The 203,879-nt window shown below is 74.3% G+C and carries 183 protein-coding genes (1 of these 183 running past the window's edge); 99 read left to right on the forward strand and 84 right to left on the reverse strand.

The features are described 5' to 3' along the window. The 3 genes in view from ABEA04_RS04430 to ABEA04_RS04440 are tightly spaced (at most 33 nt apart) and all read left to right on the forward strand, a layout consistent with a single transcriptional unit that may run on beyond the window. Window positions 1-416 carry the 3' end of a fumarylacetoacetate hydrolase family protein gene (locus ABEA04_RS04430; RefSeq protein WP_345455630.1) on the forward strand. 433 nt of this gene lie to the left of the window's left edge, so the window shows 416 of its 849 coding nt (coding positions 434-849); the start codon falls outside the window, past its left edge; the stop codon is at window positions 414-416. Between the two features lie 10 nt (window positions 417-426). Further along, window positions 427-1,446, forward strand: a complete 1,020-nt coding sequence (locus ABEA04_RS04435) for a zinc-dependent alcohol dehydrogenase (protein ID WP_345454923.1) — start codon at window positions 427-429, stop codon at window positions 1,444-1,446. A gap of 33 nt (window positions 1,447-1,479) precedes the next feature. Beyond that, window positions 1,480-2,214: an SDR family NAD(P)-dependent oxidoreductase gene (locus ABEA04_RS04440; protein WP_345454925.1), complete on the forward strand. Its 735-nt coding sequence runs from the start codon at window positions 1,480-1,482 to the stop codon at window positions 2,212-2,214. Window positions 2,215-2,262: 48 nt separating this feature from the next. Here the strand turns inward: ABEA04_RS04440 and ABEA04_RS04445 are convergent, their stop codons facing one another. Next, window positions 2,263-3,183, reverse strand: a complete 921-nt coding sequence (locus tag ABEA04_RS04445) for an alpha/beta hydrolase (protein ID WP_345454927.1) — start codon at window positions 3,181-3,183, stop codon at window positions 2,263-2,265. A gap of 103 nt (window positions 3,184-3,286) precedes the next feature. Here ABEA04_RS04445 and ABEA04_RS04450 point away from each other — a divergent pair, with 103 nt between their 5' ends. Further along, window positions 3,287-3,712, forward strand: a complete 426-nt coding sequence (locus tag ABEA04_RS04450) for a MarR family winged helix-turn-helix transcriptional regulator (RefSeq protein WP_345454929.1) — start codon at window positions 3,287-3,289, stop codon at window positions 3,710-3,712. A gap of 8 nt (window positions 3,713-3,720) precedes the next feature. Here ABEA04_RS04450 and ABEA04_RS04455 read toward each other — a convergent pair whose 3' ends face one another. Then, a complete protein-coding gene (locus ABEA04_RS04455) occupies window positions 3,721-4,659 on the reverse strand; it encodes an NADP-dependent oxidoreductase (protein ID WP_345454931.1) in 939 nt (312 codons plus the stop codon). Between the two features lie 105 nt (window positions 4,660-4,764). Between ABEA04_RS04455 and ABEA04_RS04460 the strand changes: the two genes are divergently transcribed. The 4 genes from ABEA04_RS04460 (at window position 4,765) to ABEA04_RS04475 (ending at window position 9,111) form a co-directional block, all read left to right on the forward strand. Next, window positions 4,765-5,340, forward strand: coding sequence for a TetR/AcrR family transcriptional regulator (locus ABEA04_RS04460; protein WP_345454933.1), 576 nt, complete (start codon window positions 4,765-4,767; stop codon window positions 5,338-5,340). 83 nt (window positions 5,341-5,423) lie between these two features. Then, window positions 5,424-6,056 (forward strand): hypothetical protein, encoded by a 633-nt coding sequence (locus ABEA04_RS04465; RefSeq protein WP_345454936.1) that lies wholly within the window; start codon window positions 5,424-5,426, stop codon window positions 6,054-6,056. A gap of 409 nt (window positions 6,057-6,465) precedes the next feature. Then, window positions 6,466-7,689 carry an HNH endonuclease gene (locus ABEA04_RS04470; RefSeq protein ID WP_345454938.1) on the forward strand — a complete coding sequence of 408 codons (1,224 nt, stop codon included), beginning with the start codon at window positions 6,466-6,468 and terminating at the stop codon, window positions 7,687-7,689. A 108-nt stretch (window positions 7,690-7,797) separates the two neighbouring features. Beyond that, on the forward strand, window positions 7,798-9,111 hold the full coding sequence (locus ABEA04_RS04475) for a hypothetical protein (RefSeq protein WP_345454940.1): 1,314 nt from the start codon (window positions 7,798-7,800) through the stop codon (window positions 9,109-9,111). Window positions 9,112-9,150: 39 nt separating this feature from the next. Here ABEA04_RS04475 and ABEA04_RS04480 read toward each other — a convergent pair whose 3' ends face one another. From ABEA04_RS04480 to ABEA04_RS04525, 10 genes are read right to left on the reverse strand one after another with little or no spacing between them, the layout of a single operon-like run. After that, window positions 9,151-10,800, reverse strand: a complete 1,650-nt coding sequence (locus ABEA04_RS04480) for a PucR family transcriptional regulator (RefSeq protein ID WP_345454942.1) — start codon at window positions 10,798-10,800, stop codon at window positions 9,151-9,153. 30 nt (window positions 10,801-10,830) lie between these two features. Further along, window positions 10,831-11,937: an o-succinylbenzoate synthase gene (gene menC / locus ABEA04_RS04485; RefSeq protein ID WP_345454944.1), complete on the reverse strand. Its 1,107-nt coding sequence runs from the start codon at window positions 11,935-11,937 to the stop codon at window positions 10,831-10,833. Next, window positions 11,934-12,863, reverse strand: coding sequence for a GNAT family N-acetyltransferase (locus ABEA04_RS04490; protein WP_345454946.1), 930 nt, complete (start codon window positions 12,861-12,863; stop codon window positions 11,934-11,936). Before ABEA04_RS04490 ends, menC begins: the two co-directional genes overlap by 4 nt. A gap of 32 nt (window positions 12,864-12,895) precedes the next feature. Further along, window positions 12,896-14,074, reverse strand: a complete 1,179-nt coding sequence (locus ABEA04_RS04495) for a M20 family metallopeptidase (protein WP_345454947.1) — start codon at window positions 14,072-14,074, stop codon at window positions 12,896-12,898. Beyond that, the gene (locus tag ABEA04_RS04500; RefSeq protein ID WP_345454949.1) at window positions 14,074-17,418 is read right to left on the reverse strand and encodes a serine hydrolase; all 3,345 of its coding nucleotides are present in this window, start codon (window positions 17,416-17,418) and stop codon (window positions 14,074-14,076) included. The genes ABEA04_RS04495 and ABEA04_RS04500 overlap by 1 nt, the downstream gene beginning before the upstream one ends. Next, complete coding sequence (locus tag ABEA04_RS04505; protein ID WP_345454951.1) at window positions 17,415-18,194, reverse strand: ABC transporter ATP-binding protein; 780 nt, start codon at window positions 18,192-18,194, stop codon at window positions 17,415-17,417. Before ABEA04_RS04505 ends, ABEA04_RS04500 begins: the two co-directional genes overlap by 4 nt. Continuing rightward, on the reverse strand, window positions 18,191-20,161 hold the full coding sequence (locus tag ABEA04_RS04510; protein WP_345454953.1) for a dipeptide/oligopeptide/nickel ABC transporter permease/ATP-binding protein: 1,971 nt from the start codon (window positions 20,159-20,161) through the stop codon (window positions 18,191-18,193). The genes ABEA04_RS04505 and ABEA04_RS04510 overlap by 4 nt, the downstream gene beginning before the upstream one ends. Before the next feature lie 3 nt (window positions 20,162-20,164). Continuing rightward, complete coding sequence (locus ABEA04_RS04515; protein WP_345454955.1) at window positions 20,165-21,178, reverse strand: ABC transporter permease; 1,014 nt, start codon at window positions 21,176-21,178, stop codon at window positions 20,165-20,167. Between the two features lie 3 nt (window positions 21,179-21,181). Continuing rightward, the gene (locus ABEA04_RS04520; RefSeq protein ID WP_345454957.1) at window positions 21,182-22,774 is read right to left on the reverse strand and encodes an ABC transporter substrate-binding protein; all 1,593 of its coding nucleotides are present in this window, start codon (window positions 22,772-22,774) and stop codon (window positions 21,182-21,184) included. A gap of 28 nt (window positions 22,775-22,802) precedes the next feature. Continuing rightward, window positions 22,803-24,191 carry a serine hydrolase domain-containing protein gene (locus ABEA04_RS04525; protein ID WP_345454959.1) on the reverse strand — a complete coding sequence of 463 codons (1,389 nt, stop codon included), beginning with the start codon at window positions 24,189-24,191 and terminating at the stop codon, window positions 22,803-22,805. A gap of 439 nt (window positions 24,192-24,630) precedes the next feature. Between ABEA04_RS04525 and ABEA04_RS04530 the strand changes: the two genes are divergently transcribed. From ABEA04_RS04530 to ABEA04_RS04590, 13 genes are all read left to right on the forward strand, one after another. Then, the gene (locus ABEA04_RS04530; protein WP_345454961.1) at window positions 24,631-25,503 is read left to right on the forward strand and encodes an ABC transporter permease; all 873 of its coding nucleotides are present in this window, start codon (window positions 24,631-24,633) and stop codon (window positions 25,501-25,503) included. An 88-nt stretch (window positions 25,504-25,591) separates the two neighbouring features. Beyond that, the gene (locus tag ABEA04_RS04535; RefSeq protein ID WP_345454963.1) at window positions 25,592-26,590 is read left to right on the forward strand and encodes an ABC transporter substrate-binding protein; all 999 of its coding nucleotides are present in this window, start codon (window positions 25,592-25,594) and stop codon (window positions 26,588-26,590) included. 26 nt (window positions 26,591-26,616) lie between these two features. After that, complete coding sequence (locus ABEA04_RS04540; protein ID WP_345454965.1) at window positions 26,617-27,459, forward strand: ABC transporter ATP-binding protein; 843 nt, start codon at window positions 26,617-26,619, stop codon at window positions 27,457-27,459. A 67-nt stretch (window positions 27,460-27,526) separates the two neighbouring features. Further along, window positions 27,527-28,381, forward strand: a complete 855-nt coding sequence (locus ABEA04_RS04545) for a creatininase family protein (RefSeq protein WP_345454967.1) — start codon at window positions 27,527-27,529, stop codon at window positions 28,379-28,381. After that, entirely contained in the window at window positions 28,381-28,992 is a 612-nt protein-coding gene (locus tag ABEA04_RS04550) for a UbiX family flavin prenyltransferase (RefSeq protein ID WP_345454969.1), read from the forward strand. The genes ABEA04_RS04545 and ABEA04_RS04550 overlap by 1 nt, the downstream gene beginning before the upstream one ends. Further along, window positions 28,989-29,780, forward strand: a complete 792-nt coding sequence (locus ABEA04_RS04555; RefSeq protein WP_345454971.1) for a GntR family transcriptional regulator — start codon at window positions 28,989-28,991, stop codon at window positions 29,778-29,780. Before ABEA04_RS04550 ends, ABEA04_RS04555 begins: the two co-directional genes overlap by 4 nt. Further along, on the forward strand, window positions 29,777-31,252 hold the full coding sequence (locus ABEA04_RS04560; protein ID WP_345454973.1) for a UbiD family decarboxylase: 1,476 nt from the start codon (window positions 29,777-29,779) through the stop codon (window positions 31,250-31,252). Before ABEA04_RS04555 ends, ABEA04_RS04560 begins: the two co-directional genes overlap by 4 nt. Next, window positions 31,249-32,247: a substrate-binding domain-containing protein gene (locus tag ABEA04_RS04565; RefSeq protein WP_345454975.1), complete on the forward strand. Its 999-nt coding sequence runs from the start codon at window positions 31,249-31,251 to the stop codon at window positions 32,245-32,247. The genes ABEA04_RS04560 and ABEA04_RS04565 overlap by 4 nt, the downstream gene beginning before the upstream one ends. A gap of 38 nt (window positions 32,248-32,285) precedes the next feature. Continuing rightward, complete coding sequence (locus tag ABEA04_RS04570) at window positions 32,286-32,756, forward strand: (2Fe-2S)-binding protein (RefSeq protein WP_345454977.1); 471 nt, start codon at window positions 32,286-32,288, stop codon at window positions 32,754-32,756. Next, the gene (locus tag ABEA04_RS04575; protein ID WP_345454979.1) at window positions 32,753-35,032 is read left to right on the forward strand and encodes a xanthine dehydrogenase family protein molybdopterin-binding subunit; all 2,280 of its coding nucleotides are present in this window, start codon (window positions 32,753-32,755) and stop codon (window positions 35,030-35,032) included. The genes ABEA04_RS04570 and ABEA04_RS04575 overlap by 4 nt, the downstream gene beginning before the upstream one ends. Further along, window positions 35,029-35,907, forward strand: coding sequence for an FAD binding domain-containing protein (locus ABEA04_RS04580; protein WP_345454981.1), 879 nt, complete (start codon window positions 35,029-35,031; stop codon window positions 35,905-35,907). The genes ABEA04_RS04575 and ABEA04_RS04580 overlap by 4 nt, the downstream gene beginning before the upstream one ends. Further along, window positions 35,904-36,914: an LLM class flavin-dependent oxidoreductase gene (locus ABEA04_RS04585; RefSeq protein WP_345454983.1), complete on the forward strand. Its 1,011-nt coding sequence runs from the start codon at window positions 35,904-35,906 to the stop codon at window positions 36,912-36,914. The genes ABEA04_RS04580 and ABEA04_RS04585 overlap by 4 nt, the downstream gene beginning before the upstream one ends. After that, complete coding sequence (locus tag ABEA04_RS04590; protein ID WP_345454985.1) at window positions 36,911-37,705, forward strand: putative hydro-lyase; 795 nt, start codon at window positions 36,911-36,913, stop codon at window positions 37,703-37,705. Before ABEA04_RS04585 ends, ABEA04_RS04590 begins: the two co-directional genes overlap by 4 nt. Window positions 37,706-37,892: 187 nt before the next feature. Here the strand turns inward: ABEA04_RS04590 and ABEA04_RS04595 are convergent, their stop codons facing one another. After that, window positions 37,893-38,474, reverse strand: a complete 582-nt coding sequence (locus tag ABEA04_RS04595) for an ArsR/SmtB family transcription factor (protein ID WP_345454987.1) — start codon at window positions 38,472-38,474, stop codon at window positions 37,893-37,895. Between the two features lie 67 nt (window positions 38,475-38,541). On the opposite strand from ABEA04_RS04595, the gene ABEA04_RS04600 reads away from it, so the two are divergent. Then, a complete protein-coding gene (locus ABEA04_RS04600; protein WP_345454989.1) occupies window positions 38,542-39,111 on the forward strand; it encodes a dienelactone hydrolase family protein in 570 nt (189 codons plus the stop codon). Between the two features lie 13 nt (window positions 39,112-39,124). Here the strand turns inward: ABEA04_RS04600 and ABEA04_RS04605 are convergent, their stop codons facing one another. Genes ABEA04_RS04605 through ABEA04_RS04615 form a run of 3 tightly spaced genes read right to left on the reverse strand, consistent with a single transcriptional unit; the run spans window position 39,125 to window position 41,888 of the window. Then, window positions 39,125-39,898, reverse strand: coding sequence for an ABC transporter ATP-binding protein (locus tag ABEA04_RS04605; protein WP_345454992.1), 774 nt, complete (start codon window positions 39,896-39,898; stop codon window positions 39,125-39,127). Then, on the reverse strand, window positions 39,895-40,884 hold the full coding sequence (locus tag ABEA04_RS04610; RefSeq protein ID WP_345454994.1) for a FecCD family ABC transporter permease: 990 nt from the start codon (window positions 40,882-40,884) through the stop codon (window positions 39,895-39,897). The genes ABEA04_RS04605 and ABEA04_RS04610 overlap by 4 nt, the downstream gene beginning before the upstream one ends. After that, window positions 40,881-41,888 carry a FecCD family ABC transporter permease gene (locus tag ABEA04_RS04615; RefSeq protein WP_345454996.1) on the reverse strand — a complete coding sequence of 336 codons (1,008 nt, stop codon included), beginning with the start codon at window positions 41,886-41,888 and terminating at the stop codon, window positions 40,881-40,883. Before ABEA04_RS04615 ends, ABEA04_RS04610 begins: the two co-directional genes overlap by 4 nt. Window positions 41,889-41,920: 32 nt before the next feature. Here ABEA04_RS04615 and ABEA04_RS04620 point away from each other — a divergent pair, with 32 nt between their 5' ends. Beyond that, complete coding sequence (locus tag ABEA04_RS04620) at window positions 41,921-42,976, forward strand: ABC transporter substrate-binding protein (protein ID WP_345454998.1); 1,056 nt, start codon at window positions 41,921-41,923, stop codon at window positions 42,974-42,976. After that, window positions 42,973-44,310: an MFS transporter gene (locus ABEA04_RS04625; protein WP_345455000.1), complete on the forward strand. Its 1,338-nt coding sequence runs from the start codon at window positions 42,973-42,975 to the stop codon at window positions 44,308-44,310. The genes ABEA04_RS04620 and ABEA04_RS04625 overlap by 4 nt, the downstream gene beginning before the upstream one ends. Here the strand turns inward: ABEA04_RS04625 and ABEA04_RS04630 are convergent. Then, window positions 44,258-45,238: a hypothetical protein gene (locus ABEA04_RS04630; RefSeq protein ID WP_345455002.1), complete on the reverse strand. Its 981-nt coding sequence runs from the start codon at window positions 45,236-45,238 to the stop codon at window positions 44,258-44,260. The two genes, ABEA04_RS04625 and ABEA04_RS04630, sit on opposite strands and share 53 nt — an antisense overlap. A gap of 150 nt (window positions 45,239-45,388) precedes the next feature. Between ABEA04_RS04630 and ABEA04_RS04635 the strand changes: the two genes are divergently transcribed. Then, on the forward strand, window positions 45,389-49,123 hold the full coding sequence (locus tag ABEA04_RS04635; protein ID WP_345455004.1) for a S8 family serine peptidase: 3,735 nt from the start codon (window positions 45,389-45,391) through the stop codon (window positions 49,121-49,123). On the opposite strand, the gene ABEA04_RS04640 is transcribed toward ABEA04_RS04635, so the two are convergent. Further along, the gene (locus ABEA04_RS04640) at window positions 49,098-50,354 is read right to left on the reverse strand and encodes an MFS transporter (RefSeq protein ID WP_345455006.1); all 1,257 of its coding nucleotides are present in this window, start codon (window positions 50,352-50,354) and stop codon (window positions 49,098-49,100) included. The genes ABEA04_RS04635 and ABEA04_RS04640 overlap by 26 nt on opposite strands. 71 nt (window positions 50,355-50,425) lie before the next feature. Here ABEA04_RS04640 and ABEA04_RS04645 point away from each other — a divergent pair, with 71 nt between their 5' ends. Further along, on the forward strand, window positions 50,426-51,073 hold the full coding sequence (locus ABEA04_RS04645; protein WP_345455008.1) for a FadR/GntR family transcriptional regulator: 648 nt from the start codon (window positions 50,426-50,428) through the stop codon (window positions 51,071-51,073). A gap of 161 nt (window positions 51,074-51,234) precedes the next feature. On the opposite strand, the gene ABEA04_RS04650 is transcribed toward ABEA04_RS04645, so the two are convergent. The 3 genes from ABEA04_RS04650 to ABEA04_RS04660 all read right to left on the reverse strand — a co-directional run bounded on the left by ABEA04_RS04650 (window position 51,235) and on the right by ABEA04_RS04660 (window position 54,806). Continuing rightward, a complete protein-coding gene (locus tag ABEA04_RS04650) occupies window positions 51,235-53,037 on the reverse strand; it encodes an AIPR family protein (RefSeq protein WP_345455010.1) in 1,803 nt (600 codons plus the stop codon). A gap of 501 nt (window positions 53,038-53,538) precedes the next feature. Then, window positions 53,539-53,934, reverse strand: coding sequence for a PPOX class F420-dependent oxidoreductase (locus ABEA04_RS04655; protein WP_345455012.1), 396 nt, complete (start codon window positions 53,932-53,934; stop codon window positions 53,539-53,541). Then, window positions 53,931-54,806, reverse strand: coding sequence for a helix-turn-helix domain-containing protein (locus tag ABEA04_RS04660; RefSeq protein WP_345455014.1), 876 nt, complete (start codon window positions 54,804-54,806; stop codon window positions 53,931-53,933). Before ABEA04_RS04660 ends, ABEA04_RS04655 begins: the two co-directional genes overlap by 4 nt. 113 nt (window positions 54,807-54,919) lie before the next feature. Here ABEA04_RS04660 and ABEA04_RS04665 point away from each other — a divergent pair, with 113 nt between their 5' ends. Continuing rightward, complete coding sequence (locus ABEA04_RS04665) at window positions 54,920-55,627, forward strand: SDR family NAD(P)-dependent oxidoreductase (protein ID WP_345455016.1); 708 nt, start codon at window positions 54,920-54,922, stop codon at window positions 55,625-55,627. A gap of 13 nt (window positions 55,628-55,640) precedes the next feature. On the opposite strand, the gene ABEA04_RS04670 is transcribed toward ABEA04_RS04665, so the two are convergent. Next, on the reverse strand, window positions 55,641-55,994 hold the full coding sequence (locus ABEA04_RS04670) for a YciI family protein (RefSeq protein ID WP_345455018.1): 354 nt from the start codon (window positions 55,992-55,994) through the stop codon (window positions 55,641-55,643). A gap of 86 nt (window positions 55,995-56,080) precedes the next feature. Continuing rightward, on the reverse strand, window positions 56,081-57,091 hold the full coding sequence (locus tag ABEA04_RS04675) for a hypothetical protein (RefSeq protein ID WP_345455020.1): 1,011 nt from the start codon (window positions 57,089-57,091) through the stop codon (window positions 56,081-56,083). Window positions 57,092-57,239: 148 nt separating this feature from the next. Between ABEA04_RS04675 and ABEA04_RS04680 the strand changes: the two genes are divergently transcribed. Next, window positions 57,240-58,811, forward strand: coding sequence for a hypothetical protein (locus ABEA04_RS04680; RefSeq protein WP_345455022.1), 1,572 nt, complete (start codon window positions 57,240-57,242; stop codon window positions 58,809-58,811). Then, window positions 58,808-62,164 carry a S8 family peptidase gene (locus ABEA04_RS04685; RefSeq protein ID WP_345455024.1) on the forward strand — a complete coding sequence of 1,119 codons (3,357 nt, stop codon included), beginning with the start codon at window positions 58,808-58,810 and terminating at the stop codon, window positions 62,162-62,164. The genes ABEA04_RS04680 and ABEA04_RS04685 overlap by 4 nt, the downstream gene beginning before the upstream one ends. Before the next feature lie 225 nt (window positions 62,165-62,389). Here the strand turns inward: ABEA04_RS04685 and ABEA04_RS04690 are convergent, their stop codons facing one another. The 3 genes from ABEA04_RS04690 to ABEA04_RS04700 form a co-directional block, all read right to left on the reverse strand. Continuing rightward, a complete protein-coding gene (locus tag ABEA04_RS04690; protein WP_345455026.1) occupies window positions 62,390-63,607 on the reverse strand; it encodes an HNH endonuclease signature motif containing protein in 1,218 nt (405 codons plus the stop codon). Window positions 63,608-63,850: 243 nt separating this feature from the next. Continuing rightward, window positions 63,851-64,936 (reverse strand): hypothetical protein, encoded by a 1,086-nt coding sequence (locus ABEA04_RS04695; RefSeq protein WP_345455028.1) that lies wholly within the window; start codon window positions 64,934-64,936, stop codon window positions 63,851-63,853. Window positions 64,937-64,970: 34 nt separating this feature from the next. Continuing rightward, complete coding sequence (locus tag ABEA04_RS04700; protein WP_345455030.1) at window positions 64,971-65,480, reverse strand: sigma-70 family RNA polymerase sigma factor; 510 nt, start codon at window positions 65,478-65,480, stop codon at window positions 64,971-64,973. A gap of 466 nt (window positions 65,481-65,946) precedes the next feature. On the opposite strand from ABEA04_RS04700, the gene ABEA04_RS04705 reads away from it, so the two are divergent. Together ABEA04_RS04705 and ABEA04_RS04710 are read left to right on the forward strand one after the other, a co-directional pair. Next, complete coding sequence (locus ABEA04_RS04705) at window positions 65,947-67,254, forward strand: COG4705 family protein (protein WP_345455032.1); 1,308 nt, start codon at window positions 65,947-65,949, stop codon at window positions 67,252-67,254. An 18-nt stretch (window positions 67,255-67,272) separates the two neighbouring features. Then, window positions 67,273-67,971, forward strand: coding sequence for a phosphatase PAP2 family protein (locus ABEA04_RS04710; RefSeq protein WP_345455034.1), 699 nt, complete (start codon window positions 67,273-67,275; stop codon window positions 67,969-67,971). Here ABEA04_RS04710 and ABEA04_RS04715 read toward each other — a convergent pair. Both ABEA04_RS04715 and ABEA04_RS04720 read right to left on the reverse strand, forming a co-directional pair. After that, a complete protein-coding gene (locus ABEA04_RS04715; protein ID WP_345455036.1) occupies window positions 67,916-69,226 on the reverse strand; it encodes a sensor histidine kinase in 1,311 nt (436 codons plus the stop codon). The two genes, ABEA04_RS04710 and ABEA04_RS04715, sit on opposite strands and share 56 nt — an antisense overlap. Before the next feature lie 9 nt (window positions 69,227-69,235). Continuing rightward, the gene (locus ABEA04_RS04720; RefSeq protein WP_345455038.1) at window positions 69,236-69,982 is read right to left on the reverse strand and encodes a response regulator transcription factor; all 747 of its coding nucleotides are present in this window, start codon (window positions 69,980-69,982) and stop codon (window positions 69,236-69,238) included. A 124-nt stretch (window positions 69,983-70,106) separates the two neighbouring features. Between ABEA04_RS04720 and chrA the strand changes: the two genes are divergently transcribed. Then, a complete protein-coding gene (gene chrA / locus ABEA04_RS04725; protein WP_345455040.1) occupies window positions 70,107-71,480 on the forward strand; it encodes a chromate efflux transporter in 1,374 nt (457 codons plus the stop codon). Here the strand turns inward: chrA and ABEA04_RS04730 are convergent. Next, on the reverse strand, window positions 71,477-71,857 hold the full coding sequence (locus ABEA04_RS04730; RefSeq protein ID WP_345455042.1) for a winged helix-turn-helix transcriptional regulator: 381 nt from the start codon (window positions 71,855-71,857) through the stop codon (window positions 71,477-71,479). The genes chrA and ABEA04_RS04730 overlap by 4 nt on opposite strands. 110 nt (window positions 71,858-71,967) lie before the next feature. On the opposite strand from ABEA04_RS04730, the gene ABEA04_RS04735 reads away from it, so the two are divergent. Both ABEA04_RS04735 and ABEA04_RS04740 read left to right on the forward strand, forming a co-directional pair. Next, on the forward strand, window positions 71,968-72,831 hold the full coding sequence (locus ABEA04_RS04735; RefSeq protein WP_345455044.1) for an SDR family oxidoreductase: 864 nt from the start codon (window positions 71,968-71,970) through the stop codon (window positions 72,829-72,831). Window positions 72,832-73,052: 221 nt separating this feature from the next. Further along, window positions 73,053-73,436, forward strand: coding sequence for a hypothetical protein (locus ABEA04_RS04740; RefSeq protein WP_345455046.1), 384 nt, complete (start codon window positions 73,053-73,055; stop codon window positions 73,434-73,436). Between the two features lie 85 nt (window positions 73,437-73,521). Here the strand turns inward: ABEA04_RS04740 and ABEA04_RS04745 are convergent, their stop codons facing one another. Next, window positions 73,522-73,803 (reverse strand): DUF4287 domain-containing protein, encoded by a 282-nt coding sequence (locus ABEA04_RS04745; RefSeq protein ID WP_345455048.1) that lies wholly within the window; start codon window positions 73,801-73,803, stop codon window positions 73,522-73,524. Between the two features lie 172 nt (window positions 73,804-73,975). Here ABEA04_RS04745 and ABEA04_RS04750 point away from each other — a divergent pair, with 172 nt between their 5' ends. The 9 genes from ABEA04_RS04750 (at window position 73,976) to ABEA04_RS04790 (ending at window position 85,931) form a co-directional block, all read left to right on the forward strand. After that, the gene (locus tag ABEA04_RS04750; RefSeq protein ID WP_345455050.1) at window positions 73,976-75,541 is read left to right on the forward strand and encodes a RecQ family ATP-dependent DNA helicase; all 1,566 of its coding nucleotides are present in this window, start codon (window positions 73,976-73,978) and stop codon (window positions 75,539-75,541) included. A 109-nt stretch (window positions 75,542-75,650) separates the two neighbouring features. Beyond that, on the forward strand, window positions 75,651-76,181 hold the full coding sequence (locus ABEA04_RS04755; RefSeq protein WP_345455052.1) for a hypothetical protein: 531 nt from the start codon (window positions 75,651-75,653) through the stop codon (window positions 76,179-76,181). A 215-nt stretch (window positions 76,182-76,396) separates the two neighbouring features. Further along, complete coding sequence (gene kdpA / locus ABEA04_RS04760) at window positions 76,397-78,061, forward strand: potassium-transporting ATPase subunit KdpA (protein WP_345455054.1); 1,665 nt, start codon at window positions 76,397-76,399, stop codon at window positions 78,059-78,061. Beyond that, window positions 78,058-80,121, forward strand: a complete 2,064-nt coding sequence (kdpB, locus tag ABEA04_RS04765) for a potassium-transporting ATPase subunit KdpB (protein ID WP_345455056.1) — start codon at window positions 78,058-78,060, stop codon at window positions 80,119-80,121. The genes kdpA and kdpB overlap by 4 nt, the downstream gene beginning before the upstream one ends. A gap of 16 nt (window positions 80,122-80,137) precedes the next feature. Further along, window positions 80,138-80,755: a potassium-transporting ATPase subunit KdpC gene (gene kdpC / locus ABEA04_RS04770; protein ID WP_345455058.1), complete on the forward strand. Its 618-nt coding sequence runs from the start codon at window positions 80,138-80,140 to the stop codon at window positions 80,753-80,755. A gap of 1 nt (window position 80,756) precedes the next feature. Continuing rightward, complete coding sequence (locus tag ABEA04_RS04775) at window positions 80,757-83,294, forward strand: DUF4118 domain-containing protein (protein ID WP_345455060.1); 2,538 nt, start codon at window positions 80,757-80,759, stop codon at window positions 83,292-83,294. Continuing rightward, window positions 83,291-83,983: a response regulator transcription factor gene (locus ABEA04_RS04780; RefSeq protein ID WP_345455062.1), complete on the forward strand. Its 693-nt coding sequence runs from the start codon at window positions 83,291-83,293 to the stop codon at window positions 83,981-83,983. Before ABEA04_RS04775 ends, ABEA04_RS04780 begins: the two co-directional genes overlap by 4 nt. Window positions 83,984-84,272: 289 nt before the next feature. Further along, window positions 84,273-85,100: a DUF4118 domain-containing protein gene (locus ABEA04_RS04785; RefSeq protein WP_345455064.1), complete on the forward strand. Its 828-nt coding sequence runs from the start codon at window positions 84,273-84,275 to the stop codon at window positions 85,098-85,100. A gap of 9 nt (window positions 85,101-85,109) precedes the next feature. Next, window positions 85,110-85,931: an ERCC4 domain-containing protein gene (locus ABEA04_RS04790; protein WP_345455066.1), complete on the forward strand. Its 822-nt coding sequence runs from the start codon at window positions 85,110-85,112 to the stop codon at window positions 85,929-85,931. Window positions 85,932-86,129: 198 nt separating this feature from the next. On the opposite strand, the gene ABEA04_RS04795 is transcribed toward ABEA04_RS04790, so the two are convergent. The 8 genes from ABEA04_RS04795 to ABEA04_RS04830 all read right to left on the reverse strand — a co-directional run bounded on the left by ABEA04_RS04795 (window position 86,130) and on the right by ABEA04_RS04830 (window position 92,015). Beyond that, complete coding sequence (locus tag ABEA04_RS04795; protein ID WP_345455068.1) at window positions 86,130-86,627, reverse strand: DUF2231 domain-containing protein; 498 nt, start codon at window positions 86,625-86,627, stop codon at window positions 86,130-86,132. Window positions 86,628-86,656: 29 nt separating this feature from the next. Next, window positions 86,657-86,866: a ferredoxin gene (locus tag ABEA04_RS04800; protein ID WP_345455070.1), complete on the reverse strand. Its 210-nt coding sequence runs from the start codon at window positions 86,864-86,866 to the stop codon at window positions 86,657-86,659. Continuing rightward, entirely contained in the window at window positions 86,863-88,128 is a 1,266-nt protein-coding gene (locus tag ABEA04_RS04805) for an NADH-ubiquinone oxidoreductase-F iron-sulfur binding region domain-containing protein (RefSeq protein ID WP_345455072.1), read from the reverse strand. The genes ABEA04_RS04800 and ABEA04_RS04805 overlap by 4 nt, the downstream gene beginning before the upstream one ends. Continuing rightward, window positions 88,125-88,712 carry a hypothetical protein gene (locus ABEA04_RS04810; RefSeq protein ID WP_345455074.1) on the reverse strand — a complete coding sequence of 196 codons (588 nt, stop codon included), beginning with the start codon at window positions 88,710-88,712 and terminating at the stop codon, window positions 88,125-88,127. The genes ABEA04_RS04805 and ABEA04_RS04810 overlap by 4 nt, the downstream gene beginning before the upstream one ends. Then, complete coding sequence (locus ABEA04_RS04815) at window positions 88,709-89,683, reverse strand: FAD:protein FMN transferase (protein WP_345455076.1); 975 nt, start codon at window positions 89,681-89,683, stop codon at window positions 88,709-88,711. The genes ABEA04_RS04810 and ABEA04_RS04815 overlap by 4 nt, the downstream gene beginning before the upstream one ends. Beyond that, a complete protein-coding gene (locus tag ABEA04_RS04820; RefSeq protein ID WP_345455078.1) occupies window positions 89,680-89,916 on the reverse strand; it encodes a hypothetical protein in 237 nt (78 codons plus the stop codon). Before ABEA04_RS04820 ends, ABEA04_RS04815 begins: the two co-directional genes overlap by 4 nt. 81 nt (window positions 89,917-89,997) lie before the next feature. Beyond that, entirely contained in the window at window positions 89,998-91,329 is a 1,332-nt protein-coding gene (locus ABEA04_RS04825) for a HAMP domain-containing sensor histidine kinase (RefSeq protein WP_345455080.1), read from the reverse strand. Continuing rightward, window positions 91,326-92,015: a response regulator transcription factor gene (locus tag ABEA04_RS04830; protein ID WP_345455082.1), complete on the reverse strand. Its 690-nt coding sequence runs from the start codon at window positions 92,013-92,015 to the stop codon at window positions 91,326-91,328. The genes ABEA04_RS04825 and ABEA04_RS04830 overlap by 4 nt, the downstream gene beginning before the upstream one ends. 83 nt (window positions 92,016-92,098) lie before the next feature. Between ABEA04_RS04830 and ABEA04_RS04835 the strand changes: the two genes are divergently transcribed. Then, on the forward strand, window positions 92,099-92,728 hold the full coding sequence (locus tag ABEA04_RS04835; protein ID WP_345455084.1) for an SGNH/GDSL hydrolase family protein: 630 nt from the start codon (window positions 92,099-92,101) through the stop codon (window positions 92,726-92,728). A gap of 13 nt (window positions 92,729-92,741) precedes the next feature. Here the strand turns inward: ABEA04_RS04835 and ABEA04_RS04840 are convergent, their stop codons facing one another. Together ABEA04_RS04840 and ABEA04_RS04845 are read right to left on the reverse strand one after the other, a co-directional pair. After that, entirely contained in the window at window positions 92,742-93,653 is a 912-nt protein-coding gene (locus ABEA04_RS04840; protein ID WP_345455086.1) for a phosphotransferase, read from the reverse strand. Between the two features lie 48 nt (window positions 93,654-93,701). Beyond that, the gene (locus tag ABEA04_RS04845) at window positions 93,702-95,036 is read right to left on the reverse strand and encodes a cytochrome P450 (RefSeq protein WP_345455088.1); all 1,335 of its coding nucleotides are present in this window, start codon (window positions 95,034-95,036) and stop codon (window positions 93,702-93,704) included. A gap of 62 nt (window positions 95,037-95,098) precedes the next feature. On the opposite strand from ABEA04_RS04845, the gene ABEA04_RS04850 reads away from it, so the two are divergent. The 4 genes from ABEA04_RS04850 (at window position 95,099) to ABEA04_RS04865 (ending at window position 98,206) form a co-directional block, all read left to right on the forward strand. Continuing rightward, window positions 95,099-95,731 carry a TetR/AcrR family transcriptional regulator gene (locus ABEA04_RS04850; protein ID WP_345455090.1) on the forward strand — a complete coding sequence of 211 codons (633 nt, stop codon included), beginning with the start codon at window positions 95,099-95,101 and terminating at the stop codon, window positions 95,729-95,731. A gap of 50 nt (window positions 95,732-95,781) precedes the next feature. After that, window positions 95,782-97,509, forward strand: a complete 1,728-nt coding sequence (gene argS / locus ABEA04_RS04855; RefSeq protein ID WP_345455092.1) for an arginine--tRNA ligase — start codon at window positions 95,782-95,784, stop codon at window positions 97,507-97,509. 40 nt (window positions 97,510-97,549) lie between these two features. Beyond that, complete coding sequence (locus ABEA04_RS04860; RefSeq protein ID WP_345455094.1) at window positions 97,550-97,939, forward strand: hypothetical protein; 390 nt, start codon at window positions 97,550-97,552, stop codon at window positions 97,937-97,939. Between the two features lie 84 nt (window positions 97,940-98,023). Further along, complete coding sequence (locus ABEA04_RS04865) at window positions 98,024-98,206, forward strand: hypothetical protein (RefSeq protein WP_345455096.1); 183 nt, start codon at window positions 98,024-98,026, stop codon at window positions 98,204-98,206. A 3-nt stretch (window positions 98,207-98,209) separates the two neighbouring features. On the opposite strand, the gene ABEA04_RS04870 is transcribed toward ABEA04_RS04865, so the two are convergent. From ABEA04_RS04870 to ABEA04_RS04885, 4 genes are all read right to left on the reverse strand, one after another. Beyond that, window positions 98,210-98,398, reverse strand: coding sequence for a uracil-DNA glycosylase family protein (locus ABEA04_RS04870; protein WP_345455098.1), 189 nt, complete (start codon window positions 98,396-98,398; stop codon window positions 98,210-98,212). Between the two features lie 279 nt (window positions 98,399-98,677). Further along, window positions 98,678-99,895, reverse strand: coding sequence for an HNH endonuclease signature motif containing protein (locus ABEA04_RS04875; RefSeq protein ID WP_345455100.1), 1,218 nt, complete (start codon window positions 99,893-99,895; stop codon window positions 98,678-98,680). A gap of 1,100 nt (window positions 99,896-100,995) precedes the next feature. After that, window positions 100,996-102,291 carry a Kelch repeat-containing protein gene (locus ABEA04_RS04880; RefSeq protein WP_345455102.1) on the reverse strand — a complete coding sequence of 432 codons (1,296 nt, stop codon included), beginning with the start codon at window positions 102,289-102,291 and terminating at the stop codon, window positions 100,996-100,998. Then, the gene (locus tag ABEA04_RS04885) at window positions 102,288-102,785 is read right to left on the reverse strand and encodes a SigE family RNA polymerase sigma factor (protein ID WP_345455104.1); all 498 of its coding nucleotides are present in this window, start codon (window positions 102,783-102,785) and stop codon (window positions 102,288-102,290) included. The genes ABEA04_RS04880 and ABEA04_RS04885 overlap by 4 nt, the downstream gene beginning before the upstream one ends. Window positions 102,786-103,018: 233 nt before the next feature. On the opposite strand from ABEA04_RS04885, the gene ABEA04_RS04890 reads away from it, so the two are divergent. After that, window positions 103,019-103,312 (forward strand): putative quinol monooxygenase, encoded by a 294-nt coding sequence (locus ABEA04_RS04890; protein ID WP_345455106.1) that lies wholly within the window; start codon window positions 103,019-103,021, stop codon window positions 103,310-103,312. Between the two features lie 263 nt (window positions 103,313-103,575). After that, on the forward strand, window positions 103,576-104,124 hold the full coding sequence (locus ABEA04_RS04895; protein ID WP_345455108.1) for a hypothetical protein: 549 nt from the start codon (window positions 103,576-103,578) through the stop codon (window positions 104,122-104,124). Window positions 104,125-104,236: 112 nt separating this feature from the next. Here ABEA04_RS04895 and ABEA04_RS04900 read toward each other — a convergent pair whose 3' ends face one another. The 3 genes from ABEA04_RS04900 to ABEA04_RS04910 form a co-directional block, all read right to left on the reverse strand. Further along, complete coding sequence (locus ABEA04_RS04900) at window positions 104,237-104,458, reverse strand: hypothetical protein (protein WP_345455110.1); 222 nt, start codon at window positions 104,456-104,458, stop codon at window positions 104,237-104,239. A gap of 89 nt (window positions 104,459-104,547) precedes the next feature. After that, on the reverse strand, window positions 104,548-104,838 hold the full coding sequence (locus ABEA04_RS04905; RefSeq protein ID WP_345455112.1) for a hypothetical protein: 291 nt from the start codon (window positions 104,836-104,838) through the stop codon (window positions 104,548-104,550). A 676-nt stretch (window positions 104,839-105,514) separates the two neighbouring features. Then, window positions 105,515-106,051: a hypothetical protein gene (locus ABEA04_RS04910; RefSeq protein WP_345455114.1), complete on the reverse strand. Its 537-nt coding sequence runs from the start codon at window positions 106,049-106,051 to the stop codon at window positions 105,515-105,517. Between the two features lie 218 nt (window positions 106,052-106,269). On the opposite strand from ABEA04_RS04910, the gene ABEA04_RS04915 reads away from it, so the two are divergent. After that, window positions 106,270-106,968 (forward strand): SDR family NAD(P)-dependent oxidoreductase, encoded by a 699-nt coding sequence (locus tag ABEA04_RS04915; RefSeq protein WP_345455116.1) that lies wholly within the window; start codon window positions 106,270-106,272, stop codon window positions 106,966-106,968. A gap of 340 nt (window positions 106,969-107,308) precedes the next feature. Here ABEA04_RS04915 and ABEA04_RS04920 read toward each other — a convergent pair whose 3' ends face one another. Further along, a complete protein-coding gene (locus tag ABEA04_RS04920; protein ID WP_345455118.1) occupies window positions 107,309-107,983 on the reverse strand; it encodes a hypothetical protein in 675 nt (224 codons plus the stop codon). Window positions 107,984-108,055: 72 nt separating this feature from the next. Next, entirely contained in the window at window positions 108,056-108,373 is a 318-nt protein-coding gene (locus ABEA04_RS04925; protein ID WP_345455120.1) for an STAS domain-containing protein, read from the reverse strand. Window positions 108,374-108,651: 278 nt separating this feature from the next. On the opposite strand from ABEA04_RS04925, the gene ABEA04_RS04930 reads away from it, so the two are divergent. Then, on the forward strand, window positions 108,652-108,975 hold the full coding sequence (locus ABEA04_RS04930) for a hypothetical protein (RefSeq protein ID WP_345455122.1): 324 nt from the start codon (window positions 108,652-108,654) through the stop codon (window positions 108,973-108,975). Between the two features lie 420 nt (window positions 108,976-109,395). On the opposite strand, the gene ABEA04_RS04935 is transcribed toward ABEA04_RS04930, so the two are convergent. From ABEA04_RS04935 to ABEA04_RS04960, 6 genes are all read right to left on the reverse strand, one after another. Then, entirely contained in the window at window positions 109,396-109,536 is a 141-nt protein-coding gene (locus ABEA04_RS04935) for a hypothetical protein (protein WP_345455124.1), read from the reverse strand. Further along, complete coding sequence (locus ABEA04_RS04940) at window positions 109,533-109,775, reverse strand: DUF6458 family protein (RefSeq protein WP_345455126.1); 243 nt, start codon at window positions 109,773-109,775, stop codon at window positions 109,533-109,535. The genes ABEA04_RS04935 and ABEA04_RS04940 overlap by 4 nt, the downstream gene beginning before the upstream one ends. Before the next feature lie 183 nt (window positions 109,776-109,958). Then, window positions 109,959-110,783 (reverse strand): DUF1295 domain-containing protein, encoded by an 825-nt coding sequence (locus tag ABEA04_RS04945; RefSeq protein ID WP_345455127.1) that lies wholly within the window; start codon window positions 110,781-110,783, stop codon window positions 109,959-109,961. A gap of 95 nt (window positions 110,784-110,878) precedes the next feature. Continuing rightward, entirely contained in the window at window positions 110,879-112,558 is a 1,680-nt protein-coding gene (locus ABEA04_RS04950; protein WP_345455129.1) for a carboxylesterase/lipase family protein, read from the reverse strand. 20 nt (window positions 112,559-112,578) lie between these two features. Next, window positions 112,579-113,160 carry a TetR/AcrR family transcriptional regulator gene (locus ABEA04_RS04955; protein ID WP_345455130.1) on the reverse strand — a complete coding sequence of 194 codons (582 nt, stop codon included), beginning with the start codon at window positions 113,158-113,160 and terminating at the stop codon, window positions 112,579-112,581. A gap of 52 nt (window positions 113,161-113,212) precedes the next feature. After that, window positions 113,213-113,464: a lipopolysaccharide assembly protein LapA domain-containing protein gene (locus ABEA04_RS04960; protein WP_345455131.1), complete on the reverse strand. Its 252-nt coding sequence runs from the start codon at window positions 113,462-113,464 to the stop codon at window positions 113,213-113,215. Window positions 113,465-113,667: 203 nt separating this feature from the next. Here ABEA04_RS04960 and ABEA04_RS04965 point away from each other — a divergent pair, with 203 nt between their 5' ends. Continuing rightward, window positions 113,668-115,446, forward strand: a complete 1,779-nt coding sequence (locus ABEA04_RS04965) for a phage tail protein (RefSeq protein ID WP_345455132.1) — start codon at window positions 113,668-113,670, stop codon at window positions 115,444-115,446. Window positions 115,447-115,459: 13 nt separating this feature from the next. Here ABEA04_RS04965 and ABEA04_RS04970 read toward each other — a convergent pair whose 3' ends face one another. Together ABEA04_RS04970 and ABEA04_RS04975 are read right to left on the reverse strand one after the other, a co-directional pair. Further along, window positions 115,460-115,786: an endonuclease/exonuclease/phosphatase family protein gene (locus ABEA04_RS04970; protein WP_345455134.1), complete on the reverse strand. Its 327-nt coding sequence runs from the start codon at window positions 115,784-115,786 to the stop codon at window positions 115,460-115,462. After that, window positions 115,780-116,286, reverse strand: a complete 507-nt coding sequence (locus ABEA04_RS04975; protein WP_345455136.1) for a hypothetical protein — start codon at window positions 116,284-116,286, stop codon at window positions 115,780-115,782. Before ABEA04_RS04975 ends, ABEA04_RS04970 begins: the two co-directional genes overlap by 7 nt. A gap of 74 nt (window positions 116,287-116,360) precedes the next feature. Between ABEA04_RS04975 and ABEA04_RS04980 the strand changes: the two genes are divergently transcribed. Genes ABEA04_RS04980 through ABEA04_RS04990 form a run of 3 tightly spaced genes read left to right on the forward strand, consistent with a single transcriptional unit; the run spans window position 116,361 to window position 119,961 of the window. Further along, complete coding sequence (locus ABEA04_RS04980) at window positions 116,361-116,876, forward strand: 2Fe-2S iron-sulfur cluster-binding protein (protein ID WP_345455138.1); 516 nt, start codon at window positions 116,361-116,363, stop codon at window positions 116,874-116,876. Next, on the forward strand, window positions 116,873-117,868 hold the full coding sequence (locus tag ABEA04_RS04985) for an FAD binding domain-containing protein (RefSeq protein WP_345455140.1): 996 nt from the start codon (window positions 116,873-116,875) through the stop codon (window positions 117,866-117,868). The genes ABEA04_RS04980 and ABEA04_RS04985 overlap by 4 nt, the downstream gene beginning before the upstream one ends. Continuing rightward, window positions 117,865-119,961, forward strand: coding sequence for a xanthine dehydrogenase family protein molybdopterin-binding subunit (locus ABEA04_RS04990; RefSeq protein ID WP_345455142.1), 2,097 nt, complete (start codon window positions 117,865-117,867; stop codon window positions 119,959-119,961). The genes ABEA04_RS04985 and ABEA04_RS04990 overlap by 4 nt, the downstream gene beginning before the upstream one ends. On the opposite strand, the gene ABEA04_RS04995 is transcribed toward ABEA04_RS04990, so the two are convergent. After that, entirely contained in the window at window positions 119,958-120,353 is a 396-nt protein-coding gene (locus ABEA04_RS04995; RefSeq protein WP_345455144.1) for a (R)-mandelonitrile lyase, read from the reverse strand. The two genes, ABEA04_RS04990 and ABEA04_RS04995, sit on opposite strands and share 4 nt — an antisense overlap. Beyond that, window positions 120,353-121,288 carry a helix-turn-helix transcriptional regulator gene (locus ABEA04_RS05000; protein ID WP_345455146.1) on the reverse strand — a complete coding sequence of 312 codons (936 nt, stop codon included), beginning with the start codon at window positions 121,286-121,288 and terminating at the stop codon, window positions 120,353-120,355. Before ABEA04_RS05000 ends, ABEA04_RS04995 begins: the two co-directional genes overlap by 1 nt. A gap of 154 nt (window positions 121,289-121,442) precedes the next feature. Between ABEA04_RS05000 and ABEA04_RS05005 the strand changes: the two genes are divergently transcribed. The 8 genes from ABEA04_RS05005 (at window position 121,443) to ABEA04_RS05040 (ending at window position 135,624) form a co-directional block, all read left to right on the forward strand. Further along, complete coding sequence (locus tag ABEA04_RS05005) at window positions 121,443-122,654, forward strand: MFS transporter (RefSeq protein WP_345455148.1); 1,212 nt, start codon at window positions 121,443-121,445, stop codon at window positions 122,652-122,654. 54 nt (window positions 122,655-122,708) lie between these two features. Then, on the forward strand, window positions 122,709-123,746 hold the full coding sequence (locus ABEA04_RS05010; RefSeq protein WP_345455150.1) for a zinc-binding dehydrogenase: 1,038 nt from the start codon (window positions 122,709-122,711) through the stop codon (window positions 123,744-123,746). Window positions 123,747-123,931: 185 nt separating this feature from the next. Then, complete coding sequence (locus ABEA04_RS05015; RefSeq protein ID WP_345455152.1) at window positions 123,932-124,285, forward strand: cyclophilin-like fold protein; 354 nt, start codon at window positions 123,932-123,934, stop codon at window positions 124,283-124,285. Window positions 124,286-124,349: 64 nt separating this feature from the next. Next, a complete protein-coding gene (locus ABEA04_RS05020) occupies window positions 124,350-124,553 on the forward strand; it encodes a hypothetical protein (RefSeq protein ID WP_345455154.1) in 204 nt (67 codons plus the stop codon). Window positions 124,554-124,588: 35 nt separating this feature from the next. Then, the gene (locus ABEA04_RS05025) at window positions 124,589-124,765 is read left to right on the forward strand and encodes a hypothetical protein (protein WP_345455156.1); all 177 of its coding nucleotides are present in this window, start codon (window positions 124,589-124,591) and stop codon (window positions 124,763-124,765) included. Between the two features lie 322 nt (window positions 124,766-125,087). Further along, complete coding sequence (locus tag ABEA04_RS05030) at window positions 125,088-127,832, forward strand: hypothetical protein (RefSeq protein WP_345455158.1); 2,745 nt, start codon at window positions 125,088-125,090, stop codon at window positions 127,830-127,832. Window positions 127,833-127,928: 96 nt separating this feature from the next. Beyond that, the gene (locus ABEA04_RS05035; RefSeq protein ID WP_345455160.1) at window positions 127,929-131,621 is read left to right on the forward strand and encodes an ATP-binding protein; all 3,693 of its coding nucleotides are present in this window, start codon (window positions 127,929-127,931) and stop codon (window positions 131,619-131,621) included. 52 nt (window positions 131,622-131,673) lie between these two features. Next, window positions 131,674-135,624, forward strand: coding sequence for a S8 family serine peptidase (locus ABEA04_RS05040; protein WP_345455162.1), 3,951 nt, complete (start codon window positions 131,674-131,676; stop codon window positions 135,622-135,624). A 461-nt stretch (window positions 135,625-136,085) separates the two neighbouring features. Here the strand turns inward: ABEA04_RS05040 and ABEA04_RS05045 are convergent, their stop codons facing one another. Together ABEA04_RS05045 and ABEA04_RS05050 are read right to left on the reverse strand one after the other, a co-directional pair. Beyond that, window positions 136,086-137,105, reverse strand: a complete 1,020-nt coding sequence (locus ABEA04_RS05045) for a hemolysin family protein (RefSeq protein WP_345455164.1) — start codon at window positions 137,103-137,105, stop codon at window positions 136,086-136,088. Next, window positions 137,105-138,496: a hemolysin family protein gene (locus ABEA04_RS05050; RefSeq protein WP_345455166.1), complete on the reverse strand. Its 1,392-nt coding sequence runs from the start codon at window positions 138,494-138,496 to the stop codon at window positions 137,105-137,107. Before ABEA04_RS05050 ends, ABEA04_RS05045 begins: the two co-directional genes overlap by 1 nt. A gap of 164 nt (window positions 138,497-138,660) precedes the next feature. Here ABEA04_RS05050 and ABEA04_RS05055 point away from each other — a divergent pair, with 164 nt between their 5' ends. Continuing rightward, window positions 138,661-139,080, forward strand: coding sequence for a sigma-70 family RNA polymerase sigma factor (locus ABEA04_RS05055; RefSeq protein ID WP_345455168.1), 420 nt, complete (start codon window positions 138,661-138,663; stop codon window positions 139,078-139,080). A gap of 46 nt (window positions 139,081-139,126) precedes the next feature. Here ABEA04_RS05055 and ABEA04_RS05060 read toward each other — a convergent pair whose 3' ends face one another. Then, the gene (locus tag ABEA04_RS05060; protein WP_345455170.1) at window positions 139,127-141,190 is read right to left on the reverse strand and encodes an MSCRAMM family protein; all 2,064 of its coding nucleotides are present in this window, start codon (window positions 141,188-141,190) and stop codon (window positions 139,127-139,129) included. A 108-nt stretch (window positions 141,191-141,298) separates the two neighbouring features. On the opposite strand from ABEA04_RS05060, the gene ABEA04_RS05065 reads away from it, so the two are divergent. Next, on the forward strand, window positions 141,299-142,021 hold the full coding sequence (locus ABEA04_RS05065; RefSeq protein ID WP_345455172.1) for an ANTAR domain-containing protein: 723 nt from the start codon (window positions 141,299-141,301) through the stop codon (window positions 142,019-142,021). A 7-nt stretch (window positions 142,022-142,028) separates the two neighbouring features. Here ABEA04_RS05065 and ABEA04_RS05070 read toward each other — a convergent pair whose 3' ends face one another. Then, window positions 142,029-142,595: a DJ-1/PfpI/YhbO family deglycase/protease gene (locus ABEA04_RS05070; RefSeq protein ID WP_345455174.1), complete on the reverse strand. Its 567-nt coding sequence runs from the start codon at window positions 142,593-142,595 to the stop codon at window positions 142,029-142,031. Between the two features lie 123 nt (window positions 142,596-142,718). Between ABEA04_RS05070 and ABEA04_RS05075 the strand changes: the two genes are divergently transcribed. The 3 genes from ABEA04_RS05075 (at window position 142,719) to ABEA04_RS05085 (ending at window position 144,649) form a co-directional block, all read left to right on the forward strand. Continuing rightward, a complete protein-coding gene (locus ABEA04_RS05075; RefSeq protein WP_345455176.1) occupies window positions 142,719-143,360 on the forward strand; it encodes a methyltransferase in 642 nt (213 codons plus the stop codon). A 158-nt stretch (window positions 143,361-143,518) separates the two neighbouring features. Next, a complete protein-coding gene (locus tag ABEA04_RS05080) occupies window positions 143,519-144,238 on the forward strand; it encodes a hypothetical protein (protein ID WP_345455178.1) in 720 nt (239 codons plus the stop codon). 9 nt (window positions 144,239-144,247) lie between these two features. Beyond that, window positions 144,248-144,649: a PIN-like domain-containing protein gene (locus tag ABEA04_RS05085; protein WP_345455180.1), complete on the forward strand. Its 402-nt coding sequence runs from the start codon at window positions 144,248-144,250 to the stop codon at window positions 144,647-144,649. A 308-nt stretch (window positions 144,650-144,957) separates the two neighbouring features. Here ABEA04_RS05085 and ABEA04_RS05090 read toward each other — a convergent pair whose 3' ends face one another. Genes ABEA04_RS05090 through ABEA04_RS05100 form a run of 3 tightly spaced genes read right to left on the reverse strand, consistent with a single transcriptional unit; the run spans window position 144,958 to window position 147,103 of the window. After that, the gene (locus ABEA04_RS05090; protein ID WP_345455182.1) at window positions 144,958-145,179 is read right to left on the reverse strand and encodes a CDGSH iron-sulfur domain-containing protein; all 222 of its coding nucleotides are present in this window, start codon (window positions 145,177-145,179) and stop codon (window positions 144,958-144,960) included. After that, window positions 145,176-146,165, reverse strand: a complete 990-nt coding sequence (locus ABEA04_RS05095; protein ID WP_345455184.1) for an iron-containing redox enzyme family protein — start codon at window positions 146,163-146,165, stop codon at window positions 145,176-145,178. The genes ABEA04_RS05090 and ABEA04_RS05095 overlap by 4 nt, the downstream gene beginning before the upstream one ends. Next, window positions 146,162-147,103 (reverse strand): manganese catalase family protein, encoded by a 942-nt coding sequence (locus tag ABEA04_RS05100; RefSeq protein ID WP_345455186.1) that lies wholly within the window; start codon window positions 147,101-147,103, stop codon window positions 146,162-146,164. The genes ABEA04_RS05095 and ABEA04_RS05100 overlap by 4 nt, the downstream gene beginning before the upstream one ends. Window positions 147,104-147,238: 135 nt before the next feature. Between ABEA04_RS05100 and ABEA04_RS05105 the strand changes: the two genes are divergently transcribed. The 7 genes from ABEA04_RS05105 (at window position 147,239) to ABEA04_RS05135 (ending at window position 155,149) form a co-directional block, all read left to right on the forward strand. Beyond that, entirely contained in the window at window positions 147,239-149,284 is a 2,046-nt protein-coding gene (locus tag ABEA04_RS05105) for a SpoIIE family protein phosphatase (RefSeq protein WP_345455188.1), read from the forward strand. A 45-nt stretch (window positions 149,285-149,329) separates the two neighbouring features. Then, window positions 149,330-149,767 (forward strand): SRPBCC family protein, encoded by a 438-nt coding sequence (locus ABEA04_RS05110; RefSeq protein ID WP_345455190.1) that lies wholly within the window; start codon window positions 149,330-149,332, stop codon window positions 149,765-149,767. Between the two features lie 32 nt (window positions 149,768-149,799). Continuing rightward, window positions 149,800-151,380, forward strand: a complete 1,581-nt coding sequence (locus tag ABEA04_RS05115; protein ID WP_345455192.1) for a phytoene desaturase family protein — start codon at window positions 149,800-149,802, stop codon at window positions 151,378-151,380. Window positions 151,381-151,517: 137 nt separating this feature from the next. Beyond that, window positions 151,518-152,663, forward strand: coding sequence for an alcohol dehydrogenase catalytic domain-containing protein (locus ABEA04_RS05120; protein WP_345455194.1), 1,146 nt, complete (start codon window positions 151,518-151,520; stop codon window positions 152,661-152,663). 137 nt (window positions 152,664-152,800) lie between these two features. After that, the gene (locus ABEA04_RS05125) at window positions 152,801-153,628 is read left to right on the forward strand and encodes a sigma-70 family RNA polymerase sigma factor (RefSeq protein ID WP_345455196.1); all 828 of its coding nucleotides are present in this window, start codon (window positions 152,801-152,803) and stop codon (window positions 153,626-153,628) included. 117 nt (window positions 153,629-153,745) lie between these two features. Next, window positions 153,746-154,441 carry an HAD family hydrolase gene (locus tag ABEA04_RS05130; RefSeq protein WP_345455198.1) on the forward strand — a complete coding sequence of 232 codons (696 nt, stop codon included), beginning with the start codon at window positions 153,746-153,748 and terminating at the stop codon, window positions 154,439-154,441. Between the two features lie 27 nt (window positions 154,442-154,468). Then, on the forward strand, window positions 154,469-155,149 hold the full coding sequence (locus tag ABEA04_RS05135) for a helix-turn-helix transcriptional regulator (RefSeq protein ID WP_345455200.1): 681 nt from the start codon (window positions 154,469-154,471) through the stop codon (window positions 155,147-155,149). A gap of 7 nt (window positions 155,150-155,156) precedes the next feature. Here the strand turns inward: ABEA04_RS05135 and ABEA04_RS05140 are convergent, their stop codons facing one another. Continuing rightward, window positions 155,157-155,894, reverse strand: coding sequence for an SDR family NAD(P)-dependent oxidoreductase (locus ABEA04_RS05140; RefSeq protein ID WP_345455202.1), 738 nt, complete (start codon window positions 155,892-155,894; stop codon window positions 155,157-155,159). Between the two features lie 85 nt (window positions 155,895-155,979). Here ABEA04_RS05140 and ABEA04_RS05145 point away from each other — a divergent pair, with 85 nt between their 5' ends. The 7 genes from ABEA04_RS05145 to ABEA04_RS05175 all read left to right on the forward strand — a co-directional run bounded on the left by ABEA04_RS05145 (window position 155,980) and on the right by ABEA04_RS05175 (window position 164,558). Next, a complete protein-coding gene (locus ABEA04_RS05145) occupies window positions 155,980-156,792 on the forward strand; it encodes an SDR family NAD(P)-dependent oxidoreductase (protein WP_345455204.1) in 813 nt (270 codons plus the stop codon). Window positions 156,793-156,797: 5 nt separating this feature from the next. After that, window positions 156,798-157,661 carry an LLM class F420-dependent oxidoreductase gene (locus ABEA04_RS05150; protein ID WP_345455206.1) on the forward strand — a complete coding sequence of 288 codons (864 nt, stop codon included), beginning with the start codon at window positions 156,798-156,800 and terminating at the stop codon, window positions 157,659-157,661. A 133-nt stretch (window positions 157,662-157,794) separates the two neighbouring features. Continuing rightward, window positions 157,795-158,871 (forward strand): ABC transporter permease, encoded by a 1,077-nt coding sequence (locus ABEA04_RS05155; protein WP_345455208.1) that lies wholly within the window; start codon window positions 157,795-157,797, stop codon window positions 158,869-158,871. 4 nt (window positions 158,872-158,875) lie between these two features. After that, window positions 158,876-160,180 carry a substrate-binding domain-containing protein gene (locus ABEA04_RS05160; RefSeq protein ID WP_345455210.1) on the forward strand — a complete coding sequence of 435 codons (1,305 nt, stop codon included), beginning with the start codon at window positions 158,876-158,878 and terminating at the stop codon, window positions 160,178-160,180. A 181-nt stretch (window positions 160,181-160,361) separates the two neighbouring features. Next, complete coding sequence (locus ABEA04_RS05165) at window positions 160,362-162,971, forward strand: ATP-binding cassette domain-containing protein (protein ID WP_345455212.1); 2,610 nt, start codon at window positions 160,362-160,364, stop codon at window positions 162,969-162,971. Between the two features lie 48 nt (window positions 162,972-163,019). After that, complete coding sequence (locus ABEA04_RS05170; RefSeq protein ID WP_345455214.1) at window positions 163,020-163,778, forward strand: SDR family NAD(P)-dependent oxidoreductase; 759 nt, start codon at window positions 163,020-163,022, stop codon at window positions 163,776-163,778. A gap of 51 nt (window positions 163,779-163,829) precedes the next feature. After that, window positions 163,830-164,558 carry a hypothetical protein gene (locus tag ABEA04_RS05175; protein WP_345455216.1) on the forward strand — a complete coding sequence of 243 codons (729 nt, stop codon included), beginning with the start codon at window positions 163,830-163,832 and terminating at the stop codon, window positions 164,556-164,558. Here ABEA04_RS05175 and ABEA04_RS05180 read toward each other — a convergent pair. Next, a complete protein-coding gene (locus tag ABEA04_RS05180; RefSeq protein WP_345455218.1) occupies window positions 164,546-165,895 on the reverse strand; it encodes an HNH endonuclease in 1,350 nt (449 codons plus the stop codon). The genes ABEA04_RS05175 and ABEA04_RS05180 overlap by 13 nt on opposite strands. Before the next feature lie 84 nt (window positions 165,896-165,979). Here ABEA04_RS05180 and ABEA04_RS05185 point away from each other — a divergent pair, with 84 nt between their 5' ends. From ABEA04_RS05185 to ABEA04_RS05195, 3 genes are read left to right on the forward strand one after another with little or no spacing between them, the layout of a single operon-like run. Then, entirely contained in the window at window positions 165,980-166,726 is a 747-nt protein-coding gene (locus ABEA04_RS05185) for a class I SAM-dependent methyltransferase (protein ID WP_345455220.1), read from the forward strand. A 39-nt stretch (window positions 166,727-166,765) separates the two neighbouring features. Beyond that, complete coding sequence (locus ABEA04_RS05190) at window positions 166,766-167,242, forward strand: hypothetical protein (protein WP_345455222.1); 477 nt, start codon at window positions 166,766-166,768, stop codon at window positions 167,240-167,242. A 22-nt stretch (window positions 167,243-167,264) separates the two neighbouring features. Continuing rightward, a complete protein-coding gene (locus tag ABEA04_RS05195) occupies window positions 167,265-167,801 on the forward strand; it encodes a P-loop nucleotide/nucleoside kinase family protein (protein WP_345455223.1) in 537 nt (178 codons plus the stop codon). 1 nt (window position 167,802) lies between these two features. Here the strand turns inward: ABEA04_RS05195 and ABEA04_RS05200 are convergent, their stop codons facing one another. The 5 genes from ABEA04_RS05200 to ABEA04_RS05220 form a co-directional block, all read right to left on the reverse strand. Beyond that, window positions 167,803-168,216, reverse strand: a complete 414-nt coding sequence (locus ABEA04_RS05200) for a PIN-like domain-containing protein (RefSeq protein WP_345455225.1) — start codon at window positions 168,214-168,216, stop codon at window positions 167,803-167,805. Next, window positions 168,188-168,862 carry a DUF433 domain-containing protein gene (locus ABEA04_RS05205; protein WP_345455227.1) on the reverse strand — a complete coding sequence of 225 codons (675 nt, stop codon included), beginning with the start codon at window positions 168,860-168,862 and terminating at the stop codon, window positions 168,188-168,190. The genes ABEA04_RS05200 and ABEA04_RS05205 overlap by 29 nt, the downstream gene beginning before the upstream one ends. A 36-nt stretch (window positions 168,863-168,898) precedes the next feature. After that, window positions 168,899-169,690 carry a DinB family protein gene (locus ABEA04_RS05210; RefSeq protein ID WP_345455229.1) on the reverse strand — a complete coding sequence of 264 codons (792 nt, stop codon included), beginning with the start codon at window positions 169,688-169,690 and terminating at the stop codon, window positions 168,899-168,901. 112 nt (window positions 169,691-169,802) lie between these two features. Next, complete coding sequence (locus ABEA04_RS05215) at window positions 169,803-170,225, reverse strand: FmdB family zinc ribbon protein (RefSeq protein WP_345455231.1); 423 nt, start codon at window positions 170,223-170,225, stop codon at window positions 169,803-169,805. 21 nt (window positions 170,226-170,246) lie between these two features. Continuing rightward, on the reverse strand, window positions 170,247-171,035 hold the full coding sequence (locus tag ABEA04_RS05220; protein ID WP_345455233.1) for an N-acyl homoserine lactonase family protein: 789 nt from the start codon (window positions 171,033-171,035) through the stop codon (window positions 170,247-170,249). Between the two features lie 165 nt (window positions 171,036-171,200). Between ABEA04_RS05220 and ABEA04_RS05225 the strand changes: the two genes are divergently transcribed. The 6 genes from ABEA04_RS05225 to ABEA04_RS05250 are packed head-to-tail and all read left to right on the forward strand — an operon-like array spanning window position 171,201 to window position 178,970. Beyond that, a complete protein-coding gene (locus tag ABEA04_RS05225) occupies window positions 171,201-172,295 on the forward strand; it encodes a zinc-binding dehydrogenase (RefSeq protein WP_345455235.1) in 1,095 nt (364 codons plus the stop codon). 35 nt (window positions 172,296-172,330) lie between these two features. Next, on the forward strand, window positions 172,331-173,776 hold the full coding sequence (locus ABEA04_RS05230; protein ID WP_345455237.1) for an NAD-dependent succinate-semialdehyde dehydrogenase: 1,446 nt from the start codon (window positions 172,331-172,333) through the stop codon (window positions 173,774-173,776). A 28-nt stretch (window positions 173,777-173,804) separates the two neighbouring features. Continuing rightward, window positions 173,805-175,382: an AMP-binding protein gene (locus ABEA04_RS05235; RefSeq protein WP_345455239.1), complete on the forward strand. Its 1,578-nt coding sequence runs from the start codon at window positions 173,805-173,807 to the stop codon at window positions 175,380-175,382. Next, window positions 175,379-176,515 carry a thiolase family protein gene (locus ABEA04_RS05240; RefSeq protein ID WP_345455241.1) on the forward strand — a complete coding sequence of 379 codons (1,137 nt, stop codon included), beginning with the start codon at window positions 175,379-175,381 and terminating at the stop codon, window positions 176,513-176,515. Before ABEA04_RS05235 ends, ABEA04_RS05240 begins: the two co-directional genes overlap by 4 nt. After that, window positions 176,515-176,895 carry a Zn-ribbon domain-containing OB-fold protein gene (locus ABEA04_RS05245; protein ID WP_345455243.1) on the forward strand — a complete coding sequence of 127 codons (381 nt, stop codon included), beginning with the start codon at window positions 176,515-176,517 and terminating at the stop codon, window positions 176,893-176,895. The genes ABEA04_RS05240 and ABEA04_RS05245 overlap by 1 nt, the downstream gene beginning before the upstream one ends. Continuing rightward, the gene (locus ABEA04_RS05250) at window positions 176,892-178,970 is read left to right on the forward strand and encodes an acetate--CoA ligase family protein (protein ID WP_345455245.1); all 2,079 of its coding nucleotides are present in this window, start codon (window positions 176,892-176,894) and stop codon (window positions 178,968-178,970) included. Before ABEA04_RS05245 ends, ABEA04_RS05250 begins: the two co-directional genes overlap by 4 nt. 532 nt (window positions 178,971-179,502) lie before the next feature. Here ABEA04_RS05250 and ABEA04_RS05255 read toward each other — a convergent pair. Genes ABEA04_RS05255 through ABEA04_RS05265 form a run of 3 tightly spaced genes read right to left on the reverse strand, consistent with a single transcriptional unit; the run spans window position 179,503 to window position 182,416 of the window. Next, complete coding sequence (locus ABEA04_RS05255; RefSeq protein WP_345455247.1) at window positions 179,503-180,588, reverse strand: iron-containing alcohol dehydrogenase; 1,086 nt, start codon at window positions 180,586-180,588, stop codon at window positions 179,503-179,505. Beyond that, window positions 180,585-181,580, reverse strand: a complete 996-nt coding sequence (locus ABEA04_RS05260; RefSeq protein WP_345455249.1) for a transketolase family protein — start codon at window positions 181,578-181,580, stop codon at window positions 180,585-180,587. The genes ABEA04_RS05255 and ABEA04_RS05260 overlap by 4 nt, the downstream gene beginning before the upstream one ends. Further along, window positions 181,577-182,416, reverse strand: coding sequence for a transketolase (locus tag ABEA04_RS05265; RefSeq protein ID WP_345455251.1), 840 nt, complete (start codon window positions 182,414-182,416; stop codon window positions 181,577-181,579). The genes ABEA04_RS05260 and ABEA04_RS05265 overlap by 4 nt, the downstream gene beginning before the upstream one ends. A gap of 119 nt (window positions 182,417-182,535) precedes the next feature. Here ABEA04_RS05265 and ABEA04_RS05270 point away from each other — a divergent pair, with 119 nt between their 5' ends. Beyond that, on the forward strand, window positions 182,536-182,931 hold the full coding sequence (locus ABEA04_RS05270; protein ID WP_345455253.1) for a hypothetical protein: 396 nt from the start codon (window positions 182,536-182,538) through the stop codon (window positions 182,929-182,931). 82 nt (window positions 182,932-183,013) lie between these two features. Here the strand turns inward: ABEA04_RS05270 and ABEA04_RS05275 are convergent, their stop codons facing one another. Beyond that, the gene (locus ABEA04_RS05275) at window positions 183,014-183,496 is read right to left on the reverse strand and encodes a hypothetical protein (protein WP_345455255.1); all 483 of its coding nucleotides are present in this window, start codon (window positions 183,494-183,496) and stop codon (window positions 183,014-183,016) included. Window positions 183,497-183,563: 67 nt separating this feature from the next. Between ABEA04_RS05275 and ABEA04_RS05280 the strand changes: the two genes are divergently transcribed. Continuing rightward, the gene (locus ABEA04_RS05280; protein WP_345455257.1) at window positions 183,564-184,346 is read left to right on the forward strand and encodes an alpha/beta fold hydrolase; all 783 of its coding nucleotides are present in this window, start codon (window positions 183,564-183,566) and stop codon (window positions 184,344-184,346) included. Window positions 184,347-184,688: 342 nt separating this feature from the next. Here the strand turns inward: ABEA04_RS05280 and ABEA04_RS05285 are convergent, their stop codons facing one another. Next, window positions 184,689-185,933, reverse strand: a complete 1,245-nt coding sequence (locus tag ABEA04_RS05285) for an MFS transporter (RefSeq protein WP_345455259.1) — start codon at window positions 185,931-185,933, stop codon at window positions 184,689-184,691. 295 nt (window positions 185,934-186,228) lie between these two features. On the opposite strand from ABEA04_RS05285, the gene ABEA04_RS05290 reads away from it, so the two are divergent. Further along, window positions 186,229-186,723, forward strand: coding sequence for a nucleoside deaminase (locus ABEA04_RS05290; RefSeq protein WP_345455261.1), 495 nt, complete (start codon window positions 186,229-186,231; stop codon window positions 186,721-186,723). Between the two features lie 19 nt (window positions 186,724-186,742). Here the strand turns inward: ABEA04_RS05290 and ABEA04_RS05295 are convergent, their stop codons facing one another. Beyond that, complete coding sequence (locus ABEA04_RS05295; protein WP_345455263.1) at window positions 186,743-187,933, reverse strand: PucR family transcriptional regulator; 1,191 nt, start codon at window positions 187,931-187,933, stop codon at window positions 186,743-186,745. Window positions 187,934-188,022: 89 nt separating this feature from the next. Here ABEA04_RS05295 and ABEA04_RS05300 point away from each other — a divergent pair, with 89 nt between their 5' ends. The 3 genes from ABEA04_RS05300 to ABEA04_RS05310 all read left to right on the forward strand — a co-directional run bounded on the left by ABEA04_RS05300 (window position 188,023) and on the right by ABEA04_RS05310 (window position 191,684). After that, window positions 188,023-189,678: an FAD-binding dehydrogenase gene (locus tag ABEA04_RS05300; protein WP_345455265.1), complete on the forward strand. Its 1,656-nt coding sequence runs from the start codon at window positions 188,023-188,025 to the stop codon at window positions 189,676-189,678. After that, on the forward strand, window positions 189,675-190,616 hold the full coding sequence (locus ABEA04_RS05305; RefSeq protein WP_345455267.1) for an MBL fold metallo-hydrolase: 942 nt from the start codon (window positions 189,675-189,677) through the stop codon (window positions 190,614-190,616). The genes ABEA04_RS05300 and ABEA04_RS05305 overlap by 4 nt, the downstream gene beginning before the upstream one ends. Before the next feature lie 321 nt (window positions 190,617-190,937). Continuing rightward, window positions 190,938-191,684, forward strand: a complete 747-nt coding sequence (locus ABEA04_RS05310; RefSeq protein WP_345455268.1) for a thioredoxin-like domain-containing protein — start codon at window positions 190,938-190,940, stop codon at window positions 191,682-191,684. 196 nt (window positions 191,685-191,880) lie between these two features. On the opposite strand, the gene ABEA04_RS05315 is transcribed toward ABEA04_RS05310, so the two are convergent. Both ABEA04_RS05315 and ABEA04_RS05320 read right to left on the reverse strand, forming a co-directional pair. Then, entirely contained in the window at window positions 191,881-193,704 is a 1,824-nt protein-coding gene (locus ABEA04_RS05315) for a sigma-54-dependent Fis family transcriptional regulator (protein WP_345455269.1), read from the reverse strand. Between the two features lie 9 nt (window positions 193,705-193,713). Further along, the gene (locus ABEA04_RS05320; RefSeq protein WP_345455270.1) at window positions 193,714-195,537 is read right to left on the reverse strand and encodes a sigma-54-dependent Fis family transcriptional regulator; all 1,824 of its coding nucleotides are present in this window, start codon (window positions 195,535-195,537) and stop codon (window positions 193,714-193,716) included. 289 nt (window positions 195,538-195,826) lie between these two features. Between ABEA04_RS05320 and ABEA04_RS05325 the strand changes: the two genes are divergently transcribed. Further along, window positions 195,827-197,506 (forward strand): flavin-containing monooxygenase, encoded by a 1,680-nt coding sequence (locus tag ABEA04_RS05325; protein WP_345455271.1) that lies wholly within the window; start codon window positions 195,827-195,829, stop codon window positions 197,504-197,506. Here ABEA04_RS05325 and ABEA04_RS05330 read toward each other — a convergent pair. The 3 genes from ABEA04_RS05330 to ABEA04_RS05340 form a co-directional block, all read right to left on the reverse strand. After that, a complete protein-coding gene (locus ABEA04_RS05330; protein WP_345455273.1) occupies window positions 197,461-200,475 on the reverse strand; it encodes a hypothetical protein in 3,015 nt (1,004 codons plus the stop codon). The two genes, ABEA04_RS05325 and ABEA04_RS05330, sit on opposite strands and share 46 nt — an antisense overlap. Before the next feature lie 10 nt (window positions 200,476-200,485). After that, complete coding sequence (locus ABEA04_RS05335; RefSeq protein ID WP_345455275.1) at window positions 200,486-202,528, reverse strand: HelD family protein; 2,043 nt, start codon at window positions 202,526-202,528, stop codon at window positions 200,486-200,488. A 164-nt stretch (window positions 202,529-202,692) separates the two neighbouring features. Further along, on the reverse strand, window positions 202,693-203,879 hold a 1,187-nt coding region (locus ABEA04_RS05340), incomplete at its 5' end, for a hypothetical protein (protein WP_425576982.1).

Genomic DNA, 203,879 nt, shown 5'->3' on the forward strand with positions numbered 1-203,879 from the left:
GCGACGCCATCGCAGGCTTCGTGCTCGTCAACGACGTCAGCGAGCGGGCCTTCCAGCTCGAGCGGTCGGGGCAGTGGTCGAAGGGCAAGTCGGCCGAGACCTTCAACCCGGCCGGCCCCTGGCTGGTCACGCCCGACGAGATCGACGACGTGCTCGCGCTCGACATGTGGCTGGACGTCAACGGGCAGCGGCGCCAGACGGGCTCGACCGCGACGATGATCTTCGACCCCTACGTGATCGTGCACCACCTGAGCCAGTTCATGGTGCTCGAGCCCGGTGACCTGATCAACACGGGCACGCCGCCCGGCGTCGGCATGGGCCTCGACCCGCAGGTCTGGCTGCAGCCCGGCGACGTGATGCAGCTGGGCATCGAGGGCCTCGGCACCCAACGCCAGCGGGTGCTGGCACCCCGATGAGCGCCCGACCGTGAAGGCCTTCGTGCTCACCGGGCCGCGCACGTCGCAGGTGCAGGACGTCGCCGCGCCCGTCGCCGGCCCGGGCGAGGTGGTCGTCGACGTCGCGCGGGTGGGCGTGTGCGGCACCGACGTCGAGTTCTTCACCGGCGAGATGCAGTACCTCCACGAGGGCATCACCACCTTCCCGCTGTGCCTGGGGCACGAGTGGAGCGGCACGGTGGTCGCGGTCGGCGGCCGCGACGACGAGTCGTGGCTCGGACGCCGGGTCACCGGCGACACCATGCTCGGCTGCGGGCGCTGCCGGCGGTGCCGCGGCGGGCGTCAGCACGTGTGCGAGCAGCGCAGCGAGCTCGGCATCCGCGGCTCCTACCCCGGGGCGCTCGCCGAGCAGCTGCTCGTGCCGGTGGCGAGCCTCCACCCCCTGCCCGACGAGGTCGACGACGCGGCCGGCGCGCTGGTCGAGCCGGGGGGCAACGCCTGGCGTGCGCTCGAGGGCGCGGCGGTGCGCGAGGGCGAACGGCTGCTCGTGCTGGGGCCCGGCACGATCGGTCTGCTGGTCGGCCTGCTCGCCCGCGCACGGGGCGTCGAGGTGCACCTGGTCGGCGTCACGCCGGAGTCGCTCGACTTCGCCCGCAGCCTCGGCTTCGAGCACGCCTGGACCGAGCGCGACCTGCCCCCGCTGGCCTTCGACGCCGTCGTCGACGCCTCCAACGCGGCCGACCTGCCCGCCCGGGCGGTCGAGCTCGTCGAGCCCGGCCGGCGCGTGGTCTACATCGGCCTGGCCGGCACACCCAGCCTCGTCGACACCCGTGCGATCGCGCTCAAGGACGTGACGGCGGTGGGCGTGCTCGGCGCCTCCGGCGGCCTGGCGGGGGCGATCGACCGGTATGCCGCCGGCGACGTCGACCCCCGCCCGCTCGTCGCGGCCACCGTCGGGCTGCACCAGACCCACGACGTGCTCGCCGGCTGGCGGCCCGCCGGCGCGGGCCGCGGCCCCAAGCTGCAGGTCGACCCCCGCGTCCACCACTGACCCTCGCTCGACCACGACGGAAGAAGGCACCACGTGAAGGACTTCGCAGGACTGGTCGCGGTCGTCACCGGCGGCTCCAGCGGCATCGGCGCGGCGGTGGCCGCCCAGCTGACCGACCGCGGCGCGACCGTCGTCGTGCTCGACCTGGTCGCACCCGAGGCGGGGCACGAGTTCGTGCCGTGCGACCTCACCTCCGAGACCGACCTCGCCCGCGCCGTCGACCACCTGACGACGCGCCACGGCCGGCTCGACGTGCTGGTCAACAACGCGGGCATCGGGGCCGCCGGCGACGTGACGGCCAACGACCGCGACGAGTGGCACCGCGTGCTCGACGTCAACGTGGTCTCGATGGCCCGCACCGCCGCCGCGATGATGCCCCTGCTGCGCCGCTCGCCGAGCGCCTCGCTCGTGAACGTGTCGTCGGTCGTGGCGGTGGTCGGCGTGCGCAACCGCGTCCTCTACTCGGCGACGAAGGGCGCGATCTACGCCATGACCCTCGCGATGGCGGCCGACCACGTCACGGAGGGCGTCCGCGTCAACGCCGTCGCGCCCGGCACGGCCGACACCCCCTGGATCAACCGGCTCCTCGCGGCCGCCGCCGACCCGACCGCCGAGGCCGCCGCGCTGCGGGCGCGCCAGCCCATGGGGCGGCTGGTGACCGCCGACGAGGTGGCCCACGCCGTGGCCTACCTGGCCAGCCCGCTGTCCGCCTCGACCACGGGCACGGTGCTCGGTGTCGACGGCGGCATGGGCACCCTCAAGGTCTGACCCCGGCCCCGCCGGAGGTCTCCGGTCCGGTCCCGGTGTGCCGGCGGCCTAGAGATGGTCGCCGTAGAAGGCGGCCAGCCGCTCGACGGCCTGGTCGACGTAGCGGGGGACGTCGTACAGGTCGTAATGCCCGGCGCCCTCGACGACGAGCAGGTCGACCGGGTTCGGGGCCATCTCGAACAGGGCCAGTCCGGCCTCGTAGGAGCAGGTGGTGCCGCGGCGTCCGCCCACGACGACCTGGAGGGGCTGGGTGAGCAGCGGGTCGACGAGGTGGAAGGCGTCGTAGCCGAGCAGCAGGGTGTCGCTGCGGGTGAGCCGTCGGTTGGTCGAGCGCTCGTGCTGCCCGCGCGGGGTGCGGTAGTAGGTGATCGCCTGCAGCGTGTCGACGTCGTCGAGGCCGGCCCGCTCGGCCTCCTCCAGGGTGTCGGGCAGCCAGGGCGAGCGGTCGAGCGTGCCGGTGACGGCCTCGCGGGTGCGGGCGGCGGCGAGGGCGTCGAGCGTGGCGACGGGCCCGTCGGGGGCGAAGCCGGGGCTGCGCCACGACGTCCCCATGTTGCCGGCGACGACGGTGCCGAGGGCCCTGATGCGGTGGTCGGTGCGCGCGGTGTGGACGGCGTAACCGCCGCCCGCGCAGATGCCGAGGGCGCCGATGCGTTCGGGGTCGACGCCGGCCACGGTGCTCAGGGCGTCGATGGCGTAGGAGATGTCCTCGCCGCGGCGGTAGGGGTCCTCGAGGTCGCGGGGCTCGCCGCCGCTCGCGCCCTGGTGGGCCGGGTCGAAGGTGAGCGCGGCGAGGCCGCGGGCGGCGAGCCGCGAGGCGTAGGTCGCGCCGATCTGCTCCTTCACGCTGCTGCCCGGGGTCGACAGGACGACGGCCGGCCGGGGCGTCGCGGGATCGTGGTCGTCCGGCAGGTGCAGGTCGGCGGCGAGGTCGAACGGGCCGCGGGGGATGCGGAGGTGACGGATCACGGGCGGGTACCTTCCCGAGTGGTGTGGTCCGGCATGAAGTTCCGGACGTCTGATAGTTCTGTTTCGTACTAGTACGAGACCGTATCAGTTCGGGAGGTGGGGCGTGGGCGACGACGGCGCGCAGCTGTGGAGCCTCAACCACCGGCTGGTCACGGTCGTGCTGGGCTCCTGCGTCGCCGAGCTCGACGAGCTCGGGCTGGAGACCAAGGAGTTCTTCGTCCTCGACGAGGTGGGCGCCTCGCCCTACCCGGCGCAGCTGGCCGACCGGCTGATGATCCCGCGCGCCAGCGTGACGGCCTACGTGCGCAGCCTCGTCGCCAAGGGCCTGCTGCAACGGGCCATCGACGAGGCCGACCTGCGGCGCCACCGGCTCGCCCTCACCGACGCGGGCGAGGACGCGCTGCGCCGGGCGCGGGCCGCCCTCGCCGCCGGGTTCGACGAGCGGCTCGCGCGGGTCTCGGCGTCCGATCGGGCCGAGCTGCGCCGCATCCTGCTGCTGCTGGTCGACCAGTCCGGACAGCACGGCTAGGCCGGGCCTCAGCCGATCTCGACGACCACCTTGCCCGGCAGCGTGCCGGCGGCTGCCCGGGCGTGGACGTCGGGCAGGTCGGCGAGCGCGACCCGCTCGGCGACGTCGACCCGCAGCTCGCCGCGGTCGACGCGCGCCACCAGCTCGGCCAGCGCGGCGGCGTCGGTCTCGACGAACAGGTTCACGCCACGGACGCCGCGGGCCTCGTCGGTGGGGGCGGGCATCCAGACGGTGGTGTTGACGACGATGCCGCCGTCGCGGACGAGGCCGGCGAACGAGGCCAGAACGCCGGGGTCAACGGGCGCGAGGTTGAGGACGACGTCGACCGGCTCGGTGACCGCCGTGGCGACGTCGCCGGCGGTGTGGTCGACGACCTCGGCCGCGCCCTGGGCGCGCACGCGCTCGGCGCTGCCGGGCCCGGCGGTGGCGATCACGTGCGCGCCGGCGGCCGCGGCCAGCTGGACGGCGTAGCCGCCCACGGCGCCGCTCGCGCCGTTGACGAGCACCCGCTGGCCGGCCTGCAGGCCGCCGTGGTCGAACAGCGCCTGCCGGGCGGTGAGGCCGACGAGGGGCAGGGCCGCGGCGTCGACGAGCGGGATGCTCGTGGGCGCGGTGGCGAGGGTGTCGGCGTCGACCAGCACCAGCTCGGCCGAGGCGCCGTCCGCGACCATCGGGAGGAACCCGACGACCGGTTGCCCGACCTCGAGCCCGGTCACGCCGTCGCCGAGCGCGTCGACCGTGCCGGCGACGTCGCGACCCGGGGTGTGGGGGAGGGCGACCGGGATCGGGCCCTGCATGGCGCCGGCTCGGACGGTGCCGTCGATGCCGTTGAAGCTCGTCGCCGCCACCCGCACCCGCGCCTGGCCGGGGCCCGGCTCGGGCTCGGGGGCGTCGTCCAGCCGCAGGACCTCCGGACCGCCGTACTCGTGGAACCGCACTGCCCTCATCGCTGACCTCCCTCGTCGACCGGACCCACTGCCCGGTGCGACCTCTAAACGGACGATATCGTCCGATTCATTCCCCGGTCGACGAGGTCGGTTTGAATGGACGTCGTGAGCGGCGAGGGGACGACGCGCCGCCGGGCGCCCCGGACCGATGCCGTGCAGAACCGCGAGCGGCTGGCGCGGGCCGCGGTGGCCGCCATCCACCGCGAGGGACTCGCCGTGCCGATGGCCACCATCGCGAAGGACGCCGGGGTCGGCGTCGGCACCGTCTACCGCAACCACCCCACGCGCGACGACCTGCTCGACGACCTCACCCGCCGCTCCTTCGAGCTGATGCTGACCCGCATCGAGGCGGCCACGGACGACGCCCCCACCGCCGTCGACGCGCTGCGCGGCTTCCTCACCGCGGTCGTCGGCGACCGCGACGCGATGCTGCTGCCCTCGACCGGCGGCCCGGCCCCGCGCGGCCGGGAGGCCCGCGCCGCCCAGCGCGAGCTGCACACCCGCATCCGCGCCCTGCTCGACCGCGGCGCCGCCGAGGGCTCGATCCGCCGCGAGGTCGAGGTGGCCGACGTCGCGTGGCTCGGCGCCACCCTCGCCCAGCCCGGCCGGCCCGGGCCGACCTGGGACCGGGTCTGCCGGCGTCTGCTCGAGACCTACCTCGCCGGCCTCGCCACGCCCTGACCCGATCGGGCCATGGGCGGCGGGCCGGGCGGGTGCCAGCGTTGGTCGTCCCTTCCTGCGTCCCTGCATTCCTCGGAGACCCCGTGACCCGTCGTCCCCTCGCCCTGCCCTCTGTCGCGCCGTCCCTCGTGGTGATGGTGCTGGCGCTGCTGCTCGCCTGCGCGTCGACGTCGTACGCGGCCGGCGTCGCCGCCGGCAGCGTCGGCACCAAGCAGCTGCGCGACAGGGCCGTCACCACGGCCAAGATCAAGCCGGGTGCCGTCACCGGCGGCTCGGTCCGCGACGGCTCGTTGACCGCCCGCGACCTGGCCCGCGGCACCGTGGCGCCGCCGTCGGTGACCGTGGCGCGCGCCGTCGGCGACCTGCCCGAGACGCAGGTGCTGGCGATGAAGAACCTGCGGTTCGGCTTCGCGTGCGACGCCACGCAGCGGCTGGCGCGGCTGGTGGTCACCTCGGTCTCCGGCCGCCTCGACCGGGTGGGCAACGAGATCGTGCGCAGCGGCGGCACCCAGAGCCCGCGCTCGGTGGTGAACGTCGCCAACACCCTCACCGTCCTCGGCGAGCCCGCGCCGGCCGGCCTCACGGCGTCCACCACCTTCGAGGGCACCATCCAGGCCGCGGGCTCCCCGGCCGTGCGGGTCACCGTGGGTCTGCTGTGGTCGCCGTCGTCGTCCACCCCCTGCACCCTGCGCCTGACCGCCACCCCGACCGGCTGACCCCCAGACCCACCGGCCCGCCGAGGCCGACCTGCCCACACGGACCCTGAGCCTGTCGAAGGGCACTCACCGGTGGTTGAGCAGCGAGCCCCAGCGAGCGTCGTCGAAACCACCAGCCCTTCGCGCAGACGTTCGCGCACGACGTCCCTTCGACAAGCTCAGGGTCCGTGGGGGTGCGTTGCCGTTGACCGTGCGAGGTCTCGAGGCTCGGCCGTGGCCGGCCTCGCACCTCGACCACCGGAGCCGCCGGTGGTTAAGCAGCGAGCCCCGGCGAGCGTAGTCGAAACCACCGGCCCACCAAGGCCAGCCCGAAGCCACGGACCCTGAGCTTGTCGAAGGGCCTACCGGAGTTGTCTACAGGCCATCGAACAGCCGAGCGGTTGTCAGTGGTCACCGATAGAATCGGCGCATGCCGACCACCACCCAGAGCGCCCGCGTCAGCAGCGCCCCGCTGCTCGACGCGGTCGAGTCCGTGGTGGCCGAGCAAGCCCGGATCGACGTCGCCAAGCTCCGAGCCGTGCTCGCCTGGGCGGCCGAGAACGAGGTGGACGACGCCGACTACGTCGCCGATGCCCTGGCCGAACCCGGGCTCGAGGTCGCCGGCCCGGGCGCCCCGGTCGTCTACGAATGGGCCGCGCTCGACCTCGCGGCCGTCATGGGCGTCTCCACCGACTCCGGCCTGCGCTACCTCGGCCACGCCCTCGAGCTGCGCCACCGCCTCCCCCGCCTCCACGCCCGCGTGGACGCCGGCGAGGTGCCGGTGTGGCGGGCCTTCCGGGTCGCCGAGCACACCGTGATCCTCAGCAAGGTCGGCGCCGCGTTCGTCGACCAGGCCCTGGCTCCCTTCGCCCACGACCTCTCGCTCGCCCAGATCGAGCGGACCACGGCCGCTGCGATTGCCCGGTTCGACCCCGAGGAAGCCGAACGGCGACGCCAGGAAGCCGCCGAACGCCGGCAGGTCGACATCCGGCTGAACGGGCTCGACGTGCCGATCAACGGCACCGTCGAGATCGCCGCCACCCTCGACGTCGCCGACGCGATCGACCTCGAAGCCGCCGTCCAGGCAGGTGCCCAGCAGCTCGCCGACCTCGGCTCGACCGAGACCCTCGACGTCCGCCGCTCCCAGGCCCTGGGCGAGATGGCCCGCGCGCAGCTCGCCCTCGACCTCGACACCGAGCCCGGCGCCGGTCGCGGGGTGACGCTGTACGCGCACCTCGACGCCACCGACGCCGGCGTCCTCGACAACACCCAGACCCCCGTGCTCATCGAGCAGATCAAGCAGTGGTGCGCCACCGCCGGCACCAAGGTCGCCGTCCGACCCGTCCTCGACCTGAACGTCGAGAAGTCCAACGACGCCTACAGGCCCAGCCCCGCCGTCACCGAGTACGTGATGCTCCGCGACCGCCACTGCGTCTTCCCACGCTGCACCAGACGCCGCGTCGACCTCGACCACATCCACCCCCACGAGTCCGGCGGCCCGACCTCGACGTCCAACCTCGCACCGCTCTGCCGCCGGCACCACCGCGCCAAGACCCACAGCCGCTGGCGCTACCGGGTGCTCGAACCCGGCCACTACGAGTGGACCAGCCCCACCGGCCGCACCTTCACCGTCGACCGCCGCCGACGACCCTGACCGCCCCACACCCCGCCCTCACGGTGGGGTCGTCGGCATGTCCTGCGAACGATTCGGCCGGATCGGTCATTCGCCTGTGCTCGCCAGGGTGGTGTGGCACGTTCTGTCATGCCGAACGACGAGGAGGCAGACGTGGGACCGACCTTCGAGCGACGCCGGCCCGGCTCTCGGCCCAGCACGCCGAACGATCGTCACGCCGAGACGCACGCCCCGGATGCGCCGGTCGTCGCCCCCGTGAGTCCGTCACGCGTGGCCACGGACGGCGACGGCGCGAGCGCGCACTCGCCCCTCCGTCGGCTCTTGGCCGGCCCGCAGGCAGAGGTCGGCGGCGAGCAGGTCGGGGCCGACCTGCACCAGCACGGTCCGGGCTGCACCCACGTGCGTCGCAGTCTGGCCGCCGTGTCCTCCGGCGCACTCCTGGCTGAGGACTCGCACCGCGGCGCCACTGCTCGGCACGACGGGGGATCGCCGCGCATCAGCCGATTGGCGAGCGGGCAGTCGCCCATCATCCGCCGCAAGCTGAGTGACGATGCGGTCGACTCGCTCAACGAGCGCATCGACACGGAGTCGAAGCGGTTCGCCCGGGCGAACCGGGGACTCAAGCCGACGTTCGAGATCGACTACACACCGATCGACGAGCGGTTCGGCCAGCTGACGCGATCGGTACGCATGAACGAGGACGGCACGGAGGAGGGAGCGACGCGCGACCTCCTCGACGGCGTGGTGGCTGACGCGACGACGTTCGTCGCCTTCACCACAGCGAACGCGGCGCTGATCTCGACGATCCACGAGACCTTCAAGGACTTCAGGGGACCGGCCGGAGCCGGGCCGACGCTGGCGATGATGGACGTGATCGCGGTCCGGCTCGGAGGCGAGAAGTTCTCGGCCATGCGCAACCGGGTCGCGCGGAGGATCCAGGACAACGAGGCGACGGCCCAGGACCTCGAGCAGGTGAGGGACGAGCTGTACCGGCTCGTCATCCCGTCGAGCGAGGAGCTCGAGACGTCGCGTGGGGTGAACGAGGACGCGACGATCGCTGCGCTCGACAAGATGATCAAGGTCGGCCTGATGGAGCCGGCCAAGATGGTCGCCCCGTGGAAGAGCAGCTTCGACGTCGGCCGCGACCAGTTCGGAGCCGGGTGGTCGCTGAGGTCGAACGTCCTGTCCGGCAAGGCGCAGTGGGTCAGGACCTGGGAGTACCACATCCACGGCGAGGCTCTGCGCGACGGAACCGGTCAGGTGATCGGCTTCAACATCAAGCGTGGTCACGTGAAGCCGACCAAGAGCGCCAAGGCGACGGGCAAGTCGATCCACGTCACCAACCCCGCCTTCGAGGCCAAGGTCAAGGCCGACGAGCTGCCGAAGTTCCTGCGGTGGGCGAACAACGGCCAAGGCAAGACCGAGCTGGCCAAGACCAAGTAGCTCCTGAGACCGCGCGAGGCCTGCGCACCTCCGCCTGGCTCAGCCCTCCAGCAGGCTCAGCTGCAACATCAGGGCGAAGCGCTGGCGGTGGTCGTCGAGGTCGACGTCGCCGACCTCGCGGACCCGGCGGAGGCGGTAGCGGAAGGTGTTGGGGTGGACGAAGACGGCGTCGGCGGCGGCGCCGATGTCGCCGAAGGCCTCGAGCCACGCGCGGAGGGTGGGCACCAGGCTGGCGGCGTGGCGCTCGTCGTAGGCGACCAGGCGGGCGAGCGGGCCGGTGAGTGGCTCGGCGCGGGCGCCGGCGAGGTCGCGCAGCTCGAGCAGCAGCAGGTCGGTCTGGACGTCGGCCAGCCGGGCCACCACGGGGCCGCCGCCGCGCCCGCCGGGCCCGTGCCGCTCGCGCAGCACCCGCAGCACCCGGTCGGTGGTGGCGCGGGAGTCGACGACGCCGGCGGTGGTCGAGGCGACCGGGCCGACCGCGATCAGCGGCCGGGTGCGCTCGCCGATGCGCTCGACGAAGTCCCGCGCCAGCGCGACCATCCGCTCCTCGGCGTCCTCCGCGCCGTCGGCCGAGGCCGCCGCCAGCCCGTACGCCGTCCCGCCCAGCAGCGCCGTCGCCGAGCGCGAGCTCATCGCCGACAGGTGCACCGCGAACGCGTCGGCCAGCCGCTCGCGCTCGTGCGACTGCGCCGGGTCGCCGGCCTCGTCCCCGGCCGCCACCGTGAAGCCCAGCACCACCAGCGGCACGTCGGCGAGGCCGAGCCGCTTCAGCGAGTCGCGGGCCCCCGGCCCGCCCTCGAGCACCGAGCCCACGAGGTCGGCCCGCACCCGCCGCTGCACGTCGGACCCCGCCCGCGCCCGCAGCAGGTGCAGCGCCGCCAACGTCGCGGCCTCCCGCAGCGCCTGGCTGCGCTCCTCGCTCAACGGCGCGTGCACCGCGGCCCAGATCGAGCCGAGCACCTCGTCGCCGGCGCGGACGGCGATCGCGACCCGCGGCATCGAGAACGCGTCGTCCTCGGCGGGGCTGATGAAGACCGGCTGGTCGGTGCGGTGCAGCTCGCTGAAGACGCCGCGCTCGCTGAGGATGCGCGAGTAGCGCTCCGGCACCTGCCGCCCGAGGATCGTCTCGACCCGCGACGGGTCGGCCTCGTCCTGGCGGCCCGAGAACGCCAGCACCCGCGAGCTGCGGTCCTCGATCGTCACCGGCGCGTCGAGCAGCGAGGCGACCGCGTTGGCCACCGCGAACAGGTCGCCCGACGGCAGGCCGCCCAGTGACTCCTGCTCGGCGCCGCCCACGTCGCCCTCGGCCAGCAGCGAGCGCAGCATCGCGGCCAGGTGCGCCCATGGTGCCCCGCGGCTCAGCCCCAGCAGCGCCACGCCGGCGGCATCGGCGGCGGCCCGCACCGCGTCGTCGACCGGTGCCGGCGCGCGCAGCACCAGCCCGGCGGCATTGGCGCGTCCGAGGTCGGCCAGCAGCGCGACCACCCGCTCCGGCGTGTCGACGCCGACGCCCAGCACCAGCGCGTGCGGCGGCAGCACCGGCGCGTCGAGCGGGTCGTGGATGACGACCCCACCGATCGCCCCGCCGCCGTCGGCGTCGCCGTGCACGAGGTCGAGCAGCGTGGCGCCGAGGTGGTCGAGCACCCGGCCCAGGCTCGCCCGCGGGTGCGGGGCGGGGGCCGCGGTCACCCGCACGAGGCTACGGCTCCCGGACGGCGCTCACACCGGCAACCACTCGGTGCCGGTCGTGACGGCGGCCAGCTCGTCCTCCAGTGGGAGGACGCCGAGACCGGGCCCGGTGGGCACGGCCAGGTGGCCGTCGTCGAGCACGAAGGGCTCGGTGACGTCGCGGGCGTAGTAGCGGCCCGAGCCCGAGGTGTCGCCGGGCAGCGTGAACCCGGGCAGCGCGGCGAGCGCCACGTTGGCGGCGCGGCCGAGCCCGGTCTCGAGCATGCCGCCGCACCACACCGGCACGCCGTGGGCCACGCACACGTCGTGGATGCGGCGGGCCTCGAGGTAGCCACCGACGCGGCCGGGCTTGATATTGACGATGGCGGCGGCGCCGAGGCGGATGGCGGCCGCGGCCGACTGCGCCGAGACGATCGACTCGTCGAGGCACACCGGCGTCGCGATCTGCTTCGCGAGCTCGGCGTGGCCGAGCACGTCCTCCTCCTCCAGCGGCTGCTCAATCAGCAGCAGGTCGAAGGGGTCGAGCCGCGCCAGGTGCCGCGCGTCGCCGAGGGTGTAGGCGGTGTTGGCGTCGACCTGCAGCAGCACGTCGTCGCCGAACGCCTCGCGGACGGCGCGCACCGGCTCGACGTCCCAGCCCGTCTCGATCTTGAGCTTGATGCGCACGTAGCCCTCGTCGAGGTAGCCGCCCACCGCGTCGACGAGCGCGGGCACGCTGTCCATGATCCCGACCGAGACGCCGCACGGCACCCGGTCGCGCACGGCGCCCAGCTCGCGGGCGAAGGAGCGGCCCTCGCTGCGCAGCTCGGCGTCGAGGACGGCGGTCTCGAGCGCCGCCTTGGCCATGCGGTGGCCCTTGAACGGCGCCAGCACGCGGGCCACGTCGGTGGCCACGACCGGGCCGGCGGCCGCGAGCGCCGGCACCAGGAAGCGCCTCAGCACGTCGACGACGCCGTCGTTGTACTCCGAGGAGTAGCGCGGGTCGGCCATCGCGACGCACTCGCCCCAGCCCTCGGCCTCGTCGGTGACCACCCGCAGCAGCACCAGCTCGCGCACGGTCTGCGTGCCGAACGACGTGCGGAACGGCGACACCAGGGGCATCGCCACGCGTCGCAGCTCGACTCCGGTCAGCTTCACGCCGACCTCCTCACCAGGTAGTGGCCCGACCGGTCGAAGCCGACGATGCGGCCGCCGTCGTCGAGCAGGGTGGTCAGCGCCTCGCGGACGGCGACGCGCCAGCGCGCGGCCAGGGCGGGGTCGGTGGCGCGCAGCGCCGAGACGTCGTGCGGGACGGCGACGGTCACCGTCTCGCCCTCCAGCGAGCCCGGCACCGGCTCGCCGTCCGCGCCGACGGTCACGCCGGCGACGGCGTCCGCGGGGCCGGGGGTCGGCACGGGCGTCGCGGCGCTGGCGGCCGCGACGGCGGGGTCGCGCAGGTCCCACCGCACCAGCAGCCGGTCGGTGGCGTCGGTGCCGTTGATGCTGTCGCGCATCGGGCCGTAGAAGTCGGCGAGGTACTCCACCGGACGGGCGCCGAGCTTGGCCAGGTTGAAGTAGGCGTTGCGGCTGACGAGCGGGTCGAAGGTCCAGGCGATGCGGTCGACGCCGCGCAGCATCGACCACGCCCGCTGGTGCACCTTGAGCGCGACGCCGACGTGGCGGCCGGTGACCTCGGGCGCGGTGCCGGCGATGTGGCTGTGCAGCGTGCCCTCGGCGGGGGAGTGGAAGAACGCCACGCAGGCGCCGACCATGCGGCCCTCACCCGGGCCGTCGGTGGTCTCGAAGGCGCCGGTGACGTGGTTGCCGGCCTTGCCGAACGCCCGCAGCAGCTCGAGGGTGACCGGCGGGTTGGCGGCCCGGCCCCAGATGCGCGAGAGCAGGGCGACGACGTCGGCCAGCCCGGCGAGGTCGTGCACCTCGCGCACGACGACCCCGGAGGCCAGCGCCGCGGCGTCGGCGGCCTGCACGGCGAGGTCGAGGTCGCGGTCGAGCCGGGTCGTCGGGGTCGTCGGGGTCGTCGGGGTCGTGGGGGAGGGGGGCGCCGCGTGGGCCACGTTGCTCACACCGGACATCGTCCCGAGGTCCTCGCGCTGCGTCATGGTCGTGCCCCACCACTCGCGGGGGCGTGGTTCGTCGCGCCGTCCAGCCCGGCCAGGGGCCGCGCGAGGAGGTCGGCGACCAGGCCCGCGAGCAGCGCGGTGCGGCCGGGCACCTCGTCGACCAGCACGTGCTCGTGGTCGGCGTGCGCCCCGCCGCCGACGGCGCCGAGGCCGTCGAGCGTGGGCGTGCCGACGCCCGCCGTGACGTTGCCGTCCGACGCCCCGCCCACCGCGGCGGACGTCGGCGTCGGCAGCCCGAGCCGTGCCGCCACCTCGGTGACGCGCTCGAACAGCCCGGCCGACGAGACGGCGTCCAGCGGTGGCCGGTTGGGGCCGCCGGTGACGGTGACGGCGGCGCCGTCGAGCACCGGCCGCAGGCTGGTCAGCGCCCGGTCGACGCGGGTCTGCTCCTCACGGGTGCGGGCGCGGACGTCGACCGCGAACGACCCCGCCGCGGGCACCGTGTTGGTCGTGGTGCCGCTGTGCAGCGCCGTCGGCGTGACGGTCGTGCCGAGGTCGGGGCGGCCGAGCCCGGCCACGACCAGGGCGTGGTGGGCCAGCTCGAGGGTGGCGTTGACACCGCGCTCGGGCTCGAGGCCGGCGTGCGCGGCGCGGCCGGTGACGCCGACCTCGTAGAGCGAGACGCCCTTGCGCTCGGTCTTGAGCGCGCCGCCGTCGGCGGAGGCCTCGAGCACCAGCGCCGCCTCGGCGCCGCGGGCCTCGTCCTCGATGAGCGCGCGCGAGCTGGGCGAGCCGATCTCCTCGTCACCGGTGACGAGCAGCGTGACGCCATCGAGGTCGTCCAGCGCGGCGACGGCGTGCAGGGCCATCACCAGCCCCGTCTTCATGTCGAAGCAGCCGGGCCCGCGCAGGACGCCGTCCTCGACGGTGCACGGGTGGGTGGCGAGCGAGCCGACCGGCCACACGGTGTCGTGGTGGGCGAGCAGCAGCACCCGCGTCGGGCCGGCGCCGAGGCGCCATCGCAGGTGGGTGCGGCCGTCGACGACGATCCGCTCGGGCTCGGAGCCGAGGTGGCGCTCCCCCAGGCGCGCCACCTCGGCGGCCGACCGCGCGACGGCGGCGCGGTCGTGGGAGGGCGACTCGCACCCGACGAGGGTGCGGACGTCGTCGAGCAGCCCGTCGAGGTCGACCTGACGGCCGTGACCCGTGCGCATCAGTCGACCCGCGGGGTGGCGCGCACGCCGAAGTGCACGTAGCGCTCGCCGGTGGGCAGCTCGTAGAACGTGACCGGCGCCCAGGTGTCGGCCTCGGGCGGGCGGACGGCGAACAGCGCCGGTCCGACGGGCACGAGCGTGTGCTCGTCGACGGGGTCGGGCATCATCTCGGCCAGCGGGCCGAGGATGGTGGTGCGCAGCGCGGGCCCGCCGCGGGTCTCGTCCTTCGTGCCCTCGGCCAGCACCTCCATGCGCACCGACGACCGGGCGTAGGTGCCCACGAAGGGCGTGACGTCGACGTCGGCCGGCTCAGCCGGCGGGGCGAACGGCTGCGACATCTCGACGCCGGCGACGTCGGCGAAGACCTCGCGGTAGAGCTCCTCGTACAGGTCGCGGGTGTGCCCGCCGTTGGCGAGCAGCGCCACCGCGACGCCGGGGCGGTCGCCGTCCGCGGGCAGGATGCGCAGGAAGCCGGCCTGGCCGAGCGTGTTGCCGTCGTGGCCGACGAGGCGGGTGCCGTTCCAGTCGAAGCGGATCCAGCCCAGGCCCCACGAGTCGCCGAGGATGAGCTTGTCGGGCAGGTCGACCTCGTGACGCGCCATGGCCGCGACGGTCTCCTCGGCGAGCAGCCGGGTGCCGTCGGGCGCGAGGCCGCCCGAGAGGTGCAGCCGGGCGAAGCCGAGCACGTCGCGCACCGTCGACTTCACCAGGCCGGCGGGGCCGAGGCTGCGCGGCAGGTCCCACACGGGCGTGGGCACCTGCTCGCCGTCGTCCTCGACGTGGCCGACGGCGGCCGCCTCGAGGATCGCCTCCTCGGGCAGCGTCGAGGTGCGGGTGAGGCCGAGCGGGGTGAACAGCCGCTCGCGCATGGCCTCGTCCCACGTCTTCTCGGTGACCTTCTCGATCACCCGGCCCAGCAGCGACCAGCCGGAGTTGCAGTACGACCAGGTGGCGCCGAGCGGGTGGTTCTGCGCGACGTCGCCGAGCAGGTCGACGTACTTCTCGAGGCAGTCGTCGCCGCGGCCGGTGTCGGTGAAGACGTCGCCGTCGATGCCGCTGGTGTGGGTGAGCAGGTGACGGATCGTGACCTGCTTGGTCACGTCGGGGTCGGCGAGCCGCAGCTCGGGCACCACCTCGGCCACGGGCGTGTCGAGGGCGAACCGCCCCTCGTCGACCAGCTGCATGACGACGGTCGCCGTCCACACCTTGGTGATCGAGCCGATCTGGAAGACCGACTCGGGCGTCGCCCGCTGGCCGGTGCGCAGGTTGAGGACGCCGTGCGCCACCTCGACGAGGTCGTCGCCGTCGAGGACGCCGAGCTGGGCGCCGGGCACGTGGTGCTTCGCGGCGAGCACGGCGAGACGCCGCTGCCAGTGGGCGGCGTCGAGCCGCGGGCGGCCGCCGCGCAGCGCGTGCTGCTCGACCCACGCGACGAGCCGGCGGGCGTAGTCGAGCCGCTGCGAGGGGCGGCCGAGCAGCACGAAGGCGTGCGAGGCGCCGGGGTAGACGACCAGCTCGGTGGGCACGCCGCGGCTGCGCAGCGAGGTGTGCCACTGCTGGGCCTGGCCGAGCGGGCAGGTCAGGTCGTCACCGCCGTGCAGCACCAGGGTCGGCGTCCGCACCTCGTGCACGCGCGTGATCGGCGACATCGCGGCGTAGGCCTCGGGGGCCTCCCACGGCAGGGCGCCGAGCTCGAAGGCGCTCATCACCGGGCCGTCGTCGCAGGTGCCGTACATGCTGGTCATGTCGCTGACCACGCCGCCGGCGACGCCGGCCTTGAAGCGGTCGTCGCGCCCGGTGAGCCAGCAGGTCATGAACCCGCCGTAGCTGTAGCCGGTGACGGCGAGCCGCTCGCCGTCGACCGCGCCCTCGGCGACCAGCGCGTCGATCGGCTCGAGGAAGTCGCGGTGGTCGGCGGTGCCCCAGGCGCCGTGGACGCCGTCGAAGAACGCCTCGCCGTAGCCGTCGCTGCCGCGCGGGTTGACCAGCAGCACCGCCCAGCCCTGGGCCACGAGCGCCTGGTGGTAGGGGTGCATCTCGTCGGCGGCGGCGTTCCAGGCGTTGTGCGGGCCGCCGTGCACGTCGAGCAGCAGCGGCCGCGGGCCGGCGTGCTCCTGCTCGCTGGGGCGCAGCAGCCACGCCTCGACCTCGGTGCCGTCGCTGATCGTGAAGGTGCGCGCCTCGGGCTCGACGAGCGCGACGTCGGCCAGCGCGGCGCCGTGGTCGGTGAGCACGGTCTCGGTGCCGCTCGCCACGTCGACGGCCACCACCTCGCCGTAGGAGGTGGGCGTGCCGAGCACGACGACGGCGGTGCCGCCGACGACCGAGAGGCCCGAGACGACGCGTCCGGCGCCGGCCACGACCGGGCGGGCCTCCGCGCCGGGCTCGTCGCCGAGGGCCCAGACGTGGGTGCAGCCGCGGTCGCGCACGCAGGCCAGCAGCGCGCCGTCCGCCGTCCGCTGGGGGCGGCCGCCGGGGTAGGCGGGGCCGCCGGCCATGACGTTGCGGTCGAGGTGGGCGGTCAGGCTGACGGGCTCGCCGCCGTCCGCGCCGTCGCCCAGCGGGACGCGCAGCAGGTGCTGGTGGCCGACCGGGTCGCCGGGGTGGCCGATCACGAGCAGGTCGTCGCCGTCGACGGTCACCGCGCCGGCGACGCCGTCGGCCAGCGCCACCACGCGCGGCGTGGCCTTGGGGTCGTCGACGTCGAGCAGGTGGACGCCGGCCCGGTGCGTCAGGTCGCTGTCGTCGCCGACGGCGCGGGCGAAGGCGAGCGTGCGGCCGTCGGGCGCCCACGCCGGGCGACCGGCGTGCTCGGGGCCGTCGGTGACCTGGCGGCACGAGCCGTCGGCACCGTCACCGACGTCCAGCACGTGCAGCTGCTGCCGCACCGCGCCGTGCATCCCGGCCCCGTCGGCCTGGTAGTCCGCGCGGCGCGCCACGAGCGGGACGCCGTCCGCGGCGCTGCCGGTCTGGTCGACCGGTGCGGTGAACGCGAGCCGGGTGCCGTCGGGGCTCCACACCGGGTCGCCCGCGCCGTCGGGGGCGTGAGTGAGCGCCTCGACGTCGCCGCCGTCGGCGGCCAGCAGGTGCGGGCGCCCGTCGCGCAGGAACGCCAGTCGGCGCCCGTCGGGCGACCAGGCCGGCGCGGTGTCGGACGGCCCCGAGGTGAGCCGGCGCGCGGTGCCGCCGCCGACGGGCACGGTCCACAGCTGGTCGACGTAGCCGTCGGCCTCGGTGTCGACGGTGCGCAGCACGTAGACGACGCGCTCGCCGTCGGGCGAGAGCGCCGGGGCCGACGGCACCGCGAGCAGGGTGAGGTCGTCGAGACGCGGGGGTCGGGTCATGGGGTGCTCCTGCTCGGTTCGGTGCTGGTGGGGACGGCGGCGCGGTGGCCGCCCGGGACGGCCGCGAGCAGCTCGCGGGTGTAGTCGTGCTCGGGGTCGGCGAGCACCCGGGCGGTCTCGCCCTGCTCGACGATGCGGCCGTGGCGCATCACCGCGACCCGGGTGGCCACGTAGCGCACGACCGCGAGGTTGTGGCTGATGAAGAGCATCGAGAGGCCGAGCTCGCGCTGCAGCTCGCGCACCAGGTTCAGCACCGCGCCCTGGATCGAGACGTCGAGCGCGGAGGTGATCTCGTCGGCCACCACGACCGACGGGCGGCCCGCGAGCGCCCGGGCCAGCGCCACGCGCTGCCGCTGGCCGCCGGAGAGCTCGGAGGGCCGGGCGGCGCTGCGGCCCGGGTCGAGGTGCACCAGCTCGAGCAGCCGCGCCACCTCGGCGCGGCGCTCGGCGCGCGAGGAGCCGGGCGGGATCGCCTCGGCGATGCTCTCGCCGATGCTCATGCGCGGGTCGAGCGACGACTGGGGGTCCTGGAAGACCATCTGCACCGGACGACGTCGTCCGCGCGTCGGCACCGGCTCGCCGCCCAGCGTGATGGCGCCCTCGAACGGCACCAGCCCGACGGCCGCGCGGGCCAGCGTCGACTTGCCCGAGCCCGACTCGCCCACCAGCCCGACGACCTCGCCCTCGGGCACGACGAGGCTCACGTGGTCGACCGCGGCGAGGTCGCCGAAGCGCACCACGACGTCGTCGAAGCGCAGCTCGCTGCCGGTGCTCACAGGGCCTCCACCGTCTCCCGCTCGTGGACGTCGTCGCCGGCGTCCTCGGCGTCCTCGAGGCCGGTCGACAGCTCGATCGGCTCGCCGGCGTGCCAGCAGGCCACGCGGCGTCCGGCGGCGTCGGTCTCGAGCGGCGGGTCCTCGGTGCGGCAGCGGGCCGAGGCCAGCGGGCACCGGTCGGCGTAGGCGCAGCCGGCCGGCACGTCGGCGGGGTCGACCGGGCGGCCGGGGATGGTGGCCAGCGGCTGCTCGAGGTCGGTGGTCATGTCGGGGACGGCGGCCACGAGCGCCCGCGTGTAGGGGTGGCGGGCGGCGCTGGCGAGGTCGGCGGCGGGGAGGTCCTCGACGACGCGGCCGGCGTACATGACCAGCACGCGGTCGCACACCTCGCGCACCACGGCGACGTCGTGGCTGATCAGCACGAGCGCGACGTCGTCGGCCTCGCGGATGGCGGCGAGCAGGTCGAGCACCTGCTGCTGCACGGTGACGTCGAGCGCGGTGGTGGGCTCGTCGGCCACTATGAGCGAGGGGGAGCCCATCAGGCCCATGCCGATCATGGCCCGCTGCCGCATGCCGCCGGAGAACTCGTGGGGGTACTGCCGGGCGCGGCGCTCGGGGTCGGTGATGCGCACCGAGCGGAGGCGGTCGACGGCGCGCGCGAGCGCGGCCCGGCGGTCGAGGTCGTGGTGGTGGCGCGAGACCTCGGCCAGCTGCGGGCCCATGCGCTGGGTGGGGTTGAACGAGGTGGCGGGGTCCTGGAAGACCAGCGACAGACCGGTGCCGAGCAGGCGCCGCTGGGCGCGGGTGTCGGCACCCTGCAGGTCGGTGCCGAGCAGCTCGAGGCGCTCGGCGTCGACGCGGCCCGGCTCGCCCACGAGGCGGGCCACGGCCAGGGCGGTGAGCGACTTGCCCGACCCCGACTCGCCCACGACGCCGACGGCCTCACCCCGACGCACGCTGAACGAGACGCCGCGCACCGGCCGGACGACGCCGCGCGGGCCGGGGAAGCTCACCTCGAGGTCGCGGACGTCGAGCACGACGTCGTCGCCGACGTGCTCGTCGTCGGTCGGGGCCTCCGGCACCGACGGTCCGGCCGTCCCGGCGGTGGCCGACAGACCGCGCGGGCGGGGCGCGAGCACCGAGGCCGGCGTGGTGACGCCCAGGCCCTTGGCGACGCACTCGCCGAACAGGTTGAACGCGAGGCCGGCCAGCAGCACCGCGGCGCCGGGCGCGAGGGCCGCGGCGGGGTTGACGTAGAGCAGCGAGACGCCGTCGAAGAGCAGGCGGCCCCAGTCGTAGGCGGGCTGCTGCACGCCGAGGCCGAGGAACGACAGCCCGGCGAACGAGAGCAGGGCTCCGCCCGCGCCGATGGTGGCGTTGACGACGAGCGGCTCGGCGATGTTGGGCAGCACGTGCCGCACCAGGATGCGCAGCCGGCCGACGCCGGACACCCGGGCGGCGTCGACGTACTCGCGGCCGGCCACGCCGGCCACCAGCGTCTGCACCAGACGGGCGAAGGCGGGCGCGCCGGCGGCGCCGATGGCCAGCACCGCGCCGAGGGCGCCGACGCCGAAGATCACCGCGAAGAACAGTGCGAGCAGCAGGCCCGGGAACGCGACGGCGATGTTGACCGCGGCGACGACGACGCGACCGGCGCGTCGTCCGAGCAGGAACGACGCCGTGCCCAGCACGAGCCCGGCGACCACGGCGATGGCCGTGGCGGCCAGCGCCAGCCCGATCGAGAGCCGGGCCGCGACCAGCGTGCGCAGGAAGATGTCGCGGCCGAGGTTGTCGGTGCCGGCCCAGTGGTCGCCCGAGGGGCCGGCCAGCAGGTTGTCGGTGTCGTCGGCCGACGCGGCGTCCCCGAACAGCAGCGGCCCGAGCAGGGCCAGCAGCAGGACGACGACGGTCAGCACCGTCGCGGCCAGGCCGAGCGGCGTCCGCAGCACGGCGGTCCAGCGTCGCACCGCTCAGTCCTCCCGGATCATCGAGCGCGGGTCGAGCAGGGCGAGGGCGACGTCGACGGCGGTGTTGACCAGCAGCACGCCGGCGCCGTAGACGAGCACGATGGCCTGCACGAGCGGGTAGTCCTTGGCGAGGATCGACGACACGATCGTGCTGCCGAGCCCGGGCCAGGCGAAGACGTTCTCGACCAGCACGGTGCCGGCCACCATCGAGCCGAGCAGCAGGCCGCCGAGGGTGAGCGAGGCGGTGAGCGCGTTGGGCAGCGCGTGGCGCAGGTAGACGGTGCGGTCGGGCAGGCGCTTGGCGCGCGCCGTCCGCACGAAGTCGGCCTGCAGCACCGCCACCATCTCGACCCGCACGATGCGGGCGAGGACGGCGGCCGGCCCGATCGCGAGGGAGAGCACCGGCAGCACGTAGGCGCTGGGCGTGGTGTTGCCGGCGACCGGCAGCCAGCCGAGCCCGACGCCGAAGACGTAGACGAACGCGACGCCGAGCAGGAAGTCGGGGACCAGCCCGAGCACCACGCTGGTGGTGGTGAAGCCCAGCTCGGTGCGGCGGCCGTGGCCGCGACGGGTCAGCACCCCCATGCACACCCCGAGCGGGACGGCGATCGCCACCGCCACCAGGAACCCCAGCAGCGCGAGTGCCAGCGTGGTCGGCAGCCGCTGCGTGACGACGTCGTAGACCGGCAGCCGCAGCGACAGCGAGGTGCCGAGGTCGCCGGTGAACAGGCCCTGCACGAAGTGCCAGTACTGCAGCAGGAACGGGTCGTCGAGGCCCAGCTCGGCCCGGCGTGCGGCGACCAGCTCGGCCGAGGCGGTGGGGCCGAGGGAGTTGCGCACCGGGTCGCCCGGGATGAGGTGGATCATCAGGAACGACGCCGTCACCAGCACCCACAGCGAGCCGAGCAGCCGGCCCGTGCGGCGCGCCGCGAAGCGCACCCACGGCCGCGACCACAGCCCGGTGCCGGGGGTGCGCGCGGGCACCGTGACGGCGGCCGGAGCCTCCCCGAGAGCCATGCGCTACTTCGCCAGCATCCGGATGCTGGTGGGCACGAACTGGCCCGGGTACTCGAACTCGGCGCCGTTGCCGAAGGTCTTGACCAGGCTGTTGGCGAACGGGAACACGTCGGCGTCCTCGACCAGGTTGGCCTCGGCCTCGAGCCAGGTGGCGCAGCCCTCCTCGGCCGGCAGCTTCGAGGCCTCGGCGACGCCGGCCTCGTAGTCGGCGTTCTCGATCTCGGCGAAGTTGGTGCCGTCGGGAGCCGTGGTGCCGGAGAGGAACGGCACGAGCTGGTCGGGGTAGTTGACGTTCAGCGGCAGCCACGCGACGTCCCAGTCGCCGGTGCCGAAGACGGTCTCCTGGATGGCGGCCGAGCCCTCGGGCCGGGCCTCGACCTCGAGGCCGACCTCCTCCCACTGCTGCACGGCCAGCTCGGCGGCGGCGGCGCTGCCCGAGCCCGCGACGGCGGTGTTGTAGACGAAGGTGATCTTCGAGACGCCGGCCTCCTCGAGGGCGGCGCGGGCAGCGTCGACGTCCTGGCCGGGCAGGGCCGGGGTGACCGAGTCGCCGGGGCAGCCGACCGGGTCGATGGCGGCGAAGGTGGTGGGCGGGCCGCCGCGGTTCGCGGTCAGCACCTTCTGCAGCTCCTCGAGGTCGAGGGCCTGCGTCAGCGCCAGCCGGACGGCGGGGTCGCTGGTCACGTGGTCGTCGCCGTGGTGGTACCACTGCTCGCCCACGATGGCCTGCGTCTGCGTGCTGAACAGGTCCTGCGCCTCGAGCCGCTGCGCGTCGGCGCCGGCCACGATGGCGGCGTTGATCTCGCCGGAGGTCAGCAGGTTCGCGGCGGTCGACTCGTTCTCGATGACGCGGACGACGATGGTGTCGGGCAGGCCGACCTCGTCGGTGGTCGCGCCGCCGGGGCCCCAGGTGTATCCCTCGCGCCTGGTGTAGGTGTACTGGTTGCCCGGCTGCGCCTCGCTCAGCTCGTAGGGGCCGGTGCCGAGCGAGCTGTCGGCGAGCGCATCGCGGTCGTCGAGGCCCGACTTGCACACGATCGGCAGGTTGGCCAGGCCCTGCAGCACGAACGGCGCGGGCGCGGCCAGCTCGAGGGTGACGGTGCGGGCGGCGTCGTCCGCGGTGACCGTCGCGCCCGCGGGCAGGAAGACGCCGAGGAACGGGCTGGCGTTCTCGGGGTCGCCGACGTAGTCGAGGTTGGCCTTGACGTCGCTCGCGGTCAGCTCGGAGTCGTCGCTGCAGGTGATGCCCTCGGCCAGGGTCATCTCGACCGTGGTGCCGTCGAGGCTCCACTCGCTCGCCAGCCCCGAGACCACCTGGCCCTCGGGGTCGATGGCCAGCAGCCGGTCGTAGGCCAGCTGGCTGATCGAGAACAGCCCGGTGCCGGCCGAGGACTGCGGGTCGAGCTTGCCGGGGTCGGCGTTGAAGGCCATCGTGAAGGTGCCGCCGCTGACGTACTCGGCGTCACCGCCGGCGCCCCCGTTCGCGCCGCCCCCACCACCCCCGCCGCACCCGGTGAGCAGGGCGGTGGTGGCGCCGATCGCGAGGGCCACCCCGCCGAGACGGCGGAGCGGACGGGCGGTCCAGTGGTTCGGCATGCGGGGTTCCTTGGGTCGTGGTCGCGGGTCAGGCGCCGGCGCGCCGGACGGCGCGACCGAGGTGGAGGTAGAGGGCACGGCCCTCGCCGTCGTCGCCGAGGAAGGCGTGCGGCATGAACATGCCGCGGTCGGCCTCGAGCGGGATGAGCATGTCGTCGCGGTAGTGCACGAGCTCGCTGCGCTCGACCTGTCCGCCCATCTCGATCAGTGCGCCCTTGGGTCGCGTCTCGATCCAGACGCGGCCGTCGTCGTCCTGGCTGACGACGAGGTCGAAGACCTCGGCGGAGTAGGTGCCGAGGTAGCGCGAGACGTCGACCGGCTGCGGGTCGGCCGGCGGGTGGGGCAGCGGGGGCAGGTGCACGTCGGCGACCTCGGCCAGCACGTGGCCCACGACGTCGCGGTAGAGCGAGACGGCGTCCCCGCCGTTGGTGAGCAGGACGACGGCCAGCCCGGCCTCGGGGACCATGCGCAGGAACGCCGCCTGGCCGATGGTGTTGCCGTCGTGGCCGACGACCGCGCCGTCCGCGGTGTGGAAGCGCTCGAAGCCGAGGCCCCACGAGTCACCCATGAGCCCGAGCGGCGGGAGGTCGACCTCGCGGTCCTGCATCCGCGCGGGCGTGCCGGCGGCGAGCACCTGCGTGCCGTCGGCGGCGCGGCCGTCGTCGAGGTGCATGCGGGCGAAGGCGGCGAGGTCGCGGGCGGTCATGGCGAGCATGGCGCCGGCCGGGGCGTTGGAGCGGGCCATCGCCCACATCGGCGCCGGCACGTGGCCCTGGCCCGGCTCGGGCTCGACGTGGCCCATGGCGGCGCGGAACGCGATGGCCTCGTAGGGGCTGGTGGCGGTGTGGGTCAGGCCCAGCGGCGTGGCGAGGTGCTCGCGGAGGCAGACGTCGAACTGCCGGCCGCGCAGCACCTCGACCATGCGGCCGAGCACGCAGTAGCCGGCGTTGTTGTAGGAGAAGCGCTCGCCCGGGGCGAACAGCTGCGGCACGTGGCCGAGGGTGGCGACGTACTTCTCGACGCAGTCGTCGCCCGGGCCGGTGTCGGTGAAGATGTCGCCCTCGAACCCGGCGGTGTGGTTGAGCAGCATCCGCACGGTGATGGCCGCGGCGGCGTCCTCGTCGGCGATGCGAAGCTCGGGCAGGTGCGTGCGCACCGGGTCGTCGAGGCCCACGAGCCCCTCGTCGACCAGCTGCATGACCAGCGAGGCCGTCCAGAGCTTGGTGATCGAGCCGATCTGGAAGACCGACTCGGCCGTGGCCTCGACGCCGGTGCCGCGGTGGAGGATGCCGGCCGCGCCGTCGACGACGTCCCCGCCGTGCAGCACCGCCCAGGCTGCCGCGGGCACGTCGTACTTCTCGAGCAGGGCGGGCAGCTGCTCGTCCACCCAGGTCTTCACGTCCGCGAGGTCGGCCACCCGGCGAACATAGGAGTGATCCAGGCCACGGTGGTGGTCGGATCGGACGGATCCGGACATGCGCGTTCGTGCGGCTCGACAACGGCGAGTACGCCCGGGGCCGGCAACCGGCACCTCGATCGTCGGCGCCGCCTCCACCGGTGGTCGAGGTGCGAGGCCGGCCACGGCCGAGCCTCGAGACCTCCGACCCTTCTCGTGGAAGTGAGCTGTGGCACTCCCTCTATTGACTATCGAGTCACATGACTTAAGGTAGTTTCACAGGTCAGACGTCTGACCGAGAGTGATCAGACGTCACGGCCGGGCAACGCCCGGCGCCTGCTTGTTAATTCTCCGTTTCACAGCCCTCCCGGGGGCGACTCGAGGGTCCGGACCCCTTGACGCATCCCGGCTCGTGCCGAAGTCTTCCGAAGACGTCAGACGTCTGATGACAGGATCTCTCGTGAGCCATACCGATCAAGTCAGAGCCACCGGCGAGGCGACCCTCGCCGGCGCGCCGCCCGTCACGGCCGGGCCCGCCGATCCCGCTGACCGGGCCATCGACGCCGCCGACCGGGCCGCCGATCGGCGCGAGCGCCTGGTGCGGGTGACCGGGCAGGTCGGCGTCGGCGTCGTCTTCCTGGTGGCCTGGCAGCTGCTCTCGGGGCCTGTCGCGAACCCGTTCTTCATCAGCGAGCCGGCCGCCATCTTGGAGCGGCTGGTCGAGCTGACCCGCAGCGGCGAGCTGTGGCAGCACCTGTCGACGACCATGACCGAGACCGGGCTCGGGCTGGCCGTGGGCCTGCCGCTGGGCGTCGTCGTGGGCGTGGCCGTGGCGCTCTCGCGCACCGTCGGCCCCTGGTTCTACCCCTACATCATCGCGCTCTACAGCCTGCCGCGCGTGGCGCTGGCGCCGCTGTTCATCGTCTGGTTCGGCCTGGGCCTCGGGTCCAAGGTCGTGATGGTCGTGACGATGGTGGTCTTCGTCGTCTTCTACAACGTCTACCAGGGCGTGAAGGACATCGACGAGGACCTGCTCGCGATGGCCCGCAGCTACCGCGCCGGCCGCGGCCACGTGCTGCGATGGATCATCCTGCCCGCCATCAGTACCTGGCTGCTCACCGCGCTTCGACTCGCGATCGGTCTCGGCCTGATCGGCGCGGTCATCGCCGAGCTGGTCGGCTCATCGGAGGGTCTCGGGTTCTACATCAAGGACTCCTCCAACGCCCTGGACACCACCGGCGTCTTCGCCGGTCTCGTCGTCATCACCGTGGTCGCGATGCTGTTCGAGCAGCTGATCGCGGCCGTCGAGCGGCGGGTGCTGCGACACCGCTGAGGTCGCACGCCGTTCATCCGCACCACCCGTCCCGCTCGACCCCCAGCGCTGCCCCGCAGCGTGCCCACGACCCCAGGAGGTCCGTGCCATGTCGCACCGTCACACCACTCGTCAGACCAACCGCCTGCTCGCCTCGGTCGCCGTCATCGCCGTCGTCGCGCCGCTGGCCACCGCGTGCAGCGACGCCTCCGAGGGCGCCGGGGGCAACATCGCCCGCGTCGGTCTGGTCTGCGGCGGCATGACGCCGATGGCCGCGCAGGTCGCCATCAACCAGGAGACCTTCCCCGACGACGTCGAGGTCGAGAAGTACTGCTTCGACAGCGGCGCGGACGCCGTGAAGGCCCTGGTCGGCGGCAGCCTCGACATCTTCATGGGCTCGATCGAGCACGTGCTCAAGACCCGCGCGCAGGACCTGCCGGTCAAGGCCTACGCCGGCATCAACAACCGGGCGCCCTACGCCCTGGTCACGGCCGCCGGTTCCGACGTGCAGTCGGTCGCCGACCTCGACGGCGAGAACGTCGGCGTCACCTCGACCGGCAGCCTCTCCGACACCGAGCTGCACCAGGCGGCCGGCGAGGCGGGCGTCGACTACGACGACCTCAAGGTCGTCGACCTCGGCAGCGGCTCGTCGATGGCGGGCGGCATCTCGCAGGAGCGGGTGGCCGCCGGCATGGTCAGCGACCCGCAGAAGAGCCAGCTGGTGGCCTCGGGCGACTACCGCCTCGTGTGGGAGCCCAGCACCGACTACGCGGCCATCGTCGCGGTCGCCAACACCGAGTGGGTCGAGAACAACGAGTCGGAGATGAAGGCCTTCCTCGCCGGCCTCGGAGAGGCGGCCGAGCGCACCACCGAGGACCCGACCTTCGCGGTCGAGGCGCTGCAGGAGGAGGACTTCGGAGTCGACGACGCGGTGCTCACCGACGCCGTCTCCTCGAGCACCGAGACCATCCCGGACGGGCTCGTCGTCACGCAGGAGGTCTACGACGAGACCACCGCCGTGCTGGTCGACGCCGGCGTCGTCGAGGAGGGCGACGTGCTGCCGTACGACGAGGTCTTCGACTTCGACCTGCTCGAGAGCGACGCGTGAGCGCCACTGCGACCGGAGGCACGGGGATGACGCAGACGAACGACCCGCACGCGACGACCGACACGACGCCCAAGCTGCAGATCCGCGGCCTCGGCTGCTCCTACCGGTCCCGCGGACGCCGCCTCCAGGCGGTCGCCGACCTCGACCTCGACCTCGGGCGCGGCGAGTTCGTCGCCGTCGTCGGGCCGAGCGGGTGCGGCAAGTCGACGCTGCTCAAGGTGATCGCCGGCCTGGCGCCGCGCACCGCCGGCGAGCTGCGCCTCGACGGGCGCACGCTTCCCGACGGCGTCCCGCCCGAGGTCGGCATGGTCTTCCAGAACGACGCGCTGCTGCCGTGGCGCAGCGTCGAGGAGAACATCGCCTTCCCCCTCTCGGTGGCCGGGACGCCGCGCGAGCAGCGCGAGGCCCGCGTCGCCGAGCTGGTCACCCTGGTCGGCCTCGACGGCTTCGGCCACTACTACCCGCGCCAGCTCTCCGGCGGCATGCGCAAGCGCGTGGCGCTGGCCCGCACCCTCGCCTACGACCCCGACCTCTACCTGATGGACGAGCCGTTCGGGCCGCTCGACGCACAGACCCGCATCCGCATCGGCGCCGAGTTCCTGAGCATCTGGGAGCAGGTCGGCAAGAGCGTGCTGTTCGTGACGCACGACGTCGAGGAGGCCATCGCCCTGGCCGACCGCGTGGTCGTCATGACGCACGGCCCGGGGCGCATCCACTCCGAGCACCGCATCACGCTGCCGCGGCCGCGCAACTTCGAGGAGGTGCGCTTCACCGAGGAGTTCCGCGACATCCACCAGCGCATCTGGCACGACCTCACCCGCGCCGCCCCGCTCGACGGCGCCGCCCACGGCGGGAGCCCGACGCGATGACCCCCGCCCACCCGACCCACCACCCGGCCGCCACCGGCGTCCGGCGCGACCTGAGGAGCGTCCCCGCATGACCGCGACCGTCGAGCCCACCGAGAAGACCGAGCTGCCCTCGGTGTGGATGCAGGACCTGACCTGGGAGGAGGTCGAGGGCTACCTCGCCCACGACGACATCGCGATCATCCCCGTCGGCGCGACCGAGCAGCACGGCCCCGCCGGCCCGCTCGGCGTCGACTCCTACGTCGCCATCACCCTCGCCGAGGACACCGCCCAGCGCGCCGGCGTGCTGTGCACCCCGCCGGTGTGGTTCGGCGACTCCTCCCACCACGGGGGCTTCCCGGGCACGATCAGCATCCGCACCGAGACCCAGATCGCGCTGATGCGCGACATCTGCCGCAGCCTGGTCAAGCACGGCTTCCGCAAGATCATCCTGGTCAACGGCCACAAGGGCTCGAACCTGCCCGGGCTCGTGAGCTCGGTGCGCGGCCTGCACGAGGACGAGGCGCCGCAGGCGATCTTCGCCGTCGCCGACCCGCTGCACCTGGCCCGCTCGGCCGCGCCGCGCATCAAGGACACCCGCGAGCACCACGCCGGGGAGCTCGAGCTCAGCCACATCCACCACCGCTTCCCCGGCCTGATCCGCACCGAGCGGCTCACCGACGCCGGTGTCGACTTCCAGGAGGTCTTCGGCGGCTTCGTCGGCGACGACCTCTTCGGGCCGGCGCCCGACGGCGTCGAGATCATGTGGTCGGGCGCCGAGCAGCGGGCCTTCACGCCCACCGGCAGCTTCAGCTCCTCGCTCGGCCTGAGCGACCAGAAGGGCAAGGACTACCACGAGCACATCGTGGGCCGCCTCGTCGAGCTCGTGGAGTGGCTGCGCGGCTACACCGGACCGCTGGGCACCGTCGTCCCGGAGCCGCGCTGATGCCCCACGACCCCTCGGGACCCGTCGTCGTCGGGATCACCGGCGGCAGCGGCAGCATCTACGGCGTCCGCCTGCTCGAGCGGCTGCGCGAGCTGGCCGTCGAGACGCACCTGGTCGTCACCCAGCCCGGGCTGCTGACGCTGAGCCAGGAGACCGACTGGACCGCCGACCAGCTGCGCGACCTCGCGAGCGAGGTGCACCCCGTGCGCAACGTGGGGGCCTCGATCGCCAGCGGCTCGTTCCGCACCCGCGGCATGGTCGTCGTGCCCTGCTCGATCAAGACGCTGTCGGGCATCGCGCACAGCTATGCCGACAACCTGCTCGTCCGCGCCGCCGACGTGACGCTCAAGGAGCGCCGTCCGCTGGTCCTGGTGGTGCGCGAGACGCCGTTGCACCTGGGCCACCTGCGGCTGATGACCACCGCGGCCGAGATCGGCGCGACGATCCTGCCGCCCGCGCCCGCGATGTACACCCGGCCCCGCACGGTCGACGACATCGTCGACCACACGGTCGGCCGCGTGCTCGACCAGCTCGGCCTCGACGTCGAGATGCCGCGGTGGGCCGGCACGACGCCGTCGCGCGAGACGACCTTCGAGGGGGTGCCCTCGTGAGCGCCCAGCGGACCCTGCCGCGGCTGGGCCGGTCGGTCACCACCGGCCGGGCCTCGCGCGGCGTCTACGGCTCGGCCAAGCTGGCGCTGCGCCGCCTGGTCACCGAGCAGGCCCAGGCCGGCGTCACGCGGCTGCCGTCGGAGGACGAGCTGGCCGAGCAGCTCGAGGTCAGCCGCGCCACGGTGCGCTCGGCGCTGCAGTCGCTGCAGCGCGACGGGCTGGTGCAGCGCGTGCACGGCCGCGGCACCTTCGTGAACCGGCACGCGCTCGCCATCACCGCCAACATCGTGCAGGACTGGCCCTTCGCCCGGCTGCTGTCGGCGCTCGGCCACCGGGTCGAGTCGCGCATCGAGTCGCTGAGCGTCGGCCCGTGCGAGGCCCGCCTGCCCGCGAGCATGGCCGCGGCGCAGGACGGCGACCTGTGCCTGGTCGAACGGGTCTTCCACGCCTCGGGGCGGCCCGCCGTCCTGTGCGTCGACCACGTGCCCGCCGACCGGCTCACGACGCCGGTCGACGGGCTCACCGGCGAGGAGTCGGTCTTCGAGTTCGTGCGCCGCCACACCGGACGCCGGGTGCGCTACTCGGTCGCCGACCTGGTGCCGGTCGTGGCCGACGCCGCCGTCGCCGCCCGGCTCGGCGTCGAGGCCGGCACGCCCCTGCTCCTGCTGGAGCACACCCACATCGACGACGACGACGAGCCCGTGGCGTTCACCCGCGCCTACGTCGGGGAGCAGCTGCGCTTCTCCGTCGTCCGCACGTACGCCGAGGCCGAGGAGGACATCGAATGACCGCACGACCCGAGACCGGTGGCACCGGTGGCACCGGTGGCAAGGACCTGCGCAGCTTTCTGGCCGACGTCGTCGCCCACGACGACGGCGGGCTGGTGCGCGTGACGTCGCCGGTCGACCCGCGCTTCGGCGTCACCGCGCACGGCGCCCGGCTCGAGAAGGCCGGCCGCTACCCGGCGCTGTGGTTCGACGACGTGAAGGGCTCCGAGCTCGCCTGCGTCACCAACACCGTCGCCACCCACGAGCGGATGGCGCTCGCGCTCGGCGTCGAGCCCGACGACCTGCTGCGCGCCTCCGACCGGCTCGAGGGACTCCAGCCGCACCCGCCGGTCGAGGTCGACCGCGCCGACGCCCCGGTCAAGCACACGATCTGGCGCGACGACGAGGTCGACCTGGCCAAGCTGCCGATCCCGGTGCACAACGAGCTCGACGGCGGCCCGTACCTGACCGCCGGCGTCAGCATCATGCGCGACCCGTGGAGCGGCGCGATCAACGCCGGCATCTACCGCCACCACGTCTACGACGCCCGCCGCATGGGCGTGTGGTTCTTCGGCTCGCACCACGGCGGCGTCATCGCCCGCCGCTACGCCGAGAAGGGCGAGCCCTGCCCGATCGCGATCGCGGTGGGCCACCACCCCGGCTTCCTCATGGGCGCGGTCTCGCGGGTGCCCGGCATCGGCGGCGAGTACGACGCCGCCGGCGCGTTCATGCGCGAGCCCGTCGAGGTCGTCCGGGCCGAGACCTCCGACCTGCTGGTGCCCGCGCGTGCCGAGATCGTCATCGAGGGCTTCATCCTCCCCGGCGAGACCGAGGAGGAGGGCCCGTTCGCGGAGTGGCCCGGCCACTACGTCGGCGGCGGCCCGAAGCCGTTCCTGCGCGTGGACGCCGTCACCATGCGCGAGGGCGCGATCTGGCAGGACATCCAGGCCTCCGGTCGCGAGCACCGGCTGATGGGTGCGCTGCCGCGCATCTCGAGCATCCACGCCAACGTCGCCAAGGTCGTGCCCGACCTCAAGGCCGTCAACGTGCCGGTGCACACCCGCATGCACTGCTACCTCTCGATCGACAAGCAGTCCGACAGCGACCCCACCCGCGCCGCCTTCGCCGCGCTCAACACCGAGCCCGAGAACCTGCGGATGATCGTGGTGGTCGACGACGACATCGACGTCTACGACCACGAGGAGGTCTCGTGGGCGGTGGGCACCCGCTTCGACGCCACCACCGACCTGCAGGTCGTGCCGACGTGGAACGGCCCCGGCGGCCTGCTGCCCACCACGTGGGAGTACGACGCCGAGGGCGGGCGCACCGCGCGCATGTCGTCGGCGGTGATCATCGACGCCACCAAGCCGGCGCCGCCGGTGGTCTTCCCGACCCGCGCCCGGGTGCCGGTCGACGAGGTGGCCGCGGTCGATCTCGGCGCCCACGTGCCCGTGGCCGCCGGCGACGAGCTGCCGTGGGAGGCCGCCCGGTGACCGTCCCCCTCACCCTGGCCTGCGGCCGCTACGACCGCGTGCAGGCCCTCACCGACGGCCGCGTGCAGCCCGAGGGCGTCGACCTGACCGTCGTGCACCTCGAGCCGGAGGAGTGCTTCTGGCGGATGCTGCGGCACGCCGAGTTCGACGCCGCCGAGATGTCGCTGGCCTCCTACGCGATCGCGGTCGCGAACGGCGACGACCGGTTCGTCGGCGTCCCGGCGTTCCTCTCGCGCAGCTTCCGGCACTCCTCGATGTACGTGCGCGACGACGGCTCGGTCACCGAGCCCGCCGACCTCGCCGGCCGCGCGATCGGCGTCCCGGAGTACCAGATGACGGCGAGCGTGTGGACCCGCGGGCTGCTGCGCCACCAGCTCGGCGTCGACCTCGACGGCGTCACCTGGCGCACCGGCGGGCTCGAGCAGCCCGGCCGCACCGAGCGGCAGAGGCTGTCGCTGCCCGACCACGTCACGGTCGAGCCGCTGCCGAGCGACACCACGCTCACGGCCGCGCTGCTCGACGGCACGATCGACATGATCATGGCGCCGCGGGTGCCGAGCGCGTTCCGGCGGCCCGGCAGCGGCCTCCGGCGCCTGCTGCCCGACTACGCCGAGCGCGAGCTGGCCTACTACGCCGAGACCGGGCTGTTCCCGATCATGCACCTGGTGGTCGTGCGGCGCGACGTGGCCGAGCGCCTGCCGTGGCTGCCGCGCAGCCTCGAGAAGGCGCTGACCCAGGCCAAGCGGCTGGCCACCGACGGTGTCGCCGACCTGCCGGCGCTGCGCTACACGATGCCGTTCCTGCTCGACGCCCTCGAGCGGCAGCAGGCGGTCTTCGGCGACGACCCGTGGCCCTACGGCGTCGAGGCCAACCGGCCCGCGCTCGAGACCTTCCTCGGCTACCTCGCCGAGCAGGGCCTGTTCGGCACCGCGGGCACGCCGCCCACCGTCGAGGCGCTGTTCGCGCCGAGCACCCTCGACGCCTCCCGCATCTGACCCTCGCCCCACCGACCCGACCGATCGTGGAAGGACCCATGACCGCCCCCATCCGTGTCAACGGCAGGCCCGAGCACGTCGACGACGTCGCCCCGCTGACCCCGCTCGCCGACGTGCTGCGCGACCGGCTCGGCCTCACCGGCACCAAGCTCGGCTGCCGGGCCGGCGACTGCGGCTCGTGCACCGTGCTGGTCGACGACGTGCCCAAGACCTCGTGCCTGGTGCCCGCCGGGCAGGCGGCCGGGCACGACGTGACGACCATCGAGGGCCTGGTCGGGCAGCCCGAGCACGCCGCCCTGCTGGCCGCGCTGCGGCGCCACAACGCCAGCCAGTGCGGGTTCTGCACGCCCGGCATCGTGGTCGCCCTCGCCGCCCTGCTGCGCGACGCCGGACCCGACGGGCCCACGCGCGACGACGTCCGCGCCGGCCTGGCCGGCAACCTGTGCCGCTGCACCGGCTACGAGTCGATCGTGGACGCCGTCCTCGAGGCCGCGGGGGAGGCCGCGTGAGCGCGCGCCGCTGGGTCGGGCAGCCCGTGCCCCAGACCGACATCGACGCCAAGCTGGCCGGCGCCACCCGCTACATCGCCGACCTGACCGTGCCGCGGATGCTCCACGCCGTCATCGTGCGCAGCCCGATCTCGCACGGCGTGATCCGGCACGTCGACACCTCCCGCGCGCGGCAGGTGCCCGGCGTCCACGCCGTGCTCAGCGCCGCCGACCTGCCCGACCGGCGCTTCGGCCCCTACGGCGAGGACTGGGAGGTGCTGGCGAGCGGCAAGGTGCGCTACCGCGGCGACGAGGTGGCCGCCGTGGCCGCCGAGTCGGTCGCGGCGGCCCGCGAGGCCGCGGCGCTGGTGACCCTCGACCTCGACGAGCTGCCCGCCGTCCTCGACGCCCACCACGCCACCGAGCCCGACGCCGCCCAGATCTGGGAACACCGTCCCGGCAACGTCGCCAACGCCTTCGAGATCGCACGCGGCGACCTCGACGCCGGGTGGGCGCAGGCCGACCTCGTGCTCGAGGACACCTTCACGACCAACCGGATCTACCACGCCTACCTCGAGCCCGTCGGGGTGATGGCCGAGCACCACGACAACGGCTCCTTCACGCTCACCGTGCCGACCCACATCCCCTACAAAGCCCGGCTCACCTACGCCCGCGCGCTGGGCGTGCGGCCGCAGCAGATCCGCATCGTGGTGCCGCCCGTGGGCGGCAGCTTCGGCGCCAAGTACGAGATGCTCGAGCCGCTGGTGGCCGCCGTGCTGGCACGCGCGTCGCGGCGTCCGGTGCGGCTGGTCTACGACCGCGAGGAGGACGCCAGCATCGCCCGGCCCCGCCCGCCGTTCTGGTTCCGCCACCGCATCGGCCTGCGGGACGACGGCCGCTTCGTCGCCCGCGAGACCCGCGTGATCGGCACGGCCGGCGCCCGGCTGTTCTGGTCGCCGTCGGTGCTGGCCACCGCCATCCACCGCGTCGACTCGCTCTACCACTTCCACGCCATGGCGGGCTCGGGGCACCTGGCCTACACCAACGAGCCGCCGACGACGGCGATGCGCGGGTTCGGCAACGCCGAGTCGCTGTTCGGCGTCGAGCAGCTCATCGACGAGGCGGCCGAGCGGCTCGACCTCGACCCGGTCGAGATCCGACGCCGCAACATCGTGCGCGAGGGCGAGACCACGCTGCACGGCTGGCACATCAGCAGCTCGCAGCTGCCGGCGTGCCTCGACCGCGTGGCCGAGCTGTCCGGCGTCCGCGAGCGCCGGGGCGCCGGCGAGGGCGCGGGGGAGCGCGGCACCACCGGCCTGCGGCGCGGCGTCGGCCTGGCCGTCGCCCACCACGTGTCGGGCTACCGGCCGATCCTGGCCGACTACGACGGCTCGGCCGCGATCATCCGGGCCGGGGGCGACGGCCGCGTCACGCTGTTCGTCGGCGAGCCCGACATCGGGCAGGGCCAGGCCACCGTCTTCGCGCAGATCGTCGCCGAGGGCCTGGGCTGCCGGCCCGAGGACGTCGCCCTGCACGGCGTCGACTCCGCGCTCTCGCCCGACGCCGTCGGCACCCTCGCCTCACGGGCCACCACGCTGGCCGGCAACGCCGTCGAGGCCGCCGCGGCCGACGCGCGGGCCAAGCTCGACCGGTTCCTCGAGGCCGACCAGGGAGAGCCGATCGACGCCGGGCCCGACGGCTTCGCCGAGGAGCTGCGTCGCTACGCCGTCGGCCACTGCGGCCTGCCGCTGCTCGGCGAGGGCGTGCACCGCCCGCCGACGCAGATGCCGAACGCGGAGAAGTACGGCAACCCGTCGTCGGCCTACCCGTTCGCCGCGCACGTCGCCGAGGTCGAGGTCGACACCGCGACCGGTCAGGTGCGGGTCGTCGGCTACTGGGCCGTGCACGACAGCGGCACGATCATCAACCCCTCCACGGCCCGCGGGCAGGTGCTCGGCGCGATCGCGCAGGGCCTCGGGTGGGCGCTGATGGAGGACGTCACGCTGGACGCCGGCGCGGTGACCAACCCGAACTTCCTCGACTACCGCATCCCCGGCGCGGGCGACCTGCCCGACGGGGTCGTGGTCGAGTTCGTCGAGGGCGAGGAGCCCAACGGCCCGCACGGCGCGAAGAGCCTGGCCGAGGCGGCCATCAACCCGGTCACCGCTGCGATCGCCAACGCGATCCACGACGCCACCGGGGTGCGCTGCCGCGACCTGCCGATGGCACCCGAGCGGCTGTGGGGGCTGCTGCAGCAGGCGCCGGCGCCCCGCGACCGCGAGGAGGTGACGGTGTGAGCGTCGCGACCGAGCCGCTCTACCTGCGACCCACCAGCCTCGAGGAGGCCGTGGCCGCGCTCGCCGAGCACCCCGGCGCCCGGCCCGTGGCCGGCGGCACCGACCTGATGATCCAGCTGCGGCTGGGTGTCGGGACGGCGCCGTCCGCCGTGGTCGACACCGCCGACGTGCTCGAGCTGCACGGCGTGGACCCGACCCCCGACGGCGGCCTGCGCATCGGGGCCGCCACGCCGCTGCGCACCCTGCTGGGCTCGCCCGCGACAGCGCGCTACCCGGCGCTCGCGCAGGCATGCCGCCTGCTCGGCGGTCCGCAGATCCAGGCCATGGCCTCGCTCGGCGGCAACCTGGCCAACGGCTCGCCGGCGGCCGAGACGGCCACCCCGCTGCTGGTGCACGACGCGGAGGTCGAGGTGGCCGGCCCGGGCGGACGCCGCACGGTGGCGCTCACCGACCTGTGGCTCGGCCCGCGGCGCACCGCCGTCTCGGCCGACGAGCTGATCGTCGCCGTCACGCTGCCGGCGCCGACGTCCGGCACGACGTCGGCCTACCACCGGCTCGAGCTGCGGCGCTCGGTCGACATCGCCGTCGTCAGCGCCTCGGTGCGCCTGACCCTCGACGCCGCCGGCACCGTCGCCGACGCCCGCGTGGCCATCGGGGCCGCCGCCCCCACGCCGCGCCGGGTGCCGGAGGCCGAGGCGCTGCTGGTCGGCGCCACCCCGCGCGCGGCGGCGACCGCCGCCGGCGCCGCGGCCCGCGAGGCCGCGAGCCCCATCGACGACACCCGGGCCGGAGCCGCGTACCGCGCGGCGATGGTGGCCGAGGTGACCGAGCGGGCGGTCCACGCCTGCACGGACGACTCTCGGGAGGACACATGACCCACCACCAGGAACTGCGCGTCGACATCCGCACCCCCGTCGGGCGGTCCCTGCCCGAGCTGGCCGCGTTCGCGCGCCGCGCGGAGCAGGCCGGGCTGAGCGGCATCGGCGTGCCCGACCACCACCACACCGGTCGCGACGCCTACCTCGCGCTGGCCGCGATGGCCCAGGCGACCGAGCGGCTCTCGCTGTACCCGGCGACGTCCAACGTCACGACGCGGCACCCGCTGGTGATGGCCGCGCTGCTCAACTCGCTCGACGAGCTCGGCCCCGGCCGGCCGATGCTCACCGTGGCGCCGGGCTTCCTCTCGGTCGAGAAGGCCGGCAAGCCGCAGGCCCGCCGCGACCACCTGCGCGAGGTCGTCCTCACCCTGCGCGGGCTGATGCGCGACGGACACGCCGACTTCGAGGGGCACCGGCTCGAGCTGTTCAACCGCCCGGCGTCCGGTGCCGGCAAGGTGGTCGTGCTGGCCTCCGGTCCGCGGCTGCTCGAGCTGGCCGGCGAGGTCGCCGACGGCGTCATGATGCTCGTCGGCCTGCACCCGGACGGCGTCGAGGCGGCCCGTGCCCACGTGCGCATCGGCGCCGAGCGGGCGGGTCGCGACCCCGCCGAGCTCGAGGAGATCCTCATCGTGCCCTTCGGGCTCGGCGACCCGGGCACGGTGCGCGCCTGGCCGCAGGGCTGGTTCCGCGAGGGGCAGCCGTGGCTGCGCTACCCGAGCGTCTCGAACCTGCGCTGGCTGCGGGCGTCGGGCATCGACGTCCCCGACGACGTCGAGCCGGGCGACGTCGACGACGCGCTCGCCGACCGGATCCTCGACGCCTACGGGCTGTTCGGCACCGCCGAGGAGTGCGCCGACCGGCTGCTGCGCGCCCGCAAGGAGCTCGGCCTGCAGCGTGCCTTCCTGTTCCCGGCGCACAGCTGGGACACCACCTACGACCTTCCCGAGGCCGAGGTCGAGGCCTTCGGCGAGGTGATCGGCCCGCGGCTGGCGGAGTCGTCGTGACGGCGACCGCCACCACGCTCGGGGCGACCCCCGGCGAGGCGCGTGCCGAGTTCCGCGCGGGCCTGGTGACGCCGACGGCCGGCTGGTGCGCCGGACGCACGCAGGCCAACCTCGTCGTCCTGCCGCGTGACTGGGCGTGGGACTTCCTGCTGTTCGCCCAGCGCAACCCCGCGCCCTGCCCGGTGCTGGAGGTGACCGAGCCCGGCCAGGTCGAGCCGCTCCTCGCCCCCGGCGCCGACCTGCGCACCGACCTGCCGCGCTACCGCGTGTGGCGCGACGGCGAGCTGGTCGACGAGCCCACCGACGTCGTCGACCTCTGGCGCGACGACCTGGTCTCGTTCCTGGTCGGCTGCAGCTTCACCTTCGAGGCCGGGCTGACCGAGGCCGGCGTCCCGCTGCGGCACGTCGAGCAGGGCCGCAACGTCTCGATGTACCGCACGAACCGGGCCTGCCGACCGGCCGGCCGGCTGTCGGGGCCGCTGGTGGTCTCGATGCGCCCGGTGCCCGCCGACCTCGTGGCCACGGCCGTCTCGGTGACCGCCCGCATGCCCGCGGTGCACGGTGCGCCCGTGCACGTCGGCGACCCCGCCGGCCTCGGCATCGACGACCTCGCGCGCCCCGACCACGGCGAGGCGGTCGACGCCGCGCCCGGCGACGTGCCGGTGTTCTGGGCGTGCGGCGTCACGCCCCAGGAGGCCCTGATCAGCTCCCGCCCCCCGTTCGCCATCACCCACGCCCCCGGCCACATGCTCGTCACCGACAGCCGCGACGTCGACCACCGCCTGGCCTGACGTCGGTCCCGGGAGACCGGCGGTCTCGAGGCTCGTCGCCGGAGCTCCTCGCACCTTGACCATCGTCGGGGGCTCCACGGTGGTCGAGGTGCGAGGCCGGCCACGGCCGAGCCTCGAGACCTCTTGGGGTCATCGCGAACGTGGGCGCAGTGAGCCGGTGGTCTCGAGGTGGCTCGTTCCTCGCTGCTCAACCACCCGTGGGCGGCTCGGCGTCTGCAAGGGGGAGGGTGGGGTGGGTGGTGGGGTAGATGCCGACGGCGAAGCCGTAGACGGTCTCGCCGTGGCGGGGAGCGCGGTCGAACTCGGCGACCAGCTCGGCCATGCGCTCCCAGAACTCACCGGCCTGCTGCTCGGTGATGCGGGCGTGGCGGATGAACCCCCACAGCTTGCCGTTCTCGTAGGCGGCCGCGGACTCGCGGGCGGCCACCTCGAAGTCGTTGAAGTCGCGCTCGGCGGTGGTCTCGGCCGGGGCGTCGGGGGCGACGAAGAACAGCCGCGCGGTGCGGCCGTAGAACCGCTCCTCGATGGCGCGGCGCTGCCGGGTGCGCACCACCTGCAGCAGCCCGTTGCGGGCGAGGACGTCGACGTGGTGGGCGGTCGTCGACTTCGGCCGCTCCAGCGCGGCGGCGAGCTCGGTCACGCTGGCCGCGCGCTCGGTGAGCAGCTGCAGGATCGCGGTGCGCAACGGGTGGCCGATCGCCCTCACCTGCTCGGGCCGCGTGAGCGCGAGCCGGTCGGCGAGCTCGTAGTCGGGGGAGTTGCTGCTCACGGCCGAACATACTAACGTGATCGAACGTTCGACATAACTAGTTCATTCGACGAGAGGAGCACCGGCCATGGCCGAGGTGCTGCTGTTCCACCACATCCAGGGGCTCACCGACGGGGTCACGGCGTTCGCCGACGACCTGCGCGCCGCGGGCCACACCGTGCACACGCCCGACCTGTTCGAGGGCCGCACCTTCGACAGCATCGAGGAGGGCTTCGGCTACGCCAAGGAGACCGGCTTCGACGCCGTCCGCGCGCGCGGCCTGGCCGTGGCCGACGAGCTGCCGGCCGAGCTCGTGCACGCCGGGTTCTCCTTCGGCGTCACCATCGCCCAGCGCCTCGCGCAGACCCGGCCCGGCGCGCGCGGTGCGCTGCTGCTCGAGTCGTGCCTGCCGGTCTCGGAGTTCGGCACCGCCTGGCCCGCCGGCGTCCCGGTGCAGATCCACGGCAACGAGAAGGACGAGTTCTTCGACGAGGACCTGCCCGCCGCGCGCGAGCTGGCCGACTCCACGTCCGACGCCGAGCTGTTCGTCTACCCCGGCGAGGCCCACCTGTTCAGCGACTCCTCGCTGCCGGCCTACGACGCCGAGTCGGCCGGCCTGGTCAAGGAGCGGGTGCTCGCCTTCCTGGCGAAGCTCTGACCCTGGCGAGGCCTCAGCGGGCCACGAACAGTGGTCGGCCGGTCACCGGGTCGGGCACCACCACGGCGTCGATGCCGAACACCTCGGCCAGCATCGCCGGCGTCATCACCGCCGCCGGCGACCCGTCGGCCCGCACCCGGCCGTCGCGCAGGGCCACCACGCGGTCGGCGTGACGCGCGGCCTGGTTGAGGTCGTGCAGCACCATCACGACCGTCATGCCGTGCTCGTCGCGCAGCGACTCGACCAGCCGCATCAGGTCGACCTGGTGGCGCACGTCGAGGTAGGTGGTCGGCTCGTCGAGCAGCAGGACGCCGGTCTCCTGCGCCAGCGTCATCGCGATCCAGGCGCGCTGCCGCTCGCCGCCCGAGAGCGAGTCGAGCCGGCGGTCGGCGAGGTCGGTCAGTCCGGTGAGCCCGAGCGCGCGCCACAGGGCGCCGTCGTCGCGCCGACGCAGCATGGCCCACGCGCCCCGCTGCGGGAAGCGGCCCTGCTCGACCACCTCGCGCACCGTCGCCCCGAGGGGCACCACTGCGGTCTGCGGCAGCACGCCGAGCCGCCGCGCCACCTCCACCGACGACCGCGCGTCGATCGGCTCGCCGTCGAGCAGCACCTCGCCGCCCTGTCGCCGCAGCACCCGCGCGAGCGTCATCAGCAGCGTCGACTTGCCCGACCCGTTGGGCCCGACGAGCGCCGTCACGGTGCCGGCCTCGATCTCGAGGTCGAGACCGGGGACGACGACCCGGCGGCCGTGCCCGGCGTCCAGGCGGCGGGCGGCGAGCACGCTCATGCGCGGTTCTCCCTGCGGATCAGGCTGACCAGGACCGGGGCCCCGAGCAGCGCGGTGACGGCGCCGACCGGCACTCCCGAGACGTCGGTGGCCACGCCGGGCAGCCGCACCGAGACCGAGAAGGCGACGAGGTCGGCGAGGCTGAGCAGCAGCGCGCCGAGGACGGCGCTCGCGGGCACCAGCACCCGGTGGTCGGCGCCGACCAGCATCCGTGCCACGTGCGGTGCCACGAGGCCGACGAAGGCGACCGCGCCGGCGGCCGCGATCGCCGTCGCCGCGGCGACCACGGCCGTCAGCAGGACGACGGCCACGAGCAGGCCCGGGCGCACGCCGAGCCCCACCGCGGCCGCGTCGCCGAGGGCCCAGACGTTGAGGTGCGCGGCGAGCAGCCAGGCCAGCGGCACCAGCACGACCAGCCACGGCCACAGCCGCGCCCAGTCCTCGGGCGTGCGGGCGTTGAGCGAGCCCACCAGCCAGCGCAGCACCGTGCCGATCGGCGCCGAGTCGACCACCAGGAGCAGCGAGGTGACGGCGGCGAGCACGGCCCCGAGCAGCACGCCCGCCACCGCGAGCGCCCGGCGTCCGACGACGTAGAGCACCGCGCCGGTGGCGACCGCCCCGACGAGCGCGGCCGCCTGCGCCCGCTCGTGCCCGGGCCACCACACGAGCGAGGCGACCACGGCCAGCGCCGCGCCCGCCCCCACGCCCGTGGTCGACGGCTCGGCCAACGGGTTGCGGACGACGGCCTGCACCAGCACGCCCGAGACGGCCAGCAGGCACCCGGCGCCGAGCCCGACCAGCACCCGTGGCAGGCGGTAGTCGAGCACGATGATCTCGTGGGCGGGCGAGCCGGAGCGCCCGGTCAGGACGTCGATCACGTCGCCGGCCGGCAGGTCGGAGCGACCGATCAGCAGGTGGGCGAGGACGAGGCCCACGCCGCTCGCGGCGGCGAGCGCGACCAGCCCGGCGCGCCCCGCGGCCGTCATGCGCGCCCCGCCGTGACGGGTGCCCGGCCGCGCAGGGTCAGCACCAGCGCGGGCACGCCGACCAGCGTCGTCGCGACCCCGACCGGCACCTCGACCGGGTACAGCACCAGCCGTGAGACGAGGTCGGCCGCGGCCAGCAGTGCGGCGCCGATCGGCACCACGGCCACCAGCACCGGCCGCGTGCCCACCCGGCCGACGACGCGGCGGGCGAGGTGCGGCGCCAGCAGTGCGACGAAGGCGACCGGGCCGCACACCGACGCGACCGCCGCGGCGAGTGCGGCCGCGACGGCGACCGCGGCCAGGCGGGTGCGCACGACCGCCACGCCCAGGCCGGCGGCGACGTCGTCCCCCAGCGCGAGCGCCTCCACGCGTCGCGCCAGCAGGACGGCGGCCAGCACGCCCAGCAGCAGCCACGGCGCGACGGCCTCGACGTGGGTCCAGCCCCGGGCGGCGAGGCTGCCGAGCAGGTAGCGGAACAGCACGACGACGTTGCCCTGCGTGCCGAGCCCGACGACCGCGACGACGAGCCCGCCGCACGCGGCCGAGACCGCCGCGCCGACCAGGGCGACGTGGTCGGGGGAGCGCGTGCGCCCGATCGCCAGCAGCACGAGGGCGCCGGCCACCAGGGCCCCGCCCAGCGCGGCGTACGGCAGCAGCGCGACCGGCACCGCCAGCCCGAGGACGACGATCGTCACGGTCACCACAGCGGCCCCGGAGGAGACTCCGAGCAGCTCGGGCCCGGCGATCGGGTTGCGCAGCACGTCCTGCAGCAGCAGGCCCGAGACGCCGAGCCCGGCGCCGGCGAGGCACCCGAGCACGGCGCGCGGCAGGCGCACCTCCCGGACGGCCGGGTGCAGCGGGTGCCCCGGGTCGAGCAGGGCGGCCGCGACCGTCGACGGCCGCACGACCGGGTCGCCGAGGCAGGTCGCGAGCACCAGCGCCAGCGGCACCGCGGTCCACGCGACGGCGACCGGCCACCGTCGTCTATTGAGAATGATTATCATTGCGCCGCCGATCGTCCACCACAGGAGAACCCATGCGCAAGCCGACCCGTCCCGCCGTCACGCTGGTCCGCCTCGTCCCCCTCGCCACCGCGCTCGCCCTGCTCACCGCCTGCGGGTCGGGCACCGAGGACGACGGCGCTCCGCCGGCCGACCCCACCACCGCGGCGACCGCCGACGCCGCCGCCGACCCCGCTGACGACCCCGCTGACGACCCCGCTGACGACCCCGCTGACGACCCCGCCGACGACGCCGCGGAGGACGGCGTCCCGGTGTCGGTCACCGACGACACCGGCGCCGAGATCACGCTCGACCAGCCGGCGTCCCGGGTCGCCTGCCTGACGATGATGTGCGTCGACGCGCTCACCGAGGTCGGCCTCACGCCGGTCGCCTACCGCGACCCGCTCGCCCTCGACGAGCGCTACGCCGGACCCGGCGCAGACATGCGCGAGGTCACCGGCGGCTTCGGCGAGGAGAACGTCGAGGACGTCGTCCTGTCCGAGCCCGACCTCGTCATCGGTCTGGCCGGCGCCCAGGACGGGCTGCGGGACGCGGTCGAGCAGGCCGCCCCGCTCTACCTCGTCGACCCCGCCTCGTGGCAGGACTCCGTGGCGTTCCTGCGCACCGTCGGCGACCTGACCGGCACCCGCACCCTCGCCGACGAGCGCGCCGACGCCTTCACCGAGCGCGTGGAGGCCGCCGCGGCCGACCGCAGCGACCTGACACTGCTCTCGATGTACGGCGAGCCCGGCAGCCTCGGTGTCGACACCGTCGGGACGCCGGTCGGCTCGCTGCTCGCCGAGGTGGCCGACTACCCGTGGCCCGCCGGCAGCGACCCGTTCGCCACGGTGGCCGTCGAGCAGGTCGCGAAGGTCGACCCCGACATCGTCTTCGCGCAGGCGTTCTCGGCCTCCGAGGACGCCGAGCCGCTCTCGGAGCGCCTCGCCGCCGACCCGACGTGGGCCCGTCTGAGCGCCGCCCGCGCCGACCGCGTCGTCGAGGTCGAGGCCGACGTGTGGGCCACCGGGCGCGGCACCATCTCGCTGGGCCTCGTGCTCGACGAGGTCGAGGCGACGCTCGCCGCCTCGTGACCGGCACCGCGGTCCGCGACGGCTCGGCCCTCGCCGACCCGACCTACCGCCGCTTCCTCGCCGCCCGCGCCGTCGTGATGAGCGGCAACGCGCTCACGCTCGTGGCGCTGCCGGTGCTGGTCTACCGGCTCACCGGCAGTGCCGCCCTCACCGCCGCCGTCGCGGTGGTGGAGACGGCGCCCTACCTGCTCGTCGGCCTGCCGGCCGGCGCGCTGGTCGACCGCTGGAACCGGCGGCGGGTGATGGTGACGACCGGCGTCGTCAGCGGGACGGTGATGGCGACCGTGCCGCTCGCCGCGGCGCTCGACCGGCTGGGCGTCGTCCAGCTGCTCGTCGTGGCGGCCGTGGTGGCCACGTCGTTCGTCTTCTCCGACGCGGCGTCGTTCGGGGTCGTGCCGCAGCTGGTCGGCCGGCACCGCGTCGCCTCCGCGACCTCGACGCTCGTCACGGTCGGGACGGCGATCGGCCTGGTCGGCCCGCTGGTGGGCGGCGTCCTGGTGACCGTCCTCCCGCCCGCGCTCGTGCTGGGCATCGACGCCCTGGCCTACCTCGTGGCCGCCGCCGTGCTCGCGCGGCTGCGCTGGCCGGGCAGCGAGACGGTGCCCGCGGCCGCCGGCCCGCGCCGGCTGCGGGCCGAGGTGGCCGAGGGGCTGCGGTACCTGTGGACGGTGCCGGTGGTGCGCTGGCTGACCGTGCTCGGGGTCGGCAACAGCCTCGCCGGCGGGGCGGTCGCGGGGCTGCTCGTCGTGGTCGGCGTCGAGCAGCTCGGCCTGGACGCCGACTCGCCCGCCCTGGGCTGGCTGTTCGCCGCCGGCGCCGCCGGCACGTTCGTGGCCGGGCTGGCCCTGCCCCGGCTGCAGCGCCGGGTCGGCGTCGGGCTCATCACCACCACCGGCTACGCCGTCGGTCTCGGGGCGCTGCTCGGCCTCTCGAGCGCGACGTCGCTCGCCGCCGCCCTGCCCCTCCTGGCGCTGCTCAACCTCGCTGCGACGTCGCTGATCGTCAACGGCATCGTCGCGCGCCAGGTCGTCACTCCCGACCACCTCCAGTCGCGGGTCAACACCACCGCGCGGCTGATCGCGTGGGGCGGCAGCCCCCTGGGTGCCGCGCTCGGCGGGCTCGTCGCCGGGGCCGTCGGCACCGAGTGGGCGCTGCGCGTCGCCGGGCTCGGCCTCGCGGCGAGCCTGGTCGGTGCGGTGCTGGCCGGCGTCCCGCGGTTCCCGCGGCTGGCCGACCTGGCCGACCTGGCCGGCCTGGTCGACCTGCAGCCGGCCGCCGACCTCACCCCACCCAGCCGCGCCGCGTCGCCTCGTGACCCAGCTGGAAGCGGGTGACGGCGCCGGAGCGCTCCATGAGCGCCGCGACCCGGCGCTGCACGGTGCGCAGCGAGACGCCGACCTGGCCGCCGATGGCCTGGTCGGTGAGGCCGGCCAGCAGCAGGCCGAGGATGACGGCGTCCACGTCGTCGATGCGGTCGGGGCCGACCAGCTCGGCGCCGCCCCGGCTCGGCATCACCTCGTGCGCGCCGGCCCAGATCAGGTCGAACAGGTGCAGCAGCGCGTCGAGCAGCCCCGACTCGTGCACCAGCAGCGCCCCGGTGCCCGAGTCGGACGCCGTGGGCGCGAGCGGCACCAGCGCCAGCGAGCGGTCGGCCACGACCAGCCGCAGCGGCAGCGCGTCGGTCACCCGCACCTGCTCGCCGAGGTCGATGGCGGCCCGCGCGGCGTCGAGGAAGCCGGGTTTGGCGAACGCGTCGCGCTCGAGGACGACGCGGTAGCCGACCCCGCGCCGCAGCGCGAGCTCCTCGTCGGGGTTGTCGTCGATCGGCACCAGCGCCACCGACGACTTCACCAGGGCCAGCACCTCGGTGGTGGCGCCCCGCTGGATCTGCGCGAACCGGTGCGCCACCGCCTGCGGCCCGCGCACCACCTCGACCGTGTCGACGGCCGCCCGGTCGGCCACCGAGCCGCGGTACTGCTCGACCAGCCGGCCGAGCTCGAGCTGCGCGCGGCGCATCTCGCCCTCGCGCTGCACGATCATCGAGCCCAGCGCGAGCGCCGGCGGCGAGGCGACGACGTGGCCGGGCTGGCTGGTCGAGCGGGCCACCAGGCCGTGCGCCTCCAGGGCCGCGATGGCGGCGGGCAGGTCGGCGGCGTGGGCCGGCATCGCCGCCGCGAGGTCGTCGACCGAGGCCGACGGCACCGAGACGAGCCGGCGGTAGACCTCCTCCTCGACCGGGCGCAGCCCCAGCACCTCCAGCACCGCCGACCTCCCCGTCCTGCCGTGTCCTGTCCGTGGCGACCGTCACCCCGGATCGGCGGAGGTGCGTCATGACGCATCCTCGCCATTCACGCCACCCCCACCCGGTGGCAGATTCATGACCAGTCTCCCCCTCTGAAGGGCACGTCTGTCATGTTCTGGTCCCGTCTCGCGGCCGCCTCCGGCCTCGCGGCCCTCGGTCTCTCCTCCCTGCCGGTCGCCGGCACCTCCGCCGAGCCCGGCGCGGCCGACCCGCGGGCCGACCGCTCGGCCGCTGCGGACGCCGTCCCGCGCGACGACGGGCGGCGCACCACCGTCACCCTCGTCACCGGCGACGTCGTCACCGTCACCGAGGGCGCCGAGCCCGGCGGCGCGCCGGTCGTCGGCATCGAGCGCGCCCCCGGCAGCACCGGCGGCGTGCAGACCTACACCGTGGACGGCGACCTGCACGTCGTCCCCGACGCGGCGCTGCCCTACCTGGCGCAACAGCGGCTCGACGCCGACCTGTTCGACGTCACCGGCCTGATCGAGCAGGGCTACGACGACGCGTCGGTGGACGCCGTCCCGCTCATCGCCCGCTACGCCCCCGGCGTCCGGGCGGCCCGGGCCCCCGCACCCGAGCACGCCCGGCGCGGCGCGGTGCTCACCAGCATCCGCGGTGCCGCGCTGCGCGCACCCAAGGCGCAGACGGCCGACTTCTGGGCCGACCTCACCGCGGGCGCCGGCGACCGCTTCACCGGCCGGATCGCGCGCCTCGACCTCGACGAGAAGGTCGAGGCGTCCCTGGCCGACTCCGTGGCCCAGGTCGGCGCGCCCGAGGCGTGGGCCGCGGGCCTCGACGGCACCGGCGTCACCGTCGCGGTGCTCGACACCGGCGCCGACACCAGCCACCCCGACCTCGCCGGCCAGGTCGAGGTCACCCGCAGCTTCATCCCCGGCGAGGACGCGACCTACGACGTCGACGGCCACGGCACCCACGTCGCCTCCACCGTCGCCGGCTCCGGGGCCGCGTCCGACGGCCTCGAGCGGGGCGTGGCGCCCGGTGCGCGGCTCGCCATCGGCAAGGTGCTCGACAACAGCGGCTCCGGCACCGCCTCGCAGATCATCGAGGGCATGGAGTGGGGCGCCGAGGTGGCGCCCGTCGTCTCGATGAGCCTCGGCACCGTCGAGCCCAGCGACGGCACCGACCCGATGTCGCAGGCGCTCGACGCCCTCAGCCGCTCCACCGGCGCGCTCTTCGTCGTGGCCGCCGGCAACTACGGCCGCACCAGCGGCATCGGCGCACCCGGCGCGGCCGAGACCGCGCTCACCGTGGGCGCCGTCGACGGCGACGACGTGCGCGCCGACTTCCAGGACATGGGCCCGCGCCTCGGCGACGCCGTGGTCAAGCCCGAGATCGTGGCGCCCGGCGTCGACGTGCTCGCCGCCCGCTCGTCGGCCTCGTTCGGCGAGGGCCGCTACGTCTCGCTGTCGGGCACCTCGATGGCGACGCCGCACGTGGCCGGGGCGGCCGCCGTCCTCGCCCAGGAGCACCCCGAGTGGGACGGCGCGCAGCTGCGCGATGCGCTGGTCAGCACCTCGCTGCCGCTGCCCGGACAGATCGCCTACCAGGTGGGCGCGGGCCGCCTCGACGTGCCGGCGGCCGCGTTCGGCGACGTCGTCGCCACCGCCTCGGCCGAGCTCGGCTACCACGCCTGGCCGGCCGACGACGACCAGCCGGTCGACCGCACCGTCACCTACACCAACCTCGGCGACGCGGACGTCGTCCTGCAGCTGGACGCCGAGGTCACCGACGCCGCCCTCGAGCCGGCGCCCGAGGGTCTCGTGACGCTCTCCGACGACGAGGTCACCGTGCCCGCCGGGGGCACCGCCACGGTCACCGTGACCGGCGACCCGACCGCCGGCCTGCCCGGCAGGGACTACTCCGGCGCCGTCGTCGCCTCGCTCGACGGCGAGCCGGTCGCCCGCACCGCCGTTGGCCTGGTCAAGGAGCGCGAGCGCTACGACCTCGACGTGCGCGCCGTCGGTCGCGACGGCGAGCCCACCGGCGGCTACGTGAGCCTCTACCGCTTCGGCGACTTCTCGGTCTCGACCCTCGAGCTCGACCCCGAGACCGGCACCCTGCCCACGCAGCGGCTCGAGCCCGGCGTCTACAACGTCACCAGCTGGCTGCCGGTCGACGAGAACGACAGCGGCGTCGCCCTCGTCGGCGACCCGCACCTGGTCATCGACGACGCCTCCCGCACGCTGGTCCTCGACGCGCGCAAGGCCCGCCCGGTCGAGCTGCGCACCGCGCGGCCGAGCGTCGACGGCGTGCGGCGGCCGTCGTACTTCCACGAGGCCGGGGTGAGCAGCGACGCCGACACCTTCTCCAACGCCTACGACGTGCCGCCGTCGGTCGAGCGGCTCTACGCCCAGCCCACCGGCCCGGTGCCGGGGCCGCGCTACGAGTTCGCGATGCGCTGGCGCCGCACCGCGCCGCTGCTGACCGTGAGGACCGGCGGCCGCGCCCTGCCCGTCCTCGCCATGCCGTCGGCCCGGCGCTGGGACGGCACCGCCACCCTCGACGCCGCCGCCCTCGGCGACGGCGAGCCCGCCGACTACACCGGCCGCGACGTGCGCGGCCGCGCCGTGCTGGTGCAGCGCAACGACCGCGTGAGCCCCGACCAGCAGGTCGAGACCGCGGCCCGCGCCGGCGCCCGCCTCGTCGTGGTCGTCAACGACCGGCCCGGCCGCTACCTGGCCTGGACCGGCGACACCGAGCTGCCCGTGCTCTCGGTCGAGCGACGCCACGGCCGACCCCTCGTCGAGCGCCTGGGCCGGGGGGACGCCGTCCGGCTGACGCTCACGGGCACCGAGCAGCCGCCGTACCTCTACGACCTCGCCCGCGCGTGGCCCGGCCGTGTCCCGGTCGACCTGGCCTGGGCGCCGCGGCAGGGCGCGCTCGCCACCGTCACCAACCGGTTCGTCGGCACCGCCGGCCGGCTGGCCATCGAGAGCCGCGCCGACTGCCGCGACTGGCACTGGCCGCCGTGCCTGCAGGAGTTCGAGCCGGTGCACCTCGGCGCCAAGCGCGTCGACTACGTGAGCACCCAGGCCGGCATGCGGTGGTACGAGGACGTCGTCGACCCGCGCGGCTGGGAGCAGCGCGGCGCCGAGCGCACCTACCGCCCGGGCCAGCAGCGCACGCAGTCGTGGTTCGACCCCGTCGTGCGGCCGCGCACCGGGGCGGGGTTCTGGGGGCCGCACCGCTCGGGCCGGTTCTTCGCCGTCAACGTGCCGTTCGCGAGCGCCGGCACCACCGGCGTCACCGGCGCGATGACCGACGCCTCGACCGTCGAGACCCGCCTGTACGCCGACGGCGAGCTGGTCGACGTCAGCCCGTTCCAGGCCGTGCAGACCGACGTCCCGCCGGCCACCGGCTGGCAGCGCTACCGCTTCGAGATGGACGCCCGCCGTCCGGCCTCGTGGGTCACCTCGCCGCGCAGCTCGACCAGCTGGGAGTTCCGCGCGCAGACCACGCCGGTCGACGCCGACCTGCCGCTGCTGCAGCTGGACTACGGGTTCACCACCGACCTCGCCGGCGCCCTGGCGGGCGGCCGGTCGCAGCCGGTGACCCTGCGGGCCGCGCACACCGCCGGTGTGACGGGTGCGGGCCGGGTCGACCGGGCGAGCCTGCGGGTCTCGTTCGACGACGGGACGACGTGGCGCCGGGTCGCCCTGAAGCAGCCCGGTGGCGGTGCGGGTGCGACGGCCATGTCGCGCTCGTGGACCGGCGCGGTGCGGGTGCCCGCCGGGGCGCGGTTCGTCACGGTGCGCGCCACCGCGGGCGACGACGCCGGCAACCGGGTGGTGCAGGAGGTCAGGCGCGCGGTGCGGGTGCGCTGACCCCTGTGCCGGCGTCTGCCGGCCCCGTGGCGTCCTCGACGTAGCGGGGCCGGCAGGCGAACCAGCCCGCCACCACGCCGGGCACGGCGGTGACCGCGAGCAGCACGATCGGCGTCGTCCAGGAGCCGGTGGCCTCGCGCACCAGGCCCATGCCGACCGGCCCGAGGCAGGCCAGGCCGTAGCCGATGCCCTGCGCGAAGCCCGAGACGGCCGAGGCGGTCTGCGGCGTGCGGGTGCGGCGGTTGATGAGGGTGAGCGAGAGCGGGAAGGTGCTGACGCCGACGCCGAGCAGGCACATCCAGAGCGCGGTGGCGCCGAGCGGCGCGACGATCAGCCCGACGTAGCCCGCGAGCAGCAGCGCGGTGCACACCAGCACGACCCCGAACGGGTTCGCCAGGCGGGTGGCGAGCTGCGGCACCGCCAGCGCGGCGAGCACCCCCCACGCGGAGTAGAGCGCGACCATCGTGCCGCCGAACGCCTCGCTGCCGCCCGCGTCGGTCAGCACGGCGGGCACCCAGGTGATGATCCCGTAGTTGGCCAGCGCCACCGCGGCGAAGAGGCCGACCAGGCCCCACACGGTCGAGGAGCGGGCGATGCGCGGCGCGGCCTCGAGCGCCGAGGTCGACGCGGGCGCGCGGTGCGGGGGCAGCTTGAGCGCCAGCACCAGCCAGACGGCGGCGGCGAGCGCGGCCGGCACGGCCCACACGCCCACCGAGAGCCGCCAGCTGGCGGCGTCCGCCACCGGCACCGCCAGCAGCGGCGCGACGAACTGGCCGGTCTGCAGCAGCAGCAGGTAGAGCGACGTCCACAGCGCGATGCGGTCGGCGAACCACGCCTTGACCAGCGGGACGACGACCACGTTGGCCGCGCCGATGCCGGCCAGCGCCAGCACGGTGGCGGCCACCAGCGCGGCCGGTGAGGGCGAGACGGCGCGCAGCAGCAGCGAGACGGCGGTGAGCGCGAGCGCCGCGGTGGCGGTGCGCTCGAGGCCGAACCGGCGGGTGACGAACGGCGCGCCGAAGCCGAAGACGGCGAACGAGATCGCCGGCACCGTGCCCAGCAGGCCGGCCAGCGCGGTGCCGAAGCCGAGGTCGTCGCCGATCGTCTCGAGCAGGGGGGACAGGCCGGTGACCGCGGTGCGCAGGTTGACCGCCGTCAGCGCGATGGCCAGGCCGGCCCATCCGGCGAGCCTGCGGCCGTTCGCACCCGGGAGCGGCGTCGAGGTGGGCACACTGTCCTCCAGTCGAGGGCTGATGATGGGATCATGGGATGAATCGAGCGAAGTCTGGCACGCGGTCACCGGTGCGTCGAGTCGGACTGATCGACCAGACGGCCGCCCGGTTCCACGACGAGATCGGCTCGGGGCGCTGGCCGGTCGGGGCGCGCATCCCCACCGAGCCCGAGCTGGTCGCCGCGTTCGGGGTCGGCCGCAACACGGTGCGCGAGGCGCTGCAGTCGCTGGTGCACGCCGGCCTGCTCAGCCGTGAGCAGGGACGCGGCACGTTCGTCATCTCCGACTCCGAGCTCTCCGGCACGCTGGCCCGCCAGCTCGGCGGCGGCAGCCGGCGCGACTACCTCGAGCTGCGGCTCGCCCTCGACAGCACCGCCGCCTCGCTCGCCGCCGCCCGCCGCACCGACGCCGACGTCGCCACCCTGCGTGAGCTGCGCGCGGCCCGCGAGCAGCGCTGGGACGACGGCGACGCCGACGCCCGCGCCACCGCCGACCTCGCCCTGCACCGCGCCGTCGTCGCCGCCACCCACAACCCGCTCTACCTGCAGCTCTACACCAGCGTCGTCGACGTCTTCGCCCGCCACATGCGCGACGACCCCGGCGCCGACGACGACCCCGCCCGCCAGCAGCACCACGACCTCGTCGAGGCCATCGCCGCCGGTGACGCCGACCGCGCCGTCGCCCTCGTCGCCGCGATCTTCGAGCCGTTCATGGGGTGAGGATGACATCTCGAACAACTAACCTTCATTGCTGCAACTCATCCAGCGCGACCTAGAGGCTTCGGCAGGCCCAGGAGCAGCCGATAGATTTCACTTAGCAATCCCAATACGATGAGTATCGGCAATGCCGCTCAAGCGTGTTCTTGATGCGGCACTAGCGCCTAGTCGCCGCGTATACGGCGATAGAACACATCGCTGGCGCGAACGGCGAATTCAGCTGCGACCGGACTGTCGGGCCAGTCTCGCCAATGCACGGACTTCAACAGGCTAGAGGTTCGGTCCTTCATGGCGTTGAGGACACGTTCATCCGTAGAAAGGTCGCCGAAGGTCCATGCGCCTTGAGGGGGGATGGCTCTGCCATATTCGACCGCGACTATTTCCATCACATCGGAGATGCGTTCCGTTGGCAGCGCTGCGATGTTCATGGACGCCAAGTCGCTTGCGGATGGCACTGTCTTCCGTGTAAGCAGCATTGAAGACACCATGGCGACGTGAAACTGCCAGTCCTCGACGCTGGTGCCTTTGACGCGTCGGTCGTTCACAAGTGCAGATTGTGTCTTGCGGAGTAGCCAAATCACATTGAGGTAGGCCGAGAGTGGAACCTGATCATTGAATGCTTTGTCGTAGAGTGCGTCGTCGTTAAGCAGTCCTGCGCCCCCGGACCGACATAGATCGGGTCGTTGTAGGAGGCAACTCACAACAGCCTGTCCTGCGAAGGCCATCGAGACCACGCGCTTGTCATCGTAACCGCGCGTTCGCGAGTAATTTCGTTTGCGGTCGTAGTAGTATCCGCGCGCGGCTAGAAACTCTTCAATATCGCGTTGAAACGGCTCCGTCGCACGCAACGCGCTAAGTGGCAACTCATTCTGTGAGTTCGTCGCCTTGACTATCTTGTCTCGAAGGCGCGACTCTTCGGCTCTAACGATGCGGACCAGGAGCAGTCGAGCATCTTTCTCAATGTCCCGTTCCGCAAAATGCTTGAATATTTCTGTGCTTGTCTGTAATCCGTTCACAATCTGGGGAGAAGTCAACGTTAGGCGCTTGCCGGTAGTGGCGACGTCCTCAGCGACGATCGTCACTCCGTTGTTCAACCACCAGAAGTCATATGGACTGTCAGTCTCATGCAGAGTTGCATGGATATCGCTATTGACATCGGTTTCGCCCTCATGCTCTCGAACATTCGCTTCGAATAGTGCGGCGTCAAGTCGGCCAGTAACTGGATCTTTGATGAACTCAAAATAGTCGCGTAGGCGAATCAATCCAACATATCCGTCACCGGTCTCGCTCGCAAGGGGGCCCTCGGCGACAGGTATTACTCTTTCGAGCCGCGTCGGCCTGCGAGCTAGATCGATCAACGCGCGGCCACCGACAAAATCGAAAGCGATCTCAGCATCGCGGAAACCTTTGGCGACGGCGGAAGTTGCAATCTCTGCCTTCGCTCGCACTCCTTGAGATGGTTCAGCTCCCCGGCTGACGTACTGCATTAAAATGCGCAACCTCGGCCGCTTGGCCGCAAGGTCAGAGTAAACGTCGAGGAATCGCCTTGTCTCCTGAAGGAGCGCTGGGTTGCAGATTTCGCTGAGCCTCGCTTCGGAACGGTCTAGGTTGAGGAGTTCCGGTACGTGCATCGCAAGTTTCTCGACAGGCGATTCGCTGAACGTTGGCGAGGTCTTGCATTGGATAATGAGTAGGTCGAGGTCTGGGTTTCTCGGGACGGAAATTTTGCGGAACTCATCCGTCACCAGCATGCCATTCACGAACGTGTAGATCGCATCGATCCCACAGTCCTGTGGGCCGTCTACGATGCCGTACTGCAGGTACTCAGGGCCCGGCAGTTGAAAGTCTTGGGTGAGAAGCTCGCTGACAAAGACATTGAAAAACTCATCCTCCGACATGTCCGGGGACTGCGCCTTATGTCTAGTTGAGCGCCGCTGGTCGAGCAGGAACAGGTCGTTAGTGGTCATGGATACCTTGGCCGAGGGAGATAGAGGTTGAGCTTGGTGAGACGGAGGCTAGTCGAAGGTTGGACTGCAGTCCGTCGTTTTGGTTCGCTTCCACGCCGGTAAGTGCAATGGCAGGGTCGACGAAGGCACGAGGTCCACACCACTCGCATCCGCCATCCCTTAGTCCAGCACTTAGGGCGGTGCGGAGCGAAGACGTCGATCGATGAGATGCGTGCGATCGCCCTACATGAGGTGTGGCGGGACCGGGCGCGGCCAGCGAAGATAGCCTGTGGGCCACGGCGCGACTCGTGGCGCATCCCGGGACACGCGGAAGCGGACCCGTCTCTGGCTGTTGAGAGCTTTCTGCTGATTTGGTATAGCTTGAAAGCGCGGGCCCGGTCTCGCTGCCCTACGCTCTTCCGATGCCTGTAGTCACCCGCCTTCTTGAAGCGGTATGCAGGGCTTGATCCGTCCTTGCCGAACTCTCCTTGCCTGCGCCGGCCCACGTTTGAGGTTCTGGGCTCAGCCCCGCGGCGAGTGCACGTGCTCGGCGGCGATGGTGACGACCACGCGCTCGCCCGAGCCGCCGAAGCCGGGGTAGGGGCGGCCGATGTACCGCTGCGAGACGGCGTCGATGTGGGCGTCGGCGCCGTCGGTGGTGGTGGCGACGACACGGCCGCGCACGGCCCAGTAGCGCGACGGGTCGGCCGGGTCGGCGACGGCGACGGCCACGCGGGGGTCGCGGGCGATGTTGCGGGTCTTCTGGTGGGTGCTGACGGTGTTGATGACCACGTGCTCGCCGTCGGTGTCGACCCACGTCTCGGTGATCTGCGGCGAGCCGTCGGGCATCAGGGTCGTCACGAAGCACAGCGCGGTGCCGCGCATCGCCTCGATCAGGTCGGGGGGCAGGGCGGTCACGGGGTCTCCACGAGGTCTCGGGCGGCGGCCGGCACGGGCGCGCCGGTGACGAGCGCGAGCCGCATCCGGCTCTCGTCCTCGCTGCCGGGGGCGGTGGTCATCACCACGATCTTCAGGTCGGCGTCGCCGTCGGTGAGGGTGTCGCAGTCGACGCTGATCGGGCCGACGGCGGGGTGGTGGATCACCTTGCGGTCCTCGCGGTGGGCGCTCACCGTGCCCGCGGCCCACAGCTCGGCGAAGCGGGCGTTGCCGGCCAGCCGGCTGCGCACCAGCGCCGCCAGGCGCGGGTCGTCGGGGAAGCGGCCGGTCGCGCGGCGCAGGTCGGAGGCCACCGCGGCCTCGGTGTGGGCCTGGTCCTGCACGACCACCGGCCACTGCGCGACGGCGGCGCCGTCGTCCGGCACCGGGAAGACGCACATCGCGAAGTTGCGCACCGCGAGCGGGACGACGGCGGGGTCGCCGAGCAGGGCGGCCCAGCCGCGGTTCCACCACAGCAGCCGCCAGTCGGCGGCGAAGACCGCCACCGCGGCGTCGTCGAGCCGCGAGAGCAGCCGCAGCACGCTGGGGGAGAGGTGCTCGGAGACGAGGCCGCTGCTCGGCGGGGCGAGCGAGGCCAGCCGGAACAGGTGGTCGCGCTCGTCGACGCTCAGCTGCAGCGCCCGCGCGAGCGCGGTGACGACCTGGGCGGACGGCGTCGACGCCCGCCCCTGCTCGAGCCGCACGACGTAGTCGACCGAGACGCCGGCCAGCTCGGCCAGCTCCTCCCGCCGCAGGCCGGTGGTGCGGCGTCCGTGACGGGCGGGCAGCCCCGCGGCGGCCGGCGGCAGCCGGTCGCGCCAGGCCCGGATGGTGGAGCCCAGGTCGGTCGTCACCCCTCGATCATGACCCCCGCCCGGGCGCCGCGCACCGGGCCTGGGTGGTACCGCTGCTCCCACCGTCACGCCGTCCCTGGTGGGGCGTGCCCAGCGCGCCCACGCTCGGAGGCATGACCATCACCTTCATCACCGGCGCCAACAAGGGCCTCGGCCTCGAGACCGCCCGCCGCCTCGCCGCGCTCGGCCACACCGTCGTCCTCGGCGCCCGCGACCCCGAGCGGGGCCGGGCGGCCGCCGCGAGCCTCGGCAGCCCCCACGTCCGGTTCGTCCCCATCGACGTCACGGACGACGCCTCCGTGCGTGCCGCCGCCGCGGACGTCGAGGCGCACGAGGGCCACGTCGACGTGCTCGTCAACAACGCCGGCGTCATCGGCACCGCCGCCGACCCGGCCGAGCTGACCGGCGCCGACGTGCACGACGTGCTCGACGTCAACGTCGCCGGCACGGTGCGCACCACCACCGCGTTCCTGCCGCTGCTGCGCCGCTCGGACGACCCCGTCATCGTCAACGTCAGCAGCGGCATGGGCTCGCTCGAGCACACCCACGACCCGTCGCGGCCCGAGTCGCACGTCGTCGCACCGCTCTACACGGCTTCCAAGGCCGCGCTGACCATGCTCACCACGCAGTACGCGAAGGCGTTCCCCGACGTGCGCGTCAACGCCGCCGACCCCGGCTACACCGCCACCGACCTCAACGGCCACAGCGGACCGCAGACCGTCACCGAGGGCACCGACGCCGTCGTCGCGCTGGCGACCGAGGGTCCCGGCCACGGCTCCGGTCGGTTCGTCGACCGCCACGGCGAGACCACCTGGGGCTGAGGCCCGCGCAGGGTCAGTAGCCCTCGAGCGCGACCGTCGGCCGCACCTCGACCACGTACCCCTCCGGAAGCAGCCGGACGACGTCCAGCGCGGTCTCGAGGTCGGGCAGGTCGACGAGGTAGACGCCGGTGACCTGCTCGGCCGTCTCGGCGTACGGGCCCTCGGTGACGACCCGCCCGTCGGGCCCGCCCCGCACCGTGCGCGCCGTCGACGTCGCGTCGAGCGCGGCCCCGGCCACGAGCGTGCCGCGCTCCTCGACGGCGGCGTCGAAGGCGCGGTGCTGGGCGAAGACCTGCTCCTGCTCCTCGGGCGTGGCGGTGAGCCAGGCGTCGGGGTCGGACTCGGCGAGCGTGATCAGGAACTTCATCGGGTCTCCTCGGTCGGGTGTGCGCAGGGTGCGACGACACGATGACGCGTCAGGCCGGTGCGGATCGACACCGGCGCGCGGCCGGTTCAGTCCGCCGCGCGGCGGGCGGCCCGCTCGCGCTCGACCATGACGCCCAGCTGGAAGCGGCTACGGGCGCGGTAGCGGTCCTGCAGGCCGGCGATGCGGCGGCGCAGGGTGCGCTCGCTGACGTCGAGACGGCGGGCGATGGCGACGTCGTTCGCGCCGGTGGCGAGCAGCCGCAGCAGCGTGGGGTCGGCCAGGGCGGCCGGCTGCGAGGCCACCGCGTCGGCCCCGCCCGCCTCGCCCAGCACCTCGGTCAGCGGGAAGGCCTGCTCGAACATGAGGTCGAAGAGCTGGACGAGCGGGCCGACCAGCTCGGGGTGGGTCACCACGGCCGCCTGCGGGCGGGACAGCTCGGGGTCGACCGCGATCGGCAGCAGGGCGCGCCGGCGGTCGCTGATCACCAGCTTGGTCGACACCTGGTGCGCCAGCCGCACCTGCTGCCCCTCCTCGACCGAGCGCACCAGGTCGCGCAGGTGGTCGGGCACGTCGACGGCCGAGAAGTCGACCAGGGTGCGGATGACGACGCCGCGGGCCGCCGCCGCGGTCTCCTCGTCGTGCAGCACCGGGTCGGGGCTGCTGACGTAGGGCGGGGAGTCGACCAGCAGCAGCGACTCGTGGGTCTGGCCCAGCATCGCCCGCAGCCGCGCGATGATCTGCGGCCCGCCGCTGACCACCTCGACCAGGCCGTCGGACGCCGTCTCGGCCCGCCCGGCGTCGTAGAGCCGGTCGAGCAGCGGCGTCAGCCGCTCGGCCTCGTCGAGCACGCGCCGGCGGCGACCGGCGAGCGCGGCGAGCGCCGCCGAGGGCGGGTGGACGACGACGTGACCGGCTCGCACCAGCACCAGGCCGAGCTCGTCGAGCCGCGCGAGCGACGCCTCGACCTCCGGCGCGGCCCGGCCGAGCGCGGCGGCGTGCGCATCGGTGCCGGCGCCGGGCTCGTCGAGCAGACGGCGGTAGAGCCCGACGTCCAGCTCGTCGAGGCCCAGCGCGCGCCACACCGCGTCGTCCGACACGCCGCCGAGCCTAGGCGGCGGTCGCGAGCGGCCCGTCCACCCCGTTCGCGGCCGGATCGGGCGATGGCCGGATGAGGCGGTACAGGGGGCTCGGTGGCGACTTATGTTCCGCCCGTCCACCAGCGACACACCCCTCTGGAGTCCCGTGATGACCCTCTTCGCCCGTGCGCCCCGGCGCCGCGCGGCAGCGGCGGCCGCCACCGCGGCCCTGGCGCTCGCCCTGGTCGCGCCGGCTGCCCTGGCCGCCCCGACCGCGGCGCCGTCCGGTGCCGCGCACGCCGACGACGCTGACCGGCCCGGCGCACCCGCGTTCGGCTCGGGCACGACGCTGCCGCGGCCCGCCCGCTGGCTCGGCGGCCCGAGCCGCGCCGCCCTCGTGCCGCAGCCGGCCAGCGTGCCCGGCGCCCTCCCGGTCGCGCCCGACGTCGCCCCGACCGCCGAGCCGGGCGCGGAGCCCGAGCCGCTCGGCCCCTACGAGCTGCGGCTGACGCCGGAGAGCGAGCAGATCGCCGACTACTGGTACTGGGCGATGGGCCTCGCGGTCACCGTCGAGGGCCTGCCGGGCTACTACGCGACGACGCTCGTCGACCACGGCCCCGACGGCCGCTCGGTCGTCCTCGGCCAGGGCATCGCCGAGCCCGACGGCACGCTGACCGTGCGCGTCCGGCAGCCCGACTGGGACGCCGCCCTCGGCGTCCACACCATCGAGGCCACCAACTTCCAGGGCTACTCCGGCTCGACGACCGTCGAGGTCGTGCGCTGGGACGGCTGGGCCGAGACCGGCACCGCCTCCCCGAGCCGGGTCGACCGCGAGCGGCTGCAGTACGAGCCGGTGGTGAGCCGGGGCACCGGTTTCGAGCCCGGCGAGCCGATCGACGCCGTGCTGTTCGACCCCGACGAGAACGCGCTGCCCCTCTACGGCGCGCGGCCGCTCGTCGCGCGGGCCGACGGGTCGTTCGTCTACGCGCTCAAGGCGTCGTCCGGCGGCCTGACCCCCGGTGAGTACCGCGTCCTGATGTTCGGACGCCGCACGGGGCACGCCGTCGACGCCGACTTCTTCCTGACCGTCGACGGCCGCGACCGCCGCGTCGGCACCGTCACCTTCGACACCCCCCGCACCACGGTCTCCGACCTGCGCGGCCAGTCGGGCACCGCCGACGCCGGCGTCGTCTACAGCATCACCGGCGTCAGGCCCTTCGCGCTGCTCGACATCTTCCTGCGCGACGCCAAGGGCATCGACAACTACCTGGGCCGCGGCCGTGCCGACGGCGAGGGTCGCTTCCGCACCTCGGTGGCCGGCGCCGGCGCCATCGCCGGCCGCTACCAGCTGCGCGTGTTCAACACCCGCACCCAGGACTTCACCCGCGGCAACCTCACCGTCACCGAGGACGACGGCACGATGCCGCCGCAGCCGACCCTCACCCTGAGTCGCCCCCGCCTCAGCCGGCTCGATCTGATGGACCCCGACCGGGGCGTGCGCATCGTCGGCACCGGCTACATCCCGGGCCAGGTCGTCGAGCTCTACGTCAAGGACGGCTACCGCCGCCCGATGAGCACCCGACCGATCACCACCCTCGTCCGCCACGCGGACGCCGACGGCACCGTCCGCTTCCACCTCGTCGCCGACCGGCGTCCGGCCACCGGCACGTGGGGCGTCGAGGTCGAGGGCTGGCTGTGGAACAGCGTCGTCCAGCGATCGACCCTGGAGGTCACCCGATGAGCCCGAAGCCCACCCGCCGCGTCCTGGCCGCGGCGACCGCGACCGCCGTGGTCGCCGGCCTGGCCGCCGCTGTCGCCGGCCCCGCCGTCCCCGCCGGGGCCGACGAGGCCGACACGCCCGCCACCCCCGCCCCGGTGCGGGTCGGCGAGCGGCTCGACCCGAGCCTGCTGCCCGGCTCGGCGCCGAGCGCCTTCTTCGTGCGGTTCCGCGGCAGCGGCGCGCTCGCCCTCGACCGGGCCGCGGGCGCGGCCGGCCGGGGCGCGCGCATCGCCCCCGCCGCCCGGGCGCGCGTCGCCGAGGTGCGCGGGGCCACCCGCTCCGCGGTCGGCGTCGCCCGGCGTGCCGACGCCGACGCCGCCGTGCTCTACGAGACCAGCTGGACCGTGCCCGGCGTGGCGCTCCTCGCCGACGGCGACGCGGCCGCCGCGCTCGCCGCGCGGTCCGACGTCGCGAGCGTCACCCCGATCGTCGCCAAGCAGCTCGTCGAGCCCGTCGCCCGTGGCGAGCGCCTCGACGAGCCGGGTCAGGCCGGGCCGCAGAACGCGCCCAGCAACGAGCTGACCGGCGCGAGCGAGACCTGGCGCGCGACCGGCAACACCGGCGAGGGCCAGGTCATCGCGGTCATCGACACCGGCGTCGACTACACCCACGCCGACTTCGGCGGCTCGGGCATCGGCCGCGACTGGTACGTCGCCGGCCGCAACCTCGAGATGGTCGAGGGCACCTACGACCCCGACGTCGTCCTGCCCGGCTACGACTTCGCCGGCCTCGAGTACAACGGCGCCAGCGTCGCCGTGCCGACCCCCGACGCCAACCCGATCGACGGCCCCGGCGGCGGCCACGGCACCCACGTTGCCGGCACGGCGGCCGGCCGCGGCGTCACGGCCGACGGCGCCACCTTCACCGGCGACTACGCGACCCTCACCGCCGGGCAGGCCCGGGAGATGAACGTGGCCCCCGGCTCCGCGCCCGGCGCGAAGATCGTGCCGCTCAAGGTCTTCGGCGACTTCGGCGGCACCACCGGCCTGGCCGGCGCCGCCCTGGAGTGGGTGGGCCGCTCGGTCGCCGAGGGCAACCGCATCGACGTGGTCAACATGTCGCTGGGCTCGTCGTTCTCGCCGGTCGACGACCCCGAGAACGACATGGTCGACGCGCTCGTGGACGCCGGCGTGGTGCCGGTGATCTCGGCCGGCAACTCCGGCGACGTCACCGACGTCGCGGGCAGCCCCGGCAACTCGCCCGCCGGCCTCGCGGTGGCGGCGTCCGCCAGCGGGTTCGCCCGCTACGACACCGTGCAGGTGCTGGCGCCGTCCGAGCTCTCCGGCGAGGGCCCCTTCCTCGCGCAGTACTCCCAGGAGCAGCCGCCGGGCATCGACATCGCCGGCCCGGTGGTCGCGCTGACCGAGCCCGACAACCTCGACGGCTGCGACCCGATCTCCGCCGAGGACGTCGCCCGCATCGACGGCCGCATCCTGTGGCTCGAGTGGGACCTCCCGACCCTGCGCTGCGGCTCGGCCCAGCGGTTCGACAACGCCGACGAGGCGGGCGCCGCGGGCGTCGTCCTCGGCAGCACGAGCGTGCGGTTCGAGGGCGGCATCGCCGGCAACGGGATGATCCCCGGCGTCGAGCTCGACCGCGCCACGACCGAGAAGCTGCGCCCGGCGCTGGAGTCCGATCGGCTCGCGGTGCGCATGGCCGACGACCTGCGCGAGCTCGTCGAGCAGGACGACGCCGCCCTGGCCGACACCCTCGCCTCGTTCACCTCCCGCGGCGTGCACGGCTCGATCTCCGACGTCGTCAAGCCCGACGTCTCGGCGCCCGGCGTCAACGTCGTCTCGGCCAGCGTGGGCACCGGCACCGGCGAGGAGATGATGAGCGGCACCTCGATGGCCGCGCCGCACACCGCCGGCGTCGTCGCCCTGGCCCGCACGGCCCACCCCGACTGGACGGCGCACCGCATCAAGGCCCTGGTCATGAACACCGCCGCCCACGAGGTGACGGCGCCCGACGGCCACGCCTACTCCAACCTGATGCAGGGCACCGGACGCATCGACGCCCTCGCGGCCACCGAGTCGGAGGTCACCGTCGAGTCGGTGCAGAACCCCGACCTGGTCACGGCGTCGTTCGGCGTGGTCGAGGTCGCCCGCGACGGCGTCTCCGAGCAGCGCACCCTGCGGCTGACCAACACCGGCTCCGACGCGCAGACCTTCGCCGTCGGCTGGCGCGAGCGGGTCGCCACGCCCGGCGCGCAGGTGCGGGTGAGCCCCGGCTCGGTCACCGTGCCGGCCGGCGGCACCGCCGAGGTCACCGTGACCCTCGCCGTCCCCGACCGTGAGGCGCTGCGCCGCACGCTCGACCCCGGCCAGGACGCCGACCGCCTGCGCTCGCACGTGCCGAACACCTCGGGCGTGGTCACCTTCACGCCCGCCGAGGACGCCGCGACCCCGCCGCTGCAGGTCGCCGTGTTCGCCGCGCCCAAGCCGGTCAGCGACCTGACGGTGACGGGTCCGGTGCGCTTCGAGCGCGGCCGCACCCGCACGCCGCTGCCCCTCGCCGGCCGCTACCTCGAGCAGGGCGCGGGCGTCGCGGCCTGGCGCTCGCGGGTCACCCCGCTCGTCGCCGGGACGACGAGCCCGCGGCTGCCGCGGGCGGCCGGCGCGGCCGACTCGCTCGCCGGGCTCGACGTGCTCGAGGTGGGTGCCACCACCACCGCCCCGAGCTATCGCGACCGCTCGCGGGGCACGCTCGCGGTCGGCGCCCGGATGGCCGGCCCGATCGTCTCCATGGGCGTCGCGTCGTACCCGGTCGTCAACTACGACCTCGACGACGACGGGATCGCGGACTTCCAGTCCTACGCGGTCTACGACCGCGCGAGCAACGTCGCCGTGGCCGCCACCGTCGACGTCGGCACCCAGCTGGTGGTCGACCAGAAGCCGCTCAACGGGCTCGGCGAGGGCAACCTCGGGCAGTGGGACAACGACACCGTCGTGCTGCCGGTCTCGCTCGTCTCCCTCGGCTTCACCCGCGACACCACGGCGACGTCGATCCGCTACTGGGTGACGACCGAGTCGCAGTACGCACCGGTCGACGCCGACGGCAACCCCCAGGTGGTCGACCGCACCCGCCCGGTCGCCTTCGACGTCTACCAGCCGCCGGTGTGGTTCACCCGCGGCGCGCAGCCCTCGGGCCAGACGGCGTTCACCGTGCGGCGCGGCGGCTCGCCGGTCGTGGTCAACCGCGCGCCGTCGTCGAAGGCCGCCTCGGGCCGGCTGATGGTGATCGCCCACGACGACGCCACCGGACGCCGCACCAGCGGCGCCGGCTGGCGCGCCCCCGCCCCGCGGGGTCGCTGAGCCGGTCCGGCTCCCCGGCGGGGTGGGTCGTCCCCACCCACCCCGTCGGGCGCGGCTTGGAACGTCGTGAAATCACGAGGGAGCGCGACGAATTTGGGTGCCTGACGCCGCATCCGGCTCGGTCCGAACAAGCGCGGTCACGGGCCGACGCCCGACCCGTGCCGCGTTCAGCGCCCGGTCGGTGGCCGGCGGGTGGGTCCGAGGGGTCGGCCACCACACGGTGGCCTACGTCCGCGGGACCAGGGTTGGTGGGTCGCGGTGGACGAGGGTGTGGTGGCGGGGGCAGAGCAGTCGCCCATCGCGCACGCTGGTCCCTCCTCCTCGGTGCCAAGGGTTGTCGTGGTGGACGTGGCAGAGCCAGGCGGGGACGTCGCACCCGGGACCCTGGCAGTGCTTCTGGGTGATGGTCAGGGCGAGCCGTTGCGCGGGGGTGTGGAACCGCCGTTGCCGGCCGACGTCGAGCGGCTTGGACCCCCCGTCGAGGACGACGGGCACGAGCCCGGCCTCACAGGCGAGCCGGCGGACGGCGCCGGCGCTGAGCCGGCCGCCGGTGTCGATGGTGGCCGCAGCGAGCCCGCCCTTGAGGGTGTCGAGGGTCATGGTGACCACGACGGTCGCGTTGATGCCGCCGGCGTGGGGGAGCTTGTCGGCGGGGTAATGGGCGACGTACTCGCCGAAGGCCTGGCCGAGTCGTTCGGGACTGGGTCGGGTGTGGTCGTAGGCCTGCCCGGTCGCGCGCTGGTGCTTGGGGGCGGCGATCGCGGTGAGTGCCTTGCGGAGCATCCCGCCCTGCAGCGCCGGGAGGGTGAACCGGCCGCGGACGGTGCCGTCGCCGTCGTCCCACATCGAGAAGGACGTCGTCCGGGCTGCGGCCTTCTCCTCACGTTCGAGCAATGCCGCTTCGTGGGCGTCGGCCGCGGCGGGGTCGACGACCTCGAGGACGCGGCGGCCGAGGATCTTCAGCTCACGGGCGTCGTGGTGCTCGGCGAGGCGGACGAGCTCCTTCTCGCAGCGCTGTCGCACCTCGGGCTCATCTGGCAGCGCCTCGACGGCCTCGCAGACCACCGTCGCCTGGTCGGCCAGCACCTGCCCACCGGCCATCGCCTCGCGGGTGGTCTCGTGCCGCCCGAGCGCGCTCGCCAGGGCCACCCGGCGGCGCGCCTCACGGCGCGTCATCCGGGTCGCGTGCGCCAGCCACGCCGCGGCCGACGTCGCCCCGACCTCGCCGAACGCACCAGCCGTCTCGCCCTCAGCAAGCAGCCGCGCCTCGAGCTCGTCGAGAACAGCCCGCGCCCGCGCGATGCCGACCAACGCCTCCCGCGTCTCGGAACTCCGCAGCGACCACGCCGGCGCGTCCGCCACGTTCCCGATCTCGGCCAGAACGCGCACCACCGCCGCCGGGATTGGATGCCCCGGCTCCACGGTGTTCGCGCCCTTTGCCATGCGAATACTCAAGCAGGCACCACTGACAATTCGGCCGTCGAATTCGCGGCCCAGGTTCAACGTGTGGATATCGGCTCGTTGCACCGCGTCCGACGATTCTCCGCTTTCTGAAAGCGCCCTCGACAGACCGCAACGAGATCACCCGACGTCGGCAGTCCGGGCGCTTCGGATCGATTCTGGATCGAGGGCCTGTGGGCGGTCGGGCGGGCAGCCGCCTCAGGAGCGACCCGCCAGTGCCGCGGGTCACCGACGGGGGTGGCACACGCGCAACGTGGTTCCGTCGCCTCCGGGCCAGGTGACTCGGCCTCCCCACAGTGGTGCGCAGGAGTCGAGGGTCAGCGCACGGACCGTGGTGCCGTCGTCCGCGCCGTTGCCGTAGCAGGAGTCGCTGTAGACGATGAGGTCCCCGACCGCAGCAGGGCCGTCGCGGAGCCGGAGCACCAGGACCGAGGTGCCGGTGTAGTCCGGACTGCAGTTACCGGGTCGGTTGGGGCCGCCTCCGGCCGGCGCCTGCTGGAGGGCCGCCAGCACGTCGCTGGCGTCGTCGCCGGTGAGGACGTGCGAGCCGAGCAGTCCCGGCTGCTCCGTCCCGGTCCGCGTGTAGCTGCACACCGAGATCTCCGTCGCCTGCACCGTCGTCACGTCGAACGCGGGCGGACGCACGAACTCCCGCGCCTGAGCAGCAGACGTCGGCTCGCAGCCCGCCGCATCGACCGAGACCCGTCGCACGGAACCGACGATCCGCTCGACGTCGTCCGCGGTCGCCTCGTCCGTGAGGAGCCGCACCGTGACCTCGCCCACCGTGCGGGTGGTCAGCGTCCAGCCGGCGAAGGTCTCCGTCCCGTCGACCCCGCCGGATGACTGCTCGAACCACAGGTGCGGTGCCCATGTCGAGACCGGTTCCTCCGGGAAGCCAGGCGGGTTCGCCGCGTCCGGACAGGCGATCGCAGCGACCATGACCTCCCCCGCATCGAGTGCCACATAGGGCTGGTCCGGTCCCGTGAACTGCGCACCGTCGGCACACCAGTCAGACCGGGGCGGATCGTCGTCGATCCAGGTGTCGGGCACGTCGACCTCCACATCGGCGAAGGAGACCGACCGCATGCCCTCCGGCGCGGGTGTGCCCATCGTGGCGGGCGTCGCACCGGCGCCGGGCCGCGTGCCCTCCTGGCCTGCTCGCACGACTGCGGTCACCGCGGCCGCGACGATGACCGTCGCCGCGACGGCTGCGACGACACCCAGGATCGTCATCCGGCGCCCACCGTGGTGACCGACCACGAGCTGTCGAGGCTCGAGGTCATCGGCGCGACGGGCCTGCGCGTGGCGCATCGCGAGCTCCGCGCGGTCATGATGCTCTGGTCCCTCAGTCATCGGCGTCCTCCACGAGCTGCGTACGGAGCGTGCCCATGGCACGACGGACATGCGAACGAGCAGTGCTCTCGGGGCATCCCGGAACGGCTGCGACCTCGCTGAATGTGAGGTCGTCGTAGTAGCGCAGCACGACCGCGGCGCGCTGCTGCGCCGGCAGCGAAGACAGCAACCTCCACGCGACATCTGCATCGTCGCGCGCCACCGTGGCGTCGGGAACGTGGTCTCGCACGTGCGACTCGGTGTCGGAGACACTGACCAGGCGGTGCTCCTTCCTCCACCGCGTCACCGAGGCGTTCACGATGCTGCGCCTCACGTAGGCCTCGGCTGTGCCCCGGGCCTGCAGCGACCGCCACCGCGGGTAGGCCCGGCTCAGAGCTTCCTGCACCAAGTCGGGCGCGTAGTCGCGATCGCCTGTGAGGAGGAACGCGAACCGCTGGCGCGCGCGCCCGCGTGCCAGCACGAACCCCTCGAAGCCGCGTGCGGCCGCTTCCGCGTCGCCCACCCGCTCCCCCTCCACCACTGCCACACCCACCACTACGCGCCGGGGTAGGAGAATGTTGCACCGCGGCAACAGCCGATGCGCGTGAACCGGCCGGACGCGGTGCACCCATCCATCAGACGCCCCACCACCGCCTGACGGGCCGACGTCCAGCGATTCCGCGAAGGCCCCGCGCATCGGACGGGCCGTCGCGGACTCGTGGACGAACGTGCACGACGCGTCGTCCCGCGTCCCGACCGGCGCTCAGCGTGGCTCGGGCATGCGCCTCGGCCGTCGGGTGGGCACCTTCGTCCACGACCGACGGTGCCGCGTCACCAGCCGACGCCGGCCGTGCCCGAGAGTGCGGCGAGGCACCACCCTCCCACCTGCCGAGCGGCGCCGGCTCGCCCGCCGGGCCCGCCGTCCGGTCGCGACGGCACCCGCATCGACGGTCAGGTCGTTGGCAGGTTGCGGGCGGCACGCTGCCGCCATGGTCACCACGACGCCCGGGCTGCGGGCCAACCCACGCCGGCTGCTGAACAAGGTCCCCGAGGTCACGCTCTGGTTCTGGATCATCAAGATCCTCTGTACGACGGTCGGCGAGAGCTTCGCCGACTACGTCAACGAGACCCTCGGGGTGGGGCTCGTGCCGACGACCGTGCTGTTCTCCGTCGTCCTCGCCGTCGTCCTCACGACGCAGCTGCGACTGGCCCGGTACGTGCCGGCCGTGTACTGGTCGACCGTGGTGGTCGTCAGCGTCACGGGCACCCTCTACACCGACATCCTCACCGACCAGGTCGGGGTGCCGCTGTGGGTGAGCACCACGGTCTTCACGCTGCTGCTGGTCGGCGTCTTCGGTGTCTGGTTCGCGAGGGAGCGCACCCTCTCCATCCACAGCATCGTCACGACGCCGCGCGAGGCGTTCTACTGGCTCGCGGTCCTGGTGACCTTCGCACTCGGCACCGCCACCGGCGACTGGACGCTCGAGCTGACCGGCTGGGGTCCGGGCACGTCGGTCCTGCTGCCCCTGAGCCTGATCGCCGTCGTCGTCGTCCTGTGGCGCTACGGCGCCAACCCCGTCCTGAGCTTCTGGCTCGCCTACGTCCTCACGCGCCCGCTCGGGGCGAACATCGGCGACTGGCTCGCCACTCCGAGCAGCGAGAAGGGTCTCGGCCTGGGCACCTTCGGCACCAGCCTCGTCTTCCTCGCCGCCATCCTGGTCACGGTGGTCTACCTGTCGGTCTCCAAGGTCGACGTCATCGAGGGTGCGGAGCCGGCGACCACGGACGCCGCGCGGCACCCCGCGCCGACCCGTCCGCCCTCGACCGAGAAGCAGCGGGCGCGCGAGCGCGTCGGTCTCGCCGCCTTCGTCGTGGTCGGGCTCGCCACGTTCGGGCTGCTCGCCTACGCCAACAGCCAGCCCCACACGAGCTCGTTGGACGAGGAGGAGGGTGGCGCCGCGGCGAGCTGCTCCGGCGGCGGCGACCTCACCGCGACGGCAGCAGCCCAGCGGGCCGCGACGTCGTTCCCGGCCGACGACGTCAGCGCCTTCCGACAGATCGCCGACGCCACCCGCTCCCTGGTGCAGCAGGGCGACCAGGCCGGCGCGGCCTCGCGCATCACCGACCTCGAGACCGCCTGGGACGACGCCGAGCCGCGTCTGAGCAACGCCGACTGCGGGGCCTGGACCTACCTCGACCACGAGATCGACGCCTCGCTCAGCGCGGTCCGTGCGTCCTCACCCGACCAGCAGAGCGAGACCCAGGCGCTCGACGCCCTGATCACCACCCTCGGCTGAGGCCGGACGGCTGCCGAGATGGCTCCCGTCCCGCGGCCGGCGGGGCACCTCGTCACGGCGGTGACCGGGCTCGCCGTCGCCTTCGTCGTCCTGGCCGTCGCGGTGGGGGCGGGCTGGACGCACGGGCTCGACGGCGCCGGTCGACCGATGGCGTCGTGGGCCGCCGGCCACGGCCTGCACCCCTTCCTGCGCGACGTCGAGGTCGGCTTCGCCCTGCCGGCCATGACCGTCTGCACGCTCGTGGTCGCACTGGCCCTGGTCGTGGTCCGCGAGGTCCGCGCCGCGGTCCAGGTGGCGGTCGCGGTCCCCGTGACCAGCCTCGTCACCGGCGTGTTGAAGACGCTCGTCGCCCGGCCCCGGCCGCCGTGGCAGTGGACGGGGCACGAGCTGCACAGCGCGGCGTTCCCGTCCGGTCATGCCTCGTCGGCCGCGGCGCTCGGCGTCTCGATCGTCCTGGTGGTCGTCGCGCTCGCGGACGGCGGCCGGGTCACCCGGCGTGCCGCCTCGGTCGCCGCGGCCCACGTCGCGGTGCTCGTCCTCCTCGTGGGCGCCGACCGGGTCCTCCTCGGTCGTCACTACCCGAGCGACGTCCTGGGCGGGGTCCTGCTCGGCTCGGGCGTGGCGCTGGGCGTGGCCCTGGTGCTCGCGGGCCCGCCGGGTCTCACGTGGCGGCGGGAAGCTCGATCATCACCCTCGTCGACATCGGACCGTCGGTGACCCGGACGTCGCCGCCCAGGCTCCGAGCCACCCGACGCGACAGCGCGAGACCCAGCCCGGACCCGCCCCCGCCGCTGACCCCCGGCTCGAAGACGCGCTCGCGGTCGTCGTCGGCGATGCCGGGGCCGTCGTCGTCGACGAGCACGGCGACGAAGCCCTCCCGGGTGGCCGAGGTCGAGACCACGACGTGCCCGGCGAGCCGCCCGGCGTTCTCGAGCACCGGCGCGACCGCGCGGACCACCAGCGCCTGCGGCATCCGGACCCGGTGCGAGCCCGGCACCTCGTTCTCGACCACGACCCCGGTCTGCGCCGCGGCCTCCTCGACGGCGTCCCGGAGCACGCAGGCTCCGGCGAGGGCCTGGGCGGCCTCGGTGCGCGCCAGCTCGAGCAGCCCGTCGATCGTGGCGCCCATCCGGTGCACCGAGAGCACGATCTCGTCGACGCACTCCCGGGCCACCGGCCGCAGGTCGTCGTGCATCGCGAGCAGCTCGGCGTTGGCCTGCACGGCGGCCAGCGGCGTGCGCAGCTCGTGCGCCAGCTCGGAGGTCAGCCGCTGCTCGGACCTGATCGCGCTCGCCACCCGCTCCAGCAGCCGGTCGAGGGTGCGGCCGAGACCCACGATCTCGTTGCCACCCGGCCCGAGCCCGAAGCGGTGCCCGAGGTCCTGCTCGCTCCACTCCTCGGCCGCGCGGGCCATCTCCGCCACCGGCGCCAGCGCGCGCCTGCTCACCCACTGCGCCAGCCCCGCAGCCGCCACGACCATCAGCAGACCGGCGCCGATGCACACGTAGAGGGCCTGCCGCTCGGCGCGCTCGTACGGCGCGAGCCGCTCGGTCACTACGACGACGCCGGCCGCGCCGTCCGGGGTGGTGAACGGCTCGGCCAGCACCCGGCCCTCGTCGGGCCCCGGACGATCGACCAGGCGGCGGCGGTCGGTGGTCGAGAGCTGCTCGTAGACGGCCCGTTCCGACGTCGGGACGCTCCCCGCCGCCAGCGACCCGCGGCGGTCGTAGACGGCCACCCCGGCGTCCAGCCGCGCGTCGGGCACCACCAGTCGTCCTCCGGAGTCCGCCGTGGCGGCGCTGACGACCGCCTCGGCCCGGTCCTCGAGCACGGTGTCGAGACTGCGGAGCGTCGACCGTGCCAGCACCACCTGCACGACCACGGTCAGCACGAGGACGCCCAGGGTCGTCACCGCGACCGTGGAGGCCACGAGCTGCGTGCGGAAGGAGCGCGAGGGCAGGGAGGGTCGCACGGGTCGCGGCTACCGCTCGCTCGTGCCGGCGTGCCCGGCGTGCCCGGCGTGCCCGGCGTGCCCGGCGTCCCCGGCGTCGCCGGTGCGGCGCAGCCGGAAGCCCACGCCGCGCACCGTCTCGACGACGGCGGGCGCCTCGGCCTGGGCGAGCTTGGCTCGGACCCGACGCATGAGCGAGTCGACGGTGTTCTCGCTGACGACCGCGCCGTCGGGCCAGGCGGCGGCCACGACGGCGCGACGTCTCACCACCTCACCGGGCCGGGCGGCGACCGCGGCCAGCATCCGGAACTCGGTCGGGGAGAGGTCCACCTCGTGCGTGCTCGTGCGCACCGAGTGACGGGTGGGGTCGAGCAGGAACCCGGGGCGGTCGTCCGCCGCCGTCTGCTGCCGCCCGCGTCGTCCCAGCACCGCGACCCGGGCCAGCAGCTCCTTGATCTCGAACGGCTTGGCGACGTAGTCGTCGCCCCCCGAGCTGAAGCCGGCCAGCCGGTCGTGGACGGCGTCGAGCGCGGTGAGGAAGAGCACCGGGGCCTCCTGGCCGGCGCTCTTGAGCGCCTGGCACACGTCGCGCCCGTCGGCGTCGGGCAGGCCGATGTCCATCACGATGACGTCGATCGCCGCCCCGGGGCCGAGCAGCCGCAGGGCCTCGCCGCCCGTGTGGGCGACCACCGCGTCGTGCCCGGCGAGCTGCAGCGCGCGGCGCAGCACCCGGCGCAGCGCCGGATCGTCCTCGCAGACGCCCACGGTCAGGTTCATCGCGCTCCGTCACCCGTGCTGATCGCCGCCGGCCGGTGCGGGGCGTCACGACACGGCGCAGCGGACCGACCGACCTGTGCATCCTGCCACGTCGGCCGGGGCCGGGGCGCGGCATGATGCGGGCGTGACCGCGGCGGGGGACGGCGAGGCCCGCGCACGGCCAGGCGACGTCGTCCCGCTGCGGGTGGCGGCGCGCACCTGGTTCGCGATCTCGCTGCAGACCTTCGGCGGTCCGGCCGGGCAGATCGCGGTCATGCAGCGCACGTTGGTCGACGAGAAGCGGTGGATCGGGCAGCAGCGGTTCCTGTTCGCGCTGTCGTACTGCACCCTGCTGCCGGGCCCGGAGGCCCAGCAGCTGGCCACCTACGTCGGCTGGCTGCTCAACGGCGTCCGTGGCGCGCTCGTCGCCGGCGTGCTGTTCGTCCTGCCCGGGGTCGTGGCGCTGCTGGCGCTGTCGGCGGTCTACGTCGGCTACGGCGACACCACGGTGGTCGAGTCGCTGTTCCTCGGTCTCGCGCCCGCCGTGGTGGCGATCGTGGCGCAGGCCGTGTGGCGCGTCGGCCGCAAGGGCCTGACGCACCCCGGGCTCGTCGCGCTGGCCGTGGCGTCGTTCGTCGCGCTGGCGGTCTTCGCGGTGCCGTTCCCGGCGGTCGTCGCGGTCGGAGCGCTCGCCGGCTGGCTGCTCGGACGGCGCGTGCCCCGCCTGACCGCGTCGCGGGCGCCGTCCGTGGACGACGGCCCCGCGCCACTGGTGAGCGACGACGCGCTGCACAGCGAGCGGCCCTCGGCGCGGCGGGCGGGCGTCGTCCTCGCCGTGGGCCTCGGGCTGTGGGCGGCGCCGGTGCTGCTGGCCGCGCTGCTGTTGGGCGCCCACAGCGTGTACGTCGACCAGGGCCTGTTCTTCTCGGGCGCGGCCGTCGTCACGTTCGGGGGCGCCTACGCCGTGCTCGCCTTCGTCGCCCAGCAGGCGGTGAACACCTACGGCTGGCTCATGCCGGGCGAGATGGTGCGCGGGCTCGCGCTCGCCGAGTCGACGCCCGGCCCGCTGATCATGGTGGTGCAGTTCGTCGCCTTCGTCGGCGCCTACCGCGACCCGGGGCCGCTCGACCCGTGGGTCGCAGCGGTCGTCGCGTCGCTGCTCACGACCTGGGTGACGTTCGTGCCGTGCTTCCTGTTCATCCTGCTCGGCGCGCCCTACGTCGAGCGGCTGCGCGGCAACCGGTCGCTCGCCGCCGCGCTGAGCGGCATCACGGCGGCCGTCGTCGGCGTCATCGCGAGCCTCGCGCTCTTCTTCACCACCCACACCCTGTTCGACGAGACGACCACGCTCACCGACGGGCCGCTGCGCCTCGAGCTGCCGGTGCTCGGCTCGGTGCAGGCCGCGCCCCTCGCCATCACCGCGCTGGCCCTGCTGCTGGTCCTCCGGCTCGGGTGGAGCCCGCTGCGCACGCTCGGGCTGTGCGCCGCCGTGGGCGTCGTCGTCGGGCTGCTGGGCTAGGCCGACCGCTGCGCCAGGTCGCCGGCCCGACCCACGTGCTCGGCGATCCAGGTCATCAGCGGCAGCAGCCGCTCGACCAGCTCGACGCCGTCGGCGGTGAGGGAGTACTCGACGTGGGGCGGCACCACCGGGCGGGCCTCGCGGCGCACGAACCCGTCGTCCTCGAGCGTGCGCAGCACCTGGGCGAGCATCTTCTCGCTGACGCCCTGCACCCGGCGACGCAGCTCGCTCCAGCGCAGCGGCTCGCCGTCGGAGAGCGCGGTGAGCACGAGCGGCGCCCACTTGCCGGTGACGTGGGCGAGGACGACGCGGGTGGGGCAGTCGGCGGTGAACTGGCCGTCGGGAAAGAGACCGGCGAGGACGGGGATGGACGGCATGCCCCTACCTTACTTATTAGTGGGTACTGCAGATCGGAAAGCATCGAGCGTGCAGTGGGGTTAGGCGGGTGATCGGCCCCGACGTGGGGCCCGCACCCCAGGAGCTCTCCATGACCTACCTCGTCACAGGCACCAGCGGCCACCTCGGCCGGCTCGCCGTCCTCGCCCTGCTGGAGCGGGGCGTGGCACCGGGCGACGTCGTCGCGACCGCCCGCGATACCGGCGCGATCGCCGACCTCGCCGACCGCGGCGTGACCACCCGCCGGCTCGACTACGACGACGCCGCCTCGGTGGCCGACGCGCTGGAGGGCGTCGACCGCGTGCTGCTCGTCTCGGCCAGCGTGCCCGGGCAGCGCGTGGCCCAGCACCGCACCGTCATCGAGGCCGCGGCGGCGGCCGGCGTCGAGCTGCTCGCCTACACCAGCCTGCTGCGCGCCGACTCCTCCCCGCTCGGCCTCGCCGCCGAGCACGTCGCCACCGAGCGGCTGCTGGCCGAGAGCGGCGTCCCGCACGTGCTGCTGCGCAACGGCTGGTACCTGGAGAACTACACCGAGAACGCCGGCTCGGCGCTCGAGCACGGCGCGGTGCTCGGTGCCGCGGGTGAGGGCCGCATCTCGGCCGCCACCCGCGCCGACTACGCCGAGGCTGCCGCCGTCGCGCTCCTCGAGGGCACGCCGGGCGACGTCCACGAGCTCGCCGGCGACACCTCGTTCACCATGACCGAGTACGCCGCCGCGCTGGGCGAGGCCGCAGGCCGCGAGGTCGTCTACTCCGACCTGTCGCCGGCCGACTACGCCGCCGCCCTGCAGCAGGCGGGGCTGCCCGAGCCGGTCGCCGCGATGCTCGCCGACAGCGACGCCGGTGTCGCCGCGGGCGCGCTCGAGGACGACGGCCGCGCGCTGAGCACCCTCATCGGCCGCCCCACCACCCCGCTCGCGGACGCCGTCCGCCGGGCGCCGGCGCTGGTCGGCTGATCTACCCCCGGGCTCGGTCGTGCGACTGCGCAGCCGTGGACGGGGGGTTTCGCGGCAGATAGATCGGTACCAGGTCAACGTCCGGGGGTGTCTCGGACGTTGACTGACTACCGATCTACCCGGACCCGTCTCAGTGCCCGTGATCGACCCGCGTCTGGCGGAGAGGCACGGTTGCGGGGAATCGCACCCGCGGCGGCCGCGAGAAGTGGGACCGTCCACCCATGCAGTTCGCAACCAGGCTGGTCGTCGTGGTCCTCTCGATGCTGCTTGCCTCCACGGTGATGGCCTCGGGTAGTCAGGCACAGAGCGCCTACCGACGAGATGCGGAGGCGGTCGCGCAACGGATCGGCTGTCGGCTCACCGAGACCACCGTCGTCGCACCGTCGTTCGATGCTGCGGAGTGCCGGCTGCGTGGCAGGAAGGTCGTTGTCCTGACCTTCCGTGGTCCGAGGGAGCAGGCGGCCTGGCTGCGGATTGTGCGCGCATACGACGGCTTCTGCGTCGCGAGCAAGCGTGGCGTGATCGTTGAACCTGACAACGGCGGACGTGCTGTGGCGACGGTCGCCGCTCGTCGTCTCGCCGGTGGTCGCGTGGTCTGTGGCTGAGGCCCGCGCGTCCGCCGGGTAGATGGACACCTGGTCGACGTCCGAGTTGCAGCCGACGTCGACCAGGTGTCTATCTATCCCAGGTTCAGCGGTTCGCGAGGCCGTCGAGGCGCAGCTCGGTGGACTCGTCGCGGTGGGTGCCGGTGGTGCCGACGTGCTTGTCGCTGATGGTGGGGCCGTTCTTGATCACGTGCACGAGCGCCATCCCGTGGCCGCGGCCGAGTCCGAAGTCGTCAGCCAGCCAGGTGAGGATCTCGCCGGCCTTGGTCTCGGTGCCGTACCCGCGCTCGTGCGCGAGGTCGACCAGCTGCTGCGGGGTGTGGCCGGTCTTCTTCTCGGCGGCGTCGAGGTAGGCCTGGAACGACATCGGGTCTCCTGCGGGTGGTGGACCGGCCGGACGGCGTGGTCGGGTGAGCAGGTCGACCCGACACCCAGCCCGGAATCATCGACGTACCCACGGACGAGGCCCGCTCACCCCCAGGTCGTAGCCCGGCAAGGTGTCGTCCGACCCGGGGGAGGGGTCCTTACCGTCCACGTCCATGGACGTCGACGCGGTGGCTCGGGAGTTCGGGGTGGCGCGGCTGCACCCGTGGCAGCGCGAGGCGCTGACGGCGGTCGGCGAGGGCCGCGACACGGTGGTCCTGGCCCCCACCGGGTCGGGCAAGTCGTTGGTCTACCAGCTGGCCGGTCGGCTCGTGGAGGGCTGGACGCTGGTCGTCTCGCCGCTGCTCGCGCTGCAGGCCGACCAGCTCGCGCACCTCGACGGCGTCGACGGCGTCCGCGCGGCCCGGCTCAGCTCGCTCGAGGGCAGGCGGCGGCGGGCCGAGGTGCTCGACGCGGCCTCGCGGTGCGAGCTCGACTACGTCTTCCTCTCGCCCGAGCAGCTCGCCGACCCCGAGGTCGCCGAGCGGCTCGCGCTGTGCCCGCCGGCGCTGGTCGCGGTCGACGAGGCGCACTGCGTCTCGGAGTGGGGCCACGACTTCCGCCCCGACTACCTGCGCCTCGGACACCTGCTCTCCCGCCTGGACGACGGCCGCCGCGCCGCCCGGGTCGCCCTCACCGCCACCGCCGCGCCGCCGGTGCTCGAGTCGGTCGCCGACCGGCTGACGCTGCGCGACCCGCTGGTGGTGCGCGCCGACCTCGCGCGCCCCAACCTCGAGCTCGGCGTCGACCATGCCTCCGACGAGCGCCGCCAGCACGAGAAGGTGGTCGAGCTGGTCTGCGGGCGGCTCGCCGAGGGTGAGACCGGCATCGTCTACGTGCGCACTCGCCAGGACGCCGAGCACCTCGCCGAGGTGCTCTCCGAGCACTGCGCCGAGTCGGCCGCCTACCACGGCGGGCTCGCGCGCCGCCGCCGCGACGAGGTGCACGAGGCGTTCACCGCCGGCCGCCTCGGCGCGCTGGTGGCCACGTCCGCCTTCGGCATGGGCGTCGACCGGCCCGACGTCCGCTTCGTCGTGCACGCCGCCGCGCCCGCCTCGGTCGACACCTACTTCCAGGAGGCCGGCCGCGCCGGCCGCGACGGCGAGCCCGCGATGGTGCGGCTCGTGCACCGCCCGGAGGACCTTGCCCTCGGTCGCTTCTTCGCCTCCGGCGTGCCGCGCCGGCGCAACGTGGACGCCGTCCTCGCCGCCGTGCAGCGCACCGGCAGCCGCGATCCGCGCGAGGTCGCCGACGTCGCCGGCCTGGGCCGCGCCGCCGTCACCCGGGTGCTGAACCTGCTCGAGCTGGCCGGCCGGCCCGAGGCGAAGGCGCTGCTCGAGGTGGCCGAGGGGCGGCAGCGGCTCGAGCGCTCGCGGGTCGACATGATGCGCGAGTACGCCGAGACCGCCCGCTGCCGCTCGGCGTTCCTGCTCGGCTACTTCGGCGAGCCGGGCGAGGACTGCGGGCGCTGCGACAACTGCCGCTCGGGCTCGGCCGTCGAGGCCGCCGCCGGCGCCGACGACGAGCTCGTCCAGCAGCGGGTCGAGCACGAGGAGTTCGGCCCCGGCGTGGTCGTCGAGGCCGGCGACGAGCGGCTCACGGTGCTCTTCGACGACGCCGGCTACCGCCGTCTCGACCGCGCCGTCCTCGAGCGGAACGACCTGCTGCAGCAGACGGGCTGACCGGGTCCGGGCGCAGCCCCGGCGGCACCGCGTCAGGATCGCCCGGCGTCCCGTCAGGATGCCGTCAGTACCGGCACGGGCGGCTCCGTCGGGCCGCAGCATCGACGGGGTGAACATCACCGCCGACCTCGACGTCCTCCTCCGCTCCACCGACCGCGCCTTCCGCGAGGCGCTGCACGCCGTGCTCGACGACGACGTGCCGCGCGCCCGCGAGGTGCTGAGGGGCTCCGCCGGACGCCGCCGCCTGGCGGCCGCGGCCGCCGACGAGCTGCGGTCCCGGCCGTGGGTGCCGGCGCCGCAGCTGACCGAGCAGCTGCAGTTCGTCGACGACCTGCGCCGCATCGGCGACCTCGTCGACCACGTCGCACGGCACGTCGTGGCCGCCGAAGACCCCGTCGCGCTCACGCCGTCGCGACGTACCGAGGTGACCGTGCTGCTCGACGCCGGCGGACGTCGCCTGCGCCAGCTGCAGGCCGGCCCGTCGGGCCCCGCCCTCGACCCGGCCTACCGCGGCTGCGGCGCCGCGCTGTTCGAGGTCGCCGACCACGGCGGCCGTGACGCGTCGGCGGTGGTGGGCACCTGCGGCGCGCTCGCCGTCCTGCTGCTGCAGGCCTCGCGCCACGCGATGCGGGCGGCCTGACCCGCACCCGACGCCCCGGAAGGACACCGACAAGAAAGCCGCCGGCACCGTCAGGGAACCGTCAAGACGGCAGGTTCGGCGTCCGGGCGGACCTAGGAAGGAGGCATGACAGACCTCCTCTACGTCGTGGTGACGCTGGTCGCGTTCGCGGCGCTGGCCCTGCTGGCCGGCGCGCTCGACCGCGGTGAGCAGCGCTCCACCGACGCCGCCGACCGGTGAGCGCGCTCGGCCCGGCCCTCGGCCAGATCGCGGTGCTGGCCCTGCTGCTCGTGCTCACCGTGCCGCTGCTGGCCCGCTACCTCGCCCACACCTACACCAGCGAGCGCCACCTCGGCGTCGAGCGGGTCGCCTACCGCGTGCTGCGCGTGAACCCGGACGCCGACCAGCACTGGCGCACCTACGCGCTGTCGGTGCTCGGGTTCAGCCTGGTCGGCGTCCTCGCGCTCTACGCGCTCGGCCGGCTGCAGCAGCACCTGCCGCTCTCGCTCGGCTTCGGCGCGCTGCCGGCCGACGGGTCGTGGAACACCGCGGTCAGCTTCGTGACCAACACCAACTGGCAGTGGTACTCCGGCGAGGCCGCGCTCGGGCACCTGATGCAGATGAGCGGCCTGACGGTGCAGAACTTCGTCAGCGCCGCGGTCGGCATGGGCGTGGCCGCCGCGTTCGCCCGCGGCCTGGCCCGCACCGAGAGCCGCGGCCGCGTCGGCAACTTCTTCGCCGACCTGGTGCGCGGCGTCGTCCGCGTGCTGCTGCCGATCTCGCTCGTCGCCGCCTGCGTGTTGGTGCTGCTCGGCGTCGTGCAGAACCTCAGCGGCAGCCACCTGCTCGACACCCTCACCGGCGGCACCCAGACGCTCACCGGCGGCCCGGTGGCGAGCCAGGAGGCCATCAAGGAGCTCGGCACCAACGGCGGCGGGTTCTACAACGTGAACTCCGCGCACCCGTTCGAGAACCCCACCCCGTTCTCGAACCTGCTGCAGATGTACCTGATCCTGCTGGTCCCGTTCGCGATGGCCGGCGCGTTCGGCCACATCGTGCGCGACCGCCGCCAGGGGCTCGCGGTCGGCGGCGTCATGGCGCTGCTGCTCTCGGTGTCGGTCGCCCTGGTCACCTGGGCCGAGATGGCCGGCCCCGGCACCGCCCCGCAGCTGGCCGGCGGCGCGCTGGAGGGCAAGGAGGTGCGCTTCGGCGAGGCGGCGTCGGCCCTGTTCGGCGCCGTCACCACCGGGACGTCGACCGGTGCGGTCAACTCGATGCACGACTCCTTCACCGCGCCCGGTGGCGGCGTCGTGCTGTTCAACATGATGCTCGGCGAGATCGCGCCCGGCGGCGTCGGCTCGGGCCTCTACGGGATGCTGATGCTCGCCATCCTCACCGTGTTCCTGGCGGGCCTGATGGTGGGCCGCACGCCGGAGTACCTCGGCAAGAAGATCAGCCAGCGCGAGATGGTGCTGGTGGCCGCCTACGTGCTGGCCACCCCGGTGCTGCTCCTGGCCGGCGTCGCCGTGGCGGTCTCGTTCGACGACGGCCCGGCCGGCGTCCTCAACAGCGGCCCGCACGGCTTCACCGAGATGCTCTACGCCGTCACCTCGGCGGCCAACAACAACGGCTCCGCCTTCGGCGGCCTCACCTCCGGGACGCCGTTCTGGAACACGCTGCTGGGCCTCGAGATGCTGTTCGGCCGGTTCCTGCCGATGCTGTTCGTGCTCGCGCTGGCCGGCCGGTTCGCGGCCGCGCCACGGGTGCCCGCGGGGTCGGGCACGCTGCCCACGCACCGGCCCCTGTTCGTCGTCCTCCTCACCGGCGTGGCGCTCGTCGTCGTCGGTCTCACCTACGTGCCCGTGCTGCTGCTCGGGCCTGTCGTGGAGTCGCTCGCATGACCGTCACCCAGTCCGAGCCGGAGCCCCGGACCGGCGCCCAGGAGCCGGCGTCCCGCACCGGCGTGCTCACCGCCGCCCAGCTCGCCGAGGCGCTGCCCGGCGCGCTGCGCAAGCTCGACCCGCGCGCGCTGCTCGCCACGCCGGTGATGCTCGTGGTCGAGGTCGGCGCCGTGGTCACCACGGTGCTCTCGATCGCCGACCCCAGCACGCTGGGCTGGTTCGTCACCGTGTGGCTGTGGCTCACCGTCGTCTTCGGCACGCTCGCCGAGTCGGTGGCCGAGGGCCGCGGCAAGGCGCAGGCCGCCAGCCTGCGCGCCCTGCAGACCGAGACCTCGGCGCGGCGGCGGACGCCGTCCGGTGACGTCGAGGACGTGCCCAGCACCAGCCTGCACGTCGGCGACGTCGTGCTGGTCGCCGCCGGTGAGCGCATCCCCGGCGACGGCGAGGTCGTGCAGGGCGTCGCCTCGGTCGACGAGTCGGCGGTCACCGGCGAGTCGGCCCCCGTCATCCGCGAGTCGGGCGGCGACCGCAGCGCCGTCACCGGCGGGACCACCGTGCTCTCCGACGAGATCGTCGTGCGCATCACCAGCGAGCCGGGCCAGTCGTTCGTCGACCGCATGATCGCGCTGGTCGAGGGGTCGGAGCGGCAGCGCACCCCCAACGAGATCGCGCTCAACGTGCTGCTCTCGGCGCTCACCGTCGTCTTCGTCGTGGTGTGCGCGACGCTGTGGCCGATCGCCGATCACAACGGCGCCCGCCAGCCCGTGCTGGTGCTCGTGGCCCTGCTCGTGTGCCTGATCCCGACCACGATCGGAGCACTGCTCTCGGCCATCGGCATCGCCGGCATGGACCGTCTCGTGCGGCGCAACGTGCTCGCCATGTCGGGCCGCGCCGTCGAGGCCGCCGGCGACATCGACGTCCTGCTGCTCGACAAGACCGGCACCATCACGCTCGGCAACCGGCACGCCACCGAGCTGCTGCCCCTGGACGGCGTCACGCCCGACGAGCTGTCCGAGGCGGCGCTGCTGGCCTCGCTGGCCGACGAGACGCCCGAGGGGCGCAGCGTGGTCGAGTTGGTGCGGGGTGACGGCGGCCCTTCGACAGGCTCAGGGTCCGTGCCCGACGTGCCGCAGGGCGCGGTGCTGGTGGAGTTCAGCGCCACCACGCGGATGAGCGGCGTCGACCTGACCGGCCGCGAGATCCGCAAGGGCGCCGCGTCGGCGGTGACCGCCTGGGTCGGGCACGGCGACCCGCAGCTCGACGGCCTCGTCGAGCGGGTCGCGTCGTCCGGCGGCACGCCGCTCGTCGTCGCCGAGTCGGGCCGGCTGCTGGGCGTCATCCACCTCAAGGACGTCGTCAAGCCCGGCATGCGCGAGCGGTTCGACGAGATGCGCGCCATGGGCATCCGCACCGTGATGATCACCGGCGACAACGCGATCACCGCCCACGCCATCGCCGAGGAGGCCGGGGTGGACGACGTCCTCGCCGAGGCCACGCCCGAGGACAAGCTGGCGCTGATTCGCAAGGAGCAGACCGGCGGCCGGCTCGTCGCGATGTGCGGCGACGGCACCAACGACGCCCCCGCGCTGGCGCAGGCCGACGTCGGCGTGGCCATGAACACCGGCACGGTGGCGGCCAAGGAGGCCGGCAACATGGTCGACCTCGACTCCGACCCCACCAAGCTCATCGACGTCGTCGAGATCGGCAAGCAGCTGCTCATCACCCGCGGGGCGCTGACCACCTTCTCGGTGGCCAACGACGTCGCGAAGTACTTCGCGATCCTGCCGGCGATGTTCGTGGTGGCCTTCCCCGACCTCGACGTGCTCAACGTGATGCGGCTGAGCTCGCCGGAGTCGGCGATTGTCAGCGCGGTCGTCTTCAACGCCCTGGTGATCGTGGCGCTGATCCCGCTGGCCCTGCGCGGCGTGCGCTACACGCCCGCCTCCGCGGCCTCGCTGCTGCGGCGCAACCTGCTCATCTACGGCGTCGGCGGGCTCGTCGCGCCGTTCGTCGGCATCAAGCTGCTCGACCTCGTGATCTCACTGGTCCCGGGTCTGTGACGAAGGAGGAGAACCGATGACGATGCTCTACGACCTCTGGCGCCAGAGCCTGGCCGGCCTGCGGCTGCTGGTGGCGCTCACCCTGCTGCTCGGGCTGGCCTACCCTCTGGTCGTGCTCGGTTTCGGCCAGGTCGCCGCGCCGTGGCAGGCCCGCGGCTCGCTCGTCACCGCCGACGGCAGCCACACCACCGACCCCAACGCGGCCGTCGGCTCGGCGCTGCTCGGCCAGGTGGTCGACGACCCCGACCTGTTCCAGGACCGCCCGTCGGCGGCCGGCGACGGCTACGACACGCTCTCGACGTACGGCTCGAACTACGGACCCGAGGAGCCGGCGCTGGTCGAGCAGATCGAGCAGCGCAGGGCCGAGGTGGCCGAGCGCGAGGGCGTCGCCGAGAGCCAGGTGCCGCCGGACGCCGTGACCGCGTCGGGCTCGGGCCTCGACCCCGACATCTCGGTGGCCTACGCCGACCTGCAGGTGCCCCGCGTCGCGGCCGCGAACGGCCTGTCGGAGCAGCAGGTCGCCGACCTCGTCGAGGAGCACACCAGCGGCCGCACCTGGGGCACGCTCGGCGAGCCGCGGGTCAACGTGCTGCTGCTCAACCTCGCCGTCCGGCAGGCCGTCGAGGGCGGCTGAGGTGACCGAGAGGGGGACGCCGGGCAGACCGGGCACGCCGCGCCGGCGCGGCCGGCTGACGGTCTACCTCGGCGCCGCCCCCGGCGTCGGCAAGACCTACGCGATGCTCGGCGAGGCGCGCCGGCGGGTCGAGCGCGGCACCGACGTCGTCGTCGGCGTGGTCGAGACCCACGGCCGGGCCCTCACCGAAGCGCAGCTCGACGGTCTCGAGACCGTGCCGCGGCGCCACCTCGAGCACCGCGGCACCACCTTCACCGAGATGGACCTGGACGCCGTGCTCGAGCGCGCGCCGTCCGTGGTGCTGGTCGACGAGCTGGCCCACACCAACGTGCCCGGCAGCCGTCACGAGAAGCGGGCCGACGACGTCGCCGAGCTGCTCGCGGCGGGCGTCGACGTCGTCACCACGGTCAACATCCAGCACCTGGAGTCGCTCAACGACGAGGTCGAGCGCATCACCGGCGTGCGGCAGCGCGAGACCGTGCGCGACGAGGTGGTGCGCGCCGCCGACCAGATCCAGCTGGTCGACATGAGCCCCGAGGCGCTGCGCCGCCGCATGGCGCACGGCAACATCTACCGGCCGGAGAACGTCGAGGCCTCGCTCACCTCCTACTTCCGGGTCGGCAACCTCACCGCGCTGCGTGAGCTGGCCCTGCTGTGGCTGGCCGACCGCGTCGACGACCAGCTCGACGACTACCGGCGCGCCCACCGCATCCAGGAGAGCTGGCCGGCCAAGGAGCGCATCGTCGTCGCCGTCACCGGCGGGCCCGAGAGCGAGACCCTCGTCCGCCGCGGCGCCCGGCTGGCCAAGCGGGCCGCCGGGGCCGAGCTGCTCGCCGTGCACGTGGTCGCCACCGACGGCCTCGGCGTCACCGACGAGCGGCGCGTCGAGCAGGTGCAGCGGCTGGTGGCCGACCTCGACGGCACCTTCCACTCCGTGGTGGGGGAGGACCGTGCCGCCGCGGTGGTCGACTTCGCGGCCGGGGTCAACGCCACGATGGTGGTCGTCGGCGTCTCGCGGCGGGGCCGGCTGCGGCGGCTGTTCGCCGAGTCGACGGGCGACCGCATCGCCTCGCTGGCCGGGGCGATCGACGTCCACCTGGTCACGCACGAGCAGGCGTCGCGGGCCGTCATCGGCCGCCACGCGCTCTCGCCGCTCTCGCGGCCGCGGCAGGTCGCCGGCTGGGTGGGCGCGGTGGCGCTGCCGCTCCTGCTGGCGGGCGTGCTGCACGAGTTCACCGAGACCGACGACCTCGCGCTGGCCACCCTGGCGCTGCTGGCGTGCACCGTGCTGGTCGCGCTCGTCGGCGGCCTGCTGCCGGCGCTGCTCGGCGCGGTGGTCGGCTTCATGGCCCTCAACTACTGGTTCACGCCGCCCACGGGCACGCTGACGGTCTCCGAGCCGCGCAACGTGCTGGCGCTGCTGGTCTTCGTCGGCGTCGCGGCGGCGGTGGCCACCGTCGTCGACCGGGCCTCGCGGCGGGCGGGCGAGGCGCTGCGGGCGCGGGCCGAGGCCGCCACCATCGGCGGGCTGTCGCGCTCGGTGCTGACCGGGCAGGACACCGCGGACGCCGTCGTCCAGCGGGTGCGCGAGACCTTCGGCCAGCGCGCGGTCTCGCTGCTCACCCGCACCGACCGCGGCTGGGACGTCACCGCCGCGGCGGGCGAGCCCTGCGCGACGCGACCCGACGAGGGCGACACCCGCGTCACCGTCGATGACGACCACGTGCTCGCGCTGTGCGGCGACCCGCTGCACGCCTCCGACCAGAGGGTGCTCGAGGCCTTCGCCATCCAGATGAGCCTGGTGCTGGAGTACCGGCGGCTGCGCGAGCGCGAGCTGCGGGCGGCCAGCCTCGAGCTCGCGGAGGCCACCTCGACGGCGCTGCTGCGCGCGGTCTCGCACGACCTGCGCACGCCGCTGGCCACGATGCGCGCCTCGGTCGACGGGCTGCTGCTGCCCGGCGTCCCGGACGACGAGCGCGCCGAGCTGCTGCAGACCGTCGACGCCTCCGCGGGTCAGCTCGAGCGGCTGATCGACGACCTGCTCGACCTGTCGCGGCTCGAGAGCGGGCTGGTGCACCCGGCGCTGCGGCCGCACTCCCTCGACGAGGTGCTGCCGGTGGCGGTCAGCGGGCAGCCGCCCGGGGCGGTCTCGCTGGAGGTCGACGAGAGCGTGCCGCTGGTGCGCACCGACCCCGGGCTGCTCGAGCGGGTCGTGGCCAACCTGGTCGGCAACGCCGTGCGGCACGCCGGCGGCGAGCCGGTGCGGGTGCTGGCGCACGTGCTGCCCGACACGGTCGAGGTGATGGTGGTCGACCGTGGCCCCGGCGTCTCCGCCGGCGTGCGCGAGTCGATGTTCGAGCCGTTCCAGCGGCTGGGCGACACCACGCCCGGCGGGCTCGGCCTCGGGCTCGCCGTCGCCCGCGGCCTCACCTCCGCCCTCGGCGGCACGCTGACCGCCGACGACACCCCCGGCGGCGGCCTGACGATGGTGGTGAGCCTGCCGCGCGCCGACGCCGCCGAGCCGGCGGCGGCGTCGTGAGCGAGCCCGCGCACCGCGTGCTGGTCGTCGACGACGAGCCCGCGCTGGCCCGGGCGCTCGCCATCAACCTGCGCGCCCACGGGTGGGACGTGCTCGTCGCCCACGACGGGCGCGGCGCGCTCGACGCCGCCGTCACCGGGCATCCCGACGTCGTCGTCCTCGACCTCGGCCTGCCCGACCTCGACGGGCTCGAGGTGATCGAGGGCCTGCGCGGCTGGACGACGGTGCCGATCGTGGTGCTCTCCGCGCGCCAGCACGGGGAGGACAAGATCGAGGCGCTCGACCGCGGCGCCGACGACTACGTGACCAAGCCGTTCGCCATCGACGAGCTGATGGCGCGCCTGCGCGCGGCCGTGCGCCGCAGCACCGCCGCGGCCCCGACCGTGGCCCAGGTGGTGGCCGGCGACCTCGTCGTCGACCTCGGCCGCAAGCGCGTCTCGCGGCGCGGGGACGACGTCCGGCTGACCCCCACGGAGTGGTCGTTCCTCGAGCTGCTGGCCCGCCACGCCGGCAAGCTGGTGCCGCGCGAGCAGATCCTGCGCGAGGTGTGGGGCTTCGGCTACGACGACGCCTTCCACTACCTGCGCCTCTACGCCGCCCAGCTGCGTCGCAAGCTCGAGGACGACCCCTCGCACCCGCGCCACATCGTGACGACCGCCGGGCTCGGCTACACGCTCGAGACCGGCTGAGGCGGGTCACCTAGCCGAGCAGGGCGCGCAGCACGACGGCCAGCGTGGTCGAGAAGGCGGCGGCGGTCGCGACGAGCCAGACGCCGTCGGTCGGCGGCGGGAGGTCTCGGGGAGATCGGTGCATCACGTGACCACGGTGCGGCCGGTGCCGGGCCGCTCGGTGCCGTCCCGACGCGATCCTGACGGTGCCCACCGGCATCCATACGGATCACCCCGCACGGCGTCAGGATCTCGTCAGGATCCGTCGCCGACCCTTGAGCGGCGGCCCCGGGCGAGCCTGGATGGAGGCATGTCGACGCCACCGTGGGCCACCGGAGCAACGGGCCGGACGCCGTCCGCTCGGCTGCTCGGCGTCGCCGGGCTGCTCGCGCCGCCCGCGGTCGCCGGGCTGCTCTACCTCGTCCGCGACCGGGTCTCGGAGGTCAACGCCGTCCTGGTGCTCGGCCTGGTGGTGGTCGCCGTGGCGGCGGGCGGGTCGCGGGTGGCCGGCGTGCTCACGGCGGTGTCGTCGGCGGCCTGGTTCGAGTTCTTCTTCCTGCCGCCGCGGCTGACCTTCGCCATCGACCGGAGCGACGACGTCGAGACCGCCGTGCTGCTCGTGCTGGTGGGGCTCGCGGTCACCGAGATCGTGCTGTGGGGACGCCGGCAGCAGGCCGCGGCCAGCCGGCACGAGGGGTACCTCGGCGGCATCGTGAGCGCCGCCGGGATGGTGGCCGACGGTGCCGCGACCCCGCAGGAGGGCGTGGCCTTCGTGGCCGCCCAGGTGCGCGAGGTGCTCGGCGTCGACGACTGCACGTGGGCCGAGGGTGCGCCCGGCGGCGGGCGGCCGCGGCTGGAGCGCGACGGGTCGGTCACGCGCGACGGCGGGCGGCTCGACGTCGACCGCTCCGGCCTGCCGACCAACGACGTCGTCGAGCTGCCGGTGGCGCGGCACGGCGTCGTGCTGGGGCGGTTCGTGCTGGCCGCGGCCACGCGCACCGCCTGGCCCACCCTCGAGCAGCGCCTGGTGGCGGTGGCGTTGGCCGACCAGGCGGCCGCCGCCCTCACGCCACTGTCGGCCGGACCGCCACCGCGGGCGCCGGGCGGGTGGCCACGGACCCCTCGGGGGCACGGGTAGCGTCGTGACGTGGTCGAGCTCGAGCCGGTGCTGGTCGACCACCGCGAGCGTCGCAGCGGCATCCCGCAGGCGCTGAGCGACGCCGGGCTCGACGTCCGGCTCGCCGACCTGCCGGTGGGCGACTACGTGCTCGGCCCCGGGCTCGCCGTGGAGCGCAAGGGCCCGACCGACCTCGGGTCGTCGATCCGCAGCGGGCGGCTGTTCGACCAGGCGGTGCGGCTGCAGTCGGCCTTCCCGCAGGCGGTGCTGGTGGTCGAGGGCGAGCCGCGCGGCATCGCCGAGGACGCCTGGCGCGGCGCGGTGTGCCGGCTGGTCGAGGACGGCGTCACGGTGCTGCACAGCCTCGACGTCGACGACAGCGCCGCCTGGCTCGTGCGGCTGGCCAAGCGGGCCCGGCGTCCGGCGCCGACCGTGCTCACCGAAGGACCGCGGCGGGCGCCACGGCACCCGTCGGGCCAGGCCGAGACGATGCTCTCGACGGTGCCGGGGGTGAGCCCGACCATGGCCCGCAGCCTGCTCGCCGCCTACGGCAGCCTCGCCGCCGTCGCGGACGCCGCCCCCGACGGCCTGCGCACCCACCCCGGCATCGGCCGGGTGCGTGCCGCCCGCCTCGACGACGCCCTCAACGGCGCCTTCGTCGCGCCGGCCGACCGCGAGCCGGAGCCGGAGCGCACTCCCCGCGGCCCCCGACCCCTCCGCCGGTGGGTGCTCACCGGGGTCGAGCCGGAGTCCTTCGACCGGCGCGCCATCGCCCTGCGCGCCCTGCGCTCCGCCGACCCCGGCACCACCCTCGTCGACGGCCTCACCGGCGAGGTCGTCGCCTCCGCCTGATCCGATCACGGACCCTGAGCTCGTCGAAGGGACGTCGGTCGCGGACGTCGAGCATGGAGGGCCAGAGGTCTCGAGGCTCGTCGCCAGGGCTCCTCGCACCTCGACCACCATCAGGAGCGCACGGTGGTCGAGGTGCGAGGCCGGCCACGGCCGAGCCTCGAGACCCCGGGAGGGCCGACGCCAACCCGGCCGACGGACCTACTGGCTGCCCGACTGCACCTGGTCGCCCCAGACGGCGCGGGCGCCGGACTCGCCGACGCGGTAGATCTGCACCGACGCGGCGAGGGCGGCGATCACGGCGAGGACGGCGACGCCGGTGGTGAGGGCGCGGGGGGAGACCCGGCCCGACGAGCCGCCGCCGTCGGCGTCCGCGGCCCGCCGCCGGCGGCGGTCGAGCAGCACCAGCGCGAGCGAGAGCACCAGCAGCGGGACGGCGAACCAGATGAGCTGGTCGCCGAGCTCGGCGTGCTCGCCGGGGTCGCCCACGCGCTCCTCCAGCGCCTCACCACTGCTGGTCGCGATCGGTACGAGCACGGTCGCCACCGCCGCGCAGGCCACGACCAGCGGGCCGAAGCGGGCCCGCCAGGCCGGGACGACGGCGATCGCGAGCGTGCCGAGGCAGGCCAGGGGGAGCAGCACGACCACGGCGTGCACCACGAGGGGGTGCACGGGCAGGCCGTCGACGAGGTCGAACACGGAGATCTCCTTCAGCTGGGTGGGGCGGGTCAGTGGGAGGGGACGGGGGTGCGCTCGAGACGCAGCGCAAGCACGGGGCACATCGCGACGGCACGGCGGGCCGGTCGCACGAGGTCGGCCGGGACGTCGCCGTCCGCGAGCACCGGGAACCCGTGCTCGTCGAGGCCGATGCGCTCGGGCAGCAGCCGGGCGCACAGGCCGTGGCCGTCGCAGCGGGTCCAGTCGATCTCGAGCCTCATCGGGCCGCCTCCGGTCGGGTCGTGGGGCGGGGCAGGGGCAGCGGCAGGGGCAGGACGCCGCGCACCGGCCGACCGCAGTGGCCGTGCGTCCGGTGCCGCTCGACCTCGTCGCCGAGCGCGTCGAGGGCGGTGGCCACGAAGCGGGCGGCGCCGTCGGGGTGCGCGCAGGCGCCACGCCCGGGCAGCAGCCCGGCCCGCTGCCGCGCGTGGGCCAGCACCGGCTGCCCGGCGAGCAGGCCGTCGAGGGTGGCGGCGAGCCCCGGCAGCCCAAACACGCACGGTCCGCACTGGCCGGCCGACTCCGCCGCCAGCCACCGCGCGACGGCCGCGACCTCGCCGAGGGCGCAGGTCGCGTGCGGCAGCCGCGCCAGCACGCCCGCGTTGAGCGGCACCCCGGCCGCCCGCATCGCGGGCCGGCTCAGCGTCAGCGACCCGGGACCGGCGAGCCAGGTGCCGTGGTAGCCGCCCACCAGCACCGGCCCGGGGCCCCCGCCGACGAGTGCCGCGAGCGGCAGTCCGGTCGGCACCTCGACGACGCCGGGGCGGTGCACGTCGCCGACCAGCGTGACGAGCGTCGTCCCGGGCTCGTCGGCGGCGCCGACGGAGGCGAACCGGTCGGGTCCGAGGCACAGCACGAGCGCGACCTGCGCGAAGGTCTCGGCGTTGGAGGCGAAGGTGGGCCGGCCGTCGACCCCGTCGACCGTCGGCAGGGTGCGTCGTCCGGGCGGCAGCGCCGGCCCTCCCGACGCCGCCCGGACGACGGCCCGCACCTCGCCGGCCACGAACCCGTGCGGCCTCAGCTGCAGGCGCACGTCGTGGGCGTCGTCCCGCTCGGCGACCGCGGCCCGCAGCGCGTGGTGGGCGGCGGCGTCCTGGACGACGACGGTGACCTGCCGCGTGTCGAGCGCGGCCGCGACGGCGAGCGCGCCGTCGAGCACGAGGTGCGGCGCGAGCTGCATCAGCGTGCGGTCCTTGAGGCTGGCCGGCTCGCCCTCGGAGCCGTTGACCAGCACGTGCGTCCGCGGCCCGGTGGCGACGGCCCCCAGCTTGGTCGCCACCGGGAACGCGGCGCCCCCGCGCCCGAGGAGGGCGACCCGCGCGAGCGCGGCGGTCGTCGAGGCGGCGTCGAGCCGCGCCGGGCGGCCGTGGGTCGCCCGGTGGTGCGCCAGGTCGACGCGGCCGGCGGCGGTGCCGGCCAGCAGCCGCGCCTCGCCCCAGGTCGCGGCCGCCGGACCCGGGCGGACGTCGTGCACGGTGCTCATCGCACGCCCCCGCCCACGAGCTGCGCCTCGCGGCGCGCGCGGGTCAGCGGCCGCCGGTGCGCGACCTCGGCGCCGGCCAGCCGGGCCACGACGCCGCCGGCGACCACGACCACGGCCAGCCCGTAGACCACCCAGGCCCAGCCACGGTCGGTGTCGGTGCCGGCGAGCAGGCCGTGCCCGACGCCGAGGCCCCAGGCGCCGTACGCGGCGACGTGGACGCCGCGCCACGCGGCCGCCGCCCGGGCGCTGCCGGCCAGGCGGCCCCGCAGCGCGCCGGTCAGCGCGACCACCACGAACCCGTAGGCCGCCAGCGTGCCGAGGCCGAGCGCGAACCCGCGGTAGCCCGCGGTGAACGGCATCAACGCCCCACCGAGGCTCACGTCGACGTGCGCGTCGGCGACCAGCAGCGTGGCGTGCAGGCCGAGCAGGGCGAGGGTGAGCACCGCGGCCGAGCGGTGCACGAGCTGGAGGACGGCGCGTCCGTCGCGGCGCGAGGCCGAGCCGGCCGCGCCGAGCGCGACGGCCACCGAGGCCGCCAGCAGCGCGACGAGACCGGCCGCGCGGGCCAGGAACCAGAGCGTCATGCCGCCACCCCCTCGTCGGGACCCGTCGGCCAGGCGGCGGTGGTGACGATGCGGCCGGCGCCGTCGACCAGCCGCGCCGGGTGCCCGGCCAGCCGGTCGAGCGCCGCGGTGCCCCACACGAGCGCCGCCGTGCTGAGCGCGTTCGCCGTCACGCAGGTCGGCGCCACCACGGACGCCGTCCGCCAGGGTCCGCGGGTCGGCTCGCCGGTGCCTGGGTCGACGACGTGGTGGGCCTCGCCCACGACCCCGCCGACCCCGCCGACCCCGTCGACCCGGCCGGCGACGGGCCAGCGCCGGCCCGTCGTCGAGGAGGTGGCCAGGCCGCCACGACGGAGCGTGACCACCTGACCGTGGCGGGGGTCGTCGTCCGCGGCCTCGCCGACGAGCACGGGCCAGCCGTGCTCGCCGCCGGCCACGGCGACGTCGCCGCCGAGGGCCACCAGCGCCGGGCACCCGAGCTCGCGGGCCACGCGGGAGGCGGCCTCGTCGGCCGTCCAGGCCTTGGCGGTGGCGCCGAGGTCGAGGGCCAGGCCGGTGGCGAGACCGAGCCGCCCGAGGTCGCGGTCGACCCGCACCGCGCGCCAGCTCGGCGCGCTCGGCGCGGGGCGGTGGACGGCGCCGCGGGCCCGCACGGTGTCGATGTCGGCGTCGTAGCCGGCCGCCACGACGTGCGCGCCGACCGTGGGGTCGCACGCCCCGTCGGTGCGCCGGGCGGCGTCGAGCGCGACCTCGACCAGCTCGAGGGTCAGCGGCCGCACCGGCACCAGGCGGCCGGCCGCGGCGTTGACCCGGCTGAGGTCGCTCGTGGCGTCGAACCGGCTGGCGGAGCGGGCGACGTCGTCCATGAGGGCGCGCACGGTGCGCTCGACCCGCTCGGCCAGGGGGCCCGGGGGACGCGCCGCGGCGGGGCGGTCGTCGGCGACGACGACCCGCACCTCGCACGACCAGTCGCGCCAGCGCAGCGTGCTCACGACGCGTGGCTCCCGGCCACGGGGGCGCCCGAGCCGCCGTCGACCTGGTAGCCCGAGCCGGTCGAGCCCGAGCCGGTGGAGGACCCGTCGCTGGTCGGGCCGTCGCTCGAGGTGGCCTGGGTCGTGTGCGACGCGACGACGGTCAGCAGACCGGTCGACGACGCGGCGGCGACGACGAGGCCGGCGGTGGCGACACGGGCCCGGCGGAGGAGTCGCTGGGTGGCTGGCTGCATGGGGCGAGCGTCGTCCGGCCGGGCCTAGGCCCCACCCAACGGACCCTCAAATCGAGGTCAAATGCCGCTGTGCGGGAGATGTCAGGCGGTGCCGAGCCCGAGCCGGACGACGGTCCACCCGTCGTCGCGACCGACCACCAGGTCGCCGCCCGAGGCGCGGGCGCAGGCCCGGGCGATGTCGAGCCCGAGCCCCGACGACCCGCCGTCGCTGCGGCCGCGCCCGACGGCTTCGGCGGCGAACCCGGGGCCGCCGTCGCGCACCTCCACCACCACGAGCCCCTCGCGCTGCTCGGCCACGACCGCGATCGGCGTCCGGTCGGGCGTGTGGGCGATGCAGTTCTCGAGCAGCGCGTCGAGGGCGGCGCGCAGGTCGTCGGCGGCGCAGCGCACGTTGGGCAGGTCGTCGCCGACCTCGACGGTCGTCGCGCGGCCCTGGTCCTCGACGAGCGGCTGCCAGTACGCCGCCGCCTCGGCCACCACGGGCCCCGGCGCGCAGCGCGCCCGCGCCCCCTCGCGGTCGGTGCGCCGCGCCTGGTGGATGACGGCCGTCAGCGTGCGCTCGAGGGTGTCGACCCGGTCGGTCAGCTCGGCGCGCGCCGGCCCCGGCGGCAGCGACTCGACGTCGAGGCGCAGCGCCGTCAGCGGCGTGCGCAGCCGGTGCGAGAGGTCGGCCGCGGTCTCGCGCTCGGCGGCGAGCAGCTCGTCGATGCGGCCGGCCAGCCCGTTGAGGGCGTGCGCGACGCGCTGCACCTCGGGCGGTCCGGCCTCGGGCACCCGGGCGACGGCGTCCCCCGCGGCGATGGTGTCGGCGAGGTCGGCGGTGCGGTCGAGGTCGAGCACCAGGCGCCGCGCGACGATCTCGGCGGCCAGGCCCACCAGCGCGAGGACGACGAGCGCGGCCAGCCCCAGCGGCAGCAGCCGCGACCCCACCGTCTCGCGCACCTGGGCGTCGGCGGCGTAGGCCAGCACCGTGGTCGGGCCGCCCTCGGTGCGCACCACCACCCGCACGAGGTGACCGCCGTCGACGGCGTCGACGTCGGGTGAGCTCTGGCTGGCGAAGGGTCCGTCGCGGTCGCCGTCCCCGTCGCCGTCGCCGTCACCGTCCGGGCCGGGGCGCAGCTGGGCGTCGGCGCCGGGCAGGTCGGGTCCGTAGCGGCGGCCGTCGGGGGTGACCACGGCGACCGGCGGCGCGTCGTCCCGGCCGTTGACCCGCTCGACGTAGGCCTGCAGGTCGGTGCGCAGACCGGCGGCGGAGAGGTAGTCGGCGACGCCGCGCGCGCTCTCGGTGGCCGACTGCTCGACGTCGTCGGCGGCCACGCTCTGCTCGAGCAGCCACAGCGGCACCGCCACCAGCAGCAGCACCGCAGCGGCCGCGCCGAGGGCGAGCAGCCGGATGCGCGCCCGCAGGCTCACGCGTCCTCCGGCGCGAGCAGCTTCACGCCCACGCCCCGCACGCTGTGCAGGTAGCGCGGCGCGGCGGCCGTCTCGCCGAGCTTGCGCCGCAGCCACGACAGGTGCACGTCGACGGTGCGGTCGGCGCCACCCCACGGCTGCTGCCACACCTCGGCCAGCAGCTGCCGCTTCGAGACCACCTGGCCGGGCCGGGAGGCCAGGGCGAGCAGCAGGTCGAACTCCTTGCGGTTGAGCTCGACCGGGGCGTCGTCGAGGGTCACGGTGCGGGCCACCTCGTCGACGACGAGGCCGCCGACGACGATCCGGCGCTCCTCGGGCGCGGCGGGGATGGCGCGCCGCAGCACCGCCCGCACCCGCGCCATGGCCTGCGCCGCCGAGAACGGCTTGACGAGGTAGTCGTCGGCGCCGGCGTCGAGCAGGCGCACGACGTCGCGGTCGTGGTCGCGCGCGGTGGCGATCACCACCGGCAGGTCGCTCTGCGCCCGGATCAGCGCGAGCACGTCGGCGCCGTCCAGGTCGGGCAGCCCGAGGTCGAGCATCACCGCGTCGGGCCGCTCGGTGGCCAGCGCCTTGATCGCCTCGACCGCGGTCGCCGCGACCGACACGGTGGCGCCCTGCTCGGTCAGGCCGCGGGCGAGGCTGCGGCGGATGACCTCGTCGTCCTCGACCACCAGCAGGTGCACCACGGGGCGAGCGTAGGCCGCGGCGGGCCCCGGCGTCCGTCCCGCGGGTGAGGCGGTGCCGCGGCGCGCGCTGCGACGCTGCCGGGATGGCCGTCCTCGACCGCGACGCCGACATCGTGGTGACGGCCGCGCCCGGCACCGGCAGCACCGCGCTGCTGGCCGCGCTCGTCGAGCAGCGGCACGTCGTCCAGGTGCCCGACCCGGAGCGGGCGCGGGCAGCCGGCGTCGACGCCAAGCACGGCACGGTCACCCAGCTCGTCGCCGCCGGGCTGCTCGACGACGACCCCGACCTGCGCGTGGTCACCACGACGCGCAACCCGTTCGACTTCTACGTCGCCGAGTACGAGCGCACCCGCACCCGCTGGGTGCACGAGCTGCGCGAGCCGGACTCCTGGCTGCACCACACCCCCGGCGCCCTCGACCAGCTCGTGGACGCCGTCACCCTCGACTTCGACCAGTGGCTCACCGTCGCCGTCGGCGACCCCGACCGCCCCCGCCGCATCAACCCCGGCCACGTCACCGAGGCGCACGTCGTGCTGCGGATGGAGGCGATGGAGGACGACCTGCGCGACCTCGTCGGCCTCGACCTCGCCGTCGCGCCCACCAACGTCACCGACCGCGACCGCGCCTACTGGCGCCGCTACTCCGTCGCCGGACGCCGCCTCGTCGAGCGGGCGCACGCCGAGGACCTGGAGCGGTTCGGCTACCGGTTCTAGGGCCCGGGAGCGGTCAGCGCCGGGCGTCCAGCTCGTCGAGGACCCGGTGGCCGCGGTCGATCACCGCGGTGACGGCCGCCTCGGCTGCCTCGGTCGCACCGGTCGCACCGGTCGCTCTGTCCCGGGCCAGGCCGATGCGCCACTCCAGCTGCAGGAGGGCCTGCGTGGCGGCCAGACCCGCAGCCCACTCGGCGCCGACGAGCTGCAGCACCGTCGTCCACAGCCGGGCGCGGACGTCGTCCAGCGGCTCGTCGAAGGTGTGCCACAGCAGGGTCACGAGGTCGGTCGCCCGGGTGCCGCGGCCGGCGTTGCCGATGTCGACGAGCGCCACGACGTCGCCGTCCCGCGTCAGCACGTTCCCCGGGTTCAGGTCGGCGTGGACCATGTCGGGGGCCGCCACCGGCGGCTCCAGGGCGGCGCCCGCCGCCTGCGCGCGCGAGACCAGGCCGGCCGCGGCGGGGGAGTGGCCGGTGCACGCGGCTCCGACCGGCTCGCGTCCGGTGACGACCCGCCAGGCGTAGGTCCAGTGGTCGGGGGGCTCGCCGGCCTGCCCCGCCTGCAGCTCGTTGATGGTCACGAGCTGCTCCACGAGGGACGGCGTCAGCCGCGTCGCGGGCTGCGCGTCGACATGGTCGACCAGCTGCCACACGTGCGTGGGGGTCGCGCCGACGCCGAGCCACGCCGGGGTCGGGTAGCCGCGCGCCCGCATGTGCTCGACCACCCGCCGGGCCCGCAGCGCCTCGGCGAGCTGGTGCGAGCCCGTCCGCGGCGTCGTCTTGAGCACGGCGTCCGGGCGTCCGGCGACCCGCACGCGCACGACGCCGCCGTTGGCGCCACCCGCGAGCCGACCGACGACGGTGACCTCGCCGTCGACCGCGCGGGCCACGTCGTCCAGCACGTCGTCCGGCAGCACACCCCGCAGCATGCCCGAGACGGGCTCGGCGTCCGGTGCGGCGCCGACCGGGGTCGTCGCTCAGCGCGACGCGACGCCCGGGGTCGCCGGGAGCGTCGCCCACCCGCGCAGGATGCGGGTGTCGCGGCGCCGGGCGCCGGGCTCGAGGCTCAGGTCCGGGAAGCGGTCGAACAGGTGCCGCAGGCCGACCTCGCCCTCCATGCGGGCGAGCGCCGCGCCGAGGCAGTAGTGGCGGCCGTTCGAGAACGAGACGTGGTCGCCGGCGTTGGGCCGGGTGACGTCGAAGGTGCCGGGGTCGGCGAAGGCCTTCGGGTCGCGGTTGGCGCCGGCGAGCAGGGCGGTGACGACCGACCCGCGCCGCACCTCGACGCCGAGGACGTCGGTGTCGCGCACCGCGGTGCGGCCGGTGAGGAGCACGGGCGGGTCGAGCCGGAGCACCTCCTCGACCGCGTTCGGCCACCGCTCGGGGTCCTCCCGCAGCAGGGCGAGCTGGTCGGGGTGGTCGTGCAGCAGCGCGATGCCGTTGCCGAGCAGGTTGACGGTGGTCTCGAAGCCGGCCGCCAGCACGAGACCCGCGGTCGAGCGCAGCTCGGCGTCGGTGAGGGCGGTGCCGTCGTCGTCCCGGGCGGCGACGAGCGCGCTGAGCAGGTCGCTCCCGGGATCGCGGCGCTTGCGCTCGAGGTGGGTGGTCAGCCACGCGTCGAACTGCGACAGGGTGGCCTCGACCTCGCGGAACTGCGTCCAGCGGAGGCCGAGGTCGAGGCTCGGGGCGGCGGCGTTGCCGAACGAGCGCACCGTCGCGCGCTCGTCGGTGGGCACGCCGAGGATCTCGGCGATGACGGTCACCGGCAGCAGCGAGCAGTAGGCCTCGACGAGGTCGACGCGCCCGGACGCCGCGGCGAGCGCGTCGAGCAGCTCGTCGGCGATCTGCTCGGTGCGCACCCGTAGCGCCTGCACGGCCCTGACGCTGAAGACCCGCGTGACCAGCTTGCGCATGCGCGTGTGGTCGGGCGGCTCGGTGACCAGCAGCGACGGCGTGGTGAGCGGACCGAGCGGCGCTCCGGACGCCGCCCACGTCGCCATGCGGCCGAGCAGCCCGGGGGCGTTGGCCAGGTCGACGCCGGCCCGCAGGTCGGGGCTCGACAGCGTGGCGCGCACGGCCTCGTGGTCGGCGGTGACGAAGGCGTGGCGCGAGCGCTGCAGGGGCCCGGCGGCCCGGATCTGGTCGAACAGCTGGTGCGGCACCTCGCCCCGGGCGGCCTGCCCGACGACCAGCTGGGCCTGCAGGTCGCCCTGCCGGGCGGCTCGGGCCATCGCCAGCTTCGGGACCCCGTGCTGCAGGCCCCAGCGCACCGGTCGGCGCAGGTCGGGGCGGCTCGGCCCGGTTCGGCTCACGGCGTCTCCTCCGTCGGTTCGATACCGACCAGTATGCGATACCGAGCGGTATCCTGTGACCCGTGACCAGCACGGCCGCCCAGCCCCGGGGACGTCGACCGCGGCGCGACGAGGTGCGACGGGCCCTGCTCGACGCCGCCGCGCACGAGTTCGCCCGGCGCGGCATCGACGGCGCCAGCGTCGACGACGTCGCGGCCGCCGCCGGTTTCACCAAGGGTGCGGTCTACTCGCACTTCGGCAGCAAGGACGGTCTCGTCGACGCCTTGGTCGAGGACCGGACGACGGCCTACCTCGAGGCCGGGCTGACGGCGGTCGACGGGCTCGAGGGCGCGCTCGACGTGCGGGCCCGGGCGCTCGGCGACCGGCTCAGCGCGGTCGGCACCGAGCAGGGCGACTGGCACCTGCTGTTCTTCGAGCTGTGGCAGCGGGCGGTGCGCGCCGCCGAGCCCGGCGGCGTCCTGGGCCGGCAGCGCGACGCCCTGCGCGCCGCCGTCGCCGACGCGATCAGCGAGCACGCCGAGAGCGCCGGCGCGACCCTCCCGCTCCCCGCCGCCGACCTCGCCCTGGTCGTGATGGCGCTGACCAACGGCCTCGCCGTCGAGCGCCTGGTCGGTCCGGACGACGTGGCGCCCGACCTCATGGGTCGGGTCCTCGCGCTGCTCGTGCAGCAGCCCGGTGACGCGTCGCGGTCCTGACGGGCACGGCCGAGGGGCCCCGACCGGCCCACGGCGCCTAGGTTGAGGGCGTGCTGTCACCGGAGTCCGTCCTCACCCCGCTCGTCGCCGCGGCCGTCGAGGAGGCGTTCGGCGCGGAGTTCCGCGGCACCGACCCGGTGATCCGACCGAGCCAGTTCGCCGACGTCCAGGTGAATGCGGCGCTGGCGCTGGCCAAGCGGGTCGGGATGCCGCCGCGCGAGGTGGCGGCGCGCATCGTCGAGCACCTCGACGTCGAGGGCGTGTGCTCGGCGGTCGAGGTGAGCGGGCCCGGGTTCCTCAACCTGACGCTGGACGACGGCTGGGTGGCCGCGCAGGCCGACGCGCTGGCGGCCGACCCGCGGGCCGGCGTCCCGACGCAGGAGGCGCAGCGGGTGGTGATCGACTACTCGGCGCCCAACGTGGCGAAGGAGATGCACGTCGGGCACCTGCGCACGACGGTGGTGGGCGACGCGCTCGCGCGCACGCTCGAGCACCTCGGGCACGACGTCGTCCGGCAGAACCACATCGGCGACTGGGGGACGCCGTTCGGGATGCTCATCGAGCACCTGCTCGAGGTCGGCGAGGACTCGGCCGAGGCCCGCCTCGTCGAGACCGACCCCAACGCGTTCTACCAGGCGGCCCGGCAGCGCTACGACGGCGACGAGGCGTTCGCCGCGCGGGCCCGGGCGCGGGTGGTGGCGCTGCAGGGTGGCGACGAGCCGACGCTCGCGGTCTGGCACCGCCTGGTGGGGCTGTCGCGGCTCTACTTCAACCGCATCTACACCGCCCTCGACGTCACGCTCACCGACGACGACCTCGCCGGCGAGTCGACGTACGACGCCGACCTGGCCGCGGTGTGCGACGAGCTGGTCGAGGCCGGGCTCGCGGTGGAGAGCGAGGGCGCGCTGTGCGTCTTCCTCGACGGCTACACCGGCCGCGAGGGCAGGCCGGTGCCGCTGATCGTGCGCAAGTCCGACGGCGGCTACGGCTACGCCACCACCGACCTGGCGACCGTCCGCCACCGCGTCCGCACCCTCGGCGCGCACCGGATGCTCTACGTCATCGGCGTCACCCAGAGCCTGCACCTGCAGATGGTCTGGCAGACCGCGCGCCTGGCCGGCTGGCTCCCGGACGACGTCGAGGTGGTGCACGTGCAGATCGGCAACGTGCTCGGCGAGGACCGCAAGATCCTCCGCACCCGCCAGGGCGCCCCGCTGCGGCTGATGGCGCTGCTCGACGAGGCGGTCGCGGCGTCCCGCGCCCTGCTCGACGAGCGTGCCAACCTCGACGAGCCGACGCGCGACGTCGTCGCCCCGCTGGTGGCCGCGGCGGCGGTGAAGTACGCCGACCTCAGCGTCGCCCACGACAGCGAGTACGTCTTCGACCTCGAGCGGATGGTCGCCCCGACCGGCAACACCGGCCCCTACCTGCAGTACGCCGCCGCGCGCCTGCACTCCATCTTCCGCAGCGCCGGCCTCGACCCGGACGACGCCGCCGCCCCCGTCGCCGTCACCGAGCCCGCCGAGCGCGCCCTGGCCCTGGCGCTGCTCGAGCTGGGGCCGACCGTGGTCGAGGTCGGCCGCCACCTCAAGCCCCACCGGCTCTGCGCCTACCTCTTCGACCTCGCCCAGACCTTCTCGGTCTTCTACGAGCAGTGCCCCGTGCTCAAGGCGGACGACGACACCCGCCGCTCCCGCCTCACGCTCTGCGCCGCCACCCTCCGCGTGCTCACCACCGGCCTCGGCCTGCTCGGCATCCGCGCGCCCGAGCGCATGTGAAACCGGCCCGCGCCGCGTCCGGCGGGGGTACCTTGCGCGCATGAGCCCCGCCTCAGTGAACAGCGACGACGTCGCCGTACCGGTGGCCGACCGCGGCCGGGCGCGCATGGCCGCGGCCCTCGGCGGCCTGCTCGTCCTCGGCGGGGTCGCCTTCCTGGCCGGAGCGGCATCGGCCGGCCCGGACGAGCCGTCGTGGCAGACCGGCACCGGCTACGTCGGTGAGGAGATCGTGACCGTCGAGTCCGACGGGTGGTCCTACGGCGCCACCGACTCGGTCGACACCTGGTGGGACGAGGAGGGCACGCTGCACTCCGGCGGCTGGCCCTCGTGCCTCACCCCCGGACCGCACCAGGTCCGGTTCGTGGCCGCGGACCTCGAGATCGACGGCATCCGCACCCGGCCGATCGTCGCGGTCGACTGCCGTGGCTAGCGGCTCGACGAGATGACGTCACCGACCCTCCTCGGCGGCCCGCCGCTGCTGCGGCACGTTGCCCGGTAGGCGCTGCTTCTCGGGGTGCTGGGCGCTGTCTGCGGTCTGGTCATCGGACTGCGGGCGCACCCCGCCACGGCCTGGGCGGCGGCGATCGAGCTCGGGCTGCCGGCGACGGCGCTCGGGGCGCTCGTCGGGCTGGTCATCGGGCTGATCGCCGGTGCGCTCGTCCGCCGCCGGGATGGTCGGGCGTCGGTCCGGGGCTAGCCCCTAGGTCCCGTTCGCGGCTGCATCGAGGGCCGCGCGGACGATCGGCGCCTGCGCCTCGGCCCAGGTGCGCCTCGACCGGCTGGTGTGGCGGATCTTCACCACCGGCGCGCTGGGCCGATGGCCGGACACGGCCCCATACGCGTCGTTGCCCATACAGACGATGACGCGGGGCCGGAGCGCGTCGATCATCGTCCGGTGGAAGGACCAGCACCCGACGTCTGATCGAACAGCGTGTGGGTGTCGTGGCCGGGATCGCCGCCGGGGTTGTAGCCGAGCAGGTACACGTCCGGACGGCCGAGCCTCGAGACTGCCGCGGTCCAGGTGCCCACGATGGCCGAGGCGCGAAGCGGTGCCCACGATGGTCGAGGCGCAAAGCGGCGCCCACGATGGTCGAGGTGCGAGGCCGGCCACGGCCGAGCCTCGAGACCACCGGCCCCCGGGCGCGCGAACCGGCCACCCCGAGGACGTCTAGGTCCGTGGGACCGGGTCGGGCGGTTCTCGGTGGACCAGGGTGTGGTGGCGGGGGCACAGCAGTCGCCCGTCGTCGACGCTGGTGCCTCCACCGTGCTGCCAGGCCTTGGCGTGGTGCACGTGGCAGAGCCAGGCCGGGACGTCGCACCCGGGACCCTGGCAGTGCTTCTGGGTGATGGTCAGGGCGAGCCGTTGCGCGGGGGTGTGGAACCGCCGTTGCCGGCCGACGTCGAGCGGCCGTGAGGCGCCGTCGAGGACGACGGGCACGAGCCCGGCCTCGCAGGCCAGGCGTCGGACGGCGCCGGCGCTGAGCCGACCGCCGGTGTCGATGGTGGCAGCGCCGAGCCCGCCCTTGAGCGTGTCGAGGGTCATGGTGACGACCACGGTTGCGTTGATGCCGCCGGCGTGGGGGAGCTTGTCGGCGGGGTAGCGGGCGACGTACTCGCTGAAGGCCTGGCCGAGGCGTTCGGGGCTGGGTCGGGTGTGGTCGTAGGTCTGCCCGGTCGCGCGTTGGTGCTTGGGGGCGGCGATCGCGGTGAGCGCCTTGCGGAGCATCCCGCCCTGCAGCGCGGGGAGCGTGAACCGGCCGCGGACGGTGCCGTCGCCGTCGTCCCACATCGAGAAGGACGTCGTCCGGGCAGCGGCCTTCTCCTCCCGCTCCAGCAACGCCGCCTCGTGGGCGTCGGCCGCGGCGGGGTCGACGACCTCGAGCACGCGGCGGCCGAGGATCTTCAGCTCGCGGGCGTCGTGGTGCTCGGCGAGGCGGACGAGCTCTTTCTCGCAGCGCTGCCGGGTCTCGGGCTCGTCGGGGAGCGACTGGACCGCGGTGCCGATCTCGGCGGCCTGCTCGGCGAGCACCTGCCCAGCCGCCATGGCCTCGCGCGTCGTCTCGAGGTCGGTCAGGGCGCCGGCCAGGGCCACCCGGCGGCGCGCCTCGCGGCGAGTCATCCGGGTCGCGTGCGCGAGCCACGCCGCGGCCGACGTCGCCCCGACCTCGGCGAACGCACCACCGTTCTCGCCCTGGGCCAGCAGCCGCGCCTCGAGCTCGTCGAGCGCCGCCCGCGCCTGCGCGATGCCGACCAGTGCCTCCCGCGTCTCGGCCCCCCGCACCGACCACGCCGGGACGTCGGCCACCCCACCCACGGCCGCCCGGACGCACGCCACCGCAGCCGGGATGCTGTGCCCCGGCTCGTCGGTGTGTGCGTCCTTCGCCATACCCCTATCGAAGCAGGCACCACTGACAATTCCGGTCGCCAGTTCGCTATCCACAGAGAGCCTGTGAACAGGACGATTCGCCCGATCATGCCGACGTGCGGGCGCAGCCAGTCCGAGCTAGTGATGCGAAAGGCGCGCGGACTGAGGCCCCGTTATGGACTAATTCGGCAGTGAGATCGACCTGCCGAGCCAAGACTCGTGAACGCAGACCACCCTTAGCCTCCCCCCTGCTGTCGTGCTTCCTCCTGCTACTTGGCGGATGTGCCGACGACCCAACCACCGAGCGAGCCGCAGATGGAAACCAACCAGTCGAGTCTCCAGCGAGCGCCGTAGAAGTACGCAGCCCAATTGGCCCCGCCCGCGCTGGCGGGCCCCTCGAAGCACTTGTCGGCGAGGGATCGACTACTGGCCCCCGCCCAACAGTGGGCAGCACAGACACGTGGACCTTTGGGGTCTCCTTGTGCGCCAACAACCAAGCTGAGGACATAACCATCGACGAGGTCGAATACGAGATCGTGCCAAGGGCGAGCGGCAGCGGCCGAGTTCCGCGGGCCGAGACTTGGTTTCGACTGCTCCCCCCGACACCGCAGAGTCCGTCGCCGATTATCTCCGCTAGCGATGCTCCACAGGCTCTGCCCGGTGAGCCGGTCAGGCTCGGCGACGGCTTTGACCTCGAGGACTTGCACAGCTGCGACGGATACCTCAGCGGCAGCCGGACGTGGCCCATTGTGGAGATGCTGACCGGGGTCACGGCCGGGAATGAGGGCGGCATCGTTACCCGGACGACGGTTCGCTACCACACAAGTACTGTCAACTACATCTTGCGACACCGCTGGAGCGTGGGCTTCTGCGGTCCCTCGTCGCCCGCCCGCGTCTGCAACGATCGCCGCTGAGCTGTCATGCGCCGACGCTCGACCATGCCGCGTCACGGGCTCCGCCCGATCATGCCGCGCTGCGGGCTCCGCCCGACAATGCCGCGTCACGCGCGGTCGTGCCGAAGCTAGTACGCGAGTGTGCAGGCGAAGTAAATCGCCCGGAGCTGCCTCGAGCCCGTGTGCTCCGCCATGCCCGGTCGTCTTACTCATGGCCACCTCGCCGGGCTAGTTAGACGCAGAACCAGGGGTCCAGACCCAGGTTTCATCGGAGAGGCTGGCTGCGCCGGCGGCGCGGGCGTCCTCGTCGGACCCGCCGAAGACAACGAGTCGGCCGTCTGCCCAGGCGCCGGTCAGCTCGATGTCAACGGGGGAGTCGGGTCGGCCGAGGTCAGTCATCGTCTGTGAGCGGTCGTCGTAAACCAGGCCCGAGGTCGTGACGAGCGGGCCGTCGGCGGCGTCAACGGACCAGCTGTCGTTGCGTGGGCCGTAGTCCGTGGGGAGGCCCGGCACGGGCGACCACGTCCCGGTCGTCGGGTCGAGAGCGCCACCGTAGGGGTAGGCGCGGTCCCAGCCGTTGGTCTGACCGCCGTCGGCGGTGCCGCGTTCGAGGCCGATCAGGCGGTTGCCGGTCCAGTGGTAGAACGGGCCGATCTGCCCGGTGCGCGGGAGCCTTGTCCAGGTCGCACCGTCCCAGAGGTCGGCCTGGGTGAGGGTTGGTTCGTCGGGTGCCGCCTCGTCGTAATTGACCCCGGCTAGCACGACGCCCGCGTCAGTCGCGAACAATGAGTTGTCGGTGAGTCGCGGTGTGAGCGGGTCAGTCGGCACCCTCGACCAGGTGCGGGTCGCCACGTCGAGCACGAGCACGTCGCGGGTCGGAGTTTGGGACTCTCGGGCGTAGATGCGGCCATCGAGTGCGGCCTCGGGGCCATTGGTGGCCACGGCGGGCGCCGGGAGGTGGCCCCACGTGTTGGCGGCCGGGTCGTAGGTGATCCAGTCGCCGTCGGTGCCGAACACCACGACCTCATCGGCTACGACCGCGCGGGTGCGCGCGAACCGGGCCGGAGGGGCGGCGACAACGGACCAGGTGTCGGTGGCGACGTCGTAGACGGCCGCGTCTGTGAGTGCGTCGTCAGGTATCGCGCAGTCAGCACCCGGCGGGCACGGCTCGGAGGAGTGGCCACCCATGATCAGCACCCGGCTGCCCACGCCGACCATGAGCGGCCCGTACCGTGCCGACAACGGGCTGTCGGCAGCGCGGGTCCAGCTGCCTGGACCTGGTGCAGGCGACGGGTCGGGTGCAACCGGAGTCGTGCGGTCAGTACGGTCAGTGCCTCCCGTGACAAGCGCCGCCGTCAGCGCGATTGCCGCGACCAGGGCGCTCGACCCGCCCACGACCGCCATACGACGCCGACGCCGCAACCGGTGCCCACGGGTTGTGGCGGTGGCGAGGTCGCCGGGCGGTAACGGTGCCTGCTCGACGGCATCCTTGATGCTTGAGGTCAGACGGTCTTCGATGCTCATGCCTTCTCTCCCTCTGGTGACTGCTCGCGAAGGACACGGCGCAGGGTCGCCAGCGCAGCCGAGGCTTGGGACTTCACCGTGCCGAGCCGGCACCCCATCGCCTCGGCGGTCTGCTGCTCGCTCAAGTCCTCGTAGTAGCGCAGCACGATCACCGTGCGCTGCCGTGCGGGCAATGCCTGTACGACCTGCCAGACGTCGTCAAGCTCCACGCCAGCCGCGTGGGCGGTCTCCGGAACGTACTCAGTCATTAGTTCGCGTCGCATGAACGCGCGTCGCCGTTGGGCCAACGCGGCATTGACCGCAACGCGGCGCACATAGGCCACGGGGTCGTTGGCCGCCCGGACGCGGCCCCACGAAGCGTAGGCGTGGGAGAACCCCGTCTGAAGCGCGTCCTCGGCCAGCTGAGCGTCGCCGGTGATCGCGTAGGTCGTGCGAAGCAGACGTGACCACGTCGCGGCATAGAAGCTCGCGAAGTCCTCAGGGGGTGCAGTCACAACCTCATGATGCAGACGGGGGTCGCAATGGTTCGCTCACAGCGCGAGATCCCTCCGCCCGACCATGCCGCGCTGCGGGCTCCGCCCGACGATGCCGCGCTGCGCGCGGTCGTGCCGACGTGCGGGCGCAACCCGACCATGCCGATGGTCGGGGTGCGGTGACGGTGGATCAGCGATGAGTCCCACGTGTCGGCGGAGTCACTGTCTTCATGACTGATGAAGCCGCGGGACCGATGCTGATCATCACCGGCCACTACCGGGTGGATGCCGCTGAGCGCGACGCGTATGTCGCCGCGTTCGCAGACCTGCAGCGACGGGCGCGAGCGGCACCCGGATGCTTGGACATCGCGATTACGGCCGACGCCCTCGACGAGGAGCGCGTCAACAACCTTGAGCGGTGGGAGTCGCAAGGGGCAATGGAGGCGTGGCGTGCTGTGGCTGACCCGCCCGGTCTCGACGTAGAGATGCGCGGCGTTCAGGTGCGGCTCTACACGGTCACTGACGCGCGGGATCCGTTCAGCATCTGAGCCGAGCAAGGCGTTCCTGGCCGTGCTGTGTACCCCGGTTCGACGCCTTCCTGTCAGCGTGCGCTCTGATCGTGGCGATGCGCCCGACCATGCCGCGTCACGGGCTGACACCCGACCATGCCGCGTTTCGGTCCGGGGTGTCGACGTGTGCGCCGTGAAGAGACACACAAGGGGCACGTGCTCGCCACACCTGGTGCAAGCCGCTGTCGGTCCCGCCGCGCCAAACCTGAGCGACCCGCTTCGAGGCCTCCTATGCTCTGGCCGTGCGACTACGGACGACGCTGACTGCCCTGGTCGCGGTGTGCGCTGGCATCCCGGCCGTGGCGGCGGCGCAGGTTCACACAGTTTCCGACCCGTCCGGTGACGTCGTTGTCGGGGGGCGGGTCAAGCCGGGAGTCGGCGCCGGCGACATCACTTCCGTGAGAACGGCCTACCGTCCGAACGAGGTCAAGATCTCGGTTGAGCTCCGTGAGAACCCGTTCCCAGCTTTCGTAGAGATCCGCGGCGACGTCAAGGTCCCCCGCAGCAGGTTCATGCACCAGTTCCTGGTGGACGGCGGGCGCAACCCGCTCTTCATCTATGACCGGCAAGGCGCTGTAGTCCGCTGCCCCGGTGTCTCGGACTCGATCAGTCGCGACATGCGACGGATTACGCTCTCGATTCCCGCGAAGTGCTTGGAACGGCCGCGCTGGGTCCGCACCAGCTTGATGTTCTGGACCGAGTATGGCGGTCACGGGTCCACCTTCGACACCGCGGCAACGCGACGTGACGACGCCCCGGCCCCACTCGGCCCACGGGTTCGTCGTGGCTGAACGTAGACCACAGTTCGGCGCCGAGCAGACGCCCGCCCGCGCCGAGAGTCGGGCGGTCGTCACGCGAAGCAGCGCGCACCCCTGACAGCAAGAAGCGCTCGCATCTCGGCCCTCACCAAAAGAGACGGGTGATCGTCACCGTGTCGTCGAACGTGCAAGTCGTGCCGAACTTCGACCAGGACCATTCATAGCCAATGCTTGTGTAGCCACGGACGGCTCCGTAGGTCTCGCAACCACCTTCTGCCATGCGCAGACTGACGAATGACGTCCCGAGCGCGACGAGGAGCAGGACGAGGAGAATCGACGCGGCGCCAGCGAGCATCGTGAATTTCACTTCCGACAGTGTGCCTCGTGGAGTGATGCCAGGCTCGCCGCCCGACCATGCCTGGTCACGCGCTGATGCGCGACCAGGCCTGTCGGCGTTCAGTCGTCAGTGAGTTGTGCGTCGCCCTCGCCGTGCACAGTCCATTGCTGGCCGTCACAGACGGTCGCGTCGAGGTTTGCGACCAGGCGGTCCTCGATGGCGCTGCGTGCCGTCAAGTCGTAGTCGTAGCAACCCGACATCGAGATGATCTCGAACTCACGCGAGTCGAGGGATATTTCCCGGCCTGTTTCCGCAATCGTGATGACAAGGTCTTCACCAGAGTCGTTGTAGAGCGCCAGACCCTCGGTTCCCTCGGGGGTGAAGATGCACGACGACAGAGCCAGGGGCACGCCGAGCAGGGACCCTGCGCGGACGCCGCGATGCTTCCGATTCACCGTTCTGGTCCCCTCGGCGTCCGCGGATCGCAGCTAGAGCCCACAGGTGGAGGCCACAGCGAACGCCTTCCCATCGTGGAGGATCACGCGCAGGATGCCCTGCGCTCCCCACGCGTACTCGACCGACACGGATCCTGTAGTCGCGGGATAGAACCTCTTGTGGCCATGCTCGACGCGCGAAGAGCAACCGCCACCCGCCCCGAAGATGCGCTCCACACGATCGCGGGACATTCCGGGCTTGACCTGGCGGTACTCGGCACGGGTCACGACACGCTTGGCTTGACGGTCACCGGAGGCCGCAACCGCGGTGGGTGCCGCGCCGGAACCGCTGGGCTCCGCGTCTGCGGCGGAAGCAACGAGCGAGCCGACGGCGATGACAAGGAGCAAGCCAGCCACCACCCGCCACGACAGCGGCACAATTCTCGATACAGGCACGGGGGTCCTTCTCTGGAAAGGTCAGGGCTGCGCGAGCCAGTGGCCGGTTCGCATGGTGACGCAAGAACCACCGGCTTTGGTTGTGAATGCGCGAGGCGACTTCACCCGTCCTGCGCCCCGGCCTGACGCCGGACCATGCCGCATCACCAGCGTCACTGTGCCAAGCGGGAACGGTTCGCCCAGGATTGCTCGGTCCTCAGCGTCGGCGGACGAGCCGGCTGTACGGCCAGTCACCGGACGGTGTGCCTGGGGCGACGTCGGCGTCGTCGCCGTCGACCTCGGTTATCAGACGTACGCGGAGTGCGTCGTAGTTGCCGCCGAAGATGCAGGACGAGGGGATCCGGATGGAGACGGTGCGCTTGTGTCGTTGCCACGAGAAGCGGAGTCCTCGGCAGGGCTGCTCGTCGCGAGGGTAATAGCGTTCCGAGTACGTGCCGCTCTCGCGGTGCCGGCTGGCGAAGATGTAGAAGGGTGCGCCGGTCGGCTTGCTGGACCACTTCGGCTCGACCCAGACGGCGAGGTCGCCGTGGGTCACCTCGCGGACTCGCACGCGTAGGTTGAGAGCGTCGTCGTTGTTGGCCACGAGCACTCCGCCGATGTCCAACGAGCTTCCGACCATCCCGTCGGCGTTGGGGTCGTCGATCCAAGCGGTCTCCGCTTGGGCTGCAGGTGCGAACGTGCACAGAGCGAGCAGCGTCGTGAGGACGAGCGATGCACGACCAGGGGAGCGCATGCGGGCACCGTAGGTTGCGCAGAGCGCGCTTGTTCGCGTTTCGGTCGCGTCTCCGGTCTATCTCAGCGGCACGGGCGTCCCTTCGCTGACTGACGCGCGGCCGTGCCGCGTCACGCGCGGCCGGGCCGACGTGCGGGCTAGCGTGATCGGCAGACGACCGGAGACGTGCGACCGGTGCTCGGGCCCCACCTACGACCCACTTCTGCCGGAGGACATCGATGACCACGACGCTGGTGACCGGAGCGAACAAGGGCATTGGGCGCGAGGTGACCCGACGTCTGATCGCGGCCGGTCATGACGTCTACCTCGGCGCGAGGGACCTGAACCGGGGCAGGCAGGCGGCGCAGGAGCTCGGGGCGACGTTCGTGCGCCTCGACGTGACCGATGACGCCTCGGTTCGCGCAGCCCTGTCGACGATCCGCGCTCAGCGAGGACAGCTGGACGTCCTGGTCAACAACGCCGGCGTCCCCGACAACACGGCCGACGTCGCAGACATCAGTGGCGACGTGGCGCGTGACGTGATGGACGTCAACGTCGCCGGCGTCGTGCGGGTCACCCAAGCCGCTCTGGGGCTCCTACGGGACTCGACGAATCCGGTCGTCGTCAACGTGTCCAGCGGACTCGGGTCCTTCGCGGCGAACACCGACCCGGCTCGTCCGGAGTCGAGCACCCCACTGGTCGTGTACGCCGCGAGCAAGGCCGCCCTGGCCATGCTCACCCTCAAGTACTCCCAAGCCGTGCCGGAGGTGAAGTTCAACCTCGCCTGCCCCGGGCTGACGGCCACCGACTTCGCAGCGGGCTTCCCCGGCGCCCAGCCCGTCGAGGACGCCGTCGGCGTCATCGTCCGTCTTGCCAGCATCGGACGTGATGGCCCCAGCGGCACCGTCGAGGAGAACGACGGTCCTCTTGGTTGGTGAGCGACTCACCGACTCAGCAACGGGGGGCGCCCGACCATGCCGCGAAGGTCGCGCACATCGGTGCCTCGTCACCCGAGGACCACGCGGCGTGGAGGGCTGAGCCTCAGCGCGCGGCACCCGAGACGCACCTGGGCGCGAGCTCGGCCAGTCGTGGTCGCACGTCAACCCGTTGCCGTGTCGCACCGGCCGGTCCGGCGGTCACCTCGACCTGCGTCTCCGGCACCTGCAGCTCGCGGGCGATCTCGGAGCGTGGGTCGGACTCCGAGACGTCCCCGAGCCGGTCGACCCCGCGCCCCGCGCGCCCTCCCTCCTGCGACCCCGAGGTCGGGCACCGGTCGGGTCAGCCGAGCGGGGCGACCAGCACGGCGAAGCGGCACAGACGGGACCCCCCGCCGGTGCCGGCGAGGCCGAGGTCGACGCGTGCGGGGGGCTGGTCGAGGTACTGCACGAGGCCGGTCAGCGTCGTCCGTCCGACGCCGGGACCGGCGGCGTAGGCGAGCAGCTGGATGTTGCTGAACGGGTCGCTCGCGCCGGCGGTGGTGACGTCGGTCGCGGTGCCGGCGTCCCGGCGCGCGATGGTGTACGACCCGGTCAGCGGGACGAGCGGCCCGCCCTCGACGGCGGACGTGACGTCGAGGACGGCGATCACGCCCTGCGCTCCCGACGACAGGCAGCGGAGGTCGTAGCGGACGCCGTTGACGGTCGCCACCCGCACCGGGGTCGCGTCGACCGCGAGGGACCTGCGCGCGTAGACCGGTCGCGGGGCGGCGACGCCGGGGATGAGGTCGGCCCGCCCGATCGTGCCGTTGCGCACCTTGGTGCCGGTCACGGCGCCGTTCGCGATCTTCGGGGTCGTGACCGCGCCGTCGCGCAGCTGCGGCGTGCCGACCGACCCGCGCGCGAGGCCGGCGGCGTAGGAGGTGGCGCCGACGCCGACGACCAGCGACAGAAGGCTGACGGCGAGGGCCACGAGCGACAGTGCCGAGATCCGGCGGGCGGGGACTGGTGAGGTCATCCTCGGCACGCTAGGGGCGTCCCACGGGCGCGACCATGGCCCGGACGGGCCACCACCGGGGAGCCGACCGGCTCAGCCGTTCAGGCCGCCGGGGAGCGCGGTGAGCAGGTGCAGCACACCCATGACCTCGAGCGAGCGCCGCACCTGACCCCTGGCGTTGGTGACGACGACGGCACCGTGGTGCGTGCGCGCGCGTCGCCATCCGCTGAGGAGGACCCCGAGCCCGGTCGAGTCCATGAGCGTGACGTCGGCGAGGTCGACGAAGACGACGTCGGACCGGTCCATGGCCCGAGCGAGCTCACGACGGTGCTCGACGGCGTTCTCGAGGTCGATCTCGCCTCGCCACGTCAGCGTCAGTCCGCGGGGCGGCAGGGGGGAGGTGCTCGACACGGGCGCGCCTTCTGGCTCGGAGGCGAGGTAGGGGGAGGAGGTGTTGCGGCGTCTCGATGATCGGTCGAGACGCCGCAGTGATCGCCGGTCACCCCTACGGAGTGGAAGCACCACCCGAACGTGGTGAGTCACCCGGCAACTGCGCCGAGCATCGCAGGAGCGGCGAACGACGGGGACCACCCCGCCAGGCGGCTCGCCGGTCGTGCCGGAGTGAGCCATGCTGCCCGGCCTGGCGAAGCGCCTGACAACCACGGGGTGCCTGGCCCACACTGCTCGCCATGTCGTTCGACGACCTGCCCCCGCTGAGCCTGCCCGGCCGCGACTCGTCCGTGCGCACGAAGCTGTCGGCGCTGGGCGAGACGTCGACGTGGCAGGACGGGACGGCCGGGCAGTACGCACGCCAGGCCGCCGCGACCCGGCAGCTGAGGCTGGCGATCATCGGTGGGCTCGGCGCGCTGCTGCTGGCCGGCCTGCTCGTGCTCAGCACCGTGCCCCTGCTGGTCGTGGTCGGCATTGCACTCGCGGCGCTCGGTCAGGTCTCCGTCCTGGTCGGGGCCATCGGCCTCGGCGTGAAGCTCGGCAACCAGGCGACGGTCCGCTGACCGATGGCGTGAGGCACGCCGAACCGTCCGCCGTCAGGACCGGGCCCGGACCTGCTGCTCGATCAGGTCGAGGATGCGCCCGGTCTCGTCCTGGTCCAGCGAGTCCGCGACGAAGACCTTGAAGGCGCGAGCCCCGACCTGACGGCGAGCACCTCGTCCGGGTCGAACCCTGGGACGGTCCAGGCCCGGCGCGTGTCGTAGTCGCTCGGGTGGGTCGTGCAGCCGGTGTCGTCGCACGGGACCGCCGTGACGTCGCCGAACGGCTCGATGGTGCGGACCCGCTGCCCCGGCGGGACAGCGCCCTCGGCGTGGGCCTGTCCGTGGCTGCCGTCGTCATCGCCACCGTGATCATGCTCAGCGCGTAGGACGGACACCCCGCCGTACCGCGGAAGCACCGGGACGGCGGGGTGGGCTGGTGGGTCAGAGCCGCAGCTGCTCCTGCGGGCAGCCGGTGCAGCCGAAGACGCGGGTGGCGTGCCCGTCCTCGAACTCGACCTCCAGCAGCTGCCACTCGTGCTGGTGCGCGGCGGGCGCTTCGGTGTGGCGTGACGTCGAGGTCACATCCCGCTGCTGCGGGTGTCGCGCACCGACTGCGAGCCGTCGGCGTTCGTGACGGTCTCGGTGGTGCGGGCCCGCCGGCTGCGGTTGAAGGTGAGCGCGGACAGGGCGATCACGACGAGACCGACCGCGGCCATGATCCACCCGACCAGGGTGAGGTCGACGGCGTCGACGCTGTCGCGCACGGCCAGGGCCAGCACGAGGCCGACGACGAGCAGGAAGCCACCGAATCCGTATCCCATGGGTCGTCTCCTTGTTCTGCCCCGCAGGGCGACGGGGGCGCCCGAGCGCGCACCGAGGACTGTCCTCGGAGGTACATGTCGCACCGGGCGGCCGTCGTTACAGACCGGGGGTCGCCCGCAGGGGTGAGAGCAGCGGTATGCCGTGCCGCGCCCAGTGGCCGCCGAGCGCGGCGGGGTCGTCGGCTACCGCTTCGGGCGGGGGACGAAGAACGCGACGCGGCGCTGATAGTCCTGGTACGCCGGCCGCTCGCCCATCCTGTCCTCGGTGCGCTTGGCGCCGGTGGCGTAGACCAGGAAGTACGACATCGCCACCGGGGCGGGCAGCGTCCAGGCCCCGGGGGCCGACGCCGCGGCGGCGAGCCAGGCGCCGTCCCAGACGACGGAGTCGCCGAAGTAGTTCGGGTGGCGCGACCAGCCCCACAGCCCGGAGTCGAGCACCTCGAGCTCGTCGGGGACGTCGTCGTCCGCGCCGTCCTGCTTCGCCTGCTTCTTCTCGGCCATGAAGCGGGCCTTCTGGGCGTCGGCGGTGGCCTCGACCACGGCGCCGGCCACCATGACGGCGAGGCCGGCCGGGAACAGCCAGCGGCGCAGGCCGCGGGGGAGCGGGCTGGCCGCGGCGACCTGCAGGGGCGCGGAGACGAGCAGCTGCGCGACGGCCTGGGTGCCGAAGACCTTCGCGATCACGACCGGGGTCGAGTCGCCCTCGAGGAACTCGGTGTAGCGCTCGTCCTCCTCGTCGGTGCCGCGCAGCCGACCGAGCATCAGCCGCTCGAGACGGGCGGCCCAGGCGGTGGTGACGCCGGCGAGCGCCCACCGGCGCCACGGGTCGCCGTTGCCGACGGCCGCGCTGGTGATGGCGACCGCGGCGAGGCCCGGCCCCCACACGCCGTCGGCGTAGTCGCGCCGCTCCTTGCGCAGGGCGAGGGCCGCGGTGCCCGTCTGGAGGGCGGTGACCACCGCGGCACTGGCGCCGGTCACGCGCAGCAGGTTCTTGACGTCGACGCTCATCCGGCTCGGCTCCTCGCTCGGGACGACGGCCGCCTGGCGGGCCGCCTCACCCCAGCCAAGCCGGGCGCACGACGCGCCCGGACCGCCCGAAGGGGTCAGGTCAGGCCGAGGGAGTCCCACAGACCGCACTGGTGGTCCCGGGCGAACGGCGCGACCGCGACGGAGTCGGTGTCGAGGCGCAGCACCCGCTCCCGGTCGGGTGTCGTCTCGGGCCATTCGGGCCCGTCGTCGGCGGTCGGGACGCCGTCGCGGGCGAACGACGTCCAGTAGTCGATCATGGTGTGCCCCAGCCTCCGCTGGGCCTCGCTCGCGAGCAGGTCGCGTCCGCCGAGGTCGAAGAACGACGGCAGGTCGCTGGCGTGGGCTGCGCCCTGCGGCAGCCCCGACGAGGCGACGCCGCTGACGTCGGGGGCGCTGCGGTCGGCGAACTCGTAGGCGTAGACGGTCGCGCCGGCGGCGGCGAGGTCGGTGGCTCCATGGGCCGTGGTGCACGACCAGCCGACGTCGGTGACCAGGGTCGACCAGGCCAACGGCGCCGAGTCGTAGGCGTCGAGCGGGTAGTGGCGCAGCACGCGCCGCGTCGCCGGCCCGAACGACGTCCGCACGAGCGAGGCGTAGTTCGCGTCCGTGACGGCGTCGGGGTCGGTCAGCAGCAGACCGCCGATGAAGGAGCGGTGCTCGTCGCGGTTGCCGCCGGTGATCACCGGCACCTGCAGCACCTCGCCCTGCTCGATGGCCGTGGCGGGGTCGGTCGGCAGCAGGTCGGTGCCGTAGGCCAGCGGGTTGCCGAACGCCGGCGCCTGAAGCAGCAACGCCCCGACGGGCTGACGACGCAGGCAGGGGAGCGGTCGGGCGCCGCGGCAGCCGAGGTCGCTCGCGACGCCCGAGCCGATGGCCTCGCTCGTCGCCAGCGGGATCAGCGAGCGCGACGCCGGAAGCCCCGGGAACAGCGTGCCCTTCGGCCAGGCCAGTCGGCACGAGCCCGAGGAGAAGATGGCCCGGTCGATCAGACCCTCCGCCGCGGGTGAGGTGAGGGCCGCGCAGGTGGAGGTGGCACCGGCCGACTCGCCGTAGACCGTGACGTTCTCGGCGTCGCCGCCGAACGCGGCGGCGTTCTCGCGGGCCCACCGCAGGGCGAGCAGCTGGTCGGCCAGTCCGAAGTTGCCGGACCCCTTGAGGCCGGGCAGCCCGAGGTAGCCCAGCATCCCCAACCGGTAGTTGACGGTGACCACGGCGACGTGGCCCTGCTCGGCGAGCCGACGGGCGTCGTACTGCGAGGCGGCGCCGCTGGTGAAGCCGCCGCCGTGCCACCACACGACCACGGGCCAGGGCGCGTCGTCCTCGGTGCGGGGGGTGGTGATCTCGACGAACAGGCAGTCCTCGTCGGTCGACCCCTGCGCGAGGGCGATGCCGCCGCCGGCCCCGCCGGCCTGGGGGCACGACGCGCCCGACGCGGTGGCGTCCCGCACCTCGTCGGTGTCGGGTGCGGGCTCGGGCAGGGCCCACCGGCGCTCCCCGGTCGGCGGCTCGGCGTAGCGGACGCCGCGGAATCGGCGGACGCCGTCGTCGACGGTGCCGCGCCAGGTGCCCGACGTCGTGTCGATCCGCAGGGGTGCGTCCGCGGCGGGGGCGGTCGGCCCGGCGGTGGTGCTCGGGCTCTCGGACGGTGGCCCGTCCGGCTCGTCGGTGCCGCTGCTGCAGCCGGCCAGGACGAGGACGGTGGCCGTGGCGAGCGCGGCCAGGCGGGAGGCGGGCGGGACGAACGAGACGGGCATGCGGCTCTCCTGGTCCGAGGTCAGGTGGAGGTCATGGCGTGGACGGTGCGGACGAGCTCGTCGGCGAGCGGGCCGGGGTCGGCGCCCGCGTCGGTGAGCGCCACGGCGAGGTCGAGCACGCTGCGCAGGCACGCGGTCATCAGGTCGACGTCGAACGCGCGCAGCTGTCCGGCCTCCTGCCCGGCGCGCAGCAACGCCCCGACCCGCTCGATCTCGCGGCGGTGCTCGCTGCGTTGCTCGCGTGACACGGTGTCGGCGGCGCGGCTGGTGTAGATGGCGGTCAGCGCCCGCAGCTCTCGGCGACGGGCGGCGTAGAAGTGCACGCTGCCCCGCACGAAGGCCGCCAGGGCCTCGCCGGGGGAGGGGGCCGCCTCGACCAGGGCGAGGACCTCGTCGACACCTCGGGCGTAGACGGTGTCGACGACCGCGGAGAACAGCTCGGCCCGGCCGCCGAAGTGGTAGTTCAGCACGCCGCGGCTGATGCCGGCGCGCTCGGCGATGCGCAGGTAGGACGAGCCCTCCACCCCGACCTCGGCGAGCAGGTCGATGGTCACCTCGACGAGCTGCTCGCGCCGGGCGGTGCGGGCGAAGGTGGTGTCCACCCGACCAACCTGACACAGATGTCAGAGTTTCGACACCCCTGTCAACTGTCGGTCAGTCCCGGCGGCGCACGAAGGTGAGCGCGGCGCCGATGAGCACGCCGATCAGCAGCAGCCCGAGGAAGAGCACCCACAGCGGAGCCTCGAACTCGCCGCCGAAGAAGCGCACCTCGGTCTGGGCGGTGTTCTGCACGGCGAAGACGACGGCGAGCACCAGGACGACGAGGCCGACGACCTGCTTCGGAGACAGGCGCACGCCTCGCTTGCGCTCCTGCTCGACGGGAGCGGGCTGCACGTGGTCGGTCATGGGTCCTCCTGGGTCGTCGGTCTGTACGACACCAGTCAGCCAGCCCGCGGCGTCCGCGCCGTCCACCCGCAGGGGTTGCCTGCTTACGACGTAAGTCACATTGTGGAGGTGGGGTGCAAGCGGACGTCAAGCCCACCGCAAGGAGCCACTGGCTGACTCCGTGCTGCAGGCGACGCCGCCTGCACCACACCAAGGAGAACGTCATGAACCTCGCGCGGATGCGCCCCCTGCTGCTGGCAGCGGTCGGCGCCCTCGCCCTCTCGCCGCTGCTGCTGCCCGCCCAGGCCGACGCCGGCCAGGTCGGCATCAGCCTCACCATCCAGGGCGCCGGCCAGGTCACGGTCGTCCAGGGCGAGCTGAACGACGGCGCCGACCCCGTCTGCGACCGCTCGGACAACCTCGACGACCGCGAGGGCGCCGAGTGCCCGCGGGTGCGCAGCGAGTCGTTCCTCGAGGCCTACGTGGCGCTCGCGCCCGTCGAGACCGTGCCCGGCTACACCTTCGCCGGCTGGTCGGGCTGCCAGGACGTCGAGAACCGCGGCGGCACCCCCACCTGCGTGATGCGGTCCGACGCCTTCAACGGCAAGAACTACTCGGTCACGGCCCGGTTCAAGCAGGCCCCGGCGACGATCCGCGACCTGCAGGCCGGCGTCGACGCCGCGGGCCGGGTCACCGTGGGCTTCACCCACGACGGCGTGGCCTCGTTCTGCGCCGTCTCGCCGACCATCGACTGGACGCCGTGCAGCAGCGGCGACGCCTGGGCCGTGCCGGAGGGCGAGCACAGCGTGTACGTCGCGGGTGTCAACCGATCGGGCAACTGGGGCCCCGCGACGGTCTCCTCGTCGGTCTGGGTGGTCGACACCGAGCTGACCAGCGCGCCCGCCGCCCTCACCACCAGCCGCGAGGCCACCTTCTCGTGGACGACGCGCGCCGGCACCTCGTTCGAGTGCAGCGTCGACGGCGCGCCCTGGCGCACCTGCGCCTCGGGCCGCTCCGGCTCCGAGACCATCACCGGCCTGACTGATGGTCAGCACACCTACCGGGTGCGCGCCCGCAAGGGCGAGTTCGTCGACGCGGCGCCGGTCAGCCACACCTGGGCCGTCGACGCCACCGCGCCGGTCGTCAGCCTGGGCACCCCGTCGGTCACGGGCGCCCGCGCCACCGTCGGGCTCTCCACCGACGACGCCACCCGCGTCGAGTGCCGCCTGTCCTCCACCCCCGCCGACCCCGCCGACCACGGCTTCCGCCCGTGCGGCTCGCCGGTGGTCTACGAGGCCCTCACCGACGGCCGCCACGACCTCGAGGTCCGGGCGTTCGACGTCGCCGGCAACGTCTCCGCCCCGGCCACCACCGCCTGGACGACCGACACCACCGCCCCCGACGTCCGCCTCACCGGCGGCCCGGCCGAGGGCTCGTTCAGCCTCGCCCCGACGGCGACCTTCACCGCCACCGCCGACAGCGACGCCTCCCTGCGCTGCACCCTCGACGGCCGGGGGCTGCCCTGCGGCTCGACCCTCGCGCTGACGGGCCTGAAGCCCGGCACCCACGTGCTCGAGGTGGGCGCGGTCGACGCGGCCGGCAACGCCGACCCGACGCCCGCCGTCCGCAGCTGGACCGTCGCCGAGACCGCTCGCGCCTTCGCCCGCAAGGGCGCCTGGAAGGCCGTGCGCACCGGCTCGGCCTACGGCGGCACCGCCCTCACCACCACCCAGAAGGGAGCCACGCTGACCCGCTCGGTGCGCGGCGCCCGCCAGGTCGCGCTGGTCGTCGGCGGCACGAGGGCCGGCAGCAAGGCCGGCACCGTCGCGGTCTACGCCGGCCGCACCCTGCTCGGCACGGTGAGGCTGACCGGCACCCCCACCGGCAAGCGCCTGGTGACCCTCAAGGCCCTCGGCAGGCCCTTCACCGGAACCCTGTCGGTGAGGGTCACCTCGACCGGCCGGCCGGTGCGGGTCGAGGGCGTGGCGGTCCGCACCCGCTGACCCCGTCCCCGGGTCAGTCCCCCCGGAGCCCGACCACCTCGGCCACCACGGCGAGGTGGTCGGACTCGCCCACCCCCCTGACGCCGGCCCCGGCGACGCGTGCGTCGCCCGGGCCGGCGTCGAGCAGCACGTGGTCGAGCCGCCGCCGCGGACGACGGGCCGGGTGCGTCGGGCCGGTGGCGGCAGGCGTCCACCCGGTCAGCAGCGCGGGCAGCCGACCGGGCAGGTTGAGGTCGCCCACCAGCACCAGCGGGCGCGGCAGCGGCCGCGCCCAGGCCACCACCTCGCGCAGCTGCCGCACCGCCCGCGGTGGCGCGAACGAGAGGTGGGTCGTCAGCACCGTCGCCTCGCCACCCGGCGTCGCCACGCCACCACTGCCGCCAGGGCGACCCGCGGCTCGTCGGGCGCCCACAGCACCCGGCGCCCGGCCCCCGGGGGCAGCGGCACCGGCAGGCGGACCCGCGACCCCTCCAGCCGCAGCTCGTGCCACGAGCGCACCGGCAGCCGGGTCAGCAGCGCGATGCCGTACGACGGCTCGTCGGCCACCGTCCGGGCCGCCGGGCGGAACGTCGCCGCCGAGCCCGGCGTGCCGTGGACGGCGGCCGCGAACCGCGCCGTCCACCCCGGCCCCAGCGCCGCACGCAGCACCTCGGTCTGGTCGGCCCCGCCGCTGCGCGGCAGCAGGTGGTCGACCTCCTGGACGCCGAGCACGTCGACGTCGAGCGCCGCGGCGGCTGCCACCCACGCCGGGTGACCCGGGGCGCCGCGGGCGTCGCGGCCCGACGCGGCGTTGGCCGTGGCCACCCGCAGACCCGCCGACGTCGCCACGTCGTCGAGCATGCGCCCGCGGCTCACCCCTGCGTCTCGCCCGGATGGACGATCCCCCCGGGCGTGCGGGGGCGCAGGGTGGGGGCATGGCAACCCTCCGGCTCACCGTCGACGGCACCCCACGCGAGGTCGACGTCGACGTCCGCACCACCCTGCTCGACGCGCTGCGCGAGCGGCTCGAGGTGGTCGCCCCCAAGAAGGGCTGCGACCACGGGCAGTGCGGGTCGTGCACCGTGCTGCTCGACGGCCGCCGCAGCCTCGCGTGCCTCGCCCTCGCCGTCGCCCACGACGGCGCCGAGGTCGTCACGGCCGCCGGGCTCGGCACCGTCGACGCCCCGCACCCGGTGCAGCAGGCCTTCCTCGACCACGACGGCTACCAGTGCGGCTACTGCACCCCCGGCCAGGTCTGCTCGACCGTCGGCATGCTCGACGAGGTGGCGCAGGGCCACCCCAGCCACGTCACCGCCGACCTCGACCCCGGCGCCGACGTCGCGCTGACCGACGCCGAGATCCGCGAGCGGCTCAGCGGCAACCTGTGCCGCTGCGGCGCCTACGCCGGCATCCTCGACGCCGCCCGCCAGGCCGCGGGAGGTGCGCGATGAGGCCGCTGACCTACGTGAGGGCCGAGACCGCCGAGGACGCCGTGGCCGCCGTGGCCGGCGACCCGCGCGCCCGCTTCCTCGGCGGCGGCACCAACCTGGTCGACCACCTCAAGCTCGGCATCACCACGCCCGAGGTGCTCGTCGACGTCAGCCGGCTGCCCCTCGACCGCGTCGAGGAGACCGCCGAGGGCCTGCGGGTCGGCGCCGCGGTGCGCAACAGCGACCTCGCCGCCCACCCCGTCGTCCGCACCGAGTTCCCGGCCCTGAGCCGGGCGCTGCTGGCCGGCGCCTCCGGCCAGATCCGCAACCAGGCCACCACGGCCGGCAACCTGCTGCAGCGCACCCGCTGCGTCTACTTCCAGGACCTCAGCACCCCCTGCAACAAGCGCGAGCCGGGCAGCGGCTGCTCGGCCGTCGGCGGCTACGGCCGCTACCACGCCGTGCTCGGCGCCAGCGAGGCCTGCGTGGCCACGCACCCCTCCGACATGGCCGTGGCGATGGCGGTGCTGGACGCCGAGGTGGTCGTGCTCGGCCCCGACGGCGAGCGCCGGGTGCCGTTCGACGAGCTGCACCGGCTGCCCGGCCACCACCCCGAGCGCGACACCACCCTCGTGCACGGCGAGCTGGTCACCGCCGTCGAGCTGCGGCGCAGCCCGGCCGCGCGCGCGTCGTCCTACGAGAAGACCCGCGACCGGGCGTCCTACGCCTTCGCGCTGGTCTCGGTCGCCGCCGCGCTCGAGCTGGACGGCGACCGCGTGGCCGACGTGCGCATCGCCTGGGGCGGCGTGGCCCACAAGCCGTGGCGCGCCCGCGCCGCCGAGGACCTGCTGCGCGACGGCCCACTCGACGAGCGGCGGGTGCGCGACGCCGTGGCCGACGAGCTGCGTGCGGCCGACACCGGCCCCGACAGCGCCTACAAGGTCGCCATGCTCGGCGGCCTCACGGCGCGCGCGCTGACCCGGTTGGCCGGCTCGACGGAGGTGGCCCGATGAGCGGCGCCCGCCCCGTCACCGCCCGCGAGGTCGGCCGGCCGCGCGCCCGTGTCGACGGCCCGCTCAAGGTCACCGGTCACGCGCTGTACGCCGTCGAGCACGGCTCCGACGAGGGCGTCACCGACCCCCTCACGGCCTGGCTCGTGGGGGCGCCCGTCGCCCGCGGCCGCGTCGTGCGCATCGATGCCACCGAGGCCCTCGCCGGCGACGGCGTCGTCGCGGTGCTCGACCACACCGGCGCCCACCGCCTCGAGAGCGTCGACGACGGCGAGCTGGCGATCCTGCAGGACGACCGCATCCACTACCGCGGCCAGGTCGTGGCGGTCGTGCTGGCCGAGACCTCCGAGGCCGCCCGCGAGGCAGCCCGGCTGGTGCACGTGCACGTCGACGCCGAGCCGCACGAGGCCGACCTCGACGCCGCCGACCTCTACGCCCCCGAGCAGGTCAACGCCGGGCACGAGACCGACTGGGACGACGGCGACGTCGCCGCCGGGAGCACGGGCGCGGCGGTCGTCGTCGAGCACGAGTACCGCACCCCGTTCGAGCACAACAGCCCGATGGAGCCGCACGCCGCCTCGGCCCACTGGGACGGCGAGACCCTCACGCTGTGGGACTCCACCCAGGCGGTGCACGGGGTGGCCAAGACGCTCGCGCCGATGCTCGGCCTCGACGTCGAGCGGGTGCGCGTGCGGGCGCCGTACGTCGGCGGCGGCTTCGGCAGCAAGGGCCTGCCGCACTCGCCCGAGATGGCCGTGGCGCTCGCCGCGATGGCCGCGCCCGGCCGCTGGGTCAGGCTCGCGGTCACCCGGCAGCAGATGTTCGCCCTCACCGGCTACCGCACCGAGACCCGCTCGCGCGTCCGGCTCGCGGCCGAGCCCGACGGCCGGCTGCTCGCGGTCGAGCACCACGCCGTCAGCCAGAGCTCGCGGGTCAAGGAGTTCGCCGAGCAGACGGCGTCCATAGCGCGGATGATGTACGCCGCCCCGGCGCGCAGCACCACGCACCGCATCGCCGCGCTCGACGTCGCCGTCCCGTCGTGGATGCGCGCCCCGGGCGAGATGCCCGGCGCGTTCGCGCAGGAGGTGGCGATGGACGAGCTGGCCGTCGCGTGCGGTGTCGACCCGGTCGACCTGCGGGTGCGCAACGAGCCGGCCACCGACCCCGAGACCGGCAAGCCGTGGAACGACCGGCGGCTCGTCGAGTGCCTCGAGCAGGGCGCCGCCCGGTTCGGGTGGTCCGGACGCGCGGCCGAGCCGCGCACCGTCGTCGACGGCGACTGGCTGGTCGGCACCGGCGTCGCCGCCGCGACCTATCCGACGCTGTGGATGCCGGGCAACGCCGCCCGCATCGAGTCGCGCGCGGGCGGCCGCTACGCCGTCTCGATCGGGGCGGTCGACATCGGCACCGGCGCGCGCACCGTGCTCGGGCAGATCGCCGCCGACGCGCTCGAGGTCGACGTCGACGCCATCGTGCTCGCCATCGGCGACACCTCGCTGCCGGCCGCCACCGTGGCCGGCGGCTCGGCCGGCACCGGCTCGTGGGGCACCGCGATCGTGCAGACGGCGCAGCAGTTCCGCGCCGACCACGGCACCGACCCGGTGCCGGGGCTGCACACCCAGACCACCACCGAGGCCTACCCCGACATGGAGGGTCACGCCCTCCACTCCTTCGGCGCGGTCTTCGCCGAGGTGCGCGTCGACCGGTGGACCGGCGAGGTGCGCTGCAGCCGGCTCCACGGCACCTACTCGGTCGGCCGCGTCGTCAACCCGACGACCGCCCGGTCGCAGCTCTACGGCGGCCTGCTCATGGGGCTCTCGGGCGCGCTGCACGAGGACGGCGTCCGCGACCCGCGCTTCGGCCACGTGGTGACCCAGGACCTCGCGAGCTACCACGTCGCGGCCCACGCCGACGTCCCGCCCGACCTCGACGTCGCCTGGCTGGAGGAGTCCGACGAGCTGGCCACGCCCTACGGCGGTCGCGGCATCGGCGAGATCGGCATCGTCGGCACGGCCGCCGCGATCGCCAACGCCGCGTGGCACGCCACCGGCGTCCGGGTGCGCGCGCTGCCGGTGACCGCCGACCGGTTCGTCTAGCCGGCGTACTCCTCGTCGGTGACGGGAGCCAGCCAGTGCACGACGTCGTGGTCGTCGTCGCCCTCGTTGATGGCCAGGTGCACCATCAGCCGGTCGGGTGCGGCGCCGTGCCAGTGCTCCTCGTCGGCCTCGAACAGCACGCGGTCACCGGGCCGGATGGTCTCGACCGCGCCGCCGCGACGCTGGCAGAGCCCGACGCCCTCGGTGACGAACACGGTCTGGCTCAAGGGGTGCCGGTGCCAGTGGGTGCGTGCGTCGGGCATGAAGTGGACCAGGTTCGCGCTGACGCGGGACGGGGCGGGTGCCGCGGCCACGACGTCGATGTAGACGTCACCGGTGAACCACTCGGTCGGGCCCTTGCCGGTCGCGACGCCGCTGCGGGTGATCTGCATCAGTCTGCTCTCTCTGGTCGGTGTGAGGTGGTGGTCGTGGCTCGGTCGGCGCCGGATGCCGCCCACGAGGCCAGCAGCCGCAAGCCCTCGGCGGAGGTGGAGCCGGGCTCGGCGGTGTAGACGTAGAGCATCAGGCCGGGCTCGGCGGTGATCGCGAGCTCTTCGTAGGCCAGCGTGAGCTCGCCGACGACCGGGTGCAGGAACCGCTTGGTGCCCGTGCCGTGGGTGCGCACGTCGTGGGCGGCCCACAGCCGGCGGAAGGTCTCGCTGCGGGTCGACAGCTCGCCCACGAGATCCTGCAGACCGCGGTCGTGCGGGTCACGGCCTGCCTCGGCGCGCATGATGCCGACGCACATCTCGGCGAAGGCGTCCCAGTCGGGGTAGAACTCACGCGAGGCCGGATCGAGGAACTGGAACCGGGCGAGGTTCGGCGTTCGTCCCGCGGGACGCGAGTCCTCGGGACCACCATCCCCGAGCACGGGTGCGTAGAACGCGCGGCCCAGCGCGTTGGTGGCGAGCAGGTTCTGTCGGGAGTCGCGGATGAAGGCGACGGCGTCGGTGAGTGCCTCCAGGGTCCAGTGCAGGCTCGGGCGCGACGATGCCGGTGACGTCGTGCTGGAGGCGCGCCGCCGGGCGCGGCCGGAGGTGGGGATGCCGTCAGCCGCGCGGGCCAGGTCGAGCAGGTGGGCATGCTCGGCCTCGTCCAGCTGCAGGGCGCGGGCGAGGCCGTCGAGGACCCCTGCTGAGGCGCCTGCGATCTGTCCGCGCTCGAGTCGGGCGTAGTACTCGACGCTGAGCCCGGCGAGAGTGGCGACTTCGCTGCGGCGCAGACCCGGCACGCGGCGGGACCCGGTGGCCGGCAGCCCAGCCCGGTCGGGCGTGATGCGGGCGCGGCGGGTGGTGAGGAACTCGCTCACCTCGCGGCGGTTGTCCATGTCGCGAGCCTAGGCAAGGACGGCGTCCGGCCGGAGACCTCAAGGGTGCCCTGCCGGTACACCCAACGACAGTGCCTTCCGAGCCGTCGGCTGGCGGTCTTGGGTGGAGGTAGCACCAACGAACCACTCACCCGCCAGTGCGAGAGGCACCCGCTTGTCCACCACGCTCACCCGCCGGGACGCCGTCCCCGGCCCGCCGCCGGCGTCGCCGTCCCCCAGGCTGCCCGCCGTCGTGTACCTGCTCGGCGCCGGCACGTTCCTCATGGGCACCACGGAGTTCGTCGTCGCCGGTCTGCTCCCCGAGCTCGCCACCGACTTCGCGACCACCGAGGCCCGCGCCGGGCTCACGATCACCGCCTTCGCGATCGGCATGATCGTGGGCGCGCCGGTGCTGCCGATGCTGACCCTGCGGCTCTCGCGACGTGCCGTCCTGGTCTCGGCCCTGGTCGTCTACGCGGCGGCCCACGTGGCGTCCGCGACGACCGAGAGCCTCGGCGTCCTGCTGGCGAGCCGCGTCGTCGCCGCCGTGGCAACCGGCACGTTCTGGGCCGTCGCCGCCGTGGTGGCCGCCCGCCTCGTCGGGCCGCAGCGGGCACCCACCGCGCTCGGCATCGTGCTGGGTGGCGGAATGCTCTCGACCGTCGTGGGCGTCCCGATCGGCGCCGTGGCCGGCCAGGCCGTCGGCTGGCGCGGGCCGTTCGCCGCGCTCGCGGTGCTGGCCGCCGTCCTCGCGGTCGTCACGGCGCGGTGGCTGCCCGCGGGGTCACCCGACGCGGCGCGCCCGTCGGTGCGAGCCGAGGTGGCCTCTCTCCGGTCGGGTCGACTGTGGCTGGTGTTGCTCACCTGTGCCGCGGTCAACGCCGGCGTGCTGTCGGTCTACAGCTTCGTCTCGCCGCTGCTCGGCGGACGGGCCGGCCTGAGCGCCGCGATGATCCCGGTGGCGCTCGCCGTGTTCGGTGTCGGCACGTTCGTCGGCAACGTCGTGGGCGGCCGCGTCGGCGAGCGCCGGCCGCTCGGCGTCCTGGTCACCACAGCGGCCGTGACCCTGGCGACCGTCGCGCTGCTGGCGGTCACCACCTCGGCACCGGTCGCCGTGCTGCTCTTCGCCGTCCTCGGTGCCGTCGGGTTGTCGGCCAACCCCGTGCTGGTCGCCCTCGCGGTGCGGCTCGGCGGCGCCGGCGCCACCCTGCCCAGCGCCATGGCCACCTCGATGTTCAACGCCGGCACCGCCGTCGGCACCGCGGTGACCGCGAGCCTGCTCGCCACCCCGCTCGGCGGCGCGAGCCCACCGGTCGTCGCCGTCGCCGCGGGCGTCGTCGTCCTGACCGCCCTGACCGTGCTGGCCCGCCGCGGCCCGCTCACCTGACCCACCCACTGCCGTTCAGCGCCACCCGGCAACCCCACGGAGGAGAAGTCCGACATGCGAGCAACCCTGATGTACGAAGCGGGCGACGTACGCGTCGAGACCGTTCCCGACTCCGTCGTCGAGCAGCCCACCGATGCCCTGGTGCGCGTCACGGCCAGCTGCATCTGCGGCAGCGACCTTCACCCCTACCACTCCATGCCGGCCGGGTCCGGCCCGGCGCGGATGGGCCACGAGTTCATCGGCGTCGTCGAGGACGTCGGTCGCGACGTCGCCACGCTGGCGGAGGGTGACCTCGTGGTCGCGCCGTTCGCGATCTCCGACGGCACCTGCCGGTTCTGCCGTGAGGGGCTCCACACCTCGTGCGAGCACGGTGGGTTCTGGGACGGGCTGGCGACCGAGGGTGGTCAGGCCGAGCTGGTGCGGGTGCCTCTGGCCGACGGCACGCTCGTCGCGCTGCCCGTCGCGCCCGACTCCGACCTGGTGCCGTCGTTGCTGACGCTCTCCGACGTCTACGGCACCGGCTGGCACGCCGCCGTGCGCGGTGGTGTTGCCCCCGGCAGGACCGTCACCGTGATCGGCGACGGCGCCGTCGGCCTGCTGGCCGTGCTCTCGGCCCGCCAGCTCGGCGCGGAGCAGGTCATCCTCATGGGCCGCCACCGCGCTCGCACCGACCTCGGCCGCGAGTTCGGCGCCACCGACGTCGTCGCCGAGCGCGGCGACGAGGGCGTGGAGCGGGTCCGCGAGCTCACGGGCGGCCACGGCACTCACGTCGTGCTCGAGGCCGTGGGCCACCGGCCCGCCTACGAGCAGGCGTTCGGCGTCGTGCGGCCCGGCGGCACCATCAGCCGCGTCGGGGTGCCGCAGTACTCGGAGGCGCCCGTCGGGTTCACCTCGCTCTTCGGCGGCAACGTCACCCTCACCGGGGGGCCGGCGCCCACGCGCGCCTATATCGAGCAGCTGCTGCCCGCCGTCCTCGACGGCAGCGTGCAGCCCGGCCGCGTCTTCGACCGCACCATCGGCCTCGACGAGGTGCCCGACGGGTACCGCGCCATGGACGCCCGCGAGGCGCTGAAGGTGCTGGTCAGCCCGTGATCGGCGGCCGCGCGGCCGGGTTCGCCGCGCTCGCCGCTGTCGTCCTCGGCGGGTGCGGATCCGACCCGACGCCGACCGGCGACGCCTCGACGACGGCCGGCCCCACGACGACCCCGGCGCCCGAGACCCGCGCTCCACGCTCCGCGACCGCGACCCCCGCCCCAACAGAACCCGAGGAGGACCCGGTGCGCATCACGATCGAGGTCGGCGGACAGGCCGTCGAGGCCGAGCTCGACGACAGCGCCGCCGCCCGCGACCTGCTCGCGCAGCTGCCGCTCGAGGTCGAGATGGACGACCACGGCGCGGTCGAGAAGAGCGGAGGTCTGCCCGCGCCGCTCTCGCTCGACGGGCAACCCGCCGGCGCCGACCCGGCGGTCGGCGACCTGGGGTACTACGCGCCCGGCCAGGACCTGGTCCTCTACTACGGCGACCAGTCCTACTTCGACGGGATCGTCGTGCTGGGCCGGTTGCTCGGCGACGCGCCGGAGCGCATCGCAGCCGTCGAGGGCTCGGTGACCGTGAGGGTGACCGCGGGTTAGTGCGACCTACGCCCTCAGCCGAGGGGGTGGGTGGGGGCCTTCCGTGGCCTGCCACCGTGGAGGCATGAGCGATCGAGCGGACGACGACGGCGGGCAGGTCAGCGAGGTGGCCAGCCTGGGTGAGGGGCCGCAGCCGATCTCCGACAGCCAGGGCGTGGCCGGCAACCCCGACGCCCCGCCGGCCGACGAGGTGCCCGCCGGTCCGAACGCGAACCCGCACGCGCCCCGCCACCGCCGCGACCGACGCCGCGGTCACGCGGCGGGGTGACCAGGGCGACGTCGTCCGGCTGTGACGCTGGAGCCATGAGCGAGAACACCGACGAAGGCCAGGTCTCCGAGGCCGGCAGCTCCGGCATGGGCGGGGCGCCCGAGGAGATCTCCGACAGCCAAGGCGTGGCCGGCAACCCCGACGCCCCCGACGCCGACGACGTCGAGGCCGGACCCAACGCCAACCCGCACGCGGGCGAGGACACCCACTAGCCGGAGTACCTGTCCGCGCTGACGCTGCGGGGTCTCGAGGCTCGGCCGTGGCCGGCCTCGCACCTCGACCACCGTCAGGGCCGGTCCCACGGTGGTCGAGGTGCGACGAGCCTCGAGACCGCTGGCTGACGATGGTCGAGGTGTGAGGAGCCCTGGCGACGAGCCTCGAGACCACTGGCCGTCTGCGCCGTCAGCGGGAACGTTCGCGCGGGTGCCCTTCGACGGGCTCAGGGTCCGTGTGGGGGCGCTGCCGTCGACCCTCCGTGGCGGTGTGCAAGGCGGCGGCAGGCCGGTTGCAAGGGGGGCGCCCGACGCTGACGACATGAGCCGTCGCGTCCTCGTCGTCCCCGTCCTCGTCCTGGCCTCGGCCGCGGCGGTGCCGCCCCCCGTGCAGGCCGCACCGGCCGCCGTGACCGCACCGGCCGCCGGCACCGGCCACTGGTCCGTCGCACCCGGGCCCGACGGCGGCTGGCGGGTCCGCTGGACGGCGCCCGCCCCGTTGCCCGTCGGCGGCGACCGGCCCGCGCTCGTCGGCGCCGGGCCGTCGGTGCCGGCCACCGTCGCGACCGACGGCCGCACCGTGGTGGCCGACGTCGCGACCGTCGCCCCGCCCGACCCGGCCGACCTCGACGTCGTCCTCGGCGGCGACCGGCTCGACGAGCCCGGCTACGACCTCGCCCCCGGTGGCACCGGGGCCGGGCAGCGTGGCGAGACGGCCGCCCCGACCGGCACGCCGCTGCCCACCGACCCCGCCGCCGAGGGGCCCTACGCGGTCACCACCAGCGACTACGAGCTGGCGCCGGTGAAGGTGCGTGGGCTGCCGAAGCCGGTCGAGATGGTCGGCCACGTCGTCGAGCCGGCGCTCGACGCCGACACCGGCCCCCGTCCGCTGGTGCTGCTGCTGCACGGCCGCCACGGCTGGTGCTACGACCCCACGACCGGCGCGTCGAGCTATGCCGACACGTGGCCGTGTGCTGCACCGCAGCGCGAGCTGCCCAACCACCTCGGCTACGACTACCTGCAGCAGCGCCTGGCCTCGCAGGGCTTCGCCACCGTCTCGATCCGCGCCAACGGCATCAGCGCCCAGGACGGCGCCCGCCTCGACGGCGGCTCGGCCGCCCGCGCCGACCTCGTGCGTCGCCACCTCGCCCACTGGGTCGACCTGGCCGCCGAGCACCGCCTCGACCTCGACCGCGTCGTCCTCGTCGGCCACAGCCGCGGCGGCGAGGGCGTCGACCGCGCCGCCACCGAGACGCCGTCCGACGCGCCCTACCGCATCGCCGGGCAGGTGCTGCTCGCCCCGGTCGACGTCGCCGCCCACGCCGCGCCCCACGTCCCCACCGTCGTGGCGCTGCCCTCGTGCGACGGCGACGTCAGCGACCTGCAGGGCCAGCGCTACGTCGACACCGCCCGCGACGTGCTCGCCGACGACACCGCGCTGCGCAGCGCCGTGATGGTCGTCGGCGCCAACCACAACTGGTTCAACACCGAGTGGACGCCGGGCACCGCCGTCGCCGCCGCGCGCGACGACTGGCAGGGCGCGCCCGACGAGGTCTGCGGCCGCACGCACCCCGACCGCCTCTCGCCCGCCGACCAGCGCGAGGTCGCCCTCGGGCTCGTCACCGCCGCCACCCGGCTCTTCACCGGCGTCGACGACGGCGGCCTGCCGCTGCTCGACGGCTCCGGCGCCGCCCTGCCGTCGGTGCCCGGCGCCGACCTGCGCAGCCACGCGATCGGCGGCGGCCGCGACGTGCGGCGCCCCGGTGCCGACGCCGTCCCGACGGCCGGGGCCGTGCTCTGCCGCGGCTCCCTGCTCGACGGGGCCGGCGGCCGGGCCTGCGGACGCGACGTCGGTTACGCCGTCACCCCCCACTGGCGCACCGACCTCGACCTCTGGCCCACCCGCACCTTCCTCGAGGCGCGCTGGGACGCCGTCTCCGCACCCACCGTGGTCGGCGGGCTGCGCCTGGACCGGCCGCTCGACCTGAGCACCGACCGCCTCGAGCTGCGCACCCTGCTCGACCCCGACCGCGGGGCGGTCTCGCTGCGGGTGCGCGTCACCGACGGCGCCGGCCGCTCGGCCGACCTCGACCCGCTCACCGGCGTGCGCGTCACGCCGGTGCCGGCGCCCCCGGGCACCGGCAAGGTGTGGGCGCAGGCGGTGGTCGTCGATGCCTCGTCGCGCCCGGCCGGCCCCGGCACCGACGTCGACCTCACCGACGTCCGTGAGGTCGGGCTCGTGGCCGTGCGCGGCGACGGCCGGGTGTGGGTGGCCGACGTCTCGGCCGCCCCCGCGGGCCTGGCCGCCGTCGAGCCGGGCGCGGTGCCCCGCCTCGACCTCGGGCAGCTGCCGGCCCGCCGCGAGGGCGCGCCGCCGCGCGGCACCGACGACGACACCCGCACCGTGCGCGTGCCGTGGACCCTCACCGCGCCGTCCCAGACCCCGCTGCGCTTCGCCGTCGGCACCGTCGGCGTCGGCGTGGGCGCCACCGACCGCGGCCGCTCGTCGGTCGTCGTGGTGCCGCCCGGACAGACCTCGGGCACCGTGCCGGTGACCTACACCCGCGACCGCCGCGACGACTACCACGTCGAGGTCGCCGTCTCGGCCTACCCGCTGCGCGGTCTCGCCACCGGCCGCAGCGTCGTCACCGCCCGCGTGCTCGACGACGATCCGCTGCCGCGGTTCCGCATCCACGCTCCCCGTCGCACCATCACCGAGGGCGAGGACGCCGTCTTCCGCATCACCGTCACCGGCGGCCGCGACTACGGCCTGTACGCCGTGCCCGTCGTGCAGAAGGTCGCCGACGGCCGGGGCCTGCGCGTCGGCGACCTGCCCGCCGCCTGGGTGCGCGAGAACGTCTTCGACACCGACCCGACGCAGCCGCTGTGGAAGGCCGGCATGCACATCTCGCGCGAGCTCGGCCCGCGGCAGCGGGTGCTCGACTTCCGCGTCCCGACGCGGGTCGACCGCGAGCGCGAGGGCGTCGAGACCCTCGCCGTCGACGTCCTGATCCGGCACCTGCGGGTGCGCCTCGTGGTGCGCGTCCGTGACGCCGAGCCCCGCTGACGCGGCCGGTCGGCCCCCGCGCGCGGGGCGGCGGCCATCCGGCCCGGTCGGCGGAAAGCTCTCCGCGCGCGGCGACGACCTGCCTACGATCCGCCCGTGCCCAGCGGCCCGGCGACCTCCGACGGCCTGCGCATCGGCGTGCTCGGAGACGTCGTCGCCACGCTGGACGGCGACCCGGTCGGCCTCGGCGGCCGGCAGCGGCGCGCCGTCCTCGCGCTGCTGCTCGTCGCCCGCGGCGAGTCGGTCGCGCTCGAGCAGCTGGCCGACCGCACCTGGCGCGGCGCCCCGCCGCCCGGTGCCCTCGGCACGCTGCACGCCTACGTCTCGAAGCTGCGCGGAGCCCTGCAGCCCGACCGGGCCGCGCGCGCGGCGGGCTCGGTGATCAGGAGCAGCCGCGTCGGCTACGCCCTCGACCTCGCCGCCGACGCGGTCGACGCCTGGCACTTCGAGGCGCTCGTGGGCGCGGCGCTGGCCGCGCCCGACCCCGGCGTCCGCGCGGGCGTGCTGCGCGAGGCCCTCGGGCTGTGGCGCGGCGCCGCCTACGGCGACTACGCCGACGAGCCGTGGGCGCAGGCCGAGGCGGCCCGGCTCGGCGAGCTGCGCGACCTGGCCCGCGACGAGCTCGCCGCAGCCCGGCTCGAGCAGGGGGAGTCGGCCTCGCTGGTGCCCGAGCTCGAGGCGCTCGTGGCCGCCACCCCGCTGCGCGAGAAGCGCTGGCGGCTGCTGGTGCTCGCGCAGTACCGCGCGCACCGCCAGGGCGACGCGCTCGCCACGCTGCGCCGGGCGCGCACCGTGCTGGCCGACGAGCTCGGCGTCGACCCCGGCCCCGCGCTGCTCGCGCTCGAGGAGGAGGTGCTCAGCCAGGCGCCGACGCTGCTCGGGCAGGCGCCCGCCGCCCGGGCCGGCACCCGGACGGCGCCGCCGTCGTCCCCGGGCCCGGCCGCCGAGCCCGCGACCCGACGGCCGACCCACCCCGGCCAGCACGACCTCGTCGACCGCGACGGCGAGCTCGACGAGCTGCGCCACGCCCTCGCCGACGCCGCCGCCGGCCTCGGCCGCTGCGTCGTGGTCGAGGGACCCGCCGGCATCGGCAAGACCCGGCTGCTGGCCGAGACCCGCCGCCTCGCCGCCGACGGCGGCGCCCGGGTGCTGTTCGCCCGCGGCAGCAAGCTCGAGCGCGAGTACGGCTTCGGGGCCGTGCGCCAGCTCTTCGAGGACGTCGTCGCCGCCGACCCCGCCGTCCTCGACGGGGCCGCCGCCGCGGCCGCCCCGCTGTTCGGACGCGCCGGCGACCCCACCGGCGACCACGCCGCCGCCGTCACCCACGCGCTGTACCGCCTCGTGGTCGACCTCGCCGCGGGCGGCCCCGTGGTCGTCGCCGTCGACGACGTGCAGTGGTGCGACGCCGCCTCGCTGCGGTTCCTGGTCTACCTCGCCACCCGCCTCGAGGGGCTGCCGGTGCTGATCGCGGCCACGCTGCGCACCGGCGAGCCGCACGACGAGGCCGAGCTGCTCGACCACCTGCTGCACGACCCCGCCACCGAGCGGGTGCTGCCCGGCCCGCTGAGCCGCGGCGGCGTCGCCGACCTGGTCGCCGGCCGGCTCGGCGAGCCCGACGAGGCGTTCGTCGAGGCCTGCCACGCCACCACCTCCGGCAACCCGCTGCTGCTGCGCCAGCTGCTGCGGGCGCTGCAGAGCGAGAAGGTGAGCCCGGACGCCGCCCACGCCGACGTCGTGACCCGCATCGGCTCGCGCGCCGTCTCGAGCCTGGTGCTGATGCGGCTCGGCCTCCTGGCCGCGCCGGCCGCCGAGGTCGCGGCCGCGGTCGCCGTCCTCGGCCGCGACGCCGAGCTGCCGGTGGTGGCCGCGCTGGCCGGGACCGAGGACGGCGAGGCCGCCGACGCCGTCGCCGCGCTCGCGCGCGCCGAGATCCTGCGCGACGACTACCCGCTCGGCTTCGTGCATCCGCTGGTCGCCGACGCGGTCTACCGCGACCTCGCCCCCGGCCACCGGCAGATGCGCCACGCGCGCGCCGCCCGGGTGCTCGCCGAGGCGGGTGCGCCGCTCGAGAGCGTCGCCGCCCAGCTGCTGCAGGCCCCGCCCGGGGGCGACGCCTGGGCGGTCGCCTCGCTGCGGGCGGCCGCCACCCGGGCTCGCGAGCGGGCCGCGCCCGAGGCGGCCGTCACGCTGCTGCGGCGCGCCCTGCGCGAGCCGCCGGCCGCCGACGTCCGGCCCGCGGTGCTGCTCGAGCTCGGGCAGGCCGAGGCGATCAGCGACGCGCCGTCGTCGATCGAGCACCTGCGTGGCGCCTACGACGCCCTCGACGACCCGCGCGCCACCGTCGACCTCGCCCTCACCCTCGGCCGCATCCTGGTCTTCGTCGGCGAGCCCGGCTCGGCCACCGCCTTCGCGCACGAGGCCGGACGCCGGCTGCCCCCCGACGACCCCGACGCCCTCGACGACCGGCAGGCGCTGCTCGCCACCGAGCGGATCGCGGGCTACCTGCACGACGTCGACCCCGCGCGCTGGCGCACCACGCCGCCCGAGATCGTCGGCACCGGCCGCGGCGCCCGCATGCTCGCCGTCACCCTCGCCTGGGAGCAGGTCATCGACGGGCGCGACCGCGAGCGCGCGCTCGAGCTGGTGCGGTTCGGCACGGCCGACGGCTCGCTGCTCGAGGCCGACACCGGGCTGCTCTGGGTGATCGCCGGGCAGGTGCTCGACCTCTGCGACGGCGACGCCGCCCCGCTGTGGTCCGCCGGGCTGCGTCAGGCCGACCAGCGCGGCGACCTCTTCACGCGCCTGGGCATGCAGCTGTGGCGGGGTTGGATGCTCTCGCGCCGAGGTGACCTGCGCGAGGCCCACCACGTGCTCACCGCCGGCCACGAGATGTCGTACGCCTGGGCGTCGCAGGGCATCGCGTCGGGCTACGGCGAGGCGTTCCTGCTCGACGTCCTCACCGAGATCGGCGACCTCGGCGCCGCCCGGGCGTTCCTCGAGCGGGTGCGGCACTCCCACCGCGTGAGCGAGGGCGCCCAGCGCTTCGGCGACGCCGAGTCCCGACTGCTCCTGCTCGAGCACCGCTTCGAGGAGTCGCTGCGCTGCCTCGACGAGTCGCGCCACGTCATGGGCGGCTTCGACAACCCGGCCTGGCGGTCGTGGCGCACCCTGCGCGGCGGCGCCCTCGCCGGGCTGGGCCGGCTCGACGAGGCCCGGGCGCTCTTCGACGACGAGGTCGAGCGGGCCCGACGGTGGGGCGCGCCGCGCACGGTCGCGCAGGCCCTGCGCAAGCGGGGCACCCTCGAGACCCGCCTCGGCGGCCCCGGCGCCGTCGACGACCTGCGCGAGGCGCTCGCGCTGATCGAGAGCGGGCTCAGCCGCGGCCCCGGGAGCACCGCCCGGGTCGAGCGGGCGCGCTGCCTGGTCGCCCTGGCCGGGGTCAGCACGCCGGGGGACGCCGAGCCGATGCTGCGCGAGGCCGCCCTGCTGGCGGGCGTCTCGGGGGCCGACGGCGTCCACCGGGCCGCCGCGTGGGCCCTGACCGACCTCGGCCTCGCGGCCCCGCTGCGGCCCGAGCCGGCCACCACCCTCTCCACGACCGAGCGCGGCGTGGTCGACCGCTACCTGGCCGGCACCCCCGAGCGCGAGATCGCCGACGGCCTCGGCCTCACGCCGCGCTCGGTGCGCGCCGTCCTCGACTCGATCCGGGGGCGCCTGGGAGCCGTCACGCCCGACGAGCTGCGGGCCGCGCTCGCGGCCGGCGACCGCACCCCGGTCACCACCGGGTGAGATCGGTCCCAGTTCGCCGATTCCCGGGACGCCGGGGCCGGGGGGTGCTGAGATGCCCGCTGTGCTGACCAGTTCCGCGCGGCGCTCTCGAATCGCAGCCGCCTTCGCTCTCTCGCTCACCCTGGGCGCCACCGGGCTGGGTGGTCTCGCGACCACCGCCTCGGCCGCCCCCGACCCCGCCGCCCCGGGTGGCCTGAACGCCGGCCCGGCCGACCTGTCGCAGCCCGAGGCCGCTCAGGACGACGCCGCCGGCGACGACCTCGGCCTCCCGCCGAGCCTGCGCCAGGGCAAGCGCCCGCAGAGCTACCTGCTCGAGCTCGACGGCCGCTCCACCTCGGCCGCCTTCGCCGCCGCCCGCCGCGGCGGCAGCAAGGCCTCCGCGGCCCGCGCTGCGTCCACGCGCCTGGCCCAGATCAGGAGCGCCCAGCGCGACGTCGTCCGGGCCCTGCCGAGGAGCGCCTCGGTGCTCTACCGCACCCACGCCACCGTGCCCGGCGTCGCCGTGCGCGCGACCGTGGGCGACGCGTCCCGCCTGGCGGGCATCGCCGGCGTGAGCGCCGTCCGCCCGATCGCGCTGAAGCAGCAGACCAACGGCTACGCCGTGCCGCTGCAGGGCGCCCCGCAGGTGTGGGAGGGCCGCGGTGACCTCGGCCAGGACACCACGATCGCCATCATCGACAGCGGCATCGACTACACCCACGCCAACTTCGGCGGCCCCGGCACCCGTCAGGCCTACGAGCAGGCCTTCGGGGCCCTGGGCGCCTCGCCGAGCTTCCCGAGCGAGAAGGTCATCGGCGGCTACGACCTGGCCGGCGACGACTACGACGCCGACCCCAACAACGACACCTACAACCCGGTGCCGTCGCCCGACGACTTCCCGCTCGACTGCGACGCCAACGGTCACGGCTCCCACGTCGCCGGCTCCGCGGCCGGCCTCGGTGAGAACGCCGACGGCTCGACCTACACCGGGTCCTACGACACCGACACCCCGTTCGACCAGATGAAGATCGGCCCCGGCATGGCGCCGGCGGCCAAGCTGTACGCCTACCGCGTCTTCGGCTGCTTCGGCTCCACCGACCTCGTCGGTGCCGCCATCGAGATGGCGGTCGACCCCAACGGCGACGGCGACCCGTCCGACCACGTCGACGTCATCAACATGTCGCTCGGCTCGACCTTCGGCTCGCCCGAGGACGCCGACGCCACCGTCTCCGAGGCCGCCGTCGCGGCCGGCGTCGTGGTGACCGCCTCCTCCGGCAACTCCGGTGACGTCCGCGACGTCGGCGGCGCCCCGGGCAACGCGCCCACGCTGCTCACCGTCGCCAACACCCAGGACGCCTCCGAGGTCGTCGACGCGACCTACTTCAGCGTCGCCGGCGGCGCCCCGCAGCGCGCGGCGTCCTCCCGCGCGGTGCTCTACGACTGGGACACCCAGCCCGACCTGCAGGGTCAGGTCGTCGAGCTCACCGGCGCGAACGCTGCCGCCTGTGACCCGCTGAACTCGACCGACCAGGCCAAGGTCGACGGCAAGGTCGCGCTCGTCACCTGGACCCAGGACGCCCTCGAGTGCGGCTCGATCGCCCGCGGCGGCAACCTGGCCGCGGCCGGCGCCATCGGGTTCGTCTTCCACAACTCCGCCGACAACTTCTCGGGCGGCATCAACGGCAGCGCCGTCATCCCCGGCGTGCTGATGGCGAAGTCGCCCGCCGACGCGATCTCCGCGGCCATCAACGCCGGGCAGACCGTCGTCATCAACGGCACGCAGCCGACCGCCTTCCAGCAGGTGCTGGGGGAGAACAACGATAAGGTCAACACCGACTCCTCGCGCAACCTGCACGCCACCGACGGCCTCAAGCCCGACGTCGCGGCGGTCGGCACCACGGTCTTCTCCACCGAGGCCGGCGGCGGCACCGACGGCGTCTCGTTCTCGGGCACCTCGATGTCGGCGCCCATGGTGGCCGGCCTGTCGTCCCTCGTGGTCTCCGAGCACCCTGCCTGGACGCCCGAGCAGGTCAAGGCCGCGATCATGAACACCGCCGGCCAGGACGTCTACACCGGTGACTTCCACACCGGTGACGTCTACGGCCCGAACCGGGTCGGCGCCGGTCGCATCCAGGCCCAGCCCGCCCTCGAGACCGAGGTCGTCGCCTACAACGCCGACGCCCCGGGCACCGTGAGCGTCTCCTTCGGCCCGGTCGAGGTGAGCGGGCCGACCAGCCTGCACCGCACCGTGACGGTGCAGAACACCGGCCTGTCGACCATCACCTACAACCTCTCCTACGACCCGATCACCGAGGTGCCCGGCGTCGACGTCCTGCTCGACACCGACTCGGTGACCGTCGGGCCCCGCTCGTCGGCCACCTTCCAGGTCTCGCTGCTGGCGCCCGACCCCTCGGCCCTCACCAAGACCGTCGACCCGACGATGCCGCCGGTCGGCGTCCAGGGCTACCCGGTCGAGACCCTGGCCGAGACCAGCGGTCGCGTGCTCCTGACCCCGAGCACCCAGGCGCAGCCGCAGCTGCGGGTGCCGGTCTACGCCGCGCCGCGCCCGGCGTCGACGATGACCCAGCCCGACAGCGTCCCGATGGCTCCCGGCGTCGACGAGGCCACCCTGGCGATGAGCGGCGGCGACGTCGGCGTCGGCCAGACCAACGGCGCCAACGACGGTGACTTCACCGACGCCGTCCGCTCGATCGCGGCCGGCTTCGAGCTGACCGCCGTCAGCGGCCAGTCGCCGTTCTGCAGCCAGACGGTCACCTTCGCGTGCCTGCGGCTGCCCGAGGAGCGGGCCGCCGACATCGAGTACGTCGGCGTCACCAGCGACTACCCGCTCTACCAGAACGTCGACGACAGCCTCGCCTACTTCGCGGTCGCGGCCCACGCGCCCGTCAGCACGCCGGCGAGCAAGATCTACTACCAGATCGACCTCGACGTCGACGGCGACAAGGCTCCCGACCTGTTCCTCTACAACACCCGGCTCGGCGACGACGACACGTTCGTCTCCCAGCTGCTCGACCCGGCCGTGGGGGTCGTCGACCTCCAGCTGCTCGACGCCCGCTTCGGCGACACCGACATGGCGGCCTACGACAGCGACGTCCAGATGCTGCCGGTCAGCCTCGCCGCGCTCGCCTCCTACGGCATCGACGTCGACAACCCGCGCATCGGCTACGGCGTCGAGACCTACTCGGCCTACTCGTCGCAGCCGATCGACCTGGTGGGCGTCGACCCCGCCACGGGCGACCTGCAGCTCTCGACCGACGTCTACAGCCCGGCGATCGTCGTCGACAACGGCGGCGAGGCCCCGCTGATGCTCGACCGTGACGGCGACACGCTGAACGTCACCCGCAACGCCGCGTCGTACGCCGCCGACGGCGGACTCGGCGTGCTGATGCTGCACTTCCACAACCACGTGGGTGACAAGGCTCAGGTGGTCGACCTGTCGGCCCCCAGCGAGCTGGCGCTGAGCGCCAGCCCGACGTCGCTCGTGCGGGGCGCCACCACCAAGCTCACCGTGACCGCGAGCGGTGAGGGCGACGCCCCCACCGGTCGCGTGGTGATCCGCCGGGGCGGCAGCGTCGTCGCGCAGGGCAACCTGTCGGCCGGCCGCTTCACCGCGACGGTCAAGGTGCCGACCGTCGGCCGCACCACCTTCACCGCGAGCTACGAGGGCGCCGGCGGCTACCAGCCGTCGACGGCCACCACCGCCGTCACCGCCCGCAAGGCGCCGGCCGCAGTGTCGGTCGCGCTCAGCAAGGCGTCGGGCAAGGTCGGCAAGCCGGTCAAGGCGACGGTGACGGTCAAGACCGTCAACGGCATCAAGCCCACCGGCAAGGTGACGCTCACGGTCGGCGGCAAGAAGCAGCAGGCCGCGGTGCGCAACGGCAAGGCCGTCTTCACCGTGACCCCGCGCAAGGCCGGCAAGCTCACGATGGTCGCCACCTACCCCGGTGACGCCACGTACCTCTCCGGCAAGAGCAAGCCGGTGACCTACACCGTCACCAAGTAGTCACCCGCACCACAGCACGCGGCCACCGGCCGGGCAGGTCTCCGGACCTGCCCGGCCGGGGTCATTTCATCGTGGGGGTCGGGCTCGGACGATGGTCGAGGTGCGAGGAGCCCTGGCGACGAGCCTCGAGACCACCGGCCCTTCGACCGCAGCGCCACCACACGGACCCTGAGCTTGTCGAAGGGCCGTCCGCGGGAACGTCCGCGTGGTCCTTGCGGGGTCTCGAGGCTCGGCCGTGGCCGGCCTCGCACCTCGACCACCGTGGAGGGCGACTCCGGTGGTCGAGCAGCGAGGAACGAGCGTCGTCGAGACCACCGGCCCTCCACGGGGACGTCCGCGTGGTCCTTGCGGGGTCTCGAGGCTCGGCCGTGGCCGGCCTCGCACCTCGACCACCGTCGGGGCGCTCCACGATGGTCGAGGTGCGAGGAGCCCCGGCGACGAGCCTCGAGACCACCGGAGGGTCAGGCGGCGGTCTGGGCGCGGGGGAAGAGGTGGCCGAGGACGTCGGTGACGGTGATCAGGCCGACCAGGCGGGTGGGGTCGTCGGGGTCGTAGACGACGGCCAGCTGGCTGCTGCGCTGACGCATCTCGGTGAGCGCGGCGTAGACCTTGGTGTCGGCCGGCAGCCGCATCAGCTCGCGCAGCAGCGGGTCGAGCGGCGCGTCGAGCGGCTGCTCCAGCGTGTCGCGCACGTGCACGAGGCCGTCGTAGCCCGCCGCGTCTCCCACCAGGATGCGCAGGTGGCCCGTGCGGCGGCTCGCCTCGCGCACCTCGGCGACGGTCGAGCCGGCCGGGACGGCGGTCGGGGCCCCCGGGCGGGCGAGGTCGCCCACCGTGAGGGTCTCGAGCTCGAGGGCGCCGGAGAGCTGGCGCGAGTACGACGCGTCGAGGGCGCCGACGTTGGCCGAGTGCTCGACGAGCTGGCGCAGGTCGTCGGGGTTCTGCCCGGAGGCGACCTCGTCGACCGACTGGACGCCGACCCGGTGCAGGCACCAGTTGGCGGTCTCGTTGAGCGCGCGCAGCAGCGGCCGGGTCAGCCACATGAACCCGCGCATCGGGATGGCGAGCAGCGTCGCCGACCGCTCGGGGTGCGCGATGGCCCACGACTTGGGTGCCATCTCGCCGACCACGAGGTGCAGGAAGGTCACGACCACCAGCGCGAGCACGAAGCCCGCGACGTCGGCGGCCCAGTAGGGCGCGCCCCAGTCCTCGAACAGCGGGGTCAGCGCGTAGTGCACGGCCGGCTTGGTGATGGCGCCGAGCGCCAGCACGCAGACGGTGATGCCGAGCTGGGCGCCGGCGAGCAGCAGCGTCAGCTCGCTCGAGCTGCGCAGGGCCGCCCGCGCCGCCCGGCTGTCGGGGGCGGCGTCCTCGAGGCGGTGCTTCTTCGCGGCGATGAGGGCGAACTCGATCGCGACGAAGAACGCGCTCGCCGCGATGATGACGACGGTGGCGACGGCCACCACGATCGGGTTGTCCATCAGGACTCCTCCCCGGCGGGCTCGGGCTGGGCGGCCGGCTCGACCTGGTGCAGGGTCACGCGCAGCGACGACGGCACGTGCTGGGCCACCTCGAGCACCTCGAGGCGGGCGTGGCGGGGGGCGGGCTCCTCGTCGTGCACGAGGTCGCCGGGGTCGTCGGGCAGCCGCACCTCGACGACGTCGCCCACCTCGAGCAGCCGCCCGTGCTCGGCGATGGCGAGGCCGGCGAGGGTCTGGTAGTCGCCCTCGGGCAGGTCCTGGTCGATGAGGCGCTCGAGCTCGTCGACCGGCAGCTCGCCGGGCACGACCCAGCGGCCGTCGGCGGCGTCCTCGGCGTCGACCGGGTCGAGGGGCACCTCGTCGTCGTGCTCGTCGGTGAGCTCGCCGACGAGCTCCTCGGCGAGGTCCTCGACGGTGAGGACGCCGACGAACCCGCCGTGCTCGTCGACGACGGCGGCCAGCTCGTTGCGGGTGCGGGCCAGCTCGTCGAGCGCGTCGGGCAGCGTCATGCGGGTGGGCAGCACGAGCGGCTCGCGCATCAGCTCGTCGAGCGTGGCGCCGGGGGCGGCGTCGAGCAGGTCGACCAGCTGGACGACGCCGACGACACCGTGCTCGGCGTCGAGCACCGGGTAGCGCGAGTGGCCCGAGGCCATCAGGCGGGTGACCTCGGCCAGGTCGGTGCCGGCCGGGACGACGTCGACGCGGGTGCGCGGCACCATCGCGTGCTCGACGTCCTGGGTGGGGAAGTCGAGGATGCGGTCGAGCAGCACCGACAGCTCGGCGGGCAGGTCGCCGCTCTCGCGCGACTCGGAGACGATGTGCTCGAGGTCGCGCGGGGTGGCGGAGTGCTCGACGTCGTGCACCGGCTCGATGCGCAGGGCGCGCAGCAGCAGGTTCGACGACTGGTCGAAGACCCAGATCAACGGGCCGGTGACCTTGAGGTAGAGCAGCGTGGAGCGGGCGAGCCAGTTCGAGACCGGCTCGGGCTTGGCGATGGCCAGGTTCTTCGGGAACAGCTCGCCGAAGATCATCTGAACCACGGTCGAGAACGCCAGCGCCAGCACGGTGCCGACGGCGATGCCGACACCGGTGGGCACGCCGACGCCGCCGAGCAGGTCGCCCAGCGCGCTGCCGATCAGCGGCTCGGCCACGTAGCCGACCAGCAGGCCGGTGACGGTGATGCCGAGCTGGGCGCCCGAGAGCATGAACGAGGTGCGGCGGGTCACGCGCAGCGCCCGCTCGGCCGTGGCGTCGCCGGCCGCGGCGCGGGCCTTGAGCCGCGACCGGTCGACGGCCATGTAGGCGAACTCCTGCGCCACGAAGTAGCCGGTGGCGGCGGTGATCGCCAGCACGACCAGCAGGCCGAGGAGCAGGGTGAGGACGGCGGTCATCGGTCACCCGCCGTGCCGTCGTGCGGTGGTCGGGTGACCCGGGCTGGTCGAGGTCTCTTGCGCATCTCGCAGGCTCCAACGAGCGACATGGCTGCCTGGTTCCCGGCCGTGAGCGGGCTCTCCCTCGACCGAACGGGTGAGAAGCCCCTCCGTACCGTGGACACATGTCCACCAGCCCCCTCGCCGGCCTGCTCGACCGGGCCGCCCGACGGGACGCCGGCGCGTTCGCCGCGTTCTACGACGGCACCATCGACGAGGTCTACCTGCTGGCGCGGCTGAGCGCGGCGGCGTCCGGCGGCTGCGAGCGTGAGGCCGAGCGCATCGTGCGCGCGGCCTACTGCGCCGCCTGGGACCGGTGCGGGTCGTTCCGCGCCGCGGACGTCAGCCCCACCGCCTGGCTGATGGCGCTGGTGCGCGAGGCGGCCGCGGCGCCCTCGCCGGCGTCGTCCGTCGCGGGCACCGGCGCGCGGCCCCGTGACCGGCGCGCGTCCGGCTCCGCACGCGGGTGGTGGGCCCGGCCCGGCGGTCGTGACGGCGGCCTCGGCCGGCAGCGCCCGCGGGCCCGCGCCGCGCTGCGCGGCTGACCGGACCCGTCGCTACGTCGGCGGCGCTCGCGCGCGTCACCCCACGCTAGGGACGACCGCCCTTGGCGCCCTCGCCCGAGCGGTTCGACGAGGTGCGCAGCAGCGCGACCCCGGCGAGCAGCAGACCGAGCCCGGCGGCGGCCGGCCACCACGGCGGACCGCCGGTCGACGGCAGGGCCGGGCCGGACGATCCCGGACCCGGCGGCACGGCCGGCGTGGGAGTGGCGACGTCGGTGGGCCCGGCCGTGGGGGACGGCCCCGACGGCCCCGACGGCTCCGTGGTCGGGTCGGTGGGCGAGGGCTCCGAGGTGGGTTCGGGCGTGGGCGACGGCGTCGGTGAGGGGGCATCGGCCTCGCGCAGCCCGAAGTCGACCGTGCCGCGCACCTCGCCGGCGTCGGTGATCGTGACCGTGCGCGGCCCGCCGACCACCTCGGTGCCGTCGGGGGCGGCGGGGGTGACGACGTACTCGCCGGCGTCGAGGCCGTCGACGAAGTAGCGGCCCTCGTCGTCGGTGGTCACGGTGACCGCCGGGCCGGGGCCGTCGAGGGCGACGGTGATGTCGGGCACGGGGGCGCCGGTGGCGGCGTCGGTCACCGTTCCCCCGATCGCGCCCGGGCGGGTCAGGTCGAAGTCCGCGACCACGGCGGCCCGGGCCACGGTGACCGCGCGGTCGTCGTCCCCGCCGTAGCCCTCGGGCCGGACGATCTCGACGGTGTAGTCGCCGGCCGGCAGGCCGTCGACGGCGTAGCGGCCCTCGCCGTCGGTGACGGCCGTCAGCGCCTGGCCGCCGCCGACCGGCGTCACCCGGACCGCGACGCCGCCCAGGGGGTTGCCGCCGCCGGTGACGGTGCCGGTCACCGCGGGCAGCCGTCGCAGCCCGAAGTCGCGGCCGGTGAGCGGCTGCCCGGCCACCTCGACGTCGAGCTCGGTGCCGTCGTCCCCGGCCGCGTAGCCCGGCGGCACCGACAGAGCTACGGTGTAGCCGGCGCCGCGCGGGTTCTCGTCGAACAGGTACGAGCCGTCCGGTGCGGTGGTGGTGACCGCCGTCGAGCCGTCGGGCCGGGTGAGCGTGACGGTCGCCCCGGCCACCGGCGGGCCGTCGGGGCCCTCGCCCTCGCGCACGGTGCCGCTGATGGGCTGCGGCACGACGTCGGCGAGGGCGAAGTCGGCGCGCGAGCCGGCCGCGTCGTCCTCGCCGCGGTTGTCGACCGAGGTGTCCTGCGCCGGACCGTCGACCACGCAGTCCTCGCCGGGGGTGATCCGCACGACGTAGCCGGCCTGGGTCGCCAGCTCGCCGAAGGAGTAGGCGCCGCCGGCGTCGGGGCTCGTGGTGGCGAGCACCTCGCCCGAGGGCGCGGTGAGGGTCAACCGCGCCTCGGTGACGTCGCAGAGCGTGGCGTCGTCCGGCACGCTCACCTGGCCGCCGATCGGTCGGGCGCGGCTGACGAACCAGGTCTGGTAGACCGGGAACCCGGCACGCCGGGTGAAGACGAACGTGAGGCTGGTCAGCGGCTGGGTCGGCTCGAACCAGCCCGCGGCGCCGTCGGTGTCGACCGCGCCGGCGTTGCCCTCGAGCGTGGAGGTGTCGCCGTCCCAGGTGGGGACGTCGGTGCCGCCCGCGTAGTTGAACGTGCCGGCGAACCAGCTGCTCACCTCGGCAGCCGGCACGCGGGTGCCGTCGGCGTCGGTGGCACGCACCTGCACGCGGTCGGCGTCGACGTCGCCGAGCACGAACGCCCAGCCGGTGTCGGGGGTGGGCGCGTCGAAGGTGTAGGTGGTGGTGGAGGCGCCGGTGGGTGTGTCGGCGCGGGGGCGCAGCACGACGTACGACGCGTTGCGGCTCGACCCGTACTTGGCGCCGGGGGGCGTCTGGGTGCCGAGGAAGGTCGAGGCGCCGGAGGGCAGTTGCACGTTGCTGCGCGAGTCGCTCGCCAGCACCGCGCGCGGGAAGCCGGTCGAGGCCTGCTGCATCGTGCCGGCGTAGTCGTTGGAGCGGCCCGTGAGCGGCGTCCACCCCGCCCACGTGTCGGTGAGGGCCCGGGCGGCCGGCGCGGTGAGCAGGGCGGCGAGCAGCAGCAGGGTGAGCAGGACGGCGAGACGGCGGTGCATCGAGAACTCCCTCGGCGCCGGTTGGGGGGCCCGGCAGACGGTCAATGTAAAGCACTCATACCGACGTGGGGTGTCGTGTGTCGGGCGACGCTGGCACCATCAGGCACCGTGGAGACGGAGACGGAGACGGCGTCGAGCACGCTGCGCATGGCCGGCGCGGCTCGCGACCTGCAGGCCGCCTGGACCGCGGGGGGCATGGAGCACCTCTACTACCTGGCGGCCCGCACGGCGCTGGCCAGCGTCGACGGGGCGACCGCGGCCGGGCTGTCGCTGGTCAGGCGCAAGGAGAAGATCCGCATCCACGGCGCCACCGACCCGATCGTCGAGCGCATCGGCGCCCTGCAGGACGAGCTCGAGGAGGGTCCGTGCATCGAGGCGGTCTGGGAGCAGCCCGTCGTCCACAGTGACGACCTGCTCGACGAGCCGCGGTTCCCGGCCTGGGCGGCGGCGGTGGTCGACGAGACCGGGGTGCGCAGCGCGCTGTCGGTGCGCATCTTCACCCACGGCGGCACGCTCGGCGCGCTGTGCCTCTACAGCCGCGAGCCGCACGCCTTCGACGAGGAGGCCGTCGACTGCGCGGTCGCGCTGGCCGCCCACATCGCCGTGGCGGTGGCCGGCGCCGAGGACGTCGAGGGCCTGCGGGTCGCGCTCGACAGTCGCACCGTGATCGGCCAGGCCACCGGCATCGTCATGGAGCGCTACGGCATCAGCGCCCCGGCCGCCTTCTCGTTGCTCTCGCGCGTCGCCTCGACCGCCGAGATCAAGATCCGCCAGGTCGCCGACGAGCTGGTCGAGACCGGGCAGCTGCGCGGCGCGCCCGAGCCCGGCTGAGGCAGGGCTAGTCGCGCGAGCCGGCGAAGACCTCGGCGGCGGCCGCGACGAAGGCGTCGAGGTCGTCGGGGTCGCGGCTGGTGACGAGCGTGAAGCCGCGCTCGGCGCACACCACCGCCTCCTCGTCGACCCAGCTGCCGCCGGCGTTGCGCACGTCGGTCTGCAGCGAGGCGTACGACGTGAGCTTCTTGCCGCGCACGAGGTCGGCCTCGACGAGCAGCCACGGGGCGTGGCAGATCGCGGCCACCGGCTTGCCGGCCTCGGTGAACGACGTCACGAACGCGACGGCGTCGGCCTCGAGGCGCAGCGCGTCGGCGTTCGTGGTGCCGCCGGGCAGCACGAGGGCGTCGAAGGCGTCGGGGTCGGCGTCGGCCAGGGCGACCTCGGCGGTGAAGGTGTCGGCCTTCTCGACGTCGTTGGTGAAGGCCTGCACCGTGCCGGTCTCGGGGGCGATCAGCGTGGTGGTGGCGCCGGCGCCCTGCAGGTCCTGCCAGGGCTGCTCGAGCTCGGGCTGCTCGACGCCGGAGTTGTGCACGAGGAAGGCGATGCGGAGGCCGGTGAGGTCGTGGTCCATGCCCTTGAGCCTGACACCCGAAGGCGCTGCGCCACACGACCGAGCGGGCTAAGCCCTGGGGGTGGTCGCCTTCCCCCGGCGAGGTGGGCGGGCCGTCGTCCGCCCGCGCCTAGCGTCGAGCGGGTGACCCAGGTTCTCGAGACGCCGTTCGGCAACGGGCTCGTCGTGGCCTGGGACGAGCGCGTGCTCGAGCCGCGGCCGTGGACGGCGATGCAGTCGCGCTGGGCGGCCGAGCTGCTCGGTGACGCGCTCGACGTCGGCCGCGACGACCTGCCCGTGCTCGAGCTGTGCTCGGGCGCCGGCCACATCGGCCTGCTGGCCGTGCAGCTCACCGGACGCCGCCTCGTCGCCGTCGACGTCTCGGAGCCGGCCTGCGTGTTCATGCGCAACAACAGCCGCCGGGCGGGGCTGGCCGACCTGGTCGAGGTGCGCCAGGCGCCGATGGACGACGCGCTGGCCGACGGCGAGCGGTTCGCGCTGGTGCTCGCCGACCCGCCGTGGGTCACCAGCGACACCGTCGGCCGGTTCCCGGACGACCCGCTGCTCGCCATCGACGGCGGCGACGACGGCCTCGCCGTCGCCCGCCTGTGCGTCGAGGTGGCCGGTCGGCACGTGGTGCCGGGCGGCAGCCTGCTGCTGCAGCTCGGCGACGCCGCGCAGGCCGAGGCGCTGTCGGCCGAGGCGGGGGACCGGTGGCGGCCCGAGGGCCACCGCTGCGGAGAGGGCGGCGTCGTCCTGCGGCTTGTGCGGTCCGAGCAGCCTTGACCAAGACCGGGCCCCTGCGCTGAGTGATGCTAGAGACTGTCGCGACGCCTTATGTCGTGGCGGTCCTCCTGCCTTTTGTTCCCCATGAGCGCAGGTGTGGCGGCGCCCGTGCGTGTGGTGCGCCATGATTGGCTTGAGCCGGAGCCAGGGAGGTGAAGATGACGGTTGTCGAACTGGAAGCGGCTGTCGACAAGTTCGGCGCCCCCCTTTACACGCAAGCAGAGGCCGCTAGATTCTTGGCGCTGTCTGAGACGACCTTCCGAAATTGGGCGCGCGGGTATCACGCCGTCGTGCAAGGCCGAGAGGTCCATGGGGCCGCAATTCTGAGCACTGTGCGGAGGCTGAGTCAGCGTGGACCCAACATCCCGTTCATTGGGCTGGCTGAGGGCTATGCGCTCAGCGCCATTCGAAGGACTGGCGTTCCGATGCAGCGCATCAGACCAGCCCTCGAGCGGTTGAACCAAGACTTCGGACTGGCTCACGCCCTGGCGTCGAAGAAGCTCTACACGGATGGTGCGGAGGTCTTGTTCGACTACGGAGAGGAGGCCGGCGGAGATGAGCGCGAGGCCGTCCGAGACCTGGTGGTCGTCCGGCACGGCCAGCACGTCTTCAATGAGGTCGTTCAGGACTACCTCAAGCAAATTCAGTTTGGATCGGATGGGTTCGCGACAGCTATCCCGCTCCCTGGGTTCCGCAAAGCCGACTTGGTGGCTGACGTAGGCCGGTCCTTCGGTCAGCCAATCTTTAGACGGGCGGGTGTTCGTCTGGAAGATGCGATCTCGCTGTTCAAAGCCGAGCGTGATATCGACGTAGTGTCCGAGGAGTACGGAATCCCGCGGGCCGAGCTCGAAGACGCCCTTGCCGTCCTAGTGCACTGAACCCAGATCGTGACCGGGCCGACATTCTTCGTAGATCGCAGCCTGGGACGCATTCGATTGCCCCGACTGCTCCGCGCCGACGGATGGAACCTCGTCACGATGGCGGAGCATTACGGCGAGCAGTCAGGACAAGCCGTGACCGACCGCGATTGGCTTGAGTTGGCTGGTAGCAACGGCTGGCCGGTGCTAGCGAAGGACGAGCGGATCCGCTACCGACCAGAGGAACGCGCCGCGATCATTGCCTTCGGCGTCCGAGCCTTCTATCTGACCTCGGGAAACCTCACTGCCGAGCAGATGGCCGAGGCGTACATCGCCAGTCGGTCGACCATCTGGACTAGCGCCGCGATGGATGGTCCGGGTCTCTTCGCCGTCACCAGGACGTCGATCCGTCAGATTGAACTTGCCGACTGACCTTGTCGGCGGCGCGCCTAAGACGCGGCAGAAGAAAGGGTTCTATGAGCCCACTGGCGGGTCGTGTGAACGTGACGTCTTTCGTGGCCTTGTTGGGGCGAACGCTGCGCAACACGGTCACTCGTACGGCTTGAGGTGAAGTCCGAGGCCGCGCGGCCCGTGCACTGCAGCCATCGGTGGCCAGTGTCAGGTCACCATCCGCGACGGCGCCATTCTTGGCAAGGTGTACGGCTGCGAACCGTGCGCTGCTCGAAGGCGTCGAGTCACTCCACCGACGCAACACCTCGCGTTGAGTCCCGCCCCGGCCGCTAGTCCGGCCGCCGCTCCTTCGGGAGCAGCTTGTGCGTGCCGTCGCACCACGGCGCCCGCGAGGTGGCGCCGCAGCGGCAGATGGCCGAGACCGGCCGCGTCGTGCGGTGCGTGGCGCCGTCCTGGGTCTGGACGACGGCCTCGCCCCGCACCAGCATCGGCCCGCCGGGGCAGAGCACGATGGTGGGGCGCTCGCTCCGCTCACTGCGCTCGATGCTCACGCCGCCCCCCACGCGGCCAGGGTCGCCCGCGCGGTGCGGGTCTCGAGGTCGAGACAGACCCAGGCACCGAAGAGCACCTCGTCCAGCTGCTCGGGCTCGGCCGCCACGACCGCGGCGCAGATGTCGCGCAGCACGACCTGCTCGTGCACCGCGTCGGCCTCGACGTGCTCGTCGTAGTAGGCGCACATCTCGGGCGGGAAGCCGAGCCGGGCCAGGCCCTGCGACAGCTGCCTGGACGGCACCGAGCTGGTGGCCTCGAAGGCGGCGAAGTGGCCGATGGCCGCGCCGCGCAGCCGCCGGTGCAGCCCGAACATCGTCAGGGCGTTGTTCTGCTCCAGCACCTCGGTCGACGCCTCGTCGACGTGGCGGCCGTAGCCGGCGTCGATGCCGCTGGCGCGCAGCCCGTCCTCGAAGAGCCGGTGGTGCATCCGGGCGGGGTCGCCGTTGCCGTACTCGTCGAACTGCACCTCGAGCATGGCCGCCTTGGGGCCGCTCTCGAGCCGCGGGATCACCCACGTCGTCGGGTCGGCCTCCTTGAGGTGGTAGAGCGAGCGCTGCCGCAGCAGCGACTCGGCCTGCTCACGGGTGGCGTGGCGCTGCACGTGGCGGGCCAGCGACGGCCCGTCCTCGGCGGCGACGAGCTCGGCGAGCAGGGTCGGGACGTCGTGACCGCCCGCGGCACCGGCCTCGGGCACGGTGGCGCCGGAAGCCAGCCACCGTGCCCGCAGGTCGTTCTCGAGGTCGGTCTCCAGGCGGTGGCGCAGGGGCGCCAGCCGGGGCGACCACTCCCACCGCTCGTCGACGCCCTCGAAGCCGCGGTAGTGCAGCTCGTGCAGCACGAAGAGCGCGAGCGCGTCGTCCTCGGGGTCGCGCTCGGGACCGGACTCGTCGTCGACGACGTCGCGGGCGACGTCCTCGGCCCCGAGGAGGCTCTCGAGGAGCCGCTTGCTGACCGCGCCGCGCGGCGCCGGGAGCGGTGCCCTCACGACCCGGTCTCGTCGGCGTCGCGCAGCTCGACCTCGGCGGTCGCCTGGATCAGCGCCAGCAGCTCGGGGTCGAGGCCGGGGCTGAACTCCTCGCGGCGCTCGGGCGCGATGCCGGCCGGGTGCCCCTCGGGCATGACCTCGGTCGTGAGCTCGGTGCCGTCGTTGGACGGCGACGCGCCCCGGTAGAGCTTGGCGGCCTGGCTCGTGTTGCCCGCGTCGAAGGTGTACTGCACGCTCTGCAGACCGAGGTCGACCAGGCGCTTGACCTCGGGGAACTGCTCCGCGTTGGTCTTCGGGATCGGCAGCAGCTTGCCCCAGTCGACGCCGAGCGACTCGAGCGCCTTGGCGTAGGCGTTCTCGTGTGCCTGGTCGCGAACGATCAGGTAGGCCACCGTCGAGCGGGCCGCCTTGTTGTCGGTCATCTCGTAGATGCGGCACTTCTGCAGCCGACCGGTCGACTCGAGCATGAGGTTGTAAAGCAGGTCGAGCGGCAGGTTGCCGCTGTTGTAGACGTAGGAGCCCGACCACGGGTTGCCCACCGAGTCGACCGGCAGGGCGCCCTGGGCGCCCACCAGGTAGTGGTGGATGTTGCCGGTGTCGAGGGCGATCTTCAGCGGCGTCGCGCCGCCCTTGCCGGGCTCGTCGATCGGGTCGTCGGCCTTGCCGTTGTAGCGGGGCGAGCCGTCGAGCAGCCGCGCGATCGTGGTGCCGATCAGCTCGACGTGGCTGATCTCCTCGGTGCCGACCCCCTGCAGCAGGTCGCGGTAGGGCTTGGACGACGGGTCGCCGCGGAAGTTCATGGCCTGGAACAGGTACTGCATCATCGTGCGCATCTCGCCGAACTGCCCGCTCAGGCCCTCCTGCAGGGCGTTGGCGGCGGCCGGGTCGGGCTCGTCGACGACGATCTCGTTGATCAGCTGGTCGGTGTGGAGGTACATGCGTCCCGGTCCCCCGTGCGGCGCTGCGCGAACGGGTGAACCGGGGGCCCGCCCGGGTGACTGAGGCGCGATGTCGGGGTGCGTGCGCGGCGAGGCCGACCCGCCTCACCCCGCGGGGGCGGCTAGCGTCGAGGGATGGCGCAGCGACGGGACGACCTGGGCCGACCCGAGGCCGTGGCCGCCGCCTTCAGCGACTCGGGCGCGCTGAGCCTGGTGCTCGAGGGTCCCGACCTCGTCGTCGCCGCCGCCAGCCCGGCCCTCGTCGACCTCGTGGGCGGCGGGCGCCCGCTGGTGGGCCGCGCCTACCGCGACACGCTGGCCGACGTCCTCGGGCCCGAGTCGACCGACCTCCTCGGCGAGGTGATGCGCACCGGGACGACCCGCACCCTGCGGCACCACCCCGCCGAGCACCCCGGCGAGCACGGCGACGAGCACCCCGGCGAGCACCCCGGCGAGCACCCCGGCGAGCACGGCGACGACGCGGGCGCCGCCCGACGCCGCTCGGTCACCCTGGTCCTCTCGCCGTGGCTGCACGACGACGGGCGCGTCCGCGGCGTCGTCGCGCACGGCCTCGACGTCACCCTCGAGGTGCGGGAGCGTCGACGGGCCGAGGTCGAGTCGAGCGCCGCGCGCCACGACGAGGACGCCGGCGAGCTGGTGCGCCTGCTGCAGGACAGCCTGCTGCCACCCGCGCTGCCGGTGGTGCCCGGCCTGCAGAGCGCCGCGCGTTACGTCGTCGGCCATGACGACCTCTCCGCCGCCGGCGGCGACTGGGTCGACGAGGTGCTGCTGCCCGACCACCGCGTGGCGCTGGTGGTCGGCGACGTGGTGGGTCACGGCGTCGCCGCCTCGGCCCTGATGGGCCAGCTGCGGGCGGTGCTGGCCGAGCGCCTGCACGCGGACGACGGCCTGGGCCCCGCGGTGGCGGCCCTCGACCGCTTCGCCCGTCGGCTGCCGCAGGCGCACGCCGCCACCGTGGTCGTGGTGGTGCTCGACCCGGTCACCGGCGACCTCGAGTACTGCACCGCGGGCCACCCGCCGCCGCTGGTGCTCGGCGACGAGGGTCCCAGGTTCCTGCAGCCGAGCGGCGCCGCGCCCCTCGCGAGCGGTGGCGGGTTCGCCGTCCGGCGCGACCACCTCGACGACGGCGAGCTGCTGCTGCTCTACAGCGACGGCATCCTCGAGCGGCCCGGGGTGGCGCCCACCCGCGCGACGGTCGAGCTCGCCGAGACCGCGTCCCGCGTGATGGCCGCCCCTCCCGCCGCCGCGGTGCCCGTCGCCGACCGCGTGGGCGAGCGCACCATCGAGCTGCTGGTGGGGCGCACCGGGTTCGTCGACGACATCGCGCTCGTCGCCACGCAGCGGGTCCCGGTGCTCGCGCCCTTCGAGCTCGTCGTCCCGGCCGAGCCCCCGGCCTCGCGTGAGGTGCGTCGCGGGCTGCGCGGGTGGCTCGAGCCGCTGGCCGTGCGCGCCATGGACGACCTCGCGCTGCAGCACGCGGTGGGGGAGTGCGTCGCCAATGGCGTCGAGCACGCCTACCGCGGCCGCCCCGACGGACCCGGTGACCTGCACGTGCGCGCCCGGCTGCGCCCCGACGGCGTCGTCGAGGTCGACGTGACCGACCGCGGGGTCTGGCGCGAGCCGGTCGACCGCCCGCACCACGCGCTCGACGACCACGAGCACGGCGCGCGCGGCCTGGCCATGGCCACCCAGCTGGTCGACCGGGTCGCGCTGCACACCGGCCCCGGCGGGACGACGGTGCGGCTCGAGCTGGCCGTCGCCCGCGAGGTCGTGCTGCTCGAGGGCGCGACGCCGGTCGACCCCGCCGACCTGCCCACCGCGGCGTCCGACGAGCTGACGACGGTGGTCGAGGGGCCGCGGCTCACGGCCTCGGGGGCCCTCGACCTGGCCGGCTCCGACGACCTGCGCATCGGCCTGATGCGGCTGGTGGCCGGCCGCCACCGCCGGGTGGTGGCCGACCTCAGCGGCCTCACGCTGCTCGCCAGCGCCGGCGTCCAGGTGCTCTTCGACGCGCGGCAGCGAGCCGCCGACCAGGGCATCGAGCTGCACGTCGTGGCCGCGCCCGGCACGGTCGCCCAGCACGTGCTCGACCTGGTGCAGCTGCCCCACGAGGCGCCCGAGACCGGTGGGCCGACCCTCGCCGACCTGCCGCCGATCTGAGCGCACCACGACGGGTCGCGCGCGGAGGAGGGGGTACCGGCGCGCATGAGCACCCGTCACCGTGACATCGACGCCGATCCCACCCGGGTGTGGGCAGTGCTGGCCGACGGCTGGCTCTACGCTCTGTGGGTGGTCGGAGCCTCCCGGATGCGTGAGGTCGACGCCGACTGGCCGGGCGTCGGCGCCCGGCTGCACCACTCCGCCGGGGCCTGGCCGCTGCTGGTCGACGACACCACCTCGGTGCTGGAGTCCCGCGAGCACGAGCGGCTGCGGCTGCGGGCCCGCGGCTGGCCCGCCGGCGAGGCCGAGGTGCTCATCGAGCTGCAGCCGCGGGCGGGCGGCACGACCCGCGTCGTCCTGCACGAGGACGCCGTCGCCGGCCCCGGCCGCCTGGTGCCCAAGCCGCTGCGCGACGTGCAGCTGGCCGTGCGCAACGACGAGAGCCTGAAGCGGCTGGCCCTGATCGTGGAGAACCGGCGCTGAGCGCCCGCGAGCGGGGCGGCCACGACGCCGTCGTGGTCGGCGCCGGGCCCAACGGATTGGTCGCCGCGAACCGGCTGGCCGACGCCGGCTGGTCGGTGCTCGTGCTTGAGGAGCAGGACGACGTCGGCGGCGCCGTGCGCAGCGACCGCGGCCACGACCCCGACTTCGTGCACGACACCTTCAGCGCCTTCTACCCGCTCGCCGTCGCCTCGGCCGCCCTGCGCGGCCTCGACCTCGAGCGCCACGGCCTGGTGTGGGAGCACGCGCCGGCGGTGCTCGGCCACCCGCGGCCCGACGCGCCGTGGGCGATCCTGCACCGCGACCGCGACGTCACCGCGGCGCTGTTCGAGCAGCAGCACGCCGGCGACGGCGAGGCGTGGCACGAGCTGTGCCGCACCTGGGACGTGATCGGCCCGGCGCTGATCGATGCCGTCACCGGTCCGTACCCGCCGCTGCGGGCGGGAGCCTCGATGCTCGCGCGGCTGCCCCGCGTCGGTGGCCTCGACCTGGTGCGCGACCTGCTGATGCCGGTGGCCACGCTCGGCCGCGACCGTTTCGGCGGGCCGGGCCCCGGGCTGCTGCTCGCCGGCAACGCCGGCCACGCCGACCTGCCGATCGAGGGCGCCGGGTCGGGCGTCTTCGGGCTGCTGCTGACGATGCTCGGCCAGACCGTCGGCTACCCGGTGCCGCGCGGCGGGGCCGGCGAGCTGAGCCGCGCGCTGCGGCGCCGGCTCGAGGCTGCCGGCGGCGAGGTCGCCACCGGCACCGCCGTGCGGCGCGTCGTGGTCGAGGGCGGCCGGGCGGTCGGCGTCGTCACCGCCGACGGCACGCGCCTCGGCGCCCGCCGCGCCGTGCTGGCCGCGGTCGCGGCCCCGCACCTGTTCGGCGGCCTGGTCGACGAGGTCGACCTGCCGTCGTCCGTGGTGCGCGGCATGCGCCGCTTCGACCCCGGCCCCGGCACCGTCAAGGTCGACTGGGCGCTCGACGGACCGGTGCCGTGGGCGGTGCCGCCGCCCCACGCGCCGGGCACCGTGCACGTGGCCGACTCCGTGGCCGACCTCACCGTCTCGCTCGCCGAGGTCGAGGTGGGGCTGGTGCCGCGCCACCCGTTCCTGCTGGCCGGGCAGATGACGACGTCCGACCCCACCCGCTCGCCCGCCGGCACCGAGTCGCTGTGGGCCTACACCCACGTGCCGCAGCCCGACCGGCTGGTCGGCGACGCCGCCGCCGACGACGACCCGGCCGGCGGCGTCGTCCGCGGGGTGTGGGACGCCGACGACCTCGAGCGGTTCGGCGACCGCATTCAGGCGCGGCTCGAGCGGCTCGCGCCCGGGTTCGGCTCCCGCGTGCGGTCGCGGCGGGTGCTCGGCCCGCACGAGCTCGAGGCACGCAACGCCAACCTGATCGGCGGCGCCCTCAACGGCGGCACCGCCCAGCTGCACCAGCAGCTGCTGTTCCGCCCGGTGCCGGCGCTGCTCGGCCGGGCGGGCACCGGCGTCCGAGGGCTCTTCCTGGCGTCGGCCTCGGCGCACCCCGGCGGCGGCGTCCACGGCTCGGCGGGGGCCAACGCCGCGCGGGCCGCGCTGTGGCACGCCCGCCTGCGCCGCCGCTGACTCAGCCGCCGACCACCCGCCGACCACCCGCCGATCAGCCGCCGACCACCCGCCGACCACCCGAACGGGCGCGCCGGACGTCGCGGCGAGGGGTACCGGACGATATGAGAGCTGTCACCTGGCAAGGCCGCGAAGACATGCAGGTCACCGACGTGCCCGACCCCCGCATCGAGCAACCGACCGACGTGGTCGTGCGGATCACCTCGACCGGGCTCTGCGGCTCCGACCTCCACCTCTACGACCCGCTCACCCCCTTCATGACCCCCGGCGACGTCGTCGGCCACGAGCCGATGGGCGTCGTCGAGGACGTCGGCGCCGACGTGCGGACGCTGAAGCGCGGCGACCGCGTCGTCGTCCCGTTCAACGTCGCGTGCGGCACCTGCTGGATGTGCGGCCAGGGGCTGCAGAGCCAGTGCGAGACCACCCAGAACCGCGACCAGGGCACCGGTGCGTCGCTGTTCGGCTACAGCAAGCTCTACGGCCAGGTGCCCGGCGGGCAGGCCGAGGCGCTGCGGGTGCCGTTCGGAGACACCCTGCCGATCAAGGTGCCCGACGGCCCGCCCGACGAGCGCTTCCTCTACCTCTCCGACGTGCTGCCCACCGCCTGGCAGGCCGTGCAGTACGCCGACGTGCCCGACGGCGGGTCGCTGCTGGTCCTCGGCGCCGGCCCGATCGGCGACATGGCCAGCCGCATCGCGCTGCGCCGTGGCCTGCAGGTGATCGTCGTCGACCCTGTGGCCGAGCGGCTGGCGCGGGTCGCCGCCCGCGGCGCCACGACCCTCGACCTCGACATCGAGGACGTCGCCGCCACCGTGCGCGAGCTGACCGGCGGTCGCGGCACCGACGCCGCGATCGACGCCGTCGGCCTCGAGGCGCACGGCTCGCGGTTCGCCGAGATGACGCAGAAGGCGATGCGGCTGATGCCGAAGGCGGTGCAGGCCGTCGTGCAGCAGAAGGCCGGCGTCGACCGGCTCTACGCCCTCGAGCTGGCCATCGACGCCGTCCGCCGCGGCGGCACCGTGTCGGTCTCGGGCGTCTACGGCGGCGCCGCCGACCCCATGAACCTCTTCCAGATCTTCGACAAGCAGCTGACGCTGCGCATGGGCCAGGCCAACGTGCGGCGCTGGAGCGACGAGATCCTCGCGCTGCTCGACCAGGACGACGACGTGTTCGGCGTCGAGGACTTCGCCACCCACCGACTGCCGCTCGAGCAGGCGCCCGAGGCCTACCGCGCCTTCCGCGACAAGGAGGACGGCATGGTCAAGACGGTCTTCCGGCCCTAGCCCGGACGTCGTCTGACCGGTCCTGCCCCCCCCGCCACCCCCAGGAATGAGTGCAGGGCCGGTCTGGACCGCTAACGTCGAGACACCCGCTTGCTGGAGACCACGGCAAGTCCCGCTGCAATCGCAGGTGGTGACTCGTGCGTCCCAGTACCTTCTCGTCCTCGCGCTCGGAGCGGCTGAGCCGCGCCGAGCGCTCCGACCTCACCGCCGAGCTGCTCACGCGAGCGGCCGGCACCGACGACCCCGCGCAGCGTCGGGTCATCCTCGACGAGGTCGTCACGATCAACGTCCGGATCGCCCACGCCGTCGCGGCGCGCTACCGGGGCCGCGGCGTCCCGCTGGAGGACCTCGAGCAGGTCGGCTGCGAGGGCCTGACCAAGGCCGTGCAGCGCTACGACCACACGACCCACCACGACCTGCTCACCTACGCCGTCCCCACGATCCGCGGCCAGATCCTGCGCTACTTCCGCGACCTGTCGTGGACGCTGCGCCCGCCGCGGCGGATCCAGGACCTGCAGTGGCGCATCAACCGCACCATCGACGAGCTGTCGCTCGAGCTCGGCCGCGAGCCGACGACCGCCGAGGTGTGCGCGTCGCTGGGCATCGAGGCCGCCGAGCACGACGAGGCCGTGGCCGCGTTCGGCTGCCTGCACCCGCCGTCGCTCGACCAGCCGGTCGCCGGCTCGCCCGAGCTGACCCTGGGCCAGGGCCTCACGGCGGACGACGACCCCGACGAGGCGGTCGAGGCACGGGCCATGCTGCAGCCGCTGGTGCGCCGCCTGCCCGAGCGTGACCGCCGCATCCTCTACCTGCGCTTCGTGGAGGACCAGACCCAGCGCGAGATCGGCGACGAGCTCGGCGTGCCGCAGATGCAGGTCTCGCGGTGGCTGACCCGCATCTACCGCGAGCTGCGCGACGGCCTCGGCCCGGACGCCGACCCGTGGACGGCGGCCGAGCCGGCCTGAGCCAGCACACTCTGGTCGAGGTGCGAGGCCGACCACGGCCGGGGGTCTCGAGGCTCGTCGCCAGGGCTCCTCGCACCTCGACCGTCGTCGGACTGACGCGGCTGGGTACCGGCGGGCGTGACCCCGCCCAGCACCGTCGTCCTCGACCTCGACGGCACCCTCGTCGACTCCGTGCCCGTGCACGTGCTCGCCTGGCAGGCGGCGTTCCGCGCTGTCGGCGTCGCCGTGCCGACCCACCGCGTGCACCGCGCCATCGGCATGGGCGGTGACCGCCTGGTCGCCCAGGTCGCGGGGGAGGAGGTCGAGCGGGCGCACGGCGACCGCCTGCGCGAGCTCCACCCCGCCGAGCTGGACCGGCTCTTCGGCCGCATCCGCCCCGCCGAGGGCGCCTCGGCCCTGCTCGCCACGCTCGCCGAGCGGGGCGTCACCGTCGTCCTGGCCAGCTCGAGCGAGCAGGCGCTCACCGACCGGCTCCTCGGTCTCGTCGACGGTGCCGACCGGCTCGACCGCGTGATCACCGGCTCTGACGCCGAGCAGAGCAAGCCGGACGGTGAGCTGGTGGCCACCGCGCTCGCGTCGGTGGGCGACGCCGCGGCCGTGCTGGTCGGCGACGCCGTCTGGGACGTCGCCGCCGCCCGCGACGCCGGCGTGCCGTGCGTCGGCGTGCTCACCGGCGGCATCGGCGAGGCCGAGCTGCGCGGGGCCGGGGCGGTCGGCGTCCACGAGTCGGCGCAGGTGCTGGCCGAGCTGCTCACCGCGGCCGACGGGTCTTTTACACCCGTCCACGCCTGGCGCCAGCCCCCGAACGCATGAAAGGCCGGGGGTGGGGGACCGGGTGACATGACCGTCCACGCCGAGCCCGCAGGCCGTTCCGTCGACCTGCCCACCGGCCTCCGCCTCGCCCCCGTCGCACGCCCCCGGACCGCCACCGTCGTCTCCGTCGTCAGCCCCGAGCCGGTGGTGCGCGCCGGCCTCGCCGCGCTGATGGTGCGCCACCCCGATCGCGTGCAGCTCACCCCGTTCACCACCGACGCCAGCGCGCTGCGCCCCGAGGTGGTCCTCTACGACAGCATCGGCCTCACCGAGGACGACGGCCGTCGGCTCGACGTCCTCGTGGCGCTGCCCGAGACCGCCGTCCTGGTGCTCTCGCGCGACCTGCGCCCCGACCTCGGCGCGCTCGCGATGACGCGCGGCGGCGACGCGATGGTGACGCTGGCCGCCGAGGTCGGCGAGATCCTCGACGCCGTCGACGTCGCCCGCCGTCGCATCGGCCGGCCCGCGCCGGCCGCGACCCCGCGGCTGGGCCACGAGGTCGGCCTGACGCCGCGCGAGGTCGACGTGCTGCGGTTCATCACCGCCGGCATGACGAACCAGGAGATCGCCGAGACGCTGTTCGTGAGCATCAACTCGGTCAAGACCTACATCCGCAGCGCCTACCGGCGCATCGGCGCCAAGAGCCGGCCCCAGGCGGTCGTGTGGTGCCTGCACCACGGGTTCCCGACCGAGCAGGCGCGCGGCTGAGCGGGGCTCACTGCGCCAGGTAGCCGCCGTCGATGACCAGCTCGGAGCCTGTCATGAAGCTGGACTCGTCACTCGCGAGGAACACCGCGCCCGCGGCGATCTCGACCGGCTGACCGGCCCGGCCCATGGGCGTCTGCGAGACGACGTACTCGTTGATCGAGGGGTCCTGCGCCTCGGTGAGCGGCGTGATCACGAAGCCGGGGTGCAGCGAGTTCACCCGGATGCCGTCCTTGGCGTAGGTGATCGCCGCGCTCTTCGACATCGTGCGCACCGCGCCCTTCGTGGCGTGGTAGGCGTGGGCGCCGGCGACGGCCGCGTTGCCCCAGATCGACGACACGTTGACGATCGACCCGCCGCCGGCGGCGAGCATGCCGGGCACGACCGCCCGCATGCCGAGCCAGGTGCCGGTCTGGTTGACCGCGAGCACGCGGTTCCAGTCCTCGAGCGTCACCTCGTGCGGCAGGTCGTAGGTGATGATGCCGGCGTTGTTGACCAGCACGTCGACGCCGCCGTGGGTCTCGACGGCGTGCGCGACGACCCGCGCCCAGTCGTCCTCGCTGCTGACCTCCAGCTGGTGCCACTCGACGCGTCCGGCGTGCTCGCCGAGGTCGCCGTAGTCCGACGTCTCGCCGCGGCCGGTGGCCAGCACGGTGGCGCCCTCGCGGGCGAACGCCTCGGCGATCGCGCGTCCGATGCCGCGCCCGGCGCCGGTGACCAGCGCCCTCTTGCCCTCCAGACGGTTCATGCCGCGAGTCTGTGACGCACGCGCGTCCCACCGCTGTCGCAGTTCGGGACATCGACCGCCGGACGGCGCTGCCTAGCGTCCGGCCATGCCGCGAGAGCCACGACGCACCGCCCTCGTCACCGGCGGCGCCCAGGGCCTCGGCCTCGCCGTCGCCACCCGCCTGGTGGCCGACGGGCACGACGTCCTCCTCGGCGACGTCGACGGCGCGGCGGCCGAGCGCGCCGCCGCCGGCCTCGGCCCCGCCGCCACCGCACTCGCCATGGACGTCACCAGCGACGCCGACGTCGCGGCGGCGCTCGAGCGCCTCGACGGCCGGCCGCTCGACGTCCTGGTCAACAACGCCGGGATCATCAGCCGTCGTCCGGCCGCCGAGATCGACACCGGCGACTGGGAGCGCGAGCTCGCCGTCAACCTCGGCGGCGTCATGCGGTGCAGCCGCGCCGGGTTCCCCCACCTCGCGCGCTCCGAGCACGCCGCGGTGGTCAACCTCGCCTCCGTCGGCTCGACCTTCGGCCTGCCGCAGCGCCTGGGCTACAGCACCACGAAGTCGGGCGTGCTCGGCCTGACCCGCACCCTCGCCGCCGAGTGGGGCCCGCACGGCATCCGCGTCAACGCCGTCGCCCCCGGCTACATCGAGACGACGCTGATGCGCTCGGGCTTCGCCTCCGGCGCCCTCGACGAGGGCCGCCTGCTCGACCGGACGCCGCTCGGCCGCTTCGGCACCGCCGACGAGATCGCCGGCGCGGTGGCGTTCCTGGTCTCCGACGACGCCTCGTTCGTCACCGGCGCCGTGCTGCGCGTCGACGGCGGCATCACGATCGACGGCAGCTTCCACGCCCGCCCCTACCCGGCCACCGATCCCGACACCAATCACGGCACCGACCCCGGAACGAGGTGAGCCCGGTGAAGCTGGGCGTCTACGTCTTCGCCACCGACCTCGACCTCGACCCGGGCCCGCTGGCCCGCGAGATCGAGGACCGCGGCCTGGACTCCATGTTCTTCCCCGAGCACAGCCACATCCCCGTGGGGCGCCAGACCGACTACCCCGACTCCTACGGCGGCGGCGAGCTGCCCGACTTCTACAAGCGCACCTACGACCCGTTCGTCTCGTGCAGCTTCGCGGCCGCCGCCACCACCCGGCTGCAGGTCGGCACCGGCATCGCCCTGCTCGCGCTGCGGGACGCCGTCCACACCGCCAAGCTGGTGGCCTCGGTCGACCGGCTCTCGGGCGGCCGGTTCGCCTTCGGCGTCGGGTTCGGCTGGAACCGCGACGAGTTCGCCACCCATGGCGTCGACTGGACGACGCGCCACCGCAAGGTGCGCGAGCAGGTCGAGCTGATGCGCACCATGTGGACCGACGACGTCGCCTCCTACGACGGCGAGCTGGTCAGCCTGCCGCCGAGCTGGTGCTGGCCCAAGCCGGTGCAGACGCCCGGGCCACCGGTCTACCTCGGCGGCTCCGGACCGCTGACGATGAAGCACGCCGCGGCCTGGGCCGACGTCTGGTACCCGACGCCGCCGGTGCACGACCCGCACCTGACCGAGTCGATCCCACGCTTCCGGGCGCTGGTCGAGGAGGCCGGCCGCGACCCCGACACGGTGCCCGTCGGCGTCGCACCGGGCTCGTGCGACGACGCCGACCTCGAGGCCTACCGGGCCAACGGCGTCGCGCACGTCAACGTCGCGCTCGTCGCCCCGACCGCCGACCAGATGCTGACGCAGCTCGACGAGCTGGTGGCGCGCCGCGAGCGGGTGCTGGGCCGATGAGGCGGGGGTGTCGCGTGCGTCGTCCCAGTGACCCATGTCTCAAAGCGAGACAACCCCGCCGACGCGCCGCTTCCTACGTTTCCCATCACCCGGGAGCCCCCGGCCAGGCCGCACGCCAGAGGAGGACGGCGCGATGACCACCGTCACCGAGCCCGCGACCCAGACCCCGGTCGAGCGTCGCCGGCGCCGTCCGCTGCGCGTGCCGGGCCAGGGCATCCTGCTGGCCAACGTCGCGCTCGTGCTCGTCGGCCTGCTCGTGCTCGACGTGCAGATCTTCAGCAAGGCCAGCCTGTCGACGCTCACGCCGACCATCGGCGTGATGATGCTGATGGCGCTCGGCCAGGCCTTCATCATCGGCACCGGCGGCATCGACCTGAGCATCCCCTCGACCACCACCCTGGTCGGCGCGATCGTGCTCAAGCAGGCCGCCGGCGACGACGGCAAGATCGTCGGCGCGGTCGTCACGGCGCTGCTGGTGTGCCTGGCCATCGGGCTCGTCAACGGCCTGCTGGTCGAGATCACCCGCCTCAACGCGCTCGTCGTCACCCTCGCCACCGGGCAGCTGATCGCCGGCGCCACCCGCATCTACCGCGGCCCGGTGCTCTCGATCTCGAACGTGCCCGAGAACCTCTCGCAGTTCGCCCGCAGCTCGTTCGGCCAGGTCAGCATCATCCTGCTGCTCGCGCTCGTGGTCGCCGCCCTGGTCGCGGCCTGGTTCAAGATGACCACCGCCGGACGCCGGCTCGCCGCGAGCAGCGTCGCGCGGCCCGCCGCCGAGGCCGCCGGCCTCGCCGCCAGCCGGCAGCGCATCACCGCCTGGGTGCTCGGCACCCTCGTGGTCGGCATCGGCGCGGTGCTGCTGGCCGGCCAGATCGCCACCCCCGACCTCACCCTGGGCCAGCCCTACCTGCTGACCCCCATCGTGGCCGTCGTCCTCGGCGGGGCCGCGCTCACCGGCGGACGGGTCCGACCCGCCGCCACCGTGCTCGGCGCCGTCTTCCTCGTCGTCCTCGAGCACGTCCTCCGCGTGCGCGGCTACTCCTCGGGAGTCTCGCTCGCCTTCCAAGGCCTCGTCCTCGGGGTCGGGCTCACCCTCGTCGTCGCCTCGAAGAGCCTCCGCTGGTCGCTGGGCTCGTCCCGGCGCGGCGACAACCACCACCAGGACCGCTCCAGCGAGGAGCCGGTCGTTGACCGAGAGAAGCAGGAGTAATCCCATGGGCAAGTCATCGCGTCGCCTCGGCGGCACTCGAGCAGGCAGGACGACGGCGCTCGCCGCCGGCCTGAGCGCGCTCGTCCTCGGCGTGGCCGCCTGCGGCTCCTCCGGGGTCGACGGCGGCGACTCCGGCGGCAGCGGAGGTGGCGACGACGCCGCCGCCGAGTCGGTCGTCGACCTCGACTCCGTCTCCGACGAGGACGCCCAGAAGATGGCCGACCTCGCCTTCGGCACCACCGACATCAGCCTCGACAGCCTCGACCCGACGGTGCAGGAGGCCCTCAAGCGGGCCGCCATCGAGCTGACGCCCGAGCAGAAGGACAAGGCCTTCGAGTGCTGGCAGGCCACCACCTGCGAGATCGGCGACGGCAAGACCACGCTCGGCATCGCCGAGGGCTTCGGCGGCAACCTGTGGCGCAAGGTCGCCAAGATGGAGATCATCCTGCAGGCGATGACCTACCCGGACATCGGCAAGATCATCTTCACCGACGCCAACGCCGACCTGCCGACCTTCCTGGCCAACGTGCGCAGCCTCAGCTCGCAGGGCGCCAAGGCGATCGTCAGCTACAACGACTTCGGCACCGCCGCGCTGCCGGCCTTCAAGGCCGCGCAGGCCCAGGGCGCCGTCATCTCGACGTACGTCGGCCCCACGCCCGACGCGCCGGCCGACTCGCTGTCGAACCAGATCACCGGCGACGTGTGCGCGATGGGCGAGGAGATGGAGCAGGTCGCCGTCGACGACCTCGGCCTGACCGGCGACCTCGCCATCCTCAACGGCACCCCCGGCAACCCGCAGGGCGCCGCCTGGAACAAGTGCCTCGAGGACTCGCTGCCCAGCGGCGTCGAGATCGGCCAGAAGGTCGACACCGACTGGACGCTGGCCGGCGCCTTCGACGCCGGCTCCGCGCTGGTCAGCTCGGGCACCGACTACGGCGCCATCTTCTACGACTACGCCGACCCGATCCCGCAGGTCGTCGAGGCCTACTCGAAGGCCGACAAGAAGATCCCGGCGATCATCACCTGGACCAGCAACAACGGCATGGCGCGGGTCTGGGAGGAGAAGCTCGGCACTCCTGACGAGTTCCCGCTCTACCACACCAGCGCGCTCACCTGGGAGAGCCGGGCGTCGGTCACCGCGGTGATGAAGCAGCTCGCCGGCGAGGAGGTCGAGCCGGTGGTGATCGTGCCCCGTCCGTTCGTGAAGGCCGAGAAGGGCTACTACCTCTCCGACCGCCCCGACGACTACCCGGGCCCCAGCGCCCTGGTGCCGGACGACGTCATGACCCGGATGCTCTCGGACGGCTGAGAGCCCCCTGCCCCGGCCGGGGGTGGGGCCCGACCCGCCCCCGGTCGGCCGCCACCCCCGGCACGGGGCCTGCTCCGTCGCAGGCCCCGCGCCGTACCGCAGTGCCCGCCAGACCCGCCAGACCCGCCAGACCCGCCAGACCCGCCAGACCCGCCTGACCTGCGCACGAGAGGTGCCGACCGTGTCCGACCACTCCACCACCGCCGTCCGCGACCGCGCCGCCGGCGACGCGGGCGGGGCGCCGCTGCTCACGGCGTCGGGTCTGTCGAAGCGGTACGGCGCCGTGCAGGCCCTCGACGACGTGGGCCTCGAGCTCGCCCCCGGCGAGATCCACGCCCTCGTCGGCGAGAACGGGTCGGGCAAGTCGACCCTCGTCGGCATCGTCAGCGGCACCGTGGCCCGCGACCGCGGCGAGCTGAGCATCGGCGGACGGTCGGTCACCGCCGCGCGTCCCGCCGTCTCGCAGTCGCACGGCGCGGTGACGGTCTTCCAGGACGGCTCGCTCATCGGCGACCTGTCCGTGGCGCAGAACCTCTACCTCGGCACCCCCGCGAGCCACCGGCCCAAGTTCGGGCAGATGGTGTCGTGGGCGCAGGACCTGCTCAACTCCCACGGCTTCGACATCGACACCACGCTGCGCGCCTCGACGCTGCCGCCCGGCGACCGCCAGCTGGTCGAGATCGTGCGGGCCGTGGCCTGCGAGCCGAAGGTGCTGATCCTCGACGAGGCCACCTCGGCGCTCGACTCGCACGGCGTCGACATCGTGCTCGAGCTGATGCGGCGCGTGGCCGCCGCCGGCAGCGCGGTGCTGTTCGTGACCCACCGGCTCTCGGAGGTGATGCGGGTCGCCGACCGGGTCACCGTGCTGCGCGACGGCCGCTTCCAGGGCACCCACGACGCCTCCGGGACGACGCCGAAGAAGCTCGTCGAGCTGATGGCCGGCACGCGGGTCGACCTCGAGTTCCCCGACCGCGAGCCGGACGCCGGCGGCGACGTCGTGCTGACGGCGTCCGGTCTCGAGGGCCTGGGCTACGGGCCGATCGACCTCGAGCTGCGGGCCGGCACGATCGTCGGCCTGGCCGGTGCCGACGGCAACGGGCAGCTGCCGCTGCTCAAGGGCCTGGCCGGCATCGACGACCACGGCGGTCGGGTCGAGGTGGGCGGCAAGGCGGTGCGCTCGTACGGCTCCGCCGTCGACCGCGGCATGGTCTACCTCAGCTCGGACCGCCGCAACGAGTCGCTGTTCGGCGGCCTGACCATCGGCGACAACATCGGCCTGGGCGTGCTCGGCTCGCTGTCGAGCGGCGGCGTCGTCCGCCTCGGGCGTGAGCGGGAGTTCGTCGACGAGGCCGTCGACCGCTACCGCATCCGGGTCGGCCACACCGGGCAGCTGCCCACCGAGCTGTCGGGCGGCAACCAGCAGAAGGTCGCGCTCTCGCGGGTGCTCGCGATGGAGCCGACCGTCGTCCTCATCGACGAGCCGACGCAGGGCGTCGACGTCCGCTCGCGGCTCGACATCTACCGCTTCCTGCGCGCCATCGCCGACAGCGGCAGTGCCGTCGTGGTGGTCAGCTCGGACGCCTCCGAGCTGGCCGGCCTGTGCGACCGCATCCTGGTGATGAGCCGCGGCAAGGTGACCACCGAGCTCGCCGGCCTGGGCGCGACCGAGGAGTCGATCGTCGGTGCGTTCGCCGTCGAGCACGAGCTGGCCGCCGACGGCGACGTCGTGGGCGAGGAGGCCGCCGCCGGCATCTCCGACGCGCCGAGCCCGGTGCGGCGACGATCGTGGCTGCGGCGCTCGCTGACCGCCGAGAGCATCCGGCTGGCCGCGCTCGTCGTCCTCATGGTGCTGCTGGCGCTGTTCGCGCAGTCGAGGAACGACACGTTCCTGACCCAGCCCGGCATCTACAACGTGGCGCTGCTGGCGCTCCCGCTCGTGGCGGTGGCCGCCGCGCAGTACTTCGTGCTGCTCGTGGGCGGCATCGACGTCTCGGTCGGGGCGGTGATGACGCTCTCGGTGGTCCTCATGAGCGAGTGGGCGGCCGTCGGGGCCGACGGCTCGCCGGGCAGCACCGGTGGCGTCATGCTCACCTCGCTCGGCGTCGCGATCCTGCTCGGCGTGGCCGTCGGCGGCGTCAACGCGCTGCTGGTCGAGAAGGTCGGCATCACGCCGGTCATCGCCACCATCGCCACGCTCGGCGTCGTCTCCGGCATCGCGCTGATCATGCGGCCGACGGCCGACGGGCTGATCTCGCCGGTGCTAGCGCAAGAGCTGATGCTGCGCGTGGTCGGGCCGATCCCGACGTCCCTGGTCGTGCTGCTCGTGCTGCTGGTGGTCGCCGACGTGTGGTTCCGCCGCACCGGCGGCGGCCTGCGCCTGCGGGCGGTCGGGCTCAACGGGCTCTACGCCCGCCGGCTCGGCATCCCGGCCGCCCGGCTGCGCACGCTCTGCTACGTGCTGTGCGCGGCCATCGCGGGCCTGGCCGGCGTCATCCTCGCCGCCCAGGTGGGCGTGGGCGACCCGAACGCCGGCAACTCCTACACCCTGCTCGCCATCGCCGCGCCGGTGCTCGGCGGGGCCGCGCTGGCCGGTGGCCACGGCTCGCTCGTCGGTGCCGCCATCGGCGCCAGCATCCTCGCGCTCAGCCAGAGCCTGGTGACGGTCCTGGCGCTCGACGACGGCAGCAGCTTCGTCTTCGCCGGCGTGCTGACCCTGCTGGCGCTGCTCAGCTCGGGCGAGAGCATCGCCCGGCTGCGCGGGCTGGTGCGGCGGCGCCTCGCGCGCTCCTGACCTCCCTGTTCTCCCGGAACCTCCCCACCACGGAAAGGCGGCTCACCCATGGGCAAGCTCGACGGACGCACCGCAGTGATCACCGGAGGCGCCTCCGGCATCGGCCTCGCCTCGGCCCGGCGGTTCGCCGCCGAGGGCGCGACGGTCGTGCTGTGGGACCTCAACGCCGAGAGCCTGGCGCTGGCGGCGAAGGAGGTCGAGAACGACGGCGGCACCGCGCACGTCGTCGAGGTCGACGTCTCCCGTCGCGACTCGGTCGAGGCCGCCGCGGCCCGCACCGCCGAGCTGGCCGGCGCCGTGACGGTGCTGATGAACAACGCGGGGATCCTCGACGACTACGCGCCCATCCTCGAGACCGACGAGGACCTGTGGGACCGGATCATCGGGGTCAACCTCACCGGCGTCTACCGGGTCACCCGCGCCCTGCTGCCCGCCATGCTGGACGCCGGCGGCGGCACGATCGTCAACACCTGCTCGATCGCCGGCCTGGTCGCCGGCGGCGGCGGGACGGCGTACACGTCGTCCAAGCACGGCGTGCTCGGCCTGACCCGCCAGCTCGCCTTCGACTACGGCCAGCAGGGCATCCGGGTCAACTGCATCTGCCCCGGCGCCGTCGAGACCGGCATGACCAAGGAGCTCTTCGCCGCCGGCGAGGCCGCCGTCATGGACTCGGTCAACAGCGTCCCCGCCGGCCGCTACGCCCAGCCGGAAGAGCTCGCCAACCTCGCCCTGTTCCTCGCCAGCGAGGACTCCAGCTTCAGCCACGGCGCCGCCTTCGTCGCCGACGGGGGCTGGACGATCCGGTAGGCGGCACGATCGGGCCTTCCGCGCGGGCGGCGGCGTGGCGATACTGCGCGCATGTCCGCGACGGGCTCGGCCGACAAGACCACGCCGTACGTGTGGTGGGTCGTCCTCGCGCTCGCGGTCGTTGTGCTGGGAACGGCCGCCGGGCTGCTGTTCAGCGGCGTCGGCGACAACGTCGACGTGCGCGCCGAGCTCGCCCGGTTCTGCCTAACGCTCACGAGCGCGCTGCTGATCACCGGTGGGCTGTCCGCGCACCTGACGCGTCGGGCGGCGCGGCGCTCCAGGGAGGAGGAGCGGGCGCGCGGCCTCACGGCCTCGTTGCGCGAGCTGAAGGCCGCGTTCGAGACGGTGCAGGTCGTTCGTCTGCACCTGCAGGCCCACCCGACGCCGTCCACCTTCATGGAGCGCCTCGGTGAGATCATCGCGGCGCGGGCGCACCTCCACCTCGTCGAACGCGACGTGCACCTGCTGAGGTCGCCGGTGCGAGAGCACGTCCAGACGATGCTCGACTACCTCGACGGGCTGCGTGACTTCTACCGTTCGAGCTACGGACGACTGCGCCACGACGCCGCGGTGGAGCGGGGCGCCTGGGCCCGGCTGGAGGGCGGGGGCGAAGAGGAGGTCTGCCCGACGCCCCTCGCCGACTACGGCTCGGAGGTCGTCACGGCTTTCCTGTCGGACGAGGCGTTCCGGGCCGGCGCGTTCTCGACCGGCTACCAGGCGGCGTCCACGGAGATCTACCGCGCGCTCGGGGTCGAGCGGCCGGCGCCTCAGCAGGCCTGAGCGATCAGACGCGCGAACCGCTGCTCCATCGGTGACCGGGATGTGGGCGGGTGCGCCGGGCGCGGGGGAGCGGGGGCGGTTGAGACGTAGGTGTGCCCGGTGGGGGTGATGGTGACGACGCGATGTCGGCCGACCCGCAGCGGTGGACCGGCACCCTGTCGCCATCCGACCGCCTGCTTGGCGTGGTTGCACGCCTCGCACAGGCCCTGGGTGTTGGTGGCGGAGGTGGCGCCACCGGTCTCGGCGGGCTCGACGTGGTCGGCGTGGCGGACCGGCGCGTCGCACCACGGGGTGCGGCACAGGCCCTGGTCGCGCAGCCTCAGGAACGCCGCGAGCGACTCGTTGACCACGCGGCGGGCGCTGGCGAGGGCGACCAGGTCGCCGGCGGGGTCGGCGTAGAGGCGGCGCACCCACGCGGTGGCGTCGGTGTCGGGGTCGACGGCGTGCGCGACCAGGTGGCGGGCGATCTCGGCCGGCACCGGGCCGTGACCGGGCACGGTGGCGGGCTCGGTGCCGCCGCCCAGGAGCGTGCGGTCGGAGACGACGACGGCGACCTGCACGTCGACGTCGTCCGCGCGGCCGCGACCGGTGAGCCGCTCGACGAGGGTGTCGGCCATCAGCTGGCCGCGCCCCCGCTCGCCGGCCGCACCGGTGGCCACGGCGCTGTCGGCCGCGGCCCGCAGCGCGGCGTAGACCGCCACACCCTGCGCGACCGGCAGCAGGGCGGTCAGGTAGGTCATGGTGTCGGGCGCCGGCCGGATCGTGACGTGGCGATCGCCCTCGGCCCGGCGGGCGCGGCGGACGGCGGACGCGGGGTCGAGCCGCTGCGCCGCGGCGCGGGCGAGGCTCTCGATCCGGCGGGTGCCGACGCCCTCGAGTGCGTCGGGGTCGGCACACAGCTCGGCGTCGACCCGCGCCCGGTCGGCGGGGTCGAGGCCGGAGGTCTCGGTGACGACGATGCGCGCGCGGTGCTCGGAGAGCCGGCCCTCGCGCAGGGCGGCGCGGGTATGGGGCAGCTCGGCGCGCAGGTCCTTTGCCATGCCGAGCAGCACCTGGGCCCGGTGGGGTGACTCGCGGCGGGCCAGCCCGATCTGCGCCGCCACGCCCCCGCCACGGCGCTCGGCCCGCTCGCCGCGCTCGGCCTGCTGTGCGCGCTGGGAGGCGTCGAGGTCGACGGCGAGGTCGCCCTGCAGCGCGCAGAGGGTCGACTTGAGCTCTTCCATGGCGCGGATCAGGTCGACCCGCGCGGCGTCGTCCACCGTCGTGCGGCCCTGCGGCAGGACAGCCTCGAGCCACCGGCGTCGCCGGTCGTCGAGGTCGCTCGCCTCAAGGTCCATACGTCGATGATAGTAGAACACATGTTCTATAACAAGACCTCACGCGGCCTTGTGGAGGGTCGCCCATGCGCCGAGGATGACCGGGTGCCGACGACCCAGCTCTACGACACGATCGGCGCTGGCTACCCCGCCACGCGGCGCACCGACCCGCGCATCGCCCGTCCCATCTGGACGGCCCTCGGTGACGCCCGGACGGTCGTGAACGTCGGCGCCGGCACCGGCTCGTACGAGCCGGCCGACCGCGCCGTCGTCGCCGTCGAGCCGTCGGCGCTGATGCGCTCGAACCGCCCGGCCGGTGCGGCGCCGTGCGTCGGGGCCACAGCCGAGCGGCTGCCGTTCGCCGATGGTGCCTTCGACGCGGCGATGGCGGTGTGCACCCTCCACCACTGGTCCGATCCCGAGGCCGGCTTGCGCGAGCTGCGCCGCGTGGCGCGCCGCGTGGTGGTCTTCGCCTTCGACACCCGCGAGGCCGACCACTTCTGGCTCACCCGCGACTACCTCCCCGAGCTGCATGACCTGCCCGGGGTGCGCACGCTCGACCGCCTGACCGACCTGGCCGCCGACGTCCTCGACGCCGAGGTGCGGCCGGTGCCGGTGCCGGGCGACTGCGCCGACGGGCTGTACGAGGCCTACTGGCGGCGACCGGAGGCCTACCTCGACGCACGGGTCCGCCGCGCCATCTCGGTGTGGGGCGCCGTCGGCCCGGACGTCGAGCAGCGCGCCGTCGAGCGCCTGCGCGCCGACCTGGACTCGGGCGCCTGGCACGAGCGCAACGGCCACCTGCTCGAGCTCGACGAGCTCGACCTCGGCGCGCGCCTGCTGGTGGCCTGACTGGGGCGAACCGACGTAGGGGAGCGCCAGGCGCACCTGGTGCTCCTGTCGCTCCCCGATGATGCCTTCACCCCGGCACTCACCCCCGGCCGGCTCAAGCGGGCCGGACGTCGTACCGATGGGCCCGACATGCCGGTGCTCAACAGCCAGACCCTCACCTGTCCGCTCTGCCGGGACGACGTGCCGGCGTCCGCCGCGTCGTGCCGCTCGTGCCACCTGCCGATCCAGGACGTGCGGCGACACCATCTCGGCGGCCGCCGACGCGGTGCCGACCTCCGGATCCGGCTCGTCGGGCTCGTCGCCTACCCAGCGCTGGTGGCGTGGTGCCTGTGGCAGCTGCCCACCGCGGCGACTTTCGTGGTGCCGGCGGCGTTCGTCGGCTGGGTGTTGCACGTGGTGCGCGGCCGCCCCGTCGTCGGTGCGCTGGTCTTCATGGTCGTGGTCGCGCTCGCCCCGCTGCTGTTCTGGACCGCGATGGCCACCGACCTGATGGACGACGTCGGCAGCCTGTTCTGAGTCGCTCCGCGATGATGGCCGCGTGCGGCGTCCGACCCTGCTCCTCACCGTCGGGCTCCCGGGCGTCGGCAAGACGACGGCGGCGCGGAGGTTCGAGGTCGAGCGCGGGGCGTTGCGGCTGACGAAGGACGAGTGGGTGCGTGCGCTCTACGGCGACCGCAACCCGCCCCAGGCGAGCGACGTCATCGAGGGCCGGCTGATCGACGTCGGCCTGCGCGCGCTCGAGCTGGGGGTCGACGTCGTCCTGGACTTCGGGCTGTGGAGCCGCGACGAGCGCTCGGCGCTTCGTCAGGCCGCGCACGACCGAGGCGCGGACGTCGTCCTGTGGCACGCCACGCTCGACGTCGCCGAGCAGCGTCGCCGCCTCGACGCCCGCGAGGCCGAGGCACCCGGCACCACCTGGCCGATGTCGGACGACGAGCTGGCGGCCTGGACGGCCGCGTTCGAGCCGCCGACCCGCGGCGAGCTCGACGACACCGAGCCGGTCGATGACGCACCCGCCGGGTTCGTGACCTGGGACGACTGGCGCCGCCACCGCTGGCCGCCGGCGATCGGCTGACTCAGACGGCGTCGCGGGGCCACATGCGCCGAACCGAGCCGCCGGCGTAGACGTGCCAGAAGCCAACCGCGTGTCGGTCCGATCCGCGGATCATCGCCGGCACGGCCTCGACCAGTCGCTGCGACGCCTCTCGACGCGCCAGGTTGCCGTCGGCCAGGCAGAAGACGTGGCCATCGCGCAACGCCCCGATCTCGTCGGCGCGATAGCGGATCCGCTTGTCCTTCGTGAGGCAGAGCCAGCCTCGTGAACACCCGTACTCGATCCATTCCTCGTCGGCGACGTCAGCGCCGTCGTCGTCGAAGAGGTCGTAGACGGTGTGGACCGTGTGACCGGCCGCTCGGAGGTCCTCGGCAGTGAGCCGCCCGAGGCTGCGCTCGAGGAAGAACTCAGGCGGCCGAGGCGGCGCGGAGGACACCCTCGACCACGTCGGTGCTGAGGCCGTATTCGGCGGCCACCTCCGACATCGGCTCGCCGTTGCGCCAGAGCTTCAGCACCGCGTCGACCGGGACCTTGGACTCGGACAGCACGGGCGAACCCCACCCGAACCGTGGATCGAGGATCACTGGCGCCTGCTCGGGGTACTGGCTCAGGCGTAGCCGAACGGGGCGTCCGTCGTCGTCCCAGGTCACGTAGGTCAGGTAGTCGGCGAGCACCTCTCGGATGCCGAGCTGCCGGTGCTTGACCTGGAGCACCGACTCGTCGGCGAGACGGACGAAGACGTCGACCCCGTCGGTGGCGATCCGCTTGCTGGCCAGGGCGTACTCGTCACCCAGCTCGTGCCGCACTGTCTCGGCGGCCAGACGCACCTGGTCCATCGGCGCGCCGAGCTCTCGGAGCGAGCGCAGCACGTATGCCTCGATGACGGCGATGAACGGCAGCCGCGGCCAACCGCGGCGCTCCGGCTGCACCGCGTGGATCAGCGAGGGACGACGAGGGCTGTCGACGATCCAGGAGTCCAGCGTCGACTCGGGCATCCGGAGATGACGAGCGGCGTCGCGTGCCGTCAGGAGAGGCGTCGTGATCGGGTCCACGGTCAACCTCCTGACGGTCCGGGACGACATCCGTGAACGACTCTAGGCCGACGCGGCGAGAGTGTGTCATTCATCCACAGGTGTTGTGGCGTCACCCTCCAGCACGGCCAGGTCGCGCTCGGCGTACTGCCGGTGCCACCACTCCTCGTTGAGCACGATCGAGACGCATTGGTGCACCGTGAAGGGGCGGGCGGGGGGCCAGCTGCCGTCGTCGGGCGGGGTGACCTCGGCGGCGAGGGACTCGTCGGTCAGTCCCTCGATCACCCGCCGCACCGCGGCCTGGCGCGAGCGGCGCAGCTCGAGCACCTCGTCGAGGCCCGGACGGGCGTCGAGGTCGCGCGGGAACCCACGGTCGGACGGCGCCTCGTCCCAGGGCAGGTCGAGCGGGTGCCACGGCGCGGGGTCGCCCTCGACGGCCCGCAGCACCCACGCGGCGGTGGCGAACGAGAGGTGGCGCAGGGTCTCGGTGAACGACCACTCCTCGTCGACCCGCTCGTGCAGGAGCTCGAGCGGCAGACGTCGGGCGCGCTCGACCGTGCCGCCCCACTGCGACTCCAGCAGCGTCCACGCCTCGCGGAACCCGGCGGGCTCGTCGGGCCGCATCAGCTCGAGGTCGGGGTGGCGCAGGCGCATCTGCTCGCCGAGGTAGTCGGTGACGTCGATGCCGTTGATGCGCAGCCCCTGCACGTCGCCGGTGATGTCGACGTCGTACAGCTCGACGCCGCGCATCCTCACCCGGTGCAGGTCGGTGCCGCGGATGGTCACGTCGCTCAGGGACGCCGCGCGGAACGTCGAGCCGCTGAGGTCGGTCCAGTCGAAGGTCGAGCCGCTGAGGTCGTCGGCGCCGAACTCAGCCATGGCGGGGGTCCAGCCAGGAGGTCGTCATGCGCGCGAACCTAGCCGGGTTCGCGGACGGACGGCCTCCGCATCAGGGCCTTTCGACGAGCCTGCGACGAGCCCTTCGACAAGCTCAGAGGCCGTGGGGCGTGGCGGCGGCGGCCGGCTTCTCGTGGTGGTGGTGGGTGATCGCGTCGGCCATGGTCGGCGCCTTCACCGCCGCCGCCTTCTCCTGGCGCTCCTGCTCGCGGTCGACGGCACGCGAGTTCTTCGTGGCCTTGGCGACCCACATGCGGGCGGCGGAGTCGCTCATGTGGCACAGCCCCGGGACCTGCGGGTACTGCTGGCACATGGTCGGCCCGCGGCCGGCCGAGCCGGCCGAGCGCGGGACGGCGTCCACGGGCGCGCGGGTGCCCGACAGGCCGATCGCGGCGAACAGCCGCCGGCTCTCGGCCCCGCACGAGGCACAGGGCACGGCAGCAGGAGGAGGGCTCGGCGCCCAGTGCTCGGCGCGCTCTCCGCACGCGGAGCAGCGGTAGTCGACGAGGATGCTCATGGTGGTCGGCTCCCGGCGCGCTCAGTCGTAGCAGTACGGCGCGGGCTTGTGGTCGGCCCAGTGGCCCGGGTCGTGCGTGATCCAGATCGTGGCCTCCTCGGCCTCGGCGATCCGCTTGATGCGGCGCAACGAGTCGAGGGCGACGCGGGTGTCCCAGTCGATCGGGAAGTGGTACTCGAGGTCGAGCGCCTGCTGCAGGTGCACGGCGTCCCCGGTGAGCAGGAACGTGCGGTTGGCCAGGCGCACCTTGAGCCCGAGCTCACCGGGTGTGTGGCCGGGCAGCGAGAGCATCACCAGCGAGCCGTCGCCGAACAGGTCGACGTCGGTGCCGGGCAGCTCGCGCCAGTCGAAGCCGGCGGTGCGCTCGATCTGCCACGGCATGTAGCAGAACGCCGCGATGGGGGTCGCGAACCGTGCGAAGGCCAGCTCGCCGGCGCCCGCGTAGTGCTTGGCGTCGGGGAACAGGTGCGTGCCGCCGGAGTGGTCGAAGTGGAAGTGCGAGGCGATGACGTGGGTGACGTCGGAGGTCTTGTAGCCGAGCGCCTCGATCTGCTTGTCGACGGCCTGGTCGGGCGTGCCGCCGATGCCGAGGCCGTCGGCGAGCTCCTGCCCGTAGACGCCGGCCGGGTCGGTGATCGACTCGGGTGCGATGCCGGTGTCGAAGAGCACCAGCCCGCGGTCGTGCTCGATGAGGAACGACGGCATCGGGATGGTCATCATCCCCGACAGGCCGTACATGAGCGTGGCGGCGTCGACGGTGAGGGTCGGGCAGTCGAGCGCCCACATCTTGCGTGCGTGGCCGAGCGTCATCAAGGCGTCCTTCCGGGCTGGAGAGTGGGGCCGAGCCTCGCCGCCGGCGTCTGCGCACCGCCGTCCCACTTTGCGACAGGACGCCGCGCCGCCGCCCGGGTGGGACGGCGGCACTGTCGCAAACTCGCACAGGTGCGACGGCGCCCGCGCCCCTTGAATCACCCCATGACCAGCGCCGAGACCGGCCGGATCGCCGCCCTCGTGGGCCCCGCGACCGTCGAGCTGCAGGACTACCCCGTGCCCGCCCCGGGCCCCGGTGCCGTGCTGCTGCGGGTGCGGCGCGCCAACGTGTGCGGCACCGACGTGCACCAGTGGCACTACGAGTCCGCGCTGCTGCGCGAGGCCGGCCTCGGGCACGAGTTCGTGGGCGAGGTGGTGGCGCTCGGCGAGGGCGTGACCACCGACTTCGCCGGTGACCCGGTGGCGGTCGGCGACCGCGTCGTGGCCGTCTACTACCTGACCTGCCACCGCTGCCCGCCGTGCCTGCGCGGGGAGTTCAACCTCTGCGTCAACGGCCTGAGCGAGTGGAAGCACAAGCCCGCGGTGGCCCCGCACTTCCGCTCCGCGTTCGCCACGCACTACCACCTGTTCCCGGGGCAGTACTTCTACAAGGTGCCCGACGAGGTGGACGACGCCGCCGTGGCCGGTGCCAACTGCGGCCTGGCCCAGATGCTGTTCGTGGTCGACGAGGTCGGGGTCGGCCCCGGCGAGACGCTGGTCGTGCAGGGCGCCGGCGGGCTCGGCCTCTACGCCGCCGCCGTCGCCCATGAGCGCGGTGCCCGCGTGATCGTGGTGGACGGCGTTCCCGAGCGTCTCGAGCTGGCCCGCGGCTTCGGCGCCGACGAGACCGTGAGCCTCACCGACTTCCCCGAGACCGCCGACCGCGTGGCCCGGGTGCAGGAGCTCACCGGCGGGCTCGGCGCCGACATGGTGCTGGAGGTGACCGGCGTCCCGGCGTCGTTCGTGGAGGCCATCGAGCTGGCCCGGGTGGGCGGCCGCATCGCCTCGGTCGGCAACCTCAACGCCGAGGCGACGGTGACCATGACGCCGGGCATCCTGACCCGCAAGAGCGTCCACGTGCACGGCGTCCTGCGCTACCACCCGTGGTACCTGCACCGCGCCGTGCAGTTCCTGGCCCGCCGCGGCCACCTGCACCCCTTCGACGCCCTCTCCGACCGCACCTACCCGCTCGACGAGGTCACCGACGCGCTGAGGGCCGGCGAGAGCCGGTCGGTCGCCCGTGTCGCGATCGTGCCCTGATCCCGCCAGCCGACCGTCCCCGAAAGGACCCCACCGTGGACTTCCCGACCCAGCTCTTCGTCGACGGCGCGTGGCGCGACGCCTCCGACGGCGCCACGTTCGACGTCGTCGACCCCTCCACCGGCGAGGTGGTGGCCAAGGTCGCCGACGCCACCGAGGACGACGTCCGCGCGGCCATCGACGGCGCCGCAGCCGTGCAGGCGCAGTGGGCGGCGACGCCCGCGATCGAGCGCGCCGCGATCATGCGCCGCGCCGCCCGGCTCTTCGAGGAGCGCCTCGACGACCTGGCCCGGCTGCTCGCCCGCGAGCAGGGCAAGCCCGTGCCCCAGGCGGTCGGCGAGATCCAGTACGGCGTGGGGTTCATCGACTGGTTCGCCGAGGAGGCGCGCCGGGTGCACGGCATGACCATCCCGGCCGCCACCACCGCCAAGCGGATCATCACGCTGAAGCAGCCGATCGGCGTCACCGCCTGCATCACGCCGTGGAACTTCCCGCAGCTGCAGATCCTGCGCAAGCTCGGTGCCTGCCTCGCCGCCGGCTGCACGATGGTGCTCAAGCCGGCCGAGCTGACGCCGCTCTCGGCGCTCGAGATCGCCCGGGTCTTCGACGACGCGGGCCTGCCGGCCGGCGTCCTGCAGGTGCTCACCTCGAACGACGCCCCGCGGGTCAGCGGGGTGTTCATGGCCGACGCCCGGGTGCGGCTGATCTCGTTCACCGGCTCGACCGAGGTCGGCAAGATCCTGATGCGCGGCGCGGCCGACACCGTCAAGCGGGTCTCGCTCGAGCTGGGCGGGCACGCCCCGTTCATCGTCTTCGACGACGCCGACCTCGACCTCGCGCTGCGCGAGGCGATGGCGGTCAAGCTGCGCAACATGGGCCAGACCTGCGTCTCGGCCAACCGGCTGTTCGTGCACGAGGCCGTCGCCGAGGAGTTCAGCCGGCGGCTCGCCGAGGAGTTCACCGGCCTGCGCGTGGGCAACGCCCTGGACGACGGCACCGACGTCGGCCCGCTGGTCGAGGAGGCCGCCGTCGTCAAGGTCGAGGCGCACGTGGCCGACGCCCTCGAGAAGGGTGCCGAGGTGGTCGTCGGCGGCTCGCGCGCCGAGACCGGCACGGGCAGCCGGCTGTTCTTCGAGCCCACCGTCATCCGGGGCGCGGACGAGTCGATGCTGCTGGCGCAGGAGGAGACCTTCGGCCCCGTGGCGCCGATCTTCACCTTCACCGACGAGGACGACGTCGTCCGCCGCGCCAACGACTCCGACTACGGCCTGGCCGGCTACTTCTTCACCCGCGACCTCAACCGCGCCATCCGCGTGGCCGAGCGTCTGGAGTACGGCACGGTGGGCGTCAACGACGCGCAGATCAGCGCCGTCCAGGCGCCGTTCGGCGGCGTGAAGCAGTCGGGCATCGGCCGCGAGGGCGGGCCGCTGGGCATCGAGGAGTACCTCGACACCAAGTACGTCTCCCTCGGCGGGCTCTAGGCCCGGGACCGGGCCACAGACTCCTCCCATGGCCGACTTCACCTTCGCCGAGCTGACCCCCACGGCGTTCCTGCGGCGCTCGGCGACGGTGCACGCCGAGCGGGACGCCGTCGTCGACGGCGACCTGCGGCTCACCTACCGCGAGCTCTACGACCGCTGCCGGCGGCTGACCGGTGTGCTGGCCGGGCTCGGCGTCGAGCCGGGCGACCGGGTCGCCGTCCTGGCCACCAACAGCCACGTGCTGCTCGAGATGCACCACGCCGTGCCGATGCGCGGTGCGGTGCTGGTGCCGCTCAACATCCGGCTCTCGCTCGAGGAGCTCACCTACGTCGTCGAGCACTCCGGCTCGACGGTGCTGGTGAGCGGCGAGGAGCACGCCGAGGCCGCCGCCGAGGTGGCGCGACGCACCGGCGTGCGGCACCTGGGCGCCGGCCCGGACGGCGACTACGAGCGCCTGCTCGCCGCCGCCGAGCCGGCCGAGGTCGCCTGCGCCGACGAGCGCGGGCTGCTCGGCATCAACTACACCAGCGGCACGACCGGGCGCCCCAAGGGCGTGATGACCCACCACCGCGGCGCCTACCTGCAGAGCCTCTCGCTGCTGGTGCACGGCCGCATGGACGCGAGCACCGCCTACCTGTGGACCGTGCCGATGTTCCACTGCAACGGCTGGTGCCTGACGTGGGGCGTCACCGCGGTCGGCGGCCTGCACGTGTGCCTGCGCAAGATCGACCCCGAGCGCATCTGGACCCTGCTGCGCGACGAGGGCGTCACCCACTTCAGCGCCGCGCCGACCGTGCTCACGATGATCGCGGACGCCGAGGCCGCCGCCAGCCCGCCGCTGGAGCGCCGGGTCGCCGTCCAGACCGGTGGCTCGCCGCCGTCGCCGACGCTGCTGGCCCGCATGGACCGGCTCGGCATGGACGTGACCCACCTCTACGGCCTCACCGAGACCTTCGGGCCCATCGGCATCAACGAGGAGCAGCCCCACTGGGCCGACCTGGACGCCGAGGCGCTGGCCGCCGTGAAGGCGCGGCAGGGCGTGGCCAACGTGATCGCCGAGCCGCTGCGCGTCGTCGACCTGGACGGCGTCGACGTGCCGGCCGACGGCGCGACGCCCGGCGAGATCGTGGCGCGCGGCAACGACGTGATGCTCGGCTACTACCGCGACGAGGAGGCGACGGCCGCGGTCGACCTCGGCGGCTGGTTCCGCACCGGCGACCTCGCGGTGATGCACCCCGACGGCTGGATCGAGATCACCGACCGCGCCAAGGACGTCATCATCACCGGCGGCGAGAACGTCGCCTCGGTGGAGGTCGAGCGGGTCATCGACGCCCACCCGGACGTCGTGGAGTCGGCCGTGGTGGGCCGCCCCGACGAGCGCTGGGGCGAGGTCCCGGTGGCGTTCGTGACGCTGCGGGAGGGCCGCGAGCTGACGGCCGAGCAGGTCGCCGACCACGTGCGGGCGCACCTGGCCGGGTTCAAGGTGCCGCGGGTCGTGCACTTCCGCACGCTGCCGAAGACCTCGACCGGCAAGATCCAGAAGCAGGTGCTGCGGCGCCACGCGGGCGACGCGGGTGACCGGGCCGACCCGGGAGCCGGCGGGTGACGGCCAGCCTCACCGGCGTCGGCGTCACCGGCTTCGGCCGCCAGCCCGGCCCCGACTCCGTCGACTGGCAGCTGATGGCCGCCGAGCTCGCGCTGGCCGACGCCGGCGTCGACCCCGAGGCGGTCGACGCGCTGATCACCGGCTACTCCACCGTGAGCGGGCACCTGATGCCGGCCGACCTGCTGGCCGAGCGGTTCGGCATCCGCCCGGCGACGGCGTTCGGCATGAGCGTCGGCGGCGCCACGGGGCTGGCGATGCTGGCGCAGGCGCAGCGGCTGGTGATGGCCGGCGCCGCGCGGCACGTGCTCGTGGTGGCCGGTGAGAACCGGGCCAGCGGGCAGGCGCGCGAGACCTCGACCCGGGTGCTGGCGCAGGTGGGGCAGGCGGCCTACGAGGTGCCGCTCGGCGGCACGGTGCCGGCGTACTACGCGCTGCTCGCCTCGCGCTACCTGTGGACCTACGGCCTCGAGCCGTCGGCGCTGGCCCCGCTGCCGGTGCAGATGCGGGCCCACGCGGCCCGCAAGCTCGGCGCGCAGTACCGCAAGCCGATCACGGTCGAGGACGTCGTCGCCTCGCGCCCGGTGGCCGACCCGCTGCGGCTGCTCGACTGCTGCCCGGTCTCCGACGGCGGCGCCGCGTTCCTGGTCTCGGCGGCGCCGACCAGCGAGCGCTCGCTCGAGATCGCCGGCACCGGCCAGGCGCACCGCCACCAGCACCTGACCGCGCTCGAGATGGGCGACACCGGTGCGGCGCTCGCCGCGCAGCGCGCCCTCGCCGAGGCCGACGTCGCCTGGGAGGCGGTCGACGTCTTCGGCATCTACGACAGCTTCTCGATCACCGTCGCGATGCTGCTGGAGGAGCTCGGCCTCGCCGCCCCCGGCCGCGCCGGCGCGTACGCCGCGGCGGGCGCGTTCGACGTCGACGGCCGCTACCCGACCAACACCCACGGCGGCCTGCTCTCCTACGGCCACTGCGGCGTCGGCGGCGGCATGGCGCACCTGGTGGAGGTGGCGATCCAGCTGCGGCAGGAGCGCGGCGTCAGCCAGGTGGGCGGCTGCGAGGTGGGCTACGTGCACGCCGACGGCGGCGTGCTCTCGGCGCACGTGGGCGTCGTCCTCAGGAGGGGGCACTGATGGAGCGGGCAGACCGGCTCGAGGCGCGCCGCGGCGACTGGACCGACGGTGAGCCGCTGCTGCTGGTCGCGACGTGCGAGCGCTGCGGTCAGCAGCGCTACCTGCCGCGGCTGCGATGCCCGGTGTGCGGCGGCGAGGAGGCCACCGACGCGCCCGCGTCGGGGCGAGGGCTGTGCGTGGCGGCGACCCGGCTGCACGCGGCGGCGACGACGGACGGCGAGGAGGTACGACTCGTGCTGGTGGAGCTCGACGAGGGGCCGGTGGTGATGGGACGCGCGCACGACGACACGCTCGCGCCGGGCGACCGGGCGCGGCTGTCGTTCCGCGACGACGGCCGCGACGGCGCGCTGGTGCCCAGCTTCGCGGCGGAGCGACCGTGAGCGGCCTCGGGTTCCTGCACCGGCCGACGTCCGTGGCCGTGGTCGGCGCCTCCGACGACCCGGAGAAGATCGGCGGCCGGCCGCTGCGCTACATGCGCGAGTTCGGCTACGGCGGCACCGTCGTCGCGGTCAACCCCAAGCGAGAGACGGTGCAGGGGATGCCGACGGTGCCCCGGCTCGCCGACTCGCCGGTCGTGCCCGACGTGGTGCTGGTCGCCGTGCCCGGGCAGGCCGCGGTGGACGCCGTCCGCGTGGCCGCCGAGATGGGCTCGCGCGGCGCGATCGTGATGTCGTCGGGCTTCGGCGAGACCGGCACGCCCGAGGGCCTGCGCATGCAGGACGAGCTGCTCGGCCACGCCCGCGCCGCGGGGATGCGTGTGGTCGGGCCGAACTCGCAGGGGCTGGCGAGCTTCGAGTCGGGCGCGGTGATGGGCTTCTCGACGCTTTTCACCGAGGAGCCGCCGGCCGACGGACCCGTCGGCATCATCAGCCAGAGCGGTGCTCTCGCCTCGGTGCCCTACGGCATCCTGCGGCGCCGCGGCATCGGCGTCCGCTACGCCCACGGCACCGGCAACGACCTCGACGTCACCGCGGCCGAGCTGGCCGCCGAGGCCGTCACCGACCCCGGGCTCAAGCTGCTGCTGCTCTACCTCGAGGGCGTCACCGACCCCGAGTCGCTGGTCGAGCTGGGGGAGCGCTCGCGCGAGCGCGGCGTGCCGGTGGTGGCGCTCGTGGGCGGTCGCAGCCGGTCGGGCAGCCGTGCGGCGGCGTCCCACACCGGGGCGCTGGCCACCGAGCGGCGGGTGCTCGACGCGTTCCTCGAGCGGGTCGGCATCTGGCAGGTGCACGGCGTCCGCGAGCTGGTGGCCGCGAGCGAGCTGTACCTGCAGGACTGGAAGCCGCAGGGTGAGGGGCTCGCCGTCGTCAGCAACTCCGGCGCGGTGTGCGTGCTGGCCGCCGACGCCGCCGAGGACGCCGACCTGCCGCTCGCCTCGTTGAGCGAGCACACGGTGGCGCGGCTCGACGCCGAGCTGCCGACGTTCGCGGCGACCGGCAACCCGGTCGACGTGACCGCCGCGCTGCTCACCGACAGCGGCCTGTTCGGTCGCGTGCTGCCGGTGCTCGGCGACGACGACGCCGTCGGCGCGTGCCTGCTCGGCATCCCGGTGGCCGGTCGCGGCTACGACGTCGAGCGGTTCGCCCGCGACGCCGCCGCCTTCGCCGCCGGCGGGACGCCGCTGGTCTGCGCGATCCCGCAGCCGAACGTCGCCGCGCCGTTCCGCGCGGCCGGGCTGCCCGTCTTCGACGACGAGGACTCCGCCGTCACCGCCCTGGCGCAGTACCTCGCGCACCGGCGGCGCATGGCCCGCGCGGCGGGGCTGCCGCGTCCGGCCCTGGCGCGCCCGGGCGACCGGGGCGGTGACGGCGGCTCGCTCAACGAGGCCGAGAGCCTGGCCGCGCTGGCCGGGCTCGGGGTGCCGGTGGTCGAGCGCGAGCTGGTGGGGTCGCCGTCCGAGGTGGAGGCGGCGTTCGGCCGGCTCGGCGGGCGGCCGGTCGTGGTCAAGGGCAGCAGCGCGACCGCGACCCACAAGTCCGAGCTCGGGCTGGTGCGGCTCGGCTGTGCGACCGCCGCGGACGCCGTCGCGGCCGCGGAGGCCGTCGCGGCGTCGGCGGACGCGCACGGCGTCGGGCTCGACGGGTTCCTGGTGGCGCCGATGGTGCGCGGGCTGCACGAGGGCCTGGTGGGCGCCAGCCTCGACCCGGTCTTCGGGCCGGTGATGCTGCTCGGCGCCGGCGGCACCTACGTCGAGGCCGTCCCCGACACCCAGGTGCTGCTCGCCCCCTGCACCCACGACGAGGTGCGCGAGGCGATCGCCCGCCTGCGGATGGCGCCCCTGCTCGCCGGCGTCCGCGGCGAGCCCGCCGCCGACGTCGACGCCTGGGCCGACGCCGTCGTCCGCGCGTCGGAGGCCCTCGCCGACCCGTCGTCCCCGATCGCCGGCTTCGACGCCAACCCCCTCCTCCTCCTCGAGGACGGCGTCGTCGCCGTCGACGCGGTGGTGCTCACCCGCTGACCATCCACGGACCCTGAGCTCGTCGAAGGGCCACCCCACGGGGACGTTCGCGTGCAGGGCCGGTGGTTTCGAGGCTCGTCGCCAGGGCTCCTCGCACCTCAACCACCGGATCGACGCCACGACCACGCCAACGTCCCCCTCACGGACCCTGAGCTTGTCGAAGGGCAACCCCACGGGGACGTTCGCGTGACGGGCCGGTGGCTTCGAGGCTCGTCGCCAGGGCTCCTCGCACCTCAACCACCGTCGGAGGCGCGGCCGGCCCCTCACGGTGGTCGAGGTGCGAGGCCGGCCACGGCCGAGCCTCGAGACCCCGCACCGTCAACGCGAACGCAAGTGCACGGACCCTGAGCTTGTCGAAGGGCCACCCCACGGGGACGTTCGCGTGCAGGGCCGGTGGTTTCGACGACGCTCGTTCCTCGCTGCTCAACCACCGGTGGTCGAGCAGGCCGAGCGTCTGCGCGAGGCCGTCGTCGAGACCCGGGACGTCAACGTCGACGTCCCCACACGGACCCTGAGCTTGTCGAAGGGCCTCTCAGCCCGCGCCTGCCTCCACCCGCTCGATCGCGGCGACGACGTCGTCCGCGGTGACGGGGCGGGCGAGGTTGGCGAGGTGGGGGGCGGTCATGGTGACGCGGGCGATCTCACGCACCTCGTCGGCGGTCGGGTCGGGCATCCCGAGCCCCGGCAGCGAGTCCGGCAGGCCGACGTCGGCGAGGAACCCCCGCAGGTCGGCCAGCTCGGCGTCGTCCGCGCCCTCGGCGGCCCGCTGCACCAGCGTCGCCCAGGCGACGTGCTCGCCGTGCAGCGCGTCGCGGGCTCCCCGCGCCCGCATCAGCCCGCGGGTCAGCGAGTGCGCCAGCGACAGCCCGCCGTTCTCGAACCCGAGCCCGCTGAGCAGCACCACCGCCTCGACGGTGGCCTCGAGGTCGTCGTCCACCTCGCCCCGCTCGCACGCGGCCAGCCCGGCGACGGCGTGGGCGCGCAGCGCGTCGAGGGCGGCGCTCGCGATGGCCCGGCCCACCAGCAGCGGACGCGTGCCGAGGGTCGTGACGCCGGTGCCGGCCGCGCACGCCGCGGCCTCGAACGCCTTCGAGACCGCGTCGCCGACGCCGGCCCGCAGGAACCGCACGGGCGCCGCCGCCACCAGCGCGGTGTCGACCACGACGGCGTGCGGGTTGGCGGCCAGCTGGTCGACGCCCACCATGCGGTGCTCGTCGTCGTACATCGCAACGGCCTTGCTGGTGGGGGAGTCGTTCGAGGCGACGGTCGGCACCGTGACCACCGGGACGCCGAGCCGCAGCGAGACCGCCTTGGCGACGTCGAGCGACTTGCCGCCGCCGACGCCCACGACCACGCCCGTGCCGACGTCGGCCACCGACGCCGTGAGCGCGTCGGCCGCGGCGGCGGTGATCTCGCCGTCCAGCACGCGCAGCTCGGGCGCGAGCCCGGCCGCCCCCAGCACGGCCGAGACCCGCGGCCCGAGCAGCTCGCGCACGTACGGGTCCGAGACGACCACCGGCCTCGGGCCGTACGGGGCGACGAGCTCGCCGAGTCCGTCGAGCGCGCCGGGCCCCTGCACGTAGCGCAGCGGCCCGGCGAAGACCCGGAGCCCGCTCACACGCCGTCGACCACGGCGCGCACGATGCGCGGCAGGTCGACGCCGTAGGTCGCCTCGAGGTACTCCTGCGAGCCGCACTCGAAGAAGCCGTCGTCGAGGCCGACCCGCACCATCGGACGCAGCAAGCCGGCGTCGAACATCGCCTCGGTGACCAGTGTGGCCAGGCCGCCGGTGCGCTTGTGGTTCTCGGCGACCACGAGCCGGTCGTGGCGGCCGGCGAACTCGAGCACGCCGGCGGTGTCGAAGGGCTTGATGGTCGGCACGTGCAGCACGCTCGCCTCGATGCCCTGCTCGGACGCCGCCCGCGCGGCGTCCAGGGCTCGGCCGGTCATGTAGCCGGTCGAGACGATGCCGACGCTGCCGTCACCGCTGCGCAGCGGGGCCGCGACGCCCGGGATGAACTCGTAGTCGTCGGGCAGCTCGACGGGCACCTTGCCGCGCAGCAGCCGCACGTACACGGTGCCCGGGATGTCGGCCACCGCGCGCGTGACCTGCCGCAGCTCGACGGCGTCGCACGGGTCGATGATCGTGAGGTCGGCGATGCCGCGCATCATGTTGAGGTCTTCGGTGGCCTGGTGCGTGGCGCCGTAGCCGTTCATCAGGCCGGGCATGCCGGCGAAGATCTTCACGTTCGCCATGGAGTGCGCGCAGGCGATGGCCACGAAGTCGTAGGCCCGCCGTGTCACGAACACCGAGTACGTCGTGCAGTAGGCGATCTTGCCGACCTTGGCGAGGCCGGCCGCCGTGGCGACGAGGTTCTGCTCGGCCATGCCGACGTTGAAGAACCGGTCGGGGTGCTCGTCGCGGAAGGGGAGGATGTCGCTGTAGCGGCCCATGTCGGCGGTGAGCGCGACGATCTCGGGCCGCTCGCGACCCAGCGCGGCCAGCTCGGTGCCGAAGGGCGCGAGCACGGTCTCCTTGTCGGCGACGTCGATCAGCTCGCCCATGCCGCGGGTCTGGCCGAAGACCTCGGGGCCGGTCGTGGTGCTCATCGGTTCTCCTCCAGCTCGTCCATGAAGCCCGCCCACTCGTCGTCGCCGACCCGCACGAAGTGCGCGCGGGGCCGCGCCACGATCGAGGGGATGCCGTGCCCGGGCGTCGTCCGCAGCACGATCGCCTTGGGCCGGCCGTCGCGCTCGCGCGAGGCGGCGAGGGCGTCGGTGAGGGCCTGCATGTCGTTGCCGTCGACCTCGCGGGTGTCCCAGCCGAACGCGGTGAGCTTCTCGGCCACCGGCTCGATGGCCACGGTGACCGGACCGTCGGCCTGGATGCCGTTGCAGTCGACCAGAGCGACGAGGTTGTCGACGCCGAACGTGGCGCCGCCCATGAGCGCCTCCCACGTGGAGCCCTCGTCGAGCTCGCCGTCGCTGAACTCGCAGAAGACCCGGGCGTCGGACCCGTCGATGCGCAGCCCGAGCGCCATCCCGACGGCCTGGCCGAGGCCCTGGCCGAGCGAGCCGCCGACGATCTCGATGCCGGGGGTGACGTCGAAGGTGCTCATCGGCAGCCGCGAGCCGTTGAGGCCGTAGGTCGGCAGCTCGTCCTCCTCGAGGTAGCCGGCCGCGGCCAGGACGGCGTACATCGCGATGGAGTAGTGGCCGGTGGAGAGCAGGAACCGGTCGCGGTCGGGGTCGTCGGGATTGGCCGGGTCGTGGCGCAGCTCGTGGAAGTAGAGGGCGGCCAGGCAGTCGGCGATGCCGAGCCCCTGGGCGATGTAGCCCTCGCCCTTGCCGCGGGTCATCGTCATCATCAGGCGGCGCAGCTCGTGGGCGTGGTCGCGCAGCGCGGCGACGTCGGCCGTCGCGGGTGGGCTGAGGGTGGTCGGCATGGCGCCAGCCTCGCCGCGCGGCCGAGCGGGGCCTTGTCCCACATTGCAACAGGGACGCCGCTCCGCCCGACCATGCCGACGTGCGGGCACGCCCGCGGCGACTCACCTAGCGTTCGTCCATGCCGTCGTTCATCGCGTTCCGTCGTGAGGGCAACCTCTGGCTCGTCGCCGTGGTCGCGGCCGTTCTGCTCGTCGCCTGCGTCGCTCTCTACCTGCTGTACGCGGCGTATCTGCTTGCGTTCGCTGACGAGGGCGCCCTACCGCCTCGATGGCGCATCCCAGACCTACCCGCCGGGGCATCAGTGATCCACGAATCGAAGGAATGCGCCTCGGGCGGTTGCTGGCGCCAGCTGACGATCCAGCCCGGTCGTGGGCAAACGGCGAATGACCTGGCTGGCGAGCTCGGCCTCAGTGGCGGCGGACGACGAGAGGGTTGGAAGTGGTACGACCCGCACTCCGTCTCTATCAGCGGCGGAGTCTACGACGGTCACGTCCGCATGGATGTGGGCTACTAGTTGACGCTTGACGCGCCAGGCTCCACCGGACCATGCCGCGCATGGCGCGGTCATGCCGACGGTCGGGCGTTCGCATCGGGCTTCACCCGATGGGCTGGAACCCAGGCGCATCCGCCGATTCGAGGACCTCGGTCACGATCGCGCGGTCCTCACCAGTCACGCTCACCACGACGCCCCCCACGATGACGTAACCACTCCAGGACTGCACTCCTGCGACCTGAACAGAGACGACGGTCCCTGGCTCGGCGCCCGGGTCGTACAGGCTCGAGTCCTGGAAGGTCACGCCCGCTCGCTCGCCACACGTAGCGGCGGTGGGCGGGCCCCAGTGCTCGACATCTGCTAGGCAGTCGTCACTCTTCTGGAAGGCCCAGCTCTGGGGCACATCGACCCGAATGTCGTCGTAGCTGAGGCGTTGCCACCCCTCCCGAGAACTGTCCGTGCTCTCGGCTCGAGGCCCCGGCACCTCGGGACGAGAAAGCCAGACGGCGAGACCGGCCACGGCTACGACGCCGACGACGAGGCCCAGTAGCCATGACCGCCTCGGCTGCGCCATGACGAGAATCATGCACCTCGGACGCTGGCGGGCGCGGAGCGCGATGGTGCCGATTTCGGCGCGGACTACCGTTCCCGTGGTGACGTTGAACAACGTGAGACGTGGGAGCGGCAGTCCGCTGTTGCTGGTGCACGGGCTGGGCGCCGGGTTGCGGTCGTGGTCCCCGATCATCGACGAGCTGGCCGAGAGTCGCGAGGTCATCGCCATCGACCTGCCGGGGTTCGGTGAGACGCCGCCGTTGAGCGGCGAGGTCTCGATCTCCACCTTGACCGACTCCGTCGTGGCGTTCATCCGCGAACAGGGCTTGGACGGCGTCTCGACGGTCGGCCAGTCGATGGGCGGCCGGATGGTGCTCGAGCTCGCGCGGCGTGGCGTCGGCGGTGACACCGTGGCGCTGGACCCGGGCGGCTTCTGGAGCGACCGCGAGCTCCTCGTCTTCGGCGCCACGCTGCGACCGTCGATCGCCCTGGTCCGTGCTCTGCGAGGGGCGCTGCCGACACTGCTCGGCAACCCTGTGGGGAGGACCCTGCTGCTGGCGCAGCTGTCGGCGAGGCCGTGGGCGCTCCCGCGCGACGTCGTGCTGCCGGACGTGCGCGGGTTGGCCGACTCGCCGTCCACCGGCGCCGCCTTGGACGCACTGACCAAGGGGCCCAAGCAGGAGGGGGCGGCGGCCGGCACGGTGCCCGGCAGGGTCACGATCGGTTGGGGTCGTCGCGACCTGGTGACCGTGCCGAGACAGGCCGAACGCGCGGCGGAGCTGTTCCCCGACGCGGTGCTGCACTGGTTCGAACGCTGCGGTCACTTCCCGCAATGGGACGCACCGCTCGAAGCGGTGCGACTGATCCTGGACCACACCGACTGAAGTCTGCTGATCTGCCCTCGGATGCCGAGCCGGTCGCGACGGCCGATCCGGCTGCGGTCGTGGGGCGCGCGGCCATCCCGCGCGTTCGGGGTGCGGGAGTGTCGAGTCCCTGTTCGCTATCGCACCTGGCGGTCGCGGAAGGATCCGGTGCGAACGTCCTGGCGATGCGGCTCAGCCGCTGGCAGATCTACTCGGTGTCGAGGTCGTTGATGCTCGGCTCGCGGACCCCGGGACGTGGTCGCTCCGCTGGGCGGACGGCACTCTGCTGGTGATTTCCGGCCGGCTCGCCTCCGCCTGAGTACCCGTCGTCCGCCGAGTCTCGGGGGTGGCCGCCGCGTGCGGTCAGTCCGCCGCGCGGGCCCGGGCGGTCAGCTCGAGGCGGTCGACGACCGCCCGGACCCTCCGGCGATAGCGCCAGACCTGCAGGAGCCCGACAGCCCACAGCGGGTACTGCACGGCCATCGCCCAACGGAACGCGTCGGCGTCGAAGTCGGAGCCGGCGCCGGGGGTGCGCCAGTCGAGCACCAGCCCGATCGCCACCACCACGACGAGACTGGCCGAGAACCCGGCCTGGTTGATGATGCCGTTGGCGCTGGCCAGACGCTCGGCAGGGTTCGACGTGCGGGCGAGGTCGAAGCCGATCATCGACGCCGGTCCACCGATCCCGATCACCTGGGTCAGCACGACCAGCAGCCACAGCGGCGCGGGGCCCGGCCAGAGAAGGACGGCGGTCCACACCGCGACGATCGACCACACGATGCAGATCGTCGCCGTCGACCGGTGCCACGGGTGCCGACCGATCAGCCAGCCGATCGCCGGCCCGCTGTACATCACCGCCACCACGACCAGGCTCAGCAGCAACCCGGCCCGCGCCTCGCTCAGTCCCTCCCCGCGCACCAGGAACGGGAACCCCCACAACAGCGTCATCGCGGTAGCGCTGAACTGGGTCACGAAGTGCGTCCAGAACCCCAGGCGCGTCCCAGGCTGGTCCCAGCTGGCCCGCAGGCTGGCCCGGACGGCGGCAACGGTGAGCACCGAGCCGCGCACCACCCGGTTCGCCGGGCTGTCGTGCACGACGAGCGCCACGGCGAGCGTCGCGAGCGCTGAGACCCCGGCCGCGAACAGGTAGGCCGCGGTCCAGCCGAGCTGGCCCAGCGCCCAGGTCATCGGCGCGGCGGCCGCGACGGCACCCAGCTGTCCCAGCGTCCCGCTCAGCGCGGTCACGAACGGGATCCGTCGGCCGGTGAACCAGCTGCTCACCAACCGCAACAGACAGATCCACGTCATCGCGTCACCCACACCCACGAACACCCGCGCAAGCAGCGCGGTGCCGTAGTCGTCCGCGACGGCGAAGCCGGCCTGGGCCAGGGTCAGCAGCACCGCCCCGGTCAACATCACCGAGCGCGGCCCGAACCGATCCACGAGGACACCGACCGGCACCTGCATGCCGGCATACAGCAGCAGCTGCAGGGTGGTGAACGTCGCAAGCTGTGCAGCGCTGATGTCGAACCGGTCGGCCGCCGCGAGGCCGGCCACCGCCAGGCTCGAGCGGTGGAAGATGGCCAGCAGGTAGGCCAGCAACCCCACGCCCCACACCACCCACGCCCGCCGCACCCGACGACGGTATGCCCGACGCCTGTCCTCCCGACCATGCGCGTCGCGGGTCTCGCGCCGCCGTCCGGACGCACGACGCCACGAAGGCGGTCGGCTGGACCCAGGTCGGGCTCGTGGCCGACCTCCGAGCGGACCCGACCGCGGACCGTCGGGGCGCAAGCACCGCATGGCGCCGCACGTCATCGATGCTTTCCGACTGAGGTGTCGGTGGCCGCCGGTCGCCACCGGGGTGGGTCCGCCCGCGGCTCGCCGAACCTACGCTCCGGGAGTGACCAGCCACGCCGACCCCGACCCCGCTCTCGTCGCCCGCTCGGTCGAGCTGGCCCGCGGCAACGTGGCCGAGGGCGGCAAGCCGTTCGCCTGCGTGGTGGTCGATGCCGCGAGCGGCGAGGTGCTGCACGAGGCGACCAACCAGGTCGTGCAGAGCGGCGACAAGACCGCCCACGCCGAGATCACCGCCATCCGCGAGCTGGCGGCGACCGGCCGCACCGACCTGCGCGGCTGCGACGTCTACGTCACCGCCTACCCGTGCCCGATGTGCCTGGGCGCGCTCTACTACGCCGAGCCGGAGCGGGTCGTCTTCGCCGCGACCCGCGAGCAGGAGGGCGAGCACTACGAGGACGGCGGCCGCTACATGAGCCTCGCGACGTTCTACGACGAGTACGCCAAGCCGCCCCAGGACCGGTCGCTCCCGTCGACCCAGGGCGAGCACCCCCACCCGACGGCGCCCTTCGAGGACCACGCGGCGCGCCACGGGTCCTGACCGCCGGCCGCAGCCGGCCTCACCGTCCCGGAGTCGTCTCGAGCGCCATCAGGGAGGTGTGGACCAGGAGGGTGTCCCAGGCCGAGGTGGTGCTGCGTCCCGAGACCTGGGCGGCGCGCCGCAGGCGGTGGCGCATCGTCTGGGGGTGGAGGCCGAGAGCGGCGGCGGCCTCGGTGGCCGAGCCGTGGGCCAGGTAGGCGCGCAGGCCCTCGAGCAGGTGCGCGTGGCGCGGCTGCAGCAGCGGGCCGAGGGTGGCCGCGGCCAGCTCGGCCGCGGACGCGGGCGGGTCGCCGACCAGCAGGGCGAGGTAGAGGGCGTCGGCGAGCCCGAGCACGTCACGGGCGGCCGTGGCCTCGGCGGGGGCCGTGCGGACGGCGTTGAGGGCCAGCCGGTAGGCCCGCGGCACCTGGTCGGTGCCGGTCGCGACGACGGCGCACCCGCGCCAGGCGCGGAAGCGGAGGTCGTCGGCGACGTGCGGAGTCGAGGGCGTCAGGACGACGGCGGCGCCGTCGCGCCGCGCGTGCATGACGACCCGGCCGTCAGGGTCGGGGCCGGGCACGTCGCCGACGACCGCGGCGAAGTCCGCGACCTCGCCCTCGGTGAGCGGCCCCGCCGGCCGCGCGGGGGCCGCGACGAGCACCGACAGCTGCTCGGGGACGACGACGCCCAGCTGGCCTGAACGGTCACGCAGCGCGTCGCGGGAGACGTGGCGCCCGGAGAGGAGGTCGTGGGTGAGGGCCGACATCGACCGCCCGCGGTCGTCGGCGAGCCGGTCGGCGGTGACGGTGTAGCCGGCGAAGAGCGCCTCCGAGAGGTCCTCCACCCCGGTGAGGAGCGTGCGGTTGAGGGCCACCACGTCGTCGACGGACAGGGCCTCGCCGGCGGCCTCGACGATCAGGTCCGCCGTCTCGACGGCGGCGACCCGGTAGGCCCGCAGCACCGCCAGCAACGGCCGCCCGTCGGTGGCCCGGGCGACGCCGATGCCGTGGAAGCGACGTCGGTCGGCCTCGCTGAGGCCCGTCTCGTCGACCCACATCTCGACCAGCCGCCGCACGGCCCACCGGGCGATGGCGTGGGTCTCCTGCCGCTGCGTCGCGGTCAGGTTGGCGTAGGCCGGGATCTGCGCCTCGACCCTCGCCATCACGCGCGCCGCGACGCGCTCGTCGTCCTGCAGTCGACGGAGCGTCGCCGCGCGGTCGGGCTGTCCCATGGCGTCATGTTGTCACCCGGTGATGACGGACCCCCGCTGTCGTGCCACGTCTGCTTGTCAGGTCGGACGGGTGCCTCGACGCTGGGCTCATGGATGCAGACGTGATCGTGGTGGGGGCGGGACTCGCGGGGCTGGTCGCGGCCGCCGAGGTGGCCGACGCGGGCCGCACCGTGGTGCTGGTCGACCAGGAGGGCGAGCAGAACCTCGGCGGCCAGGCGTTCTGGAGCCTCGGCGGGCTGTTCATGGTCGACAGCCCCGAGCAGCGCCGGATGGGGATCAAGGACTCGGCCGAGCTGGCCCGGCAGGACTGGTTCGGCAGCGCGCAGTTCGACCGTGAGGAGGACCGCTGGCCCCGGGAGTGGGCGGAGGCCTACCTCGACTTCGCGGCGGGGGAGAAGCGCGCCTGGCTGCGCCAGATGGGCCACCGGCTGTTCCCGGTCGTGGGCTGGGCCGAGCGCGGCGACGGCCGGGCCGACGGTCACGGCAACTCGGTGCCGCGGTTCCACCTCACCTGGGGCACCGGGCCGGGCGTGGTGGCGCCGTTCGAGCGTCGCGTGCGAGAGCACGTCGACGCGGGCCGCATCCGGTTCGCGCTCCGCCACCAGGTCGACGGGCTGGTCGTCGAGGACGGCGCCGCGGTCGGCGTCCGGGGCACCCTGCTCGAGCCCACGACGGCGGTGCGCGGTGCGCCGAGCAGCCGGGTCGGGGTCGGCGACTTCGAGCTGCGCGGCCAGGCCGTCGTGGTCAGCTCGGGCGGCATCGGCGGCAACCACGACCTGGTGCGCAAGGCGTGGCCCGCGCGGCTGGGCACGCCGCCCGCGCGCATGGTCTCCGGCGTGCCGGCGCACGTCGACGGCCGGATGCTGACGATCACCCAGGACGCCGGCGCGACCGTGATCAACCCCGACCGGATGTGGCACTACGTCGAGGGCATCCGCAACTGGGACCCGATCTGGGACAACCACGGCATCCGCATCCTGCCCGGCCCGTCGTCGCTGTGGCTCGACGCCGCCGGCCACCGGCTGCCGGCGCCGCTGTTCCCCGGCTTCGACACCCTCGGCACCCTCAAGCACCTGCGCGCGACCGGGTACGACTACTCGTGGTTCGTCCTGACCCAGAAGATCATCGAGAAGGAGTTCGCGCTCTCGGGGTCGGAGCAGAACCCCGACCTGACCGGCAAGGACATCAGGCTCGTCCTCTCCCGGGTCAAGCCCGGTGCCCCCGCACCGGTCGAGGCCTTCAAGCAGCACGGCGAGGACTTCGTCGTCGCCGACACCCTCGACGAGCTGGTCGCCGGCATGAACCGGGTCGCGGACGACGGCGTGCCCGCTGTCGAGGTCGGCGCCCTGCGGGGGCTGATCGAGGCGCGCGACCGCGAGATCGACAACGACTTCACCAAGGACGCCCAGGTCACCGCCATCCGAGGCGCCCGCCGCTACCGCGGCGACAAGCTCGTCCGCGTGGCCGGTCCGCACAAGATGCTCGACCCCAAGGCCGGGCCGCTGATCGCCGTCCGCCTCAACATCCTGTCCCGCAAGACCCTCGGCGGGCTCGAGACCGACCTGTCCGGCCGGTGCCTCACCGGCGACGGCTCGCCGTTCCCCGGCCTGTACGCCGCCGGCGAGGTCAACGGCTTCGGCGGCGGCGGGATGATGGGCTACAACGCGCTCGAGGGCACGTTCCTCGGCGGCTGCCTCTTCTCCGGGCGCACCGCGGGCCGCGCCGCCGCGCAGGACGTCGGATGAGGCTCCGGCTCGGTCGCCCTGACCTCGGCCGGCACGCCGACCGCTTCGACGTCCCACCCGCCGGCGAGGACGCCGACCTCGCGGTGACCTTCCTCGGCGTCTCGACGCTGCTGCTGGACGACGGGCGCTCGGCGATCCTGTTCGACGGCTACTTCTCCCGTCCCTCGCTGGCGAGGGTCCTCGCGACCAGGATCTCGCCGGACCCGCAGCGGATCGACGCCGCGCTCACGCGACTCGGGTTCGGACCGACGGCGCGGCAGCTCAAGGCGGTGCTCCCGGTGCACTCCCACTTCGACCACGCGCTCGACGCCGCCGTCGTCGCCCGGCGCACGGGTGCCGTGCTCGTCGGCGGGGAGTCGACGGCGAACGTCGGTCGCGGGGGCGGTCTCGACCCGCACCGCATCCACGTCGTGCAGCCCGGCGCGGCCGCGCGGTTCGGGGCGTTCACCGTCACGCACGTCGTCTCCGACCACTGCCCTCCCGACCGGTTCCCGGGCGCCATCGCGACACCCGTCGTGCCGCCGGCCCGGGCGCGCGCGTATCGGTGCGGCGAGGCGTGGTCGATCCTGGTCGAGCACGCGTCTGGCCGGACCGTCCTGGTCCAGGGGAGTGCCGGCTTCGTGCCCGGCGCCCTCGACGGGCGACGAGCCGACGTGGTCTACCTCGGTGTGGGGCAGCTCGGCGTCCACCCGGACGGCTACCTGCGTGACTACTGGCACCACACCGTGCGGGCCGTGGGCGCCCGCCGTGTCGTGCTGACCCACTGGGACGACTTCTTCCGGCCGCTCGACCAGCCGCTGCGCGCCCTTCCCCTCGCCGGCGACGACCTGGACCACACGGTCCGGGTGCTCGACGAGGAGGCCCGTCGTGACGGCGTCCGCCTGCACCTGCCCGCCGTGTGGCGGGCCGAGGACCCGTGGGCCCGGACGGCGCCGTAGTCGGACGCCGCCGTCCTGAGCGGGTCGGACCGCCCGCGGCTCACCCCGGAGGGCTGGCCCGGTCGGGCCATCGCAGTTGACCCGACCGGGGCATGGATCGGCGGCGGCGCGTCGGGCACGCTTGTCGCTGTCCGAAGACACCGCGTCGGGGTGAGTCATCACCACATCGAGGTGACGAGTGACTCGTAGGGGGCCGACCCCCTGGCGCCGACGGCGCGCTCAACCCTGCACCGCGACCACGCGTGCGGGGTTGTTTCGATTTCGGGGCGTTCCGTGGTCGGCGCGGACGGTGGCACCCGCCGGCCACCTACCCTGGGCGCCATGAGCGTCGGCCCTCCCCAGCCCCCGCCGGCCGGTCCGCCACCCGGTTGGAGCCCGCCGCCCGGTCCGCCGCCGGGCCCGCCGTCCGGGTGGGGCCAGCAGCCCGGGTGGGGCCCGCCGCCCGGACCGCCGCCGCGCCGCGCCGGCCGCGGGCGTGTGGTCGTGGCCGTCGTGGCGGCGGTGGTCGTCGTCGCGCTCGCGATCACGGTCCCGCTGCTGCTGACGGGTGACGACGAGGACGAGGCGGGCACCGACGGCGGGCCGACGTCGTCGTCCACCGAGGGCACCGGCAGCACCGGCGCGACCGAGGAGGCCGAGCCGACGCTGGACGACGTCCGCACCTTCCGAGACCTGAAGACCGACCACGTCACCGACGACGTCGAGTACTCCTCGACCCCGCCGGCCGGTGGCGAGCACGACCCGGCCTGGCTCGACTGCGGCGTCTACGACGAGCCCGTGCGCGACGAGAACGCCGTGCACGACCTCGAGCACGGCACGGTGTGGATCACCTACGCCCCCGACCTGCCCGCCGAGGACGTCGACGCCCTCGCCTCCGTGCTGCCCGAGAACGGGATCATGTCGCCCTACGAGGGCCTGCCCGCGCCGGTCGTGGTGACGGTCTGGGAGCGGCAGCTGGCGCTCACCGGCGCCGACGACCCGCGGCTGCCGCTGTTCCTCAGCGAGTTCAGCGCCGGCGAGACCGCCCCCGAGCCGTTCGCGTCCTGCGCGGGCGGCATCACCCCGTAGCGCCATCGGTCGATCCGTCGTAGACGGACGTGCATAGCTGCGCTGCCGGCAGCCCGAACCCACTCGTGGCGGGGCGTGGCGCGGGGAGTCGGCCACCTTGGCACGTCCGTGTACGTACGGGCCCCTCGACAAGCTCAGGGTCCGTTGGGGTCGGGCCCCTCGACGGGCCCTTCGACGGGCTCAGGGTCCGTGGGGCTCAGAAGTACTGGGTGTCCGGGTCGAGGCGGTAGGCCTGCAGCTTGCGGTAGAGCGTGGAGCGCGAGATGCCGATGGCCTGCGCGGCCGCGACCTTGTTGCCGTCGTGCTGGCGCAGGGCGGTGAGGATGGCGCCGAGCTCGAGCTCCTCGATCGCGGTCAGCTCGCGGCGGCGCGAGCTGCCCTGCAGCTCGACCGGTAGCGCGTCGGCGCCGATCTCGGGGCCGATGCAGGTCGAGACGACGCCGCGGATCGTGGCCTCGAGCTGGCGCAGGTTGCCCGGCCACGGCGCCCGCATCAGGCAGCGCAGGGCGGCGGAGGAGAACCGCAGCGGCCGCTCGCCGCGGTGCTTGTCGAGCAGGGCGGCCGCCGTCGGGCCGATGTCCTCCTGCCGGTCGCGCAGCGGTGGCACGGTGACCCGGCCGACGCCGACGGTGTCGACCAGCCGGCGCAGCGCGAAGCCGGCGTCGTCGTCACGGGCGGCCGCGGTGGTGGTGAGGGTGGCGACGATGCGCGGGGCCGGGGCGGCGGCGTCGTCGGTCTCGAGCAGGCTGGCCGCCGCGGCGGCCGACTCCGACGACAGCTGCTCGAGGTGGCGCAGCAGCAGCGCGCCCGGCTCGCCGGCCAGCGCCGCCCGCAGGCGAGACACGAACGGCGGCGTGCCGTCGGTCCAGCCCTCGGCGGCGTCGATGACCACGACGTCGTCGTCCGCGACCTGCGCCGCGGCCAGCACGGCCCGGGCGAGGGCGAACTTGCCGACGCCGGGCTCGCCGTCGATGAGCATCGGGACGCCGCGGGCCGCGAGCCGGGTGGCGTGCGCGATGGCGGTCACCACGGCCGGGCTCTGGCCCGGCAGCGAGACGGTCGGCCGGGGGAGCGGGCCCACGTCGAGCCCGCGCGGCTCGCGCTCGGCCCGGGCGACCTCGAACTCCACGAGCGCGCCGATCACGGTGCCGTCGCGATCGACCGGCTGGCACCGCACGATGCGGAACCGTCCCTCGGTCAGCTGGCCCAGCGCGCCGAGGTCGGAGACCGACCCCAGCGCGACGCCGCGCACGTGCTCCCACAGCAGGGCCCGGTCGACGCCCTCGAGCAGGTCGGTGACCTTCGGGCCGGCGATGAAGATGTCCTGGCCGATCGCGGCCGTCGGCGCGCGCCGCGAGCCGATCGCGACCAGGTAGGCGTCGAGCAGCTGCCGCTCGCTCGTGGTCGCCTGCGCGAGCAGTCGGCTCTCGACCTCCTGCGCGGTGCTGGTCATCAGCGGCGTCAGCAGCGGGTTGCCCGACGTCGCGCGGCACGACAGCGTCACCACCGCCTCGAGCCGGCGCGTGATCGGGTGGTGCACCGGCACCCCGACGCAGGTGAACGGCCGCAGCGCGTCGGCGAGGTGCTCGGGACCGCTGACCTGGATCGAGACGCCGGTCTCGATGACGCTGCCGCAGCCGTTGGTGCCGATCGACTCCTCGCTGTTGTCGAAGCCGGCGTTGGCGTTGATGCGGTCGAACATCGGCACGACCGACCGGTCGGGCATCCAGCGGTGCACGAGCGTGGCCTCGTGGTCGGCGAGCAGGATGCCGGCCTCGAGCCCGGCGAGCTGCTCGGCCAGGCGCGAGAGCACCGGGTCGGCGGCCAGCCGCAGCGCGGCGCGGGCGTGGTGCTCGCCCTTGAACGTCAGGGCGGGGTTGGCCAGCTGGGCGCCGCTGCGCAGCGAACGCTTCCACGACTGCAGCACCTGCGGGCGCACCTGGCGCTCGAGGTGGCGCGGGATGACGCCGTCGGCGAGCAGGTGCTCGCGAGCGGCGTCCAACGACCTGCGCTCGGCCACGGCGACGGCCTAGAAGTACTGCTTGTCAGGGTCGAGCCGGTAGGCCTGCAGCTTGCGGTAGAGCGTCGAGCGCGAGATGCCGATGGCGGCCGCGGCGGCGACCTTGTTGCCGTTGTGCTGGCGCAGCGCGCTGAGGATGGCGCCGAGCTCGAGCTCCTCGATGGCCGACAGGTCGCGCTTGCGGGCGTTGCCCTGCAGGTCGAGCGGCAGCGCGTCGGGACCGATGACCGGCCCGATCACGGTGGAGGCCAGGCCGCGCACGAGCGCGTCCATCTGCCGCACGTTGCCCGGCCACGGCGCCCGCATCAGGCAGCGGAGCGTGGCCGAGGCGAAGTGCAGCGGCCGCCCGCCGCGGTGGCGCTCGAGCAGCGCGATGGCGGTGGGGGCGACGTCCTCGGCCCGGTCGCGCAGCGGCGGCAGGGTCACCCGGCCGACGCCGACGGTGTCGATGAGACGCCGCAGCCCGGCCGCCGGGACGCCGTTGGTGGTGAGCGTGGCGACGACGCGCGGGGCGCCGGGCCGCTCCTCGAGCGACTCCAGCAGCGCCGAGGTGGCGGCGGCCGCCTCGGGCGTCAGCGCCTCGAGGTGACGCAGCACGACCGCCTGCGGCTCGAGCTCGAGCTCGCGACGCAGCAGCGAGACGAAGCGCGAGGGGTCCTCGATCCAGCCGGCGGCGGCGTCGACCACGGCGGTGCGCTCGGGTGCGGCGTCGGTGGAGGCGAGGACGGCGCGCGCCAGCGCCAGCTTGCCGACCCCGGCCTCGCCCTCGATGAGCACCGGGACGCCGGTGGCGGCCAGGCGCGTGGCGTGCGAGACCACGCTCAGCAGCGCGGCGCTCTTGCCGGGCAGCGGTGAGGTCGACTTCGGCGTGGCGGTCGGCGCCGGACGCCGGCTCGTGGTCGGCGCCGGGCGGTCGACCTCGAGCTCGACGATCGCGCCGATGATGCGCCCGTCGCGCTCGACCGGCTTGCACCGCGCGATGCGGAACCGCTCCGACTCGACGGCGACCCCGGCGCCCCGGGCCGCGGCACCGTCGGAGGCGCCCATCGCGACCGCCCGCACGTACTCCCACAGCGCGGCGCGGTCGACGCCCTCGAGCAGGTCGGTGACCTTGGGGCCGGCGATGAAGATGTCCTGGCCGACGGCGGCGACCGGGGCGCGCCGCGAGCCGATGGCCACGAGGTACTCGTCGAGCAGCAGCCGCTCGCTGGTGGTGGCCTGGGCCAGCAGCCGGCTCTCGACCTCCTGCGCGGTGCTGGTCATCAGCGGCGTCAGCAGCGGGTTGCCCGAGGTGGCGCGGCAGTTCATGGTGATGACGCCCTCGAGGCGCCGGGTGATCGGGTGGTGCACCGGCACGCCGACGCAGGTGAAGCCCTGCAGCGCCTCGGCCAGGTGCTCGGGCCCGGAGATCTGGATCGCCTGGCCCGACTCGATGACGCTGCCGACGCCGTTGGTGCCGATCGTCTCCTCGCTGATGCAGAACCCGACGTCGGAGTGGATCCGGTCCATCATCGGCAGGATGCCGGCGTCGCTGGCCCACCGGCGCACGACGACGGCCTCGTGGTCGCACAGCAGGACGCCGGCGTCGAGGCCCGACAGCTCGGTGGCCAGGCGCGTCAGCACCGGGTCGGCCGCGAGCCGCAGCGCGGCGCGGGCGTGGTGCTCGCCCTTGAAGGTCAGGGTCGGGTTGGCCAGCTCGGCCCCCGACATCAGCGATCGCTTCCACGACTGCAGCACGTCGCCGCGCACGCGGCGGGCGAGCCGGTCGGGCACCACGCCGTCGGCGAGCAGATGCCCGCGAGCGGCGTCCACCACCTTCATCGAGGTCGTCATGTCACACCCTCATTCCTGACCCCGCACGCGACGTTGCCCCCCGCACTCCGCGTCGCGGAGCCGTCCGTGTGAGGTCGGTTACACCTTAGGGTGAGCGACCCGTACCCGCCGGTGTATCAGTTTGGAACACCGCTCGACCGCCGGACGTCGTGCGCGTGCGACGCCCGGGCCGCTGTCCCGGCCGCCGTCGCAGGTGCGTCCCGAATTGGGACAACCGGACCCCGCCCGCCCTCCGAACGATGTGTCTGCCCCGTCACGGGGCCCACGACGAGGAGAGGGGACAGCGCCGATGAGCGATCAGGTCGACGAGGTCAGCGAGACGACCGGCCAGGCCGGCCAGGACGGCGGCGCCGACGGCGTGCGGGAGGTCGACGCCATCGTCATCGGCACCGGCTTCGCCGGCATCTACAGCATCCACAAGCTGCGCAACGTGGACGGCCTGAGCGTCCAGGCGTTCGAGAACGCCTCCGACGTGGGCGGCACCTGGTACTGGAACCAGTACCCGGGCGCGCGCTCGGACACCGAGGTCAACGCCTACTGCTACTCCTTCGACAAGGACCTCTTCCACGAGTGGAAGTGGAGCGAGCGCTACCCGCGCCAGCAGGAGATCTGGTCGTACCTCAAGCACGTCGCCGACCGCTACGACCTGCGCCGCAGCGTGCAGTTCGACACCCAGGTCGAGACGGCCACGTGGGACGACGACGCCAGCCGCTGGGTCGTGACCACCGACCGCGGCGAGACCTGGCGCGCCCAGTTCCTCGTCGAGGCGGTCGGGCTGCTCTCGGCCACCAAGGTGCCGCACTTCGCGGGCATGGACCGGTTCGCCGGCGAGGTCCACCACACCGCGCGGTGGCCCCAGGACGAGCCCGACCTGTCCGGCAAGCGGGTCGGCGTCATCGGCACCGGCAGCTCCGGCGTCCAGGTGATCAGCGAGCTCGGCGACAAGGTCGGCTCCCTGACGGTCTTCCAGCGCACCCCGCAGTGGGTCGTGCCGAGCAAGCACCGCCCGATCGCGCCGGGCCTGCTCGAGCGCATCGAGAACGACTACGAGGGCTACTGGCACGACGTCCTCTACTCGGTGACGGCGTTCGGATTCGAGGAGTCCGACGTCGCCGGCGAGGAGGTGAGCTACGACGAGCGCATCCGCGCCTTCGAGGAGCAGTACGAGCGCGGCGGCGGCTTCCAGTACATGTTCCAGGCCTTCAACGACGTGGCCGTCAGCCGCGTCACCAACGCCGCCGCCACGGAGGTCATCGCCCGCAAGATCCGGCAGACGGTCAAGGACCCGGTCACCGCGAACCTGCTCATCCCGAGCGACCTGTACGCCAAGCGGCCGCTGTGCTGCGACGGCTACTACGAGACCTACAACCGCGAGAACGTCTCGCTGGTCGACGTGCAGCACAACCCGATCGTCGAGATCACCGAGCGGGGCATCCGCACCGAGGACGGCACCGAGCACGAGCTCGACGTCATCGTCCTCGCCACCGGCTTCGACGCGGTCTCGGGCAACCAGCTCAAGATCCAGCACACCGGCCGGGACGGCGTCTCGCTGCACGACCACTGGAAGCACCGCCCGCGCACCCACCTCGGGCTGATGGCGCACCACTTCCCGAACCTCTACATGATCTACGGCCCGATGGGCCCGTTCACCAACCAGCCGCCGCTGCACGAGGCGCAGGTCAACTGGGTGGCCGGGACGATCCAGCACGTGCGCGAGCACGACCTCGGCTCGATCGAGCCGACGGCGGACGCCGAGGAGGCGTGGATCGCCGAGTGCGACGAGGGCGCCTCCGGGACGCTGTTCGCGGTGACGAACTCGTGGATCAACGGCTCGAACATCCCCGGCAAGCCCATCATCAACATGTTCTACATGAGCGGCTCGGGCGCCTACATGGACAAGATGGAGGAGGAGGAGAAGGCGGACTACGCCGAGAACTTCAGCCTCGGGCGGGACCGCGTCCCCGCCTGACGGGTGCGGCTCGGCGCCGCCGTCAGAACGACGCCGAGCAGCATCACCCCGGCCCCCGCCGCGCTCGCCCACCAGGCGGCGCCGGCGGGGACGCCGAGGTAGACCGTGAGGCCGAGGATGCGGTGCAGGCCCCACGGCAGCAGCGCCAGCTGGTCGTTCCAGGCGCTGAGCGCCGGCTCGAGCCCGACCAGCGCCACCAGCAGGGCCGGGACGACGACCGCGCCCCCGGCTGCGGCGACCGCGGCCCCGGCCGCCCGGCGTCGCGACACCGAGGGCCGCAGCGCCCACGCCGCCGCGACCAGCACCCAGCCCAGGGCCACGAACGCCACGGCGACGTAGGCGGAGCGGCGTCCGGGCGAGGTCCAGAACGCGAACCAGTAGCCGCCCGGGCCGCGCGGGGCGAGGACGACGAGCAACAGCACCACCCGCAGCACCACCGCGCCGCCGACCGCCGCGAGCACCGGCCACGGGTCGGCGCGCAGCAGCCGGACGGCGACCGCGAGCACCGCGACCAGGCCGAGCCAGCCGAGCCCCGCGGCCAGCAGGTGGGCCGGGGCGGCGAACCAGGTGAAGACCAGCCGGCTGGCGGCGAGCAGGCCGAGCGGCACCGCCACCAGCAGCGCCCGCTGCCCGCGGGGCAGGTCGCGCACCGCCTCGGCGGCCCGCCACGGCCGGGTGCCGGCCAGCCACAGCACGCGGGCGGCGGGCACCCGACCGAGGGCGCCGATCAGCAGCCAGCCGAGTGCGACGACCAGCAGCCCCCGCGCGGCCCACGCCATCGGCAGGTCGCGCTCGGCGCGCTCGAGGCCGAGGCGGGCGGCGGTGAGGTTCCAGGCCGGCAGCGCGAGGTCGCCGGCGTAGGCCCGCTCGTGCGCGTCGGCCGCGGACCCGAACGCCTCGCGCGCCTGCGACCACGCCTCGCGCGAGCCCTCGCCGTCGAGCCACTGCGCGTGCCGCAGCACCATGGCGCGGTAGGCGCCGAGCATCCGCAGCAGGCTGACCTGGAAGTCGAGGGCGGCGACGAACCGCTCGCGCACCTCGGCGTCGCGCCAGGACGCCGGGTCGGTGCCGGCGACCAGCGCGCGCATCCGCTCGGCGCCGGCCAGGGCGTCGTCCCCCTCGCGGATCGCGGTCTCCACGCCGTCCCGGCCGTCGGCGCTGTCGCGGGTGACGGCGTAGACGACGTCGAGCACGGCGCTGTCGCCGGTGAGGATGTCCCACTCGAAGACCCACATCATGGGCGGCGGCTCGAGGCCCAGTGCGAAGACGCGGCGGTCGGCGTAGGGCCCGACGTAGAGCCCCTCGCCGATCACCTGCGGCGAGAGCGCCAGTGCCTCGCCGACCGCGCGCACCGTGGCCGGGTCGCGGGAGAGGGTCCGGCGCGCCCAGTCGGCCGTGGCCTCGGCGACGTCGGCGTCGGGGTCGACCGCGAGCCGTGCCGCCACCTCGCTGTTCAGGTCGTAGAGCTGCCAGAACCCCGTGGTCAGCAGCAGCGAGAACGGCCCGGCGCGCCACGGACCGCCGTCCTGGGTCCAGGTCCACACGCCCTCGACGCGCGGGTTGGCGGCCACGAACCGCTGCAGCGCCTGCTGGTGCAGCACGCCGAGGTCGTCGGGCAGGGCGCCCTGGCCCTCGAACTCGCGGCGGCTCTGCAGCTCGACGATGCGGCGGTGCTCGCCGACCTCAAGGGTGTCGTTGTAGGGCAGGTGGCGGTAGAAGTCGCCGAGGGAGTACTTGGTGCTGACGACCAGGCGGTCGGAGTCGAGGCCGCCCAGCACCGCCTCGTAGGACTCCCGGTTCGTGTGCATGTCGCCCACCGCGCCGACCCCGACGCTCCAGGTGCGGAAGACGACCTCGCGGTCGGCGCGCTCGGCCTGGTCGGTGAAGGCGGTGAGCATCGCGCGGACGGCGGGCACGGTGGTGACGGCCAGCTCGGAGGTGTAGTCGAGGCCGGGGGTGTCGTAGACGTCGCCGGCCTCGCCGACGCGCACCACGATGCCGTCGACGTAGGGCATCTCGCGGTAGACCTCGTCGAGGGCGGCGGCGTAGACCTCCCACAGCCGCGGGTCCTCGGTGTCGAGGTCGTAGCGGTCGGCCAGGTAGGCGCGCAGCGGCGGGGTGAGCGCGAGCATGTCGAAGCGCAGGTAGACGCGCAGCCCGAGGTCGTGGGCGCGCTGCCAGACCGGACCGAACGCTGCCCGCATCGCCCGCGCCCGGGCCACGTGCTCGTCGTCCGCCTCGTAGACGCCGGGGACGTCGGCGAAGGTGACGTACTCGAGCAGCCCCGGCACCGTGATCGCGTTGTGGCCCTGGGCCAGCACGTGCTCGACGTACCGCTCGACCGAGGCCGAGGCGTCGGCCAGGGCGGCGTCGTCGACGTAGGGCGGCCCGCCGAGGACGACGTCGTCGAACGCGCCCGAGCGGTGGGAGTAGTCGTCGCCGTCGCGCCACTCGTCGGGGTCGGGCGTCACGCCCGCCGCGCCGAGGTCGACCATGCGGAACGGCAGCCGTGACGTCGGGTGCTCGCCGGCCAGGTCGGCGAGCGGACGCCCGGCGCCGACCGCCTGCGCCAGCTCGTAGACCCCGCGGACGGCGCCCGCCCGGCTCGGGGCGGTGAGGTCGAGGCGGGTGCCGCGCAGCGCGACGGCGTAGCCGTCGCCGTCGGCGGCGTTGCCGTGGCGCACCCGCAGGGACGCCGTGCCGCGCGGTGCGCCCGCGGACCGGCTCGCGCGGCGCAGCTCGGCCGCGGCGAGGTCGAGCCGCTCGTCGCCGGTCGGCACGTCGAGCGTCGTCCAGCGTGGGGGCGGGGCGAAGGCGCGCTCCGGCGCGACGGAGGTCGGCTCGGCCGGCACGTCCTTGCCCTCGACCCGCAGCCCGAGCGCCGCCTGCAGCCCGGCCGCGACGGCGCCCCCGAGGACGGCGAGCACGAGCAGCACCGCCGCCACCTCGACCGCACGCCGTCGCGTCACGCCCCGCACCCTAGGCAGGAGCGGCCAGCTCGGCCGGCAGGTCGTCGTCGTGCAGCACGACGAGCGAGGTGACCGCGCGGGTCAGGCACACGTAGAGCCGGCGCAGCCCGGTGGCCCGGTCGGGCTCGGCGGCGACCAGCGCGGCGGGCTCGACCAGCACGACGTGGTCGAACTCGAGGCCCTTCGCGAGGGTGGCCGGCACGACCTGCAGGCGCGGGTCGGTCTCCGGTCCGGGGTCGCCGCCGAGCGCCGCGGGGGAGTGCTCGGCCAGCGCGCCGACGACCTCGGCGACCCGGGCGTCCGGTGCGATGACGCCGACCGAGCCGGGCCGCGCCACGACCTCGCGGACGACGTCGGGCAGCGCCTCGACCCCGCGGCGCAACACCAGCTCGCCGGGGGTGCGGCGCACCGAGACCGGCGGCGCGAGGCCGGGAGCGACATGCGGCAGCAGCCGCGCGGCCAGCTCGATGACCTCGCCGGGGACGCGGAACCCCCGGGTGAGCTCGTCGACGACGGCGTCGGGGTGACCGAGGTGGGCCAGCGCCTCGCGCCAGTCGCGCACCCCCCACGGCGTGGTGGCCTGGGCGAGGTCTCCCAGCACCGTGACCGAGCCGGTGGTGGCGCGGCGTCCGACGGCACGCAGCATCATCGGCGAGAGGTCCTGCGCCTCGTCGACGACCACGTGGCCCCACGACGGCTCGCGCTCGACCAGGTCGGCCGCCTCGTCGACGAGGACGACGTCGGCCGGCGTCCAGCGCGCGGTGCCGGGGGCGCGCGCCGGGCCCGGCCGCAGCAGCATCGCCTGCTCGTCGGCGCTCAGCAGCCCGTCGGCCGCGGCGGCGAGGAGCTCGGCGTCGGAGGTGAGGCGCAGCACGAGCCGGGCCGGGTCGACGGCGGGCCACAGCGCGTCGACGCACGCCTTGACCGGGCGGGAGCGGGCCACGGCGTCCTGCACGCGGTCGTCGGGCGACTCACCGCGCCGCTCCATCTGCAGCAGCACGAGGTGGGCCAGTCGCTGCGGCAGCATCGCGCGGGCCGCGCCGTAGCGCACGCCACGCTCGCGCAGCTCGGCGAGCAGGTCCTCGACCTCGAGCACCGAGACCCGCCACCGGGACGACCCGCGCGGCACCACCAGGCCCTCCGTCGGCGCGGTCACGTGACCCCACACCGCGCGCCGCAGCACCTCGGCCATCCGCGCGTCGCCCTTGAGGACGGCTGCCGCCGGGTCGTCGTCGGCCCGCACCGCCGCCTTCGGATGCCGGCCGGTCAGCGTCTCGAGGCACAGCCCGACCGGCGTCGTCTGCCTGGCGTCTAGCTCGCCGAGCGCTGGCAGGACGTCGCCGATGTAGCGCAGGAACGACGCGTTCGGGCCGACCACGAGCACGCCGCCTCGGGCCAGCTGCCTGCGGAACGCGTAGAGCAGGAACGCCGCGCGGTGCAGTCCGACGGCGGTCTTGCCGGTGCCCGGCGCGCCCTGCACGCACACCGAGCGGTCGAGCCCGGCACGCACGATGACGTCCTGCTCGGGCTGGATGGTGGCGACGATGTCGCGCATCGGGCCGGTGCGCGGCCGCTCGATCTCGGCCTCGAGGATCGCCGAGTGCTCGAGCGCGTCGCCCTCGGCGAGCCGCTCGTCCTCGAAGGAGGTCATCGCGCCCGCGGAGAAGCCGTAGCGCCGACGTCGCCGCAGCCCCATCGGCTCGGTCCGGCTCGCGCGGTAGAACGGCAGGCTCACCGGCGCCCGCCAGTCGACCACCAGCGGGTCGCCGCCCTCGTCGCTGACGTGACGGCGTCCGACGTGGAAGGTCTCGTCCGGCGTCTGCTCGGCGGTCACGTCGTAGTCGAGGCGCCCGAAGAACAGCGGCACCTGCGGGTCGTCGGCGAGCGCCTGACGGCGGGCCTCGAGGGTGCCGGCGAGCACCTCGCGGCTGATCCGGTCGCCGCCGGCGGCGGGGTCGAGGGCATCGACGCGCTGCCGCATGCGGGCCAGCGCCGCCCGGGAGCGGGTGAGGTGCGACTGCTCGGCACGCAGGACGGCGTCGGGCGCGGGCATGGCGGGGACCTCCGGACGGTGGCGGGCCGCAGCACGTTACAGCGCCCCAGGACGTGCCCCCGGGACGAGCCCCGGACGCGCCGGGGCCTGGACGCGCCGGGGCCGGGACGGTCACGGACGAACCGTGACCGCCCCGGCCTCCGACGACCGGCCGCCGTCCCCTGCTAGCCGGCCCCGCCCGGTGCCGACCTCACGTTGCTCGGGTCGGACTTCTTCTTGATCTCCTGGCCGTCACCGACCTTGCCGCGGTCGGTGTCGTAGTTGGTCGGGTCGGTCTTGCGGCGCTTGAACCGGGTGTTCGCGCTGCCGGTGATCTCGACCTTGTCGCGCAGGCCGTCCTGGTCGGTGTCGGCCTTCACCGGGTTGGTGCGGCGCAGGCCGATCACGTAGGTGCCGTTCTTGACGATGACCCGCTGGTTGATGCGGCTGCCCCGGGTCTCGGCCCGGTCGCTGAGGCCGTCGCCGTCGGTGTCCTTGCGGCACGGGTTCGGGTAGACCTTGCCGATCCGCGCCTTGCGGGACTTCAGCTGCACCTGCTGGCCCACCGTGACGCCGCGCCGCTCGGCGCCGTCGCGCAGGCCGTCGCCGTCGGTGTCGGCCCGCAGCGGTGACGTCTTGCAGCCGGGGTAGCGCGTGGTCGGCGTCAGCTCGGCCCCGTCGCGGATGCCGTCACCGTCGGTGTCGGGGTTCTCCGGGTCGGTGCCGAGCGTGGCCTCCTGCCCGTTGGTGAGCCCGTCGCCGTCGTTGTCGGCGCCCTCGGTGCTGTCGAGGTCGTCGGCCCCGTTGAGCGGGTTGGTGCCGCGCTCGACCTCGGTGCCGTCGTCCACGCCACCGTCGTCGCTGTCACGGTCGAGCGGGTTGGTGCCGTAGGTGTTCACCTCGGCCCCGTCGGTGAGCCCGTCGTCGTCGCTGTCGCGGTCGTTCGGGTCGGTGCCCAGCTCGGCCTCGACGTCGTCGCTCAGCCCGTCGTTGTCGGAGTCGACCGCCCCGGTGCCGAGGTCGTCGGCGCCGTTGTTGGGGTCGGTGCCGTTGGCGACCTCGGCGCCGTCGAGGACGCCGCCGTCGTCGGAGTCGGGGTCGAGGGGGTCGGTGTCGTAGTAGTTGACCTCCTGGCCGTCGCTGAGCCCGTCGTTGTCGGTGTCGGGGTCGTTCGGCAGGGTGCCGGCGTCGGTCTCCTCGGAGTCGGTGAGGCCGTCGTTGTCGCTGTCGGGGTCGCCGGGGAAGTCGTCGGCGCCGTTGTTGGGGTCGGTGCCGTTGGCGACCTCGGCGCCGTCGAGGACGCCGCCGTCGTCGGAGTCGGGGTCGAGGGGGTCGGTGTCGTAGTAGTTGACCTCCTGGCCGTCGCTGAGCC

Origin of the sequence: Nocardioides marinquilinus (genome assembly GCF_039543705.1) — a bacterium.
Classification (GTDB): Bacteria; Actinomycetota; Actinomycetes; order Propionibacteriales; family Nocardioidaceae; genus Nocardioides; species Nocardioides marinquilinus.

Excerpts from the sequence above, each read along its gene's own strand:
- ABEA04_RS04455 (WP_345454931.1), bottom strand. The coding sequence starts at position 4,659 with ATGAGGGCAGTGCGGTTCCACGAGTACGGCGGTCCGGAGGTCCTGCGG.
- ABEA04_RS04470 (WP_345454938.1), top strand. The coding sequence starts at position 6,466 with ATGCCGACCACCACCCAGAGCGCCCGCGTCAGCAGCGCCCCGCTGCTC.
- ABEA04_RS04475 (WP_345454940.1), top strand. The coding sequence starts at position 7,798 with ATGCCGAACGACGAGGAGGCAGACGTGGGACCGACCTTCGAGCGACGC.
- ABEA04_RS04495 (WP_345454947.1), bottom strand. The coding sequence starts at position 14,074 with ATGCGCACGGGTCACGGCCGTCAGGTCGACCTCGACGGGCTGCTCGAC.
- ABEA04_RS04500 (WP_345454949.1), bottom strand. The coding sequence starts at position 17,418 with ATGACCCGACCCCCGCGTCTCGACGACCTCACCCTGCTCGCGGTGCCG.
- ABEA04_RS04515 (WP_345454955.1), bottom strand. The coding sequence starts at position 21,178 with ATGGCTCTCGGGGAGGCTCCGGCCGCCGTCACGGTGCCCGCGCGCACC.
- ABEA04_RS04520 (WP_345454957.1), bottom strand. The coding sequence starts at position 22,774 with ATGCCGAACCACTGGACCGCCCGTCCGCTCCGCCGTCTCGGCGGGGTG.
- ABEA04_RS04535 (WP_345454963.1), top strand. The coding sequence starts at position 25,592 with ATGTCGCACCGTCACACCACTCGTCAGACCAACCGCCTGCTCGCCTCG.
- ABEA04_RS04540 (WP_345454965.1), top strand. The coding sequence starts at position 26,617 with ATGACGCAGACGAACGACCCGCACGCGACGACCGACACGACGCCCAAG.
- ABEA04_RS04545 (WP_345454967.1), top strand. The coding sequence starts at position 27,527 with ATGACCGCGACCGTCGAGCCCACCGAGAAGACCGAGCTGCCCTCGGTG.
- ABEA04_RS04550 (WP_345454969.1), top strand. The coding sequence starts at position 28,381 with ATGCCCCACGACCCCTCGGGACCCGTCGTCGTCGGGATCACCGGCGGC.
- ABEA04_RS04560 (WP_345454973.1), top strand. The coding sequence starts at position 29,777 with ATGACCGCACGACCCGAGACCGGTGGCACCGGTGGCACCGGTGGCAAG.
- ABEA04_RS04570 (WP_345454977.1), top strand. The coding sequence starts at position 32,286 with ATGACCGCCCCCATCCGTGTCAACGGCAGGCCCGAGCACGTCGACGAC.
- ABEA04_RS04585 (WP_345454983.1), top strand. The coding sequence starts at position 35,904 with ATGACCCACCACCAGGAACTGCGCGTCGACATCCGCACCCCCGTCGGG.
- ABEA04_RS04600 (WP_345454989.1), top strand. The coding sequence starts at position 38,542 with ATGGCCGAGGTGCTGCTGTTCCACCACATCCAGGGGCTCACCGACGGG.
- ABEA04_RS04605 (WP_345454992.1), bottom strand. The coding sequence starts at position 39,898 with ATGAGCGTGCTCGCCGCCCGCCGCCTGGACGCCGGGCACGGCCGCCGG.
- ABEA04_RS04610 (WP_345454994.1), bottom strand. The coding sequence starts at position 40,884 with ATGACGGCCGCGGGGCGCGCCGGGCTGGTCGCGCTCGCCGCCGCGAGC.
- ABEA04_RS04615 (WP_345454996.1), bottom strand. The coding sequence starts at position 41,888 with ATGATAATCATTCTCAATAGACGACGGTGGCCGGTCGCCGTCGCGTGG.
- ABEA04_RS04620 (WP_345454998.1), top strand. The coding sequence starts at position 41,921 with ATGCGCAAGCCGACCCGTCCCGCCGTCACGCTGGTCCGCCTCGTCCCC.
- ABEA04_RS04635 (WP_345455004.1), top strand. The coding sequence starts at position 45,389 with ATGTTCTGGTCCCGTCTCGCGGCCGCCTCCGGCCTCGCGGCCCTCGGT.
- ABEA04_RS04650 (WP_345455010.1), bottom strand. The coding sequence starts at position 53,037 with ATGACCACTAACGACCTGTTCCTGCTCGACCAGCGGCGCTCAACTAGA.
- ABEA04_RS04665 (WP_345455016.1), top strand. The coding sequence starts at position 54,920 with ATGACCATCACCTTCATCACCGGCGCCAACAAGGGCCTCGGCCTCGAG.
- ABEA04_RS04670 (WP_345455018.1), bottom strand. The coding sequence starts at position 55,994 with ATGAAGTTCCTGATCACGCTCGCCGAGTCCGACCCCGACGCCTGGCTC.
- ABEA04_RS04680 (WP_345455022.1), top strand. The coding sequence starts at position 57,240 with ATGACCCTCTTCGCCCGTGCGCCCCGGCGCCGCGCGGCAGCGGCGGCC.
- ABEA04_RS04685 (WP_345455024.1), top strand. The coding sequence starts at position 58,808 with ATGAGCCCGAAGCCCACCCGCCGCGTCCTGGCCGCGGCGACCGCGACC.
- ABEA04_RS04690 (WP_345455026.1), bottom strand. The coding sequence starts at position 63,607 with ATGGCAAAGGGCGCGAACACCGTGGAGCCGGGGCATCCAATCCCGGCG.
- ABEA04_RS04695 (WP_345455028.1), bottom strand. The coding sequence starts at position 64,936 with ATGCGCCACGCGCAGGCCCGTCGCGCCGATGACCTCGAGCCTCGACAG.
- ABEA04_RS04705 (WP_345455032.1), top strand. The coding sequence starts at position 65,947 with ATGGTCACCACGACGCCCGGGCTGCGGGCCAACCCACGCCGGCTGCTG.
- ABEA04_RS04710 (WP_345455034.1), top strand. The coding sequence starts at position 67,273 with ATGGCTCCCGTCCCGCGGCCGGCGGGGCACCTCGTCACGGCGGTGACC.
- ABEA04_RS04720 (WP_345455038.1), bottom strand. The coding sequence starts at position 69,982 with ATGAACCTGACCGTGGGCGTCTGCGAGGACGATCCGGCGCTGCGCCGG.
- ABEA04_RS04730 (WP_345455042.1), bottom strand. The coding sequence starts at position 71,857 with ATGCCGTCCATCCCCGTCCTCGCCGGTCTCTTTCCCGACGGCCAGTTC.
- ABEA04_RS04735 (WP_345455044.1), top strand. The coding sequence starts at position 71,968 with ATGACCTACCTCGTCACAGGCACCAGCGGCCACCTCGGCCGGCTCGCC.
- ABEA04_RS04740 (WP_345455046.1), top strand. The coding sequence starts at position 73,053 with ATGCAGTTCGCAACCAGGCTGGTCGTCGTGGTCCTCTCGATGCTGCTT.
- ABEA04_RS04745 (WP_345455048.1), bottom strand. The coding sequence starts at position 73,803 with ATGTCGTTCCAGGCCTACCTCGACGCCGCCGAGAAGAAGACCGGCCAC.
- ABEA04_RS04750 (WP_345455050.1), top strand. The coding sequence starts at position 73,976 with ATGGACGTCGACGCGGTGGCTCGGGAGTTCGGGGTGGCGCGGCTGCAC.
- kdpB (WP_345455056.1), top strand. The coding sequence starts at position 78,058 with ATGACCGTCACCCAGTCCGAGCCGGAGCCCCGGACCGGCGCCCAGGAG.
- kdpC (WP_345455058.1), top strand. The coding sequence starts at position 80,138 with ATGACGATGCTCTACGACCTCTGGCGCCAGAGCCTGGCCGGCCTGCGG.
- ABEA04_RS04785 (WP_345455064.1), top strand. The coding sequence starts at position 84,273 with ATGTCGACGCCACCGTGGGCCACCGGAGCAACGGGCCGGACGCCGTCC.
- ABEA04_RS04800 (WP_345455070.1), bottom strand. The coding sequence starts at position 86,866 with ATGAGGCTCGAGATCGACTGGACCCGCTGCGACGGCCACGGCCTGTGC.
- ABEA04_RS04805 (WP_345455072.1), bottom strand. The coding sequence starts at position 88,128 with ATGAGCACCGTGCACGACGTCCGCCCGGGTCCGGCGGCCGCGACCTGG.
- ABEA04_RS04810 (WP_345455074.1), bottom strand. The coding sequence starts at position 88,712 with ATGACGCTCTGGTTCCTGGCCCGCGCGGCCGGTCTCGTCGCGCTGCTG.
- ABEA04_RS04820 (WP_345455078.1), bottom strand. The coding sequence starts at position 89,916 with ATGCAGCCAGCCACCCAGCGACTCCTCCGCCGGGCCCGTGTCGCCACC.
- ABEA04_RS04835 (WP_345455084.1), top strand. The coding sequence starts at position 92,099 with ATGGCCGTCCTCGACCGCGACGCCGACATCGTGGTGACGGCCGCGCCC.
- ABEA04_RS04840 (WP_345455086.1), bottom strand. The coding sequence starts at position 93,653 with ATGCTGCGGGGTGTGCTGCCGGACGACGTGCTGGACGACGTGGCCCGC.
- ABEA04_RS04860 (WP_345455094.1), top strand. The coding sequence starts at position 97,550 with ATGAGCCCCGCCTCAGTGAACAGCGACGACGTCGCCGTACCGGTGGCC.
- ABEA04_RS04870 (WP_345455098.1), bottom strand. The coding sequence starts at position 98,398 with ATGATCGACGCGCTCCGGCCCCGCGTCATCGTCTGTATGGGCAACGAC.
- ABEA04_RS04875 (WP_345455100.1), bottom strand. The coding sequence starts at position 99,895 with ATGGCGAAGGACGCACACACCGACGAGCCGGGGCACAGCATCCCGGCT.
- ABEA04_RS04880 (WP_345455102.1), bottom strand. The coding sequence starts at position 102,291 with ATGAGCATCGAAGACCGTCTGACCTCAAGCATCAAGGATGCCGTCGAG.
- ABEA04_RS04890 (WP_345455106.1), top strand. The coding sequence starts at position 103,019 with ATGCTGATCATCACCGGCCACTACCGGGTGGATGCCGCTGAGCGCGAC.
- ABEA04_RS04910 (WP_345455114.1), bottom strand. The coding sequence starts at position 106,051 with ATGCGCTCCCCTGGTCGTGCATCGCTCGTCCTCACGACGCTGCTCGCT.
- ABEA04_RS04915 (WP_345455116.1), top strand. The coding sequence starts at position 106,270 with ATGACCACGACGCTGGTGACCGGAGCGAACAAGGGCATTGGGCGCGAG.
- ABEA04_RS04920 (WP_345455118.1), bottom strand. The coding sequence starts at position 107,983 with ATGACCTCACCAGTCCCCGCCCGCCGGATCTCGGCACTGTCGCTCGTG.
- ABEA04_RS04930 (WP_345455122.1), top strand. The coding sequence starts at position 108,652 with ATGTCGTTCGACGACCTGCCCCCGCTGAGCCTGCCCGGCCGCGACTCG.
- ABEA04_RS04940 (WP_345455126.1), bottom strand. The coding sequence starts at position 109,775 with ATGGGATACGGATTCGGTGGCTTCCTGCTCGTCGTCGGCCTCGTGCTG.
- ABEA04_RS04945 (WP_345455127.1), bottom strand. The coding sequence starts at position 110,783 with ATGAGCGTCGACGTCAAGAACCTGCTGCGCGTGACCGGCGCCAGTGCC.
- ABEA04_RS04950 (WP_345455129.1), bottom strand. The coding sequence starts at position 112,558 with ATGCCCGTCTCGTTCGTCCCGCCCGCCTCCCGCCTGGCCGCGCTCGCC.
- ABEA04_RS04960 (WP_345455131.1), bottom strand. The coding sequence starts at position 113,464 with ATGACCGACCACGTGCAGCCCGCTCCCGTCGAGCAGGAGCGCAAGCGA.
- ABEA04_RS04965 (WP_345455132.1), top strand. The coding sequence starts at position 113,668 with ATGAACCTCGCGCGGATGCGCCCCCTGCTGCTGGCAGCGGTCGGCGCC.
- ABEA04_RS04975 (WP_345455136.1), bottom strand. The coding sequence starts at position 116,286 with ATGCTCGACGACGTGGCGACGTCGGCGGGTCTGCGGGTGGCCACGGCC.
- ABEA04_RS04980 (WP_345455138.1), top strand. The coding sequence starts at position 116,361 with ATGGCAACCCTCCGGCTCACCGTCGACGGCACCCCACGCGAGGTCGAC.
- ABEA04_RS04985 (WP_345455140.1), top strand. The coding sequence starts at position 116,873 with ATGAGGCCGCTGACCTACGTGAGGGCCGAGACCGCCGAGGACGCCGTG.
- ABEA04_RS04990 (WP_345455142.1), top strand. The coding sequence starts at position 117,865 with ATGAGCGGCGCCCGCCCCGTCACCGCCCGCGAGGTCGGCCGGCCGCGC.
- ABEA04_RS04995 (WP_345455144.1), bottom strand. The coding sequence starts at position 120,353 with ATGCAGATCACCCGCAGCGGCGTCGCGACCGGCAAGGGCCCGACCGAG.
- ABEA04_RS05000 (WP_345455146.1), bottom strand. The coding sequence starts at position 121,288 with ATGGACAACCGCCGCGAGGTGAGCGAGTTCCTCACCACCCGCCGCGCC.
- ABEA04_RS05010 (WP_345455150.1), top strand. The coding sequence starts at position 122,709 with ATGCGAGCAACCCTGATGTACGAAGCGGGCGACGTACGCGTCGAGACC.
- ABEA04_RS05020 (WP_345455154.1), top strand. The coding sequence starts at position 124,350 with ATGAGCGATCGAGCGGACGACGACGGCGGGCAGGTCAGCGAGGTGGCC.
- ABEA04_RS05025 (WP_345455156.1), top strand. The coding sequence starts at position 124,589 with ATGAGCGAGAACACCGACGAAGGCCAGGTCTCCGAGGCCGGCAGCTCC.
- ABEA04_RS05030 (WP_345455158.1), top strand. The coding sequence starts at position 125,088 with ATGAGCCGTCGCGTCCTCGTCGTCCCCGTCCTCGTCCTGGCCTCGGCC.
- ABEA04_RS05040 (WP_345455162.1), top strand. The coding sequence starts at position 131,674 with ATGCCCGCTGTGCTGACCAGTTCCGCGCGGCGCTCTCGAATCGCAGCC.
- ABEA04_RS05045 (WP_345455164.1), bottom strand. The coding sequence starts at position 137,105 with ATGGACAACCCGATCGTGGTGGCCGTCGCCACCGTCGTCATCATCGCG.
- ABEA04_RS05050 (WP_345455166.1), bottom strand. The coding sequence starts at position 138,496 with ATGACCGCCGTCCTCACCCTGCTCCTCGGCCTGCTGGTCGTGCTGGCG.
- ABEA04_RS05055 (WP_345455168.1), top strand. The coding sequence starts at position 138,661 with ATGTCCACCAGCCCCCTCGCCGGCCTGCTCGACCGGGCCGCCCGACGG.
- ABEA04_RS05060 (WP_345455170.1), bottom strand. The coding sequence starts at position 141,190 with ATGCACCGCCGTCTCGCCGTCCTGCTCACCCTGCTGCTGCTCGCCGCC.
- ABEA04_RS05070 (WP_345455174.1), bottom strand. The coding sequence starts at position 142,595 with ATGGACCACGACCTCACCGGCCTCCGCATCGCCTTCCTCGTGCACAAC.
- ABEA04_RS05080 (WP_345455178.1), top strand. The coding sequence starts at position 143,519 with ATGACGGTTGTCGAACTGGAAGCGGCTGTCGACAAGTTCGGCGCCCCC.
- ABEA04_RS05100 (WP_345455186.1), bottom strand. The coding sequence starts at position 147,103 with ATGTACCTCCACACCGACCAGCTGATCAACGAGATCGTCGTCGACGAG.
- ABEA04_RS05105 (WP_345455188.1), top strand. The coding sequence starts at position 147,239 with ATGGCGCAGCGACGGGACGACCTGGGCCGACCCGAGGCCGTGGCCGCC.
- ABEA04_RS05110 (WP_345455190.1), top strand. The coding sequence starts at position 149,330 with ATGAGCACCCGTCACCGTGACATCGACGCCGATCCCACCCGGGTGTGG.
- ABEA04_RS05120 (WP_345455194.1), top strand. The coding sequence starts at position 151,518 with ATGCAGGTCACCGACGTGCCCGACCCCCGCATCGAGCAACCGACCGAC.
- ABEA04_RS05135 (WP_345455200.1), top strand. The coding sequence starts at position 154,469 with ATGACCGTCCACGCCGAGCCCGCAGGCCGTTCCGTCGACCTGCCCACC.
- ABEA04_RS05140 (WP_345455202.1), bottom strand. The coding sequence starts at position 155,894 with ATGAACCGTCTGGAGGGCAAGAGGGCGCTGGTCACCGGCGCCGGGCGC.
- ABEA04_RS05145 (WP_345455204.1), top strand. The coding sequence starts at position 155,980 with ATGCCGCGAGAGCCACGACGCACCGCCCTCGTCACCGGCGGCGCCCAG.
- ABEA04_RS05155 (WP_345455208.1), top strand. The coding sequence starts at position 157,795 with ATGACCACCGTCACCGAGCCCGCGACCCAGACCCCGGTCGAGCGTCGC.
- ABEA04_RS05160 (WP_345455210.1), top strand. The coding sequence starts at position 158,876 with ATGGGCAAGTCATCGCGTCGCCTCGGCGGCACTCGAGCAGGCAGGACG.
- ABEA04_RS05170 (WP_345455214.1), top strand. The coding sequence starts at position 163,020 with ATGGGCAAGCTCGACGGACGCACCGCAGTGATCACCGGAGGCGCCTCC.
- ABEA04_RS05175 (WP_345455216.1), top strand. The coding sequence starts at position 163,830 with ATGTCCGCGACGGGCTCGGCCGACAAGACCACGCCGTACGTGTGGTGG.
- ABEA04_RS05180 (WP_345455218.1), bottom strand. The coding sequence starts at position 165,895 with ATGGACCTTGAGGCGAGCGACCTCGACGACCGGCGACGCCGGTGGCTC.
- ABEA04_RS05205 (WP_345455227.1), bottom strand. The coding sequence starts at position 168,862 with ATGTCGTCCCGGACCGTCAGGAGGTTGACCGTGGACCCGATCACGACG.
- ABEA04_RS05210 (WP_345455229.1), bottom strand. The coding sequence starts at position 169,690 with ATGGCTGAGTTCGGCGCCGACGACCTCAGCGGCTCGACCTTCGACTGG.
- ABEA04_RS05215 (WP_345455231.1), bottom strand. The coding sequence starts at position 170,225 with ATGAGCATCCTCGTCGACTACCGCTGCTCCGCGTGCGGAGAGCGCGCC.
- ABEA04_RS05220 (WP_345455233.1), bottom strand. The coding sequence starts at position 171,035 with ATGACGCTCGGCCACGCACGCAAGATGTGGGCGCTCGACTGCCCGACC.
- ABEA04_RS05225 (WP_345455235.1), top strand. The coding sequence starts at position 171,201 with ATGACCAGCGCCGAGACCGGCCGGATCGCCGCCCTCGTGGGCCCCGCG.
- ABEA04_RS05235 (WP_345455239.1), top strand. The coding sequence starts at position 173,805 with ATGGCCGACTTCACCTTCGCCGAGCTGACCCCCACGGCGTTCCTGCGG.
- ABEA04_RS05245 (WP_345455243.1), top strand. The coding sequence starts at position 176,515 with ATGGAGCGGGCAGACCGGCTCGAGGCGCGCCGCGGCGACTGGACCGAC.
- ABEA04_RS05260 (WP_345455249.1), bottom strand. The coding sequence starts at position 181,580 with ATGAGCACCACGACCGGCCCCGAGGTCTTCGGCCAGACCCGCGGCATG.
- ABEA04_RS05265 (WP_345455251.1), bottom strand. The coding sequence starts at position 182,416 with ATGCCGACCACCCTCAGCCCACCCGCGACGGCCGACGTCGCCGCGCTG.
- ABEA04_RS05270 (WP_345455253.1), top strand. The coding sequence starts at position 182,536 with ATGCCGTCGTTCATCGCGTTCCGTCGTGAGGGCAACCTCTGGCTCGTC.
- ABEA04_RS05275 (WP_345455255.1), bottom strand. The coding sequence starts at position 183,496 with ATGATTCTCGTCATGGCGCAGCCGAGGCGGTCATGGCTACTGGGCCTC.
- ABEA04_RS05295 (WP_345455263.1), bottom strand. The coding sequence starts at position 187,933 with ATGGGACAGCCCGACCGCGCGGCGACGCTCCGTCGACTGCAGGACGAC.
- ABEA04_RS05300 (WP_345455265.1), top strand. The coding sequence starts at position 188,023 with ATGGATGCAGACGTGATCGTGGTGGGGGCGGGACTCGCGGGGCTGGTC.
- ABEA04_RS05305 (WP_345455267.1), top strand. The coding sequence starts at position 189,675 with ATGAGGCTCCGGCTCGGTCGCCCTGACCTCGGCCGGCACGCCGACCGC.
- ABEA04_RS05310 (WP_345455268.1), top strand. The coding sequence starts at position 190,938 with ATGAGCGTCGGCCCTCCCCAGCCCCCGCCGGCCGGTCCGCCACCCGGT.
- ABEA04_RS05320 (WP_345455270.1), bottom strand. The coding sequence starts at position 195,537 with ATGACGACCTCGATGAAGGTGGTGGACGCCGCTCGCGGGCATCTGCTC.
- ABEA04_RS05325 (WP_345455271.1), top strand. The coding sequence starts at position 195,827 with ATGAGCGATCAGGTCGACGAGGTCAGCGAGACGACCGGCCAGGCCGGC.
- ABEA04_RS05335 (WP_345455275.1), bottom strand. The coding sequence starts at position 202,528 with ATGCCCGCGCCCGACGCCGTCCTGCGTGCCGAGCAGTCGCACCTCACC.